Here is a 229,696-nt window from a genome sequence, read left to right on the forward strand (position 1 = left end):
CCGATGAAATCCTGATGGACATCCGCTACCTGCGCAGGCTCTGGGACCAGATCAACGACCAGATAAAAACCATCAGCGCACCCAGTGTGATCTACGAAGACCTCGGTCTGGCATTACGCACCTTGCGCGACCTGGTCAGCCCGAAGATCGAGAAGATCCGTATCGATTCCCGAGAAACCTTCCAGAAAACCACACAGTTCGTCGCCGAACTGATGCCGGAAATCGCCGATCGTCTGGAACACTACCCTGGCGAACGACCCATTTTTGATCTGTACGGCGTTGAAGACGAAATCCAGAAAGCCCTCGAGCGTAAAGTTCCGCTCAAATCCGGGGGCTACCTGGTGGTGGATCCGGCGGAAGCCATGAGCACCATCGACGTCAATACCGGGGCATTCGTCGGTCATCGCAATCTCGAAGAAACCATCTTCAAGACCAATCTCGAAGCGGCAACCGCCATTGCTCGGCAACTGCGCCTGCGCAACCTTGGCGGGATCATCATCATCGATTTCATCGACATGGAAGATGAAGAGCACCAGCGTCAGGTGCTGCGCACGCTCGAGAAGCAGCTGGAACGCGATCACGCCAAGACCAACATTATCGGCATCACCGAGTTGGGCCTGGTGCAGATGACCCGCAAGCGCACCCGCGAAAGCCTCGAGCAAGTGCTGTGCGAGCCCTGCAGCAGTTGCCAGGGTCGCGGCAAGCTCAAGACGCCGGAAACCGTCTGCTACGAAATCTTCCGCGAAATCCTCCGTGAGGCTCGCGCCTATCAGGCGGAAGGCTATCGTGTATTAGCGAACCAGAAAGTAGTCGATCGTCTGCTCGATGAGGAGTCGGGCAATGTCGCGGAGCTGGAAGGATTTATCGGTCGCACCATTCGATTCCAGGTGGAAACCATGTATTCCCAGGAACAATACGACGTGGTGCTGCTCTGAAACGTTATGTTGCACACCGACTAGAACAGCTGGCCTCAGCTTTTTGCAGTTTTAACGCCACGGGAGCCAACTGACATGGACCGTCTGACACGCATATTGGCCGCACTGACCCGCTGGGGTCTGGGCCTGTGCGCGTTGATTCTGGTGCTGATGGCGCTTTACGTCAGCCTCGGCCGGGAGCTGACCCCGCTGGTTGCCGAATACCGGGCCGAGGTCGAGGACAAGGCTGGTATTGCCTTGGGTATGCCGCTGCACATCGGTGAACTGGAAGGAAACTGGAGCGGCTTTGCGCCCATCCTTCTTGCTCACGATGTAATGGTAGGTGAAGGCGCGAATTCGCTGCGTCTGGATCAGGTGCGCGCCGTGCCTGACCTGTGGGCCAGTTTGCTGGCTCGTGAAGTGCGCATCGCTCATCTCGAACTCAACGGCCTGAAGATCAGCCTCAAGGAAGGCGAGGACGGTCATTGGGCGCTGGAAGGTTTGCCGGTCCAGCAGGATCAACCGCTGGATCCGGAGCAGTTGCTCAATCGCATGCAGATGGTTCAGCAGCTGTCGATTCTCGACAGCCAGGTGACCTTGCAGCCACTGGATCATCCTCCGCTGACCCTGACGTACGTCGGCGTAAATCTGAAAACCGGCGCTTCACGCCAACGAATCGATGCCCGACTGACCCTGCCCGATGGTCAGCCAGTGGCCTTGAGCTTGCGCACTCGCATCCGGGCCAGCGATTGGCAGAATGGCGAGGCCGATGCCTACCTCAGTCTGCCGCAAAGTGATTGGTCGAAGTGGCTGCCAGAGCGTCTCACCCGGCAATGGAATTTTTCCGAGATCAAGGCCGGGGGAGAACTCTGGTTCAATTGGAACAAGGGCGCTCTGCAAAGTGGTGCCGTTCGGTTGAATGCACCGCAACTCAAGGGTGCCTACGCCGAGCGCAAACCGGTCCAGATCAACAATCTGGCGCTCAACGGCTATTTTCAACGCAGTTCCGAAGGCGTCCTGGTGACGCTGGATTCTTTGTCGATGAACCTCGGCGAAACCCGTTGGGAGACCCGCCTGCAGCTCAAGCAGACTTCAGCCACTGACAAGTCCGATGAACTGTGGCACCTGCAAGCCGATCGTCTGGACCTGACTCCGCTGACCCCGCTACTGAACGCGCTGGGACCACTGCCCGAAGGCGTGGCGACGGCGGTCGAGCGTCTCAAGGTTACGGGTGGCCTGCGTAACGTGCTGATCGATTTCCGGCCCAACGCGACGGACAACAGCAAGTTCAGCTTCGCCGCCAACCTCGACCGCGTAGGCTTCGATGCGTACCACGGCGCTCCTGCGGCGCGTAATGTGAGTGGCAGTATCAGCGGCGACCTGGGTCAGGGCGAGCTGCGCATGGACAGCAAGGATTTTTCCCTGCACCTCGATCCGATTTTCGCCAAGCCGTGGCAATACATTCAGGCCAACGCCCGATTGACCTGGAAGCTCGATAAAGAAGGTTTCACCCTGATCGCGCCCTACCTGAAGGTCCTGGGTGAAGAGGGCAAGATTGCCGGCGATTTCCTGATCCGCCTGCATTTCGACCATACCCAGGAAGACTACATGGACCTGCGGGTCGGCCTGGTGGATGGTGATGGCAAATACACAGCGAAATACTTGCCTGAGGTACTGAGCCCGGCCCTGGACGAATGGCTGCTCACTGCCATTCTCAAAGGGGCCGTGGACGAAGGGTTCTTCCAGTATCAGGGCTCGCTGAACCATGGCGCCGCTGACACTGCGCGCAGCATCAGCCTGTTCTTCAAGGTTCACGACGCCGAACTGGCCTTTCAGCCGGGATGGCCACATGTGAGCAAGGTCAGCGGCGACGTTTTCATCGAAGACAGCGGCGTGCGGATTCTCGCCAGCCAGGGGCAATTGCTCGACACCCAGGTTCGCGATATTTACGTCAACATTCCCCACGTTCCTGCCGGCAAGAACAGTCATCTGTTCCTCGATGGCGCATTCTCTGGCGTGCTGGGCGATGGTCTGAAGATCCTCCAGACAGCACCGATAGGCACTGCGGAAACCTTTGCCGGTTGGGAAGGCGAGGGCGAGCTGCAAGGTAAATTGAAACTGGATATTCCACTGGCCAAAGGCGAGCAGCCGCAGATTCTTGTCGACTTCAAGACCGCCAAGGCACGACTGAAATTGCGCGACCCCGCCTTGGAGCTGACGCAGCTCAAGGGAGATTTCCGTTTCGACAGCGCCAAGGGGCTGAGCGGGCAAAACATTTCGGCGCGCGCTTTCGATAAACCGGTGAGTGCACAGATTTTTGCGGACGGCAGCGCGGGTAATCTCAAGACCCGTGTGACGGCATCGGGTCAGGTGGAGGTCAAGAAACTCACGGAGTGGCTGAGCGTCACCCAGCCATTGCCGGTGTCCGGCCTGATTCCTTATCAACTGCAACTGAACATCGGCGGCCCTGACAGCCAGTTACTGGTCAGCTCCAATCTCAAAGGCGTCGCCGTTGATTTGCCGGCTCCCTTCGGCATGACGGCTGACACCGGTCGCGACACGACATTCCGCATGACCCTGCAAGGTACGGATCGGCGCTACTGGGTCAATTACGGCGAGTTGGCGAACTTTACCTATGAAGCACCGGCCGGAAACTTCGCCGACGGTCGCGGTGAATTGCTGCTTGGTGGCGGACAAGCTGTTGTGCCGGGCGCCAAAGGCCTTCGAGTACGGGGCACATTGTCGGAGCTGGATGTGGGCCCCTGGAAAGACCTGGCGGACAAGTACGCCGGCCAGGATCCGGGAGGAAGTGCCAAGCAGTTGCTCAGCAGCGCAGACTTGAAAATCGGCAAGCTCAGCGCTTTCGGCACGACGCTTGATCAGGCGTCTGTGCAGGTCAATCGCAGACCGGCCGCGTGGGCGTTGCAGCTCGACAGTCAGCAGGTAAAGGGTTCGGTCGGTCTTCCCGATGCGAAATCCGCACCGATTGCGATCAATCTGCAAACCGTACGTTTGCCCGCACCGGATCCGACGGTCCTCGCCGACGAAAATTCGCCAGACCCGCTGGCCTCGGTGGCCCCGACGAAAATCCCGGCACTGGATATCACCATTAATCAGTTGTACCAGGGAAAGGATCTGGTGGGCGCCTGGTCACTGAAGGTCCGTCCGACTTCCAAGGGCATTGCGCTGAATACGCTGGATCTTGGGCTCAAGGGGATCTTGTTGCAGGGTAGCGGCGGCTGGGAGGGCACGCCCGGTGCTTCGAACAGTTGGTACAAAGGCCGGATCAGTGGCAAGAACCTCGCTGATGTGTTGAAAGGCTGGGGGTTTGCACCGAGTGTCACCAGTGAAGATTTCCATATGGATGTCGACGGTCGCTGGCCGGGCTCACCTGCCTGGCTGGCCACCAAGCGCTTCTCCGGCACCCTCGATGCGTCGTTGAATAAAGGCCAGTTTGTCGAAATTGAAGGTGGTGCCCAGGCCTTGCGAGTGTTTGGCCTGCTTAATTTCAATTCTATCGGTCGACGCCTGCGCCTGGATTTCTCCGACCTGTTTGGCAAAGGCTTGAGTTACGACCGGGTCAAAGGCCTGTTGGTGGCGACAAACGGTGTGTACGTCACCCGTGAGCCGATCCGGATGACGGGGCCGTCCAGCAACATCGAACTCAATGGGACGCTGGACCTGGTGGGCGACAAGGTCGACGCCAAGCTGATGGTCACCTTGCCGGTTACCAACAACCTGCCGATCGCGGCGCTGATCGTCGGCGCACCGGCTATCGGCGGTGCTTTGTTCCTGATCGACAAACTGATTGGTGACAGTGTGTCGCGGTTCGCCAGCGTCAAGTACACCGTCAAAGGCCCGTGGAAAGAGCCGAAAATCACCTTCGACAAGCCTTTTTGAAATCATGTCTTTGGTCCGATGGAGTAGCATGGCGGTAGCTGTTAATGCGCCAACGCCAAACCCTGTAGGAGCTGTCGAGTGGAACGAGGCTGCGATCTTTTGACTTTAAAGATCAAAATCAAAAGATCGCAGCCTCGTTTCACTCGACAGCTCCTACGACGCCGAGCTCCTGTATTGATTTCAAGTAAGGAAAAGGCCATGTCCATAGCGGTGATTCAAATGGTCAGCCAGAGCGATGTACTGGCCAATCTGGCCCAGGCTCGACGTCTGCTTGAACAGGCGGCTGAAAGTGGCGCGCGCCTTGCGGTGCTACCGGAAAACTTCGCCGCCATGGGCCGTCGAGACATCGCTGACATCGGTCGCGCCGAAGCATTGGGCGACGGACCGATCCTTCCCTGGTTGAAACAGGCCTCCCGCGACCTCAACTTGTGGATAGTGGCCGGCACTTTGCCGTTGCCGCCGGTTGATCAACCGACGGCAAAAGCCAATGCCTGCTCGTTGCTGGTGGACGATCAGGGCGAAACAGTGGCGCGCTACGACAAGCTCCACCTGTTCGATGTGGATGTGGCAGACACTCGCGGGCGTTATCGCGAATCCGATGACTATGCTTATGGCAGTGGCGTCGTGGTGGCGGATACACCTGTCGGCCGAGTTGGCCTGACGGTGTGTTACGACTTGCGCTTCCCGGAGCTGTACAGCGAATTACGTGCTGCCGGTGCGGAGTTGATCACCGCGCCGTCAGCCTTTACCGCCGTGACCGGGGAAGCTCATTGGGACGTGTTGATCCGGGCCCGGGCCATCGAGACACAATGCTACGTGCTCGCGGCGGCCCAGGGTGGAAAGCATCCCGGCCCCCGAGAAACCTGGGGCCATGCCGCAATCATCGACCCTTGGGGCCGGGTGTTGGCGCAGCAGGATAAAGGCGAGGCCGTGCTGCTGGCCGAACGCGATAGCAGCGAACAGGCGTCCATAAGGGCGCGGATGCCGGTGTCCAGTCACCGGCGCTTTTTCTCGCAGGGCGCACAGCGACCTGCCTCAGAACGACGAATTTAAGGCGTAAAGCATATGAGCGAGTTGTTGTCCTCAGTCAGTGAACACCTCCTGGCGCCCGGCGGCGTAACCATCGAGAGCCTGCAAGGTGTGCTCGGCGATCTGGCCGGCCCGGGCATCGATGCCGCGGACCTGTATTTCCAGGGCCAGATCTCCGAGTCCTGGGCGCTGGAAGACGGCATCGTCAAGGAAGGCAGCTTCAACCTCGATCAAGGCGTCGGCGTGCGTGCGCAATCGGGGGAGAAAACCGGTTTCGCCTACAGCAACGCCATCACCCTCGAAGCCCTCGGCGCAGCGGCTCGCGCGGCGCGTTCGATTTCCCGCGCCGGGCAGAACGGCACCGTGCAAGCGTTCACCACGCAAGATGTCGCGCAGCTGTACGGTCCCGACAACCCGTTGGAAGTGATGAGCCGTGCGGAAAAAGTCGAATTGCTCAAGCGTATCGACGTCGCGACCCGGGCCCTTGATCCGCGTATCCAACAGGTTACGGTGAGCATGGCCGGTGTCTGGGAACGCATCCTCGTAGCCTCTACGGATGGCAGCCTGGCCGCTGATGTGCGGCCGTTGGTGCGCTTCAATGTCAGTGTGATTGTCGAGCAGAACGGGCGTCGCGAGCGCGGCGGTCATGGCGGCGGTGGTCGTACCGATTACCGTTATTTCCTTAGCGATGACCGCGCCATGGGGTACGCCCGTGAAGCGCTGCGCCAGGCGTTGGTCAATCTCGAAGCTATTCCTGCGCCTGCGGGTACGTTGCCAGTGGTATTGGGTTCTGGCTGGTCCGGCGTGCTGCTGCACGAAGCTGTCGGTCACGGTCTGGAAGGCGATTTCAACCGCAAGGGCAGTTCGGCGTACAGCGGGCGGATGGGCGAGATGGTTGCGTCCAAGCTCTGCACGATCGTGGATGACGGTACGCTGGCCGGCCGTCGCGGGTCGCTGAGTGTCGACGACGAAGGCACACCGACCGAATGCACCACGTTGATCGAAAACGGCGTACTCAAAGGCTACATGCAGGACAAGCTCAACGCGCGACTGATGGGCGTGGCCCGCACCGGTAACGGTCGTCGCGAATCCTACGCACACTTGCCAATGCCACGCATGACCAACACCTACATGCTGGCAGGCGAAAGCGATCCGGAGGAGATCATTGCTTCGGTAAAACGCGGCATCTACTGCGCCAACCTGGGCGGTGGTCAGGTCGACATCACCAGCGGCAAGTTCGTGTTCTCCACCAGCGAAGCGTATCTGATCGAAGACGGCAAGATCACGGCCCCGGTCAAAGGCGCAACGTTGATCGGCAACGGACCTGAAGCCATGAGCAAGGTGTCGATGGTCGGTAACGACCTGTCGCTGGACAGCGGCGTGGGGACGTGTGGCAAGGATGGGCAGTCGGTGCCGGTGGGTGTCGGCCAGCCAACGTTGAAGATCGATGCGATCACCGTGGGTGGCACTGGGTCGTAAGAAACACGTAGGAGCTGCCGCAGGCTGCGATCTTTTGTTTTTTAAGATCAAAAGATCGCAGCCTTCGGCAGCTCCTACAGGAACTGCGATGACTTAACGCAGACCGCGTTGAGTCTCGTCCAGCTCACGGATGTACTTGAAGATTTTACGGCTCGAAGCCGGTGGCTTGTTGGTCGCCAATTCGTGCTGGGCCTGACGGATCAGGGAGCGCAGTTGTTGGCGATCAGCCTCCGGGTAGTCGACCACGAACTTCTCCAGGACCGCATCGTCGCCCGCGATCAAGCGATCGCGCCAGCGTTCCAGGCCATGGAAACGTTCGTTGTACTGCCGGGTGGAGGCATCGAGTTGATCGAGCAAAGTCAGAATGGCGTCAGTGTCCTGGTCGCGCATCAGTTTGCCGATGAACATAAGGTGCCGTTTACGCGCGATATTCGCGGTGTGCTTGGGCGCATCGGCCAGTGCCCGGCGCATGGCGTCGGTCAACGGCAGTTTTGCCAGCAAGTCAGGCTTGAGTGTTGTAAGGCGCTCGCCAAGATCAACCAGAGCATGCAGCTCGCGTTTGACCTGGGATTTGCTTTTTTCTCCCGTATCGAGGGAGTCGTCGTAAGAATCAACCATGGTGGCCGTCCGCAAAGAAACGCCGCCATGATAACCAGTCGGGGGCCGCTTGTCCGGCCCGGTCGATCGAAGACCCTCGCCGAAAGCAGAATTTGAGTGGAGAACAGCATGAGTGCAGTTGAAAGCGTCGGCCCACAAGCGTTGCCGGCACTGCAGGAACAAGTCGAGCAGATCATCGCTGAAGCCAAACGCCAAGGCGCTAGTGCCTGCGAAGTGGCCGTTTCCCTGGAACAGGGCCTGTCGACTTCGGTTCGCCAGCGTGAAGTCGAAACCGTCGAATTCAACCGCGACCAAGGCTTCGGCATCACCTTGTACGTGGGTCAGCGCAAAGGCTCGGCCAGCACCTCCGCCAGTGGGCCGGAAGCCATTCGCGAAACCGTCGCTGCTGCGCTGGCGATCGCCAGGCACACCTCCGAAGACGAGGCCTCGGGCCTGGCCGATGCTGCGCTGATGGCCAAGGATCTGAAGGACTTCGACCTGTTCCACGAATGGGACATCACCCCTGAACAAGCCATCGAGATGGCGCTGACCTGTGAAGCCGCGGCGTTTGCGGCGGACAGCCGGATCAAGAATGCTGACGGCACGACCCTGAGTACTCACCAGGGCTGCCGCGTCTATGGCAACAGCCACGGGTTCATTGGCGGTTATGCATCAACTCGGCACAGTCTGAGCTGCGTGATGATCGCCGAAGCCGACGGCCAGATGCAGCGCGATTACTGGTACGACGTGAGCCGTCAGGGCACTTTGCTCGCCGCCCCTGTGAGTATCGGCCAGCGTGCTGCTCAGCGTGCTGCGAGCCGGTTGGGTGCGCGCCCGGTGCCGACGTGCGAAGTGCCCGTGCTGTTTTCCGCGGAATTGGCCGGTGGTCTGTTTGGCAGTTTCCTCTCGGCGATTTCCGGCGGCAGTCTGTATCGCAAGTCGTCATTCCTTGAAGGCACTTTGGGGCAGAAGCTGTTTCCGGAGTGGCTGACTATCGATGAGCGTCCGCACTTGATGCGCGCCATGGGCAGCTCGGCGTTTGACGGTGATGGTCTTGCCACCTACGCCAAACCGTTCGTCGAAAATGGCGAGTTGGTGTCGTACATCCTGGGCACTTATTCCGGTCGCAAGCTCGGTATGCCGAGCACCGCCAACGCCGGAGGGGTGCACAACCTGTTCGTCACCCATGGCGACGAAGATCAGGCTGCCTTGTTGCGCCGCATGGGCCGAGGCCTGTTGGTGACCGAATTGATGGGCCAGGGTTTGAACATGGTCACCGGCGACTACTCCCGTGGCGCAGCGGGTTACTGGGTCGAAAACGGCGAGATTCAGTTTGCGGTCCAGGAGGTCACCATTGCCGGCAACATGCGCGACATGTTCAAGCAGATCGTTGCCGTGGGTAACGACCTGGAACTGCGTAGCAACATTCGCACGGGTTCGGTGTTGATCGAGCGGATGACGGTGGCGGGTAGCTAACCCTCACCGCGATGCAAAAAAGGCGCGCCACCCCACCGGGTGGCGCGCCTTTTTTATTGGGCTCACGTAAAACCCTGTGGGAGTGGGCTTGCCCGCGATGGCGATGTGTCAGGCGACTTGTATGTGGGTATACCGGCCTCATCGCGGGCAAGCCCGCTCCCACAATGTACTCGCTACACCGTCGGGGTTGTGTTGGTTCTCATTATCATCTAATAATAAATCTCATTACCGAATGAGCCCCGGATCATGAGTTCTGCCTTGCACGAGCAGCCCTATCAACAAAGCTGGCGCTGGATGAGTCGCCAGATCCGTTGCGCAATGGACCCCGACGAGCCGCGCCTGATCGAGCATTACCTGGCTGAAGGCCGGTATTTGGCGTGTTGCACGGCGACTTCTCCCTGGACCATCGCCGAAACTTCCTTTCGTCTCCTGCTCGATACCGCGGCCGATGTCGCGCTGCCGTGGCACTGGCGAAGCCTGTGTCTGGATCAAGCCTGGCGTCCATTGCGAGATCTGGAGCGCCTGTCTTTGTGCAAATGCCGACTCAAACGCTGGCAAAGCTACACCTGGCAACTGGCGACCTGCGAGTTGCAACCCTCGATTTCCCTCATAGAACTGGTGCAAGGATTTTCCGATGACCAAGACACGTATTGAGCGCGACAGCATGGGCGAGCTGCATGTCCCGGTAGATGCGCTCTACGGAGCACAGACCCAACGTGCAGTGGACAACTTCCCGATCAGTGGCAAGCCGATGCCCGTTCAGTTCATTCGGGCGCTGATCCTGGCCAAAGCGGCAGCTGCCCGTGCCAACGTTGAGCTCAAGCAAATCAGCGAATCCCAGGGCAAGGCGATTGTCGATGCCGCGCAAGGCCTGCTTGAAGGCGACTTCATGCAGCACTTTCCGGTGGACATCTTCCAGACCGGTTCTGGCACCAGTTCCAATATGAACGCCAACGAAGTGATCGCCACCCTGGCCAGCCGTTTGCTGGGCGAGCCGGTCAATCCCAACGATCACGTCAACTGCGGCCAGAGCAGCAACGACATCATCCCGACCACCATTCACGTGAGCGCCGCGCTGGCGTTGCACGAGCAACTGCTTCCAGCGCTGTTGCGGCTTGTAGAGGTCATCGAGCGCAAGGCTGAGGAGGTCCATCACCACGTCAAGACCGGTCGCACGCACCTTATGGATGCGATGCCGGTACGCATGAGCCAGGTCCTCAACGGTTGGGCGCAACAGCTCAAGGCCAACATCGGCCACTTGCAGGACTTGCTGCCAAGCCTTCAATCCCTGGCTCAGGGCGGAACGGCAGTCGGTACCGGCATCAACGCCCATCCCGAGTTTGCAGCGCGGTTCAGCGAGCAGCTGAGCAAACTGACTCTCGTGCCATTCACGCCGGGCAAGGATCTGTTTGCGCTCATTGGCTCGCAGGACACTGCCGTCAGCGTCTCCGGCCAGTTAAAAGCCACGGCGGTGTCGCTGATGAAAATCGCCAACGATCTGCGCTGGATGAATTCCGGTCCGCTAGCCGGTCTCGGCGAAATCGAACTTGAAGCGTTGCAGCCTGGCTCTTCAATCATGCCGGGCAAGGTCAATCCGGTGATTCCGGAAGCCACTGCCATGGTCGCGGCCCAGGTGATCGGCAACGACACGGTGATCACCATCGCCGGTCAGTCGGGCAATTTCGAACTCAACGTGATGCTGCCAATCATCGCTCAGAACCTGCTCAGCAGCATCGAGCTGTTGGCCAATTCCAGCCATCTGCTGGGCGAGAAGGCCATTTCCAGCTTCAAGGTCAACGAAACCAGGCTCAAGGAAGCACTGTCACGCAACCCGATCCTGGTGACAGCACTGAACCCGATCATTGGTTACCAAAAAGCCGCCGAGATTGCCAAGAAGGCCTATCAGCAGGGCCGCCCGGTAATCGATGTCGCTTTGGAACATACCGACCTGACACGCAGCCAACTGGAAGAGCTACTCAATCCAGAGAAGCTCACCGCAGGCGGCGTGTAATCACCGCAACCGCTTTGGAGGCTCACCATGGAGCATTGGAAACGCACGATCGAAAGGGCAAACCGTTGTTTCATGCTGGGCGAACTGGTCGATGCCCGAGAGGCCTACCTGCAGGCCTTGGCGCTGGCCCAAGTGTTGTTCGAACGCTGGCGGGACGCCGATGAGGCGGTGGCGGCCTGCGTGATCTCCCATCACAACCTGGCGGACCTGCATTTGCGTCTGAATCAGCCGGAGGAGAGCGCCGAATACTTGTGCGCAATCCACCAGCGGCTGCTGCAGACCATGCAGGACGCGCGATTGGCACCGGCGCTGCGTGAGGCCGCGTTGCGTCAAAGCAGTAAAACCTATGTCGAGTTGCTGAACTTCATCAGTGAGCACGGTGAATACCCTCGTACTCATCGCCTGCTGCATATCGATGCCGCTTCAGCTGCCAACCCACCTGCGCCTCTTCATCATGGAGTTCATTGAAAATGGCTTTTACCCTGCCTGCATTGCCTTACGCCTACGATGCACTGGAACCGCATATTGATGCCAAGACCATGGAGATTCATTACACCAAGCACCACCAGACTTACATCAACAACCTAAACGCCGCCGTCGAAGGCACCGAATTCGCCGAGTGGCCAGTGGAGAAACTGGTGGCCGCCGTTCAGCAACTCCCTGAAAAACTTCGAGCAGCGGTCATCAACCAGGGTGGCGGACACGCCAATCATTCGCTGTTCTGGGAAGTGATGGCACCACAGGGTGGCGGTACACCTGAAGGCGCGCTGGCCAAGGCGATTGAAGAGCAACTGGGTGGTCTGGACAGCTTCAAGGACGCGTTCACCAAAGCCGCACTGACCCGATTCGGCAGTGGCTGGGCCTGGTTGAGTGTCACCCCGCAGAAGACCCTGATCGTTGAAAGCAGCGGTAACCAGGACAGCCCATTGATGAATGGCAACACGCCCATCCTCGGCCTGGACGTCTGGGAACACGCGTATTACCTGCAGTATCAAAACCGTCGTCCGGAATACATCAATGCGTTTTACAACGTGATCAATTGGCCGGAAGTCGCAGCGCGCTATCAGGCTGCGCTGAGCTGAGTCTTCTATAAAAACCAACCAAGGCTGATTATGGGCACTGAAACACTGGCGACCGGAAGTGGGCGAATGTTTCGTTACGCGTTGGGATCGCTGTTACTGCTGGCAGGCATGTCGTTGTTGTTTGTCCAGGGGCTGGCATGGCTGGATCTTGAGCCGAAACTGATGCGCGCGTTACAAGGCGGGGCTATCTGCGCCTTGGGTACGGCCTTGGGCGCGGTACCGGTTCTGGTCATTCGGCGGATGCCTCAGACCGTGAGCGATACGTTGCTGGGTTTCGGCGCCGGGGTGATGCTGGCGGCGACGGCGTTCTCGCTTATTGTGCCAGGCATCTCTGCCGCTGAAGGCCTGGGTCTTTCGCCTTGGGCGGCCAGTGGCTTGATCAGTTTTGGCATCATGCTCGGCGCGTTCGGTTTGTATCTGGTCGACCTGAAAGTCTCTGGGGCCAGTCCGGAAATGTTGGTCGGCACGCTGGAGCGACCGGTGATTCCGCCGCGGATCTGGTTGTTCGTGTTTGCCATCATCGCCCACAACATTCCCGAAGGCATGGCCGTCGGTGTTTCGGCAGGTGGTGGAATGCCTGATGCCGACAGCCTGGCAATGGGAATCGCCTTACAAGACGTGCCGGAAGGGTTGGTGATCGCGCTGGTGTTGGCAGGGGCCGGGATGTCCAGGGTGAGGGCATTTCTGATCGGTGCAGCGTCAGGTTTGGTTGAGCCGGTCTTCGCGCTGCTGTGCGCCTGGCTGGTCAGCCTTGCTGAGCTGCTACTACCGCTAGGACTGGCGCTGGCTGCCGGGGCGATGCTGTTGGTGGTCACGCACGAAGTCATCCCCGAGTCGCGCCGTAACGGTCACGACAAACTGGCCAGCCTTGGTTTGCTGATCGGGTTTTGTCTGATGATGGTGATGGATACGGCGCTGGCCTGAGGTTAACGATCAAAAGATCGCAGCCTCGTTTCACTCGGCAGCTCCTACAAGGATTTATGCAGCCTGTAGGAGCTGTCGAGTGAAACGAGGCTGCGATCTTTTGGCTGCTTTACTCGCCTTCGTCAAAATACCTGTTGATCAAATCCACCAGCGCATCCAGCGCTTCCTGTTCCTGCTCGCCTTCCGTGCTCAAATGGATTTTGGTCCCCTTGCCAGCCGCCAGCATCATCATTGCCATGATGCTTTTGCCGTCGACCGTTGATTCCGGGGTGCGTCCTACTCTGATCGTGCAATCCTTGAACTGCCCGGCGACTCCAACAAATTTTGCAGAAGCGCGAGCGTGCAGGCCCAGCTTGTTGATGATTTCGATTTCCAGAGCAGGCATCGCGATGTGAATCCTTTAGCTGAGGTCGCGGTGGCGGACCTGGACGTTCTTCAGGGATTGTTGCAGGGTCTGACCCAGGCGTTCGGTCAGGTAGACGGAGCGGTGATGCCCGCCGGTACAGCCAATAGCGATGGTGACATACGCGCGGTTGCTCGCGGCAAATCTTGGTAGCCATTTGAGCAGGTAGGTAGAAATGTCCTGGAACATCTCTTCCACGTCCGGTTGCGCTGCCAGGTAGTCGGCAACCGGTTTGTCCAACCCGGACTGCTCGCGCAACTCGGGCTTCCAGTACGGATTCGGCAGGCAGCGCACATCGAACACCAGGTCGGCGTCCACTGGCATGCCACGCTTGAACCCGAAAGACTCCACCAGGAACGCGGTGCCCGGCTCAGGCTGATTGAGCAGCCGCAGCTTGATGGTATCGCGCAGCTGATACAGGTTCAGGTTAGTGGTATTGACCTTAAGGTCAGCCAGGTCGGCGATAGGGCCCAGTAAATTGGTTTCGTCGGAGATCGCCTCGGCCAGCGAGCGATTGGCGTTGCTCAGCGGGTGCCGGCGACGGGTTTCCGAGAAACGCTTGAGCAGTGTTTCCTCGTCGGCGTCCAGGTACAACACATCGCACTTGATGTGTCGGCTGCGGACTTCTTCCAGCAACTCCGGAAACCGCGACAAGTGGCTCGGCAGGTTGCGCGCGTCGATGGACACGGCCACCAGCGGTTGCGCCAGTTCCGTGTGAATCAGTGCGCGCTCGGCCAGTTCAGGCAGAAGCCCTGCCGGCAAGTTGTCGATGCAGTAGTAACCGTTGTCTTCAAGGACATCGAGCGCGGTACTTTTACCTGAGCCGGAACGGCCACTGACAATGATCAAGCGCATGATTACTGACCGTTCTGCTCGTCCAGGACTACCTGATACAAGGCTTCATTGCTCGGGGCGCTACGCAGTTTTTCGCGCACTTCCTTGCGATCGAGCATGCTGGCGATCTGACGAAGTAGCTCCAGGTGCGCATCGGTGGCGGCTTGCGGGACCAGCAGAACAAACAGCAGGTCAACCGGAGCGCCGTCGATGGCGTCGAAATCGATGGGGGCGTCCAGGTGCATCAATGCACTGATTGGACTTTCGCAGCCTTTGAGGCGGCAGTGGGGAATCGCGATGCCGTTGCCAAAACCGGTAGAACCAAGTTTTTCACGGGCGACCAGGCTCTCGAAGACATCCTGCATGGCCAGATCCGGCACTTCGCGGTGGATTAGGTTGGCAATTTGCTCGAGGGCTTTCTTTTTGCTGCCGCCCGGCACGTTCACGAGGGAACGGCCGGGGGTCAGAATGTTTTCAAGTCGGATCATGGGTTGGGAGTGTTAACGACCGGTTGCGCCCTGGAGGAGGCTCTGGGTCTTTTCCTTATGCTTTTTGAGTTGGCGATCCAGCTTGTCGGTCAGCAGGTCGATGGCGGCATACATGTCCGTATGCTCAGCGTTGGCGACCACTTCTCCGCCGGGGATATGCAGCGTGGCTTCGATTTTCTGCTGCAGCTTTTCGACGTTCATCGTGACTTGCACGTTGGTAATCTTGTCGAAATGCCTCTCTAACCGGTCGAGTTTTTCGCCGATATAGGTGCGCAGGGGTTCGGTCACTTCCAGTTGGTGTCCACTGATGTTGACTTGCATACAGCTTCTCCTTCGTTGCCAGTGCATAAAGCGGTAGATCAGATGATCTACCACTGGAACGCTGTGGCGTGGCTTACATCAACCGCTTACGTTCGCTCGAAGGCGCGATCCCGAGGGATTCGCGGTACTTGGCGACGGTGCGGCGAGCCACCTGAATGCCTTGTGCCTCCAGTAAACCAGCGATCTTGCTGTCACTCAACGGCTTTTTCTGGTTTTCCGCAGCAACCAGTTTTTTGATGATCGCGCGGATCGCCGTGGAAGAGCATTCGCCGCCTTCGGAAGTGCTGACGTGGCTGGAGAAAAAATATTTCAGTTCATAAATGCCCCGGGGGGTATGCATGAATTTTTGCGTGGTTACCCGTGAAATCGTCGACTCATGCATGCCCACCGCCTCAGCGATGTCATGCAGCACCAGCGGTTTCATGGCTTCGTCGCCATACTCCAGAAAACCGCGCTGATGCTCGACGATCTGGGTGGCTACTTTCATCAGCGTTTCATTGCGGCTTTGCAGGCTCTTGATGAACCAGCGAGCCTCCTGCAACTGATTGCGCATGAAGGTGTTGTCTGCGCTGGTATCGGCGCGGCGAACAAAACCGGCGTATTGGGCGTTCACCCGCAGTCGAGGCACCGATTCCTGATTAAGCTCGACCAGCCAGCGTTCGTTGTCCTTGCGCACGATTACATCAGGAACGACGTATTCGGCTTCACTGGATTCGATTTGCGAGCCCGGGCGTGGGTTAAGGCTCTGAACCAGTTCGATCACCTGGCGCAGTTCGTCTTCCTTGAGCTTCATACGGCGCATCAGCTGGCTGTAATCACGGCTGCCCAGCAGGTCGATGTAATCGGTGACCAGACGCTTGGCTTCGGCGAGCCAAGGGGTTTTGGCGGGCAACTGGCGCAGTTGCAACAGCAGGCATTCACCCAGGTTACGGGCGGCGATGCCGGCGGGTTCGAATTGCTGGATGCGGTGCAGGACGGCTTCGATTTCATCGAGCTCGATGTCCAGTTCCGGGTCGAAGGCTTCGAGAATTTCCTCGAGGGTTTCGTCGAGATAGCCCTGATTATTGATGCAATCGATCAGGGTCACGGCGATCAGGCGATCGGTGTCGGACATCGGTGCCAGGTTCAGCTGCCACAACAGGTGGCTTTGCAGGCTTTCGCCGGCGGATGTACGGGTGGTGAAGTCCCACTCGTCGTCATCGTTGCTCGGCAAGCTGCTGGCGCTGGTCTGGTAGACGTCTTCCCACGCGGTATCAACAGGCAACTCGTTGGGAATACGCTCGTTCCAGTCTCCTTCCTCGAGGTTATCCACCGTAGGGGCGGTTTCCTGGTAGGAGGGTTCCGAAACATCGGCGTTAGGTTGCTGTTCGGCTTTGTCGGCCAAAGGATCGGCGTTGTCGAAGTCGTCGCCTTCTTCCTGGCGTTCGAGCATCGGATTGGACTCCAGAGCCTCCTGGATTTCCTGTTGCAGGTCCAGGGTCGACAATTGGAGAAGGCGGATGGCCTGTTGCAGCTGAGGTGTCATCGTCAGCTGCTGGCCCATTCTCAAGACTAGCGATGGTTTCATGGCAGGGGCTTAAACCTTATTCGCCGGCGCGCTTGCGCCATCCACTACAGGGCGCCGAGGCGCCAAACATAAGCAAATTATATGCCCGAAACCGCAGCGTTTGCCTAGAGCGCAGTAACAATAAAAAACGTTGATTTTTTATCGGTACGAGCGCTCGGACGAATGACCAGGCACTTGCGCGCTTACAGGCGAAACTCGTGGCCCAGGTACACTTCCTTGACCAGGTCGTTGGCCAGGATCGTGGCAGAGTCGCCTTCGGCGATCAGTTGACCATCGTTGACGATGTACGCCGTCTCGCAAATATCCAGGGTTTCACGGACGTTGTGGTCAGTGATCAGGACGCCGATGCCCTTGGCCTTGAGGTGATAAATGATTTGCTTGATGTCGCCCACCGAAATCGGGTCCACGCCGGCGAACGGTTCGTCGAGGAGGATGAATTTCGGATTGGTAGCCAGCGCGCGTGCAATCTCCACGCGGCGACGTTCACCACCGGACAGGCTCATGCCGAGGTTGTCGCGGATGTGGCTGATGTGGAATTCCTGAAGCAGGCTTTCTAGCTCCTTCCGGCGGCCCGCCTTGTCGAGTTCCTTGCGGGTCTCGAGGATCGCCATGATGTTATCGGCCACCGACAGTTTGCGGAAGATCGACGCCTCTTGCGGAAGATAGCCGATACCGGCCTTGGCTCGGCCGTGCATTGGCTGATGGCTGACGTCGAGGTCATCGATCAGTACACGGCCCTGATCGGCCTGCACGAGGCCGACAATCATATAAAAACAGGTGGTCTTGCCGGCGCCGTTGGGCCCGAGCAAACCGACGATCTGACCGCTGTCGATGGACAGGCTGACATCACGCACAACCTGGCGGCTCTTGTAGGCTTTGGCCAGATGCTGAGCTTTCAGAGTTGCCATTACTGGGCCTTCTGCTCGTCGGTTTTCTTTTTAGGTTGAATCACCATATCAATGCGTGGACGCGACTCGGTCACCTTGCTACCTGTAGCGCGACCAGCGCTCGCCAGCTTCTTCTCGGTGTCATAGACGATTTTCTCGCCTTGAGTGACGTTGTTGTCCTTGTCGATGACCTTGGCCTTGTCGATCAGTACAACGCGGTTTTGCGTGGCGTGGTACTGGATGGTCACACCCCAGCCCTGGACGGGCTTGGCGTCGCCGGCGGTTTGCAGTTGCTCGAAGTAAGCCAGGTTGCCGACCGAGGTCACCACGTCGATGTCGCCATTCGGCGCGCGGGTCATGGTTACCTTATTACCGGTAACCTTCATCGACCCTTGGGTGATGATCACGTCGCCGGTGTAAGTGGCAACACCGTTCTTGTCGTCCAGTTGGGCATCGTCGGCCTGAATGCGGATTGGCTGTTGTTGATCGTTCGGCAGAGCCCAGGCGCTCACGCTTCCCAGTGCTGCGCCCAGACTGAGCAAAATAGGGAGGGTTTTAACGAGCCTCATACTGTCCTCTTACGTTCGATAGCAGGTGTATCCTGCTTTCTTTCAAATACGCTTTCATTCCCGTGCCAGTCGAGACGCCACCGGCGCCGTCGATTCTAACGGGTTGCTCGGTCTGCGCATATTGCTCCTGCGGGAACACCGTCATGCGAGTACTGGTGATCAAGGTGTCGCGATTCTTCTCGTCGGTGCGTTTGACGCGAACGTTGTCAATCAGTTCGACTTCGGTGCCGCCTGAATTCACTTCACCGCGTTCGCTGGTGACGTGCCACGGAAAATCGGTACCGCGGTACATGTTCAGGTCGGGTTTGGTAACCAGAGTGATGTCCGTGGCTTTCACGTGCTCGGCTTTCTCCGACGTCATTTCATACTGCACTTTGCCGTCTTCGAGGTATTGCAGCGTGTGAGTGTTGGTCGCATACCAATCGATAGGGCTTTCTTCTGTATTGGTCGGAGGCTTGTCGAGGAAGCGTTCCGGGCTGATGTTCCAGTAGCCGACCGCGGCAAATATCGCCGCGATGCAACCGAACACCAATATGTTGCGAAACTTTTTGCTCAGCATAATGGGCTCACAGGTATGCAGCGTTCGCCGCATCGAGGCGGCCTTGGGCACGCAGGATCAATTCGCAGAATTCGCGAGCGGCACCTTCACCACCACGGGCATGAGTGACGCCATCAGCATGTTCGCGCACGAAACTGGCGGCATTGGCCACTGCCATGCCCAGGCCTACGCGGCGTATCACCGGCAGGTCCGGCAGATCGTCGCCGAGGTAGGCGACCTGTTCATAGCTTAGGCCGAGTTGGGCAAGAAGCTCGTCGAGCACCACCAGTTTGTCTTCGCGACCCTGGTAGAGGTGGGGAATGCCGAGATTTTTTGCCCGGCGCTCAACCACTGGAGTCTTGCGACCGCTGATGATAGCGGTCTGAACGCCGGCTGCCATCAACATCTTGATGCCCTGGCCGTCGAGAGTGCTGAAGGTTTTGAATTCGCTGCCATCTTCAAGGAAGTAAAGGCGTCCGTCAGTCAGGACACCGTCGACGTCGAAGATCGCCAGTTTGATGTTCTTGCCGCGTTGCAGCAGATCGGTACTCATTACATGACTCCCGCGCGGAGCAGGTCGGAGAGGTTGAAGGCGCCGATCGGACGGTCCTCCTTGTCCACGACCACCAGGGCGTTGATTCGATGGTCTTCCATGATTTTCAGGGCTTCCGCGGCCAGCATGTCGGCGCGTGCGGTTTTGCCGTGAACCGTCATGACCTGGTCGATGGTTGCATTATGGATGTCGATGGCGCGGTCGAGGGTGCGGCGCAAATCACCGTCGGTAAAGATCCCGGCGAGTGTGCCGTCGGTTTCCAGGATCGCGGTCATTCCCAGGCCCTTGCGGGTCATTTCCATCAAGGCGTCCTTCAGCAGGGTGCCGCGCGGAACCTGCGGCAGCGCTTCACCCGCGTGCATGACGTTTTCCACTTTGAGTAGAAGACGACGGCCAAGGGCGCCGCCTGGATGGGAAAAGGCGAAGTCTTCAGCGGTGAAGCCGCGTGCTTCCAGCAATGCGACGGCCAGCGCGTCACCCATGACCAGGGCGGCAGTGGTCGACGACGTGGGCGCCAGGTTCAGCGGGCACGCTTCATGCTCGACGTGGACGTTGAGGTTGACCTCGGCCGCCTTGGCCAGCGTCGAGTCAGGATTGCCGGTCATGCTGATCAGCTGGATGCCCAGGCGCTTGATCAGGGGCAGCAGGGTAACGATCTCGGAGGTCGAGCCGGAGTTGGACAGGGCAAGGATGACGTCATCACGGGTAATCATGCCCATGTCGCCGTGACTGGCTTCGGCCGGGTGCACGAAAAAGGCCGTGGTGCCAGTACTGGCGAGCGTGGCAGCGATCTTGGTGCCGATGTGCCCGGATTTCCCCATGCCGACTACGACTACGCGGCCTTTGCTGGCCAGAATCATCTCGCACGCGCGTACGAAATCTGCATCGATACGTGGAAGCAAGCCTTGTACGGCTTCCAGTTCGAGGCGGATGGTGCGTTGTGCTGATTGAACAAGCTCGCTGGATTGGCTCATGTCGGGAATCGGATAGCCTGATGAAAAGGCGGCGATTATAGCGGTTATGATCGAAACCCTCACGTAAGTTCGTCGCGCTTTGTCACTCCCTGTTACTAATCCGCTCTGAATGAGGCTTTTGACCCGTCATGTCGCTGAATATCAGCCGGCTTTAGCCTTGGGCGGCGAGCCTTTGCAGTGATATAGTTCGCCGCCAGTTCGGCCTGTCCGGGAGGTATGTGCTTTCGCCAGAAAGTCAGGCGTCCGAGTGTGAGGCTGCATCGCAAGGAGTTTAGATGAGTGCCGATAACGCCTACGCGGTCGAGCTGAAGGGACTGACCTTCAAGCGCGGTGCGCGCAGCATTTTCAATAACGTCGATATCCGTATCCCGCGCGGCAAGGTCACCGGCATCATGGGGCCCTCCGGGTGTGGCAAGACCACGCTTTTGCGGTTGATGGGCGCCCAGTTGCGTCCCACCGCCGGCGAAGTCTGGGTCAACGGCCAGAATCTGCCGAAATTGTCTCGCAGTGATTTGTTCGATGCGCGCAAGCATATGGGTGTGCTGTTCCAGAGCGGCGCGCTGTTTACCGATCTCGATGTATTCGAGAACGTCGCCTTTCCGCTACGTGTTCACACCGAGCTTCCTGAAGAAATGATCCGGGACATCGTCCTGCTCAAATTGCAGGCGGTGGGTTTGCGTGGTGCCATCGACCTTATGCCTGACGAATTGTCCGGTGGCATGAAGCGTCGAGTCGCACTGGCCCGGGCGATTGCGCTGGATCCGCAGATTCTCATGTATGACGAGCCCTTTGTGGGGCAGGACCCGATCGCCATGGGCGTATTGGTGCGCCTGATCCGCTTGCTCAACGATGCATTGGGCATTACCAGTATCGTGGTGTCCCATGACCTGGCGGAGACCGCCAGCATCGCCGATTACATTTATGTAGTCGGTGACGGACAGGTATTGGGGCAGGGCACCCCGGACGAACTGATGAATTCGGATGATCCGCGTATCCGTCAGTTCATGACAGGCGAACCCGATGGTCCGGTCGCGTACCACTTTCCAGCGACGGATTACCGCGCAGATCTTCTGGGGAAGCGTTGATGCGCAAGATTTCACTAATAGAACGAGTGCGCCGGTTCGGCCACGCGGCAATCGATGCCGTCGCGGTGTTCGGGCGTGCGACGCTGTTCCTGTTTCATGCCTTGCTCGGCCGTGGCGGCATTGGCGGCGGTTTCGGCCTGCTGATCAAGCAACTGCACTCGGTGGGCGTGATGTCCCTGGTGATCATAGTGGTCTCCGGGGTGTTCATCGGCATGGTGCTGGCGCTGCAAGGTTTCAACATTCTGTCCAGCTACGGTTCAGAACAGGCGGTCGGACAGATGGTTGCCCTGACGCTGTTGCGTGAATTGGGCCCGGTGGTCACTGCCTTGCTGTTCGCAGGACGCGCAGGTTCTGCGCTGACGGCCGAAATCGGCAACATGAAGTCCACCGAACAGCTGTCCAGTCTGGAAATGATTGGCGTCGACCCGCTCAAGTACATCATTGCCCCGCGCCTGTGGGCCGGCTTCATTTCCCTGCCGGTGCTGGCGATGATTTTCAGCGTGGTGGGTATCTGGGGTGGTTCGTGGGTGGCCGTCGACTGGCTGGGTGTTTACGAAGGCTCCTACTGGTCGAACATGCAAAACAGCGTGACGTTCACCGAAGATGTGCTCAACGGCATCATTAAAAGTATCGTCTTCGCCTTTGTTGTTACCTGGATTGCCGTATTCCAAGGTTATGACTGCGAGCCCACTTCCGAGGGGATCAGTCGTGCCACTACCAAGACCGTTGTGTACGCCTCGTTGGCTGTACTCGGCCTGGACTTTATTCTGACCGCCTTGATGTTTGGAGATTTCTGATGCAAAACCGCACCCTGGAAATCGGTGTCGGCCTTTTCTTGCTGGCTGGCATCCTGGCTTTGCTGTTGCTTGCGTTGCGGGTCAGTGGCCTGTCCCCGAGCGCAACGACCGATTCTTATAAACTTTACGCTTATTTCGACAATATCGCCGGTTTGACGGTCAGAGCTAAAGTGACCATGGCCGGTGTGACGATCGGCAAGGTGACAGCGATCGATCTGGACCGCGACAGTTACACCGGTCGAGTGACGATGCAGCTGGAAAAGCGCGTAGATAATCTGCCGACTGACTCCACCGCATCTATCCTGACTGCTGGCCTGTTGGGCGAGAAATACATCGGTATCAGCGTGGGCGGGGAAGAAGCCCTGCTCAAGGATGGCGGAACCATCCACGACACGCAGTCGTCGCTGGTGCTCGAGGACCTGATCGGTAAATTCCTGCTCAACACCGTTAGCAAAGAAGCCAAATGAGGAGCTTTTGAATGATCTCTATCTTGCGACGTGGCCTGTTGGTATTACTCGCGGCCTTGCCGTTGATGGCTAACGCCGTGGCGGCGCAGTCGGCGCACGATCTGGTGCAGGACACGACTACCCGGTTGCTGGCCGATCTGGCTGCCAACAAAGAAAAGTACAAGCAGAGCCCGAACGAGTTCTACAACGCCCTCAACGGGATTGTAGGTCCGGTGGTCGATGCTGACGGCATTTCGCGCAGCATCATGACCGTCAAGTACTCCCGTAAAGCCACGCCAGAGCAGATGCAGCGCTTCCAGGAAAACTTCAAGCGCAGCCTGATGCAGTTCTACGGCAACGCGCTGCTTGAGTACAACAACCAGGGCATCACCGTTTCGCCAGCCAAAGACGAAAGCGGCACCCGTACCAGCGTTGACATGCAGGTCAAAGGCAGCAGCGGTTCGATCTACCCAGTGTCCTACACGCTCGAGAAAATCAACGGCGAGTGGAAAGTACGCAACGTGATCATCAACGGCATCAACATCGGCAAGCTGTTCCGCGATCAGTTCCAGGATTCGATGCAGCGTAATGGCAATGACCTGGACAAGGTCATTAACAACTGGGCCGGCGAAGTTGCCAAGGCCAAGGAAACCACCGAGCAAGCGGCCGAGAAGCAAGCCCAATGAGTGAGTCGGCGGTTCAGATGAGCGAGGCCGGCGAACTGCTGCTCAGCGGCACTCTGGATTACCGCAGCGGTCCTGTCTTGCGTAAGCAGGGTCAGGCGCTGATCAAGGCCAGCAAGGCTGCGGCATTGGTCGTGGATTGCTCGCAGGTGGTGAAGTCCAGCAGCGTCGGCTTGTCGTTGTTGTTGTGCTTCATGCGAGATGCCCAGGCGGCCGGCAAGGCCCTGAGCATCCGCGCGATGCCCGAAGATATGCGCGAAATCGCTCAGGTCAGCGAGCTGACCGAGCTGTTGGCGCATCCCTAACCCGCATCTATAAAGAAGCCCCCCGTCAGAGTCCTGCTTAGCGGGGTTCGCAGGCGCGGGGCTTTTTTGTATGATGTCCGACCCGCGCGCACTAGGCGCCGATTGAGGTTGAGCATGCAGGCCGTAGAAGTGAAGAGCTTCCTTGAAGGAAAGCTGCCTAATACAAAGGTGGAAGTTGAGGGCGAAGGCTGCAACTTCCAGCTGAACGTGATTAGCGATGAACTGGCGGCGTTGAGCCCGGTGAAGCGTCAGCAGCAGGTCTATGCCCATTTGAACCCATGGATCACCGATGGCAGCATCCATGCGGTCACTATGAAATTTTTCAGCAGCGCGGCCTGGGCCGAGCGCACCTGAGCCCACGGGCGTCGAGATTCTTATGGATAAATTGATTATTACCGGTGGCGTTCGTCTTGATGGCGAAATCCGCATCTCCGGGGCAAAGAACTCTGCCCTGCCGATCCTGGCTGCAACCCTGCTGTGCGATGGTCCGGTGACTGTTGCCAACCTGCCGCACCTGCACGACATCACCACCATGATCGAGCTGTTCGGCCGCATGGGCATCGAGCCGGTGATCGACGAGAAGCTCAGCGTCGAAATCGACCCGCGCACCATCAAGACCCTGATCGCTCCGTACGAACTGGTTAAGACCATGCGTGCATCGATCCTGGTACTGGGTCCGATGGTTGCCCGTTTCGGTGAAGCCGAAGTCGCACTGCCTGGCGGTTGCGCCATCGGCTCGCGTCCGGTTGACCTGCACATCCGTGGCCTCGAAGCCATGGGCGCAGTGATCGACGTGGAAGGCGGCTACATCAAGGCCAAGGCGCCTGAAGGTGGCCTGCGCGGCGCGCACTTCTTCTTCGATACCGTCAGCGTAACCGGCACCGAAAACATCATGATGGCGGCCGCTCTGGCCAAGGGTCGCAGCGTTCTGCAAAACGCCGCTCGCGAGCCTGAAGTCATCGACCTGGCGAACTTCCTGATCGCCATGGGCGCCAAGATTTCCGGCGCAGGTACTGACACCATCACCATCGATGGCGTCGATCGTCTGCACCCGGCCACTTACAAAGTGATGCCTGACCGTATCGAAACCGGTACCTACCTGGTTGCCGCTGCCGTAACTGGCGGTCGCGTGAAGGTCAAGGACACGGATCCGACCATCCTCGAAGCCGTTCTTGAGAAACTCAAGGAAGCGGGTGCTGAAATCACCTGTGGCGAAGACTGGATCGAGCTGAACATGCACGGCAAGCGGCCGAAAGCCGTCAACGTGCGGACCGCTCCATACCCGGCGTTCCCGACTGACATGCAAGCACAGTTCATCTCCCTCAACGCCATTGCCGAAGGCACCGGTGCCGTGATCGAGACGATCTTCGAAAATCGCTTCATGCACGTTTACGAACTGCACCGCATGGGCGCCAAGATCCAGGTCGAAGGCAACACGGCCATCGTGACCGGCACCGAGAAGCTCAAAGGCGCGCCAGTCATGGCCACCGACCTGCGTGCATCGGCCAGCCTGGTCATCTCGGCATTGATCGCTGAAGGCGACACCCTGATCGACCGCATCTACCACATCGATCGTGGTTACGAGTGCATCGAAGAGAAACTGCAGATGCTCGGCGCCAAGATCCGCCGCGTACCGGGCTAGTTTCTGCTGTATGGGCGCAGGGACGCGCCCGATGAATTGTTCAGAGTCGAGCCGGTTTCCGGCTCGATGTGTGTCCGGCGCCGATTGCGACCGGGCATGAGTACCTTGATAAGGACTGACGTTTCCCATGTTGACCATCGCACTGTCCAAGGGCCGCATCCTTGACGACACCCTGCCGCTTCTGGCTGAAGCGGGCATCGTGCCGACCGAGAATCCGGACAAAAGCCGCAAGCTGATCATCCCCACGACCCAGCCTGATGTACGTCTGCTGATCGTTCGCGCCACCGATGTGCCGACCTACGTCGAGCATGGTGCGGCGGATCTGGGCGTCGCCGGTAAAGATGTGTTGATGGAATACGGTGGCCAGGGCCTGTACGAGCCACTGGACCTGCAAATTGCCCAATGCAAACTGATGACAGCAGGCAAGGTCGGGGCGATCGAGCCCAAGGGCCGCCTGCGCATCGCTACCAAGTTCGTCAACGTTGCCAAGCGTTACTATGCCGAGCAAGGTCGTCAGGTCGACATCATCAAGCTGTACGGCTCGATGGAGCTGGCACCGCTGATCGGTCTGGCCGACAAGATCATCGACGTGGTCGACACCGGTAACACGCTGCGGGCTAACGGCCTTGAGCCACAGGATTTCATTGCGGCCATCAGCTCCCGTCTGATCGTCAACAAAGCCTCGATGAAGATGCAGCACGCCCGCATCCAGGCGTTGATCGACACCCTGCGCAAGGCAGTGGAGTCTCGACACCGCGGCTGATTCACCTGCGCGACGTTAAGTCGCGCCCGTCTATCCGCCTCATAGCCAGAATTCTCAGGTGCCCAAGCGGATCGAACGATAGCATTGGGCGCCTGAGTTTTTGCCATTCCTATGAGGCTCTCGCTATGACCGCACCGACTGCAATTCGCCGACTCAACGCTGCCGATCCTGATTTCGCACATCATCTGGATCATCTGCTGAGCTGGGAAAGTGTGTCTGACGACTCGGTCAATCAGCGGGTGCTGGACATCATCAAAGCCGTGCGCGAGCGTGGCGATGCGGCGCTGGTGGAATTCACCCAGAAGTTCGACGGCCTGGAAGTTGCGTCCATGGCGGACCTGATCCTGCCGCGCGAACGCCTGGAACTGGCTCTGACCCGAATCACCATTCCTCAACGCGAGGCGCTGGAAAAAGCCGCCTCCCGCGTGCGCAGCTACCACGAAAAACAGAAGCAGGACTCCTGGAGCTACACCGAAGCCGACGGCACGGTGCTGGGCCAGAAAGTCACGCCGCTGGATCGCGCCGGTCTGTACGTTCCGGGCGGCAAAGCGTCGTACCCGTCGTCGGTGCTGATGAACGCGATTCCGGCCAAAGTTGCCGGCGTGACCGAAGTGGTCATGGTCGTGCCAACCCCGCGCGGTGAAATCAACGAGCTGGTGCTGGCGGCTGCCTGCATCGCCGGCGTCGACCGGGTGTTTACCATCGGCGGTGCCCAGGCCGTTGCCGCACTGGCTTATGGCACCGAAAGCGTGCCGAAAGTCGACAAGGTGGTGGGCCCTGGCAACATCTATGTCGCCACCGCCAAGCGCCACGTGTTCGGCCAGGTCGGTATCGACATGATCGCCGGCCCGTCGGAGATTCTTGTGGTGTGCGACGGTCAGACCGATCCTGACTGGATCGCCATGGACCTGTTTTCCCAGGCCGAGCACGACGAAGATGCTCAGGCGATTCTGGTCAGCCCGGACGCCGAGTTCCTCGACAAGGTTGCTGCGAGCATCAACAAACTGATGCCGACCATGGAGCGCGCCGAGATTATCGAAACTTCGATCAATGGCCGTGGGGCCTTGATCCTCGTTCGAGACATGGAACAGGCCATCGAAGTGGCCAACCGCATCGCGCCGGAACACCTGGAGTTGTCGGTGGCTGATCCACAAGCCTGGCTGCCGCAGATCCGTCACGCCGGTGCGATTTTCATGGGCCGTCACACCTCTGAAGCCTTGGGCGACTACTGCGCAGGCCCGAACCACGTGCTGCCAACATCTGGCACCGCGCGGTTCTCGTCGCCGCTGGGTGTGTACGATTTCCAGAAACGTTCGTCGATCATTTTCTGCTCCGAGCAGGGTGCGTCCGAACTGGGCAAGACCGCTTCCGTGCTGGCCCGTGGCGAGTCGCTGACCGCCCACGCACGCAGCGCCGAATACCGCATCGTCGACGACAAGCAGGGGAACTGAAATGAGTAAATTCTGGAGCCCTTTCGTCAAGGATCTGGTGCCTTACGTGCCGGGCGAGCAGCCGAAGCTGACGAAGCTGGTGAAGCTCAATACCAACGAAAACCCGTACGGTCCGTCGCCAAAAGCCTTGGCGGCCATGCAGACCGAACTGAATGACAACCTGCGTCTGTACCCGGACCCGAACAGCGATCTGCTCAAGCAAGCCGTTGCCAAATACTACGGCGTGCAAGGCAATCAGGTGTTCCTCGGCAACGGTTCCGATGAAGTCCTGGCGCACATCTTCCACGGTTTGTTGCAGCACGATAAGCCTCTGCTGTTCCCGGACATCAGCTACAGCTTCTATCCGGTTTACTGCGGTTTGTATGGCATCACGTTCGACGCGGTGCCGCTGGACGAACAGTTCCGGATCAACCCGGCGGACTACGCCAAACCCAACGGCGGGATCATTTTCCCGAACCCGAACGCGCCGACCGGTTGCTTGCTGGCGCTGGACGCCGTCGAGCAAATCCTCAAGGCAAGCCCGGATTCAGTGGTCGTGGTGGACGAGGCCTACATCGACTTTGGCGGCGAAACCGCTATCGGCCTGGTGGACCGTTATCCGAACTTGCTGGTGACCCAGACGCTGTCCAAGTCGCGTTCGCTGGCGGGGCTGCGGGTGGGGCTGGCGGTAGGGCATCCGGACCTGATCGAGGCGCTGGAGCGGATCAAGAACAGCTTTAATTCCTATCCAATCGATCGTCTGGCGAATGTCGGTGCCGCTGCAGCGTTCGAAGATCGCGAATACTTCGAGAAGACTTGCGGGTGGGTGATCGAGAGTCGCGAGAAGGTGGTCGGTCAGTTGGAAGCGAAGGGCTTTGAAGTGTTGCCGTCGGCGGCGAACTTCATTTTTGCACGTCACCCGCAACACGATGCGGCGGGACTGGCAGCAAAGTTACGCGAACAGGGGGTTATCGTTCGTCATTTCAAGCAGGAGCGCATCGCGCAATTCCTGCGAATTTCGATTGGCACGCCTGAGCAGAATCAAGCACTGATCGATGGCCTCGGTGACCTGTAAATCAATTTGCAACGCTGTGTAAGTGAGCCTGCTCGCGATAGCGGTCTAACAGTCAACATCATCGTGGACTGTTAGACCGCGCTCGCGAGCAGGCCCAATCCCACCCTGTTTTGCTCTACTCGTGATGCGCCTCACCAAGGAACGTCAGCGAGCTGAACACCCCTCGCATCGCCACATCCGGATTACCTTTCACAGGCACTTCCATCTGTGCCGCAATCACATTCAACCCTTCATTTCTCACCAGCACCTGCGCCCGGCCATCGGCATCGGTCTCGGTACTCAACGTGTTCGGCGCACTGCGGTAATCACCCATCAACTTCACTCCCGCAGCCGGTTTGCCATCCAGTAGCACGCGCACGGGCAACGAGTTTCCTGGCCCGACGGTCAACGGATCGACCTCCGGCAAAATCAGCAATTTCATCTGATCGAGCGCCGGTAACTTCGCACCCGGCTGATAAATTGCCAGGCTGTACTTGAAGGTCTGGATCGACTCTATTGCCGCCGGCACTTTGCTGCGTCCTTCGTTTACCCACTTTTTATCGGCGGTCTGCGACCACATCCCGTTATTCAATGCCACCGCGATGACGGCCGGCGGTTTCAACGGTTGCAAGCGAGCGTGATCCGGCAGACGTTGTACCGTTACCGGGATCATTTTGCCGCTGACGTCATACGCCCAGGCACCACTGATCTTCTGTGGTTTGAACGGGTTGTCTTCGGCGCCATGGCCGTAAATCACTTCGATATTGCCGCGACGTTGTTCGGTCCAGAGGCCATGGGCCGAGACTTCGGCGGCACAGAGCAAGCCGAGTAGCGCCAGGTGTTTGAGGTATCGCATGGTGACGTCCTTTTACAGGTTGAGTGTCAGGCTGACGGTGAAATTGCGCGGCTCGCCGGGATTCACCCAGTAGTTGCTGTACGAGCGCTCGAAGTATTTCTCATCGAAAAGGTTGTTCAGGTTCAGGCCAACGGTGACGGTATCGCTGGCTTTGTAGTGGGCCAGCAGGTCGACGGTGTGGTAAGCCGGCAATTCGAAATCGCTGCCGGATTCGCCCGAGCGATCGCCGACATAGGTCAGCGCCGCGCCCACATCCGAGCCACGCAAATGACCCTCCTGAAACTCATAAACCCCCAGCAGACTGCCGCTGCGTTTGGCGACGCCGAGAATGCGGCTGCCGGTGGGAATGACGTTGTCGCCCTCGGTGACTTCAGCGTCGATGTAGGCAAATGCGCCGATCACACGAACGGCGTCGGTCACTTGCCCGGTGACTTGCAGGTCGAATCCCTGACTGCGCGCCTTGCCCATCGCACGGCTGGTATCCGTGCCCGGGTCGAGTGCGAGGACGTTTTCCTTTTCGATATGGAAGAGGGCAAAGGTGCTGCTCAAGCGATCGTCAAACAGCTCGCTTTTGATCCCGATTTCATAACCCGTCCCTTCTTCCGGGTCGAAGGATTTGCCGCCCGCGTCGAGGCCGTTGTTCGGTTTGAATGAGGTAGAGACGTTGGCAAACACGCCGACTGATGGCGTCAGTTGGTAGAGCAGGCCGGCCCGTTGCGTAAGCGCGTCATGGCGCTGACGACTGTTGGCGCCTCGAGTGTGATCGTCGATGCGTTGCTCGAAATGCTCGAAGCGTACGCCGAGCATGCCGCGCAGTTTCTCGGTGAAGATAATCTGGTCCTGCAGATTCAGCGCGTGGCTTTCGACATGTTCGAAGACGTCCGTGCCGGAGCGTGCGCCGTCAGGTTTCGGCTGCCCATAGACCGGATGATAGATGTCAATGTCGTACGGGCCACCGGCAATAGTGGCCACGCGTTCGTTCTTGCGGTAGTTCTCGTACTCAGTGCCGATCAGCAGTTCGTGCTGCCAGCTGCCGAGGTCGAACAGGCCGCGCAGTTCGAGTTGCGTGATGCTGTCGTGCCAATCATTGTCACGCTCGCGGTAGCGGCGATTAACCGTGTGCCCGTCGGCATTCAACGGTCGAGCCTCCGAGGCGAAGCCCCAGAGTTTGCCTTCCTTGTAGTGACTGGCGAGGCGCAGCTTCCAGCGGTCGTCGAGCTGATGTTCGAGCGCGGCTTGCAGCCTGTTGTTGTGGTTATCGATGTCGCCGTCGTTCGGTTCGCCGAGAAAAGTCGAGCGCGAGACGCCGCTCCATTTATTGTCGGGCGCGACGATGCCGCGGTCGAACGTCGAGCTGTGGCGGACGAATTCGCTTTCTACCAGCAGGTGGGTGTCAGGGTTCAATTGCCAGCTGAAAGAGGGCGCGACGAACACGCGCTGGCTGTCGACGTGATCGCGAAAGCTGTGGTTGTCCTCGAAGGCCACATTCACTCGGGATAACACATTGCCCGCATCATCCAGTGGCGTATTGACGTCCAGAGTGGTGCGATAGCGATCCCGGCTGCCGGCACTGGTTTGCAGCGTGGTGAAGGCTTCGGGCTGTGGTTTCTTGGTGACGATGTTCACCGTGCCGCCAGGATCACCACGGCCATAGAGGCTGGCGGCGGGGCCTTTGAGCACTTCGATACGCTCGATATTGGCCACGTCCGGTGTGCTCGGATAGCCACGGTTGGCGCTGAATCCGTCTTTGTAGAACTCGGACGTGGTGAAGCCGCGCACGCTGTATTCATACAGCGTCAGGCCACCGAAGTTGTTCTGTTTTGACACACCGCCGGCAAAATCCAGTGCGCGCTCGACGCTGGTGCTGCCCAGATCCTTGAGCACGCTGGCGGGAATCACACTGATGGATTGCGGGATATCACGGATCGCCGTGTCGGTTTTGGTCGCACTGGAGGAGCGCGTGGCGCGGTAGCCCTTGACCGGGCCGGTGGGGGATTCGTACTCGGAGGTGACGCTGATGGCGTCCAGTTCGAGGGGGCCGGACTCTTCGGCGAAGACCGGATCACCCAGCAGGCTGAGGGTCAACCCTGCTACGGAGGCCATTGTTCGAGACGACATGTTATGTTGTTCCAATAGTGATATTGAAACAATATAACATGTCTAATGAGAATGTCTGCCGTTAACCCGAGGGTCTCTGGTTAGCGCTTACTCTTCCTCTTTCTCTTTGACCGGCGCCGGTGGTGGGCGCAGGCCGATCTCGGCAGTGAGCTTCAACTCCTTGCCGTTACGCATCACCTGAATCGACACCTTGTCCGTTGGTTTGATCCGCGCAACCTGGTTCATCGAACGACGGCCATCTCCGGCCGGTTCGCCATCGATGGCGAGGATCACATCCCCCAATTGCAAGCCGGCCTTCTGCGCCGGGCCGTCACGGAAGATCCCCGCGACCACGATACCCGGACGCCCCGACAGACCAAACGACTCCGCCAGTTCCTGAGTCAATGGCTGCACTTCAATCCCGAGCCAGCCACGAATCACCTGGCCGTGCTCGATGATCGACTTCATCACCTCCATGGCCAGCTTGACCGGAATCGCGAAGCCGATGCCCTGGGAGCCGCCGGACTTGGAGAAGATCGCCGTGTTGATGCCCGTCAGGTTGCCGTTGGCATCCACCAGCGCACCGCCGGAGTTACCCGGGTTGATCGCGGCGTCGGTCTGGATGAAGTCTTCGTAGTTGTTCAGGCCCAGCTGATTACGTCCAGTGGCACTGATGATGCCCATGGTCACGGTCTGGCCGACGCCGAACGGGTTGCCGATGGCCAGTGCCACGTCGCCGATGCGGATATTGTCGGAGCGGCCGATGGTGATCGACGGCAGGTTTTTCAGATCGATTTTCAACACCGCAAGGTCGGTTTCCGGATCGCTGCCGATGACGCGTGCGAGGGTTTCACGGCCGTCCTTGAGCGCGACCACAATCTGATCGGCGCCACTGGTTACGTGGTTGTTGGTCAGAATGTAGCCTTCCGGGCTCATCATTACGCCAGAGCCGAGGCTCGACTCCATGCGCTTCTGCTTGGGCGAGTTGTCGCCGAAAAAGCGGCGGAACTGCGGGTCCTCAAACAGCGGATGGTTCGGCTTGTTGATGACTTTGGTGGTGTACAGGTTGACTACAGCCGGCGCGGCGGTAGTTACGGCGTCTGCGTACGACACCGGACCTTGTTGCACGCTGGTGGTCTGTGGCGCTTGCTGCAGGTTGACGTCGAGGCTTGGAAGCCCGACCCATTGCGGGTAACGCTGGATTATCAACAGAGCGATAAGCACGCCGGCCAACAGCGGCCAGCCGGAAAAACGCAGCGCCTTGAGCATTAAGCACGTCCTGAAAGGTTGCAGGCGGTATGAGACCGCCCATAATGTCGCGCATTATACGAGGCCGAGCGCGCCTCTGAACGGGATATTTAGGAGTCTTTTATGGCCGTCGCCTTGAGCACCCTGGTTGAAGAAGCCGACCGCTACCTCGCCAGTGCAAAGATTGCCGATTACTGCCCTAACGGATTGCAGGTCGAAGGCCGGCCGCAAGTGATGCGCATTGTCAGTGGCGTCACGGCCAGCCAGGCTTTACTGGATGCCGCTGTCGAAGCACAGGCCGACCTGGTGCTGGTGCATCACGGCTATTTCTGGAAGGGCGAGAACCCGTGCATCACCGGCATGAAGCAGCGTCGTTTGAAGACTTTGCTCAAGCACGACATCAGCCTGCTGTCTTATCACTTGCCGCTGGACCTGCATCCGGATGTCGGCAATAACGTGCAGCTTGCTCATCAGCTGGACATCACGGTCGAAGGCCCGCTCGATCCGGGCAACCTCAAAATCGTCGGCCTGGTGGGCTCGCTGAATGAGCCGATGACACCACGTGATTTCGCTCGTCGAGTTCAGGACGTCATGGGCCGCGAGCCGTTACTGATCGAAGGCAGCGCGATGATTCGCCGTGTGGGCTGGTGCACCGGTGGTGGGCAGGGCTACATCGATCAGGCCGTCCTGGCGGGTGTCGACCTTTACCTCAGTGGTGAAGCGTCCGAGCAAACCTTCCACAGTGCCCGTGAAAACGACATCAGTTTCATCGCCGCCGGTCACCACGCCACTGAGCGTTACGGCGTGCAAGCGCTGGGCGATTACCTGGCACGCCGCTTTGCCCTCGAACACATCTTTATCGATTGCCCGAATCCGATCTGATTTGCGTAGCCCCCTGTAGGAGCTGCCGCAGGCTGCGATCTTTTGATCCTAAAATCAACGTCAAAAGATCGCAGCCTGCGGCAGCTCCTACAGGGGCAGTTCCAACCCGTCAGGGTAATCCATACCCAAACGAGGGGGTATATTCATATACCCTTTCGATCTAGCTGGCGCCCTGATTAGAAGGAGTCGCTGTGCTAGCATTCCCCGCTCGAACACGGCCCGCTGGCCGTCCATAAGATCGTTTTCGTGAGTAGCCATGGTCGACAAACTGACGCATCTGAAACAGCTGGAGGCCGAAAGCATCCACATCATCCGCGAGGTCGCCGCCGAGTTCGATAACCCGGTGATGCTGTACTCCGTCGGTAAAGATTCCGCCGTGATGCTGCACCTTGCGCGCAAGGCATTCTTCCCGGGCAAGCTGCCGTTCCCGGTGATGCACGTCGACACCCGGTGGAAGTTCAAGGAGATGTACGCGTTCCGCGATCGCATGGTCGAAGAGCTCGGCCTGGACCTGCTGGTCCACGTCAACCCCGATGGCGTCGCACAGGGCATCAACCCGCTGACCCACGGTAGCGCAAAGCACACCGACATCATGAAAACCGAAGGCCTGAAGCAGGCTCTCGACAAGTACGGTTTCGACGCTGCTTTCGGTGGTGCCCGTCGCGACGAAGAAAAGTCCCGCGCCAAAGAGCGCGTGTATTCCTTCCGCGATACCAAACACCGCTGGGACCCGAAGAACCAGCGTCCAGAACTGTGGAACGTCTACAACGGCAACGTCAACAAGGGTGAATCCATCCGTGTGTTCCCGTTGTCGAACTGGACCGAGCTGGACATCTGGCAGTACATCTACCTCGAAGGCATCCCTATCGTGCCTCTGTATTTCGCCGCCGAGCGCGACGTCATCGAGATGAATGGCACCTGGATCATGATCGACGACGAACGCCTGCTCAATCACCTGAGCGACGAAGACAAGAAGCGTATCGTCAAGAAGAAAGTCCGGTTCCGTACACTGGGTGACTACCCGTTGACCGGTGCGGTCGAGTCCGAGGCCACCAGCCTGACCGACATCATTCAGGAAATGCTCCTGACGCGAACTTCCGAACGCCAGGGCCGGGTCATCGACCACGATGGCGCAGGCTCGATGGAAGAAAAGAAACGTCAGGGTTATTTCTAAGGGGTTGTCATGTCGCACGTATCTGATTTGATCAGCGAGGACATCCTCGCCTACTTGGGCCAGCACGAACGCAAGGAAATGCTGCGCTTTCTGACCTGTGGCAACGTCGACGACGGCAAGAGCACCCTGATCGGGCGCCTGCTGCACGACTCCAAGATGATCTACGAAGATCACCTGGAAGCCATCACCCGCGACTCGAAAAAAGTCGGCACCACCGGTGATGACATCGACCTGGCATTGCTGGTCGACGGCCTGCAGGCCGAGCGGGAGCAGGGCATCACCATCGATGTCGCCTACCGCTACTTCTCCACCGCCAAGCGCAAGTTCATCATCGCCGACACCCCGGGCCATGAGCAGTACACTCGCAACATGGCCACCGGTGCGTCCACCTGTGACCTGGCGATCATCCTGATCGACGCCCGCTACGGCGTGCAGACCCAAACCCGTCGCCACAGCTTTATCGCCTCGTTGCTGGGGATCAAACACATTGTGGTGGCCGTCAACAAGATGGACATCAATGGTTTTGACCAAAGCGTATTCGAGTCGATCAAGGCCGATTACCTGAAGTTCGCCGAAGGCATCGCGTTCAAGCCGACCACCATGGCGTTCGTGCCGATGTCGGCGCTCAAGGGCGACAACGTGGTGAACAAGTCCGAGCGTTCGCCGTGGTACACCGGCCAGTCGCTGATGGAAATTCTCGAGACCGTCGAAATCGCCAACGACCGCAACTACACCGACCTGCGTTTCCCGGTGCAGTACGTCAACCGTCCGAACCTGAACTTCCGGGGTTTCGCCGGCACCCTCGCCAGCGGCGTCGTGCACAAGGGCGACGAAGTCGTTGTGCTGCCGTCGGGCAAGAGCAGCCGCGTGAAATCCATCGTCACCTTCGAGGGTGAACTGGAACACGCAGGTCCTGGTCAGGCGGTGACGCTGACCATGGAAGACGAGATCGATATCTCCCGCGGCGATTTGCTGGTGCACGCCGATAACTTGCCGCAAGTGACCGACGCCTTCGACGCCATGCTGGTGTGGATGGCCGAAGAACCGATGCTGCCGGGCAAGAAATACGACATCAAACGCGCCACGACGTACGTGCCGGGTTCGATCACCAGCATCGTCAACCGCGTTGATGTGAACACTCTTGAAGAAGGCCCGGCCAGCTCGTTGCAGCTGAACGAGATCGGTCGCGTCAAGATCAGCCTCGACGCCGCTATCGCGCTGGACGGTTACGCAAGCAACCGCACCACCGGTTCGTTCATCGTCATCGATCGCTTGACCAACGGTACTGTCGCCGCCGGCATGATCATCGCTCAGCCGTTGGCACATGGCAGTAGCACGCATCACGGCAAGCTGGCTCACGTTGCCACCGAAGAGCGTGCCCAGCGCTTCGGCCAGCAGCCGGCCACCGTACTGTTCAGCGGCTTGTCGGGCGCGGGCAAAAGCACCTTGGCTTATGCGGTTGAACGCAAGCTGTTCGACATGGGGCGTGCGGTGTTTGTGTTGGATGGCCAGAACCTGCGTCACGACCTGAATAAAGGTCTGCCACAGGATCGCGCCGGTCGTACCGAAAACTGGCGTCGTGCGGCGCACGTTGCGCGTCAGTTCAATGAAGCCGGCTTGCTGACTCTTGCGGCCTTTGTGGCACCGAGTGCAGAAGGTCGTGAGCAAGCCAAGGACTTGATCGGCAAGGAACGTCTGCTGACGGTCTACGTCCAGGCTTCGCCGGCGGTCTGTGCCGAGCGTGACCCACAAGGTCTGTACGCGGCGGCCGGGGATAACATCCCGGGCGAATCCTTCCCGTTCGACGTGCCGCTCGATGCCGACCTCGTGGTCGATACCCAAGCGCTGTCGCTGGAAGAAAGCGTCAAGCAAGTGCTGGATCTGCTACGCCAGCGCGGCGCGATCTAAGCCTTAGCTGCCCATGAAAAACCCGCCGATGAGTGATCATCCGGCGGGTTTTTTTGTTTCGGATCAACTCGATCAACTGTGGGAGCCAGCCTGCTGGCGATTGCGGTGATTCAGTCGACAAATCTGCCGAATGTGAATCCGCTATCGCCAGCAGGCTGGCTCCCACAGGAGATCAGGGTTTGCCTGGATATTCGCGATGCATCTGCTCCAGCAACGCATCCTTGTCTTCCCACAGCTGATTGATCCAGCCCTGGAACTGCAATCGGTACTCTCCATCCTGGTCGTAATTCTTGCCAATGAACTGCGGCGGAATTTTCAGCTCCTGAAAATGCACCACCACGTCCTTGACGTTCCCGCACAACAAATCCCAATACCCCGGACGACCGCCCGGATAGTGAATAGTCACATTGACGATGGACTCCAGCTGCTCACCCATCGCATCCAGCACGAACGCAATACCACCCGCCTTGGGCTTGAGCAGGTACTTGAACGGTGACTTCTGCTGCGCGTGCTTGCCCCCGGTGAAACGCGTGCCTTCGACAAAGTTGAAAATACCCACCGGGTTATTACGAAACTTGTCGCAGGTCTTGCGGGTGGTTGCCAGGTCTTTGCCTTTCTTCTCCGGGTGCTTTTCCAGGTAGGCCTTGGAGTAGCGCTTCATGAACGGAAAGCCCAGGGTCCACCACGCCAGACCAATCACCGGCACCCAAATCAGCTCTTGCTTGAGAAAGAACTTCAGCGGCTGGATGCGACGGTTGAGCACGTATTGCAGCACCATGATGTCGACCCAGCTCTGGTGGTTGCTGGTGATCAGATACGAATGCTGATAATCCAGCCCCTCGAGGCCGCTCAGGTGCCAGCGAGTGCGGCAGACGAGGTCCATCCAGGCCTTGTTGTTGCTGATCCAGGCTTCGTGCGTATGACTCATCAGCCAGCGCGTGAATCGCTGGGTCAAGGCGAAAGGCAATACCTTGAAGATCGCCACGCAGAACAGGAACGAGCAGAGCAGAATGGTGTTTAGTGCCAACAGCAACGAAGCAATCACGCCACGAACAGGTGCAGGTAGAAAATCCAGCATTTAAAGATCCATAGGTCGGTTGGCAGCTTGGATCGCGGTCAACGCGATGGTGTACACGATGTCATCGACTTGCGCGCCGCGTGGCAGGTCGTTTACCGGTTTGCGCAGGCCCTGCAGCATCGGGCCGAGGCTGACGCAATCGGCACTGCGCTGCACGGCTTTGTGCGTGGTGTTGCCGGTGTTCAGGTCGGGGAACACGAACACCGTGGCTCGACCGGCCACCTGGCTGTTCGGCGCCAGCTGCCGGGCCACGGTTTCGTTGGCGGCAGCGTCGTACTGCAACGGGCCGTCGATCAGCAGAGAATGCTGCTGCTCGTGGGCAAGCAACGTCGCTTCGCGCACCTTCTCGACTTCTTCACCGCTGGCTGATTCGCCACTGGAGTAGCTGATCATTGCTACCCGTGGAGTGATGCCGAACGCGGCCGCCGAGTCAGCGCTTTGCAGCGCGATTTCGGCCAGTTCGCTGGCGCTCGGATGCGGGTTCATCACGCAATCGCCGTACACCAGTACTTCTTCCGGAAACAGCATGAAGAACACCGACGACACCAGCGTGCAGCCTGGTGCAGTCTTGATCAACTGCAAGGCCGGACGGATGGTGTTGGCGGTGGAGTGAATGACGCCAGAGACGAGGCCATCGACTTCATCCAGCGCGAGCATCATGGTGCCGATAACCACGGTGTCTTCAAGCTGCTGCTCGGCCATCGGTGCATTGAGGCTTTTGCTTTTGCGCAGTGCGACCATCGGTTCGACGTAGCGCTCGCGGATCAGGTCCGGGTCGAGAATTTCCAGTCCCGGCGGCAGCTCGATGCCTTGCGCGCGAGCCACCGCTTCGACGTCCTCGGGTTTGGCCAGCAGCACGCAACGGGCAATTCCGCGTGCCTGACAAATCGCCGCCGCCTGGACGGTCAACGGCTCGCTGCCTTCGGGCAGCACGATGCGTTTGTTGGCCGCCTGGGCCCGCTGAATCAATTGATAACGGAATACGGCAGGCGACAGGCGCATTTCCCGTGGCGTGCCGCAGCGCTGGTGCAGCCAGTTGGCGTCGAGGTGGCTGGCGACGAAATCGGTGATGATCTCCGCGCGCTCACGGTCGTCAATCGGGATTTCCTTATTCAATCCGTTCAGCTGGTTGGCGGTGTCGTAGGAACCGGTGCTCACCGACAGCACTGGCAAACCAGCCTGCAGCGCGCCCCGACACAAATCCATGATGCGCGGATCGGGCAGGGTATCGCTCGTCAGCAGCAGACCGGCCAATGGCACGCCGTTCATGGCAGCGAGGCTGACAGCGAGAATGATGTCGTCGCGATCCCCGGGGGTCACCACCAGTACGCCGGGCTTGAGCAGCTCCACGGTGTTGCGCATGGTGCGGGCGCAGATAATGATTTTGGTCATGCGCCGGGTTTCGTAATCGCCGGCATTGAGAATCTGTGCGCCCATCAAATCGGCGACGTCGCGAGTTCGGGGGGCATTCAGTTCCGGCTGGAAGGGGATGCAGCCCAGCAGACGGAAATCACCACTGCGCAGCAACGGCGAGTGTTCTTTCAGGCGCGAGGCGAAGACATCCATGCTTTCGTCGGTCTTGACCTTGTTGAGGATCACGCCGAGGACTTTCGGGTCCTTCGGACCGCCGAACAATTGCGCCTGCAATTCCACGCGACCGGACAATTCGGTCAGCACTTCGTTTTCCGGCGCTGATACCAGGATCACATCCGCGTCCAGGCTCTTGGCCAAGTGCAGATTCACCCGCGCGGCATAGCTGGCGCTGCGGGTCGGCACCATGCCTTCAACGATCAGCACGTCCTTGCCGATAGCGGCCTGCTGGTAGAGCGTGATGATTTCTTCGAGCAATTCGTCGAGCTGACCATCGCCCAGCATTCGCTCGACATGCGCCAGGCCCAACGGTTGAGGCGGTTTCAGGCCGTGGGTCCGTGCCACCAGTTCGGTGGAGCGTTCCGGTCCTGTATCACCAGGGTGTGGCTGGGCAATCGGTTTGAAAAAACCGACCTTGAGACCGGCTCGCTCGAGCGTACGCACCAGCCCGAGGCTGATGGAGGTCAGACCCACGCCAAAATCGGTGGGTGCGATAAAAAAAGTTTGCATGCGGATTCTCTAAGGGAGCGCAGGGGTGACCCTCTATATCTGAAGGCCTACCGAAATTCAGTCGCCAAGGTTATCGCTAACCGAGCCTTGTGCGCACCAACCACAATCAAAGGGTTGGCCTATTTTTTCATTGCGCAGCGATGGGTCCATGACCCAGGCCCGGGATTGCCACGGCGGCTGGTGACGCAGGTGTTGGGTATGACCGCAGGAAAGCTCGGCCACCCAGTGGCCGTCCTCGTCCTGATGGAAACCTGTGACCGTGGAGTTCTGTGCTGCCATCCGTCTGTCCGGGTTGTGTTCGCTTTCGGGCGATTGCTTCGCTAAACTTGGTCTTTCTATATTCTTATGCAAAAGGTCTCGCCCCATGCTGATCGCCGCCAATAAGGCTGTCTCCATCGACTATACCCTGACCAACGACGCTGGTGAGGTCATCGACAGCTCCGCCGGCGGCGCGCCGCTGGTTTACCTGCAAGGCGCAGGTAACATCATCCCGGGCCTGGAAAAGGCACTGGAAGGTAAAGCCGTTGGTGATGAACTGACTGTTGCCGTAGAACCGGAAGATGCCTACGGCGAATACGCTGCCGAACTGGTCAGCACCCTGAGCCGCAGCATGTTCGAAGGCGTTGATGAACTGGAAGTGGGCATGCAGTTCCACGCTTCCGCTCCGGACGGCCAGATGCAGATCGTGACCATCCGCGACCTGGACGGCGACGACGTCACTGTCGACGGCAACCACCCGTTGGCCGGTCAGCGCCTGAATTTCCAGGTCAAGATCATCGACATCCGTGATGCTAGCCAGGAAGAAGTCGCTCATGGTCACGTCCATGGCGAAGGTGGCCATCACCACTGATTTTCTGCGCTAAGCTCAGAGAACTGGAGAGGCGCCCGAGGGCGCCTTTTTTAGTCCGCGGTTGTCCATGGCAGCGCCGCCAGGTGGCTGTTTCGAGCAGAACACGGGAATTTGGAGTTCGTCATGAGTGCTTTTCACGACCTTAAATTGACAGCCCTGGATGGTCAGGAGCTACCTCTGGCGCCCTTCAAAGGGCGCGTCGTGCTGGTGGTCAATGTTGCCTCCAAATGTGGCCTGACCCCGCAATACGCGGCGCTGGAAAACCTTTACCAGCAATTCAAGGACAAAGGCTTCAGCGTACTGGGCCTGCCGTGCAATCAGTTTGCCGGACAGGAGCCGGGTACCGAGCAAGAGATCCAGGATTTCTGCAGCCTGAACTATGGCGTGACCTTTCCGTTGTCCAGCAAGCTGGAAGTCAACGGGCATGATCGTCATCAGTTGTATCGTCTGCTGGCAGGCGAAGGTGCCGAATTCCCAGGCGACATCACCTGGAATTTCGAGAAATTCCTGTTGGGCAAGGATGGCCGTGTCCTGGCTCGGTTCTCGCCGCGCACGGCGCCGGACGATCCGACGATCGTTCACGCGATTGAAAAAGCGCTGAGCTAGAAAAGAAAGATCAAAAGATCGCAGCCTTCGGCAGCTCCTACAGGGTGTACATCTAACTCGTGTAGGAGCTGCCGCAGGCTGCGATCTTTTGATTCTGCCTTTTGACTCTAAATCACCAAAATCAATAATACTTCCCATCCCATTGCGCCCTCCATATTATAGCCGTCATAAAGTCTATCCCGTGGAGCGTTCCCATGCCCGTAAAAGCCCTGTTCAAACCGTTCCACCTCGGCACCCTCGAGCTGCCGACCCGTGTCGTGATGGCCCCCATGACTCGCTCATTTTCGCCGGGCGGCGTGCCTAACTCCAAAGTCATCGAGTACTACCGTCGTCGCGCGGCTGCGGGCGTGGGCCTGATCATCACCGAAGGCACCACCGTTGGTCACAAGGCTTCCAACGGCTACCCGAACGTGCCGCATTTCTACGGCGAGGCGGCGTTGGCCGGCTGGAAGAAAGTGGTCGATGCGGTACATGCCGAAGGCGGCAAGATCGTTCCGCAACTGTGGCACGTCGGCAGCGTTCGTCGTATCGGCACCGAGCCGGACGCCAGCGTGCCGGGTTATGGCCCGTCCGAAAAATTGAAAGACGGCCAGGTCGTGGTCCACGGCATGACCAGGCAGGATATCCAGGACGTCATCGCCGCTTTCGCCCAGGCCGCGAAAGACGCGCAGAGCATCGGTATGGACGGCGTGGAAATTCACGGTGCCCATGGCTACCTGGTGGACCAGTTCTTCTGGGAAGGCAGCAACCAGCGCACCGATGAATACGGCGGCAGCCTGGCCAACCGTTCGCGTTTCGCCATCGAATTGATCCAGGCCGTGCGCGCCGCAGTGGGTGAAGGTTTCCCGATCATCTTCCGTTTCTCGCAATGGAAGCAGCAGGATTACACCGCACGTCTGGTGCAAACCCCGGAAGCGCTGGGCGAGTTCCTCAAGCCGTTATCTGACGCGGGTGTGGATATTTTCCACTGCTCGACACGTCGATTCTGGGAGCCGGAGTTCGACGGTTCGGAACTGAACCTGGCGGGCTGGACACGCAAGCTCACCGGCAAACCGACCATCACCGTGGGTAGCGTCGGCCTGGACGGCGAGTTCCTGCAGTTCATGGTCAACACCGACAAGATCGCGCAGCCGGCCAGCCTGGAAAAACTGCTGGAGCGTTTGAACAACGATGAATTCGATCTGGTAGCGGTGGGGCGTGCGCTGCTGGTCGATCCGGACTGGGCGCAAAAAGTGCGCGACGGTCGTGAGGAAGACATCCTGCCGTTCAGCCGTGAGGCGTTGATGACGCTGGTTTAAGCGGTAACTCGCAAGGCGCCATCGCCAGCAGGCTGGCTCCCACAGGTTCTGTGTACACCGCAAAAACCCTGTGAGCCAGCAGGCTGGCTCTCACCGGATCTGTATACACCGCAGACCCTCTGTGGGAGCCAGCCTGCTGGCGATGACTGACTCAATGTCATCCTGGATTCAGGGCAAGGTCGGTGCATTCGGCACCACCAATTCCCCCACGCAGGCCCCCCGCAACTGCCCTTCGAACTGTTCGATAATCGCCGGCCAACCCTGCCGACTGGCATGCTGTCGCGCATTCAATCGAACGCAGCGCAAGGTTTCGCGCTCCTCCAGCAACCACGCCGCTGCATCGCAGAATGCATCCTCATCCCCCGGCATCGCCAGCACACCGTTGTAGCCATGACGAATATGTTGCGCCGCTGCGGCCTGATCGTAAGCCACCACACCCAGTCCCGAAGCCAGAGCCTCAAGCACCACGTTGCCAAACGTCTCGGTCAGGCTGGGGAACAGAAACACATCCCCCGACGCATAGTGACTGGCCAAGGCTTCACCGCGTTGCGCGCCGCAGAAGATTGCTTCGGGTAATTCCTTTTCCAGGGCTACACACTGGGGCCCGTCACCAATCACAATCAGTTTGAGATTCCTCTGTGGATAACTTGCCTTCAGCGTGTCGAAACAGCGCTTGAGCAGACCCAGATTCTTCTCGGGCGCCAGACGACCCACATGGATCACCGCGATGTCGCGCTCGGCCAATCCCCATTGTTCGCGTAACGCCGTCAGCCGTTTGGTGGGATGGAACAGTTGGCTGTCGACTCCACGGGACAGTAGCGCCAGGCGTTCGAAATGCCGTCGCTCCAGTTCCAGCCGCTGGCTCACGCTGGGCACCAGGGTCAGGTTCGAGCGGTTATGAAACCAGCGCAGGTAATGAGTCAGCAACCGCGTCAACAGTCCAAATCCATACTGGCTGGAATACTGCTGAAAGTTGGTGTGAAAACCACTCACCACCGAAATGCCCAAGCGCCGCGCGGCGCGCAATGCAGAGAGTCCGAGCGGTCCTTCGGTAGCGATGTAGAGCACGTCCGGCCGATGTCGTTTCCAGCGGCGCAGCAGCTTGTGCATCGACGACTGTCCCCACTGCAAACCCGGATAACCCGGCAAAGGCCAGCCCCGGCACAACAGAAGATCATCGTTGCTGCCGGTTTGCCGGTCACAACCCTGCCGGGGCCTCACCAGCTCCACTTGATGCCCGCGCGCGCGCAAACCGTCGCACAGACGGCCAAGGGTATTGGCCACGCCGTTTATTTCCGGAGGGAATGTTTCGGTGATCAGGGTGATATGCAGAGCTGTCGTCATGACCTCAGTGTCGGCTGAGGCCATGTCGTCGTCATGACGGTGTGATGATGGATTTGTGACGGGATCAGCGCTGGGTCACCAGGTTTTCCGCGCCGCGTTCACGCACCCAGAACAGGGTCGCCCCGGCCACGGCGGCCGGCATCATCAGAATGTTGACCACCGGAATCAGCAATACCAGATAAACACTGCCGCCGAAGCTCATGCTCTGCCAGCGTTTCTGGCGCAGCCAGGCGAGCATCTCGTTCCAGCCGAGTTTGTGGTTGTCCGCCGGGTAGTCGATGTACTGGATCGCCATCATCCACACCCCAAACAACAGCCACAATGGCGCGGCAATAATGTTCACCACCGGGATAAACGACAGGATGAACAGCCCGATTGCCCGCGGAAGAAAGTAACCGAGCTTGCGCATTTCCCGAGCCAGGGTGCGCGGAATCATGGCAATCAGTTCGCCCCAGCTGAACGCCGGGAAGTCATCGGTGCCGCGCACCACCACTTCAACCTTCTCCGCGAGAAAGCCGTTGAAGGGGGCGGCAATGATGTTAGCCAGCATGGTGAAGGTGAAAAACACCATCAGCACCACCAGCACGACAAAGAGCGGCCACAGGACATAGCTGAGAAAACTCAGCCACTCGGGCAGAGACGGCATCAGCGTATCGACCCACAGGCTGAATTGATGGCTGGCCAGATAGATCAATCCGACGAACAGCACCAGGTTGATCACCAGGGGTAGCAACACAAACAAACGCAGACTCGGGCTCAGGACCAGCTTGAGGCCTTCGCGCAGGTATTGCGGGCCGGACAGAACGGGGGCGGGCATATCGTGCTCCGAGCAAAGGGAAAACGCGCCGACCTTACCGGCTTTGCCCAAGGGGCGAAAGCGCGGCAGCGACATCGACATCAACTGTAACAAAGGCGCCTGAATATGCGCGGCAATGGCATAGAGACCACCTATGAGCTGGATTGTTAATCCGTATTTCCTTAATCTTCGCCCCCTCGATACGCTGCACCCATTATTTTTACAGGACTGTCGAGTTCAAGCCTTCCCCAAGTGCTTTCAACGGTCCTTTTTTATTCCCGCCGGCAACCCGGCGTTCCGCGCCAGATGTTTCGGCCCGGTCAACAGGAGCAGGTCATGTCTGAAGTCCGTCATTCGCGAGTGATTATTCTCGGTTCCGGCCCTGCCGGTTACAGCGCTGCGGTCTATGCCGCCCGTGCCAATCTCAAGCCACTGCTGATCACCGGCATGCAGGCCGGCGGTCAACTGACCACCACCACCGAAGTCGACAACTGGCCGGGCGACGTCCACGGCCTGACCGGCCCGGCGCTGATGGAACGCATGAAAGAGCACGCCGAGCGCTTTGAAACCGAGATCGTTTTCGATCACATCAATGCCGTCGACTTCGCTTCCAAGCCTTACAGCCTGACTGGCGACAGCGCCACCTACACCTGCGACGCGCTGATCATCGCGACCGGCGCCAGCGCTCGTTACCTGGGCCTGCCGTCGGAAGAAGCGTTCATGGGCAAAGGCGTTTCGGCCTGCGCGACCTGCGACGGTTTCTTCTATCGCAACAAGCCAGTGGCTGTGGTCGGCGGCGGCAACACCGCTGTTGAAGAAGCCCTGTACCTGGCCAACATCGCCAGCACCGTGACCCTGATCCACCGTCGCGAAACCTTCCGCGCCGAGAAGATCCTGATCGACAAGCTGAATGCACGCGTGGCTGAAGGCAAGATCATCCTGAAGCTGAACTCGAACCTGGACGAAGTCCTGGGCGACAACATGGGCGTGACCGGTGCTCGCCTGAAGAACAACGACGGTAGCTTCGACGAGCTGAAAGTCGACGGCGTGTTCATCGCCATCGGCCACACTCCAAACACGTCGTTGTTCGAAGGTCAGCTGACGTTGAAAGACGGCTACCTGGTCGTACACGGCGGCCGTGAAGGCAACGCGACGGCCACCAACCTCGAAGGTATCTTCGCGGCCGGTGACGTGGCTGACCACGTTTACCGCCAGGCCATCACCTCCGCCGGTGCCGGCTGCATGGCGGCACTGGATGCCGAGCGTTATCTCGACGACCTGCAGAACGCCAAGTTCTGAAATCGTTGAAATGAAAAAACCGGCCTCGGCCGGTTTTTTTCTATCCACAAAATATGCGGCCAACACCAACCTTTGTGGGAGCTAGCCTGCTAGCGATGGCATGTCAGTCACATCAATGTCACTGACACACCATCGCTAGCAGGCTAGCTCCCACAAGGGGTATGCGGCGGCCTCAACCCTTGAAGCGTTCCTGCACAAAATCCATCACCTTCAACGATTGATAGATCGCATTCGCCGCCACCCGACCAAACGGACCGCCATTCCAGTCCAGCAGGTACGGTTTGAACAGTTCATATCGCGAACTCTCCCCGCACACCGCCTCGGCGATCACCCGGCCGCCGATCGAGCCGGTGTTCAAACCATGACCGCCAAACGAAGTGCACGCCCAGACGCCCGGTTCCAGCAAGCCCAGGTTAGGCATTTTGTTGGTGGAGTAACCCATCAGGCCGGACCACGCGAGATCGATTTTCACCGCAGCGAGTTGCGGGTACACCGAAACCATGTCCGCCTTGAGCATGGCCGCCAGGGCTTTCTCGTTCTGTTCGTTGCGCGTGGTGATGCGGCCACCCCACAGCAAGCGGTCACCTTCAACGACGCGGTAGTAGTCCGACGCACGGCGGTCATCGGAGAACGCGGCGCCGGAGTCCAGTACCGTCTTGATCGAGTCACCCAGGTGTTCGGTCAGCACCACGTAGGTGGCGATGGGCAGGTAGGCGCGACTGAGTTTCTGCAGCTCCGGTCCCCCGTAGCCGCCGGCGCAGAACACCAGATCCTTGCAGTGCACACTGCCGCGCGCGGACTTGACGATTTTGTCTGCACCTTCGCGCTGCCAGGAGAGCATCTTTGATTGTTCAAAAATCCTGCCGCCAGCCGCTTCAATGGCGAGGGCCAGGCCCAAACAATAATTCAGCGGGTGGAAATGCAGGGCGTTCGGATCTTCGACACCCTGGAAGTAGCGCAGCGTGTGAGCCCGCTCGCGGACCTGGGCGGTGTCGAGGAAGTTGAGTTCATAACCGAAGTCACGGCGCATGGTGTCGATGTGGTTTTTTATGCTGGCGCCATCATCGTAGCGCTTGACCCGAATCGTACCGGCGGACGGCGCGCAGCCAGTCAGGGCCAGTTCCGTGATGTTGTGGCGGACAATCTCCACGCCTTCAACAGACATCTGGAACAGCGAGCGCGCGTGTTCCAGCCCGAGTTTTTTACGGATCGCGCCAGACCCTTCCGCCCAGCCCGGCGACACCACGCCGCCATTGCGACCGGATGCACCCCAGGCCACCTGATGGGCTTCGAGGATGATCACGCGTTTGCCACGCCGGGTGAGTTCCAGTGCGGCGGTGAGGCCGGCGATACCCGCGCCGATGATGCACACGTCGCAGGTTTCATCGGTGTTCAATTCGGACCTGGCCGCGCGGGGCAGCGAGGTTTGGGAATACCAGGTGTTGGGAAAGGCCATGGTCAATCCTTGAGAAAATTAGCCGCCGTACATCAACACTGTAGGAGCGATCCTTGTGGCGAGGGGATTTATCCCCGTTCGGCTGCGAAGCAGTCGTAAATACGCTTTAACGCTGGAAATGCCGGGGCCGCTCCGCAGCCCAACGGGGCGGTGCGACGTTTCGCTAAATCCCCTCGCCACAAGGCTCGCTCCTACAGGGGCAGAGTGATTACTTAACAGTCGAGTAATCCACGCCATACCACTTGTTCGACAGCTTGGTCAGCGTGCCGTCCTTGTGCATTTCGCCGATGATTTCACCGAGCTTGGCCTTCAACTCCGGGTCACCCTTGTCAGTGGCAACGGCCAGCGGCTCGTAGAAGGCTACAACGTTGTCGACGGCGCGCAGCGGGTAACCCTTCTTGACGGCGGCGTCCAGCGTGCTGCGTTGCGTGAGGATGCCGTCCAGCCGGGCACCGTCGCCCAGGCGCAGATCGTCCAGCGGTCCGACGGAACCGGCGTAGGTCTTCATTTTTTCCGTTTTCACGTCGTAGACAACAGGTGGCACATCCGTGGTTTCAATCGCCAGCGCCTGGCTGAAATAGTCCTCGGACGTGGTGCCACCTTCGACGCCGATGGTTTTGCCATTGAGCGCTTTGTGGTCAGTGACCTTGGATTTGTCATGCACCGCAAAGACGTAAGGCACGTAGTAATAGGTGCCCGGGAAATCAAGAATACGCGCGCGACTTTTGGTTGCGGTCATCGAACCCACGGACATGTCCCAGCGACCGTTCCACTTGCCGGCGGTGATCACGTCCCAGTCGGGTGTGATGAACTTGACCTCAACCCCGAGACGTTTGGCGATCTCCTTGGAAACGTCGATGTCAAAACCGTCGATTTCATTTTTGTCGTTGATGAAGCCCTGAGGAGGCCAGGTCGCCGACGTGGCGACGGTCATGGTTTTGCTGCTCTGAATCTTGTCCAGCACTGCGCCAGCGTTAGCGGCACCAACGAACAACAGCGACAGTGCGGCAGTGAGGGTGATTACGCGTTTACTTCTGACCATGTCCATCTCCATGTCTCGTTATTGTTATGAGGGCAAAGCGGTCTTCAGTGGCCGATAATTTGCGACAGGAATTTCTGCGCGCGTTCGGTCTGTGGGTTATTGAAAAATTCGGCGGGGGTCGCTTGTTCGATGACCTGGCCCTGGTCCATGAACAGCACGCGATCGGCGACCTTGCTGGCGAAACCCATTTCGTGAGTCACGCAAATCATGGTCATGCCATCGGTAGCCAGTTCGCCCATCACGTCCAGCACTTCGTGGACCATTTCCGGGTCGAGGGCAGAGGTCGGCTCATCAAACAGCATCACTTTGGGATTCATGCACAGCGCGCGGGCAATCGCCACGCGCTGTTGCTGGCCGCCGGACAACTGCGACGGGTATTTGTCGGCGTGTTCGGCGATCCGTACGCGCTCCAGGTAGACCTGAGCGCGTTTTTTCGCATCCGCGCTCGATACGCCTTGCACCAATTGTGGCGCCAGGGTCAGGTTGTCCATCACGCTCAAATGCGGGAACAGGTTGAAGCTCTGGAACACCATCCCGATCTCACTGCGCACGGCGCTGACGCTTTCTGCCTCGCTGGTGAGGGTGATGCCGTTAACCTGAATGTGGCCTTTCTGGAAACTCTCCAGATGGTTGATGCAGCGGATCATCGTCGACTTGCCCGAGCCCGACGGCCCGCACACCACCAGGATTTCGCCGGTGGCCACGGTCAGGTCGACATCGCGCAACGCGTGGAAATTGCCGTACCACTTGTTCAGGCCTGAGATGGAAATCATCGCTGGGGTGGCTAACGCAGGGGACGCCAGGTCGAGTCGCTCAGCGGTATTGGTTCGAGTCATCACGCATCAACCCCTTGCCGTGGATCGATTGACCCGTTTTTCGATTCGCGCCTGCACCCGTTCGAGGATGAACGACAGCGCCCAGTAAATCATCGCGGCAGTGATCAACATCTCCAGGTGACGGAAGTCTGCACGGCCCTGGGTTTTGGCCAGGTACATCAATTCCCAGACGCCGATTACCGACACCAGGGAACTGTCCTTGAGCATGGCGATGAACTGGTTGCCGGTGGGCGGGATGATCACGCGCAAGGCCTGGGGCATGATCACCCGGCTCAACGTTTTGAACGGGCTGATGTTCAGGGCCCGGGACGCTTCCCACTGGCCGACCGGAATGCTCTGGATGCCCGCACGGAAAATCTCCGTCATGTAGGCGCCGTAGCACAGCGACAGGGCGAGGATGCCGGCGGGCACCGCGTCGACGACATAGCCCAGTTGCGGCAGCCCGAGGTAAATCAGGTAGATCTGGATCAGCAGCGGCACACCGCGAAAAAACGAGGTGTAGAACGAGGCGAGGGCATTGGCCAGGCCGTTGCTCGACAGCTTGGCGACCGCGCCGATCAGCGCCAGGACGAAAGCAATCACGATCGCGACCGCTGAGATGTACAGCGTGGTGGCGGCACCCTGGATGATCAGGAAACCGATCTTGTCGAGAATGAAGCTGTAGGAGAGGTCGAAGGTATCGAAGAACGCCAGGAACAGGATCAGCAGTTCGATCCAGACGACGGTGGTCTGGACCTTGAACTTCAAGCGTCCGAGGACATGGAAGTTCAGCGTGCCCAGTACGGCAATGGCCAGGCCGATGGCGATGTTGCGAGCGGTCAGGCTGTCCGGGGTATCGCCCAACAGGGGCTGGAGAAAGTGGCTGAGGGCGCTGTTACCGAGGTTCATCAGGTAGGCGCCCAGGAAAAGCACTACGGCTACGCCGAGCAGGAACTGTGGATCATTGGACTTTTTCTTATAAATTATATTGTCGTGATACATGACTGCCTCAGCTGATAGGTGGTGATGATCTCGCTTGATAGATAGGGGCGTTGGCTGATCCGATTGGTCGGGCGCCTCCGAGTATTGCGATGCATTTTCAGGGACTGCAAGCGAACATAATTCGCTACGTCAGTCCCTGAGCTCATTTTGCTATCAGCGCAGTTTCGCCAGGCACCGCTCGAGGATGTCCAGGCCTTCCTCCAGCACGGCGGCTTCTGTGGTCAGCGGCGCCAGCAGCCGAATGATGTGGCGTGACTTGCCGCTCGGCATCAGCAGCAGCCCGGCGTCCCGGGCCAGAACCAGTAGCTGAGTCAACTGGGCCGATGCCGGTGAACCATCGGCATTGATCAGTTCGATTCCCCGCATCGCACCGACCCCGGTCAAGCGGCCCAGGAAGGGGGAAAGTGTGTTGGCGCGCCAGGATTCGTAGCGGCTGACGATGGCTTCTTCCTGTTGCGAGCCCCAGGCCTGCAGGTTCGCATCGGTCATCTCGTCCAGGGTCGCCAAGGCAGCGGCGCAGGCGATCGGATTACCGGAATAGGTCCCGCCCAGTCCGCCCTTGGGCAACGTGTCGAGCAACGTTTTGCGCCCGACCACCGCACCCAGTGGCAGGCCGCCGGCGATACTTTTGGCGAGCAGGATCAGGTCCGGCTCGATACCCAGGCGCGAAAACGCGAAGCGCTGTCCGGTACGACCAAACCCGGACTGGATTTCATCGGCGATCAACACAATGCCTTTCTCATCACAGAAACGTCTCAGCGCCTGGGCAAACTCCACGTCCATCGCCAAAAAGCCTGCTTCACCCTGCACCGGCTCGACGATAAAACACGCCACATCCTCCACATCGATTTCGACGCTGAACAGACGGTCCATGGCTTTCAGGGCCTCGGCGCAGGTCACGCCGTTGTCCTTGCTCGGGAAGGGCAGGTGATACACCGGGCCTGGCAGCACGCCGACTTTCTGTTTGTAGGGCGCAACTTTGCCGTTTAGGTTGAGGGTGGCCAGGGTGCGGCCGTGGAAGGCGCCGTCGAAGGCGATCACTGCGGTACGACCGGTGGCGCCGCGGACGATCTTGAGGGCGTTTTCCGCGGCTTCCGCGCCGCTGTTGGTCAGCATGCCGCTGACCGGATAGCCCACGGGAATAAACGCCGTCAGACGCTCCATCAATTCAATGTACGGCGAATGAGGGGCGGCGTTGAACGCATAGTGAGTCAGCCGGGTGGCCTGTTCGCGAATGGCGTCAACGATGCGCGGGTGGCAATGGCCGAGGTTAAGCACGCCAATGCCGCCGACAAAGTCGATGTAACGCTTACCCTCGGTATCCCAGACCTCGGCATTTTTGCCGTGGCTGAGGGTGACGGGATGAACGATGTTGATCGACTGGCTGATGGATTCGCTGCTCATGGATGACCGACTCTTAAGAAGGGATGCTTCTTTTTATCTAAGCCGTGAGCAGCGGTACCCGGCAAACGAAATAAAGTTGCCGGGTCAATCTTAAAAGTCGGGAAGTGTGTCGAGAGACGAATCACAAAAGATCAAAAGATCAAAAGATCGCAGCCTCGTTTCACTCGACAGCTCCTACATTGGAATGCAATTGGAATGCATACCACCCTGTAGGAGCTGTCGAGTGAAACGAGGCTGCGATCTTTTGATGTTGATCCTGAATCAGCGACGGGTCAGTGGCTGCGCGGTGAACGTCACACCGGCCAATCCATGCGCCATCAACGCACGAATATTCCCGTGATCGCTGCCTGCAGGCGTCGCAACCACCGAGCGGTAATGCTCTCCAAACGCCAACAGCGCTTCTTCGTCACTCAAGCCTTCCAGCAGTGCCAGGCCCAGGGTCTTGCACGATCCTTCGTTCTGCCCGGCAGCGTTCTCCACGCCACCGTTGTTGAACGCCTGGGGCTGATAGTCGTAACCGGCGGCGATGAAGGACAGCGTGTCGGCAAAAACATGTTCGCCGCTGTTGAGGCTGGCGCGCAGGGTGTTCAGATCACTCATGGGGTTTTCCTTTGGCAAACGCCGCTTGTTGTTCGGCGCTGGCTTCTTGCTGGTATTGGGCTTTCCACTCGGCGTACGGCATGCCGTAGACGACTTCGCGGGCGTCGTCGAGACTGACGTCGATCTGGCGCTCGTCTGCCGCAGCCTTGTACCACTTGGACAGGCAATTACGGCAGAAACCGGAAAGGTTCATCAGGTCGATGTTCTGCACATCCTTGCGGCTATCAAGGTGGGCGACCAGCCGGCGGAAGGCGGCGGCTTCAAGTTCGAGGCGTTGTTGCTCGGTCATGGGAGTCTCTGCGAGACAGCTTCAAGCGGCAAGCTTCAAGCTGCAGGATTGGTTTGCGGTGGCTGGAAGTTTACAGCTTGCCGCTTGAAGCTTGTAGCTAGCGGCTCGCTGCAAGCGTAATCGACACTGACTCGGCGAAACGCAGGGCGTGGGGCTTGTCGACTTCGACTTCGGCGTACAGCACCGACTCGTTGACCATGACCAGATCAAGAATTTCCTGGGTCAGGCGTTCGAGCAGGGCAAACCGGTTGCCCTCCACGTGCGCGATGATCGCCTTGGTGATGGTGCGGTAGTTCAGCGCGTGATCGATATCGTTGTCACGCACCGCTTCCTGGGCCGCGTACAGGATGGTCAGATTGATCAGTACGTCTTGCTTGTTGAGGATTTCGTCCTCGTTGATTCCGATGAAGGTGCGCAGACACAGGTCCTTGACCCGGATGCGTGCCATTCCTGGCTGAAGTTGTGGCATTGCTACTTGCTCCGTCCAATCAATTGCAGGAATTCCTGGCGGGTATTGCTTGAATCGCGGAAGGCGCCAAGCATCACCGAGGTGTTCATGGTTGAATTCTGTTTCTCGACGCCGCGCATCATCATGCACATGTGCTTCGCTTCGATGACCACTGCAACGCCGGCGGCGTTGGTCACCTGTTGCATTGCGTCGGCGATTTGCCGGGTCAGGTTTTCCTGGATCTGCAAGCGACGGGCGAACATGTCCACCAGCCGCGCGATTTTCGACAGGCCCAGCACCTTGCCTGTAGGAATATAAGCCACATGGGCCTTGCCGATGAAGGGCAACAGGTGATGCTCGCACAATGAATACAGCTCGATATCGGCAACGATGATCATCTCATCGGTGTCCGAAGCGAACAGCGCGCCGTTGACGATCTCTTCGACACTTTGCTCGTAACCATGACAGAGGTACTGCATGGCCTTGGCGGCGCGCAGGGGTGTATCGCGCAGGCCTTCGCGTTCCGGGTTTTCACCGAGACCGATGAGGATCTCGCGATAGTTCTGAGGCAGGGATAGCGTCATGGAACATCCTCGCGGGGCGCTTACTTGAGGTGCCTTCCGCCATTGACGGTCAGGGTCGTGCCGGTGACATAAGGGTTGTCGAGCAGATAGCGCAGGCTTTGGTAGATCACGTCGCTGCCGGGTTCGATGCCCAGCGCGGACTTTGCCAGCGCCTTGGCGCGGTACGCCGCGTCGTCGTCAGGGTTGAACAGTAGCAGGGCCGGCGCGATGCCGTTGACCTTGATTGCCGGTGCGTACTTTGCGGCGAAGGACAAGGTCAGGCTGTCGAGCCCGGCTTTGCTGGCGCAGTAGCCAATGTGCTTGCTGCTGCCCTTGCGGGTCACGTCATCGCTGATGTGCACGATGTCGGCGGGACTCGAACGCTGGAGCAAGTCGACACAATGCAAGTTGATCAGGTACGGCGCCAGCATGTGAACGTTGAACATCCGGGTGAATGCCACAGCGTCGGTGTCCGGGGTTTCGGCGAGCCATTCGGAGGCGTTGTGGATAATCGCCCGCAGGCTGTCGGTATGGGTTTTCAGTTCGGCGATGAACGCGATGATGCCGGCTTCGCTGGAGAAATCCGCAAACACGGCCGTTGCGCCCAGGTCCCGCAAGGCCTGTACGCCTGGGCGTTCACTGCGGAAAGTGAAGATTACCGCGTGGCCGTCTTCGAGTAAGCGCCGGGCACAGTGCAGGCCAACACGCTGACCTGCGCCGGTAATGAGAATGGGGGCTTCGGAAGAGGTCATGAACGGCTCGCATCGCGGTGAGAGCAAAACTATACCAGCGACAAGGCAAGTCCACCCCCCTATCCCATAAGAGCAACGCTTGCTCGCGATGGCCGTCCTGCTCGGACCGCCGAACGGCTCAATGATTCTGCGTAGAAGCCTTCACCGGCAGCGGTCGCGTCGGCGCGTTGTTCAGCCAACTGGCGAGCAGGCGGGTCGATAACGGAATAAAAAAATAAACCATCAAGGGCGTCAGGCACAGCGTGCTGATGAACACTCGCGGCAACAGGCTCATCTCGCCGAGCAACGGTCCTACTGCAAAGTTGAACAGCAATGAAACCGGGAAGAACGCCAGCCAGATCGCCACCGCCTGTTTCCAGCGAGGCGGACGGGCACCGACGGCACCAAACCAGCCTTCGATACCACTGACTCGATGCTCCGTAGGATGGGCGAACAGGTCGCTGCCGCGCTCAAGCCAGGCGGTGCGCGAGGCGGAGTGCTCCCATGCGTGCATGGTCTGCTCGTTTTCGAAGCGGAAGATGATCTGGAATTCGTTATCGCCGGGCGGCGGAGCAAGCACGCCTGAACCCAGATAACCCTGGAAGTCGGTGGCCAGCTGTTCGCCTTCGCGTAGCCAGGCCATCAGATCCTGATAGCGGCCATCGGCGACACGACGTGCAACCATCAGCGTGACGGGTGAGGTAGACATTCTGTATCTCCGTAAGACAAGTGCGTCACTCCGGGTAGGAGATTAGCCAGACGCAGCGCCGGGGTGGTGGGCTGCGCTTTGAACCAAGCAAGGATTATTCCTGATTCTGAATATTTCGCCAGTGTCTTTAATTAAACATCATTGGCTTGAATAGTCAGGGGAAAGGGGGAGTAAACTGTTCGAATTCGAACATGGAAGTGAAACGCGAAAATGCCTGCATTGACTGACTATGCCCCGGATGAGCTTTACGCTGACTCATTGAAAAAGGAAGATTTATTCCCCATTCGCGAGGTCGCGCGCCTCACCGGCATCAATCCGGTGACCCTTCGCGCCTGGGAGCGCCGTTATGGCCTGATTCAGCCCACGCGCACCGAAAGCGGGCATCGGCTGTACTCGATGTCCGATATCGAAAAAGTTCGCAGCATCCTCGGCTGGATCGAACGCGGCGTTGCGGTCAGCAAGGTCGGCAAGATCCTGGCCAGGACCGAACCGCTTCAAGTGCTCGCGAAAATCATTCCGGATGAACTGGTACAGGCCGATTACATTCAGTGGCAACAGCAAGTCCAGGTCGCGGTGAGTGCGTTTGACGAGGTGACGCTCGAGCAGGTCTATGGGCAGATCTTCTCCAGTTACCCGCTTACGGTGGTCTTCCAGGACATCCTGATCCCGCTCTGGAAGCAACTGTTAAGGCGCCATGAGGCATTCGGTCAGACCAGCGAGTGGCTTTTTCTGGATGGTTTTCTTCGTTCCCGGGTGTTGCAAAGGTTGCTGCTGGTGCGTGTGCTGCAACCGCGTCGGGTCATTGTCTGTGCCTTGGATGAGCAGGTCCGCGAACTCGAAGTGCTGATCACGGCGCTGTATCTCAGCCATGTCGACTCCGCGATGCAGTTGCTGTCGATTGGTCAACCTTTCGATGAGCTGACGCTTGTCTGCGAAAGGGTAAAACCCCAAGCGCTGGTCCTGGTGTCCAATCACGCTCCCACTGCTGATTTGCCTCGGCGTCTGAACCGTCTGGTCCTGAGCCTGGATTGTCAGTTACTGCTGGCCGGTGATGCATCGGACCTGGCGCAGGAAAGCCTGGCCGGGTCGTCGGTCGGGTGTCTTGGTAATGAGGGGGGCGTGATGCGCCAGCGCTTGAAGCAGTTTCTGGCGGGTAATCTGGATACCTGATCGAACGATGCAGGGTCAGAGATGCAGGGCGGGGTGAGTCAGTCGATGCTGTTGAAGGATGAACTGGCGCAGGCGCTCGGTTTCGTCCTTGTCGCTCTGGCTCAACTGATAAGCGAAGAAGCCATTCTCTGTTTCTCGCTCGAACGTGCCGCGCAACGCGATTCGTTCATAGCCTGAGGGGCTGAACCACAGCGCAAAATGTTTTGGCGGTTTGGTCTTGTTGCGCACTTCCAGCAAAATTCCTTTGAACGACACCTCATGCACCCACATTGTGCCGGGCTGGCCGTTGGCATTTTCCAAGGCTACCGGCTCCTCCAGGGCCAGGCGCCATGGCCGGACCATGGGGCCGTCTTCATAGATGCTGGGAACACCCAGGCGCAAATGCAGCGCGTGAAATTCGTCTTCCACCAGGTGCAGAGGAAAGGTCATTTGCTGATTTTCGAAGTTGGCCTGGATGGTGACCTGCTCATTCGCGGCCAGGCGTGTGAGCAAATCACGGATTTGCGAACCACCGTTAACGAGCAGGCTCGACGTCGCATCCCGCATATTGAGCTGCGGGTTATGTTGCATGGTCTGGATGAAATCCAGCTCATCCTGGGTCAGGAGCGCGTCGCGGTGCATGATCCACTCGAACGATATAGTTACAAAGTCACTGGTGATTGTAGTTAATGACAATTATTTCGCGATTTTGTTTTGTCCATTCGTCGCATTTATTGCGGCCAGCTGCGCCTGGACCTCGGAGAGCTGCGCTTCCAGCTGCGCTACACGCTGCTGCGCCTTGACCTGGACGCTCACATCTTTCTGCACACCCACAAAATAGGTCATCCCGTCGCTTGGATTTTTCACTGTAGAAAGCGACAGTTCATTCCAGAACGGTGTGCCGTCCTTGCGATAGTTGCGCAGGATTTCCCGGCAAGAGCCGCCGCTTTTCAATGTCTGGCGAATGATTTCAATTGCCTGCTGATCACGGTCTCCAGACTGCAGAAAGCGGCAATCCTGATAAAGGATTTCTTCGCTGGTGTATCCGGTCAGCCGTTCGAAGGCCGGGTTTACGTAGATCAGGATGTTGTCCTGCTCACCTTCCTTCTCGGCGATGACGATACCGTCGTTGGAGGCGTTGATGACCAGTTGAAGCAGTTGGGCATTGATCATTGAAGAATCCCTTCCTTTTTGAATGACTCGCAGCATTCTAAAAGAACATTGCCAAGGCTGCTGTTAACATCCCGTTTTTTATTCAGTTCAGGATCAGATTGATGAAAGTCGCCATCCTTTCCGGCTCGGTGTACGGCACCGCTGAAGAAGTCGCCCGCCACGCTGCGGGTATTTTGAAAGCCGCGGGCCATGACGCCTGGCACAACCCTCGCGCCAGCCTGGCCGATGTCCAGGCCTTTGGCCCCGACGCTTTCCTGGCTGTGACGTCGACCACCGGCATGGGCGAGCTGCCCGATAATCTTCACCCCTTGTACTTCGCCATTCGCGACCAGTTGCCAGCCGCCTGGCGTGGTTTGCCGGGGGCGGTGATCGGCCTGGGTGACGCGAGTTACGGCGATACGTTCTGCGGTGGTGGCGAGATGATGCGCGAACTGTTCGGCGAATTGGGCATTCGCGAAGTGCTGCCGATGCTGCGTCTGGATGCCAGCGAAAGTGTGACCCCCGAAGCCGACGCCGAGCCTTGGCTGGGGAAACTGGTCGACGCTTTGCGTAACTGACTCGTACGGCCATCAAGCTGGCTGCCAATGCAACTACGCGAACCTCAGGGGCTGACTAGACTGCTGACACGTGCAAAACAATAAGAACAGGAGTTCCTTGTCGTGAGCGTAGCCCCCGTCCAGTCCCCCCCTAACGTCAAAGACCAGGTCAGCGCTGCCGAGTGGCAGACTCGCGTCGATCTGGCCGCTTGCTACCGGTTGGTCGCCCAGCATGGCTGGGATGATCTGATCTTCACGCACATTTCGGCCAAGGTGCCCGGCACTGAAGACTTCCTGATCAACCCTTACGGGCTGATGTTTCACGAGATCACTGCCTCGAGTCTGGTCAAGGTCGATCAGGCCGGGAACAAGCTGATGGACAGCCCTTACGAGATAAATCCGGCGGGGTACACCATCCACAGCGCCGTGCATGAAGTGCGTCACGATGTTGTCTGCGTATTGCACACCCATACGGCGGCTGGCGTTGCCGTGTCGGCGCAAAAGCAAGGCATTTTGCCGATCAGCCAACAGTCGTTGTTCGTCCTGTCCAGCCTGGCTTATCACGCCTACGAAGGTGTTGCGCTCAACCATGAGGAGAAAGCGCGGCTGCAGGCCGACCTGGGTGAAAACAACTTCATGATGCTGCACAACCACGGGCTGATGACCTGCGGCAGCAGTATCGCGGACACCTTCCTGATGATGTTCATCTTTCAGCGCGCCTGCGACATCCAGGTGCTGGCGCAAAATGGTGGTGCCGAACTGATCGCCATCCAGCCGCAGATTCTGGCGGGGGCCAAGGCAATGATTGCGGGCGTCACCAAAAGTGCTCAAGGGATGGGCGGCGCACTGGCCTGGCCAGCGTTGCTGCGCAAACTCGATCAACAAGACCCGGGTTATAAACTCTAATGCCACTCGCCGAGATTCCCCTGTGTGTCTGGCGCAAACGCGGCCAGACGTTTGTTTTCCGTGGCCAATCCATCCGTTACTGGACGGCGGGGCAGGGTGAGCCGTTGTTGCTCATCCATGGCTTTCCGACTGCCAGCTGGGATTGGCATTTCCTTTGGCAGCCGTTGGCGCAGCGTTATCGGGTGATTGCGTGCGACATGCTCGGTTTCGGCGATTCGGCAAAGCCGGCGAACCACGAATACAGCCTGTTGGAGCAGGCCGATTTGCAGCAGGCACTGCTGGCGCACTTGAGCGTAGAGCAACCGGTGCACGTGCTGGCTCACGATTATGGCGACAGCGTTGCTCAGGAACTGTTGGCACGGCACCACGAAACGGGCATTGACCTGGCCAGCTGCGTGTTCCTCAACGGCGGTCTGTTTCCCGAAACCCATCGGCCGATACTCATGCAAAAACTATTGCTCAGTCCTTTGGGCTGGATGATCGGTCGTGCCTTTTCACGCGACGCCCTGGTGAAGAGTTTTCGGCAGGTTTTCGGTCCACAGAGTCGACCCAGCGAAAGTGAGATGGATGATTTCTGGAGCCTGATCGACACGAATCGCGGGCCCCGGATCATGCACAAATTGATCAGCTACATTCCTGAGCGACGTGCGCAGCGAGATCGCTGGGTCGCCGCGATGCAGCGCAATGAGGTGCCGGTGCGGGTCATCGACGGTGAAGCCGACCCGATTTCCGGCGGGCACATGGTCGAGCGCTATCGAGAACTCATTCCAGACCCCGATACGGTGCTGTTGCCCGGTATCGGCCATTACCCGCAAATCGAGGCGCCCGCACAGGTACTCAAGCATTACCTGGAATTTCGCGACAACCTGGTTTCACCGACGCGCAAAGTGGCGTGCTCCTGAAAAGATTGCAGCCTCGATTCACTCTGTAGTTTTCCTGATGGGCCCGGATCAAACTGTAGGAGCGAGCCTGCTCGCGATGGCGGCCTGATCGGCGGTGAGATTCTTGCTGGGGTACATATCCATTCCTGCGGTCACGGCGGCTATTGGTTTCGCCCTTACGGCGAGTCACTTGGAAAAACGGAACGCCGCCCGGCCCCAAGTAACCAAGGGCTCTTGCCCCTTTCGTCCGGTGCCTCGCTCCGGTCCTGCTCCGTGGGCCCGCCGCGATCGGCCATCCATGGCCGTGCGCGGCTAACCCGGCATCCATGCCGGGTTGCCCACTGCGCAGAACCTGCGCTCGGCCTTCCCATGGGGTAAGAAGATCAAGAGCAGATCAAAAGCCAAAGCGAGGCGGCCCGACAGCCGACCTGACTTTGCGGGCGTGCCCCGCTCAACGTTATCCCTGCATGAGGGGCGCCACGTCTTCGACGCCACGCTGTCGCGCAAGAAACTGGGTGCTCGCCGCATTGGATGTCTAAAGATGAGTAAAAAGCTCATTTTTAAAATCAATGGTTTAACGTTTGTTCTATAAGAGCTGTCGAGTGAAACGGGGCTGCGATTCTTTCAAATCCCCCCGATCCCATTTCCAATCCACAATCCCAACCGCATCATCCCCCTGCCTTATCGCGCACCATTCAGCCCCACCCGTGTTCATTGTGACCAGCAACGCCGTGCCTGACACTCGGACTCATCGTCCTTAGGCCTGCTGGAGTTAAACCCCATGAGTGAATCTGTTCGCTTCGAAGATAAAGTCGTGATCATCACGGGTGCCGGCGGCGGCCTCGGTCGAGCTCATGCGCTGCTGTTTGCCAAACAGGGCGCCAGGGTGCTGGTCAACGATCTCGGTGGCTCGGCTCAAGGCGAAGGCGCCAACGCTTCAGCGGCAGACCGGGTAGTTGCGGAGATTCGCGAGGCGGGCGGCACTGCCGATGCCAACCACGACTCAGTGACCGATGGCGACAAAATCGTGCAACACGCTTTGGATGCCTTCGGCCGTGTCGACGTCGTGGTCAACAACGCCGGGATTCTGCGAGACAAGACCTTCCATAAAATGGAAGACGCCGATTGGGACCTGGTCTACCGCGTCCACGTCGAAGGCGCCTACAAAGTTACTCGCGCCGCCTGGCCGCATATGCGCGAGCAGAACTATGGCCGGGTAATCTTCACAGCGTCGACCTCAGGCATCTACGGCAACTTCGGCCAGTCCAACTACGGCATGGCCAAGCTTGGCCTCTATGGACTGACCCGCACACTCGCCATCGAAGGCCGCAAGAACAACATCCTGGTCAACGCCATCGCCCCGACTGGCGGCACACGTATGACCGAAGGCCTCATCCCGCCTCAAGTGTTCGAACAACTCAAACCGGAACTGGTCAGCCCGCTGGTAGTGTACCTCGCGAGCGAAAACTGCCAGGAAACCTCCGGGCTGTTCGAGGTCGGTGGCGGCTGGATGGGCAAAGTGCGCTGGGAACGCAGCCTGGGCGCGGGGTTTGATCCGCGGATTGGGTTCTCGCCCGAGGATGTGGCGGCGCATTGGCAGCAGATTTGCGATTTCGAGGGGGCGGCGCATCCGAAGGACAATATTGAAGCGCTGAAAGAGATGATGGGGAATTTGCAGAAGTATTCGATGTGATGAGAGCGGCAGGGGCAGAATTAAAGTTCTGTCCCTGCCGATATTGGTTATTCGGTTTCAGCATCAGATACTTCATCGGCGATTTGTTGGCGAAGTAATTCAGCTTTTGCATCTAAGTATGCTCTTTCTGTGGCGACCTGCTGCGTGGCGACGTTCGCCGCTTTTTTTGCCTGCTCTTCAGCTATTTCCAGTTGCTCATCTAAGGCTGCAAACCTCGCTAAAAGACGATTGTGGATTTCGCATTCCTCGTCTTTAGGCCTCGTCTCGGCGAGCGCATAGGCATAAAAAAAAGCGGATTCTGATTGCTCTGATGGATTTCGCATTTTTGTACCCGTCAATGCGCACTTGGTGGATGGATGACTCCAGGTCAATGCAAGCGTTGGTTTGCGCCTGACAAGGGTAATGCGTCAGCGAAAAGGTTGGGTCTGAGAAGGGTGTAGGTTTTTACTTGAAGATTTGACAGCGCTTTCCATTAATGTGGATTTGTATCGAGTTGTCTGCAACTCAGATAGATAAATCCTACGTTGTTGAAGAATATGGATGTAGGACGGCACTTCTCTCCAGAGAGTCATTTGATACTGCGCTACAAAACCAGCGCCCATAAAAAAGGCCGCTGCAAACGCAGCGGCCAAAGTAAGACGTTGGATCAAGGAGCTACAAATCAACGTCTGTGTACACGGGGCGATGAACCGGAAAACCCGATTCATCTGAAATCGGTTAGATAACGATGTGGACTGAACACGCATCGTTGCTGGCGTCCAGGCTGTTTCCCTGAGAGCCCGGCAATAATAAAGCCTTGTCTGCAAAGGAAAAATAGCGAATCCGGACATGCAGTGTTGCAGCCTGAGCAACAGTCCCCGGTCACCCACTATCCTGTAGCCGCTGCGAAGACTGCGTTCGGCCACCTGTAGGAGCTGTCGAGTGAAACGAGGCTGCGATCTTTTGATCTTGCTTTCAAAGGCCAAGTTCAAAAGATCGCAGCCTCGTTTCACTCGACAGCTCCTACAGGTTGGCCCGGTACCCTGGTGCCGCTCTCTCAACGCGGCAAATACGAGCCGAAATCAGGCCCATCGCAGCTACCGAAGGCTGCTACGGGGAGCGTTTATTTACTCCATGCGGTTTGCTGATAACGCACAATCCAGCCCATTCATACCCCGCGCAAAACCTGATACCACAACGCCATTCATCCTTTAGAGCTACACCGCGAATACCTCCTTCGTGCGCTTATCGCTCCCGGTCTGCGGCAGTAGGGTGTGGCCTTCTGTCACTCACCGGGGAAGACGCATGACAAAAACAACAATGCGCGCCATCTTCACGCCGCAGGCGCTGGCCGCTGCGGTGGCCATGGGCTGCTGTGCCCAGGCGCAGGCTGTTTCGTTCAACATCGGGGAAATCGAAGGGACGTTCGATTCTTCGCTGTCGGTGGGCGCGAGCTGGGGCATGCGTGATGCCGACAAGTCGCTGGTGGGCACTGTGAACGGCGGGACGGGCCAGGCTTCGACCGGGGATGACGGGCGGTTGAACTTCAAGAAAGGCGAAACCTTCTCGAAGATCTTCAAAGGTCTACACGACCTCGAACTCAAGTATGGCGACACCGGCATGTTCGTTCGAGGCAAATACTGGTACGACTTCGAGCTGAAGGACGAGGACCGTCCCTTCAAGCCGATCAGCGATCACAATCGCAAAGAGGGCTCCAAGTCTTCGGGCGCTCAGATTCTAGATGCCTTCGTCTATCACAACTACTCGCTTGCCGATCTGCCGGGCACGGTACGGGCCGGTAAGCAGGTGGTGAGTTGGGGCGAAAGCACCTTCATCGGCAACTCGATCAACAGCATCAACCCGGTCGACGTCTCCGCGTTCCGGCGGCCAGGCGCCGAGATCAAGGAAGGCCTGATTCCGGTCAACATGCTGTTCGCCTCCCAAGGGCTGACGGACAAGTTGACCGTAGAAGGGTTCTATCAGCTGGAGTGGGATCAGACCGTTCTCGACAACTGCGGCACCTTCTTCGGCGGTGACGTGGCCGCGGACGGCTGTACAAAGGGCTATACGGTCGCGAGCCCGGCCATCGCGCCTCTGCAGCCGATCGCCGCAGCCTTTGGCCAGGGCTTCGAAGTCACCAGGGAAGGCGTGGTGGTGCCCCGTGGCGGTGATCGCGATGCCCGCGATTCCGGGCAGTGGGGTACGGCGCTGCGCTGGCTGGGCGATGACACCGAGTACGGCCTGTACTTCATGAATTACCACAGTCGCTCCCCGAACGTGGGTACCACGACCGCTGGCTTGGGCACGCTCGCCAGCCTTCCGGGGATCGTCGCCACCGCTAACCGTCTGGCGCCCGGCACCGGCGCGGCCCTGGCCCAGAGCGTGATGCTCGGTCGCGGCCAGTATTACCTCGAATACCCCGAGGACATCCGTTTGTACGGCGCGAGTTTCTCCACCACCTTGCCGACCGGTACGGCGTGGACCGGCGAAATCAGCTATCGCCCCAATGCGCCAGTGCAAATCAACAGCACCGACCTGACCCTGGCCATGCTCAACCCGATTGCGGGTGGCGCGGCTTCACCGATTGCATCCGCACCAGGAGCCGACAACAAGGGCTACCGCCGCAAGGAAGTGACGCAGATCCAGAGCACCCTGACGCACTTCATCGATCAGGTGGCGGGTGCAGACCGTCTGACCCTGGTGGGTGAGGCGGCCGTTGTTCGGGTCGGTGGACTGGAGTCACGCACGCAGCTGCGTTATGGCCGCGATTCGGTGTATGGCCAGTATGGTTTCGGCGGGGACACCGATGGTTTCGTGACCTCGACATCCTGGGGTTATCGCGCTCGCGCCATCCTCGATTACAACAACGTCATCGCCGGCATCAACTTCAAACCCAATCTGTCGTGGTCCCACGACGTCTCCGGTTATGGCCCCAACGGGCTGTTCAACGAAGGCGCGAAGGCCGTCAGCGTCGGCGTCGATGCGGACTACCGCAACACCTATACCGCGAGCCTCAGTTACACCGATTTCTTCGGTGGTGACTACAACACCCTGGAAGACCGCGACTTCCTGGCGTTGAGCTTTGGCGTGAACTTCTGATCTGGCTGACAAGGATAATTTTATGCGCACGATGATTCTGCAATGCGGCGTCCTGGCCCTGAGCCTGCTGGCTGCCAACGTAATGGCTGCGGTGTCGCCGGAAGAAGCGAACAAACTCGGCACCAGCCTGACACCACTGGGAGGCGAAAAAGCCGGGAATGCTGACGGCTCCATCCCTGCGTGGACGGGAGGCCTGCCAAAAAATGCCGGTGCTGTGGACAGCAAAGGTTTCCTGGCTGACCCTTTCGCCAACGAAAAGCCGCTGTTCACAATTACTGCGGCGACGGTCGACAAGTACAAGGACAAGCTGTCCGACGGCCAGATCGCGATGTTCAAGCGTTATCCCGAGACCTACAAAATCCCGGTCTACCCAACCCACCGCACCGTTGCGGTGCCAGCGGAAATCAACGCGTCGGCCAAACGCAGCGCCCTCAACGTGACGCCGATCAACGACGGTAACGGACTGGCCAACTTCACCGGCAACCGCTACTACGCTTTTCCGATACCCAAGAACGGCGTCGAGGTCATCTGGAACCACGTCACCCGTTACCACGGCGGTAACCTGCGTCGTACCATCACCCAGGCAACGCCGCAGTCCAATGGTGACTTCACGGTTATCCGATTCAAGGACGAGGTTGCCGTGCCTTCGTTGCTGGGGGACCTGAAGCCGGGCAGCGATGAAAACGTGCTCAGCTATTTCAAACAGGAAGTCACCGCGCCCGCGCGACTGGCGGGCAACGTGTTGCTGGTTCACGAAACCCTCGATCAGGTGAAGGAACCGCGCAAGGCCTGGATTTACAACGCCGGACAGCGGCGCGTGCGACGAGCGCCGCAAGTGGCCTACGACGGTGTGGGCACGTCGTCCGACGGTCTGCGGACCACCGATAACTTCGACATGTTTTCCGGTGCCCCGGATCGTTATGACTGGAAGCTGATCGGCAAGAAAGAAATGTACATCCCGTACAACAGCTACAAACTCGATTCGCCTGACCTCAAGTACACCGATGTGATCAAGGCCGGCCATATCAATCAGGACCTGACCCGCTACGAATTGCACCGGGTCTGGGAAGTCGTCGCCACGGTCAAGCCCAACGAGCGGCATGTGTACGCCAAACGGCACATGTACATCGATGAGGACAGCTGGCAAGTGGCGCTGGCCGACCATTACGACGGACGTGGCCAGCTGTGGCGGGTCGCGGAAGGTCATGCGCAGTTCTACTACGATCACCAGGTTCCGGCGTACACGGTCGAGGCTTTGTATGACCTGATCGCCGGTCGCTACATCGCACTGGGAATGAAGAACGAAGAGAAGCGCAGCTTTGAATTCAACATCGATGCAAAAGCAGGGGACTACACACCGGCGGCCCTGCGGAGTACAGGTGTAAGGTAAAAGTCCTACAGGCTCTTACACAAAAAGGTGACCTCGCGGTCACCTTTTTTATGGCGGTTGATCAGTGCGCTGAATACTTCTTCAACAAGGCCTCGTGAGAAGACTAGGGTGGCGCCACAACGATAAAAAAGGCGCACCACAATGACAGCCATGACGCCATGTCTGGACCGTCCTGGACACTTGCCCCAATTAGCATCCCATCACCTGTCTCGCACGCGGTTGATCGAGCCTTTGCTGGCGTCGACGGCCCGGGTGAAATTGTGCTGTGCGCCGGCCGGTAGCGGCAAGAGTGCCTTGTTGGTCGAGTGCCTCTTAAGGGCGCCCGAAGGAACTCAAGTCTGTTGGCTGGCGTTGGCGGGAGAGGCGTTGAGTGCAGCCGATTTTCGCCAGCGGCTGGCAGAAGTACTGGGGCTTGCCTCGTCGGATAAATCAGGTTTTCTATCGTCCCTGACTCGGTTGCAGACGCCCGTCTGGGTGTTTCTTGATGACTATTGCCGCACTCGCTGTGCGGAACTTGACGAGTGTCTCGATCAAATACTGGCCATCAGCAGCCCTAGGGTCACCTGGTGGATCAGTGGTCGTCGCCGTCCGCAAATCAACTGGCCCCGGTTGTTGCTCAATGATGAACTGTACGATTGCGAGCCCGCCACGCTCGCATTCAGTCAGTCTGAAATCGAACTTTTGCTGCATTCCCTGGAGCCGGAGAAAGCCGTAAAAGCCGCCAGCAGGGTCTTTCAGCTGAGCGGTGGTTGGTGTGCCGGTGTCAGGATTGCCCTACTGCAAAAATGCGATTGGACTCGCAATGTCGCGCTGGGACGAGCGGACACGCTGCATGATTACCTGGAGCACGAACTGTTCGGCGGTCTGGCACCCGAACTGAAGGAAACCTGGACGGTGCTGGCGCACCTGCCGCGATTCAACAGCCGATTGTGCGAGCATCTGTTTGGCGCGGGCGAAGGTATTCAGCTTTTACAGACCCTGCAGGAGTTGGGTTGTTTTATCGAGCCCTGGCAAGACTCGACAGATTGGCTGCAGATATTCGCCCCCATGACGCGATTGATGCGCGAAGAGCCATGGCCCGAAGGGCGTTCCTGGCATCGACGCGCCTGTCAGTGGTTCGCCGGCGAACTTGATTGGAAAGCCGCGTTTGAGCAGGCATTGCTGGCTGAAGAATTCGAGGTCGCGGTCAGCCTGCTGCAGCATTTCAATTTCGCGCATGTGTTCGAGGCTCAGACGGTGACGCTTCTGTTGCAACTCCACGAGCAACAGGGCGAGACATTAATGTTCGGCTCGCCTCAACTCATCGGTTTGATCACCGCTGCCCTGTTGTTTGCCGGACGATTCGAACAGGCAGGTGAATGCATCACGCAGTTGTCGCGTTTCACGCCTCAGCCATCGGAGTTTCTGCAACGGCAACTGATTGCGCGCTGGCAGGCACAGCAAGGTTGGTTACTGCATTTACAGGGACGCATGGATGCTTCCCGGACGCACTTTCTGGAGGCGCTGGAGGAGTTGGATCCCGCGCTCTGGGCCGCCCGGCTCATGTGCTTGTCCGGGTTAACCCAACAGGCCCTGCTGAGGGGTGAACTCGATGTTGCGCAGGCGCTTAACCGAGAGGCGTTGTGCCTCGCTCGAGCGCAAGGTTCATTGGTGTATGAGGCGTTGCTGGAGCTTGATCACGCACAGTTGCTTGAGCAGCGGGGCGCGTTGGGCAGGGCTGAACACCTGCTCGCCAATGTGCACGATCTGCTCGCCGCACAAAAACCGCTTGCCGAGCCCTTGCTGGGACGAATTGCCCTGCATCGAGGGCGATTGAGCCTGTGTCAGGGCCAGGAAATACACGCTGCCATGTATTTCGAGGCGGGCCTGCAGATTTGCCTGCGAAGTCAGGACAAGCGAGCGTTGTATGGCTTTCTCGGTCTGGCGAAACTGGCGGCCAATCGACAGGATTACGCCCAGGCATTTGTCCATTTGCGCGACGCCGAACGCCTGATGCAACAACGGAGGATTCCAGACACGGTCTACCGCGGGGTCCTGCTGCAGCTGAGTTGCCATTTCTGGCTGCAGCAAGGACGGGCGGAGTTGGCTCACGAAGCATTGACCCGAGTACTGCGCCATTATCACGGACCCCATGCACGCCAGGCCCCGCCGGCGACGCTGGAATTGATTCCGGGTCTTGAGTATCTGCTGGTACTGGCTGAGGTCTATCTGGGCGTGGCGCAATCACCGCTGGCGCGGCTTGAGACGTTGTCGCAGTGGGCTGGACAACGGGGGATGATCGGGCTGCAAGCGCAACTGCTCCTGGCACTGGCTGAGGTCGCATGGCTGACGGGTAACGCGCAAGTCGCCCGGCAATCGATGCAGGACGGATTAGCGATCGTCGAGCGTTGTAACCTTCAACAAGCTTTGCGCGATTTGAAACTGCGCCAGCCACGGCTGCCTGAGGCCATCGGGATTCCCGAGTCGGGCAACGTTCACAATGCGATAGTCTCGCCCCAGAACTGCCTGAGTCATCGTGAAATAGAGGTGCTCACCTTAGTCGCTCAAGGCAACTCAAACCAACAAATTGCCGACTTGCTTTTCATTTCACTTCACACGGTGAAAACCCATGCTCGACGAATCAATGGGAAGTTAGGCGTTGAGCGTAGAACCCAAGCGGTGGCCAGAGCGAAAGTTTTAGGAATTGTTATTTGAAGTTTAAGCAGGCACTTTGCTTGCTCGCGAACGCATACATGTTTTGAGTTGAGCTTTGCACGATCTTCCGTTTATAAGTCATGCGCCGTTAAGTTAACCGTCGGTCCATTCCAAGTATCGGATCACTGTTTGCAGCGGCATTAACTTTTAACTGGAGTAACGGTTTTCGTTGCGACGTATGCAAAAGGAAAATGCATGGACATTAATGGATTAAAAAAGACCCGCGGCGAAGAGCAGGAAGCGATTGTCAACCTGTCGAGGCCAACCCTCACCACCCGGTTTCATGAGCTGCCGAATTGGCTACAGCGTGCCGGGGAAGATGATCGCCAGTATTACTTTGAAGCTGAACAGACGCTGGCGGCAGGGGAGGAAGCGCTGGATCAACTGCTTGGGGAAACCAAATCCCTTAAGGCGTTCTCACGGTTCTATGCGCAAGAGGTCGTCAGGCTCACGACCGGTGAAGTCGTCGACCCGGATGAAATCTTCGTCAAGGTCGCCCATACCTTCTTCGTTGGGCAGCAGAAGGTCGTGCAGTCCAATCGACTGACGCTCCCCGAATTCATGCTCAACGATGTGAATGACGCCCCCAGCGTTCCGCTGGAAATCAGTCTGGAGGGGGAAATGCTTCCGTCCAGCATGAGCGTCGACGATGTTCTCGACGCGATGGGCGATGCAAGCATGCGCGCGCTGTACGCTGAAAAGTTCGAGAAAAAATACACCGACGAGGCGGTACTTCAGGCCTGGCAGCACATGCTGGAAAGCCGCATTCACTTGAGTGTCTTCAGTGCGAAATTACAGGGGCATATCAGTGATGAGGGTCTGAGGACTGTGACAAATGCCGGGCAGGTTGGCAGCGAATATCTCTTGGGAGACCTGACGCTTGGACCTCTGGAAACCGCGGTCCGGGGCATGATTGTCTATTGCGGCCCCAAAGGTGAAGAAGGCTATTGCGCTCTTTACGCGCCAGAAGCGCCGGGTGGCAGGGTCTGGTTTGAGTTTGCGAGTTTCAGGCAGCTGAACGCCCATCTGTTTAGCTGGATGACCCAACCCGAAGGGCGCCGCTACCTGAGTGGACAGTCTCAAGCCACTGAGCGTGACAGCACAGACGCCTATATGAGACGTGTACTGGAGCTGCCAAGTCGTTGGCTGGGCATCAAGCACAACACCTGGTCGAACAGCGGAAAAGGTGTATTGCGCGAGGCCGTTATGTTGAGTGTCGGTTGGCTTCGAGGAGAGCTGAACGCTGTTGTCCCTGCAGGATATCGTTCGGCAACCGTCGGCCAGCGGCGATACTTCACCCGGCTGAATACCGAACTGAAAGGTTTGACCCACCTTGCCAGCGACGCTGCAGCGCTGATCAGTTACGAGCAATTTGCCTATGATCTGATCAAAAAACGCGCTGAAGAGGTGCTGACACAAAATGGTGAGGCGGTAACGGTGGACCCTGACCTGATCATGGTAGCGCTGGCGCCTTCGCAAGAGATGACCTTGTCTCAGCTCATTATCACTGAACATCACATCACCGAAGAAAATGGTCCCCACCATAACCCAGGCAACTTCCCGGCTATCCGGTTGTTGGACGGACATCCGCCTGTTTCCGGGTTGCTGCTTAAATACCTGCCGGGTTGGTCGAGGACATTGCGACCGGGTGAGCAGTACATTGCAATGTTACGGTCCAGCTACCTGGACAAAGATGCCCCAGGTTATACATTGAAACGCGATGTGCACGTGAATGTGCAATTGCATGAAATGCATCGTGCGGCGTTGGAGGAACTGTTCAGTGGTGCTCTTGATCGCAGTCAATACAAGCAGATTGAGTTGCTCATTAATCAATTACGCGAACCGGAGCCTGCCGTAACCCATGAAGACCCCGAGGTTACCTGGCGCCAAAGTGTTTATAACTTTCATTTGAAAGGTTGCCGGATCGAAGGTGTTTATGTGTTTCGCTTCATGGGGACTGAAACCCGGCAGGACTTCCTCTACACCCCTTCATCGCCCGATGGTAGATCGTTCAGGCCAATAGACGAGTTTTGCGATTCGGTGAAGATCGGCGGCCTCGGCCGTTATTACAGTGACCGGGCCAAATACACCCGTCAGAAAGTCGTCAATGAGTACGTCGATAAAATTCAGCGGGGGAGCACATTAGTTATACCGTCGTTGCAAATCGATAGTCGAGTCAGCGATTTCTCTCGTTGTTACGCGGATAAAATCAATCAGATCATCGACGGCGTTGACGCAAAAACCACCAGCCTTATGGAGATTGTCGGAAAAATCGTATACGACACGGCCGTGGCGGCCGTCGCCATCGTCAGCATTCCTTTCGCGCCTATCGGTCTTGGACTGAGCGCCGTAGTGATGACAAAAGCGGTCATCGACGGGGTAGAGGCTTATCAGGAAAGCAATTATGAACAGTTGTTTTCAAACTACCTTGATTGCATGTTGGAACTGACCACCATGCGTATCGGCCACTTGGGCTTCTCCCTGTTGCAGAAGGCGATTGCCAGACAGCTGGGGAATGTTAATACCTGCATGGGTGCCATTTCGGCCTGCACCGGAAAAACGGTGGATCTTGCCGTCGCCACTGAACTGATGAAGCAGGCGCTCGCCGAGCCCGATTCAAATGACAAGACCCTTCTGGCGTGACTCTACAATGATTTAACCACCGCTGGCGGGTGGCTCATAACCCATCCGCCAGCTCACGGCCTGTGTTGCCTTCAATAGGCGCTGTGCGGCGGGACCGTTTTCATCGGCATGAAACAACGATGCCGGGCCGACGATGGTCAACACAGCCACCACCTGCCCAACCGCATTAAGTACCGGTGCCGACAAGGCGTCGACACCCGGCATCAGCAAGCCATGTACATGATGCAGACCACGCTCGCGGATCTGTTCGCACAACGTCGCGTAAACCTGATCGTCTGCCAGCGCATGGGCATTTGTGTTCTTCAGTTCCTGTTCACGCAAATCCAGGGTTTCGCGTTTGGGCAGGTATGCGCCAAACACCAGCCCTGTGGAGGAGCTGAGCAGCGGTAACACCGAACCCAGTTGTGTAACCACTGTCACGGCGCGTACCGCCGGTTCGATATGCACCACCGTTGCGCCCTGATTGCCCCACACCGCCAGAAAACAGGTTTCGTTCAGCTCGTCGCGCAATTCGGCCAGGGGCAGGGCGGCGACTTTCAGCACGTCCATACTGTTGAGTGCCGCCAAGCCCACCCGCAAGGCTTCGCGGCCCAGACCGTAATGATTGGTGGCGTTGTTCTGCTCGGCAAACCCGCTGGCGATCAGTGCCTGCAAATAGCGGTGAACCTTGCTCGCCGGCATCTGCACATGTTCGGCCAGGCGCGACAATGACGTCGAGGGTGACAACTCGGCCAGCGCTTTGAGGATGTCGGTTCCGACCTCTGCCGAGCGGACTTTCTGTTTGCCGTTGCTTTCGCTAGTCATGGGGAGACGGTGTGATCCAGGGACGAATGGGCGTCTTTATAGCTTGACGGTCAATACCAATCAAATTACGTTATGCGTAATCGAATTACGATAAAAATAACCCGGACGTGCCGATACCTCTTCGATAGAGCGACAGGCCACGGCCTACTCCCTGTTCAGGAGGCTCCATGAACCTCGATTCAACGGCGCCCGCGCTGGCTTATCAGTCCGGCTTCGGCAATGAGTTCAGCAGCGAGGCATTGCCAGGCGCGTTGCCCGTCGGGCAGAACTCCCCGCAAAAAGCCCCCTACGGTCTCTATACCGAATTATTCTCCGGCACGGCATTCACCATGGCCCGCGCCGAAGCGCGCCGGACCTGGATGTACCGCATTCAGCCGTCGGCGAACCATCCGGCGTTCGTCAAGCTGGAGCGGCAACTGGCAGGTGGCCCATTGGGTGAAGTGACCCCTAACCGTCTGCGTTGGAACCCGCTGGACATCCCGGCTGAGCCGACTGATTTCATCGACGGCCTGGTAAGCATGGCCGCCAATTCGAGCGCGGAAAAACCGTCCGGCATCAGCATTTACAGTTATCGGGCCAACCGCTCCATGGAACGGGTGTTTTTCAATGCCGACGGCGAGATGCTGCTGGTACCGGAACAGGGGCGACTGCGCATTGCTACTGAACTTGGCGTGCTGGAGCTCGAGCCGCTGGAAATTGCCGTGTTGCCCCGTGGCCTGAAATTCCGTGTCGAACTGCTCGACCCGCAAGCTCGTGGCTACCTCGCCGAGAACCATGGCGCGCCGCTGCGTCTGCCGGACCTCGGCCCGATCGGCAGCAACGGCCTGGCCAACGCACGGGATTTCCTGACCCCGGTCGCGCATTACGAAAATATCAAGCAACCGACCACGCTGGTGCAGAAATTCCTCGGTGAGTTGTGGGGCTGTGAGCTCGATCATTCGCCGCTGAACGTGGTGGCCTGGCATGGCAACAATGTCCCGTACAAATATGACCTGCGCCGTTTCAACACCATCGGCACTGTCAGCTTCGATCATCCGGACCCATCGATTTTCACCGTCCTGACCTCGCCCACCAGTGTCCACGGTCTGGCCAATCTCGACTTCGTGATTTTCCCGCCGCGCTGGATGGTGGCCGAGAAGACGTTCCGTCCACCTTGGTTCCACCGCAATCTGATGAATGAATTCATGGGCCTGATCAAAGGCGAATACGACGCCAAGGCGGAAGGTTTCGTCCCCGGCGGTGCGTCCCTGCACAGCTGCATGAGTGCCCATGGGCCCGATGGCGAAACCTGCACCAAGGCGATCAACGCTGAGTTGGCCCCGGCGAAAATCGACAACACCATGGCCTTCATGTTCGAAACCAGCCAGGTGCTGCGCCCGAGCCGTTTCGCGCTGGACTGCCCGCAACTGCAACCCCATTACGACGCTTGCTGGGCCTCGCTGCCCGCCACTTTCGACCCGACCCGGAGATAACCCATGACTCAGACTTCCATCACTCGTAGCTGGGTTGCCTCCGCCAACGGTCATGTCGATTTCCCGCTGCAAAACCTGCCATTGGGCGTCTTCAGCGTGAACGGCGGCGCACCTCGCAGTGGTGTCGCCATCGGCGACCATATCTTCGACCTGGAAGCGGCGCTCGATGCCGGGCTGTTTGAAGGCACCGCGAAAGCGGCGGTTGAAGCCACCCGTGGCGGTCAACTGAATGCATTTTTCGAGCTGGGCCGCGAAGCACGCGTTGCCTTGCGTGAACGTCTGCTGGAGCTGCTGAAAGAGGGCAGCACCCTGCATGGCAAGATCGAAGCTCAAGGCGCAAAGCTGCTGCCAGCGGCGGCGAACTGCACGATGCATTTGCCGGCGAAAATCAACGATTACACCGACTTCTATGTCGGTATCGAGCACGCCCAAAACGTCGGTAAATTATTCCGCCCGGACAACCCGTTGCTGCCGAATTACAAGTACGTGCCGATCGGTTACCACGGCCGTGCTTCGACCATTCGCCCGTCAGGCACCGATGTCCGTCGCCCGAAAGGCCAGACGCTGCCGGCCGGTCAGACCGAGCCGACATTCGGCCCGTGCGCACGCCTGGATTACGAATTGGAACTGGGTATCTGGATCGGCCAGGGCAATGAGATGGGCGACTCGATCGCCATCGGTGACGCCGCCGATCACATTGCCGGTTTCTGTCTGCTCAACGACTGGTCCGCGCGGGATATCCAGGCCTGGGAGTACCAGCCGCTGGGCCCGTTCCTGTCGAAGAGTTTCATCACCAGCATCTCGCCTTGGGTAGTGACGGCCGAAGCACTCGAACCGTTCCGTCGTGCGCAACCTGCGCGTCCTGAAGGCGACCCACAGCCACTGCCGTATCTGTCAGACGCGCGCGATCAAGCGGCTGGCGGCTTCGACATCGAACTGGAAGTACTGCTGCTCACCGAAACGATGCACGAGCAGAACCTGCCCGCCCACCGTCTGACCCTGAGCAACACTCAACACATGTACTGGACCGTGGCGCAGATGGTCGCGCACCACAGCGTCAACGGCTGCCAGTTGCAGGCGGGTGATCTGTTCGGTTCGGGCACCCTGTCCGGCCCGGAGAACGGTCAGTTCGGCAGCCTGTTGGAAATCACCGAAGGCGGCAAAAAACCAATCGAACTGGCTTCAGGCGAGGTGCGTAAATTCCTCGAAGACGGTGACGAAATCATCTTGCGCGCGCGTTGCCGCCGTGACGGTTTCGCTTCCATCGGTTTCGGCGAGTGCCGCGGCAAAGTGCTGCCGGCGCGCTAAGAGGGGCGGGTCATGGAACTCTATACCTACTACCGTTCAACGTCGTCTTACCGCGTACGGATCGCGCTGGCCCTCAAGGGCCTGGACTTTCAGGCGCTGCCGATCAACCTGATCGCACCGCAAGGAGGCGAGCATCGCCAGCCGCCGTACCTGGGCATCAATCCCCAGGGCCGGGTGCCGGCCTTGCGCACGGACGAAGGTGAGTTGCTGATCCAGTCTCCCGCCATCATCGAGTACCTGGAGGAGCGTTATCCCCAGGTGCCGTTGCTGTCCAGGGATCTCGTCGCTCGTGCCCGTGAGCGCGGCGTCGCGGCAGTGATCGGCTGCGATGTGCATCCACTGCACAACGTCAGCGTGCTCAACAAGCTTCGGCAGTCGGGCCACAACGAACCGCAGGTGGTTGAGTGGATCGGACACTGGATCAGCCAGGGCCTGTCGACGGTGGAGCAGTTGATCGGCCTGGAAGGTTACTGCTTCAACGCCGAGCCGGGGCTGGCGGACTGTTATCTGATTCCTCAGCTGTATGCGGCCGAGCGGTTCAACATTTCACTTGAAGCGTATCCACGCATTCGCCGGGTGGCGGCACTGGCGGCGACTCACCCTGCTTTCATCAAGGCCCATCCCGCGAATCAGCCGGATACGCCATAAATGGAGATCCAAGGATTGATAAATCAGTGGACGATGGAATTCGGAGGCAGATGTCCGAGCCTCTCAGTCAGGCGAATCCGTTGAATCGGATCGTCGCTGAGCATCAGTGCGTGCTCCAGATCGAAGCGCTCGGCGTTGGGGCAGTCCAGGCGTTGATAGAGACTGGCCCTGGCCAGGTAATCGGCGGCGCTGGCATTTCCCAGTTCCAGCACTCGTTCGGCATCGATCAGGGCACCAATGTAGTCATCGTGGGACAGGTGCAGCTGACGCAGGTTGCGTGACAGGCGTTGCAGCATCTGGACGGGCGCGGCGGTGACGAGGTGGTCGGCGCTGAGTTTCATGTTCGGACCGTACTGGCGCTGCAAAAGCTCGCGGCAATCGTTGGGGTACAGACGGCGACCGCCGCAGGGGTCGAGGAGATGATCGGCGCCCGGTACGCGCAGCAGGAAATGCCCCGGGAAATTCACCCCGACCATGGGGATCTCCAGGCATCTGGCCAGCTCCAGTGCAATCAAACCAAGGGCCAGCGGTTGCCCGCGCCGGCGTTCCAGCACTTTGTCGACCAATGCTGCTTGCGGGCGCAGGGGCGAGAAATCGTCTTGTGCAAATCCCAGGTCATTCATACGGCGCAACAACGGCTGGGCCAACTCGCTCACCGGTAACATCGGCAGGCCATAACTGATCCGCTGTTGCAGGTCTTTGAAGTCTTCCAGCACCAAGCCGGGGTTTACTGCTTTGTCATGCTCAGCGGCCATCCACAGCGCCGCTTCGAACAGCGCGGGCGGTGATCGTTGCAGGCATTCGAAAAAGCGTTGGCGAGGCGTCATCAAAATCTCCGGGGGAATGCCTCGTTTTAGCCCCGTCTCCTTCATTCGTCCAGTACCTCGCCAGGTTATGTCCGAAAGCCTGAATGGCGGCGCCGCTTATTCCGGCGCGCTCCAGCAAATTTCGGGCGCGAGCCTATACTGGCGACTACAAGTCGTGATTCGGGAGCCCCTACGATGTTCGCTCTCATGCAAAGCAATCGCCTTGAATCGCTGCATCTGAGCGTTGACCCGATGACCGGGTTGAAGGCGGTAATTGCTATTCATAACAGTCGCCTCGGGCCAGCGTTGGGCGGCTGTCGTTACCTCACCTATCCTGACGACGAATCCGCTGTCGAGGATGCGGTGCGCCTCGCCCAGGGTATGAGCTACAAAGCCGCGCTGGCGGGGCTTGCTCAGGGTGGTGGTGTCGCGGTCATTGTCCGCCCCGTGCACGTGGAAAGTCGCGCGGCGCTGTTTGAAGCATTCGGCCGCTGCATCAACCAGCTCGACGGCCGATACATCACGGCCATCGACAGCGGCACCTCGGTCGCGGACATGGACTGCATCGCTCAACAAACCCAGCACGTCACCAGCACCACCTCGGCAGGCGACCCGGCGCCGCACGCCGCCATGGGCGTGTTCACCGGTATTCGCAGCACCGCGATGGCCCGGCTGGGCAGCGACAATCTTGAGGGCCTGCGAGTGGCGATCCAGGGCCTGGGCAACGTTGGCTATGCCCTGGCAGAACAACTGCATGCCGCTGGCGCCGAGTTGCTGGTCAGCGACATCGACCACGGCAAAGTGCAATTGGCGATGGAGCAACTCGGTGCTCATCCGATTGCGAACGATGCGTTGCTCAGCACACCTTGCGACATCCTCGCGCCGTGTGGTCTGGGTGGCGTCCTCAATAGCCACAGCGTTGCGCAATTGCGTTGCTCGGCGGTGGCAGGTTCGGCGAACAATCAGCTGACGCATCTGGACGTGGCGGATCAACTGGAGCGGCGCGGCATTTTGTATGCGCCGGATTATGTGATCAATGCCGGTGGGCTTATCTATGTGTCACTCAAACATCGTGGCGAAGAGCTGACCACCATCACGGCGCACTTGTCGAAAATCAGTTCACGACTGACCGAGGTATTCGCTCACGCCCAGGCGGAAAAAAGGTCGCCGGCGCGGGTGGCGAACGAGTTGGCGGAGAGGGTGTTGTATCGATAGAAAGATCAAAATGAAAAAGGCCCTGAGTCATCTCTGACTCAGGGCCTATTCAATTCTGGCGCTGCTTACTTCGGCGTCTTGGCCGCTTTGGCAGGCTTGGTCGGCGTAACGGCTTCAGCCGATTCGGCGACTTCGGCAATTTCAACCGGTGCAACGACTTCAACAGGCGCGCTCAACAGCTCGGAAAGAGCATCCGGCTGGCTCTTGAACGCTTTGGCGAACACATCGCGATTCTTCGCCATGTAGATCCCGGCTTCTTCCACTTGCTGTTCGGTCAGGGACGGAACAGCTTTTTGCAACACTTCGGCCAGCAACTCGGCCAGTTCGAGCATTTTGTCATGACGGTCAGCTTCGGCTTTATCCATGAACAAGCGCTCCAGATCTCGGCTGCTGCGGTATACCACTTCGACGGCCATTCACCACCTCACATGCCTTCACATTAAGTTGTCTTATTCGACCACTGTATTTATATACAGCGAAAAGGATAAGCGAATCCCTGCGCTTTGGGTAGTGGCTTTTCAATGTAGACCGAATTCAGGTGACCTGCGCAAAACCTGTGGGAGCCGAGCTTGCTCGCGATGAGGCCCTCGAATCCACCCAAAAAGTGTCCAATAGCAGCCCATCGCCATCTCACCCAACAGCCTCTGGCCTTTTTTCTGCATGCAGAACAACCGTCACGTCCAACCCGCATCATCCGGTCGAACCGACCTAAGGAAGAAACATCGTGAAAATCAATTGGGCCGAGAAGCTGCGGCAGAACGTGCATCAACTGGCCGAATCCCTTGGCAATCTCTTCGTTGAGACGTTCCACTACCTGGCGTTGTTCGCCATCGGTGCAGTGACCGCGTATGCCGCGGTGATGGAATTTCTGGGAATGATCGAAGAAGGGCACATCAAGATAGATGACATTTTGCTGCTGTTCATCTACCTGGAACTGGGGGCGATGGTCGGGATTTATTTCAAGACCAACCACATGCCCGTGCGCTTCCTGATCTACGTGGCGATCACGGCGCTGACGCGGTTGCTGATCTCAAACGTCTCGCACCACAACCCGCCGGACGTCGGAATCATCTACCTGTGCGGCGGCATTCTGCTGTTGGCCTTCGCCATCCTGGTGGTGCGTTACGCCTCGTCGCAGTTTCCTTCGGTGAAGATCGAGCACCCGCAACGCAAGGTGGGAGCGGGTTCCAGCGAGCATCCTGAAGTGGAGAAGGGCGAGCTTTAAATCCCCATGGCGGGGCGGGGCTGACCTTTGATCAGGGGCGGCGGCAGGTTGTGATTGTCGCCGTCTGTCATCGCTTCAAGAATCGCCATTGCACTGTGGCCTTGCTCGATGGCGATGCCAAACTGGATGCTCTGCACCAGACGCTTCAGGCGTTTGGGATCGTTACGCTGCTCGGCGCTGATCATCCGTTTGGCCACCACACGACCACTGTTGGACAAGGTCAGCATGATGCTGCCGTCCAGACCCTGAATGCTCAGGTTGATCTGATAATCCGGTGCAAAGGCATCGGTAATGAGCTGAAAAGGGTTGTCCATGATGCGTCACCGCCTGATTGAACGTGCAGTTGTTGACCGGCCATGATCATGTTGGTTCGCAATACCGGACCATTGGCATTCCCTGTTCCTGTAGGAGCTGTCGAGTGAAACGAGGCTGCGATCTTTTGATCTTATTACTTCAAAGCAAGATCAAAAGATCGCAGCCTCGTTTCACTCGACAGCTCCTACAGGGTTGTAGCAAGCGGCATGCCGGAAAGATTGTCGAACAATGGACACGGTACAAAAGCGGCGGACACGAGCGTCCGCCAGCGATTTATCTGCCCGATTCAGGGCAGGAACGAGTAAATGATCGCTGACAGTGCAATCAGGCCGATCAACACCACAAACACGTTCGAGGCCTGACCCGAGTACTGGCGCAAGGCCGGCACGCGGCGGATGGCGTACATCGGCATCAGGAACAACAGGCACGCAATGATCGGTCCGCCGAGGGTTTCGATCATGCCGAGGATGCTCGGATTGAAGGTCGCCACGGCCCAGCAGCTGAGGATCATGAACAGTGCGGTCGCACGATTCAGCCAGCTCGCCGACATCACTCGCCCACGACCCCGCAGGCTTTTCACGATCAGGCCCTGGAAGCCTTCGCTGGCACCGATGTAGTGACCGAGGAAGGATTTGGTGATCGCTACCAGCGCAATCAGTGGCGCCGCATACGCGATGACCGGCGTCTGGAAGTGGTTGGCGAGGTACGACAGGATCGAGATGTTCTGCGCCTTCGCAGCGGCCAGGTCAGCCGGGGAAAGGGCCAGCACGCAGCTGAAGCAGAAGAACATCACCGTCACGACCATCATGGCGTGGGCGATGGCCAGGATGCCGCTGCTCTTGGCTTCGGCTTGCTCGCCGTAACGCTGCTTCTGATCAACCGCAAACGCCGAAATGATCGGCGAATGGTTGAACGAGAACACCATCACCGGAATGGCCAGCCACAAGGTCTTGAAGAACAACGGCATCGGCATGCCTTCACTGGCGGTGGCGAAGAACGCGCCATTCCAGTTCGGGATCAGGCTGATTCCCAGCAACAGCAACGCCGCCACAAACGGGTAAACCAGTACGCTCATGCACTTGACGATGACGCCCTGGCCGCAACGAACGATGGCCATCAGACCGAGGATCAACACCAGCGACAGAATCGCCCGGGGCGGTGGGGCGATGTGCAGCTGGTGTTCCATGAAACTGCTCAGGGTGTTGGTCAGCGCCACGCTGTACACCAGCAGAATCGGGAAGATTGCGAAGAAGTACAGCAGGGTGATCAGCTTGCCGGCACCGACGCCGAAGTGTTCTTCAACCACTTCAGTGATGTCTCCCGAGCGGCCGGACAACACGAAACGGGTCAGCCCGCGATGGGCGAAAAAGGTCATCGGGAAAGCCAGCACCGCCAGAATCAAAAGCGGCCAGAAGCCACCCACACCGGCGTTGATCGGCAGGAACAACGTGCCGGCGCCAATGGCCGTACCGTAGAGGCCCAGCATCCAGGTGGTATCGTGTTTGCTCCAGCCTTTGCTGACTGTCGCGGTCTTATGGTTTATGTCTACAGCGGGATTTTCGGCAGCAGGTGTACGCACATCGGTCATCGTTTTGGCCTCGTTATTGTTCTTGCTCGGGCTCACGTGGTGCAGGCGGTCAGGGAATGCTCCTCAGCACTCCACCCAGCTAACAGCCAGGCCGCCCCGTGAAGTCTCTTTGTATTTGTCATGCATGTCGGCGCCGGTATCGCGCATCGTGCGGATCACCCGGTCGAGGGAAATGAAGTGTTTGCCGTCGCCACGCAGGGCCATTTGCGTGGCATTGATCGCCTTCACGGCGGCAATCGCGTTGCGCTCGATGCACGGCACCTGAACGAGCCCGCCGACCGGGTCACAGGTCAGGCCGAGGTTATGTTCCAGGCCGATTTCTGCGGCGTTTTCCAGTTGTTCCGGCGTCGCGCCCAGCACGTCAGCCAGCCCGGCAGCCGCCATGGCGCAGGCGGAACCCACTTCGCCCTGACAGCCGACTTCGGCGCCTGAAATCGAAGCGTTTTTCTTGCAGAGAATGCCTACCGCCGCAGCCCCCAGAAAGAACGCAACCACGTCATCGTCGGACGCGTCGGGATTGAATTTCATGTAGTAGTGCAGCACCGCCGGAATGATCCCCGCCGCCCCATTGGTGGGCGCTGTCACCATTCGACCACCGGCCGCGTTCTCTTCGTTGACGGCGAGGGCGAACAGGTTGACCCACTCCATGGCCGACAGGGTGGAGGTGATGACATTCGGCTTGCCGATTTCCAGCAGGCTGCGGTGCAGTTTCGCTGCCCGACGCGGAACATTCAGACCGCCCGGCAGGATGCCCTCGTGACGCATGCCTTGCTCGACGCATTCACGCATCACCGACCAGATGTGCAGCAGGCCCTGACGGATTTCGGCCTCGCTGCGCCAGGCCAGTTCGTTCGCCATCATCAGCTCGGAAACACGCAGGCCGTGCTGGTTGCACAGCTTGAGCAGCTCGGCAGCGCTGGAGAAATCGTAGGGCAGCACCACGTCGCTGGAGGGCGCGATACCTGACTCGGCTTCAGCCGCTTCAATGATGAAACCGCCGCCAATCGAGTAGTACGTCTGCTCGGACAATTCGCCGGTTTCGCCAAAGGCTGTCAGGGACATGGCGTTGGGGTGGTAGGGCAGGCTCTCTTCGAGCAGCAGGAGATCGGTCTGCCAGTTGAAGGCAATGGTCGCCTGGCCTGCCAGATTCAGCTCGCCGGTCTGACGCAGCGTGTTGATTCGGTCTTCGATGGAAGTCGGATCAATGCTGTCCGGCCATTCACCCATCAGCCCCATGACGCAGGCGCGGTCAGTGGCATGGCCAACGCCGGTGGCTGACAGAGAACCGTAGAGGCGAATCTCTACCCGACGGACGGCTGCCAGTATTCCTTGATCGAGCAGTGCTTGAGCGAAGGTGGCGGCAGCGCGCATGGGGCCGACGGTGTGGGAGCTGGACGGACCGATGCCGACTTTGAAAAGATCGAAAACACTGATAGCCATGCTAAAGCCTATACAAGCAATGGAAGAGGAATCGCTGCCATTTTTGTAGGACAAGCGCAATGTCGGCGATACTGCCCACCTCGGTCCTACGTGACCAACGAAATTTCCTACTCGAGCCTTTAGCAGGACTAAACAATGAGTCGTCAATTGCATGCCCAGACCTATGTCTGGCTGCACGTGTTTTCCTGTGCCGCCCGGCACCTTTCGTTCACCCGCTGCGCCGAAGAGCTGCACATCACGCCGGGTGCAGTCAGTCAGCAGATTCGGCAGCTGGAAGAGCGTCTGGGTTTTCGCCTGTTTCATCGGCGTGCCCGTGGCGTGGAATTGAGCGCGCAAGGCCAGCGATTGGCCATTACCGTCAATGAGGCGTACGGCAGTATTGATGCGGAATTGCGACGACTGGACGCCGGCATGATCAGCGGAATTTTGCGCGTGCGTTCTATTCCGTCTTTTTTGAGCAAATGGCTGACACCGCGTTTGCCGCGACTGCAGCAGCGCTTTCCGGACATTCAGCTGCGGCTGGTAGCAGAAGACAGCAGCGTGCCGCTGCACGAGGGCGACTTTGATCTGGCCATCGACCTGAATGACGGGAGTTATCCCGGACTGTTATCCACCACCTTGCTGGACGAGCAGATCTTTCCGGTCTGCTCTCCAGGCCTGCTGCGGGGTCGCCCGCCGCTGCATGGGCCTGCAGACTTGCTGCACTTTCCGCTGTTGCACGACATCACCGCCTGGCGCGGCAGTTATGAATATGCGGAATGGGAGTTCTATCTCAACGCCATCGGTTTCGAGGGCGCGGATGTGCGGCGCGGGCACACGTTCAATCGCAATCACCTGACGATCGAAGCCGCCATTGCGGGCATGGGCGTGGCGATTGCGCGTCGGACACTGCTCAATGATGAACTGGAGCGGGGCACGTTGATCGTGCCGTTTGGCTTGGCGGTGCCCAATCATAAGCGCTATGTGCTGCTCTATGCGCCGGGAGCGCTGAGCCATCCGGGCGTGCGTGCGGTACATGACTGGCTGGTGGAAGAGGCGGGGATTTTTCGTAGCCTGCACCCGCTGGGTGAGCGGCAGATGTGACCAATTATGACTAAAGAGAGGGGCGACCCAACTCCCGACCTTAACAGCGCTTTTGCTCCCTGTCCGGCTTTTTTTGCGAATGAAAAATTATCTTTTTTTAGGGGTTGAAATGTTCTGCGTGCAGACCGATTGTGTAAGTAAGAGGTCACGGTGATGACGCCAAAGGGCTAGCCGAACGGCCTCTCGCGAGCTAGCTGAAATAAGGGATGAACTATGCAAATCCAAGTCAACAGTGATAACCATATTCAAAGCAGCATCCGACTGGAGGAGTGGGTACGTACTACCATTGAGAGCACGCTCGAACGTTATGAAGAGGACCTGACCCGGGTCGAGGTTCACCTGCGGGACGAGAACGGCGACAAGCCCGGTCCCCACGATATGCGCTGCCAGCTGGAGGCGCGGCCAAAAGGCCATCAACCGATTTCCGTAACCCACAAAGCCGACACCCTGGAGCAAGCGATCGATGGTGCGGCCGAAAAACTCGAACATGCGCTGGAGCATTTGTTCGGCAAACTGCGGGGCAAACCACGTGCCGCTATCGTGCCGTTCGAAAGGGTTGCTGCAGACGCATTGCTGGAAGACGAGTTTCTCGAGAACGAACAGGCTGCGCAAAACGGCTGAAGCCTGATTTAATTTTTATTTTTCCAATGACAACGGGCCTGCTTATGCAGGCCCGTTTTTGTTGTGCAATCCACGATCTATGCCCAAGACCCTTCATGTAGCAGCTGGCGAAGCCTGCGTCCGGCTGCGCAGCAGTCGTAAAGTTCTTCCTGAATAACCGCGCTGTCTGTTCTTGCGACTGCTGCGCAGCCGGACGCAGGCTTCGCCAGCTGCTACAAAAGTGCGTTACGCGGCCCTCGGCAGTCAGTTCTCGCCCGACTCTTTTGCGTATGAGAATATTTATCATTATTATTGCGGCCTGTTTAGCTGCGTGACATTCACGCAACTCCACCTGTTTCAAGGCCGAAACATGAAAGTCAAAACCCGCTCGCTCCCCGTTTCCTACCGACTTGCCGTTACTTCGCGGGTGCTTGCCGCCGTGGTGGGTGGGTATGTCGTCGCGGCGTTGGCCAGTGTCAGCCTGACAATGTGGCTGCCCATGCCCCGCGCCGAAGCGGTAGTGACCGGCATGATGACTTCGTTTCTGGTGTACCTGTGCGCCGTGCTGTGGTGCTTCGCCTGTCGCAGTGCGTGGCAGGCGTGGTTGGGGGTAATCGTACCGAGTGGGGTGCTGGCGGCGATATCTGGCGTGGCGTACTGGTTGGGGCAATCATGAAAGAGGGATTTCGCCAGGCCATGGCCTGGCTCCATACGTGGACGGGTTTGATCTTTGGCTGGTTGCTGTTCGCGATTTTCCTGACCGGCACCCTCGCGTATTTCAAGGATGAGATTAGTCACTGGATGCAACCGGAGATACCCGCACGATCAGTCTCCTCCGAGGTCAGTCTGGCCCTGGCGCAGGACTACCTGCAGCAGTACGCCCCGGGTGCCTCGCGCTGGCTGATCGATTTGCCGAGTGCCCGGGAGCCGGGTCTGTCGGTGCGCTGGCAACAGTCGCCAGCCAAGCGAGGCGAGCGCGGTCAATTCACCGAAAAACGCCTAGACCCGCAAACCGGCACCGAAGTGCAGGGCCGGGAAACCAGGGGAGGCGAGTTCTTTTATCGCTTTCATTTCCAGCTGCAAATGCCCTACCCCTGGGGCCGCTGGTTATCCACGATTGCGGCCATGGTGATGTTCGTCGGCCTGATCACCGGGATCATCACGCACAAGAAAATCTTCAAGGACTTCTTTACCTTCCGCCCGCGCAAGGGCCAGCGTTCGTGGCTGGACGGGCACAACGCGGTGGGTGTTCTGGTGTTGCCGTTCCACTTGATGATCACCTACAGCAGCCTGGTGATTTTCATGTCGATGGTCATGCCAGCGAGCATTCTTGCGTCATACAAGGGCGATGTCCGGGCATTTTTCGATGACGTCTTCCCGGCTTCCAGCGTGCCTGAGCTCGCCGGGAAACCGGGTCAGCTGGCACCGATGGCACCGCTACTGGAGCGGGCTCGGGAGCAGTGGTCGGGCGGTCGCGTGCAGCGGTTGACGGTGAACAATCCGGGAGACGCAAATGCCTCGGTGGTGCTGGTGCGTGACGGTGCGGACCGGGTGGTCCATGACGTGAGCAGTGCCGTGACGTTCAACGGCGTTACCGGGCAACTGCTCGGTTCCACCCCGCAGCAGCCGGTCGCGATGGCCATCGCCGGCAGTTTCTATGGCTTGCACATGGGACGTTTTGCCAGCCCAGTGGTGCGCTGGTTGTACTTCATTTTTGGTCTGGCGAGCACGGCCCTGATCGGCACCGGGCTGGTGATCTGGCTCGGCAAACGACAGCTCAAACATGCAAAAAGCGCCGTGATGCCGTTTGAGCTGCGATTGGTTGAAGTGCTGAACATCGCCAGCATGTCAGGCTTGACGGTCGCCGTGGCGGCGTTCTTTTGGGCCAACCGCTTGCTACCGGTCGAGATGACGAACCGGGCGGACTGGGAAGTGAACAGCTTCTTTATCGTCTGGGGCCTGAGCGTGATTCATGCGATGGTCCGCCGGGGGCGCTGTGCCTGGGTCGAACAGTTGGCACTGGCAGCGTTGCTGTTCTGCGCCGTGCCGCTGCTCAACGCATTGACCACGCCGTACCACTTGGGTGCGACGCTGGCGCAAGGTGACTGGATGATGGCCGGGTTCGATCTCGTGTGTCTGATCAGTGGCCTGTTTCTGGCGTGGGCTGCATGGAAAATGCAGCGCTCGGGACAGGTGCCAGTCGCGACCCGGCAGCGGGCTAAACCGATCACCCTTGAGCGCGAGGCGAACTGAATGCTGCTGGCCCTGATGCTCTGTTACGGCGGTTTTACTGCGCTGTGTTTATCCATGGATCGGCATCACACCGAACTGCTCGGTCATAAGCCGTCGGCCCGTCGTCGGCACGGCATGAAGATCGCCGGCTGGATATTGCTGGCCCTGTCATTATGGGCCGCAGTCTCGAAGACGGGTTGGTCGCTCGGACTGGTCGAGTGGTCTGCGGTGTTGATGCTCAGCGCCTTGGTGCTGGTGCTGTTGCTGCCTTATCGCCCGCGTCTGGCGTTGTCGCTGGCCGGGCTGAGCCTGCTTGCCAGCCCCGTCGCAGCCCTCGCGCAGCAATGATTTGATGATCAGTACCCCGCCCGAATCCAGTGAAGACGACGCCCGTGGGGGACGTGCGCATTTCCTGCAGGTGTTCCTTTCCCAGCGATCGCAGATGGAAGCGTTGGTGAGTCGTCGTGTGGGTTGTCGGGCAACCGCAGCGGACCTGGTGCAGGATCTGTTCTTGCGCTTCTGGCGCCGACCGCTGGTGCAGGTCGAAGAGCTCAGCACCTATCTGCTGCGGTGCGCTGGCAACATTGCCATCGATCATTTGCGCAGTGAAGGCGCGCGAGTGCGGGTAAACGAAGGATGGCTGCCGGAGCAACCGGAAAGTCGCGGCAGTGAACCGCAAGCGGCGCTTGAGGCCGGCAACGATCTGCGTCATGTCGAGGCCGCGTTGCGAGCGTTGCCTGAGCGTACACGGCAGATCTTTTTGCTCAACCGTATCCACGGCCGCAAATACGCCGAGATCGCCAAGGCGATGGGGTTGTCCCAAAGCGCCGTTGAAAAACATATGATGCGCGCCCTCGAAGCCTGCAAGGCCAGCCTGCGGGAACCCGAACCGCGCACGCCAGGGAAAGCACCGTGAACCGTAAAGAACGCGTCACCCCGACGCCCGCTCAGGAGCAGGAAGCATTCGCCTGGCTGAGCCTGTTGCATGACCAACCCAGCAGCGGTGATCAAGTTACCTTCAGTCATTGGCTGCAAGCCGACCCGGCCCACGCCGAGGCATACGCCCAAGCGCAAGTGGTCTGGGAATTGAGCGAAGCGCCTGCGCGCACCCTGGCCAATGAGGACGCGTTGGCCCTGCAGGGTTACCTGAATGCCATGAACCGTTCACGCCAGACCCGCGTTCGGCGTTGGTCCGGGGCGTTGGCGATGGCGGCGTGCCTGATGCTGATGATCGGCATCGGCGCGGGATGGCAGCCATCGCACTGGCTGGATGATCTGGGGGCGGACTATGTCTCGGCACCGGGGGAAATTCGCACCGTGACCCTGGCCGATCAATCGCAGGTGACCCTGGACGCCGACAGCGCCATTTCGGTGGATTTCAGTCATGGCGAACGGCATGTCCAGCTGCGTCGTGGCGCCGGATTTTTCAGCGTGACGCACACCGGTGAGCCGTTTGTGGTCGACGCCGAAAAGGGCGAGGTGCGCGTATTGGGCACGCAGTTTGAAGTGCGCCTGCAACCTCGCGGCGCCCAGGTGACGGTGTTGTCTGGACGGGTGGCTGTGACGGCTCAGAAGAACGCCGAACAACAGATCCTTACTGCTGGCCAGCAGGTGGCGTATGGCGAAGGTGCTGCGGAAAAACTCCATGCGGTCGACAGCGACGCGCAACTGGCCTGGCGTCAGGGCTGGCTCAATTACTACAAGGCGTCGCTGGCCGACGTGGTGCAGGACCTGGGGCGTTACTACCCCGGCCGGATCGTGCTGCTCAATGATCAACTCGCGGCGCGCCGGATCAGCGGCAGTTTCCCCAGCAAAGACCCGCTGGCCGTGCTGAGTTCATTGCAGGGGGTGATGGGGTTTGAGCAGCATGCGGTTTTGGGGCGATTGATTATTTTGCGGTGAAAAAAGTCAAAAGATCGCAGCCTGCGGCATCTCCTACAGGGATCGCGTTTTCAAACTGTAGGAGCTGCCGCAGGCTGCGATCTTTTGATCTTTCAAAAATATTTTCAAAATTCTGATGAGGTAAACCCGATCGCCATCCGTGTAGTGACTGAAACTGCGAGTCATTCGCATCCGAACGTTCTACACAGGTCATGAGCAATGAAGTCCAGGGCAAAATCGGTGTCGGTCAAACAATGGTTGAGTGCTTGTGCACTGAGTTTTACGGCACTGGCGCTCTTGCCATTGAGCATTGCAATGGCCGCCGATACCGGGACGGCGCAACAGCGAACCCAGTTCAACTTCGCGATGACCGCCAAACCGCTGCCTCAGGCCCTGAGCGACTTCAGCAAGTTCACTGGCATCAGCGTGGTCTACACCGATGAAGCGCCGTACGGCATCACCGCACCCGCCGTGAACGGGCAGATGAGCGCCGAACAGGCGATGCAGCGTTTGCTCAGCCAATCGGGTTTCACCTTCCGTCGAACCGACGCTCACACCCTGGCCCTCGAACCCCTGCCCACCGATGGCGCGTTGAACCTGGGAGCGACCACCATCACCTCAGTGATGGATCAATCCCAGAGCTATCAGCCCCCGCCGACCAGTTCGGTCATGCGGTCCTCCGCCTTGCTCCAGGAAATCCCCCAGACCGTCAACGTGATCCCGGCCCAGGTCATTCGCGATCAGGCGCCGCGTAATCTGGATGACGCACTGGCCAACGTCAGCGGCATCACGCAGGGCAACACCCTGGGCAGCACCCAGGACTCGGTGATGACCCGGGGCTTTGGTGACAATCGCAATGGCTCGATCATGCGCGATGGCATGCCGGTGGTGCAGGGAAGGGGTCTCAATGCCACGGTGGATCGGGTTGAAGTGCTGAAGGGGCCGGCGTCGTTGCTCTATGGCATTCAGGACCCGGGCGGGGTGGTCAACATGGTCAGCAAGAAGCCCGAGCTTGAGCAGTACAACGCGCTGGCCCTGCGCGGTTCGACCTATGGCGATGGCAAGAACGGCAGCGGTGGCAGCTTCGACAGCACGGGCGCATTGGGAGATTCCGGGCTGGCGTATCGCATGGTGCTGGACCACGAGGACGAAGATTACTGGCGCAACTACGGTGTTCATCGCGAGACGCTGGTCGCGCCATCGTTGGCCTGGTTCGGTGAAAGCACCACCCTGTTGTTCGCTTATGAGCACCGCGAATTTCTCACCCCGTTCGACCGTGGCACGGTCATCGATCCACGGGACAATCATCCGCTGGACATCTCCCGCGACCGACGCCTTGATGAACCGTTCAACAACATGGAAGGTCGCTCGGACCTCTATCACTTCGAGGCCGACCACGAACTCAACGATAACTGGAAGGCCCATTTCGGCTACAGCTGGAACCGTGAAACCTACGACGCCAGCCAGGTGCGTGTCACCGCTATCGACACCACCAAAGGAACGCTGACCCGCAGCATGGACGGCACGCAGAACGCGATCAGTACCGACCGCTTCACCACGGCCAGTCTCGAAGGCAATGTCAACGTGGCCGGCATGCAGCATGACCTGGTGTTCGGTATCGATGATGAGTACCGCAAGATCTATCGCGCCGACCTGATCCGCCAGAAAAGCCTGAGCAACTTCAGCTACACCAATCCGGTCTATGGCCGCGAAGTCGAAGGCACCACCGTCAGCCCCGCGGACAGTGCGCAGACCGATCTGCTGCGCAGCGATTCGGTGTTCCTGCAGGACTCGATTCACCTCACCGATCAGTGGATTCTGGTCGGCGGCGCGCGCTTTCAGGAATACGACCAGTACGCTGGCAAAGGCGTGCCGTTCCAGGCCAATACCGACAGCAACGGTCAGAAATGGGTGCCGCGCGCCGGCCTGGTGTACCGCTACACCGACGCGTTGTCGTTTTATGGCAGCTACACCGAATCCTTCAAACCCAACTCGACCATCGCCCCCCTGAGTGGCAGCAGTACCGTACTCGACGGCAGCATCGCGCCGGAAGAGGCCAAGTCGTGGGAAGTGGGCGCCAAGCTGGATATGCCAGGGCGTGTCACCGGCAACATCGCATTGTTCGACATCAAGAAGCGCAACGTGCTGGTGGCCAATTCCGAAGGCCCCGTGACGATTTACAGCGCCGCCGGCGAAGTGCGCTCCCGTGGTCTGGAACTGGACCTGAGCGGTCAGCTCAGCGACCGCTGGAGCATGATCGGCAGTTATGCGTACACCGATGCTGAAGTGACCGAAGACCCGACCTACAAAGGTAAAAAACTGCAAAACGTGGCGAAAAACAGCGGCTCGCTGTCGGCCGTGTATGACTTCGGCACGATTGTCGGTGGCGATCAGTTGAGGGTGGGGGCGGGCGCGCGGTACGTCGGGGAGCGAGCAGGTAACGCGGTGAATGATTTCGACTTGCCGAGCTACACCGTGGCCGATGTCTTCGCCACCTACGACACCCGGGTCGAAGGGCAGAAGGTCAAGTTTCAGCTCAACGTGAAGAACCTGTTTGATCGCACCTACTACACCTCAGCGGCGAGCCGGTTCTTCGTGTCGATGGGGGATTCGCGGCAGGTGACGTTGTCGAGCACGCTGGAGTTCTAACATCCATTGTGGGGGCAGCCTGCTCGCGATGGCGGCGGTACATCCAGCATTGATATCGCCTGACAGGGCCTCATCGCGAGCAGGCTCACTCCCACATTTGATTGGCGGTGAACACCAGATCCGCGTCCCACACACAGACCCTGTGGGAGCGAGCCTGCTCGCGATGGCGGTGGTACAACCAGCATTGATGTTGCCTGGCAGGGCCTCATCGCGAGCAAGCTCGGCTCCCACAGGTTATGGGTCAGGCATATGGATTTGTGGCAGACAAATATCCCCTGTGGGAGCGAGCCTGCTCGCGATGACGGCCGCGCAAACACCAAGAATCTCAGGATTACCGCAAAAACGCCTGCCGATATTCCCCAGGCGTTCCACCCAGGGTCTGACGGAATCGATTGGTGAAATGACTGGCACTGGAGAACCCGCACGCCAACGCAATCTCCCCCAACGGCTGTGACGTCGTGCGCAACAGTTCTTGCGCCCGGCTCAATCGTCTCGCCAGCACATACTGATGCGGTGGCAAGCCAAAGCTCTCGCGAAACATCCGCGCAAAGTGATATTCCGACAACGCGCACAACCCCGCCAATTGCCCAAGGCTGATGGCCTCGGCCAACTGGCTGTCGATGAACTCGACCAGCTGTCGACGCTGATGCGCCGCAAGCCCGCCCTTGAGCCGCAATCCTTCGCGCTTGCCGACCTGGCTTAGCAGCACATGGCTGAGCATTTCGTGCGCCAGGCTGCTGGTGAGCAGACGTTCGCCGGGTTCGTTCCAATTGAGCGAGATCAGCTGCCGAAAGCGCCGGGCCTGAATGGGATCATCAAGAAAGGTGTGCTCGCGCAGCAGCAGTTCTCGAGGCTCGCGGTCCAGCAACGTGACGCAACCCAGCGCGAATTGTTCGGGACTGAAATACACATGAGCGAGGCGAATGTCGCCGTTGATCACCCAGGCGGAAGGGTGATCCGCTGGCAAGATACATAGCTTGTCCGGAGCGCCCATGACACCGGGCCTATCTCGGCGAAATGTGCCGGTGCCGCCAGCGATGTAGCAGGACAGGGTGTGATGGCTGGGCGCCTCGTAATCCTGCGCATCGTGATGATTGCTCCACAAAGCTGCAGCCATGCCGTCACCGAGCTCGGCGCTGTGCTCGAGGCGAGCATGGCGCGAGCGGTTGAGGGCTTGAAAAACTTGCAACGATTCCAGTGCGGGCATGATCACTTCTCTCTAACGCCTTGCATCCTACTCCGTAGCGAGTGCCCCGCCAGCCGGTTGCCCGACAAATGCGCAAGTTTTTGCAAGTGCGACCAGCGCCGACGCAGGACACTGACGCTCTATCGAGGAGCTTGCGCCATGAACCTTTCGTTGTATCTGCTGACCGTGCTGATCTGGGGCACCACCTGGATTGCCCTCAAATGGCAACTGGGCGTGGTCGCGATCCCGGTGTCGATCGTCTACCGCTTCGGCCTGGCCGCGTTGGTGTTGTTCGTGATTCTGCTGCTCAGCCGTCGCCTGCAAGTGATGAATCGTCGCGGACATCTGATTTGTGTGGCGCAAGGGCTGTGCCTGTTCTGCGTCAACTTCCTGTGTTTCCTCACCGCAAGCCAATGGATTCCCAGTGGTTTGGTCGCTGTGGTCTTCTCTACTGCCACCTTGTGGAATGCCCTGAATGCGCGGGTATTCTTCGGTCAGAAAATCGCCCGCAATGTGCTGATGGGCGGTGCGTTGGGTCTATTGGGGTTAGGCCTGTTGTTCTGGCCTGAACTCGCCGGTCATACCGCCAGCCCCGAAACCTTGCTGGGCCTGGGGTTGGCGTTGATCGGCACGCTGTGTTTTTCAGCGGGCAACATGCTGTCGAGCCTGCAACAGAGAGCGGGCCTCAAACCCCTGACCACCAACGCCTGGGGCATGGCCTACGGCGCGGCGATGCTGTCGGTCTGGTGCCTGGCCAATGACATTGCGTTCGACATGGAGTGGAGCACGCGTTACATCGGCTCGTTGTTGTACCTGGTTATCCCCGGCTCGGTGATTGGCTTTACGGCCTACCTGACACTGGTTGGGCGGATGGGGCCTGAGCGCGCGGCTTATTGCACGGTGCTGTTCCCGGTCGTGGCGCTGAATGTCTCGGCATTTGCCGAAGGCTATCAGTGGACCGCTCCAGCGTTGGCGGGATTGGTGATGGTCATGCTGGGCAACGTCCTGGTGTTTCGCAAACCTGGCGTTAGCGTAAAACCGGTGGAGGGGAAGTTGGCATGAGCGCACGTTGTTTAATTATCTTTCGCCAGCGTGAGATAGATAAGGCCGAGAAACATGAACTCAATGTTGTTTTGCGCCCAGTCAAAAGCGTTGCCTTGAATCGAACTGTCCATGTCGAACCATTCGTTAAGGACGATAACGTAAAACGTGTAGTAGACAAAAAGAGCGGTGGTAAAACCGATGATGGCAAACTTCTTCGCGTCATGAAACTCATGACGCGGGGCACTGATTTTTCGGTAAAGCTGATAAGTGCCCACCAGGAAGCTGAGCGTGAACATAATCTCGAGCGTAATGATCGCCCAGTAAAACCGGTGATGGAACAATGCCGAAGTGACCGCGCGATAGCGGCGTGAGTCGTTGCCTACAGTGTCACTCATGCTGATGATGCGCCCGATGTATTCGGAGTAGGCCGTGTAGTCGGTAAAGTTGTTAGCCAAGGTGACTAATCCAAAGAGTGCAGCCAATAAAACGATCAGTACTTTGCTCCGCCTGATCGTGCAGAGGGTGGTGAAGTGGCTCATGCAGGTGATCTCCGAATGTACGTATTGTGCGTTTTGCGTTGTCGGAGTTTATAGCGATTGGTGTGTAAGTTGCCGGGGACTGAGTTGCAGGTTATGTCGCTTGTGGTGCATTAGATTAACAATCAAGAAGCGTTCAGTTGAGCGTTACATGAACAGTTGTTGTTCGGATAGTTGTTAAAGTCGGCACGCGCATGAGCACGTGCCGTCGCCTGAATCAGCCTTTCCAGACCTGCGGATTGACCAGGTCCTGTGGCCGCTCACCCAGCAAAGCGCTGCGTAGATTGGTAATGGCACGGTTGGCCATCGCTTCACGGGTTTCGTGGGTGGCCGAACCGATGTGCGGCAGCGTGACAGCATTTTTCAGCTGGAAAAGCTGTGATTCCGCGAGGGGCTCTTTCTCGTAGACATCCAGCCCTGCGCCGCGAATGCGGTTGTTTTGCAGTGCTTCAATGAGTGCCGGTTCGTCCACTACGGGGCCGCGGGCAATGTTCACCAGAATCGCGCTCGACTTCATCAATGCCAGCTCGCGATGGCTGATCAGGTGCTTGGTCTTTTCGCTGAGCGGCACCACCAGGCACACAAAATCGGCTTCAGCCAGCAACTGGTCGAGGCTGCAAAACCGAGCCCCGAGCTCCTGCTCCAGTGCGGTCTTGCGACTGTTGCCGCTGTAAATGATCGGCATGTTGAAACCCAGCCGGCCACGACGGGCAATGGCCGCACCGATGTTGCCCATGCCGACGATGCCCAGGGTCTTGCCGTGTACATCGCTGCCAAACAGCGGAGCACCGACGCTGGCTTGCCATTGACCGGCCTTGGTCCAGGCATCCAGCTCGGCCACCCGCCGTGCGCTGCTCATGATCAAGGCAAACGCCAGGTCTGCGGTGCTTTCAGTCAGGACATCCGGGGTGTTGGTGAGCATGATGCCGCGCTCATTGAAGTAGCTAACGTCGTAGTTGTCGTAACCCACCGAGACACTGGAGACCACTTCCAGCTTCGCCGCATTTTCCAGCTGAACACGCCCCAGTTTGCGACCGACGCCAATCAGGCCGTGGGCGTGAGGGAGTGCTTCGTTGAACTGGGCATTGATGTCGCCGTTTTTCGGATTCGGCACGATCACCTCGAAATCCTGTTTCAGGCTTTCGATCATGTCGGGCGTGATGCGGCTGAAGGCGAGTACGGTCTTTTTCATGAGAGGAGGGCTCGTCGTGCTTGGAGAATGCCAAGCACGCTAACATTCTTCCCGGGTTTTGTGCGAGGCAGGATTGAACAGATAACCCTGTAGGAGCTGCCGAAGGCTCGGGCCGCGTTCGGCAGCTCCTACAGTAACCCGGTGGCAGCAGGGTTCAATTCGCCAGTCGAGCCCCCGCCAGGCTCCCGCTCAATTCATACGCCGTCAGTTCCGCCTGATGCGCTGCCAATATTTCCGGCAACGAGCCCCGCAGGTACTCGACCCATGTCTTGATCTTCGCGTCCAGGTATTGCCGCGAAGGATAAATCGCGTACAGGTTCAATTCCTGCGAGCGGTAGTTCGGCATCACCCGCACCAGCGTGCCATTGCGCAAACCTTCAATGGCCGCATACACCGGCAACACGCCAACGCCCATGCCGCTGGTGATCGCGGTTTTCATGGCGTCCGCCGAGTTCACCAGAAACGGAGAGCTATTGATGGTGACCATTTCCTGCCCTTCAGGGCCGTCGAAGGTCCATTTCTCCAACGGGATGACCGGGCTGACCAGGCGCAGGCAGGCGTGGTTCAGCAGATCGCTGGGTTTGTGCGCGCAGCCGTTGGCTTTTACGTAGGCCGGCGACGCGCAGACGATGCTGTAGGTAATGCCCAGGCGTTGCGAGACGAAACCCGAGTCCGGCAGCTCGCTGGCGAGCACGATGGACACGTCATACCCTTCGTCGAGCAAGTCCGGCACGCGGTTGGCCATGGTCAGGTCGAACGTCACGTCGGGGTGGGTCTTGCGGTAGCGGGCGATCGCGTCGATCACAAAGTGCTGACCGATGCCGGTCATGGTGTGCACCTTGAGCTGCCCGGCGGGGCGTGCGTGGGCATCGCTGGCCTCCGCTTCCGCCTCTTCGACGTAGGCCAGGATCTGTTCGCAACGCAACAGATAGCGCTTGCCGGCTTCGGTCAAGGCGATGCGCCGCGTGGTTCGGTTGAGCAGTCGGGTTTGCAGGTGGGCTTCCAGATTGGAGACCGCGCGCGAGACGTTGGCTGTCGTGGTATCGAGCTGCACGGCGGCGGCGGTGAAGCTGCCAGCCTCGGCCACGTAGCTGAAGGCGCGCATGTTTTGCAAAGTGTCCATGGGGTGCTCTCGGGTTCGATGGCAAATTGTGACACGAAGTTTCAGGGTCTGAGACCCCCGACGAAGGGATTATCGCGTTAACGGTAACAAAGATTCACAAGAATCCCAGCTTATCGCGATCAAACCCCACCTCTAGAATTGCGCTCACCTCTGTAGGAGCTGTCGAGTGAAACGAGGCTGCGATCTTTTGATGTTGGTTTCAAAAGCGAAGATCTAAAGATCGCAGCCTCGTTTCACTCGACAGCTCCTACAGGGGGTCTCCCCCTATCTCAGGAATTTGCAGCAGTGCCGCGTCGCATCAGCAGAGCGCTTCAGACGCTCAGTGTTTTGGCTCTATCCCTGACAATCAGCGGCTGCATCGGAACCGGCGGAATTGCCCCTCAGGGCAAGGCACTGGAGGCCAACTCACTGGCCACCGACGAAGCCATCCAAAGCGCCGCACAGGACGCTCACTGGCCCGCCACGCAATGGTGGCAGGCTTACGGCGACCCGCAGCTGAACCGCTGGATCGACCTCGCCCTGCAAGGCAGCCCCACCATGGCCATCGCCGCCGCCCGTGTCCGTCAGGCGAAGTCCATGGCCGGCATCGCCGAGTCCGCCGAGTCCTTGCACATCAACGCAGACTCCACCCTCAAACGTCACAATTGGCCCACCGATCAGTTCTACGGGCCGGGCGAGCTGGCGGACACCACGACCTGGGACAACAATGTCTCGCTGGGCTTCAGCTATGCACTTGACCTTTGGGGCCGTGAAAGCAATGCCACCGAACGCGCCGTCGACATGGCGCACATGAGCGCCGCCGAAGCGCGCCTTGCCCAGCTGGAACTGCAGAACAACATCGTGCGCGCCTACATCGAACTCTCGTTGCATTACGCACAACGGGACATCGTCGCCGCGACGCTGACGCAGCAACAACAGATTCTCGACCTCGCGCAAAGACGCCTGGCGGGTGGCATCGGGACGCATTTCGAAGTCAGCCAGGCCGAAACACCGCTGCCCGAAACCCATCGCCAGATCGATGCGCTGGACGAAGAAATCGCCCTCAGCCGCAATCAGCTCTGCGCACTGGCGGGCTTCGGGCCGGGTCAGGGTGCGCAATTGCAGCGACCCACGATGTCGCTCGCAGCGGCACTGAAACTACCGTCGTCGTTACCGGCGCAGTTGCTGGGTCAACGCCCGGACGTGGTCGCCAGTCGCTGGCAGGTCGCGGCGCAGGCGCGGGGAATCGACGTCGCTCACGCCGGTTTTTATCCCAACGTCGATCTCGTCGGCAGCCTCGGCTACATGGCGACCGGCGGCGGGGCGCTGGAGTTTTTGACCGGCAAGAAACTCAACTACAGCGTCGGTCCGGCGATCTCGCTGCCGATTTTCGATGGCGGGCGTTTGCGCGCCGAACTGGGTGAAGCGTCGGCCGGTTATGACATTGCGGTTGCGCACTACAACCAGACCCTGATCAACGCGCTGAAAAATATCTCCGACCAGTTGATCCGTCGCGAGTCCATGGAAAAGCAGCAAACCTTCGCCGCCGAATCGGTGGCGACCGCGCAAAAGACCTACGACATCGCAATGATCGCCTATCAGCGTGGGCTCACGGATTACCTCAACGTGCTCAATGCCCAGACGCTGCTGTTCAAGCAGCAGCAAGTCCAGCAGCAGGTTCAGGCCGCGCGCCTCGGCGCTCATGCCGAGCTGGTGACGGCGCTCGGCGGCGGACTGGGGGCGGGTAACGATGTGCCGAAAGACAGCCAGACCCAGGCACCGAAAACCCCGGCCTTGCTGCAGAGCCTCTCGAATTGAACAGGATGTCTCAGGCTCACCCATCTTTGTGGCGAGCGAGCTTGCTCGCGCTTGAGTGCGCAGCACTCACCAAAATTTCAGGGCCGCTACGCAGCCCGGCGCGAGCAAGCTCGCTCGCCACATGTCTGCTCTCGCCTCATTTTTCTCCGGAATGCCAATGACCCCTATGCCCGCACCGCTGCGCTGGCTGTATTCCCTTGAATGGCGCCGGGGTTTCTTTGACTGGGCACGCAGCGACGGCGTGACCTGGGTGTACATATTCAAGGTGCTGTTCGCCGCTTTCCTGACCTTGTGGCTGGCCATGCGCCTGGAACTGCCGCAGCCGCGCACGGCAATGATCACCGTGTTCATCGTCATGCAGCCGCAAAGCGGACAGGTGTTCGCCAAGAGCTTCTATCGTTTCCTAGGCACACTCACCGGCTCGGCGGTCATGGTCGCGCTCATTGCCCTGTTTGCGCAGAACACTGAACTGTTCCTCGGCTCGCTGGCGATATGGGTAGGCATCTGTTCGGCAGGTGCGGCGCGTTACCGCAACTTCCGCGCCTATGGTTTTGTGTTGGCCGGCTACACCGCGGCGATGGTTGGTTTGCCTGCACTGGCTCATCCCGACGGCGCGTTCATGGCGGCGGTCTGGCGGGTGCTGGAAATCTCGTTGGGGATTCTCTGCGCCACGGTGGTCAGTGCCGCGATCCTGCCGCAAACCGCCAGCGCCGCGATGCGCAACGCGTTGTACCAGCGCTTTGGCGTGTTCGCCTTGTTCGTCACCGACGGCTTGCGCGGTCGCAGCCAACGGGACGCCTTTGAAGCCAGCAACGTGCGGTTCATTGCCGAGGCGGTGGGGCTGGAAGGGCTGCGCAGCGTCACCGTGTTCGAAGACCCGCACATGCGGCGGCGCAACGGTCGCCTGAGTCGTTTGAACAGCGAGTTCATGGGCATCACCACGCGCTTCAACGCCTTGCACCAGTTACTTGAACGCTTGCGCAACAGTGAGGCGGATCATGTGGTGGCCGCCATCAAACCGGGCTTGCAAGACCTCGCCGAAGTGCTCGATGGTTTCAGCGGTCGCGCGTTGACCAGCCCTGACGCTGTCCGTCTGGTCGCGGCACTGAGCACCTACAAAGAAGCGCTGCCTGCGCGAGTTCGCAGCCTGCGGGCAACGTTTCAGGAGAGCGATCCGAGCGACGCCGAGCAACTGGATTTCCACACGGCCTACGAACTGCTCTACCGCTTTGTCGACGACCTGCACGGTTATGCGCAGACTCACGCCTCCCTGGCTGATCACAGTCATGCTCGAGAGCAGTGGGATGAACCGTTTACCCCGCAAACCAACTGGATGGCGTCGGCCGCCTCGGGGATTCGAGCGGCGTTCATTCTTGTGGTGCTCGGCAGTTATTGGGTAGCGACGGCGTGGCCGAGCGGCGCCACCATGACCCTGATTGCTGCGGCAACCGTCGGGCTTTCAGCCGCGACACCCAATCCGAAACGCATGGCCTTTCAGATGGCCTGCGGGACTTTTCTCGGGGCGTTGATCGGCTTCGTCGAGATGTTTTTCATCTTCCCGTGGATCGATGGTTTTCCATTGCTGTGCGTGATGCTGGCGCCGGTGATCGTGCTCGGCTCGTTCCTGACGTCACGGCCCCAGTACGCCGGTGTTGGCCTTGGCTTGCTGATCTTTTTCAGTACCGGATCAGTGCCGGACAACCTCACGGTCTACAACCCTTACGCGTTCATCAACGACTACATCGCCATGGTGCTGGGCATGCTGGTGTGCGCCGCCGCCGGGGCGATCATTTTGCCGCCTAACAGTCGTTGGCTATGGCGTCGGCTGGAGCAGGATTTGCGCGGGCAAGTGGTGTACGCCATCAGCGGCAAGCTCAAGGGCCTGGCCTCCGGTTTCGAAAGCAGTACCCGCGATCTGCTGCACCAGGCCTATGGCCTCGCAGCAGGCCAGCCACAGGTGCAGCGTGATTTGCTGCGCTGGATGTTCGTGGTGCTCGAAGTCGGTCACGCGATCATCGAGCTGCGCAAGGAACAGGCGATTTTGCCGGTGCATCCGGCCTACGCCGAAGCCCAGCCGTGGCGTCAGGCGATCCGCGTCATGGGGCGTTCGTTGATGCGTCTGTTCCTGCAACCCAGCGCCAGTAATCTGGAGCGCGGGCTGATCGCCGTCGATCATGCGATCAGCCGTGTGCAGGCCACCGACGAACCCTTCGCCCCGCACTTCGACACCTCCGCGCTACGCCGGGTGAAGAGCTACCTGCACTTCATCCGCACGTCGCTGCTCGACCCGCAATCGCCACTCGCCACCTACGCGAAAAGTACCCCTCAAGGACTTGAACATGCCTCGTGAAATCGCCTTCCACGGCGTGTACATGCCGACCATGACGCTGATGTTTTTCATCGCAGCGGCACTGGCCTGGGCGCTGGACAGGTTCCTGTCCGGGTTCGACCTGTACCGTTTTTTCTGGCACCCGGCGCTGCTGCGCCTGAGCCTGTTTACCTGTCTGTTCGGCGCTTTGTCGCTGACCGTTTACCACTGACTCTTACACTGAAGAAGGCCCTGATGAAAAAGCTTTTCAGCCTGCTCGCCACCTTGTTGGTACTGGCGCTGGCGATATGGATCGGCCGGACCCTTTGGGTGCATTACATGGACACGCCGTGGACCCGTGATGGCCGGGTGCGCGCCGACATCATCAACGTCGCGGCCGACGTCACCGGGGAAGTGGTAAACGTGCCGGTGCGCGACAACCAGTTGGTGAAGAAGGGCGATTTGCTCATGCAGATCGACCCTGAGCACTACCGCATTGCGGTCAAACAGGCACAGGCACTGGTGGCGTCACGCAAGTCGACCTGGGAGATGCGCAAGGTCAACGCCCACCGCCGCGCCGACATGGACAACCTGGTGATCTCCCGGGAAAACCGTGACGACGCCAGCAACATCGCCGACTCGGCCCTGGCTGATTATCAACACGCCCAGGCACAACTCGAAGCCGCCCAGCTGAACCTCAAACGCACCGAAGTACGCGCAGCGGTGGACGGTTACGTGACCAACCTCAACGTGCATCGCGGTGATTACGCGCGCATCGGCGAGGCAAAAATGGCCGTGGTGGATATGAACTCGTTCTGGGTCTACGGCTTCTTCGAAGAAACCAAACTGCCCCATGTACGGGTAGGCGACAAGGCCGACATGCAACTGATGAGCGGCGAAGTCATGAAGGGCCATGTGGAGAGTATTTCTCGCGGCATCTACGACCGCGACAACCCGGAAAGTCGTGAACTGATCGCCGACGTCAACCCGACGTTCAACTGGGTGCGCCTGGCCCAGCGAGTGCCGGTGCGGATTCACATCGATGAAGTGCCGGACGGGGTGCTGCTGGCGGCGGGGATTACTTGTACGGTGGTGGTCAATCCCGCGGCTGGCGAATAGTCCGAGGCAAAGATAAACCTGTGGCGAGGGAGCTTGCTCCCGCTCGGCTGCGCAGCAGTCGTAAAACCTGTGTCCGCCAGGGGGGCCGCTTCGCAGCCCAGCGGGAGCAAGCTCCCTCGCCACGGGAGAGCGGGTGCTTCAGCGTGGGCAAAAAGTCTCATGCAGGTGGCGCCATAGCAGTACACCGCTGATCTGTTTCTCAAGCACCACCGTCGACCAACGATCCGTCTCCAGCCCCGTCGCATCCACCTGCCTTTCCCGATAACTCACCGTCGCGCCGCGCTCATGCTGATCAATCCCGCGCAACTCGCTGAGCTCGATCCTGAACCCGGTCTTCATCCCTCCAGCGGTCCGGAACAATCCGGTCAGGGTGTCTAAGTCCAATACCCGGCCCAACGGCGTGATCATCGAAAACCGGGGTGAAAAGCGGGTCAGCAAGTTATCCAGGGCGTCGTTGCCCTGAGGAAGGGCGAACCATTGTTCGATCAGTCGGTGGGCTTCAATCACTTCATCAAAGTAGTCTTGGTAATCATTCATGTGCTTTTTTCCTGTAGGGAAGCGGGACGGACAAGGGCCTTCACGTGCGTCGCATCGAAACGCAGGACGGCAAAGATTGGCAGTAACGTCAGGACTGCAGCGACCAGAAAGCAGTGTCTGAAAGCACCAGGTATTTGAGGATCGAGGGCACCCAGTAACGAACTCAATACCGCTGCGCCAAGACAAAAACTCAGCTGACGATTGATGTTCCACAACGCGCTGGCGTGGTTCATGCGATCCGCACGGATGTCGATAAATGCGAGGGTTTGCGCGCTGCTGCTGCACAAACTGCCACCCAGTCCCATCAAGGCATACGCGGTGACCGGTAACCATCCGTGAGGTTGTTCGATCAGCATCAACAAACCCATGCCCGCGCTCTGCAGCAGCATGCCGGACACCAGCAAGGGCTTGGGGCCCCAGCGATTAAAGCCCTGTTTGCCGACGACAATCGCAACAGCCGAACCCAGTGCCCATGGCAACATCAATCCACCGATTTGCGCAGTACCGAACCCCAGCAGATGCAGGTACAGCACGGCGATCAGGCTGGTGCCGATGAACACGCCAGGGACCAACAGGTACACGCACATCGCCAGCCGCAACGAAGGGCTGTGCAGCAATTGCAGATCGAGCAGCGCACCGGGCTTGCGCCAACCATCGCGCAGGTACAGGCCGAATGTGACGGCGCTCAACAGCAGGCCGATCAAACCGAATTGACGTGTGCCAGCTTCACTCAACAGGCTCAAGGCAATCAGCAGCAAACTGAGACCGAACGCGGCGAGTAGCAGGCCCGGATGTCCAGCGTCGGGCGATCGCTCGCGGGGGCGTCGACCTTCAACCACAGCGCCGCCAGCGCCAACGCCAGCAACGTCAAAGGCAGGTTCAGGTAAAACACCCAGCGCCAGGACAGGGCCTGGACAATCCATCCGCCGAGCGCAGGCGACAGCGCGGGCACCATCAGCGCGACGGACAGCACCCACAGGGTCAAACGGCTGCGCAGGTGCGCTGGACAGTGACGAAACGCCAACGCCTGACCGACAGGTATCAACAACCCGCCGCCGAGTCCTTGCACCAGTCGCCAACCGATCAGCGCTTCAATCGAATCGGCCCCTGCAACCAGCAGCGAAGCAAGACCGAACAGCAGCAGTGATGCGAGTATCAAGCGCCGCTCGCCAATCCTTGCAGCCAGCCACACGCTCATCGGGATGATCAGCGTCAGACCCAGCATGTAGGCATTGCTGATCCATGCCAGCTCGGTAACCGAGGCGTGCAAGTGTTGTGCGATGTCGGGGTAGGCGATGCTGGCGACAAACATGTTCAGCAGATCGAGGGCAAATCCCAGCAGATACACCAGCGCGACTTTCGAGCGATAGGACATGACGACTTCCCTGTGTTGATGCGTGCAGGGTAGGGCGCACGAAGCACTATGGAAACGCTGGTTTGGCTGCTAGTTTGTCAAAATTGTTTTGACAGTGAGGACTCTCTGACATGGTCAGCCTGGACCGTTTTGACACCTTCAAGGCCGTAGTAGAGGCGGGGTCGCTGACGGCGGCGGCTGATTTGTTAGGGCAGACGCGCGCGGTGGTGAGCTTCAATCTCAAACGCCTGGAAGCCGAACTCGGTGTCACGTTGCTGACCCGCAGCACACGGAAACTGGCGCTGACCGATGCCGGCGAACGTTTTTACCAGCGCTGTGTGCGAACCCTGGACGAAGCCAGAATGGCCGTGGAGGAAGCCCGCAGCGAGCACCTGCAGCTGCGGGGTACGTTGCGCATCACCACCACCGTGGAGTTTGCGCTGGCGCAAGTAGTGCCGGCGTTGACGGTCTTTCGTGAGCAACATCCACAGCTGCAGGTTCACCTGTCGACGTCCTCGACCCATGCCGATCTGATCTCCGAACGCTTTGATCTGGCGATCAGGTTGGGCCGCATGCTGGACTCCAACCTGCGCGCGGTGCAGTTATCGACCTTCGATATTTTCGCGGTGGCGGCGCCTGCCCTGATCGAGCGTTTTGCCCCGGCATCCACCTTGGCGGCACTGGAGCAGTGGCCAACGCTGGGGCATGGGCGAGTGCCGGAATTGACGGTGACAGACCCCGACGGTGTGGAGCATCTGTACCCTCCGGGGCCGTGGACAACGGCGATCGTCGCGGACAACTCGGTCACATTGCGGGCGTTTGCCTTGGCCGGGCAAGGCGTGGCAGTGCTGCCTGACTGGCTGGTCCAGGAGGATCTTCTGGCGGGGCGGTTGGTGCGCTTGCTGGCGGATCATTCGTTCGCCCGGCAAGGGGTGTATGCGCTGTACCCGGACACCCGGCACTTGCCGCTGAAGGTGCGGGCGTTTATTGATTTCATGAAGATCTGGGGCTGATATTTGCGGTGAATGTACTGGCCCAATCGTCGGAACGCCGCCCGGAGCCGGCTCGCTCCCACAGGGGATATGCGTCGTACACATATGATGTGTTCACCCTCGTACCTGTGGGAGCTAGCCCGCTAGCGATGGCGTCAACTCGGTCTCAAAGCTGCCCCTTCAACCCGAACCGCTTCATCAACCCAGCTTCCAGCAATCCTTTAGGCAACAACCCCGCCAATAACGGCAAAGCCCGACTGCCATTGCCCAGACGAATCAACCGTGGCGGCTTGCTTTGCTGCACGGCTTTCAACACACCAACGGCAAACTCACCGGCCGGTGTCGGCTTGTCCTGAGAGGCTTTCGCCCGCGCCCGAATGCCTTCACGCAACGGCCACCAGGGCGACTGTTCGGTGATCAACTGTTCGGCTTCGTGACCGGCATTTTTGGCGAAGCTGGATTCGATGGCCCCCGGCTGGACCTCCATCACGCGAATACCGAATGGTGCCAGCTCCATGCGCAAGGCATCGCTCAGTGCATGCACAGCGGCCTTGGACGCACAGTAAGCACCGGCAAATGGCGTGACCAGCACCCCGGACACGCTGCCAATGTTCACCACTAATCCTTTGGCGCGACGCAGCACCGGAAACAGCGCCCGGGTGACGCCGACGATGGCAAACACATTGGTTTCGAACTGACGCTGCATCGCCGCAACACCGCCATCGAGCAGCGGCCCCATGGCGCCATAACCGGCGTTGTTGATCAGCACGTCGAGCCCGCCACGCTCCTGATTGATCCGTGTGCTCAGCAATTCAAGCGCCGCGCCGTCATTGACATCCAATTGCACAGCGCTGAACCCGGCGGCGGCCAGAAGCGCCACATCTTCAGACTTGCGGGCGCTGGCCCAAACTTCGTAACCGGCCGCTTTAAACGTATCGGCGAGGGCGCGGCCTATGCCGCTGGAACATCCGGTAATCAACGCAACGGGCATGGCGCGGTCCTTGTGCAGCGGGAGGAATGAGACGATCAGTCGGAGAAAGTACCTTGCAATCGCTCGGCGCGAAACTCGAGTGTTTGCGGGCGATAACCGGGGCGCAGTGGCGGCATGGGTAAACAGTCCTCCCAGCTCGCGCCAGCCTGCAGCTCGCCGGGGCCTCGGTAGCGTGGCGCGCTGTATTGGTTGTCTGCCAGATTGACCGTATCCCCAGGCGCGTAAGCGGCGACTTTCCAGCGCAATTCCGTCAACGGTACATCGTTGCCGTTGTTCATTTTCAGCTGCAACGGACGATCCGCCGGGCACTGTTCGGGCGCATAGGCAATGCGCAACTCAAGCCGCGCCAACTGCTTGACCTCGCGGTTGTCCAGCCAGATCACCCACGCTGCTACCAACCCCAATCCGATGGCGGCGGCCACAGAGACAGGCAAGGCTTTGGCGGGGTAGCGCAACAACAGGATCAACCAGGTAATGACCAGCAGGACGCCGATGAACATCACGCAAACCTCGGGGGAAGAGAGGGTCATCCTACCTAAGGGCAGGTGAGGTTGGCGATGGAAAAGCAAGGTCAAAAGATCGCAGCGTGCCGCAGCTCCTACATGGGAATGCATAAACCCTGCAGGAGCTGCCGAAGGCTGCGATCTTTTGATCTTGATTAACAGACAAAAAAGCCCCCGCCCAACCCGCTGCGGATAGGGAACGCAGTGGGCTGGACGGGGGCTTCTTGTTTTGACGATCAGTTACTGCGCGATGGTTTTCACCGACACGCCGCGCTCGATCGGGTTGGAACGACCGTAGATATCTTCAAACCGCTCGATATCGTCTTCGCCCAGGTAGCTGCCCGATTGCACTTCGATGATTTCCAGCGAGATCTTGCCCGGGTTGCGCAAGCGGTGGACCGAGGCGATCGGGATGTAGGTCGACTGGTTTTCAGTGAGCAGAAACACGTTCTCATCGCAGGTCACTTCAGCGGTGCCGCTGACCACGATCCAGTGTTCGGCGCGGTGATGATGCATCTGCAACGACAGGCACGCGCCCGGCTTGACCGAAATGCGCTTGACCTGGAAGCGGCCGCCCATGTCTACCGAGTCGTAGGAGCCCCACGGACGATAGACTTCGCAGTGAGTCTGGGTCTCGCTGCGGCCCTGTTCGTTGAGGGTATTGACCATCTGTTTCACGCCTTGGACTTTGTCCTTGTGCGCGATCATCATGGCGTCCTTGGTTTCGACCACCACGATGTTTTCCAGGCCGATCACCGACACCAGTTTGCCGTTGCCGTGGATCATGCAGTTCTTGCTGTCCTGGATGACCACGTCGCCTTTGGTGACGTTGCCGTTGGCGTCTTTTTCATTCACTTCCCACAGCGACGACCAGCAGCCGACATCGCTCCAGCCAGCCGTCAGCGGCACGACGCAGGCGCGCTGGGTTTTTTCCATCACCGAGTAGTCGATGGAGTTGTCCGGGCAGCAGGCGAAGGTCGCGGAATCGATGTCGACGGTGTCGGCATCGTGCTCGCTGCGTTCCAGGGTCAGTACGCAGGTGTCGTAGATGTCCGGATCGTGTTTTTTCAATTCTTCGAGAAAGCGGCTGGCGCGGAACAGGAACATGCCGCTGTTCCAGAAGTAACCGCCGGACTGGACGAACTCGGTGGCGCGTTTCACGTCCGGTTTTTCGACGAAGTGCGAGACGCGGCTGATGCCTTCCGGCAGCAGCGAATCATTGGTCGACTTGATGTAGCCGTAACCGGTTTCCGGTTTGGTGGCGGGGACGCCGAACAGCACCATTTCGCCGTTTTCAGCCGCCACGGTGGCCAGGGCCAACGCGCGTTGCAGGGCTTTCTGGTCTTCAAGCACATGATCCGCCGGCAGCACCAGCATCAACTCATCGCGACCTTCATTGACCAGCATCATCGCCGTCAGGGCAACCGCTGGCGCTGTGTTGCGGCCGAACGGTTCCATCAGGATGCGTTGGGTGTCGAGGTTACGCGCGCTCAACTGCTCGTTGACGATGAAGCGGTGTTCCTTGTTGCAGACCACGATCGGAGTGTCCATGCCTTCGAACACCAGACGCTCCAGGGTTTGCTGGAACAGTGTGTGTTCGCCGGTCAGGGCGAGAAACTGTTTAGGGAATTGCTTACGCGAAAGCGGCCAAAGACGTGAGCCGCTACCACCTGACAAGATCACCGGAATCATGTTGTTACTCCTTGAAAATCGTTTGGTTAGAGCTACGAACGCTGTGTCGTTTCACTCTTGTTTTTGTCTCGTGTCCCAACTGACACCTCAGTCCCGGTGGGAGCTAGCCTGCTAGCGATGGCATCAACCCGGTACATCGGTAAATCCGGGTTGCCTGTATCGCCGGCAGGCCGGCTCCCACAGAGAGCCGGGTCAATTCAGAGAATTAATTAGCGCGTCGACACCGGGCGTTTTACCCAGACTGGCGACAGGCTGGTGCCGCTGCCGGTGACGTACAGCACCGCGGCTTCACCGCGTTCCAGGGCAACCGGCTTCACGTCGCCGACTTTGGTGGCGCCGTCGTACAGGGCCAGGCTGACTTTCACCGGGTTGATTTCACGTTCGCCACGACCTTTGGCAGCCACGGACGGGACCACTTCAGTCTTGCCATCGGCAGTCTTCAGGGTCAGGGCCTTGTCGCTCAGGTTCTGCACGCGAACCAGGGATTTCTGCTTGTTCTTGAACGGCGGCTCTTCGATCAATTGCGGTGCGCCGCTGGCGTTGTTGACCAGGGTGTAATAGTGATCACCGGCCAGTTTCACCGGCAGGGACTGGCTGCCGACCTTGGCGCTGTAGTCACCGCCCGGCATGAAGCTGAAGTCACTGCTGGACAGCGGCGCGACATCGCTCAGGTTGGTGGTGCCGACGGTGGCGCTGACTTCAGCGTTACCGGCGTTGTAGATACGTACAAAGCTCGATCCTTTCGGTGCGGTCGGGCCGTAGAGCGCCGAGTCACCGCCAGCGAAGGCGTTCATGGACAGGACGCTGAAGGTGGCTGCCAGAGCAAAGGTCTTAGCGAGACGGCGAGGAGTAGTAGTGAAAGTCATGGTGTACCTCTCTTTCAGTTTTGCGCCCGGTCGGGCGTCTCGGATTTAGTGTTTGCGGCTACGTTTTGTTGGCGGGCGCCAGCTTGTTTAAGCTCTGCGACCCACTGCGGGTCGGCGTCACCGATTTCGTTGTTCACAGGCAGATAACGTTCAGGAAACTCCCAGATCAGCACCTGTGGCGGGCTGTTCTTGAAAGCGTCGCTTTTGAGGTAGCTGAGCATCGGCAGAATCGGGCCGTGGCCGTCTTCGGCGTAATTGACCACGTCGCTGTTCAGCGCTTGTTTGAGCGCACCCACAAAATTCCAGTTGGGGTTGGCGCTGTAGCTGGTGCCGATCAAGGCCACCGGCACTTCGGTGTTGGCGAACAGGGCGTCATCACCGGCAGGCTGATCAGAGACGGCCACGGTGTTGCGCTTCTGCAGCGGCTCTTGCGCCGGCATCAGGTTTTCGAACAGCGGGTCCAGCGGCAGGAACAGACGAAGGTCGCCCTTGTGGGTAACTTTCTCCGCAGGCTTGGTGACGAACTGCTGCGGCTCGCTGCTGAGCGGGAACTTGGCCTGAATGGTTTTCGCCAGGGTTTCGGCAGCGACCTGCGCGCCTTCAGGGGTCCAGTGGGTGTCGGTGCGCAGGAACACTTGCTCGCCGTTCAGCTTGGCCTTGTTGAACGGGCCCAGCAGGTCAGGGGCGAGGATCTTGTCGGCCGCCACACGAGCGTGAAAGTCCTGGTACAGATTGCCGTGGATGCTCGAAGGTTTTACTTCACCCAAGTGCTCGGGGTACAAGCGTGCCTTGGCCGGCACGATCGCCATCACCAGTTTCACGCCTTTCTCTTTCAGGGTCTGGCGTACGCCTTCAACCAGCGCGTAGTTGCCTTGCAGGTTCAGCTCTTCGTTGACGATCGGGTTGAACTCTTCATCGCTGTAGAGCCACTGATCGCGACCGAGCACGACGCCCGGACGACCTTCGTTGAACAGTTTGAAATCCAGTGCAGCCCACAGGTTTGTACCCAGGCGCTTGATCGGGAATTCGTCGTCGTAGTGCGTCTCGACGGCCTTGGTCCAGCGACCGTTGAGAACCGTGGTTTCGGCATTGGTGCTGAAGCCCATGAAGCTGCGCGTGGACCACAGGCCCAGGACAACCAGCGTCACCATGAACAGGGCGATGTAGAAGATGCGTAATGAGCGGGTCATGGTCAGATCCCTCAGAACTGGAAGTAAAGGAACGGCGAGAAGCTTTGCGCCGAAAGTTTGAAAATCGAGGCGATGAACAGCAGCAGTACCAGCGTTCGCATCACGTAGCGCGACCAGTCAGCGGTCCAGTAAGCCGGTTGCACGGTGGCTTCAACGCCAACGGTGTAGCCCGGTTCGTGGATGCTGGCCGGGTTATCGCCCGGTACGGCTTTGATCATTCCCGGTGTTGCCGTGGCAGGGCCGTCGGCTTCGACGTTCACCACCGGCTTAGTCTTCTCAGGCGGCAGGTTGCTGTAGAAATCGCGGATGCCGAAGAACGCCAGGGTTGCGTACGCCACAATCAGCGTCGCCACTTGCAGGCCGGTGAGGCTGGCCTGGTTGAGTTCCGACAGCGACCATTCGCCGAAGCTGAACATCGCGCCATACATGCGACCGGCGACGTGCAGGTTTTCCGAACGGAAGATCACCCAGCCCATGACCACCAGCAGGAACGTCAGCGCCCAACGGATCGGATTGATGCTGCGCGGCGAAGTGTTCAGGCCGAGCGCTTTTTCGATCGCCAGCCACATACCGTGCCATGCACCCCACACGATGTAAGTGATGTTCGCGCCGTGCCACAGACCACCGAGCAGCATGGTCAGGAACAGGTTGCGATAGGTCATCAACGTGCCTTTGCGGTTACCGCCCAGGGTGATGTACAGGTAGTCGCGCAGCCAGGTGGACAGGCTGATGTGCCAGCGACGCCAGAACTCGGTAATCGACTGGCTGATGTACGGCTGCTTGAAGTTTTCCATGAAGCGGAAACCCATCATCAAGCCCAGGCCGATGGCCATGTCGCTGTAGCCGGAGAAGTCGAAATACAGTTGCGCGGTGTAGGCGAGGGCGCCGAGCCAGGCATCACCCGTGGTCGGGTTCTGCAAGGCGAAGCAGTGATCGGCGACGACGGCGAGGGTGTCGGCGATGAAGACCTTCTTGATGAAACCCTGCATGAACCGCGTGCAGCCCTCGGAGAATTTGTCGAGGGTATGAGTACGGTTATTGAACTGATCGGCCAGGTCGCGAAAGCGCAATACCGGGCCGGCGATCAGGTGCGGGAAAATCGCCACGAACGCCGCGAAGTCGATCAGGTTGCGGGTCGCCGGGGTATCACCACGGTAGACGTCGATGATGTAGCTGATGGACTCGAAAATGTAGAACGAGATACCGATCGGCAACAGCACGTGGGTCAGGATGAACGGCGACAGGCCGACCGACGTCATCATTGCATTGATGCTGTCGACGCCGAAGTTGGCGTACTTGAAGTAGCCGAGAATGCACAGGTCGACAGCCACGCCGAGCAGCAGCCAGCGCTGGGCCGGTTTGGTCCGCACGCCGGCGGCGCCGACTTTGAGGCCGATCCAGTAATTCCACAGCGTAACCGCCGCGAACAGAGCCAGAAAGTCCACGCGCCACCAGGCATAGAACACATAACTGGCGATCAGAAGCAGCAGGTTGCGATAGCGTATTCCGCTCAGGTAGTACATGCCGAGAAAGATCGGCAAGAACAGAAACAGGAACACGTTGGATGAAAATACCATCCCGATCTCTCCATGTTTAACCAACAGTCAAGGGCCAACGGCCCCCCCAAACCCCCCACAGAAATCTGGAGGATGTATTGCATGCTGCGTACTTACCTGTGGCGAGGGAGCTTGCTCCCGCTGGGGTGCGAAGCAACCCTCAAACCAGATGACGCGGTGTCTCATTCAATCCGCGTTCACCGGGTTACGACTGCTTCGCAGCCGAGCGGGAGCAAGCTCCCTCGCCACAGGGGAATACAGTCAGCCTTAAGAACCCTTGCCTTTTTCATTGGCCGGGTCGTAGACCTTGGTCAGGTCACCCCCGAGGCGGAAGGTCTTGAACGGCTGCATCTCGTGCTTTTTCTCAAGCACATCCGGCGAGCAGGTGTAGAGCGTGCAGAACGGTTCCAGCCAGGCAAATTTCGAGTCGACCTTGAGGTCGGTCATGTCCTGTTCCTTGCCGTTCTTCTCTTCGAATTCGTCCGGGTCTTTAACCCCGGCGAGCACTCGATCACCCAGACGTTTCAACGCGCCGTTGTTTTCCTGACGCAGATCCACACCGTTGACCTGGGCAAAGCTGGCGATCATTGCCAGCGGTGGCAGGGCGTAGTTGTGGTAGGCGAGGGCGCGTTGCTGGCGCTTGAGTTCGTTGGGCAGGTAGCCGTCGGGGTCGACCTGATTGACGCCGACCTTGTATTCCTTGACGGCCCAGTCGAACAGGTCACGGCGGTTGGTGGCGACGGACGTTGCCATCACCGACCAGGCGGCCCAGTACGAGTGGTTGTTGGTTTTTTCCAGCGGCAGGTTGTCCCAATCGCTGACCACCTGATCCGCCATCTTGCTGAACCAGGCTTCGATCAACTGCGACTCTTGCTGATGGTTCGCCAACGGGTGCGAGTCGGAGAACTTCAGGCGGATGTACGAAGACGCCATGCTGCCCAGCGCCCATTTGCGCATGGACTTGCCAGTGTGGTTGAAGTCCTTGGACATCAACGCATCGGACTTGGCCCAGGCCGTCAGCCAGTTGAGCGTGCATTCCAGCTGTTCCGGGCGACCGTCACGCATGAACTGCATGACACGCTTGCTGGTGCCGCGCTCCATCTTGGTGATGTCGGCGGTGGTGTCGCGAAAGGCTTTTTCCGACTGCTCGTTCAGGGTCGAACGGGCCTTGTCGGAACCTTCGTACTTGCTGCGAAATTGCAGCGAACCGGTGTACGGCGTCGGCATCGCATCACAGCCTTTGCTGCTGTCGCCGGTTTTGACTTTTTCAATCGGCGCGAAGTAACCCTGTGGCGGGCGCAACGGCGCGGCAGCCTGGGTGGCGCCGGCGAACATCGCCAGTGTCAGCAGCGATGGCGCGAGTAAATTTTTCAACGTTCGGTTTCGCATGGCAGACCTCATTGCCCGACCTGAGCGGTACGTTGCTCAGCACTCGGGAATACGTTGCGTTTGCAGATTTTCGCTTCGACCTTCTGTGGCGCGGCACCTGCTTCAGGGCCCTGGACTTCGACGGCCAGCAGATTCTGCGAGGCCCAGTCTTCGTCCGTGCGCAACTCGAAGGCAAAACGCCCGTCGGTGTCGGAAGTTTCCGGTTTGTCGATTTTGATGTCCTCGTGGCGACCGTTCATGTACCAGAGGGTGGCTTGCAGGGTTTTCACCGAGGGATCGGCGAAGCGGATGTCTACCTGGTGACTGCTGTTTTGCAGGTTCAGGTTCTTGCTGTTGACCATCAATTCGTTCTTGCCCGGTTTCAACGTGGTACTGCCGGTCATCTGTGCATCCTTACCTTCGCAACCGTTGTCCAGCAGCGCCATCATCTGGCGGTAGATGGTTTCCTGGTCGAGGCGATAGAGCGGCGAGAATTCCCAGATCAGAATCTTCGGTGGCTTGGTCTGGAACTCTTCGCTGCCCAGGTACTGCAGCATCGAACCTTCCAGGCCACCGCCGGGGAACGCCACGTTGAGGATGTCGGCGCCGATGGCCTCTTCGAGGAAACCGGCGAAGTTGTAGTTCTTGCCACTGTGACTGGTACCGACCAGGGTGATCTCCGGATTGCCGGAGTCACTGAACAGATCGCCATCGGCGGCTTCGCCTTTGGGTTCTGTGGTGAATTGATCCATGTACTGGATTGCGTAACTGGTGCCGCAGAGTTGACCGGCCATATTGTGTAATGTTCCGGTCTTGCCCATGCGACCCGACCTGTGGGTCTCGAATTCGCGTTTCGGAATGTCGGCGTAGGCCGGAATCTGCTTGACCTTTTCAGCCACGATTTTCGCCGTGCGCTGGGCGCCATACGGTGTCCAGTGCTGGTCGCCGCGGAAGTAGAAATCGTGGGCGGGCAGGGTGTCCGGCAGCGATTCGTTGGTCAGCGGCGACAGGTCCGGCACCACGTAACCCATCTGCGCGAAACGCCCGAGCATGGTCTTGTAGTTCTTCAGCGCCTTGTCGAAATCGAACTTGGCTTTTTCTTCCGGATTGAGCTTGTTGCGGTTCACCAGACCACGGGTCGGCTGGTAAACCACCACCAGTTCCACGCCTTTGCTCTTGAACGCATCGTGCAGTTCTTTCATGCGTTTGTAGCCGGCCGGCGTGGTGTCGAATTCGGTGCGCAAGTCTTCCTGCGTACGGAACAGCCAGTCGCCCTGAGCCTGCACCAGTGTGGTGAAGTTCTGCTGATAGCGCGTGGTGTAGTTCTTCGCGTCGTGCGCTTCCGGGCACAGGTTGCAGCACGGATCAGCGGTGAATGCCGGCGCTTTGACCTCATCGGCACGGACGCCATTGCTGGCCGCGAGAATCCCGAGAGTCAGGCCTGACAGGCTGAGTAATTTGATCAAGTGTGGGTGCATAAAATTATCCTCAGTCCTGCATTTCGGTCTGGCGTTCGACAGGGTCGATCAGCACGGCTTTCTGCTGGCGCACCAGCAGGTCGAGAATTTCATTCTGGCGCTCACCGAGAATGCCGTTGAAGCTGATGCCGCTGGATTTGGTCGGGGCGAGCATGGACACGCGATACAACTCGACGCTCAGCGGCGAGTCGATGGACAGCGGTCCGCTGCCGTTACCGGCCAGTTCACCGCCGACGATAATCAGCGACACCTGGGCGTCGAACGGGTCGAGCTTGATGTCCCGGTCGGTGTCGGTCAGGTCCTTGATGTGGCCGTAGACGCCGGTCAGGCCGTTGGCCAGTGACAGGTTTTCGTAAAGGCGAATGTTCACGCTGTTACGAATACGGATGCCGTGACGACGGTTGCTGATGACCTTGTTGCCATAGATCAGGTTGTCGGCACTCTCGTAGAGAGTGATGCCGTCGGTGTGGTTCTTGTAGATCTCGTTGTAGGCCACCAGGTTGTTGACGCTGTTACGGTCGATCACCAGGCCCGACAATTTGTTGTCGAAGCTGCGGTTATTGAAGATGAAGCTGTCGTTGACCTCACGGGAAATAATGATCCCGTGCTTCTTCTTCGTGCCGTACACCGTGTTGTCCGCAATGATCAGACCGTGTGAACGGTCGTGCGGGTCGATGCCGTAGACGATGTTGTCTTTGTAGGTGTTGCCCTTGACCACGAAGCCGGTGGTTTCGTAGCAGTAGAAGCCGTACCACATGTCCGAGAACTCGGAGCCGACGATCCAGCCGGTCGGCTCGGGACGCTTGAGCACCTTGGCCATGTTCGGCGTGTATTGGGAAATACTCACGCCGTAGGACTTACTGTTGGCGTAGCCGAAACTGGCGATCTTGCTGTTGGCGATGTAGGTCTCGGTGCCGCCCCAGGACAGCAGGAACGGACGGAATTCCTTCGGTGACTTGAACGTCGACGGACCGTTGTCCTTCTCGCGCCAGCCGGTGATTTTGGTATCGCGCACAAACAACTGGCCGTCGTTGACCAGGAACGAGCCGGCCTCTTGGGACAGGCGCAATTCCTGGGTCTGTTTGTCGATTTCCAGGATGCCCTTGTTCCCGACCACGATCGGCAACTTCGCCAGGTAAACCCCCGGCGAGGTTTCGCTGAAGTACTGCTTGGGTACTTTCTTCGCCAGGTCCTTGAGGTTCATGTAGCCGTCGTCGATAAAGATCGCCTGCGGGATACCGTGCTGACGCACCACCCACTCGGCCATCTTGTTGTCGCCGCCAATGAAGTCTTTCAGGGCGTCTTCCTGCATCATCCGGCGCACACTGATTTTGCCGGCTTTGGTGCGCACGATTTTTGCGGCGATGGCTTCGGCGGTGTAGCCGGAGGTGTCAGGCAGTGTTGGCTTTGCAAGCTCCAGCGGCGCGGTCGGCGCGCTGGTGACCGTGTAGGTCTTGGCCTGTTGCAGCTCTTTGCCGATGGTCACAGGCTTGGTCGCCGGTTCCACGTTGGCGAAGGCAGCCGAGCTTGCCAGCAGCATCGCGCCGGCCAGCAAGGTGATCGAACCTCGCTTCGGATTATTCATGTCGGGCACTCCCTTCGCGGTTCGCATCAGAAGCGCCAGATCACGTCGATGAATGCGCGGTGCATGTACGAGTCAACGCCTTTGCCGTAGGCATCGCCTGGCTTGAAGACACCGCCACGCAAACGCACCAGAGCGGAAGGCTCATCGATCGACTGGCTCAGCGAAGCAGGCAGCAAGCCTTGCTTGAAGTACTTGGTGACCACCACGTCCATTTCCTGGCCGAGGTCCTTGCTGCCGTCTTCCAGCGGCAGGGACGTGCTGGAGAGGATGGCCCCGGTCACGTCGTCGGTGTTGTTCTGCACGGCGTTGATGCCGTTGCTGCCGACGGGCTTGTTGCCGTCGACGCGCCAGAATTTGTGGTAGATCACGCTGGCGTCGTATTCGTCGTTGAGCATCCACGAACCAAACAGGGAAGCGCTCTGCATGTTGTTCATTTCGCCACGGAAAGCCTCGCCGAAACGGTGCACACGCGAGCGGGTACCGGTGTAGTTCGAACGGTTGCTTTCCAGGCCGTTCTGTTCGTAATCGGCGCTGGCGCGGGCATAGGCTGCGCCGACTTGCCATTGCGGATCGAGGCGCAGACGCACGCCCAGGTCGGTGGCCCAGCCATCCACGTTGCCACTGGTCTTGGCTTGCGCAGGCGCGGTGCCGTCGGCGTTCAGCGGGTTGACCTTGTTGCGGTCGCCGCTCATGCCGGTGACGCTGCCCCAGTAGTTGACGGTGTTGGTGTTGCGCCAGTTATAGGCATCGCTGTCGGCGGTGAGGCCGATCCAGCTGAGGTCGCCGTTCTGTTGCTTGTCCAGGGAATCGGGCGCTACGCCGGGTTCCGCGTAGTCGAGCTTGCCGTCATCGTGGGTGTGATGACCGCGAATGCCGACCCAGTTTCCCGGAGTCCACTGGTACGCCGCATCGGCGTAGGCATGCAGGCGATCCTTGTCTTTTGGCGCCAGCTCCTTGAGGTCGGTGCGGTATTCGCTGAAGCGTTCGGCGACACCGGCGTTGGCGCGCAGCAGGGTGGTGTCGAACGTCCAGTTCAAGGCTTCGATGTTGGTGTCGCGCCATTGGCCGTCGTCGTTGCGCAGGCGCTGGCGGCCGAGCTTCAGCATCTCGCCAGGGTAAGGCGTGAGGCCGCTGTAGCCGACCCAGAATTCACGCATCGCCAGGTAGTTTTTCTTGGTCTTGCGATCACCGTTGTCGGTGGTCTGGGTGCCGTCGCTGTCGGACTGCTGCAGCGTGTCGGTCTCGATGATGTCGGTGGAAGTCACCGCCTGACCCATCGCATAAGCACTCCACGCGCCGCTTTCGCCATACACCCAAGGGCGCAGGTCGAGGCCGACGCCATTGACGTCGCCGCCTTTTTGCGTACCCAGGTCGGTATCGTCTTCGGATTGGGCGGTGACCTTCACATCAAGGCCGTAGTTCTGGCTTTCAGTCAGGGCCGCGAGGGTCGGGCACGACCAGACCAGCGCGAAACTCAAGCCCATCCCCAACTTCGAAAGCGAGAACATTTTTGTAGCAGCTGGCGAAGCCTGCGTCCGGCTGCGCAGCAGTCGTAAAATCAGGGTCAGCGTTCTTTCGGAAAGATTCGGGACGACCATAGGGCGACCGCTGCGCGATCGAACGCAGCCTTCGGCAGCTGCTACAGGGTGCGCGGCGATCTCTGGTTTGAACATGGGATTCAACTTCATAGGGATTCCTCGCCGTCTTCTTCTTGCAGGGCATGCAGATCCAGCGTGTTCTGGCTCAAGGCACCACGAACGGCCTGTTCTTGTTTCAACAGGCGTTGGGCCTCGGCGAGCTGGGCAGGCGGCAGTTGGGCTTCGAGTGTTTGCGCAAGCTCGGTGGCTTGCGGGGTGTCTTGAGCCTTGGCGAGCTGGCTGAAGACATACGCGTTGAGCGGGTTGGGCTTGGTGCCTTTACCTTGGGAAAACAGCTGGGCAATGGCGAAGTCGGCGCTGTTCTGGCCGTTGCGCGCAGCGGTCAGCAAGTGGTCCAGCGCTTTTTGCGAATAGACCTTGCCCAGGTAGCCACGGCGATAGATCTGGCCGAGGTAGTAATCGGCGGCGACTTCGCGGCCAACGGCTTTCTGGAAGTGTTCTTCAGCAGCCTTGGCGTCCGCCGGGACCATTTTGCCTTCGTAGTAGAGCTTGCCCAGCAACAACTCGGCGCGCGGCTGATCGGCGGCGCGGCCGTTGTCCAGGTACTTCATCATCGTGTCGACATCACCGAGTTCGGGAAAGTCGTAGAGCAGTTGTGCAAGGCTGACCCACGACGCAGGGTAGCCAGGGGCGATGCCTTCGAGCAGCGACTGCGCGGTTTTCTCGTCGGTGGTGCCCAGGGTCGGATCGCCGAGTACGCGAGCGACGCTGTCCACGCGCTGAGCGGAAACGGTGCCGCGCGCGTGGGCCGCTTGCATCTGCTTGATCAGCTCGGCTTGCAGCTCGGGCTTGGCTTGTTTCTGATAAACCGTGGCCAGCTCGACGTAGCAGATGTCGGTGGTGTTCAACGCGGCTTTGCAGATGGTTGCGACTTCGTCCAGGTGCTGGTCGTAAGTGCCTTGGGTGCGATACAGCAGCACTTGGGCGAGACCCGCTTCAGGCTTGCCTTCGGCGCGCCATTGGCTGATTTGCTGCTGGGCGTTGATGTTCGGGAAACTGTGAGGGTATTGCAGGTACAGCATGGCCAGAGGGATCAGCGTATTGCCTTCGCCATTGGCCGAGGCCTTTTTCAACAGGCCTTCTGCTTCGTGCTGTTCGGCTTCGGTCGAACCCGGTTTGGCGACCAGCAAGCGACCCAGGCGAGCTTGGGCTCGCGGCGAGACATCGGCGGCGGCGCGGTAAGTCGCCTCGGCCTGCCGGATCTGCGCCGGGTCACGGCTGTCGACCTGGATATCGGCGAGACCCACCTGGGCTTCGCTGTAGCCGAGGTCGGCCAGTTGCTTATAGTTCTGCTGAGCCAGCGCGGTGTCGCCGCGCTTGAGAGCTTCATTGGCCAGGCGCTGGTCGGGCAGGCCGGCGCAACCGGCGAGACTCACCGCCAATGCCAAGGCACACATTGCACTCCTGTGGGAGCCAGCCTGCTGGCGATTCCCGCAACTCGGTACATCAGACAAACCGCGCAGATCCCATCGCGAGCAGGCTCGCTCCCACAGGGATTGCGGTGTTTTGAGGAAAAGGGTCACAGGCATGTCCTCCGGTTACAGACCAGCAGCCATGGCTTTGTCGATCAGCCAGTTCAGGTTCGGGCCGCGGTCGCTGTTCACTTCAACCGGGCGACCGGCGAACTTGCTGTCCAGAGGTTCGTCAGGCTGGATCAGCACGCGGATGTCGGAAGACAGATCAGCGCTTTTCAGGCTGGTGCTGCTGACGATCTTGCCGGTGCGGGTCTTGTCCTCGCCGGCAATCTGGAAGCTGACGTTGGTGCCTGGACGAACGTCGCCGAACTGGCGATAGGAGAAGCGAGCTTCGACGTTGGCTTCGCTGTTACGCGGCACCAGATTGAAAATCACATCGCCCTTGCTGGCGTACTGACCGTCTGCAACCAGTTGCTGCGCCACGGTGCAATCGCACGGCGAGGTCAGGGTGCCGGTCATTTGCTTGCCGAACAGCTCTTCAACCTTGGCCGGTTGCAGCTGGTCTTCGTCCAGATGACCTTTGAGCACGTCGAGCATGCTGGTGCTGAACGTCGCCAGCGGTGCGCCTTTGGCAGCAACGCCGTCAGCCTTGATCAGGCTTTGCACGGTGCCGTCACGCGGCATGGTGATGTTCATGCCCGGCACGCTGACCAGACCGGCCTGGGCGTGGCTGACGAAGTACATGCCGTACACCGACTTGAAGATGAAACCGAACGCCGCCAGGCCGACGAGGAAAATCGCCAGGCTGAAGGTCACTGCACGCAGACGACCGAACGGGGTCATGCCGTGGCCGCCGTCCTTGACCTTGCGCGCCTTGGTGAAGTTGTCGCGCTGCAGGGTCGCCAGCACTTCACCCATGCTGACGATGTCGCCGGCCAGGTGCGAGGTGATCAGGTGACGCAAGGTCGAGATGTCCTGCTGTTCCAGGTTCTGGAACTGGCAACCGGCGCGACCGGTCTGGCGGTCATAGGAGCGAACCTGCAACTCCACGTCCATGGCCAGGCCGAGGTTATCGATGACGAACTGCAGGCGAGCCTTGTGCACATCGCCGATTTTCAGCGGCAGCTGACCGGCGTTGAAGGCCAGGCCGCCAGCGGAAAGGTCGATCACTCGAGCTTCAACCGGGGTCCGGTCAGGACCGAAGAAGCGCAGCTTGGCCGGGATTTTCACTCGGGCGTGTTGGCGCTGGGCTTCAGATTCGTGCACTACGTTGGCGTTGACGGCGGTATTCATAAGGGGCGATTTCCTGGTTAATTCAATAAGGGGGCGGTCAGACCATCATCAGCAGCACGGCGACAAAAATGCTGCCGGCGGAGAAGGTCATGGTCCGAGACGACCAGGTGTTGAACCAACGTTGAAAGCTGGCGAGATCACGGGTCAGAGAAGTGGGTTGGCGAGTCCAGGACTGTTGATCGAGGCGGAAGAACACGTAGATCTTCACCAGCGCGCCGACGATCTGGTTGTAATAGAGAATCGCCGGGTAAGCCGGGCCGATCTTGTGACCGGAGCAGGACAGCAGCAGGGTCAGAATCAGGCGGGTAATGCCGATCCACAGCAGGTAAGCGAGGATGAACGCGGTGCCGTATTTGAAGCTGGCGATGATCGCGACGGTCAGGCCGAGCAGCGAAGTCCACATCGACACGCGCTGGTCGAACAGCACCACCGAGGTGAACAGACCGAGGCGTTTCATCCCCAGGCCCAGGGCGCGGGAGTTCTGGCGCAGGTTGTTGCCGTACCAGCGGAACATCAGTTTGCGGCTGGCCTTGATGAAGCTTTTTTCCGGCGGGTGTTCCACGGTGTTGATCGCGGCGTCGGGCACGTAGAAGGTGTCGTAGCCCAGGCGCATCAGGCTGAACCAGCTCGACTTGTCGTCACCGGTGAGGAACTTGAAGCGGCCCAGGCGCCAGTGCTGCAGCGAGTCGCTTTCCACGTCGGCAATGAATTCCGGGTTGGTCACCACGGTGGCACGGAACACCGACATCCGGCCGGTCATGGTCAGCACGCGTTTGGACAAGGCCATCGAGCACATGTTGATGTGGCGCTGGGCGAAACGCAGTTTGTGCCATTCGCTCATGATGTAGCCGCCGCGCACTTCGCAGAACTCGTTGGTGGTCAGGCCGCCGACGTTGCCGAACAGCTGGAACCACGGCACGGTCTTGCGCACGGTGCCTTCGCCGAGCACGGTGTCGCCATCGATCACTGCAACCACGGCGCGGTCGTCCGGCAGGTGGCGGGAGATGGCGCGGAAACCGTAGGCCAGGCCGTCGCGTTTACCGGTGCCGGGAATGCGCACGAAGTCGAGCTTGACCCGGTCCGGCGGATTCATCCGCGTCCAGAGGCTCTTCACCAGCTTCTCATCGGACATTTCCACGATGGAGCAGACCATCGTGGTCGGCAGACCGCAGTCGATCGCTTCGCGGATCACCGAGGCGTAGACCTGCGCGGTGGTCAGCGCGTCGATACGGAAACTGGTGACCATCAGGAACACGTGGGACGGGTCTGCCGCTTTGCCCAGCTTGCGTACTTTGCGTCGCAGGTGCGGGTAGACCACGTACAAGAACAGCATGCCGCGCAGGAAGTGCGTGGCACCCATCGAGTAACGCCAGATACCGACGATGCCGATCAGAAAGATGAAGTCTTTCGATTCGGAGTCGAAGGTGGACACAGGCAACGCCATGGCGATGCCCATCAAAATACTGAGGTAAAACAGCCAACCGGCGGCCTGAAGTAGGCCGTGCTTTAGCCTGTGCATAATCGGAATCCTAAAGTCAGTTGCAAGCTCCTTGCCCGTGTAGGAGCACAGCTTGCTGGCGATGGCGATTTCAAAACCGTCATCGCCGGCAAGCCGTGCTCCCACAGGTTTTAACGGAGGCGGGATTCCGTGTTACCAGCAGATGCCTTCGGTGCGACCGGCGACGCTGGTGGCTTGGGACATGAAGCCGACCAGGTCGATCACTTGCTTGCCGTGCGGGGCGTTCTGCGCCAGGGCGCGGAATTTCTCGTCACGGTTGCCGAGGATGATCACGTCGGAGTTGTTGATCACGTCGTCGAAGTCCGAGTTGAGCAAGGACGAGACGTGGGGGATTTTCGACTCGATGTAATCCTTGTTCGCACCGTGAACACGGGCGTACTCGACGTTGCTGTCGTAGATGCTCAGGTCGTAGCCTTTGCCGATCAGCATTTCGGCCAGGTCCACCAGCGGGCTTTCGCGCAGGTCATCGGTACCGGCCTTGAAGCTCAGGCCCAGCAGGGCGACTTTGCGTTTGTCGTGGCTGGAAACGATGTCGAATGCGTTCTGCACTTGCGACACGTTGCTGCGCATCAGCGAGTTCAGCAGCGGCGCATCGACGTCCAGGGAACCGGCACGGAAGGTCAGGGCGCGAACGTCCTTTGGCAGGCACGAACCGCCGAAGGCGAAACCTGGACGCATGTAGTACTGGGACAGGTTCAGTGTCTTGTCCTGGCAGACCACTTCCATCACTTCACGACCATCGACGCCGACAGCCTTGGCGATGTTGCCGATCTCGTTGGCGAAGGTCACTTTGGTGGCGTGCCACACGTTGCAGGTGTACTTGATCATCTCGGCAACGGCGATGTCCTTGCGGATGATCGGTGCGTCGAGTTCTTCGTACAGCGATTGCAGAACGTCACCCGAAGCTTTGTCGAACTCGCCGATGACGGTCATTGGCGGTTGGTCGTAGTCGGCGATCGCAGTGCTTTCACGCAGGAACTCAGGGTTCACTGCAACGCCGAAGTCGACGCCTGCTTTCTTGCCGGAGCAGTCTTCGAGGATCGGGATGACAACGTTTGCGACAGTGCCCGGCAGAACGGTGCTGCGAACCACGATGGTGTGGCGGGTGGTCTTGTCACGCAGGACAAAACCGATCTCGCGGCACACGGCTTCGATGTAGTTCAGTTCCAGGTCGCCGTTTTTCTTGCTCGGCGTACCGACGCAGATCATCGACAGGTCAGTGTCGCGGATGGCTTCTGCGAAGTTGGTCGTGCCGCGCAGTTTGCCGGTCTCGATACCCTTCTGCAGAAGTTCGCCCAGACCCGGTTCAACGATCGGCGATTTACCGGCGTTGATCATATCGATCTTGTCTTTGGCTACATCGACGCCAACGACGTCATGGCCCCGAGCAGACAGGCAACCGGCACAGACTGCGCCAACGTAACCCAAACCAAATATGCTGATGCGCATCGCAATTACCTCTTCTATTTTCAAGCCGGTATTAACCAGGCCATTAGATGGCCGGTATTAATGGTGTTCAGCGTTAGTGCACTCGGAAGTGCAGCGAATTAGCGCCGCAGTGCCGCGTGCAGGCATATAAGTTCCGAGTGACTAAATAAGTGCACTCAAGATGTGCGCAACCAGGCTTTATTATTATGAAGTGCCCTGTTATGCAGCTGATCCTCGAATCGGAGGACCGCTTGTGCAAAGGTCGTGCGCGCTCAATGGCGGGCGATAAGCCCGTAGATCAAGCGGTTGGGTGCTCTGGCGAGCACGTTTATAAGGGCGCAGCCTTGGCCTTTTAGGGGATATGAGTGCTGCGTATCTCCTTTCCTTCAGATGTTGTCCAAATGAGGGATTAATCAGCGCTAGTTAATGTGACAACTTCGCTATCTGAATCTCTTATCTGCGTAAGTTATCTCGTACAACCTCACGGATAATCGTTACCGGTGGTATGAGCGACGCATTTGGACATAGTTCCGGTCCGCCCATCGTGAAATCTGAAATTTCTTGAAATATTGAGAAAGATGGCACTGCTCTCATATTGATAGCACGTGCGGTTTCGCCCTTTATATATAGGCGAATACTAGGCGGGGATAGTTTTGTGCCACTACTGATAAAAATTTTCAGTGCCACTACTGAAAAAAATCACCGAAGTCGAGTGAAACAAAAGTTAGAAGATTGCGCGCTGGATTTATGGCGCCAATAAGTCGGCGAATTTGACGGGGAATTGTCAGACGATCAATCGATGGCGCACGAAGCTCGTGCGCCAATCGGGGGCGTCACTCGGGAGCGTGATCGCGGAGAAATACCAGGTGGTCCGGTTTCGACTGTTCGGCGCTGTAGCGATAACCTTGAACGTCGAATTGCTTGAGGGCTGCCGGGTCGTTGATGCGTTCTTCAATGACGAAACGGCTCATCATTCCGCGGGCTTTTTTCGCGTAGAAACTGATGATCTTGTACTGCCCGTTTTTCAGGTCCTTGAAGTCGGTATTAATGATGCGAGCGTTCAGGGCGCTGCGTTTGACGGCCGAGAAGTATTCGTTGGACGCCAGGTTCAGCAGCACGTCATCCCCCTGATCTGCCAGGGCTTCGTTCAGCCATTCGCTGATTCGCGTGCCCCAGAAGGCATACAGATCCTTGCCGCGAGCGTTCGCCAGTTTGGTGCCCATTTCCAGGCGATACGGCTGCATCAGGTCCAGCGGGCGCAGCAGGCCATAGAGCCCGGAGAGCATGCGCAGGTGTTGCTGGGCGTAATCGAAATCGGCTTCGCTGAAGGTTTGCGCGTTCAACCCGGTGTACACATCTCCCTTGAAGGCCAGCAATGCCTGCTTGGCGTTTTCCGGTGTGAACGCGGGCGTCCAGCTGCCGAAGCGCGCGGCGTTGAGCCCGCCGATCTTGTCGGAGACGTGCATCAACTCGCTGATCTGCGCGGGTGTAAGGTCGCGCAATTGCTGGATCAGCTCCTGGGAATGGTCAAGGTATTGCGGTTGGGTAAAGCGCTGGGTCGCCGGCGGTGTTTCGTAATCGAGGGTCTTGGCGGGGGAAATCACCATCAGCATGAAGTCGTCTCCTTTAATCGTGGGGGCGATTCTAGGGGGTTGTCTCTGTTGACTCCAGCTATGAGGGTGATAGCTGATCGGTGGTGACATGGAAAAGATCGCGGCCTTCGCTTCGCTTGACGGCTCCTACGAGGAATTGGGGTGTATCTGTAGGAGCTGTCGAGCGCAGCGAGGCTGCGATCTTTTGATCTTCCCGATATATAGTGCCGCGCGGGTTTTGTTATGGAGACATCCCATTGCGTATCGTTTTTTTCTGCTTCACCTGGCTTCTGAGTTTCGGTGCCCTGGCGGCGCCCGGCGACGTGGCGACGCTGGATCGCAGCACCTGGCCCGAACAGCTCGGCAACCCGACCCTGTTCGATGTCGCGTCGCGTGCCGAGATCCTCATGTTCGCACGCGTCTTGCTGGCCAGTGAGTCAATGGATGAGGCGGGCCTGGCACAGCGGCTGGGGCTGCGCACCGTTAATGTGGATTCCATCAACAACCTGCGCCAGCGACTGTGGCAGCGTTTGCTGACCAACTACAACTTCGCCCAGCAGAGCTGCGACCAGGATGCGTCCTTCTGCTTCCTCGTCGAAGACATGGCGACGCTGCGTGAGCAAGCTGCCAAGTTCCAGGTCAGCGACGACAGCTATTACATCAAGTGGGCCGAGCCGAGCCGCTTGTTCCATGCGCAGTATCTGGACGAGCAACTGCGCAAGGCTGCGCTGTTTCCCCAGACCAGCAGCGAAGTCGATCGTTTTGGCGACTACGAGCGCAACGGGGACGCCATGCATGACCGACTGTTTCTGCTGACTTTCGACAGCGCTGCCAACGCCGCGCCGGACAACACGGACTGGGTCGCGGACTACCTTCGCAAGTCGAACATGAACGGCACGTTCTTCGTCCTCGGCAAGGATGTCCAGGCGCGCCTCGCCGGCCGCCCGGTGGCCAGCTTGCAGGCGACCTATTCACAGCAGTGCATCGGCGTTCAGGGCTGGGAGTTTCGCTCCCACAGCCACTGGCAGGACTGGCAGGACTCGGTGCGACGCAGCGCCGATCTTGTCAAAAGCAAATTGCCGGAGAATTACGTGCCGCTGTTTCGCCCACCCGATGGTCAGCGACGTTCGGACGCGGCAGGCTTCTTCGAGGCCCAGGGCTTGCGGGTCGCACTCTGGGACATCGATGCCCAGGACGGAGCGGGCAAGCTGAAGGCCAGTCAAAGCGCTCAGCGGGTGCTGACCTTGATGCTGCTGTGGCGGCACGGGGTGATTAATTTCAATGTGAAGCAGGACGGAGTGAAAACGGCGCTGCCCTGGCTGATCACGCAAACGGCGCCCAGCGGGATCGGTTGGGAAGACTGTCAGGATGGTTTTCGTTAAACAGGACAAAAGCCCGTAAACATTGGGCGAGGGGTGAATTTCTGGTGAAATTCGATGCAGGCGGACTTCCGACTTTAACGGCACATTGCCTGCACGCCAAGGGCTATTCGTCACTCTGAAAAATAAACTTCAAAAAAGCGTCAAAGTGCTTTTTTCTGTCATGGGTTTTGGAGTATTACGAAGACAGACCGCCGAAACCTGCAACACAGGTGGCGTCTTCCAAGACCCAGTTTGTGTGCGCAGTTCACTTGATCCCTCGCAGGTGAATTCGGTAGTCACTTCGAGGCGCAGCACCGCCGAGGTATTGCGTCGAATGGCTCCCACAAAGGTGACCGAGTATGGATGATCACGGACGTAGTTCTTCCTCCAACCAGCCAATCCTTTATGTACTCGATACCAACGTATTGATTCACGATCCAAACGCCCTGCTTAACTTCGAAGAACACCACGTCGCCATCCCGATGACCGTGCTTGAGGAGCTGGACAAGCTCAAGAGCGGGCATCACAGCGTGGCTGCAGAATGCCGTCAGGCCATCCGCCTGATCGACAAGACGCTGGGCGATGCCAGTCCTGAAGACGTCGAGCTAGGCGTACCGATCCAGCGCGGTAAAAGTGGGCCCAAGGGTTTGCTGTCAATTCTGATGAGCAAGCGTGCTGAGCCGAACATCATTCTTCCCGAACACCTGAACGACAACATCATCATCAACCAGTTGATCGACTTGCACGCGCGCGAGCCAAAACTGCCCGTGGTGCTGGTGACCAAAGACATCAACATGCGCCTCAAGGCCCGTGCCTGCGGGATCGCATCCGAGGACTACAGCACCGACCAGTTGGTCGACGACGTGTCGTTGCTGCCCAATGGCTATCACAACATGGACGGCTCCTTCTGGGACCGTGTGAGAAATGTCGATACCCGTCAGGATCATGGCCGCACCTGGCACCAGGTGCAGTTGATCGACAACCTGCCGGCGGTGCACATCAATGAATTCATCATCGACGAGCAGGGCTTCGTCGGCTGGATCAAAGAGATCCAGGAAGACAAGCTGCTGATTCTCGACTTGCATCAGGAACCCCTGTTGCACCAGGAAGCCTGGGGCCTGAAACCGCGAGACATCTATCAAAGCCTGGCGCTGTATGCCTTGCTCGATCCGGATATCCACCTGGTCAACCTCTCTGGCGCGGCCGGTTCCGGTAAAACCATTCTGGCGCTGGCGGCTGCGATCGAGCAGACCATGGTCAGCAAGCGCTATCGCCGCATCATCGCGACTCGCAGCGTGCAGGGCCTGGACCAGGAGATCGGTTTCCTGCCCGGCACCGAAGCGGAAAAAATGGAGCCATGGCTGGGCGCCATCACCGACAACCTTGAAGCCCTGCACATGGATGACGAAAACACCCATGGCAGCGTCGACTACATCCTCAGCAAAGTGCCGTTGCAGTTCAAATCCCTCAACTACATCCGGGGCCGCAGCTTCCAGCAGAGCCTGATTTTGATCGATGAATGCCAGAACCTGACCCCGCACCAGATGAAAACCATCATCACCCGTGCCGGCGCCGGTTCCAAAGTGGTGTGCCTGGGCAACCTGGCGCAGATCGACACCCCTTACCTGTCCGCGACCAGCTCCGGGCTGACGTACCTGACTGAACGCTTCAAGGATTTCCCGAACGGGGTGCACATCACCTTGCAAGGGGTCCCACGCTCGATTCTGGCTGAATACGCCGAATCGCATTTGTAACCGCGTCACCAGAACCGGGCGGCCTCAAAGCCGCCCGGTTTTTTGTGCCCAATACAAATCCCCTTCGGCAGCTCCTACAGGGGGATGTGACGACACGATAATCAAACGTGCGAAAAATTGACCCGCAGGTTTACAATCGGAACTCCTGATCAGGAGTAACCCTGTGCTGACTCATCTCGATTCCCAAGGTCGCGCCAACATGGTCGACGTCACCGAAAAAGCCGTGACTTTCCGTGAAGCGACGGCCCAAGCGCTGGTGCGCATGCTGCCCGACACCCTGCAGATGATCGTCAGCGGCGGTCACCCCAAAGGTGATGTGTTCGCGGTGGCGCGTATTGCGGGTATCCAGGCCGCGAAGAAAACCAGCGATCTGATCCCTTTGTGCCATCCGCTGATGCTCACGGGCGTGAAAGTCGAACTCAGCGCCGAGGGCGACGACACCGTGCGCATCGTGGCGCGTTGCAAGCTTTCCGGGCAGACCGGTGTCGAGATGGAAGCGCTGACAGCAGCCAGCGTCGCGGCGCTGACGATCTATGACATGTGCAAGGCCGTTGACCGTGGCATGACCATTGAAAGCGTGCGGCTGCTGGAAAAGGTCGGCGGCAAGAGCGGGCATTTCCAGGCGGATCAGCCATGAACGTCACTGTGAAGTTTTTCGCTCGTTATAGAGAAGCACTGGGCGTCGACGCGGTGAACGTGGAAGGCGACTTCGCTACCGTCGACGACGTGCGTGCGCTGCTGGCTAAAAGAGACGGCGCTGAGGTGTTGAGCGAGCAGAATCTGATGTGCGCCCGTAACGAAGACCTTTGCCAACTCGACGAACCCGTCAGCGATGGCGATGAAGTGGCGTTTTTCCCGACTGTGACCGGAGGCTGAGCATGGCGATTCGCGTGCAGTCCACCGCGTTCGATCCGGGCGCTGAAGTCAATGCCATGCACGCCGCCAATGTGGGTGTAGGCGCAGTGGTGAGTTTTGTCGGCTACGTTCGCGACTTCAATGACGGGCTGGATGTGGCCGGGATGTTTCTCGAGCACTACCCGGGCATGACCGAAAAAGCCCTGGGCAAGATTGCCCTGGAAGCCGAGCAGCGCTGGCCACTGCTCAAGCTTGAAGTGTTGCACCGCATCGGCGCGCTCGAGCCGGGCGAACCGATTGTTTTTGTGGGCGCTGCGAGTGCCCATCGCCAGGCGGCGTTCGACGCCTGCGCATTTGTCATGGACTACCTGAAAACCCGCGCACCGTTCTGGAAGAAAGAAAACACCAGTGACGGGCCGCGATGGGTGGAAGGGCGGGACAGTGATCATGCGGCGGCGGGGCGCTGGAAACAGTGATTCCCGCAGCGCATTCAAGTAAGTCATCGCGAGCAGGCTCACTCCTACAGTTGATCTTCGTCGTACGCAAAATTTGTGTTCATGAAGTTCAACTGTAGGAGTGAGCCTGCTCGCGATAACACCATCTGCAACACCAAAAATCTCCCTGACTCACCTCCCGACCATCGGCCGGTACTTCCTCATGCGCCCCGATTGACGATCAGTACACAAAAGTCCAGTATGGAATTCCAAGTACAAAAAAGACTTTTCCTGCGCGTTTGATTTTTCATTCTGTCTTGCCAAACCAACAACAACTTTGCGAGAGAACGAATATGAAGAAATTCCCCCTCATCACCGGTCTGGCCCTGAGTCTGTTGGCGTGCAGCGCTGTGTTCGCCGCCGAGAAAACCTTGCGCATCGGTATCGAGGCTGCCTATCCGCCGTTCGCCTCCAAAACCGACAAAGGTGAGATCGTCGGCTTCGACTACGACATCGGCAATGCCCTGTGTGCGCAGATGAAGGTCAAGTGTGTGTGGGTCGAAGGCGAGTTCGACGGGCTGATTCCTTCTCTTAAAGTGAAGAAAATCGACATGGCGCTGTCGTCCATGACGATCAACGAAGACCGCAAGAAGTCCGTGGACTTCACCCACAAGTACTATTTCACCTCATCGCGCCTGGTCATGAAGGACGGTGCGGTGGTGGACGACCAGTACGCCAGCCTCAAGGGCAAGAACGTCGGCGTGCAACGGGCGACCACTACGGATCGTTTCGCCACCGAGGTGTTCGAGCCCAAGGGCGTTAACGTCAAGCGCTACAGCAACAACGAAGAGATCTACATGGACCTGGCGGCCGGCCGCCTCGACGCCATCTTCGCCGACACCATCCCGCTGAACGACTTCCTCTCGATGCCCCGCGGCAAGGGTTACGCCTTCGTCGGTCCGGAACTCAAGGACCCGAAATACGTGGGCGAGGGTGCCGGTATTGCGGTGCGCAAGGGCAACACCGAGCTGGTCAGCGAGTTGAACACCGCCATCGACGGCATTCGCGTCAACGGCGAATACCTGAAGATTTCCGAGAAGTACTTCAAGTCGGATATCTACGGCGACTGATCAAAAAGCATCGCCAGCAGGCTGGCTCCCACAATTGGCCTCATTCCAAGGTGGGAGGCAGCTCAGGCGGAGCCAGCTCCAGGCGGTGGTCTTACTTCACAGGTGCACGCATTCCAAGGTGGGAGCCGGCTCCAGTCAGTTGCCCGATGCTTCATAGACGACGCATTTTCAATGTGGGAGCCAGCCTGCTGGCGATGAGGCCCTTGGATCATCCAAATCCCTGGAAGTAGCCCGACGTTAATCCCTTCTTAACCGCCCTATCGTTTATTCCCCGAATCTATCCACGCACCCCGGGCTCTCAAGCTCGGGGCCAGCGTGTAGACTTCCGGTCAATCGATATTCAGAAGGGAAACGCAATGAGCGAGGAAACGATGCGGTTGGGCCGTGAGCGACGCTACCTGGTGTTGCTGGGCATCATCTGCCTGGGGCTTATCGGCGGCGCGCTGTACATGCAAATTGTCTTGGGCGAGGCGCCATGTCCGCTGTGCATCCTGCAGCGTTATGCGTTGTTGCTGATCGCGATCTTCGCCTTCATCGGTGCGGCGATGAGCACCCGCCGCAGCATCACGATCCTTGAAACCCTCGTGGTGATCTGTGCGTTGGCCGGTGTGGGTGTGGCCGGCCATCACGTCTACACGCAGTTTTACCCGACGGTCAGCTGCGGCATCGACGTCCTGCAGCCGATTGTCGATGGTTTGCCACTGGCGAAAATCTTCCCGCTGGGCTTCCAGGTCGATGGCTTCTGCTCCACGCCGTATCCGCCGATCCTCGGTCTGTCGCTCGCGCAATGGGCGCTGGTCGCCTTCGTGCTGATCGTCATCCTGGTGCCGGTGCTGACGATGCGTAATCGCAAAGCGCTGCGCTGAGTTCTTCAGAGAGCTCAAAGTGTCCTGCAAAAATGCCCCGGTCCTCGTTGAGAGGCCGGGGCATTTTTTGTGAGCCAAAGCCCGTTTCAGGGCTCAGGTAAAAAGAGCGTGATGTGCGACAGCGAACGGTGCGACAGGTGTGCGACATGTTGTCACAGAGCGAGTGTCGCAAGGCATTTCAAAAGGGCAGATTGGTGCACATCCATGGCAGTGAATTGGCCTGGTTTCAAGCAGAGCTCCAATAGCCCATAAAACCCGCAGCAGGCAGTTTTAACAGGTCCTGGCGAATTGCCAGAGCCCTTGTCATATGGGGGCTACGCCAGGGTGTCGGGTAGGTGCAATGCCTCCGATGCTGTCTGAACTGAGCAAGGAACACCTACTATTTTTGGTGTTTTTGTTGAGAATCAATTTCGATACCATGGCGCACTTTTGCACAAACCGTTAATGATTGTTGCTGGAATGGATAAAAATTATTTCGGGATGAGACATGGTTTATAAAACGTTACATATCTACAATCGCCCGCACTGAATTCCCGGCACTGCTCATCCCTGAGCAGAAAGAGGGTGTCGAGAGGCCGGTTGGCTTTGTACGACGCCCAGGTGTCGGTGCCTTCCAATTATCCGCACCAAATGGAATTGGTCTGTAACAAGGCCTTTGACCACGAATTCGAATAAGAACTCACCGCTGGCCCAGGATTTGTCGAACAGCGTCTGACGCGCGACGGGCAGCCCTTATTCAATCCAAGAAAAATGCCAACCCTTGGCAGGGTGAAGTGTTGGCGATCAAAACCCAACTGCATTGCGCAAGCTGCTTTAGAGGTCGTGAGATGAGTAAAAACAGGTACCCCAGACTACTAGGCTTATTGCCGCTGATCGGCGCGTTGCTGCTGTCAGGCTGCAACATGACCTTGCTCAATCCAACAGGCCAGGTTGGCCTGGAGCAGCGAAACCTGATCATCACCGCAACGTTGCTGATGCTGTTGGTCGTGGTTCCGGTCATCGTCATGACCTTCCTGTTCGCCTGGAAATACCGCGCGACCAACACTGACGCCGTGTACACGCCGAAGTGGTCGCACTCCACCAAGATCGAAATCGCGGTGTGGGCTGTTCCAGTGCTGATCATCATTGCTCTGGGTTACGTCACCTACGTGTCGACCCACGCTCTGGACCCTTACAAGCCGCTGGAATCCGACGTCAAGCCGATCACCATTGAAGTGGTCGCGCTGGACTGGAAGTGGGTGTTCATCTATCCGGAACAGGGCATCGCCACGGTCAACAAGATCGTGTTCCCGACGAATACCCCGGTCAATTTCAAGGTGACGTCGGACTCGGTGATGAACTCGTTCTTCATTCCGGGCCTGGGCGGCCAGATCTACGCGATGGCCGGCATGCAGACCAAGTTGCACCTGATTGCCAACCGTGACGCTGAAATGGAAGGCATCTCTGCCAACTACAGCGGCGCAGGTTTCACCGGCATGAAATTCAAAGCGATCTCGACTTCCCAGGAAAATTTCGACGCCTGGGTAAGTGAAGTCAAAAAGGCACCTAAACAGCTGGAAAAAGCTGAATACGAAGCCCTTACCAAACCAAGCCAGAACAACCCAGTCGAGCTCTACTCCTCGGTTACGCCGAACCTGTTCCAGTTCATCGTCGACAAGTACGAAGGCATGAAACCGGGCAAGCCGATGCACCACGAGAAGAAAGAGAAAGAAGTGGCCCATATGGAAGGGATGGACATGAGTTCGCATTCAGCTGCCGGGGCAGAGGAGTAAACGATGTTTGGTAAATTAAGTTGGGAAGCGGTCCCGTTCCACGAACCGATCGTGATGATTACCATCGCCATGATCGCGCTCGGTGGTCTGGCGCTGTTCGCTGCAATCACCTACTTCAAGAAGTGGACCTATTTGTGGACCGAGTGGTTGACCTCGGTCGACCACAAGAAAATCGGCGTGATGTACATCATCGTCGCCATGGTCATGCTGCTGCGTGGTTTTGCCGACGCCATCATGATGCGTACCCAGCTGGCCATGGCCACCGAGGGTTCGCCTGGCTACCTGCCGCCTGAACACTATGACCAGATCTTCACCGCTCACGGTGTGATCATGATCATCTTCATGGCGATGCCATTCTTCACCGGCCTGATGAACCTTGCAGTGCCGCTGCAGATCGGTGCCCGTGACGTTGCCTACCCGTTCCTGAACTCCCTGAGCTTCTGGCTGCTGGTGTCGGGCGTTGTGCTGATCAACCTGTCTCTGGGCGTCGGCGAATTCGCCAAGACCGGTTGGGTTGCCTATCCGCCGCTGTCGGGCCTGCAATACAGTCCTGGCGTAGGGATGGATTACTACATCTGGGCGCTACAGCTATCCGGGTTAGGTACGACGCTAACGGGGGTCAACTTCCTGGCCACCGTGCTGAAAATGCGTACCCCTGGCATGAAGCTGATGGACATGCCGATCTTCACCTGGACCTGCACCTGGGCTAACGTCCTGATCGTGGCTTCGTTCCCGATCCTGACCGCTACCCTGGCACTGCTGACGCTTGACCGTTACATGGATTTCCACATTTTCACCAATGAACTTGGTGGCAATCCAATGATGTACGTCAACCTGTTCTGGGCCTGGGGTCACCCCGAGGTTTACATTCTGATTCTGCCGGCGTTCGGGATCTTCTCCGAAGTCATCTCCACCTTCACCGGCAAGCGTCTGTTCGGCCACCACTCGATGATCTACGCTTCCGGCGCGATCTCGATCCTGGGCTTCATGGTCTGGCTGCACCACTTCTTCACCATGGGTTCGGGTGCCAGCGTCAACGCCTTCTTCGGCCTGGCGACGATGCTGATTTCGATCCCGACGGGGGTGAAGCTATTCAACTGGCTGTTCACCATCTATCAGGGCCGTCTGCGTTTCACCAGCCAGGTTCTGTGGACCCTGGGCTTCATGGTGACCTTCGCCATCGGCGGCATGACCGGTGTACTGCTGGCCATTCCGGGTGCTGACTTCGTACTGCACAACAGCCTGTTCGTGATCGCTCACTTCCACAACGTGATCATCGGCGGCGCGGTATTCGGTTACATCGCAGGCTTCGCGTTCTACTTCCCTAAAGCGTTCGGCTTCAAGCTGCACGAAGGTTGGGGCAAGGCAGCATTCTGGTTCTGGATCACCGGCTTCTTCGTCGCGTTCATGCCGCTCTATGTACTGGGCTTCATGGGCATGACCCGTCGTCTGAACGCCACCACCAACCCTGAGTGGGTGCCGTACCTGTACGTCGCCATGTTCGGTGCGGTGATGATCGCTGTGGGCATCGCCTGCCAGCTGATCCAGCTGTACGTCAGCGTGCGTGACCGCAACAAGCCAGAAAACATGTGCGATCACGGTGACCCGTGGAATGCCCATACCCTGGAATGGTCGACCTCGTCGCCACCACCGTTCTACAACTTCGCTGTGCTGCCAAAAGCAGAAAGCATCGACCCGTTCACCGAGGCCAAGGAAAACGGTACCGCGTACCAGGCTCCGGCCAAGTACGAGCCGATCCACATGCCAAACAACACCGCTACCGGTGTGGTCATGGGTGCTCTGCTGACCGTGTTCGGTTTCGCGATGATCTGGCACATCTGGTGGCTGGCAATCGTTGGTCTGGTTGGCACCGTGGTGTATTTCACTATCCATGCCGCCCGTGACGATCAGGGCTACATGGTGCCGGTGGATGTCATCGAGCGCATCGAAGCCGAGCAGCACAAACGTCTGGTAGCGGCCGGGAAAGTCCCAGCCAACGCCACCCGTGTTGAAACCTCGTTGGAACAGGCTTAAACCATGTCGAACTTAGTGACCAATGCTGGACACACCCATGTCGATGAACATGGGCACGATGACCATCACCACGACTCGGGCGAGATGACCGTATTCGGTTTCTGGCTCTACCTGATGACCGACTGCATTTTGTTTGCGTCGATCTTCGCGGTGTACGCGGTACTGGTTAACAACGTAGCGGGCGGCCCGTCGGGCGCCGACATTTTCGAGCTGCCGTACGTACTGGGCGAAACCGCTCTGCTGCTGTTCAGTTCGATCACCTACGGCTTCGCCATGCTGGCGTTGTTCAAAGGCAAGAAGACACAGGTCCTGGGCTGGCTGGCCATGACCTTCCTGCTGGGCGCCGGCTTTATCGCCATGGAGATCAACGAGTTCCACCTGCTGATCTCCGAAGGCTACGGCCCTAGCCGCAGCGGCTTCCTGTCCGGGTTCTTCACCCTGGTCGGCACCCACGGTCTGCACGTGACCAGCGGTCTGATCTGGATGGCGATCATGATGTACCAGGTCCAGAAAAACGGCCTGACGGCGACCAACAAGACCCGTCTGAGCTGCCTGAGCCTGTTCTGGCACTTCCTGGACGTTGTGTGGATCTGCGTATTCACCGTTGTTTATCTGATGGGGACTATGTAAATGGCTAACGCTCATTCCCACGATAGCCACGACGCCAGCCACGGCAGCGTCAAGTCTTACGCTATCGGTTTCATCCTGTCGGTGATCCTGACCGTCATTCCTTTCGGCCTGGTGATGTACCCGTCGCTGCCGAAAGCCATGACCCTGTGGATCGTACTGATCTTCGCAGTCGTCCAGGTGCTGGTGCACCTGGTGTACTTCCTCCACCTGGACCGCTCTGCCGCCCAGCGTAACAACGTGATCGCGTTTGTCTTCGCTGCGCTGGTCATTGTCCTGCTGGTCGGCCTGTCGCTGTGGATCATGTTCAGCATCCACACCAACATGATGGCGCACTGAGGTAAATCCGGATGTCCTTGAAGCACTTTATCCAAATCACCAAACCGGGGATCATTTTCGGTAACGTGCTTTCAGTGGCAGGCGGATTTTTCCTGGCCTCCAAAGGGCATGTCGATCTGGCCATCTTCCTGGCCGCCATGATCGGCACGTCCCTGGTCGTCGCTTCCGGTTGCGTGTTCAACAACTGCATCGACCGCGATATCGACCTGAAGATGGAACGCACCAAGAACCGGGCGCTGGTGCAGGGCTTGATCTCCCTGAAACTGGCCCTGATCTATGCGACCGTCCTGGGTGTCGCCGGCGTTGCCCTGTTGTACACAGTGGCCAACCCGCTAGCCGCGTTGTTTGCGGTGATCGGGTTTGTCATCTACGTCGGCTTCTACAGCCTGTACCTCAAGCGCAAGTCGGTTCACGGCACGCTGGTGGGCAGTCTGTCGGGCGCGATGCCACCGGTGATCGGTTACGTCGCCGTCAGCAACAGTTTCGACATGGCTGCACTGACGCTGCTGGTGATGTTCAGCCTGTGGCAGATGCCGCATTCCTACGCCATCGCGATCTTCCGCTTCAATGATTACCTGGCCGCATCGATTCCGGTGCTGCCAGTGAAGCGCGGGATTCAAGTGGCGAAGAAGCACATCCTGCTCTACATCCTGGCCTTCCTCGTGGCGACCTTGATGCTGACCTTCAGCGGCTATGCCGGCATGAGCTACCTCGCCGTCGCCGCGGCCATGGGCATGTACTGGTTGTACATGGCTTGGACCGGCTACAAGGCGGTGGACGACACGGTCTGGGCACGCAAGCTGTTCGTGTTCTCGATCTTCACCATCACCGCGTTGAGCGTCATGATGTCCCTGGACTTCAAAGTGCCCGCCGAGCTGTTGCTGACGTACGCGCCTTAAGCGTCGGATGCCGAAAAGAAAAACCCCGCCCTTTGAGAGAAGTGCGGGGTTTTTTGTTGGGACCGCTTCTCGCGGGAGCATTGGTGATCAGCCTTTCCGTGCCAGGTGAAGACTCATTGTAGGAGCAAAGCTTGTTCGCGATGACGGCGCCTCGATCTGTCAGCTCACCCGTAGCAATTCGTCCGTTGCTCCAGCTTTCTGCTTGCTGACTATAAGCAACTTGCCTATAGTTTTGCGATGCGCACTGTATTCTTCGAAACCACGTCCTTCACTGCCTCCGTCGGCAATTATCTGACGGACGATGAGTATCGTACGCTGCAGACCCACATGCAGCTGAATCCGGAGGCGGGCGATGTTATGCCTCGATCAGGTGGCTTCAGAAAATTACGTTGGGCAGATGGACGCAGAGGCAAAGGCAAGCGAGGTGGCTTGCGGGTTATCTATTATTGGCTTATGAATGATGGTCAGTTTTGGATGTTTGCAATTTATGACAAAGATGAGCTTGAGAACTTGACCGCCGAGCAAGAGAAGGCGCTCAAGAAAGCCATAGAGACAGAGTTAAAAAGTAGAGGTACCCCATGAAAAAGCGCGACCTGTTTGCAGAGTTGATGCAGGGCGTTGACGAGATGGCGGCTCAACGCGAAGGCAAGATTACCCTGCGCAACACGACGGTTGAGGAAATGCCAGCGCCTGAAATTGACGCGCAGGAAATTGTTGCACTGCGAGAAAAGTTACATATGTCTCAAGCTGTTTTCGCCAAGCGAATCAGGACCAGTCCCAGCACGCTGAGAAATTGGGAGCAGGAAAAATCCAGGCCCAACGCGCAGGCTGCATTGTTGATCAGACTGGTGGAGAAATTCCCCGATATGGTGGAGCGGCTGGCAACCGTTTAACCAGATCGCCAAATATTTGAAACCCCGCCTTCGAGAGAAGCGCGGGGTTTTTTGTTGGGTGGTCGGACTCATCGAGCCGGGTCTTTATGGGGCGGCGGACATGGTGAGGCGGCGGATGCGCGGTGAGATTGTGGGAAGACTCTGAAGGCGTGTTCTGAAAATTTAAAATGCTGTGTTTGGATCGTTGTGAGTGATCAGCTTCTGGCGTTAGATTGATTTGTCGGGTGGTTTTCAAGAGCCCTCAAGTCAACTGGCGTTAGAGGGCTGTTGCGTGAATGCATCAAAAAAATACCTGACCGATGCGGCTGTCCAGCAGGCTCTGTTACTGGTTGATCTCACCGAAAAAAGCACACCCGAGCATGCTGTCCGGTTATTGCTGAATGAAATCCTTCAGCGTCTTGCTGACAAAGGCTGGCCCGAAACTCAACTACAGACAGGCCCGCGCGTTGTGTCTGCCGAGGAAAATTACGGGCTGCTTGGTTACGATCCCACAGAAATCACACTGGGCAGTGAGCACACCCGTTGGGTCGATGAGCACTCATTGTTGCGCACGCAAACCACCAGTCAGATTCCATCGGCGTTGCAGCGTGCGGCGCTTGGTCGGCAACCGGGGGAGACGATTTTACTGGCCGCGCCCGGTATCACTTTTCGCCGAGACAGTCGTGACCGCTGGCATTGCGCGGAACCTCATCAGATGGACATCTGGGTACTCGGTGATCCGCAGCTGTCGACCCACGAACATTTGCTGCGCCTGGTCGGCGATATTCTTAAAACGGCCGTGCCCGACAAGCCGTGGGTCTACAGCGATAGCCCGCATCACTACACCGAGGGCGGGATCGAAGTGAATGTGTTGAATGACGGCGCTCCGGTCGAGGTCCTGGAGTGCGGTCGTATTGCGCAATCGTTGTTGGAACGTTTGCAGATCGATCCATTGCGCCATGGCGGGTTGGCGCTCGGGATGGGGCTGGATCGCCTGACGATGCTGCGCAAAGGCATTCCGGATATTCGCTTGCTGCGGGATCAGAATGTAAGGGTGCAGGCGCAGATGCATGATCTGAATCCATGGCGTGCGGTGTCGCGTTTGCCGTCGATTGCGCGTGATATTTCGCTGGCGGTGACCCCGGGTTTAAGCGAGGAGGTGTTGACCGAGAAAATGTTGTTGGCGGCCGGTGACTGCGCTGAGTGGATTGAGGAGATACAGGTCAAAGGCCGTTGGGGATTTGCTGATTTGCCGGTGCAGGCTATCGAACGCCTCGGGCTGTTGCCGGGTCAGGAGAATGTGTTGCTTCGGGTGGTGCTGCGAGATTGTTCGCGATCGATCACGACGGCTGAGGCGAATGCCTTGTATGCGGATATTCAATCCGCGTTGCATGAGGGGGCACCCGGGGCGGGGTATAGGATGGATGTTTCGAGGGGCTGATACCGCGCATTGCCTGATTTCTAAGTGCGACACAGTTCCTACAGGGATGGCGGTCAGCTATTTCTGCGGTGTATCCAGCAACCGAAAAAACCGCTCCCGCACCTGCGTGTGATCGCTGTGGGCCACGTTGAAGCGCAGGTAGTGGCTGGCATCCGTGCCTTTGCTGAGCAGGGTGCCGGGGGCGAGGACCAGGTTGTTTTCCAGGCCTTTGCGGGCGAGGGTTTCGGCGTGCAGGCCGTCCGGCAAGCGCGTCCAGATGAACAATCCTTCTCCCGGCAACGACGACAGCGAGCACCCGGCTTCGGCCAGCCAGCTCGTCACCCGGCTGTTGGATTCATACAGCCGATCCACCGTGCGGCGCGTGTGTTTGGTGTAGCTGCCGTCACTGAGCAGGGTGCAGGTGATGTGTTCCGCCAGCTCCGACGTTACTCCGCCGCAGGCCATTTTCAGGGCGACCAGGCGTGCCGCCAGTTGCGGTGACAGCACCGCGTAGCTGACGCGGCTGTTGGCCGTCAGGGTCTTGGAGAAACCGGAAATGTACGTGACGTTGTCCAGCCCGCTGGCGGCCAGTCGCGGTGTGCGGCGCTGTTGAATGTCGCAGTACAGGTCGTCTTCGAGAATATGGAAACCGTACCGGTGGCTCAGCTCCAGCAACCGATACACCTGAGCCGGGGAAAAGGAATGCCCGGTCGGGTTATGCAGGGTGCTGTTGGTCATGTAGAGCACGGGCTTGTGGGTGATCAGCAGTTGCTCGAAGGCCTCCAGGTCCATGCCATCGCAGTCGCGAGCGATGGTGATGACCTTCGCGCCGTGCAGTGCCAGGTTGGCGTGCATGTTGAAGTAGCACGGATCATCCAGCAGCACCGTGTCGCCCGGTTTGATCAGCAGGCGCATAAGCAGATCGATGGCCTGCATGGTATTGGCGGTGGTGATGATCTGGTCCACCGGCACGTCGATGCCGAAGGTCGACAGCTTGACCCGCAAGGCCTGGCGCAGCGGCAAATACCCCCCGGCCACACCGTACTCGCCCATGCGCAGACTCGTCGCACGCAAGGTGCCGCGCACCGCTTTGAGCAGTTCATCGGCTGGCAGCCAGGAGGTCGGCAGGAAACCGCAGCCGGGGCGCAGGGCGCCGTTGTCCAGCAGCAGCGCGCGGCGGACCACGCTGAGGGTATCTTGAGGTTGCAGATCGGGGCCGGTGTCGGTGTTCAACGTGGTGCTGGTGCGGTGAACGTAGTGCCCGGAACCCTGGCGTGACACCACCAGACCCTTGGCCCGCAAGCGATCCAGGGCATCGACCACCGTGGACTTGCCCACGTTCATCAAGTCGGAGAGTTCGCGAATCGGTGGCAATTTTGCCCCGTGAGGCAAGCCGCCCTGGCTGATCGCTACCGACAACTGATCGACGATCTGCTGAACCAGCGGTACTCCGGGCTGGAACACGACGGCGGCGATCACTGCTCGCTGAACCTGCATTTTACTGGTCTCTCCAGCAGTAAAGTTCGTTCGATTCTATACGAACTTGCTCTGCTGCAAACAATCCTCTCTCCCTACTATCGCTTTAGTGACTTTCTTGATTGTGGGCGCCTTATGGCCCCGCAATTGCTTGGTATCAGAGGTGCTGCATGAGTGTTCAAACAACGGCCGCCGTGGCCAAACCGGTGATTAACATTCGCCTGTTCACGATACGCATCATCACGGCAGTGTCGCTGTTTGCGGTGTTGGGCAAGGCGAACGTCTGGCTCGACACAGCCACCAACAGCATTCTCGCCCTCGGCTATCGAGCCTTGTTGCTTCTTCTGCCCCTGACTTTGCTGGTGCTGGGACGTCGCTCCCTGAGTGTCACGCTGCTGTGCGCCGGCCTCGGACTGGTGTTGCTGGCTATCACCAGTAATCAAGGCATGGTGATGTTTGCGGCGGCATTGTTCGCCTACGGCATCGCGATTGTCGGTTACCTGATCAAGAGCGAAGCGGCGCAAACCAGGGAGGGGGCGGCCTACAACCGGGTCGCCATGAACATGGGCAGCCTGGTCGCCGGCCTGATCCTGTTGTCACCGCTATTGACCCCGACGATGTTTTTCCTCGGCGCCGCCGCTTTCGTGCTGCTGTGCCTGCCCATCGCCATGGGCGCGACGTTCACCACGCAACCCGCAGCTGCCCGTCCGGCCAGCCAGGCGGGCAGTGGCTGGCGCAACAAACTGCCGTGGGTCATCGCCGGCCTGATCATGGGGATCAAGCTGTTCGGCGTGTTCTCGATCCTGCCCCAGGCCATCCTGCTGAAGACCGGTGAGCTGCCGGCCTGGTACGGCCTGATGCTGATCCTCAACAGCGCCGTGGTGGTGTTCGCACAAATGCCGGTAATGAAACTCATCGAACGCACCGGGCGTTTCAAAGTGGTCGCGGTGATCGGGATCATCATTGGCGGTTTTGCCGTGCTCTCGTCTCCGGGTGCTTTCCATGTCGAGACGCTGGTCGGTGCACTGATCTGGGTGGCGCTGCTATCGGTCGCCGAGTGCGCGTTCAGCTACCTCGATTACTTCTCGGTCAAGCAGAACAACATGTTCGTCAAGGAAGTGTCCCTGGGCGTCGGCGCGGGGCTGACGGTGCTGATTATGCGTGTCGTGCCAGCCCCCTATAACGCCCTGGTGCTGGCTGCCATTGGCGCCGGCGGGATTCTCGCCTGGTACTGGCTCAACCGTAAATCCAGCGCATCACTGCACGACTGAGTCATCGCGTTAGCTTTTTTTGCATCACCGGTCGGAGGTTTCATGAAGACGACGTCATGCGTAGTAGTGGTCGGGTACAACGGCAATCGGGTACACGATATCCAGAAGTTGCGCGACCTCTGCAAGACGCTCTACAACGCCCGGCTCATCCTGGTGGTTGAGCGGATCTCACCTGAGGATGATCAGGTGGCGGATCACGTCTGCAGCGCTTCGCTGGCGCCGCAGGACGTTGCCGAATCACTGGAACTGGTGGCCGGGTGCCTGGATGTCGACCGCTGGAAGTTGATTGGTGTGTTGCCGTTTTCCGATCGAGGCGTGTTGCTCGGTGCGGCGCTGGCCACCCATTACGGCCTGCCCGGCATCACGCCGGGCGAGGCCCGGGCCGGGCTGGATAAACAGTTCTTCCGCAAGCTTGAAGCTGCTTGCGATACGGCGCCCGACGACTACCGTCCGGTGTTCTCCACGCGGGTCGAAAGCCTTGCCGAACTGCGTCAACGGGTCGTTGAACTGGGGGGCAAAGCCTTCATCAAACCGGCCTGTGAAGGCGCGAGCCGGGGTTGCCGGGTCATTCATCATCCGTCCGAATGCGACGAGGCATGGCAGGCGCTCAAGCCATACCGTGAGGGTGGCATCGTCCTGGAAGAGCTGGTCCGCGCCGCTCGCGAATACAGCTGGGATTACGTCGCCGGCAGCACCTGGGTCACGGAAAAAACCACCACAGAAGGCGCCTTTCGCGCAGAAATCCAACAGGTAGTGCCCGCGCCGTTGACGCAGGGTGTACAGGCGCGCCTGGCCGCTGCCGGTCGGCACATGTCCGGGTTGGTTTCGCTGGATAACGGCGCTTATCACAACGAGATTTTCCTGCGCCGCGACGGGCTGACTTCGGCGGTGGAAACCAACATGCGGCCCGGCGGCATGCACATCTGGGACCTGGCACGTCTGGCCTTTGTCGACTTCAACCCATGGGAACACTGGGTCAGGTGGGCGGTGGAGGGCAAGACCGCTCAGCAGGACCCGGTTGCACGCGGCTATTGCGGCATTCGCCTCCTCAGAGCGCCGGCCGGTGGTCTTTTGCGAGACCTGCCGGACATCGAATCCCTGGCCCGGGAACTGAACATCGAGTTGGTCGAGGCCGCTTACGAAAAGCGTGTCGGCGACTCGGTCATGGCACTGGTGAAGGACAACACGTCGTTCATCGGCCACATCGTTTTGTTCCGCGAGCACTACGACCAACTCAGCAATGATTTGCTGCGCCTGGCCGAAGCCATCGAGTCCCGTGTCGGCGTCAACTGCCTGGCGTCGCCAGTCAGAGCTGTCGGCTGATTCACGTTGTTGTCTTATTGATTTAGAGGGTTTGGTAATGATTGAGCACAAGACCTGTGATGAACGCTTCATCGACCTGGCCAAGGAGCTTGGCTATGACATCTATGGTGAAAACACCGCCGGCGGCCATTACGCCCCGCTGATTCGCCATCACGACGAGCTGTACATCAGCGGTCTGGTGCCACGCATGAACGGCGCAATCCAGTACCCCGGTCGTGTCGGGCTGGAACTCAGCCTCAGTGATGCCCAGGCCGCTGCCAGCATCAGCGCCATGCGCGCGCTGGCATTGATCGTGGACACCATCGGGTCGCTGGACAAGATCAAGTCGCTGGTTCGCGTCACCGTTTATGTGAAGTCCACAGCAGATTTTGTCGACCTCAGTGAAGTTGCAAACGGTGCGTCGGATGTCTTCAGTCACGTATTGGGGGATGCGGGCAAACATACCCGGACAACCGTCGGCGTCTATCAATTACCGAAAAATGCGGCAGTGGAAGTTGATGTGATCGCCGCGCTGAGACCAGCGCCTTTATAAGTGTTAGTTGATCGGCTTTACAGGGTGGAATGAGTAACCTAAGGTGCTGTTATTCAGTGGGCAGCCTAAGTTGGAATGTGGTGATGAATAACGTTAAAGGCGCGTTTTTTTCATATAAGGACTTTCGTGAAAGTTTGCACCATCAATCGGTCAGCCCGCGGGTATGGAAAGAGGCCGAGCTGACAGACATGCGTCAGACCCTGGAGGTCAGCGAGGTCGACATCGTGGCGCTGGCCCACGGCAACAGCCTCAACGGATGCGAGGTGATGCCCGGTGTGGCGATGGCCATGCAATGGCTGAAACCCGGCGCCGTGCTTAACGGTCACGCGCATTCCTGGTGGCACCTGTTTATCATTCAAGCGGGCCGCGGCGCGCTGACGCTGGGCGATGCCGACGAAGTGGACGTCAGCGCGGGTGATGTGTTGCTGGTGCCGGCCTGGACCCGGCACGGCTTCATCAACACGAGGACCGATGAAGCGTTGGCGATGCTGAACCTGAGCAACATGCCGCAGATGGCGCTGCTGTCGAATTTTGCGGACAGCCACGGGCTGATCACCAGCCGAGCCTGAAGCACCGTTTCACTGAAGGGAGTCAGCATTTGCCGAACTCCCTTTTTTTGCGTCTGCGAATTTTCTGTATCGATATAATCAGATAATTTCTGTATCTGTTCAGCAGCAAATCAACTAACTACGATCACTTCCATGGCAACGAATTAATATCGTTATGCAGGGGGAAGTGCTCTATGGAAAGTGCAAAAATAAAGTTGTATGTTGGTGCGGATTTTGTCAGCGCTTTTGCGATGTCAGTGTTTGTTGCCTTGAAAGAAAAGCAACTTTCATTTGAACTCGTGACGCTCGATCTTAAAGCCCGGGAGAACTATCAGCCGGGTTATCGTGATCTGTCGTTAACCTGCAAGATCCCCACGCTGGTTCACGAAGGTTTCGCCCTGTCGGAGTCTTCAGCCATCGCTGAGTACCTCGACGAAATTGCCCCACAACAGCAAAACCTGTTTCCCCTGGACACCCGGCAACGCGCACGGGCCCGCCAGCTTCAAGCATGGCTGCGCAGCGATCTGTTGATCATTCGCAAAGAGCGTCCGGCCGATCTCATCTACTTCGGCAAAAAAGACACGCCCCTGAGCGACGACGCGTTGGCGGCTGTCGACCGGCTGTTCTTTGTGGCTGACCGGTTGCTCAAGGGCGGCGCCGATCATCTGTTTGGTGACTGGAGCATCGCCGATACCGACCTGGCAATCATGCTCAACCGTCTGCTCGCCAATGGCGATCACGTTCCCGCGCGACTCGCCGCCTATGTCCGGCGCCAGTGGGACCGCGACAGCGTCCGTGCATGGATGGACATTGAGCGCACGGCGCCCGCTGTCCACTAACACCGCCAGGAAGACATCGGGAGCGCTGCCATGCAGGGAATGTCGGAATCGCCAAGATACAAACCCTATAACTCACGCACCATTCGCGACACGGCGTACTGGCACAGGCTCACGCCAGCGCTGCAGGAGGCCATGAACGTAGTGGCGCGGGTCATGCCGTTTCGCACCAACGAATACGTACTGGGGACGCTGATCGATTGGGACAACATCCCGGATGATCCTATTTTCCGCATGACCTTTCCCCACAAGGACATGTTGCTGCCGGACGAGTACGCCTTGCTCAAGCACCTCATCGAGCTGGATGACACCGCTGCCATCAAGCGTCGGATCGAAGCGATCTGGTTGCGCATGAACCCGCACCCGGCCGGGCAGTTGACGCACAACGGCGTGACCCTGGACGGAAAAGTCCTACCGGGTATTCAGCACAAGTACCGCGAGACCGTACTGTTTTTCCCCGGTGCCGGTCAGACGTGTCACGCCTATTGCACCTTCTGTTTCCGCTGGGCGCAGTTCATTGGCGAAGAAGAGCTGAAGTTCAACGCCCGTGAATCCCAGGAACTGGTGAGTTATTTGCGGGTGCACACCGAGGTCACCGATGTGCTGATAACCGGGGGTGATCCGATGATCATGAATACCCGTTCGCTGGCGGGTTACATCGAGCCGCTGCTGCATCTGCCGCACCTGAAGAGCATTCGCATCGGCACCAAGTCGGTAGCGTACTGGCCGCAGCGCTTTGTCAGCGACAAGGACGCACCGGAGCTCCTGGAACTGTTCAGACGCATTGTCGCTGCGGGGAAAAACCTGTCGGTGATGGGGCATTACAACCACCCGGTCGAGATCCGCCAGGACATCGCCCGCCAGGCCATCGAGCGTATTCGCTCCACCGGCGCAACCTTGCGCATACAGGCACCGGTGATTCGCCACATCAATGAGAACCCCGCCGATTGGGCCGAGCTCTGGACTGAAGGTGTGCGGCTGGGGGCGGTGCCTTATTACCTGTTCGTCGAGCGTGATACCGGCCCCAGTCATTACTTCGCCATGCCATTGGCTCGGGCGTTCGAGATTTTTCAAGCGGCGTATCGCACGGTCTCCGGGCTGGCGCGCACGGTCCGCGGGCCGTCCATGAGCACCTTCTACGGCAAGGTGCTGATCAACGGCATCGAAACCGTCGCCGGGGAAAAAGTCTTCGTCCTGCAGTTTCTGCAGGCCCGCGATCCGCAATGGGTATTGCGCGTCTTTTATGCGCGGTTCGATCCCCATGTGACCTGGTTCGATGACTTGCGCCCCGCGTTTGGCGAGCGCTTGTTTTTCTTTCAGACCGAGCCCGTGGCAGCGCCGGAGTTGATACCGGTCCTGCTGGAAACGGCGTAGGGCAATTCTCAAGGAGACAGGGATATGAGCAGTGCTGGGTTTGATCAGCGAGAAGGATTTATCTGGCTCGACGGCGAGTTTGTCGAATGGTCCCAGGCGCGTCTGCATGTGCTCTCCCACGGTCTGCATTATGCGAGCACCGTGTACGAGGGCGAGCGTGTCTACAACGGCAGGATTTTCAAACTGCGCGAACACAGCGAACGGTTGTACCGCTCGGCGGCGCTGATGGATTTTGTGATTCCGTATGAGCTTGCAGCGCTGGAAGCGGCCAGTCATGAATTGCTGCGTCGCAACGGGATCGTCGACGGATATGTGCGGCCCGTGGCCTGGCGCGGCAGCGAAATGATTTCCACCTCGGCGCGCTTCAACAGCGTTCATGTGGCGATCGCCTGTTGGCAGTGGCCGAGCTATTTCGACCCGGCGGCGCGCATGGCGGGTATTCGCTTGAAGACCGCCGAGTGGCGCCGGCCGCCACCTGACTGTAGTCCTTTTGAGGCCAAGGCGTCGGGGCATTACCAGATCGCCACGCTGAGCAAGCACGACGCGGAAAACAGCGGCTACCACGACGCGCTGATGCTCGACTGGCGTGGTCAAGTCGCCGAAGCCACCAGCGCCAATGTGTTCTTCGTCAAAGACCGGACGCTGCACACGCCGTTGGCGGATTGCTTCCTCAATGGCATCACTCGCCAGACCGTGATCGAACTGGCCAGGGCGCTGGATTACCAGGTGCTCGAGCGGGTCATTCCTCCTACGGAGCTTGGCGACTTTGATGAGTGTTTTCTCACGGGTACTGCGGCCGAAATCACACCGGTACAAAGCATCGATGAGCATCGGTACCGACCGGGCCGCGCGTGCAGCGAATTGATTGCCGCTTACACCTCAACCGTCAACGCCTGATAAACAGCCAGGAATTTCACCATGTCAGATCAAGGGATTGTTGCGTCTAAACCTTACGTTTCACTGGGGCACCGCCACGAGGAATTGTCAGCCCGCGGCTGGACCGTGCTGACCGCAGACGAGTTCGCCGATGATGTTGTCGGGACCCTGCAGGCATTCGGTCCGATCATTCCGCAATTCAACGGGCAGATGGCTTTCGCGATCACCCGCAAACCCGGTTACGAAGACCTGCCGTATTCCCAGAGCATGAACGGCATTGGTCCGCACACCGAAGCGCCAGTGTACGGACCGCCGCCGCGTTACCTGGCGTTGCATTGTCATCAACAGGCAACGTGTGGCGGTGGGCATACCGGTCTGGTAGACGGCATCAAGTTTCTGGCATTTCTCGAACACGCGGACCCCGAGCTGCGTGAATGGATCGATGACACGCCGGTGGAGTTCGTCGCCACCGCCAAACCCGGCGAACCGGCACAACGCCGAGTCAAGGAATACATCCTGACGCCGACAGAAGAAGGGGACATTTTCCGCTTCAGTTACAACCAGTTTCACTACGGCGATGTAAACCCCTCCAAGGAGCATCTACAGCAATCACTGGTCACAAACAGCACGACGCCATTGGCCAGGTTTGCCGTACTGGGTGAAGCCTATTTCGTGGAGCACAACACGCCGGTGTTGATTCCCGACGGCTGCCTGCTGATTTGGGACAACTGGCGAATGATCCACGCCCGCAGTCGTTACACTGACCCGGCGCGCAACCTGACCCGCTATTGGCTGGCCTGATTTTTCCGTCGCCCATCATTCCATCGGCGTACCCCCAACAGGGTGCGCGTCCTACAGGTATCGCGTTATGCAAACAGCCATCGAGATCGCCAAGGTCGATCATCAATTGATCGTGCGGCTCAATCAGGCGTGGACCAAACGGGCCACTGTGTGTGCGCCGGACAAGGCGCTGGTCAGCGAGCCGTTCGATCCGGCGCGTCCGGATTATCCGGAGTCCATGGTGCCGTTTTTCCATCACCCGGCATTCCAGGTTCTGAGCGAGGAGCTCAAGAGCAGCGTCGTGACCTGGGGCTGGATCGGCTACAACCTGCGCACGGTCACCGCCGAAGAGCACGTGGTGAACCCGGCGCTTAGCGTCATCGCCAATCAGTACCTGGGCAAGGACGACTGGCATTTTCGCGAGGCGATGCAGCAGACGTTGATCGACGAGCACTACCACACGCTGATGCACCTGCGTGCCATCGAGCGCACCCGGCTGGACCGGGCGCTGGACCAGGACCTGGACTTGCCGCCGTCAGTGACCTACCTGCGCCTTGTCGCATTGCGTGAAGAATTGCCCGAGCAGTGGCAACGGGATCTGGCGGCCATCACCTTTGCGGTAGTGGCCGAAATCAGCGTCAACGCCTACCTGGACCTGCTGGCGGACGATCACAGTATCCAGCCGCAAAACCGTCGCGTGGCCGAACTGCATAACCGCGACGAATATGCTCACAGCAAGGTGCTCGCCGAAGTGGCGAAGGTGATGTACGCGAACATGCAGCCACCGCAGCGTTTGTTTTTCGCCCGTACGTTGTCGGTAGCGCTCAGTGCATTCGTCGCCCAGGACTACTCGATGTGGGAGGCGATTCTGACGCAGCTCGGGGTCGAGGCGGCGAGTCAGATCATCGCCGACACTCGCGAGAGCAACAAGAACGCCACGATCATGCGTGACTACAGCGGTCTGCTGCGTCTTGCACAGGACCTGGGCATCACCGACGAGATCGATTTCGACTTCCGTCCGACCCTCAACGCGGCCGCTGTGGCCTGAATCGGGAGGTGTGCATGTCCGTTCCTGAGTACGAAGTGTTCGCCATTCGTGTGGGCGCCAATGCCCAGCGCACCGCTCGAGAAAATTTTCTGTACGACGCCTGCTGTGGTGACCCGAATGCGTCCATGCCCCTGGACTATTACTTCTGGGTTATCCGCAATGAGCAACAGGTCATCGTGGTCGACACCTGTTTTCAACCGGCCACGGCGGATCGGCGCAACCGGCAGATGTACCGTTTGCCTGAAGATACGCTGCGACAACTGGACATCGATCCGGCCCAGGTCGACACCTTGATCCTGACGCATCTGCACTGGGATCACGCCGGCAATATCGGGTTGTTCCCCAAGGCCACGGTGCACCTGCAGGAAGCGGAATTGCGCTTCTGCACCGGACCGAAAATGACCCATCGCACGGTGAACAAAACCTACGAGGTGGGCGACGTGATGTCGGCCCTGCCGCCGTTATTCGAAGGGCGGATGCGCTTGCACTCGGGCAGTGTCGAGGTGGTTGCGGGCGTGACCCTGCACCCGGTCGGCGGGCATACGCCGGGCAGCCAGGTGGTGCGGGTGAACACCGCGCGCGGGTGGATCGTGCTGGCCTCGGACGCTGCGCATCTGTGGGCGAACATTCGCCAGCGCAGTCCGTTTCCGATCCTCGATGACCTGGCCCAGACCCTGGAAGCCTTCAACCTGATCGACAGCCTGGCGGACAGCGAAGACCACGTCATTCCCGGCCACGACCCGCTGATCGCCGAGCGCTTTCCCCATTGGAACGATGATCCGCACATCATCTGCCTGCACAACCCACCGATATGAATTGATTTCCCTTTAGGAGCTGCCGAACCTGCCCTTGTGGTGAGGGGATTCATCCCCGTTGGGTTGCGAAGCGACCCCAAATCAGACCACCTGGATGAATCAGACATACCGAGTGCGCAGGTTTTGCGACGACTGCGTCGACGAACGGGGATAAATCCCCTCGCCACAAGGGCGGGCTCGGCAGCTGCTACAGAGATACTTGCAGGCTGCTACAGGGTTAGTGTTGGTGTTTAAGGATCTGGCCGAGGGTCGCCAGTGCTTCGTCTATTTTCGGCGAGTACGGCGCGCCGCAACCGATGCGAACGAAATGATCGAAACGCTTGGCGTTGGAAAAGATATCCCCAGGTGAAATCTGGATGCCGGCGTTCAAAGCCTCCTGGAAAAGCACCATCGATGAGTACCGGTGCGGCAGCTCCACCCATAACAAGGTGCCGCCTCGCGGGTTGCTCACGCAGGTACCCGAGGGGAAATAGTGCAGGATTGCCGCACTCATCTGCTGGCGTTGCTGCGTCAGGGTTTTCCTCAGCCGGCGCAGGTAACGTTCATAGGACGGCGTTTTCATGAACGCACTGACCGCCAGTTGCGACAACGCTTCGCAGCCCCTGGACTGGGTGTGCTTGAGCATTTCCACGCGCTCGTGCCATTGGCCCGCGCTGATCCAGCCCAGTCGCATGCCCGGAGCGAGGGTTTTGTTCAGCGATGCGCAATAGATCAGGTTGTCGGTGCGGTCCCAGTGCTTGAGCGTGGACAGGGGCTGATCGGTGTCCACCAGGTCGCCATAGGTGTCGTCTTCGATCAGCACCGTGCGGTACTCGGCGCACAGTTGCACCAGCCGTGCCTTGTTGGCGTCGGGCATGATGCTGCCCAACGGATTTTGCAGATTGGGAATGACGATCAGCGCACGAATCCTTTCGGGACCGAGCAGCAGTTTTTCCAGCGCAAACAGGTTGATCCCCGAGTGCGCGGTCGCCGGAACTTCCAGCACGCGAAGGTTCAGGCTTTCGAGAATCTGCAGCAAGCCGTAAAAGGTCGGCGATTCAACGGCCACGGTGTCGCCGGGTTGGGTGACGGCGCGCAAGGCGAGGTTGATCGCCTCGGTCGCACCGTGGGTGATCACGATCTTCTCGGCGCTCACGTTGGTCTTCGCGGTGAGTGCGCGCCGGGCCAGGGTATTGCGCAGCGCAAGGTTGCCGCAGGTCGAACCGGGTTTTCCGAGCAATTGCTGATTTTGGCGCAGCGCCTTGATCATGTGGTCCTGCAAAACCTTCAGGGGATAGAGTTCCGGTGCGCAGTAGGCGCTGGCAAAGTTGACCTTGATGTTCGCCCGCTGGCCAGCCTTGAGCACCGACGACACCTGCTCGTGAATGCCTACGTACACCCCGGTGTCCAGCGGTGCAGGAGGCACGGGCTTGGGCACGTTCTCCGGTTGACGGATGTAGTTGCCGGAGCGCGGACGCGCTTCAAGTACCCCGTAGTCCTCAAGCTCACGGCACACCTGCACGGCGGTCGACAGGCTGACGGCGTGTTTTTCCATCATCAGTCGAATGGAGGGAAAGCGCTCTCCGGTTTTCAGGGTGCCGCTGCGGATCGCGTCGAGGTAGTGGTGGGCTAACTGACGGTAAAGGGGCGTTGTGTTCATGACGACCTCAGCAATCGCACCACTGAGGTCTTGGGCTGGAAAGTGAGATGACGCTCCCCGCAGGCGGACCCGTGGCGCTCAAGGGTTAAGGGAAGTGTTGGTCCTGCTGTCGATACTGGAACAGGAATCGCGGTCCTGCCGGATTCGCAGGCAATAAAAAGCCCCGCACGAGGGCGGGGCTGAAGGGGTACTGAAGTTAACGAAAAATCTGTGGCTTGCCAGAAATCTGCAGATATCGCGATATCGGCGTTGCCCCCCTGGGGTCGCTTCGCAACCCAACGCAGGCTTCGCCAGCTGCTACATGAAGCGTTGTGCCGGTTATACGATCCCTGTAGCAGCTGCCGAAGGCTGCGTTCGGCTGCGCAGCAGTCGCCCTGCTAGTCAGGAACCTGTGGCTAACCAGACATCTGTGGCTAATCAGACACCTGTGGCGAGCGAGCTTGCTCGCGCTTGAGTGCGTAGCACTCACAAATATGTGGAGCTCTCAACTGGGGGCCGCTTCGCAGCCCAGCGGGACGGTGCGGCGGTCCGACAAGCTCCCTCGCCACAAATACTAAGTGTCCGGGTTACTGCGCAGCGATAGTGTAGCCATCGAACGCTGTCTGTTGCTGCAGCGCGGTGATGATGTTCTTGCGGTTACTGGCTTGCTCATTCCCGGCATTGTCCAGGAAAGTCTCGCTTTCCAGCTCCGCTTCTTCACCTTCACCGACGAAAGTCAGTCCCAGGAATTCCAGGGCTTCGCGATCAACGTTCATTCGCGAACGCGGTGTACGCATCGGCAGGGTGACGCTTACGCCGTCCTTGCTGATGGTAAAGATTTCGACGTCTTTCTTTGCCCGCGCTGTCTTGCTCTTGCCGCTGCTCGGGTTGCTGATGGCCTGATGGGTCTGGTTCAGCACTTTCAGCGCCAGGCCGTAGACGATTTCCTGGAACGCCGGGTCGTCCTTGAAGCTGGACAGGATGCGGCTGATCGGGAACTTGCCGCTCAGGTCTTCGAGGGCCGCGATGTCGGCCGCTTCGGCGTCCTTGAGTTGCTTGAGTTCGCCCATCAATTCGTAGGCCTTGTCGTCGTCGAAGCTGTCGTGAGCCTGACGAATCGCGGTGCGCAGCTCGCGGATCTGGTCGCTTTCACGGGTGGACTGGAACGAATCCAGGACCATCTCGGCGATGGTCTTGGCCTGGGGTACGTGCTGTGAAAGATTGATGGAGTTTTCGTATTCCGCTTTGGACGACAAGGTGACTACGGATTCAGCGGTGTTGGAATCGGACATTGAAATTTCACTACTTCTTTTAACTTGGGATGAGGCGAGAAAGCACAGGGCCTTTTCAGGCCGCCTAATCTATTGGACAGCGACGCAGTTGTCACGGTTGAACAGGCGGGCGGACAAAAGATTGCCGCGTTTCACTGTAGGAGCTGCCGCAGGCTGCGATCTTTTGATCCTGTTTTTTAAGATCAAAAGATCGCAGCCTGCGGCAGCTCCTACAGGGGGGCGGTTTTGAGGGCGCGGAACACCTGATAGAACCTGATCGACCGCCCGCAGAACAAACCGCTGGCCACGCCTGATGCACAAGCCTTGAGCAACACGATGGGGAGTGTCGCCGAGTACGCCGGGTGAACCTCGGCCTCGTAGCCAAAATAGTAGTTAACCGCAAAGAACAGCAGGTAGAGCACCAGCGTCTTCATCGTGCCTGGCAGGATCAATCCGGTTCCCGTGTCATCCAGCGCGACGTTCTTGCTGGAAAAAATCAGCAGGGCGGCAGCGCTGCCTACCAGCACGGCGATCAGCCAGAAACCTGTCGCTAATGCGGGATGCAGCGAAAGATTCAGCGAATAAAAGGACCAGCCGAGCAAAATCGGTGGGGTGATCAACAAGGAGGTTTTGCTTTCGCGAGTCGGGGAGAGGGCCTTGATGCCGAAGAAGCACAGCAGGGCAAAGATCGCATAAACCCACAGCGGGGTGTGTTGCAGGGCGTTGAACATCGTGACGCGTCCATGTCGAAAAATGTGCGGGGATAATAGTCGTGCTGCGACGAAACAGCCGACTATTTCCCCGACACCTTCACGGATGCAGCAACTTCTGCGCGCGTTTGTCGGCCAGATGCTGCAGCACCAGCCGCCCGATGAGCACCAGCAAGGTCAGCGAGATCAGCAGCACGGAGATGGCGGCCACGCTTGGATCGACGTTATCGCGCAGACCGCTCCAGATCCGTTTCGGCAGCGTGTCCACGTTGACGCTGGTGATGAACAGCGTCACCGCGACTTCTTCCCACGACAGGGCAAACGCCAGCAGCGCGGTGGAAGCGATGCCCAGTTTCAGGTTCGGCAGGATCACCATGAACGTGGTTTGCATCAGGCTGGCGCCGAGGTTGCGCGAGGCAAGTTCGATACGCCGGTCAATCTGGCTCAGCGCCACCATCATGGTGACGACGCCGTAAGGCACCACCATGATCACGTGGGCGATCACCACGCCTGTCAGGGTGTCGTAGCCCATTCCCGGGGCGAAGCGCCCGAGCTTGGTTTCCATGAAGTACAGCACCAGTGCCGAAATCACCGGCGGAATAGCCATGGGCAACAGCACCAGGCCGATCAGCGCCGTGGCCCATTTTGAGCGCAGGTACCAGATGCCGAGGCTGAAACTCGCCGCCAGCAATGTGGCGATCACACTGGTGGCGAAGGCGATGGTCAGGCTCTGGCTGATGGCATGGAACCAGTCGGGGTTGCTGACCAGCGCCTCGTAATGGCGCAGCGACCAGTTGCCTTCCGGCATCGACAGGAAGCGTTTGCTGGTAAAAGACACCGGGATGACCGTCAGCAACGGGAACAGCATGAAGGCCATGGCGATCACGGCCAGCAGCCGCGTACTCAGGCTTGTGCGATGGGTATTCATAATGACCTCAGCCGACCAGTCGATTCACGCGGGTGATTTTCAGCAGCACCCAGATCAGTGCACTGACCAGCGCCAGCAACACCACGCTAAGTGCAGCCCCCAGGCCCCAGTTGCTGGTCTGGAACATTTGCAGGAACACGTATTCGGCGATCATCACCGTTTGCCCGCCGCCCAACAGCACCGGCGTGATGAAGAAGCCCAGGCAGAACACAAAGACCATGATGAAGGCGCCCAGCATGCCCGGCAGCGTCTGTGGCAACAGCACTTGCCAGAAGGTGCGCAGCGGGCCGGCACCCAGGCCGCGGGAAGCCATGAGGATGCGTTGATCCAGCTGGCGCATGCTCGACAGCAGGGGGAACACCGCATACGGGATCATCACGTGGAGCATGCCGATGACCACACCGATTTCATTGCGACTCAGCTGCAACGGTTGGTCGATCAGCCCCATGCCCATCAGGCCATTGTTGAGCACACCGTTGCTGCGCAGGGCGATCAGCCAGCCGAAGGCGCGAACCAGCACGGAAATCCAGAACGGAATGAAGATGCAGATCTCCACCACGCGCTGCCAGAACGGTGGGCTGAACACCCAGCAGTAGGCCAGCAGATAGCCGATCAGCAACGCCAGGCAACTCACCGTCATGCACAGGCGCAGGGTGCGCCACAGCATGTCGTGGATCGCCGGGTCCGTGGCGATGCGCTCGTATTGCTCGATGCCCGGTGTCGGCAAGGAGAAGCTCCAGCCCACCACACCCAGAAACGGCAGCACGTAGAACACCAGCAGCAACACTGGCAGCGGAAACAGGAGCAAACCGCGTTCCACGCCCGGAGAACTGAATCGGGGCTTGGGGGCAGTCAAGGTTGAGGTCAGGGTTGTCGTCATGGTCGATGGCTCACTTGGACAGCCGTGTCAGGTACGTTTCCAAGGTTTTCGAGTAGTTGTCGGCGTACCACTGGGCGTTCAGGGCGATCTGCTTTTTCAGGTTCTCGGCCGACGCGCAGTTGGCTTCCAGTTGCTCAGCCGACATCAATTTCTCGGTGGCGCTGTTCGACGGACCGTTGCCCAGCAATTCGAACAACTTGAGCTGACCTTCCGGTTGCAGCGCCTGCTGGATGAATTGCATGGCCGGTTGCGTACCCGCCGGGTTGCCCTGCAACACCGCCCAGCTGCTGGAGTTGATGAAGCCGTTGTCAAAGCTCCAGCGCACGCGGTTGTCGGTGTCTTCGGCGAGCAGCTTGGCGCGGGTATGCCAGATCGCACCCATCGACACTTCGCCATCCACCATCAGTTGCTGGCTTTCGGCACCCGAACTCCAGAAGGACAGCACATGGGGCTTGATCTCATCGATCTTGGCCATCGCCCGGGCGACGTCCAGTGGGTACAGCTGATCAGCCGGCACACCGTCGGCCAGCAACGCTGCCTCCAGCATCCCGTTCATCCATTTGTACAAGGTGCGTTTGCCGGGGAATTTCTTCACGTCCCAGAAATCGGCCCAGGTCTTGGGACCATTATCGCCGAATTTTTCACTGTCCCAGGCCATCACGTAGCTGAACTGGTAGCTGGCGATACCGTGATCGGAGGAGAGCGCCGGGGCCACCAGGTCGCGCTTGATCACGTTGTAGTCCAGCGGTTGCAGGATCTTTTCCTTGCCCAGGACGATGGCACTGTAACTTTCGACGTCGACCACGTCCCAGCTCGGCTGACCGCTGGCCAACTGCGAACGGATAGCCCCTTCGGTCGGCCCGGCGCCGTCGATGCGCACCTGGATGCCAGTGTTTTTGGTGAAGGTTTCGGTCCATGCCGAACGGAAGGCGTTCAGTGCGTCACCGCCCCAGTTAACCACCACCAACGGCTTGTCGGCCGACCAGCTGATGCCACTGCGCAGCGCCAGCGGCACGGCGGCGAGCAACCCCATGGCCTGCATGAAGGTACGACGGTTGATCTGCCCGCCACGGGCCTTTTCGATAAGCACTTCAATACAGTCGCGTTGATGATCCTGGCTCATTGCAAGTCCTCAGTCGGCGGGTGTCCTTCGGACAGTGGCCTTTTTGTTGTCGTTAGGAGAGAGAGCTTTTTGACGCATGGTGTTACCGGCTTCAGGCCTGTAGCAGGAAGCTTTGCTGCACCGGCCAACTCAGCCACACCGGCGCACCACTGGGCATCAGCGCGCCCGGATGATTGCCAGGGACGGACAGGTTGACGGGCAAGGCATCGTTGCCGACCTTGAGGGCCAGGTGGGTGCTGGAGCCTTGGTAAACCTTGTCGGTGAGTTGCGCGGGCATGACGTTGTAACCGTCACGGGTCGGGCAGTCGCTGTGCAATTCCATGTGTTCGGGGCGCACCGCCAACACGGTCGGCTGAGCGCTCAACGGGTTGGGGGCGAGGGCGTGCAATACGCTGTTGCCGCAGCGACCGGTGGCGGTCGGGCCATTGCGGGTCAAGTCCGCCAGGGGAAAAAGATTCATCTTGCCGAGGAATTCGGCGACGAACCGGCTCTCGGGGCGGTTGTAGATATTTTCCGGCGTGTCGACCTGGGTCAATTTGCCGTGGTTGAAAATCGCGATGCGCGACGAGAGCGCCAGGGCCTCGCCCTGGTCATGGGTCACGAACACGAAGCTGGTGCCAACCTGGCGGTGGATGCGCTGCAGCTCGGTCTGCAGTTGTTCGCGCAGGTTTTTGTCGAGGGCCGACAGCGGCTCATCGAGCAACAACAGTTCCGGCTCGAACACCAGCGCCCGGGCAATCGCCACGCGCTGTTGCTGACCGCCCGACAGTTCGGACGGTTTCTTGTGCATGTGCGCACCCAGGCCGACCACTTCAAGAATGTGCTTGACCCGACGCTGGCGTTCCTCGGCGGCGACTTTGCGGATACGCAGCGGGTAGGCCACGTTATCGGCGACGCTCATGTGCGGGAACAGCGCGTAGCCCTGGAACACCATGCCGTAGTTTCGCTTCTCGGCAGGGCGCTTGATGATGTCCACGCCTTGCTCCATCAGCTTGCCCGACGTCGGGCTGAGAAAGCCGGCCAGGATCATCAGCAACGTGGTCTTGCCCGAACCGGACGGGCCCAACAGGGTCAGGAATTCGCCTTGGCGAACGTCCAGATCGACGTTATCCAGCGCCGCAAAACGACCGTAATACTGGCTGATGCCTTGTGCACTGAGCTGAACCGCTGAACGGCTGGACACGATGAGAGTTCCTCTTTTTTATTTGCCCCAGGGCGTGCGAGGACGGATGTCAATCCGACAGGGGCTTTGGGCTCATTATTGTTAAAAATATCGCTACATCAATGGAATTATTTTGCAGGTATTGGTTAGTTTTATTACTCATTTCCTTAGGGCTGCTCACGATTACCTGTAGCAGCTGGCGAAGCCTGCGTTCGGCTGCGAAGCAGTCGTGAAATCAGGCGATGCACTCTTTCTGAAACACCGCATGCTTAGAATTCACGACTGCTGCGCAGCCGAACGCAGGCTTCGCCAGCTGCTACAGGGATCTGCGTTACAAAGTGTCCTGCCAGGTCTGATGGGACGACTGCAACTGCGTCTTGACCCAATTGCTGAACGCCTGGACCACCGCGCGCTCGGCTTTTTGCGGGTCGGCGGCGAGGTAATAGCCACGGTGCAGGTCGATGGTGATGTCGAAAGGGCGCACCAACAGGCCTTTGGACAGGGCATCGCCACTGATCAGGTTGTCGCCGATAGCGATGCCCTGTCCTGCGATGCAGGCCGACTGCGCGCAATGCGCATCGGAGAACAGGATCCCGCTGACCGCGTTCACCCCGGAAGCACCAGCGGCGGTCAGCCAGACGCGCCAGTCCGAATAGTCCGTCATGTGCAGCAGTGGGTAGCCGCTGAGTTCCTGCGGGTTTTTCAGGCCGCTCAAGGCATTGATCAATCGCGGGCTGCACACGGGGAAGAAGCGCAGGGCGACGATTTCTTCCACGACCATTTCCGGCCAGTCACCGATGCCATAGGCGATGAACAGGTCGGCACTCGGGTTATTGATGTCGTCGGGAGTCCTGGGAGAGATCAGCTGCAATTGCACTTGCGGGTATTGCCGCAGGAACGCGCCGATGTGGTGACACAGCCAATAAGTGGCGAAACCCGGTGCGCAACTGACGCACAACCGCCCGGAAATCTCCTGGTCGTCGACCAGCTGGCCAGCGTCCAGCAGGTTCAACAAAATCCCGTGCACCTCACGCGCATAGCGTTCGCCCTGATAGGTGAGGCCAATCCCCCGGCCAATTCGCTCGGTCAGGGCGAAGCCGACACATTCCTCAAGCTTGCTGATCTGGTGACTGATGGCGCTGCGCGTCAGGTTCAGTTCACGGGCGGCGACCGACACGCTGCCGAGACGGGCGACCGCGTCCAGGGCGCGAAGGGCTGTCATCGATGGAAAACGCATAAATCATCCCGTTGAAAAGTGGAAGAAACAGGTCTGCATTCATAAGTGCAAGCGTGATCCCCTGTGGCGAGGGAGTTCACTCCCGCTCGACTGCGAAGCAGTCGCAAAACCGGTATCACCGGTATATCTGACGCGATGGAGTCATCAGGGTTTGGGGCTGCTGCGCAACCCAGCGGGAGCAAGCTCCCTCGCCACAGGGGTTGTGTTTGCCTAAGGTCGCATTCCGCCAGTGACTGTACTTATGGTGACGGAAATTGAACAGTCAGGCCAAAAAAAATCGATTGTTGTATCGGTTGGTTCAACAATACTAGCCCCATTCGTCATCGGGCCGTGCTGGCCCTTCATCAAAGAGGTGCTGCATGACCCGTTGTGCCGAGGCGCTCGTTCAGTTGCTGGAAGGCTATGGCGTTGACACTGTCTTCGGCATCCCCGGCGTGCACACCGTCGAGCTTTATCGTGGCCTGGACGGCAGTGGCGTAAAGCACGTCAGCCCGCGTCACGAGCAAGGGGCCGGGTTCATGGCGGACGGTTATGCCCGTGCCAGTGGCAAACCCGGTGTGTGCTTCATCATTACCGGCCCGGGCATGACCAATATCCTGACCGCCATGGGGCAGGCCTATGCGGACTCGGTGCCGATGCTGGTGATCTCCACCTGCAATCGCCGCGAACATTTGCGCCTGGGTCACGGGCATCTGCATGAATTGCCCGATCAGCGCGCCATGGTCGCCGGGGTGTGTGCGTTCAGTCATACCGTCCAGCATCCGGATCAACTGCCGGAAGTCCTTGCCCGTGCCTTTGCGCTGTTTGGCTGTACGCGGCCACGTCCTGTGCACATCGAGATACCGCTGGATGTACTGGAGATGTCGGCCGATGGCCTGGACCTGCGGCCTCGTGCCTTGCCCCCGGCTCCTGCGCCAGCCACTTCGGCTATTGACGCCGCGATCGAACTGATCAACCAGGCCCGCAGGCCATTGATTCTGGCCGGTGGCGGCGCCCGTCGAGCAGGTGCCGCCCTGACTTCGCTGGCTGAACGGTTGCAGGCGCCGGTCGCGCTGACCACCAATGCCCGTGGCTTGCTGGCGCCCGAGCACCCCCTGCTGCTCGACGGTGTGCAGTCCTCCGCACACGGTCGTGAGCTGTTTGCCGAGGCGGATGTGGTGCTGGCGATCGGCACCGAACTGGGGGAAACCGACTACGACTTTTTCGGCCTTGGACCCTTGGCGTTCAAGGCGCCGCTGATTCGTCTGGACATCGATCCGATGCAGGTCCTCGGCGCGCAACCGGCCCAGGTCGGCCTGTTGGGCGATGCCGGGGAAGGGGTGCGTGCACTGTTGGCGAGACTGCAAAGCAGGCCCATCTTTGGGGCCGCTTCGCAGCCCAGCGGGACGGTGCGACGATTCGATGAACTCCCTCGCCACAGGCCTGATCAGGCGTGGGCGAGTCAACGGGTTGCCCAGGTCAATGCGCTGGAACACGCTGGCTGGAGTCTGAAACAACGTTGTCTGCAGACGGTGCTGGACACGGTGCGTGATCACCTGCCGCAGCCGCTGATCGTCGGCGATTCGACTCAGCCGGTGTATCAGGGCGCGCTGGGTTATCGAGCCCCGACACCCAACAGTTGGTTCAACGCCGGCACCGGTTACGGAACCCTGGGTTACGCGTTGCCGGCCGCCATTGGCGCGAAGCTGGCGCAACCCTCGCGCCCGGTCGTGGCGTTGGTGGGTGACGGTGGACTGCAGTTTTCCAGCGCCGAACTGATCGCTGCAAAAGAGGCGGGCGCCGGCGTGATCCTGTTGCTCTGGAACAATGCCAGCTACGCCGAAATCCGCGACTACATGAACGCCAAAGACGTGCCGCTGGTGGGCGTGGACATTCTCACGCCGGACTTCCAGGCCCTGGCGCGCAGCTGCCATGTGGCCCATCACCGGGTGACCAGTCTGCACGGCCTGCGCGAGTTGCTGGGCCAGTTCGGTCATTGCGACGAACCGGTGATGGTCGAGCTGGACGCTGCGGCGTTTCTGGCGGAGTAGGCCGCGCGTTACGGGCTACAAAAACAAGAATTTCCAGGTCCTCGAAGCGCCGAACGCGCGGGACCTTTCTATCGCACTGAACTGAAAAGGTGGCTTACGTGGCTGAGTCCGACAACTTTACCTCGACCCATTCCGCACAAGGGACATACGCCGATCTGATCCTCGGTAACGGTCGCATCTATACCCAAGATCCGGCGAACCCGTGGGCCGAGGCCGTGGCCATTCGCGACGGCAAGTTGATCGGCGTCGCAAGCCTTGGCGAACTTGAGACGTTCAAAGGCCCCAACACCGTTGTGCATGACCTGCAAGGCGCTTTCTGCATGCCGGGCCTGCACGACATGCACACGCACCCGGACCTGGCATTGGCACCGCGCTACAGCGACGACCTGGACGTGGGCATCGAAGACCCGACGCCCGAACAGCTGCGCGAAAGCATCCTGGCCTATGCCGACAGCCATCCGGGCGATGGCTGGATCTACGGGCAGTACTGGGTGCGCTACACCTTCCGTGAAGCCGGGTTGACTCCGGGCCGGGCGTGGCTCGACAGCGTCATGCCGGACCGCCCGGTCGCGCTGCTCGACCGGATGTGGGGCACCATGATGGTGAACTCCAAGGCCCTGGAACTGGCCGGCATCGATCGCCATACCGCCGACCCGCGCAACGGCTATCTGGAGCGTGACGAACTGAGCGGCGAACCCACCGGCCTGATGATTGACGGTGCTTACGCGATGATCCACGCCGCCATGCCGCCTACGCCGGTCAGCGTGCTGCGTCGCGCCTACCGCGACGGCGTGCATTTCCAGAGTTCGCGCGGGGTGACGGCGAGCAAGTACGTGCACGTTTGCGAGCAACGTTTGCAAGCGCTGAAAGAGCTCGACGACAGCGGTGAACTGACGGTCCGCATCGAAGCGGCGATCAGTTGGCAGGACGATATTTTTCCGGTGCGTCGCCGCTGGGAATTGCTCAGTGGTGAACGTCACTACTACCGCAGCGCGCGCCTGAGTGCGAACGCGGTGAAGTTCCATTTCGATGGCACGGTGGAGCCGAAGTCGTCCTACCTGCTGACACCCTGGCCACAAGAGAAGAGCTGGCGCGGCAAGCTCAACCTGACCCCTGAGCACATCACCGACATGGTGGTGGACATGGACAGCAAGGGCATCCGGGTGATTGCCCACTGCACCGGCGATGGCGCGTCCGACGTGTTCCTCGATGCAGTCGCCGAGGCCCGCCGTCGCAATGGTTTCAGCGGCGTGCGTCATCAATGCGCACACAGCACGTTGCTGCATCCGGGGAACCTGCCGCGCTTCAAGGAACTGAACGTCATTGCCGAGTTTTCGCCGGCCGCCTGGTACCCGACGCCGTTCGCCAGCGGTGCACGTTCGGGCTACGGTCAGGAGCGGCTCAAACGCATCTACGATTTCAAAGGCGTCCTCGAAGCGGGCGGCACCGCAGTCATGGGCACCGACTGGCCGGTGGCGTCCATCGACCCATGGCTGGCGCTGGAAACCATGGTCACTCGCCAGAACCCATGGAACGATGATCCCGCGTGCTTCGGCGAGCCCATCAGTCTCGAACAGGCCTTGAACGTGATTACCTCCAACGGCGCCGTGGCCATGGGTCTGGAACACATGACGGGCAGTCTGCAAGTCGGCAAGTCCGCAGACCTGATCGTGATCGACCGCGATCTCTTCGCCGAACCTGCGCGCAATTACATCCACCGCACCAACGTGCTGCTGACCTTTGTGGAAGGGCAGTTGGTCTACGACCGTCATTCGACGCTGGCACCGGCTGGATTGAAAGCGGTCTGGCAGGGTGAACCGCCCGTGCTGGAGGGTAAGGCGTGATGGACGTTCCACGCATTGCAGTCACGGTGGTCTCGGGGTTCCTCGGCGCGGGTAAAACCACCTTGCTCAACCGCATGGTGCGCCGTGCGGAGGGCAGTCGGCTGGCCGTTATCGTCAACGATTTCGGCGAGCTGAACATCGATGCGGCCATTGTTTCCGAAGTCACCGACGCGGTGTACAGCCTGCAAAACGGCTGCATTTGCTGCACGGTTCAGGAAGATCTTCTGGCGCAACTGGCGAGCCTGGCGCAACTGCAGCCTCGGCTTGAGCGCATTGTCATCGAGTGCAGTGGCGTGTCCGATCCGCAGCGCATCGTGCAAACCCTGGCGTACCCGCAACTGCGCAGCCAGATGCAGCTGGACATGGTGATCACCGTCGTTGACTCGACCCGTCACCTGCAACTTGAAGGCGAGTACGCACGACTGGCCAGGGCACAAGTGGCTGCCGCCGACCTGCTGCTGTTGAACAAGACCGACCTGGTGGACGACACGCAGTTGCAGGCACTGCGCGATGCGCTCGGTGCGCGGACACGGGTACACGAAAGTGTTCAGGCCGAGCTGCCGGATGCGCTGTGGCTGGACACCGACCTGGATCTTGAACCCCGTGCGCAAAAACCGATGACACGGGTGTCGGCGGACGATCACGGCGAAATGTTCAGCAGCTGGCTGTGGCAGGATTCCACCGGGCTTGATGTCGAACGTTTACGCGGTTGGCTGCACGCCTTGCCGGGCGATGTCTTCCGGGTGAAGGGGCTGGTGTTGCTGGCGCAGGGCGGCAAGGCGCACTGGCTGCAGCACGTCGGCACCCGCAGTCAGTTCTTGCCGGCTACCGACGAGGCACTGGCCAGCGGTTCCCGATTGGTGTTTATTGCTCGTCGTGGCTTTGACGGCTGGGAAGCGTTGGGGCAAGGACTGGAGGCGTGCAAGGTGACGGAGGAAGCGCGAACATGAACCCGATGGAACAACGTTTACGTGAAGAGTTGGCAGCCTGTTATCGATTGATCGCGCATTTTCGCATGAGCGATCTGATCTTCACGCACATTTCGGTGCGCCTGCCGGGGCCTGAGCATCATTTCCTGATTAACCCTTATGGCTTGATGTTCGATGAGATTACCGCGTCGAACCTGGTCAAGATCGACCTTGAAGGTCGGGCGGTCGAGGCCAGTCCTTTTCCGGTCAACCCGGCAGGCTTTGTCATTCACAGCGCCATTCACGGTGCCCGTGAAGACGCCCAGTGCGTGTTGCATACCCATACCAAGGCGGGGTGCGCGGTCGCGGCGTTGAAGTGCGGGCTGCTGCCGGTGAACCAGATCTCCATGGAGTTTTATGGTCGGGTGGCTTACCACGACTATGAAGGCGTGGCGCTGGACATGAGTGAGCAACAGCGCCTGGTGCAGGACCTGGGTGACAAGACGGTGCTGATGTTGCGCAACCATGGTTTGCTGACGGTGGGCGAAACCGTGAGCCAGGCGTTCTTGCGCATGTATTACCTGGAAAAAGCCTGTGAAATCCAGTTGGCGGCCAAGGCTGCCGGCGAGGTGATTTTGCCGCCGCCAGAGGTGTGCGCGCATACCGAGCGTCAGTTCAATGATCCAGGGCGGCCGCTGGAGGAGGGTCAGTTGAACGACCCGGATGCAATGCAGTTGGCGTGGGCAGCGTTGATCCGGCTGCTGGATCGCGTGGCTCCGGGGTATCGGGACTGACCCGGATTTTTCTGTGGTCGAACTGGCGCCATCGCTAGCAGGCTAGCTCCCACAATTTATCCGGGCCATCTTCAAATGCTGCATTCACTGAAGACCCCTGTGGGAGCTAGCCTGCTGGCGGTGGTCTCCCAGCCAAAATAATCTATCTGACCCACCGCCATCTCTAGCAATCCAGCTCCCACAATTCATCCGGATCGCCTTCAAATGTTGCGTTCACTGAAGACCCCCTGTGGGAGCTAGCCTGCTGGCGATGGTCTCCCAGCCAAAACAATCCACCTGACCCACCGCCACCGCCATCGCCGGCAAGCCGGCTCCCACAATTTATCCTGGCCATCTTCAAATACTGAGTGCACTGAAAATCCCTGTGGGAGCGTGGCTTGCCCGCGATGCAGGCGCCACGGTCTCTCAGGCCTGCCCCGGGGTATTCAGGTTCATCGACCGCACCGCCAGCGCCGTCGCGGTCTCTTCATCGATCGGCAGTGAAAAGACGAACGTAGCGCCTTGCCCCGCGACATCCACCAAACGAACTTCCCGGCCATGCAACTGCAGGATCCGCTGCACGATGCGCAACCCCAATCCCCCGTCACGTCGTGCACCACCAATATTGAACGGCCGCAGGAACAAGCCTTCGCGCAGTTCCGCAGCGATGCCCGGCCCGCTGTCGCTGATGGTGATTTCAACGAACCGGCCTTGAGGAACCAGGCTGATGCCGATGGTTCCGCCGAGGGGGGTGTGACGCAAGGCGTTGTCGAACAGGTTGGTGAGCACGCGCTCGATCAGCCCGAGGTCGGCGAACACGCCAGACACAGTGGGTGCAAAGCTCGCCTTGAGTTGCACTTGCCGGGCTTCGGCCGTCAGTTCGAATTTCTGAAAGATGTCCTGCACCAGATCGGTCAGTGAAAAGCGCTCCAGCACCGGCTGCACAAAACCATGTTCGAGCCGCACCAGTTCCAGCAGTGATTGCGCCAAACCGCCGACCTTGCGGCTTTGATCCAGCGCGATGCCCAGGTAACGGCGGCGATCGGCGGCGGACAAGGTGGCGTCCTTGAGGGAAAGGGTTTCCAGGTAACCGTGCAGCGAGGCCAGAGGCGTGCGCAGATCGTGGGAAATGTTCGCCACCAGCTCCCGACGTTCCTGATCCTGACGGGTCAGCGAGCGCCATTGTTCGCTGAGACGTGCCTGCATCTGGCGGAAGGCTGCGTCGAGTACGGCAATTTCATCGTGGCTCGCCGCTTTCTCCACAGGGACGGCTTCAGCGGGTGTGACCGGGACGCCGTCGATGTCGAACTGGCTGACGGTTTCGGTCAGGCGACGCAAAGGCCGGGTGATCAGGGCAAACGCCGTAAGGCCGGCAATCAGGCACAGCATCGCGACCAATCCGATGGATAACAGTGCGGTATTGAGCGCAGCGCTGGTGGCGCCCCGTTCGGCGAAGCGGTCATGCTCCTCACCGAGCAAGACTACGTAGAGATAACCCGCCGGTTTGCCGTTGACCTTCAACGGGGCGGCGCTGAACACTTTGCGTGCTTCGGTACTGCGTGGGTCGTCGCCGAGAATGGGCAGCGCATCCCCTTTGAGCAGGCGTTGAATTGGCGCCAGATCCACCTGCTCGCGGCGAATCCGTCCCTCGGGCGCAGCACTTCCGACAATCCGGCCCTGGGTATCCAGCAAGTACACCTCGACGCTCGGGTTGACCAGCATCAACTGGCTGAAGAGGCTGTGAACGGCGTCGGGCATCAGGCCCTGGGTGTCCATCAGTACCGTGTCGTTGGCGATGTGTTGTGCCAGATCCCGGGAAAGCCCTTGCACCACTTCCTGTTCATGCATCTGGTTGGAGCGCACCTGCATCCACGCCGACGTACCACAGCACACCAGCAACAGCACCGCGAACACCAGTGACAACCGTTGTGTCAGGGTCAGCCTCACGAGTGTTCCTCCCTGGCCGCGAATTTATAGCCGCGGCCCCACACCGTGAGAATGCGCGCCGGTTGCGCCGGATCGGCTTCGATCTTCGCCCGCAGCCGGTTGATGTGCGTGTTGACGGTGTGCTCGTAACCTTCGTGGCTGTAGCCCCAGACGGCGTTGAGCAAGTCCATGCGCGAGAACACCTTGCCCGGCTGGCGGGCGAAGAAGTACAGCAAGTCGAACTCCCTTGGCGTGAGGTCGAGGCGGCGACCGTCGAGGGACACGTCGCGAGTGATCGGATCAACGGTGAGGCCGTCGAGGATCAGGCTGCCGGCATCCATTTTCAGGTTGCGGGCCATGGCATCGACACGCCGCAACAGGGCTTTGACCCGTGCCACCAGTTCGAGCATGGAAAACGGCTTGGCCAGGTAATCGTCGGCGCCCAGTTCGAGCCCCAGGATCCGGTGCATTTCGCTCGAGCGCGCGCTGGTAATGATGATCGGCGTGTAGCGGGCCATGGCCCGGGCGCGGCGGCAGATTTCCAGACCGTCGACCCCCGGCAACATCAGGTCCAGGACCAGTGCGTCCCAGTTGCCTTGCTGCAACAGGCGCATGCCTTCGTCGCCGTCGGCGCAGTGCACCACCTCGAACTGCTCGTCGCGAAGATGCAGGCAGATCAGGTCGGCGATATGCAGGTCGTCCTCGACCACGAGGACGCGTTTGGTCTGTTCCATCAAGCTCAATCCTTCAGCGCAATGCACACAGTGTGCGGGTTTTTCCATGGCCGAGTTATCACGAATTGTTTAACTCCGCGTGAGGATTTGGCGATCAACCCAAGCCTAGGCTGTGTTCCATGAAAAGCGCGTTTGATTTCGACAGGCAGGATTTTTGGAGACGACCATGTTTTCACGGCGGCAGTTTCTTGTGGCTAGCGGCGGGCTGGGGATTGCCGCCCTGGCCCTCGGCGTAGTGCCGAAATTTACCGCAGGTTCCGCGCTGGTCAGCGATGCCAGCGCCGCAGAGGCCTTCGAGGTGACCCACAGCGACAGCGAATGGCGCGCCCTGCTCAGCGATGAGCAGTACGACATCCTCCGCGAGGAAGGTACTGAGCGGGCCTACAGCAGCGCACTGAACAACGAACATCGCGACGGTACGTTCAGCTGTGCCGGTTGTGATCTGGCGCTGTTTTCTTCCGCGACCAAGTTCGACAGCCGTACCGGTTGGCCAAGCTTCTGGGCACCGCTGGACAAGGCCGTGGCCACTCGTCAGGACCGCTCTTTCGGGGTGCTGCGCGAGGAAGTGCACTGCAGACGGTGTGGCGGGCATCTGGGCCATGTCTTCGACGATGGGCCAAAACCGACCGGGTTGCGCTACTGCATGAACGGTCTGGCGATGAAATTCGAGCCCACGGCTGCCTGATTTCCTTTAACCATTTGATGAAGGTTCCCTCATGAAAGGTTTAATCTCCTGGCGTCGCACACTGCTCGGCCTGGCGGCTGCCAGTGTCATCGGCCAATGCTCGGCATTCTCTTTCGGGGCCGAAGACGCGGTGATCATCCCCCCACCCGCGCTCGACGAAACCACCCAGGCTCACAGCGAAACCGCGGTATTCGCCGGTGGCTGTTTCTGGGGTGTTCAAGGCGTGTTCCAACATGTCAAAGGTGTGAAAAAAGCGGTCTCCGGATACGCAGGCGGCGCCGCCAATACCGCGCAATATGAGCGTGTCAGCGAAGGCGATACCGGTCATGCGGAATCGGTCGAGGTCACCTTCGATCCGTCACAGGTCAGCTACGGCACCTTGTTGCAGATCTACTTCTCGGTGGCCCATAACCCCACCGAACTCAATCGTCAGGGACCGGACAGCGGTACTCAATATCGGTCGGCGCTCTTCACCCGCAGCGGTGAGCAACAACGCGTGGCTCAGGCTTACATCGCCCAACTTGATGCTGCGCATTCGTTCAGCAAACCCATCGTGACCAAGCTGGAAAGCTACAACGGGTTTTACCCGGCGGAGGAGGAGCATCAGGATTTTCTGACCGAGCACCCCACTTATCCCTACATCGTGATCAACGATTTGCCGAAAGTGGCACAGCTCAAACAGCTGTACCCGGATCGGTATCAGGACACACCGGTGTTGGTAAAGGGCGGGTCGTAAACCTCCTGATCATCCGTCACTAAGGCGTTTGCCCATCTCGAAGGCGCGCATTTCATAGCCCAGCTCTTCATACAGGCGCCGGGCGGGGTCGTTGAACCCCCAGACGGTCAAACGCAGGTCCGCCGCGCCTTGTTCGAGTGCCCAGGCTTGAGCGTGCTGCATCAGTGCTCGACCAACCCCTTGGCCCCTGCCGAGGTGGTCAACGCAGACTGATCCGATCCTGCCGACCCGCTGAGGTTGCATCAGCGGGCCCTTGGATTCGGTGACTTGTACGGTGATGAAACCGATGGCAACGCCTGCCAGTTCTGCGAGGAAGGCGGCATGATGTTCACCCTCGATACTCGGTCGCCAAAAGTCGCCGTCACGGGCGAAATCTTCCGTCGGTGGCGCGTAAATATCCGGCCGGTGCTGATGGTGAAGGCTGTTGAGTTGTTGTCCCAGTTCACAGATGGCGAGCAGATCTTGTGAGGTCGCTCGACGATAGACGGTGGGTGAAGTCATTGGCTGTCCTTGGCGTTTTTATTCCCCGCAGACTAGTTCATGCCAGATTCACCTGACTAGTGCTTGCCCCACAACTGCATGGCAAATTCAACGAAGTGGCGCAGTTTGGGAAGACGGTAGCGATCCTGAACATAGATCAGGCTCATTGGGCGGCTCGGCAGTTGGTAGTCGGGCATCAGGGCGACAAGTTTCCCACTCAGCAGGTCTTGCTCCACCAGCGCATCCGGCAGCATCACGATACCCATGCCGGTGCGGGCCGCCTGGTGTAAACCTGCCGAACTGTTGATCAGCATCGTGCCGCTGACGGCGACCAGGACTTCGCCTTCAGGCCCGCTCAGGCGCCAGTTTTTAGACACGGAATGCCAGTCATCCCCGGCCGGATAGGCGAAGGACAGGCAGTCATGGTGCTGGAGGTCTTCAGGGTTTTCCGGGATGCCCCGGCGTGCCAGGTACTCGGGGGAGGCGCACATCGTCAGGGTGTAGTCGATCAGCGGGCGAGCGATGACGTTTGACGACTCGATGGCACCCAGGCGAAACGCCACGTCGAGGTTATTTTCGAGCAGCTCGGGTCGCCCATTGGAGAGCATCACGTCGAGTTTGACTTGTGGGTAACGCAGGGCAAATTCGCTCAGCGCCGGTGCGAGCTTTTCAGTGCCGAAGGTCAGCGGAGCCGTGATGCGCAACGTGCCAACGGGCGTGTCCTGGCTCTGTTCGGCCAGACGCTCGGAATCGGCCACCAGGCCCAGTACTTCGAGGCAACGCTGATAGTAGGCCGTGCCGAACTCGGTCAGTCGCTGGCGTCGGGTCGTGCGATTGAGCAGGCGCACTCCCAGTCGTTTCTCAAGGGCCCGCAAGTGATTGCCCACCATGGTGGTGGACATTTCGCACTGGAATGCGGCGGCGGTCATGCTGCCGGATTCCACTACGCGCACGTAAACGGTCATTGCCTGGAACAGATCCATTATCAAGCCCAGCTTTAAAATGATTGAAGTATTGCAGCGTTTATCCAATTCAGGTGGCTAACGATACTGCAAACACACCGACCATTGATGGAGCTTGATGTCATGACCGCCGCCTGCCTGATGACCACTTACCAACCACTGGCCTTGAGCTTCTGCAAAGGCCTGGGCACACGCCTGTGGGATCAGGCGGGTCGCGAGTACCTCGATGCGGTGGCGGGCGTGGCGGTGACCAACGTCGGCCACTCTCATCCGAAAATTGTCTCGGCGATCAGCGAGCAGGCAGGCCTGCTGTTGCACACCTCCAATCTTTACAGCATCGACTGGCAGCAGCGGCTGGCGCAAAAACTGACCCGGTTGGCGGGCATGGAGCGGGCGTTCTTCAACAACTCCGGCGCCGAAGCCAACGAAACCGCATTGAAGCTGGCGCGGTTGCACGGCTGGCGCAAAGGTATCGAACAACCGATGGTGGTGGTCATGGAAAACGCGTTCCACGGTCGAACCCTCGGGACCTTATCCGCCAGCGATGGCCCGGCCGTGCGTCTTGGATTCAACGAGCTGCCGGGTGATTTCGTCAAAGTGCCGTTCGGTGACCTCAAGGAGCTGGAAATAGCGCAGCAACGGTACGGTTCGCGCATCGTGGCGGTTCTGATGGAACCGATCCAGGGCGAAAGCGGCGTGCAGCTGGCCCCCCCTGGCTATCTGAAAGCCGTGCGTGAACTCTGCGACCGGCGCGCGTGGCTGTTGATGCTCGACGAGATTCAGACCGGGATCGGCCGTACCGGGCAGTGGTTTGCGTTCCAGCATGAAGGCATCGTGCCGGACGTGATGACCCTGGCCAAGGGGCTTGGTAACGGCATCCCCATTGGTGCCTGCCTGGCACGGGGTAAAGCCGCCGACCTGTTCACGCCGGGCAGTCACGGCAGCACCTTCGGTGGCAATCCATTGGCCTGCCGTGTCGGGTGCACGGTGCTGGAAATCATCGAAGAACAAGGGCTGCTGGAAAACGCCGCAGTGCAGGGCGAACGGTTGCTCGCCAGATTGTGCGCCGAACTGGCGGACAACCCGAATGTGCTGGCCATCCGTGGACAAGGCTTGATGATCGGTATCGAACTCAAGCAGCCGATCCGCGACCTGACCCTGATCGCCGCGCGGGATCACGGCTTGCTGATCAACGTGACACGGGGCAAGACCATACGCCTGCTGCCGCCGCTGACGATTGATGAGCGGGAGGTGGAGATGATTGTCAGAGGGGTGTGTCGGGCGATCAGGGCAGCCTGAACACGCCACACAACCCCTGTAGAAGCTGCCGCAGGCTGCGATCTTTTGATCTTGAATTTCGACGGCGCTAAAGATCAAAAGATCGCAGCCTGCGGCAGCTCCTACAGGGTCGATGAGCGTGCTTTCGCTCGCCAATGCCGAATCAGCGCAATGGCTACCCCCAACACCAAAACTCCCAACGCAATCGGCAGCCGGTACGGTTTCAAATCGCCCAACAACCCTTCAAGCGCCTCGCCAGCCCAGTAGCCGGCGCTGGCAAACAGCGTCGCCCAAACCACTGCACCCAGCGCATTCAACACCGTGAACCGGATCGGCGACAGACCGCTGGCCCCGATCACCACCGGGCCCACCAGGCGCATGCCATACAGAAACCGCACCGCGAAAACCGAGGTCGAGGGGTAGCGCGAGATCATCCCGGTCACCCGCTCGATGGCCGCTTTCTGTCGCTGCAAACGCGGCAACAACCGGCCGCCGAAATAGCGCCCGCTCCAGAACAGCAATTGATCGCCCAGCATCCCGCCCAGACTGGCCCACGCGATCACGGGCCACAGGTGCAGCAAGTGTTGATGAGCCGCCATCCCGCCCAGAATCAGAATGGTTTCGCCTTCCACCAGGCAGCCAAGGAACACCGCCCAGTAACCATAGGTGGCCAGTAGATAGTTGAAGTCCAGGTGTTCTAACAAGGGCGCTCCCCAAGGCTTTCCACTAACCGCACCAGATAGCCATCATTCAGGCACCAACTTGCTCCGTGCGAACATACCTATCCTTGTTTAAAACTAAAGAGTCTACTCGGCCTGTTCGTCCACCGGCGCAACCATCCGGGTCTTCGGTAACCCGTTTGAGTTGTGCTGATAGATGCCCTGCGGCTGGCCCTTTTCATTAAAGAACACCTGGCCGATCCCCGCCGAGTTCCACAACCGCTCACCCGCTTCGGCGTGCTCCGGAACATGCGGCACAATGCGCATGCGCCGGCGCTTGGTCAGCCAGTTCAGCGGCGAGCGCGGGGAATAGAGCCAGCGGTTGAGACGGTCGAACCACTCCAGCAGCGTCGGCGGAAATTCATTCTTGATGCCACTGCTGGTGATCTGCCAGATACGCGGGCCGGCCTTGCGGTGGCGGATGAAGACTTCGTAGACGAAGGAATAGTGCACATCCCCCGACAGCACCACGTAGTTACCCGGCGTGCGCGAGTGGCGGAAAATGTTCAGGATCACCTGGGCGGCGCCGCGATGGGCCATCCAGTTTTCCGCATCCACCAACAGCGGATATCCGCACCAGCTGAAGACTTTCTGCACGGTTTCGATCAGCTTGACGCCGAAGATGGGCGCGGGCGAAACGATGATCGCCGAGGGATGGTCCAGCAGTTCCTGCTGCAATTCGCTGAGGGCTTCCCAGTCCAGCAGGCCCGAGGGTTGCTTGAGGTTCATCTCGCTGCGCCAGCGTCGGGTGCGGGTGTCGATGACCACCAGCGCAGGACTCGTCGGCAGTACGTAGTGCCAGTGCTGAAACTTCAGCAACTCATCGATCAAAGCATCCTGCACGGGGCTATCGAGATAGCCGTCATGCCCGGTCGCGATCAATCCTTCAGCGTTTTCCAGCAACGTGCGGAAGGCATCCGGATTGTTGCCCCAGCCCTGGCACAGCATGTAGGCGATCAGCGCGTTGCCGATGATCCGCTTGGAGAACGGATGGCCATAGGCTGTTTCCTCCCATTGCGCGGAGAGGTTCCAGTCGTCGGTAATATCGTGATCATCGAAAATCATCAGCGTCGGCAAATGCGTCAGCGCCCGGGCGACGTTGCCCAGCCCGGCCTTGAAGCCATCGATGCGCGTCTGTTCCAGTGCATAGCGCTCACGTCTTTGCGGCGTCAGTGTCGGCGGTTGTGGCGCAATCAACGTCCACGGCGTTGGCGACCAGACCAGCAGGTACATGGCCATGACTTCGGCGAACGTCACCAAATGGTTGTCCGCGCTGCTGCTGGTGAAAATCGGCTTACGCGCCCCACCAAAAAATCGCTCGCGCAGGGTCTCGTTGCTCTCAAGCGCCGGTAACAAATCCGCACGGTGGTAGTAACTGGCAGGGTGCTCGTAGAGCTTGGCGCTGTCGCTGACCACCGCGCCTTCGAGGTGTTCTTCGAACAGGCCCAGTCGCTCGATCAAGGCGTGAATTGCCCGCAGCATCGGGCCGGCGACATCGTCGGCGTAGACCTGATCGCCAGTCATCATCAGCAGCGCCGGACGCTCACGGGCGTCGTGTTCTTGCGCCAACAGGGCGTCGACGCAGAGCAAGCCATCGGTCGCCGGGTGATGAGGTTTACGGCAGGAGCCGTGGAGCAGTTGATCAACGGTGGAGCGCAGGACAAAGTTGGGACGGCGCGCTTCGCTATACAACAGGTGCGGCGCCCAATCGGCAATGCCTGCCCCGTCAGTCAACAGGTCATATTCAATCAGCGTGTCGCAGGGCAGCGGCGTGTCCAGTTTCACATCGATCAAATGCACGAAGGCGTGGGCGCCGATCGGGATGACCGTGCAGTGACCGCCATCCAGAGGGATGTCGTCGACACCTTGCAGGCTCAACGTCAGTGAAAGCGCCCGGGAACCCACCAGCCACAGCACCAGGCGCTTGGGCTCCAGACGCCGCAACAGCGGGCCGACAAGGACGGGGGGAAGCGGCTGGAGCGCGACAGGCGAGGGCGAAGGCATGGACATCCGGGGCAAGATTTTGGGTGCGCAAAAGCGCGATGATAGCGCAGCTGGTGTGAATGAATCGTTAGTGCGTCTTCGGTCGCAATTACTTACCTAATCCACTGTAGGAGCTGTCGAGTGACACGAGGCAGCTCCTACAGTGGGGTTGGGCGGCATTTGAGCGCTAGGCCTCCCAGCCTGCGCCACTGACGGCGGCCTGCACCAGCGGGTGCAAATCCGCCCGGTGGTGTGTCGTCCGGTTCGTTGGCGAAGTACTGGGCGATCTGGTTGGCCATCTTGATCAGGTTGTCCGTGCTCATCGGCGCACCTGCGCTTTAGCACCACGGGCCTGACGGCGGTCTTTAAGCAGACGGTCCTGTTCGTCGCCTCAAGAATGAAGACTATTGGACCGACAGCGATGCCGGGACCAAAGGGTCGATTCAGGTTGAGTAGTTGCTGGCCGGCAGAGCGGGGCTGTCATCAAGTGAAAAGCCAGGCCGTGATGTCGGTCGCGGTGTTGGGCAGCGCCGATGAACAATGGGGCGAGCGGCCATCAACTTTCCAAACGTGTGCCAAGCTGATGGAGTACTGAAAACCCAGGACGACCCACCAATGAACTTCACCCAAGCATCGCACCTTCGTCGAGCGTTCTTTAAAGCCGTCTGGAACTACTTCCATGTGGTCTGGCCGATTTTTTCCATCCTTCTTTTGATGATGGTGCTGTTTGGCTTGATCATCGGCTACTTCGAGGGGTGGAGCCCTTTTGATGGGATCTACTTCGCCTTCGTGACGGGCTTGACCATCGGGTATGGAGAGTTTGTGCCGAAGCTGGCCATTTCGCGGGTGCTGGCAATTTTGCTGGGGTTTAACGGCATCCTGATGACGGCGATATTTGCGGCGGTGTGCATTCGGGGGATTGAAATTGCGGTGCGCGTGACGGGGGCGGATCGACAGGATGAGCCGAAAGGCTAGGCGGCATGGTTAGATACCTGTTTTGAACAACAGGGAATGAGCCATGATCGACTTCAACAACAAGGGTTTCTTCAAGCTCAAGCAGAACGACGAATACGCCGAACGCGTCACGGCCTTGCTGCTGGACGGGGAGACGGTTATCGACTCCTACAAATCCATGCGCGATGGCGTGGTGTTTACCAACAAACGGATCATCGCGGTCAACGTCCAGGGTCTGACCGGCAGCAAAAAAGACTTCACCTCGTTGCCGTACAAAAACATCGTGGCGTATTCGGTGGAAACCTCAGGCACCTTCGACCTGGACTCCGAGCTGGAAATCTATTTCTCGTCGTTGGGCAAAGTGAAGTTTGAGTTCACCGGCAGGACGTCGATGGTTGAAGTGTCGAAACTGATTTCCCAGCATTTGTTGTGAGTTGATTGCCTTTGTGAACGCCACGGACCCCTGTAGGAGTGAGCCTGCTCGCGATGGCGGTGGGTCAGGTGATGATGATGTTGACTGAACGGACGCCATCGCTAGCAGGCTAGCTCCTACAGTTGATTTGTGTTGGCTGTGATAGTTGGGAGCGCCACAAACCGTGTGGGAGTGAGCCTGCTCGCGATGGCGGTGGGTCAGGCGATGATGATGTTGACTGAACGGACGCCATCGCTAGCAGGCTAGCTCCCACAGTTGTTTTGGGTTGATGGCAAATTTTGAGTACACCATGGACCCTGTAGGAGTGAGCCTGCCCGCGATGGCGGTGGGTCAGGCGATGATGATGTTGGCTGACCGGACGCCATCGCTAGCAGGCTAGCTCCCACAGTTGTTTTGGGTTGATGGCAAATTTTGAGTACGCCATGGACCCTGTAGGAGCGAGCCTGCTCGCGATGGCGGTATGTCAGGTCATGATGATATTGGCTGAATGAATGCCATCGCCGGCAAGCCAGCTCCCACAGGGTTTCACTGTTTTTTGGACGGTGTTTATGGCCCCCAACCCGCGCCACTGACGGCTTCTTGTGCCAGCGGGTGCAAATCCGCCCCGTGGTGCGTCGTCTGCCAGGCCAGCAGTTCCTTGCGCATGCTCGGCGCCCAGAACATCTGCAGATGATTGCGCACACCGAGCACGGCGGCGTGCTGGTCCGGTTCGCTGGCGAAGTACTGGGCGATCTGGTTGACCATCTTGATCAGGTTCTCCGTGCTCATCGGCGTACCTCCGCTTTTGCACCGCGGGCCTGACGGCGATCCTTGAGCAGGCGGGCCTGTTCATCGCTGAAGGCCTGGAAGCGTTTTTGCCATTCCGAAGGGTGGTACACGCGGCTGACTTCCACGGCGGTGACCTTGTATTCCGGGCAGTTGGTCGCCCAGTCAGAGTTGTCGGTGGTGATGACGTTGGCTCCCGATTCCGGGAAGTGGAAGGTGGTGTACACCACCCCCGGCGCAACACGTTCGGTAACCCGCGCCCGCAACACGGTCTGCCCGGCGCGACTGCCGATGCCGACCCAGTCACCTTCATTGATGCCACGGCTCTCGGCGTCGGTCGGGTGGATTTCCAGGCGATCTTCGTCGTGCCAGGCGACGTTGTCGGTGCGCCGGGTCTGGGCGCCGACGTTGTACTGGCTGAGGATGCGCCCGGTGGTCAGCAGCAACGGATAACGGCCGTTGACCTTCTCCTCGGTGGGCACATACCCGGTGAGCATGAAGCGCCCCTTGCCGCGCACGAATTGCTCGATGTGCATGGTCGGCGTGCCGTCCGGTGCCGCGGCGTTGCACGGCCATTGCAAGCTGCCGTGGCGATCCAGTTCGGCGTAGCTGACGTTGGTGAAGGTCGGTGTCAGGCTGGCGATTTCATCCATGATGTCCGACGGATGCTGGTAGTTCATCGGATAGCCCAAGGCGTTGGCCAACGCCACGGTGCCTTCCCAATCGGCCTTGCCGCCCAGCGGTTCCATGACCTTGCGCACTCGTGAGATGCGTCGCTCGGCGTTGGTGAAGGTGCCGTCCTTTTCCAGGAACGAACAGCCCGGCAGGAACACGTGGGCGAACTTGGCGGTTTCGTTGAGGAAGATGTCCTGCACCACGATGCATTCCATCGCCGACAGCGCTGCCGTCACGTGCTGTGTATTCGGATCACTCTGGGCGATGTCTTCACCCTGGCAATACAAGCCTTTGAACGTGCCGCCCAGCGCTGCCTCGAACATGTTGGGAATACGCAGGCCCGGGTCAGGTTGCAGGGTGACGTTCCACGCCTGTTCAAACTCCGCCCGTACCACCTCGTTGGAGATGTGCCGGTAACCGGGCAACTCGTGGGGGAACGAGCCCATGTCGCAGGAGCCCTGAACGTTGTTCTGCCCCCGCAGCGGGTTCACGCCCACGCCTTCACGACCGATGTTGCCGGTGGCCATCGCCAGGTTGGCAATGCCCATGACCGCAGTGCTGCCCTGGCTGTGTTCGGTAACGCCAAGGCCGTAGTAAATCGCCGCGTTGCCGGCGCTGGCAAACAGGCGGGCGGCGGCGCGGATGTCGGCAGGTTCGACGCCGCAGACGGCGCCCAAGACTTCCGGCGCGTTCTCGGCACGACTGACGAACTCGCTCCAGCGAGCAAAATCGCTGCCCTCGCAACGGGCGTCAATGAAGGCCTGATCGAGCAAGCCTTCGGTAACGATCACATGGGCGAGCGCGTTGAGCATGGCCACGTTAGTGCCCGGACGCAGGGCCAGGTGCAGTTCGGCACGGGCATGCACCGAGTCCACCAGATCAATGCGACGCGGGTCGATCACGATCAGCCGCGCGCCTTCACGCAGGCGGCGTTTGAGTTGCGAAGCGAACACCGGGTGGGCGTCGCTGGGGTTGGCGCCCATCACCAGGATCACGTCGGCCTTCATCACCGAGTCGAAACTCTGAGTGCCGGCGGACTCGCCCAAGGTTTGTTTCAGGCCATAGCCGGTTGGCGAGTGGCAGACCCGCGCACAGGTGTCGACGTTGTTGTTGCCGAACGCCGCGCGTACCAGTTTTTGTACGAGGTAGGTTTCTTCGTTGGTGCAGCGACTGGAGGTGATGCCACCAATGGAATCGCGGCCGTATTTCTGCTGCAACCGTCGGAATTCGCTGGCGGCATAGGTCACCGCTTCATCCCAGCTGACTTCCTGCCACGGGTCGTTGATGTGCCGGCGGATCATCGGTTTGGTGATGCGATCCGGGTGGGTGGCATAACCCCAGGCGAAGCGTCCTTTGACACAAGAGTGGCCGTGGTTGGCCTGGCCGTTTTTATCCGGAACCATGCGTACCAGCTTGTCGCCTTTCATCTCGGCGCGGAACGAGCAGCCCACGCCGCAATAGGCACAGGTGGTGATCACGCTGCGTTCGGGTTGACCCAGTTCAACCACGCTTTTTTCGATCAGGGTCGCGGTGGGGCAGGCCTGCACACAGGCGCCGCAGGACACGCATTCCGAATCGAGGAAATTGTCGCCACCCGCGGCCGAAACGCGTGACTCGAAGCCGCGCCCGGTAATGGTCAGCGCAAAGGTGCCCTGGGTTTCTTCGCAGGCGCGCACGCAACGGTTGCAGACGATGCACTTGCTCGGGTCGTAATCGAAATAGGGGTTGGAGGTGTCCTTCACGTCGTCCAGATGGTTGTCGCCTTCATAGCCGTAACGCACTTCCCTCAGACCGACCTGGCCGGCTACGGTTTGCAATTCGCAGTTGCCGTTGGCCGAGCAGGTCAGACAGTCCAGCGGGTGATCGGAGATGTACAACTCCATGACGTTGCGCCGCAGGGTCGCGAGCTTCGTCGTCTGGGTGTGCACGCTCATGCCTTCGCTGACCGGTGTTGTGCACGACGCCGGATAACCGCGCATCCCGTCGATTTCCACCAGGCACATGCGGCAGGAACCGAAGGCTTCCAGGCTGTCAGTGGCACAGAGTTTCGGAATGGTGGTGCCCAGCAGTGCAGCGGCGCGCATCACCGAGGTGCCTTCAGGCACGCTGATGCTGCGACCGTCGATGTTCAGGGTGATTTGAACCTGGCTGTCGCGGGCAGGCGTGCCCAGATCGATATCGGTTTTCGGGTCGAAGAGAGTGATCATTGCTCGGCCTCCGAAGGCTGCAGACCGAAGTCGGCGGGGAAGTACTTGAGGGCGCTGGCCACCGGAAACGGGGCCATGCCGCCCAAAGCACAGAGCGAACCGTATTGCATCGTGTCGCACAGGTCCTTGAGGATGATGGCCTGCGCATCGCGACCGTTCTGGTCCGGCGCGGCCAGCAGGCGGTCGATCACTTCCACGCCCCGGGTCGAACCGATGCGGCACGGCGTGCATTTGCCGCAGGATTCCTCGGCGCAGAACTGCATCGCAAAACGCGCCATTTGGGACATGTCCAGCGTGTCATCCGCCACCACCACACCACCGTGCCCGAGCATCGCGCCCATGGCGGCAAAGGCTTCGTAATCCAGCGGCGTATCGAATTGCGACGGCGGCACCCACGTGCCAAGCGGGCCGCCCACTTGCACAGCCTTCAATGGCCGGCCACTGGCGGTACCACCGCCATAGCCTTCCACCAGTTCGCGCAGGGTCAGGCCAAACGCCCGTTCCACCAGACCGCCGTGACGAACATTGCCCGCCAATTGGAAGGGCATGGTGCCCAGGGAACGGCCCATGCCGTAATCACGATAGAACTGCGCGCCCTTGGCCAGAATCAGCGGGACCGAGGCCAGGGTCAGCACGTTGTGCACCAGGGTCGGCAGGCCGAACAAACCTTTCAACGCGGGGATTGGCGGCTTGGCGCGAACGATCCCGCGCTTGCCTTCGAGGGAGTCCAGCAGCGCGGTTTCCTCACCGCAGATGTAGGCACCGGCACCGACGCGAACTTCCATATCGAAGGCCTGGCCGCTGCCGCCGACATTGGCGCCGAGGTAACCGTTCGAACGGGCAATTTGCAGCGCGTTGCGCAGGATGATCACCGCATCTGGATATTCCGAGCGCACATAGATGTAGCCGTAGGTGGCGCCGACGCACAGACCAGCGATGGTCATGCCTTCGATCAGCAGGAAGGGATCGCCTTCCATCAACATGCGGTCGGCAAAGGTGCCGGAGTCGCCTTCGTCGGCGTTGCACACGATGTACTTCTGCGCAGCTTCGGTCGCGCGCACCGTGCGCCATTTGATCCCGGCGGGGAAGGCCGCGCCGCCACGGCCACGCAGGCCGGAATCGAATACTTCAGTTGCAGTCTGCTCGCCTCCGATGGCGATGGCTCTTTTCAAACCCTCGAAACCGCCATGATCCTGGTAATCGTCGATGTGCAGCGGCTGGGTGATGCCAGCGCGGGCGAACAACAGGCGCTGCTGAGTTTTCAGATAGGGCAACTCTTCCACCAGGCCCAAGGCCAGTGGATGAGAAGACGGGTCGCCTTTGAGCGCTTCGAGCACAGACGGCACGTCAGCATCTGTTAGCGGACCGAAGCCGAAACGGCCTTGCGGCGTGTCCACTTCCAACAGTGGCTCCAGCCAGTAAAGGCCCCGCGAGCTGGTGCGTTTTATCTCCAGCGGCACAACGCGTCCCCGGGCGTGGGTGATAAGGGCTACCACAACATCTTCTGCACCCACGGCACGGGCCACCGAATCACCAGATACATAGAAAGCTGGCATCACGCGTCCTCCCGGCAAGCGTCGAGCAACGCGTCCAGACGCCCGGCACTGAGCCGCGCATGCACCCGACCATCCAGCTCCAGAGCCGGCGAACAAGCGCAGGCGCCGAGGCAATACACCGGACGCAAACTGATGCTGCCGTCAGCGCTGCTGCCGTGGTCATCCAGTTGCAAACGATCGCGTAACTGCGCCGCCAACTGCTCGGCGCCGCGACTCTTGCAGGACTCGGCCCGGCACAGGCGCAGGATATGCCGCGCTGGAGGCGCAGTACGGAAATCATGGTAGAAGCTGATAACGCCACGAATCTCGGCCTGACTCTGGTTCAGGGCGTGGGCAATCTCGGGGACTGCGGCGTCGGGGATGTAGCCGATGCGTTCCTGAATATCATGAAGAATGGGCAACAGCGCACCCGGGGAGCCCTTATGGCGCTCCAGCAGACTGTTGACCACTGGCAGGTGCAGCATCTCATCAGGCATTCAGCAATCCTCACGGTCACGGACGAACCAGAAGGTCGTCGGTCGTCCGAAAGTGTCGGCTGCGGCATTCACACCACGTCACGGTATCGTGGATTTTCAGGCCGTTGGCCAGGGCACCCTGAGCGGGCATCTTGTTGTGCCCGGTGCGGTCTTTGCCGCACCTCTATAAGGGCATAAAAGGCAGCTTGCCACGGCGCTTTTGAATCCTCTGCACAAAAGCGACGTGTTCGGTTCTTTCCACGACCTTGTATTGAGTCTAGATGAGTGCGGTAGGAAGCGCCCTGCCTGCCTGTTTCAAACGTCCAGCACCAGCCGTTGGCCACGACAGCCGGACACGCAGGGCGCGATCCAGTCACCGCTTTGGCGCTGGGCGTCGCTGAGGCACTCGTCGCGGTGCTCCGGTTCGCCTGCAAGGACTCGGCAGACGCAAGCGCCGCACATGCCCATGCCGCAGGAGAATTCCAGACTGACCCCGGCCCGAGCAGCCGCCTGGATCAGGCTTTCCCCTGATTGCACCTGAACCTCACAACCACTGCGTCGCAGCGCCAGTGAAAAGCTCTGTGCCTCAAGGTTTGCGGGCTGCATGGCCTGGAAGTGCTCGCGATACAACGCGGTCGCCGGCCAGTTCGCCTTGAGCGCCGCCTGTTCGACGCTGTCCATGAAACCTGTCGGGCCGCAGCAGTACAAACCGGCAGCGGTTTGCCACGCGGGAAATTGCCCGGCCAGCAGCTCGGCGATCTGCCCGGCGCGCAACCCGCCGTACCACTGGACGTCGGCGCCCAGGCGCTGGATGAAAGGCGCGTGTCGTGCATCCCGGGTGAAGTAGAGCAAGCGCACGGGTCGTCCTTCGGCCAGGCATTGGCGATACATCGGCAACAATGGAGTTATACCGATTCCTGCCGCCACTAACGTCACCGGCCCGTCGCCCGGCTGCAGGGCAAACAGATTGCGTGGCGCACCGACGTCGATCTGCGCACCCAGGCGCAGTTGCTCGTGCAGCCAGCGCGAGCCACCCCGAGAGTCCGGCTCGCGCTTGATTCCCAAGTACAGGTGGCCATCTTCCGGCAGGCTCAGCACCGAGTATTGGCGCACTGCGCCGTTGCCCAGGCGCAGGTCGACATGGGCGCCGGCGACCCAGGAAAAGGGCAGGGGCGCAGCGTCGACCGGGGCCAGCTCAATGCCCAGCACATCCTCGGCTTCCAGGCGCAGGCTACGCACCTGCAACGCGGACCAGCTCATGCGCGTACTCCTGCGGCCTGTTGCAAGCGACGCACCGCGTCCCGGGCCTGGGCGCCGAGTTCGGCCAGGTCGAGGTCGGGCAATTGGTCATTGTTCACGGTCAACCGCCCGCCCACCAGCAAGGCGCGCAAGGTCGGGCGCCCACCACCCACCACCGGGCCGATCGCCGAGTCGTGGAGGCCGAAGTAGCGCGGCTGATCCAGGCGGTAGATCGCCAGGTCGGCCGTCATGCCAACCTGCAGGCTGCCCACGGCATCCAGGCCAAGTACCTTGGCGCCGCCGGCGGTCCCCCAACGCACCACATCTTCCACCGTGGCCACGTGGGCACCGCCTTCCTCGTCACCGCCGGCATAGCGCGGGCGGGTCCGTTCGCCGGCCTTGGCCCGCTGCATCAGCCAGGCGGCGTGGGTTTCGCTGATCATGTCGCAGGCCTCGTTGGAGGCGGCGCCATCCACGCCGATCGACACCTGCATCCCGGCGGCCTCCATGGCCACCACATCGGCGATGCCGCTGCCCAGGCGGCCATTGCTTTGCGGGCAGTGGGCGATGCCCGTGCCGCTGGCTCCCAGCATCTGCATTTCTTCGGCGTCGAGTTTCACCAGATGGGCAAACCACACGTCCGGCCCGAGCCACTCCTGCTCGGCACAGAACGCCACGGGTGACATGCCGTGGCGCTGCTGCACCTCGTTCTGATATTCGACGGTTTCGCTCAGATGGCTGTGCAGGCGAATGCCCAACCGCCGGGCGACCCGGGCGGTTTCCCGCAGGTGCTCCGCCGGCATGGAATAGGGCGGGCTGGTGGGCGCCATCACCACCCGGCGCCAGGCATCGGCGGCCGGGTCGTGGTAACGCCGCACCAAGCGTTCAACGTCGTCCAGGTACTGTTCGAGGGTCTCCGGGCCAGCCGTCATCTTGCCTTCGGCTTGCCGCGCTTGTGTGGCGCCGCCACGGCACAGAACAAAACGCAGCCCCAGGCGTTCGGCTTCCTCGAACAGCACCTCGGCACTGTCAAAGGCCATGCCCGGCAAGTACAGGTAATGGTGGTCGGCAACGGTGGCGCAGCCGGATCGCGCCAACTCCACCAGACCAATGCGCGCGGCCAGGCGAAAGCTCTGCTCGTCAAATGCGCCGCGATAGCGATAGGGCACGGCTCCCAGCCACGCCCCCAGGCTCTGGTCGATACCCGCGGGAATACCCTTGAGCAACGACTGGAACAGGTGATGGTGTGTATTGACCCACGCCGGGTATACCACGCAATCGGTGGCATCCAGCACACGCTCCCCGGGCAGGGCTTTCAGTGCTCCGATGGCGGCGATGCGGCCGTCGATGATGCGAATATCGGGCCCGGCATGGCGCGCCGCCGCGCCGGATAACCCGGTGAGAATGGCGCTGGCGTTACGCACCAGCCAGCTGTCTTCAAACTTCATGTGAGGCTCCATACGCCGCGCCTGCGCGGACTCAAAGGGTTAGCCAAGTTCGCTTTCGTGCCAGCTGCGCAGGCTCAACCGGGCCAGCAAAGCCATCAGGCTGAACAGCGCGACGCCGGTCAGGGCGATCAGCAGCAAAGCGGCGAAAAGCCGTGGAATATTCAGTTGAAAGCCAGCCTGGAGAATCTGGTACGCCAGCCCTGCGCCGGTGCCTCCGGTGCCGGCAACGAACTCCGCCACTACCGCGCCGATCAACGCCAGCCCACTGGCAATGCGCAACCCGGCGAAAAAGCACGGCAAGGCGCTGGGGATGCGCAGGCGCAGCAAAATCTGCCAGCGGCTGGCGCGGTTCAGGCGAAACAGGTTGAGCAGGCCGGGGTTGACGCTGCGCAGGCCGAGGACGGTGTTGGCGATGATCGGGAAAATCGCTACCAGGGTCGCGCAAATCACCAACGCCACCGTGGTGTTGCTGCACCAGATGATGATCAGCGGCGCCACCGCCACCACCGGCGTGACTTGCAACAGGATGGCGTAAGGAAACAGGCTGGCTTCCAGCACTCGGCTCTGCACGAAGACAAAGGCCGCCAGGGTGCCGATTAGTACCGCGAGGGCGAACGAGAAGAAGGTGATCTTCAAGGTCATCCACAACGCTGCGAACAGCATCGGGCCATCGCTGATCAGGGTGCGGCCGATGTCGGCCGGGGAGGGCACCAGGTACACCGGCACCTGCCAGGCCACGCAGGCCAGCTGCCACAGGCCCAGCAACACGGCGCCGAGGAGCAGCGGCGAGACAATGCGCAACACCGTGGGGTGACGCAACCAGGGAGTAAAGGATGGGCTCATGATCGGGCTCTCAAAATGAAATTCTCAAAGTGAAATCAAAGGTCGCCATTGGCCTGTGCCAGTAGCCGCGACAGGCGTGCGCACTGCTCGATAAAGGCCGGGGAGGTGCGGTAGGCCTCGTCTCGCTCCAGGGGGCCATCGATCTCGATATCGGCGATCACCCGGCCGGGGCGAGCCCCCATCACCACCACCCGCGACGACAGGTACACCGCCTCGAAAATGCTGTGGGTGACGAACACCACGGTCAGGTCGCGGCTGGCCCACAACTGGCGCAGATCGCTGTCGAGCTTGTTGCGGGTGAATTCGTCCAGAGCGCCGAAGGGTTCATCCATCAACAGCAGATTGGGCTCGGTGGCCAGGGCTCGCGCGATGGACGCACGCATTTGCATGCCGCCGGACAGCTCCCGCGGGTACACCTGACTGAAACCGTCCAGGCCGACAAGCGCGAGGGCGGCGTCTACCTTGGGCTGGCTCTGTGCCTTGGGAATACCCGCCAGGTCGAGGGGCAGGCGCACGTTGTCGCTGACCCTGGCCCATGGCATCAGGGTTGCATCCTGAAACACCATGGCCAGGCTTTGCCCTTGCGTCGGGCTGGCCGGGCTCTCCTTGCCCCACCAGCGCACATGGCCGGCGGAGGGTTGTTCGAGGCCGGCGAACATCTTCAGCAAGGTGCTTTTGCCGCAGCCCGAAGGACCGAGCAATGACACGAACTCCCCGCGTTGAATCGCCAGCTTCACTCGGCTCAAGGCCTGGGTGCCATTGCTGTAGGTTTTTTCCAGCTGGTTGGCGAACAGCGGTGTTTGTACACCGACGCTGTCGGTGTCGGGCAACGCGTGTGGCCGCGCGCTGGCCGGACGAATGGTTTGCATCAACATAGCGCTCTCCCCTGGGGTCATGAGCGACCGGAAAAGCCCCGGCGCACCGGGGCGCTGGAATCAGTGGCTGAGAAACACTTCGCTTTCGCCATGGGCTTCAAGCAGGCCCAGCAGTTGCCGGCGAATCACCAGTCCAGGCTTGTCCGACGGCATGTGCAGTTCCACGCGCCGGCGAGTATCGACACAGGCGTCGTAATCGGTGGCTTCAAGGATGTCGCGGTCTTCGGCGGTGATCGCCGCGTCCCAATCGATCAGTTCCCGGGTCGAGCATTGCTCCTCGCTGTCGTTGCGGTACAGCCACTGCACCAGCATCAGGCGCCCGTCTTCCATGGGCGTCGCGCAGTTGTAGATGATGTGGTGGATGCCGCTGTCCGGGTACATGCAGCCAAATCGACGGGAGAAGGGCAGGTAGTAGCGGTTGATCAGATGGCGCTGAGTGATCGGTTCGCGCGTGCCGGTGATGCGAAAGCTTTCCTCGGGGTTGCGGATCGGCACCCGGGTCTCCGCCTCGAAGCCATAGTCGGTTTCGCGAAACTCGTAGCCTGCTGGTGCCGGCTGATCGAACAGACCGAAGTTGGCTTTGTGGACGAAGGAAAAGTGTGAGTTATCGAAGGAGTTTTCCATGACCCGCAGCGGACTGGTCTTCCACTCTTCATAAAACTGGAAGATGCGTCGGTAGCCTGGGGCGCCGTCTTCGGGAAACTCGGGAATCGGTTGCAGCGGATCGTCGAGGGCGACCCAGGCATAACCGTATTTTTCCTGGCAGTGAAAGGCCTGGACGGAGGCGCCCGGAGGGATCATGCCCGCGGGGTTTTGCGGGATCTTTACGCAGGTGCCGGTGCAGTCGTATTCCCAGCCGTGATAGCCGCAGGCAATGTTGCCATCCTCGCTGACAAAACCCTTGGAAAGCCTGGCGGTGCGGTGGCAGCAACGGTCGCGCATGGCCACCGGGGTACCGTCGGGGCGCTTCCACAGCACCAGGGCCTCACCCAATAAAGTGAAAGGCTGCGGGCCGGCATCCAGCGCGGTCATCGGCAGCAGGGCGTACCAGAAGCGACGCAATACAGGTTGTTTGGTGACCAACATAACAAGTGTCCTCACGGTATTCATTCAGCCGGCTCTTGGGCTCGGGCTATGGGTTCAGCAGTCGTGCAATCGGGCTTAGCGGCTGGCGGACTGTTCGGCGGCAGGCAGCACCTTCAAGTCCTGCACGAAGCGCGTGGTGTAGGCCTTCTGCCAAGGCGCATCGGCACCGAGCAGGCCGGCCTCGACCATGAAATTGCGGGTGGCCTGCCAGCGCGCATCGCTCATTACGCCGATGCCTTGGGTGGCGGCATCACCGCCGGTGACCAGGCGGTATTGCTTGAGGGTCGACACGCCCCAGGCGAGCAGTTCATCGCTCATGTTCGGGTTGTCGGCCTTGATCAGGTTGTTGGCGCTCGGGTTGTCCAGGTAGCGCTTCCAGCCCTCCATCGAGGCGCGAACAAAGCGCTGGACCCGGTCAGGATGCTGATCGATCACGTCCTGGCGAGTGACCAGGGTTGAGCCGTAGGGCGGGTAACCGGCGTCGGCAAACAGGAAGAAGTTGGCTTTCTCCCCGGTCTTTAAGGCCTGAAACAACTCGGAGCTGGCGTAGGCCTGCTGCGTGGTGTTGGCGTCCGCGAGGAAGGGTTGGAGGTTGAAGGTGTAGGGACGGGCCTGGCTGTCCTTGAGCTGATATTTGCCCTTGAGCCAAGGCCACCAGGTTTGCTGGCCGGAGGTGGACACGAGCACCTGCTTGTTCTGCAAGGCGTCCAGCCCGCTGACATCGGCATGGGTCAACAGACCCTGAGGGTCACCTTGAAAAGGCGCGGCCACGGCCACCACCGGCAGGCCTTGCTCCACGCTCTTGAGGATCTGAAGGTCGTAGTTGACGATAAAGTCGGCCTGCTTGTTCACCAGCAGCTGCATCCCATTGACCTGCGGCCCACCCATGCGAATGGTCACGTCCAGGCCTTCTTTCTCGTACAAGCCATCAGCCAGGGCCTGATAAAAACCACCCTGTTCGGCCTGGGCATACCACGAAGTAAGTAGCACCACCTTGTCATTGGCCATGGCCAATGGAGAGGCGATCAGGGCAGCGGGCACCAGGGCCATGGCCAGTAGCGAGCGAAGCGGTTGACCCAAGGCAAAGCGAATTTTCATGATGTGTTCTCCACAACGATTCGAAAACCGCCGCGCACCCATCGGCACGCCAGCGAGGGACCGATCGGAAAGAACGTGGGAAGAAAGAGGGCGCCAAGGCGTAGATACACGGCTGACACTTCTCTCTTGCCCGGGGCGCTGGCGCCGCGTTCAAGCATCCAATCGGACGTACGCCCACAGGGAAGGGCGCAAGAGCAATGCCCGGTGCCATTGCTGGCACTGACCGCTTCTACTCGAGAGGAGTCATAGCCAGAAGTGTGCCAAGTCGTTGCAGGGCCGCCGGCAGGGGATTCGGCGTGTCAGGCGCTCGGCGAGCCATGGGAAGACGTATCGAGACGGTGCGAACTCCAGGGGCTGAGCCTCGAGTTGGTGCGCAACCCATGGGTGCTCGCGTGTTCATTTTGAGAGGAGGATTGTGCTGGAGAAGGGCTGCAGATTGTATTCAACAGTTGGCACAACCCATGCTAAGTTCCGAATCGAGTAGAAGCGGTCAGCACTGAGCGGCTCCGATCAGGACCCAGGGTGCAGGGCATTGCTCTGGCGGCATTACGCCGCGTACCCGGCAAGGGTCGCACCTCAACGAAAGTCGAGGGCCAGAACAGTGCTGACCTGCAGCTCGGGCAGCCCTTGCCGGTGATATCCGCCAATCACCTGACAAGGGCATTCCATGACCGCATTTCGTATTCCGTCCATAGCACCTTCCCTGTTGCGTCGCAGCCTGCTGCCGCTGTGCGCCCTGGCCAGCGCCAGCGTCGAAGCCGGCCCGTTGTTGTGGAACGACAACAGCTTGAGCTACCTCTACGGCCAGCACTTCAAAGTCGACGGTACGGGCGATGACACCCAGCAAACCGTGACCTTCGAACACGCCAGCGGATGGACCTGGGGCGACATCTTCATGTTCGTCGACAACAAATGGTCCAACGGCCTCTCGGGCAATGACGGCCATACTTACTACGGCGAATTCTCCCCGCGGCTGTCCCTGGGAAAAATCAGCAACCGGTCGTTGAGCTATGGCATTGTCAAGGACGTGCTGATCGCCGCCACCTACGAACGCGGCGAAAATCGCAACCGCAAATACCTGCTTGGCCCGGCTCTCGACCTCGCCCTGCCTGGCTTCGATCGCTTCTCCCTGAACACCTACTACCGCAAACCCGACGGCATCACCGGCAAGGCCTCCGGCCAATGGCAGATCAACCCCACCTGGTCGATGACGCTCCCCGTGGGACGCTCAGACATCCTCTTCGATGGCTACCTGGAGTGGTACGTCAACGACGTCGGCAACAAAGGCACCTCCAACTACGTCGCCAAGAGCTTTCACTTCAATCCACAGGTCAAATACGACGTGGGCAAAGCGCTGGGGCAACAGCAGAAGCGTTTTTATGCGGGGCTTGAGTGGGATTACTGGTCTAACAAATACGGAATTGAAGACAACTCGGGATTCCCTACGGATCAGAACGCCGTGAGTCTCTTGCTGAAAGTGCATTTTTGACAGGCGCGCGTGACGGGTAGTGCGTTTGGCCGGGGCGTGTAGTGCCCCGGTTTCCTCCTGCCTGAATTTCGTCGCCGTTTTCTGCATGGCGTGTGGGGAACTGCGTTTTTGGCGGAAGGGGCCAGGCCAGCCACCAAAAAAAAGCACCGACTCTTGCCTGCAGGAAATGGAGCCCGTGGCGGCTTCAAACGGTTTTCGGAAAATACCGACTGGGCGCCTCACCCAGCACGCGACGAAAAACACTGGTGAACGCACTCGGGCTGCTATAGCCCAGATCCGTCGCTACCCGCGTAATTGACTCCCCATTACCCAAACGCACCACGGCCATCAGCAAGCACGCCTGCTGGCGCCATTCGACGAAGCTGATACCGGTTTGTTGACGAAACAGCCGGGTGAAGGTGCGGCGGCTCATGCCGACCTGCCGGGTCATCTCGTCAATCCCGACTTCCAGCGACGGATGCTCGAGCAACTGACGGCAGGCCTGTACCAGCCTTGGCTCACTTGGCAGCGGTGCATTGAGCGAAAGGGGTGCCATGTCGGCTATTTCATGGAGCAGCAAGGCCATCAAGTGACCTTCCCGATTGTCCTCGGCATAGAGCGCCGGAACGTCCATGGCCCGGATCAGCAGATGCCGAAGCAGCGTCGAGACGCCGACTACCTGGCAGTGCGCAGGCAGGCTCAGCCGGGCGGCGGCGGGATCACGAATGTAGGTGTTCAACATGGTCACCGGCCCGTTCATGCTCATCTCGTGTGGCACACCCGCCGGTACCCAGATAGCCCTTTGCGGGGGCACGACCCAGTTGCCCTGATCGGTGAACACCGTGATAACACCGCAGGCGGCGTAGGCAAATTGTCCACGGCGATGGGTATGCAGCGCAAAGTGCTGCCCATCGCGGTAGTCATTCGCCGTGACCACGGCGTCGCGGGGGGTATTTTCGTAGGAATCGATATCAGTTTCGCGCATGGCCCGAATTTAATGATTTATGACCTGAGAGTGCAAGCGAGCCACCCGCTCCATTGCTCATAGTGGCGCCCTGGTTGGCACCTACCGCCGCCGACCCCGCTGCTGGAGCTGGAACGCAATGCAAAAGAAACACCTGGCCCTGGCCCTGCTGGTCACGGTCCTCTGGGGCCTGAATTTCCCCATTACCAAACTGGGACTGGCCGCTGTGGATCCCCTGTTGCTGACGGCGCTTCGATTTACCCTGGCGGCGTTGCCGTGGGTGTTTTTCGTCAAGCGGCCATCGATCGCCATGGGTTGGCTGGCGGCCTATGGAATGATATTCGGGGTCGCGATGTGGGCGCTGATCAACCTGGGCATCGAGCTGGGCGTGCCGCCGGGAAGCGCTGCCCTACTGATCCAGTTCAGTGCTTTTTTCACGATGGGCTGGGGCGTGCTGCTGTTTCGCGAGCAGTTGAGCCTGGGGCAGGCGCTGGGTGCAGGGCTCGCCGTATTGGGCTTGATCAACCTGATCTTCAGCAGCCCCGGCGAAGGCACGACACTCGGTTATGGATTGTTGCTGGTGAGTGCATTCAGCTGGAGCGTCGGCAACGTCATCATCAAACAGTCGAAGGTCCGGGAAATGTTTGCCTTCGTGGTGTGGGCCAGCCTGTTCCCGCCGATTCCCTTGCTGGCGCTTACCTGGCTGGCCCATGGCTCGGCGCCGTTCAGCGCGCTGGTCACGCACTTTGAGTGGATGGCCGTGTTCTCCCTGTTGTTCCAGGTCTACGCGGCGACGCACTTTTGTTATTGGGGCTGGAACCTGTTGCTGCGCGAGTATCCCGTGTCCAAGGTCGCGCCGCTGTCGTTGTTGATTCCGGTATTCGGCATCGCAGGGTCGATGCTGATGCTTGGGCATCAAGTGGGTTTCAATGAAGGGCTTTCGATTGTGTTGATACTGTCGTCGCTGGTCGTGGGGACACTGAAAGGGCGCGGGATTTTGCGCGTGTCGCTGTCTAGGTGGACCTGAAACTGCGGGGGGGAGTGCTAAAAGCCCGGCGAACCGGGCTTTCTCGAACCGAGCGCTGCTTAGTTAGCAGTTTTCAGCTTGATCACATCGCCGGAGACGGTGGTGGTGTAGCCGTTCAGGACCCAGGCCCAGAACCACTTTTCCTGCACTTGAGTATTGATCAGTGCATCGCCACCTTTGGCCTGGATTGCAGCATCCTGTGCGCGAACAAAACGGCTGTTCTGACGAATCGGGATCAGACCGAACAGCATCAGGCCTGTAGCGCTAGCCTCACTGTGGCCAACGACGGTGTACTGATTGCTATCGTAGTGCGGGGACTTCATAGCGGTGCCGGTGCAGCCCGCAAGAACCAAACCACATACTGCAGAAGCGATGATTTTACCGAAGGACTTCAAGGTGTTACTCCATGGAAAAGCGCCCGGATCCAATTACCGGGGAGCGGCACTTTACCGGAAGGGTTCGCGCTTTTGGCATTTTTGACACCTATGCCCCCTCTTGTTAGCGCTGACGTCTATTGATCGTGATGACCCAAGGCGAAACATCAGGGGTTTGTTTTCAAAGCGTCGGCGTGCGCCAGTAACCAGTGCTGGAAACTGCGAACGGCAGGCAGCGGGTTGCGGTGGTGCGGTTGCATCAGGTACAGGCGGCCGCGGCTGCGCATGCTGTGGGGTAATGCCATCTGCAGGCGGCCCGACGCCAGTTCGCCTTCAAGCAGGCTTTTCCAGCCCAGGGATACCCCTTGGCCCATGACCGCCGACTGCATCAGCAATTGGTAGCTGTTGGTGCGCAAGGCGTGCCTCGGGCTGTGGTAGCTGGCGCCGGCATCGGAGAACCAGTCGGCCCAGGTCAGCCAGTCGTGGTAATGGTCTTCCACGATCAGCAGGGTGTGGGCTTCAAGCAGATGTTGCGCGTCCCGAATCTCGCCTCGGCGCTGCAGATAACCGGGGCTGCAGACGGCGATCACTTCCTCGGTTTCAAACACCGGTGACAGCTCCAGACCATGGGGCGCGGGCAATTCGTCAAGGTGATAGAACAAGCCCAGGTCGTATTCGCTGACGTCCAGGTGGCTCGGGCTTTCGCTGCACAGAATGCGGATGTCCAGGTCCGGGTGCTGGCTCTGGAAGTGTGGCAACAGCGCTGCCAGCCAGATCGAACTGATGGTCGGCGTGCTGGCCAGGGTGAGTTGCCGATCCGCCCCACGGCGGCGCAGTTCGGCGGATTCGCGATCCAGCTCGCGCAACAGTCGCTGGATGGTGCGGAAGTAACGCTCGCCGGCCGGCGTCAGGCTGATGCCCAGCGCCAGACGGTGGAACAGCGGGCGCGCAAGGTCTTCTTCCAGACGTTTTATCTGTCGGCTGACCGCGCTTTGGGTCAGGTTCAGCTCGTGGGCGGCCTGGGTAAAACTCAAATGACGGGCGGCGGCCTCAAAAGTCTGCAGACAGTTGAGCGGTGGGAGATCGACGTTTCGGCGCGACATGAGGTATCCAATGGCAAGAGGTAACCCCAGCGAACTGGGGTCGACCGGTAATCAGATTCCGGAGCATCCTGCCATTCCCGGCCTCACAGTGCGACCCGGGCGACGCGTTTGCTCCATTGGCGATGATGTACCTGCTCGCCGTTCTCCCGCGCCACCTGCTCGGCCTCCACGTAGAACCATTGATCATCCGCGCGCAGGTGCAGGCTGCTGTCGACCTCGACTGACCATTGCTCGCGCCCGACGCGGTATTGCCACTGAATATCGGCACGGGTCGACAACGGGTCCCACGGCAAGGTGCGGTATTCCTCGGTGCAACGCTGATCGACCCACAAGCCATGGTCGAGGAAGCGCACCGCACCCAGATCGTCTTCGATGCGCACGCACATTTCGCCGCTGCTGACATCTTCGATCAAGGTGCGCTTGGGCGCGGCTGCTCGCAGCACTTCCAACGCTGCCGGTGGCGCACTTTGCGGCGCTTCGAACGGGCATTCCACCGCCTCACCGGTGAACACCGGCAGCTGCACGCTTTGCAGCCCGGGCAACAAGGTCAGGGTGGTCAGTTCGCGGCTCGGCCACAGCAGCGGGAAACTGGCGGTACTGAGCGCCAGGCGCAATCGGTAACCGGTCGGCAGTCGGACACCCACCTGATCCAGGCTCAACATTACGTCCATTGGCTCGCCCGGCACAGGCGGCGTCAGCTGGGCGAAGTCGTCGTGCAGGTTGAGGTTCAGCACGCCATAGGTGATCTGGCTGACCTGACCGTCCGGCGCTACGGCGTTGAGTCGGGCGACCAGTTGGCCACAGGCGGTGTCGCTGCTCAGGCGCAACTTCAGGCGTACATCGCCCAGCAACGCCAGCGGCTCAGTCAGCGGTTGCGAGTCGAAGCACAGGGACTGGGCATCGTCGCGGCGCTGATCGGTCGGACCATCGGGGCCAAACCAGATCGCGCAGTATTCGCCCTGATGCAGCCCGGTGGTCAGCGGCGAGCAGACGCTGCGTGAAGCGCTCAACGACTGTTGGCCCAGGCTCAAACCTTGATCCTCGAGGCTGAAGTCCGTCCATTGAATCTGCGGATCAGGCCAGCCGGTGGTCTGGACCCATATGCCCGGACGCTCGGCGTAGCTGCCCTTGGGAGGCAGTACATCTTGCAGATAGAACGTGCATGCGGCGTCGTCCATCACGCCATTGTCGATACCCTTGAGCCAGTGATCCCACCAGCGCTTGGCTTCCTGCAGGAAACCGATGGCCGGGTTGGGCACCGCAAAGTGCGGGTACTTGTGAATCCACGGCCCGATCATGGCTTTTTTCGGGCACTGCAGATTTTCCATCAGGCGCGGGACGGCATTCTTGTACGCATCGCCCCAACCGCCCACGGCGTAGACCGCCGCCTTGATCGCCGAGTAATCCTCACACACCGAACCATGGCGCCAGTAGTCGTCGCGCGTCTGGTGTTGCAGCCAGGTCTCGGCCAGCAACGGCATGGCGTCCAGACGCTCCTGCCACAGGGCTTTCCAGCTTTCGCCGACCAGCAATGGATCGGGCACCGCTGCGCTGAAGTTGAGCATGGTCGCCGCCCAGCCGAAGTTCTCCATCAGCAGGTTGCCGCCCTTGTAATGGATGTCATCGGCATAACGGTCATCGGTGGAGCACAACGTTATGATCGCCTTCAGGGCTTCAGGTTGACGCGCCGCCACCTGCAAACCGTTGAAGCCGCCCCACGAGATGCCCATCATGCCGACGTTGCCGTCGCACCAGGATTGCTGGCACAGCCACTCGATCACTTCCAGCGCGTCATTCTGTTCCTGGAGCAAGTACTCGTCGGCCATCAAACCTTGGGACTCGCCGTTGCCGCGCATGTCCACACGAATGCACACGTAACCCTGGCCGGCCATCCACGGGTGGGTCAGCGCATCGCGCACGGCAGTGCCGTCACGCTTGCGATAAGGCAGGTACTCGAGGATCGCCGGGAACGCCTGCTCACCCGCCGTTTCGGGCAGCCAGATACGCGCAGCCAATTGAGTGCCATCGCGCAACGGGATCAGGCAATGCTCGATTTCACGAACCGTGTGGGCAAACTCGGTGATGATTTCCATCGGAGACTCCAAAGCAATATTCAAGATTTGATCGCGAGCCAATGCCTCCCCCAAACATCGGGGAGGCAGGCGCTTGCTGAAACGTGAAGGGGTCAGGCCAGAGGCGGTTTTATCGCGAGAGCTCCGGCGTTGGGGTGGCACCGACGGGCATCTCCCGGGCTCGGGTGGCCTGGCTGACAGGGACGGTTTTCACGTCCAGCAGCGCCGGATTCCTCAGCCAGTAAATCAGCGAGGTACTCGCCAGCAGCACCAGAATCATCCCCGGCAGCCCACCCAGGTTGGAAAGCATCTTCACCCCGTCGATGCCGACGAAGGCCACCATCACCCACGACACCGTCCCGATGATCACGCCCCACACCACTTTGAGCATCGGGTTACCGTCCAGATCCGAATCCGCGGTGACGCCCTTGCTGCACAGGTTGGAGATCACGTCGGTGCTGGAGTCCGCTGCCGTGACAAAAGAAATGAACGCGATGAACAACAGGAAAGCGACCATCAGGCCACTGGCCGGCAACTGCTGGAACATCTGGTACAGCACGTGCTCGACGCCTTGCTCGTTGAGCACACGGTTCAAGCTGCCATCGCCCAGCGCGTCGAAGTACAGGCTGCAACCGGAGAAAATGCAGATCCACAGCGCGGTGAACAGGGCCGGGTAGAGCATGTTGATATGGATGAACTCGCGGACGGTGTAGCCACGACCGATCTTGCCGAGAAACAAGGCACTGACCGGGGCCCAGGCGAACCAGACCGACCAGTAGAAAACCGTCCAGCTTTGCGGCCAGCTGTCACCACTCGCGGCGCCGGTGAAGAGGCTGCGGCTGAAGAAAGTGTCCAGGTAAACGCCCAGGGACTCGACGCCCAGGCTGATCATGAACAGCGTCGGACCGCAGAGCAGCACGAACAACCCCAGCGCCAGCATGATCCAGGTATTGAATGACGACAGCATCACGATGCCGCGCTGCAAACCACTGGCGGCCGAGGCGACGAAGGTGATGACGATCACGCCAATGATGATCGCCAGACGCAGCGGCGTGGTGTCACCGCCGATGTACTGGCTCAGGCCACCGGCCAGGGTCAACGCGCCGGTCCCCAGAGAGGACGCCATACCCGCGACCAGCGCAAACATGGCCAGGGTGTCGATCAGCCCCGCATAGCGTTTGACCCGTGCGGCACCCAGCAACGGTTGCAGCATGGAGCCAATAGAGAAGTTGGCGCGCAGGTTGTAGAACACCAGCGCGAACACCAGCGAAGGCACCAGATAAATCGCGTAAGGGGTGATGGTCCAGTGCAGGAACATCGTCGACATCGCGAAAGTCTTCGCCGCCGCCGAACCCGCCTCGATCGCCATGCTGCTGGGTGGGGAATACAGGTGATAAAGCGGCTCGGCCGTGGTCCAGAACAGCACACCCACCGCCAGCGTGGTGCACAACGCGACCATGAACCAGCGCCACTTGCTCAACAACGGCTGGGCCTGCTCGCCGCCGATGCGCACCTTGCCCAAAGGCGAGAAGTACACAATCGCAGTCAGGACCACCATTGCGAAAGAGCCCGCGCTGAACAGCCAGGAGAAATTCTTGAGGATCATCGTATTGAGCTGTTTGCTCACCGCGAGGAACGCATTCAGGTCGACGTAACTGGCAATCACCGCTGCCAGCAAAATCAGAAACGTTGGCCAAAAAACCAACGGCCGCAATGGATACTTCATATCGTGCGATTCCCCAGACTGATTATTCTTATCGCCTTAAAAGGCATTTTTTAGGTGCGAACCGGGCAGGGTGTTGCTGCGGGCGGTTCGCTTTGCGTCTTCGCTGGGGCTTAGATAACCGTTTATTCGATACAGGGTGCAATCGATGAATGGGTATGGGGGTATTCCCGGAAGTCATGGGGTGTTGGGGTTAGGTCATGGGGGATGACGTGCGGTTGGAATGTCGTACAGCTCGGACATGGAGATCAAGAGAAGTGAGTTTTGGATGCTGCTACATCCATGTTATCCACAGGCGAAAAAAAGGCCCTGCAATGCAAGGCCTCTAAATTTTGGCGGGCAACTTGCACCCCCACTTCTTGAGGAAAACGGGATCAAGGTAAAGGGGCCGAGTAGCTATCAGCTTCAAACCAAAAGCCAAATCACCCAAAGCCGAACAGTAAAAAAGCCCCGAAAAATCTCAAGTCCGACCCCAGATGCCAGCCCCACACACACAACCCCTGTAGGAGCCAGCCTGCTGGCGATAGCGCCAACCCAAACACAAAAATCCCAAAGCTGCACCTAAAACCCACTCACACCAAACAGCCCAACAATGCCCGCCAGCGCACCAAAAACCCTGTGGGAGCCGGACTTGCCCGCGATAGCGCCAGCCCAGCCCAGCCAGCATAAATGCTGAATCAACTACCACCATCCCAGGCACCCCACACCACACAGGCCTCAGCGCGACTAAATATCAGGCGTCACCCTCGCTCGGCTTAGAGGTCGGCCCGCAAGCCTGATCCCGCTCCAGTACCTTCCGCACATCATCAACCACCGCCATACCCATCGCCGTCAGGTAATGCGCAGCACAGGCGTGGTAGTTCGTGTCGGTTGGGTAAGCCGCATCCTTGGTGAGTGCTTTCGCGAGTAAGAGGAAGTCGGACGCCATGATTAATGCATCGCCAAGGGGGACGTTGCAGGTGACGTGGAAGAGGGCTTGATCGCCGCAGTAGATGGCGGGGGTGAGGCCGATGGTTGTTAGCTTTGGTTGGTCGGTCATTGGGCATCTCCGGGGATGGAGAGGCAATGGGGGAGGGCGTTACGCGGTTGGGAATTGCGTAAAGGGGGAAGCCAAACTTCGTATGGTTTGATGCTGCGCATTATCCAACTCCTTGATATGGGAGCTGTCACGTTCGTTTCCACACGAATGGGTGACAGCTGTGCGCAGGGTGGAAAACCGGTAATCAAGGAAACCGGCACGCCCGAAGACGTCCCACGCACAGCCGCCATAACTCACGCTGCTGGCATAAAAATAGCGCCGGCAAACGTGATTGGGGCGCTGTTGCGCCTTGATTTACGCGGGTTTCCACACCCGGTCGCTGAATTTGCAGCGACTGTGGGAGGGTATCGTCCTGATTCATTACATGCAACCTTCGAAGGCATCGATCCCAAGCCGCCCAAGCTTAGAGACGAATAGATGTGCTGCACCCTTTTTTGGCATTGGAAGCCGCTACGTTCAAAGGCCGTTATCGGCCATGAGCGGCCATTCGCCCACAACCGTCTTCTGTCCGGTCAGCGCCTGCCTCGCTCAGATCGGCGGCTACGCATCATCTCCCTTACCGAAATCTGTGAATGCCTCTACAAGTGTCGCTAGGGTGACATCGTGACGAATTTCCTCAATGCTAGATTGCGGGCCCGCAGAGAAATTAGAGCGCAATTGTTCGCAGCGCTTATAAGTTTTGACGCGGGAGGATACAGCCTGTAACTGGCGCAGAATTGCATGATGCCGGGTATGGTCCCCAGCCCTGATCATCTGTGGGAGCATTTCAATAACTGGCCGTTTTGGAGCATCTGCTTCCTCCGACAGATGATTCGTAACTTGCCCGAGTATTCCACACAAGAACCCAAGATCAGGGGTGATACGTATTGCAAATCGACGGGCGCGCTGGGCTGTTGTTGAGCGACTCGCTTTCCGGCTGACCTGCCCCTCGTGTTTTTGGACAAAGACCAGCAACCACTCCTCGATCTCTACGAGTGATTGGCCGCCGCACCACATTGATACCAGTGTCTTAAGGGTTTTTAGGATTAGGCGAGCGGTCTCTTTTGGTTTGCTAGTGTTCGAATAGGCACGACCAAAAACTGACTCTAGGGCCGCGCCTCTAACAAAAATGGTCAGGTCTAATGGGTGCTCGGCGATGATATCGAGAAGCCAGCTCATCCAATCGGCAGTGGAGTCCGTTTCCATTGAGGTTTCTTGTAATGCATCGGCCAGTCGCTCGATCAGCCTAGGAGGAATCCCGTTGCGCACAGCGATCTCTCGCTGCCAGTCGAGAACGGGAGGATCGCCAAGTGCCTCCTCGGCTTTCTCCAGCGCTGTACGGCGTCTCTCCAGCCACTTGTCTGCATCAGCTGCACTGGCTGCTTTTTTCCGGAAATACCCCAAGGACCTTCGCACGATATCGTCAAAGCCACTTGCTCCGTCCTCTGTCACGGAAGAAAGACGCCGGATCATTGCTTGCATCTTGGCGTCCAAATTAACGGAGGCTTCAACTTGATCCAAAAGCAGTTCAATTGGATCAAATATTTCCTCACACGCGTCCTGATCGGAGAAAACGGTATTCAGCACAGACTGTGGAGCGAAGGCGAGCTCGTCTGGATCGACCCGGATTGGTTGTGCCGGTACAACGATGGAGAGTCCAGTAGCCGAATAGGCCGCACGACCCGCGCGGCCTAGAGCATTCAATATTTCATGGGGCCGTAGATCGGTTCGGGGGTTGCCGTTCGGGTCATCGACAGCACTGCGGTCGGTGCCAGCAAGGACCACTACATCGCAGGGAAGGTTGAGTCCTTGCGCAATTGTCGAAGTCGCCGCAATCACATCAAGCCCCAGGGCCGCGCTTTCCCCATCCCGGCGCGCACGGAAAACGCTCTCAGTGAGCCTTCTTTCCAGTGGAAGAAGATCCCCATGATGCACAGCTGCGCGCCGGAGGGTCGGATCGAAGGCTGCATGTTCCGATCCTACATCCTCTAGGATGGCGCTACGAATCTCCTCCTGCGTTTCGTCCAGCGGCACGGTCGCGGGCGTGAGGATGCTGTTGACTTCATCAGCGACGCTTCCACACGCTTTGATGTCATTGCAAAACACGATGACACGCTTCCCGAGCGCAGCATAGTCAGCCGCGATCTGTGCTGCGACTTGGTTGCGGTTTGAGGTCAAGTAACCATTGTCATTTAAGAGGAGCGCCGGCGTACGCTTTGTCAGAGCTCGCACAACAAGCTTCTCTGGTCGCTTCGGATGCCAGCCCGAAATCAGGGAAAACAACCCCAATGGCTGAACCAAAACTCTTTTGCGCGCGGATTTCGTTGGCAGCTTGGAGGCACGATGAACCGCTTCCTTCACATTTGAATTGTCATAGATGACGCAAGAACGGAGCTGGCGTGTCGGCTTCCAAGGATCATCGAATGCATTGACTTCGCGTCCGGTGACATCTTTAAGCCAGCGCGCTATCTCTTCTCCGTTTGCCACCATTGCCGAAAGTAGCAGCAGATCCGCATTCGCTCGGAGTTTGAGGAAGGTGAGTAACGCCAACATTGCGTCAATCGCCCTCGCATTTATTTTGTGAGTTCTAGACGGATCATCCGCACCGATGAGATGGAATTCGTCGAACACCATAAGACCGACTTTTGCAAAGAGATCCGGCGAGAAGCCTAGAAGGGCCAAGCACCTTTCAGGCGTCATGACGGAGAAGGGCGGTAGCTTTTCCCCCAGCTCCTCCAGAGCAGTGTCTTCCACGCTGACCGGTTCTATATCACCGATATGACCCGATAGATCCGCCTCAACTTGATCCACAAGCGCATGAGTTGGTGCCAGATAGACGACGCTTTCGCCAGCGCAGAGAGTGGCTGCAATCTTCAAAATTGAAAGCGTAGTCTTGCCTGATCCGGTCGGTGACGTCATCACCATCGATTGGCCGCGATCTAGATACCCCGTGCTGATCGCCTTGAGATGATTGACCCACAAGAACGGTCTTGAACGTGCCTGAGTTTTAGTCCATTCGTTCCACGCATTGTTGTTGGCACCTAAAGGTGCTGGAAGGCGCACGAGCATCGATGCCTGGACGCCTTCGACAAGATGACTTAACAAGGTAGCGAGGTGGTGAGGACCTGCAAATTGATGGTACACCGATCCCTCAAGTTCAGAACCGAGTTCAGTTGACGAGGCTTGGGATAACTTGACGACGCGGGCAAGGCGCTTATGGATATCTTTGTTGAGAGAGCGGCCACTTACGGCTTCGTTTGCTAGATCCTGAATAGCGTGCGCGCATTCTCTCAGGAGAAGGTCGGTTGCGTATTCGCGGCTATTGCTTCGCCGAATTAGATCTTGCTCAAGATCACGGTCAATCACTGCAGTTAAGTTGCCAGTGGCGAATTCACGGAGGCTAAGGATCAGCGAACGCCTGACCGCTCTAAGCTCACCTTTAGCCCTAAGCTGCGCAGCGATTTCAGCTGCATCCGCTGCCCGATCTGCGATGAGAAACAGAAGCGTCGCTGAGATCGCCGAACCAATGGCATCGCTCGACAACAACGTGGGCTCCGATCGTGTTTCACGCGAGCGGGACAGGATCTGATGAGCGGTACCCGATACAAAAGCTGCGGCGCTTGACTGTTCCGGTCGAATATTAAGCGCAACATATGCCTCGAAGGTAGAGGCGAGCCGACGCACGCGATCAAACACGTCCGTATTTGATCCTTCTTCAACATTCGCCGACATGAGACGTGCCGTCGCCAGTTCGATGTGGGCTTCTGTCAAAAGCTCATCAAGCGTATCAGGGTCTAGATCAGGAAGGTCAGGAGCACCTCGAAGCAGCATGCGAGAGCTTGAGTCAAACACCGGATATATCCTCCACCCTGGCGATCACTTCCTGAGCGAGGAGATCAAGACCGATACGAACATCATCAAATGGCAGAACACCTGCAACTCGCTTTTCAATTGTCCCTGTCACTACGTCGTCAAATCCTTTTACTATGTGTACGAAGCTTTTTGACTTGCGCTTGTCCTCACCGGTAGCTACAGAAACTCTGAAGTGACGAGTACCTTCCCAAAAAATCTCGTCAACTGCACTTTCAGCATCGATTGCCGGAATGCCTTTCAGCAATGTTGTTAGATCAGCCAGGATCTCGTCGTCACGGTCGCCGCTTATAATCGACTTAATTTCCGGCCAGACATTTTTTCTGATTAGAGGTCGCGGGTCTTCGGAAGCCTTGTCCTCACAAAGGACTATCCGTTCAATTCGCTCTTGGCTCTTGTCTAACTCGATGATGAATCCGTCAAATCCCTTGTCGGCTTGCCGCACATGCGGTGAGGTCATGTAGCCATCGGGGATCGCCTGCCTGGCAACAATCCAGGAAATGTGCTGAAAGAGAAGCCCATCACGATGCCAGATTGATGTATCGATTCGCTTCTGTGCTGCTTCCTTTTCTTTTTCAGTTCCCGACTTAGCAGCTTCAACGTCTGCTTGTTTTGGTGCCGTCAGCTTCCTGATGACATTCTCAGCAACCCTTCCCTTGAGTGAGCGGGGCCTTGGCTCCAAAGCACGGATTATGCGTTGGGCGTTTTCTTCCTGCTGCAGATACAGATAGGCCAAGATCTCGACCAGCCTTCCACGGTCGCCTTTGCCGATAGACCATTCTGAAAAATTACATGCTTTTGTTTTGTCCGACGTGAGGCTGATAGGCATAGCAGGTGAGACCCCAAGAAAAATCCTATTTCAGGAGAGCGTCAATACGAAGCGGGAGATTCCAGCCTATTAATTGGCAGCCGATCATAGTCCAATAGAGCGCTTGTGGAGAGGGTTACGATTTTCGCACCGAGCTATTCTGAAAATTCCGCTACCTCAGCATGTAGGTGGTCGACAATGTGGCCAGTACCGGCCGGCTCCAATCCGCAACAAGCAGCTATTGTTAAGCGGCGGTTAAAGACTGAGAGCGAACCAAATCATAGGGCGTCGCGCATACGAGTGTAGGTACCTAAGGGCTTCATGCACAGCAGGCAATCGAACGATATCCTAGCCGCCTACAGATTCTCTCAGGGATCATGCTAGTTCCCACCAGGAACTTTGTAGTTCCCGCGGGGCATTTAATGAGATATAGTTTTGGGCATTGAGAAGCCGCCTGGAGTCGAGCCTGTGACAGCCGAAATTGAAAAAGTAACCACCATCACCAGTATCTGCACGATCCTCCTTCGGGAGCTTCGCACCGAGAGAGGCATACATCAGGCGCAGGTAGCTGACTGGATTGGGAAAACACCAAGTGCCTGGACAAAAGTTGAATCAGGCAAAAGCCCGCTGCCGTTCGACACGTTCGTCAGGGTTTGCAAAAGCTTCCAAGTCTGGCCTTCTGCAGTCCTCGCCACTGTAGAGCGATACGAGGCTTTGCTTGTGCAATACGGCTGGGCCGTTTTGGCGTCTGAGCTTGATAGCAACGAGGATGACCTTCTCCGTCTTGCCCAGGAATACTGGGCGTCGCCAGGATGCCGTCGTGCAATAGCGAATCGGTTGCCTACATCGTTAATACCGGTGCTGAATGGTCCACAGACGGGTTTCGATGGCAAGATTATGATCGCTGCGGCCTTCCGATTCGCGCTGGATCAAGAGTTCCAAAGCACGCAATTGACCCAGCTGCCTGGAATCGGGTCGGCTTCTCTGCTTTGATGGCGCCGGAAGGCTTCTACACGTCAGAAGTCCGTTCGCCAAATGCACACTGCCGGCATGGTCTGCTTCTGGCCGATTTCTGCCTATCACAAAGCGCTGCAAACAGCCCAAAGCCGTCGATCAGCCTTGTGTTCAAACGATCATTATTTTTTGTGCAACATCATGCCAGCTTGGACAGGCGTGGCGACCAAATTAGTTCAGCTTCGTGGGCATCCACTTGTTAGGTCGGCCGCTTCCATTCATTGAATGTCTTTCAGATAGCCGTTGAGCGCCATAAGCGGCGCATCAAGCTGCTCCATCGTCCTCGCTGCACTGAAATCCCCCGCCAACCTATGCAGCTCGCGCCCCAAGACCGAATCAATACCACCGAGCGCACCCAGCGCTAGCGTCAGGCACTCATCCACTTTCGTCTGGATCGTCCCAATATCCTCCCTGCGGACCAACAACCCAAAAACCTCCCGCTCATAATCGCTCATCAGCAAATCATCCCGCAGAATCGGACTCGAATCTTCCGTCTCATACGCGAGCTTCAGACAGAACAAAGCAACAGTTTCCAGCAGCAATTCCATGGGGGAATCCTTGTGAATGAGTCCATCACGGCGGGCGGCGGGGAAGAGAAGCAAGATCAAAAGATCGCAGCCTTCGGCAGCTCCTACACGGACGGCGGGGTGTCAGCCACTTTATCGCAGGCGAAAAAAAAGGCCTTGCAAAGCAAGACCTTTCTTAATTTTGGTGCCCGAGGGAGACTGTCGGGTTCCATATATCATGTGGCTTGCAGCTCGATTATACAGTCAGGGATACACGCTGGGATACACGGTGCCCGCTGCTGGGCTCTTTTAATGAAGTAGCGGCCGTACGGTGATTATGTTCTATCCGGCCGTGGTGCGGGTAGCGTGCCGTCCGACGAACGGTCGGTTTGTTCGCAGGCACTAATTCACGTGAGCAAAAATCCGCTTCGCAACATAGCATAAGCTTCGATCCTGCTGCTTCTGTACCGCCTGACTTGTAATCAGTAGGTCCCGGGTTCGACTCCTGGTGCCGGCACCATATAGATCAACAACTTAGGCTCACCGTAAGGTGGGCCTTTTTTGTTTCTGGAGTTTGATACCCAATTTGGTCACAGCTTTGGTCACAGCTTCTCTGTTTATTGGAGCTGGCGGCATATACTTTTTGACCGGCACCTCGCTTCACTGCTGGTTTGGCTCCCGCGCTTTTTTATGCCAAAAGGACTCCTCAAGCTCGGCAGAGTGTCGCCAACAATGCGCGGAGCCCTGGAAGCTATCGACAAGAATGAGGGATTCATCAGGATGACGCTCGCGGTGATGATGGCGCCGGATTGAATGCAATCGACCATTTGCATTTGACTTGACCAGCGCTCTTCATGGTACTGACCGGCAAAGAACGACCCATAGCTGCCCTTCGCGGAGGGCAGCTAACGACCCGTTGCGGTCACTGGGGAGAGATGCAACGAGATATGACTTCAGCCTCCCATACCGAGGATCAGCAGCTAATATTAATGAGCTAGATTCCATTCATCCGACCCAAGGGACGCGAGTCATGATCTCGACACTAGAGCTTCGCCACATTATTGAATGTGGATTCCAGCCTCTCTCCTGCACATGCTCAGCCAATCCGGACGGATCTTTGATGATCAAGGTATTCGATTCGACCTCTGGGCGGGTTGATCTCCTGGTCACTGCGGTTACGACCAGCGAACTGACGTCCAGCCGGGCAATTGCAAATTTGATTGGTGAGCTTCGTTCTGAAATGGCAGCGCACCAAGCGACGGGCACGGTGGTATTAGCCAAATAGTGATCCGGGTTATAAAAATGGCGCTGCCGAGGAGATCGATAATGGCAGAATCGCTGGCAACTGAGATGGCCACGATCAACTCAAAGGTGTCGTTTGTGTCTCTCAATTATGAGACGTTTGTTCGCGGCCTTCTGATCGTTAGTTTTTGAAAAATGCCTACGCTGGAAGTGTCAAAACCGCATGTGGCGACATTCGAACAAGGAACCATTGCGTGAACATAGAATGGGAAAAACTCTCACCCGTATCTGGACGGGGGATCGTTGTTGAGGATGACCCAATACTTCGCATGTTGATGGTCGAAATTTTGGTCGAGATTGGTCTCCACTCCTTGGCATTTGAAACCGCCGATGACGCGTTGATTTACTTGCTAAGCAGGCCGAATGATTGTCCGCTCGTGATCGCGGATCATGGTTTGCCAGGTCAACTGCAAGGCGCCGAATTTGTCGCGTTGGTGAAGACGAAATGGCCGTCCATCGCTACGATCCTCACTTCCGGCTACGCGCTGGATGCCTCAACTGTTCCCACCTCAACGGCGTACCTGCACAAGCCTTGGTCTATGGAAGATCTGGTGATGGCTGTAGCAAACCAACTTCAACCTGGTCGTCCGCTCCAAAAAACTTCGTAACGACGGTGGAAGTATCTACCAACAGCAGACAGTCACGACTGACCGCTTATGGCCCAGAGTGTGTAAAAACGCTTCGTCAAAATTGAAGTGCGCGCGTCTACGTTAAATCTGAAATTTATCGGCACGTCAGCAGATGTGGATTTCGCTGAGACGCGCGATTTTTAGTTTGGTTTTGAGTGCCTGTCGCGTTCGAAAATGTTTTTACACAGCCTCGGCCGATTGCTGCCCGTCGTGAAAGGCCACGTCCAGCCCAGAACCGACTCTGTGCAGTCAGTCCGATATGGCGGGGGAAGTCTTGGCTCGAACCTTACTGTCGAGCGACGCCCCCCTCGAGTGGGTTAGGAACCAAACAACCCGAAGAAAATGCGAGTGGCTTTTTGGTCAACAGCCTGTGACATACGGCCCCGGTTTTCGCTTAGCTCGAAATTCAATTCAGACCTTCGCCTCGGTGACCGTCTCCAGACTCGCCATAGAGGTGGGATAGACTTGCCTCAAGCTCGCTCTCCCGGAACGGCTTGTTAAGGCGCCGGAGATCCGGATCAAGCCCTTCACGGTCAGCGTAGCCAGAAACGAGGAGGATTGCAGTCTCCGGCCGGGCGGCGCGGACCATCCTGGCCAAATCGGTCCCACTGATTCCGGGCATGAGGTGGTCCGTGACGAGCAGGTCAAATTGCTGCCCGGCGTCCAGCAGCTGCAGAGCCTCCTCCCCTGAGGCGGCCTCGATCACTTGGTAGCCTAGGTCAGCCAGCATGTACGACGTACTTGCGCGTACATGCTCCTCATCGTCGACCAGCAGCACGATCCCGCGCGTCGATCGTAGCTCTGGAGCCTCGACACCTGTCAAAGCCGCTGCCGGAGCTGCCGGAGCTGCCATGCTGCGCGGAAGCCAAAGCTCAACGTTCGTCCCCAGTCCCGGTGTGCTCTGAATCATTAGAGCGCCGTTCAACTGGGATGCCAGTCCATGTGCCATTGAGAGGCCCAGACCGGTCCCTTTGCCGATGCCCTTGGTCGAAAAGAACGGTTCAACCGCCCGAGCGAGCGTGGCCGCGTCCATACCAGCGCCGGTGTCCGCGACAGACACGCATAAATAATTGCCTGCTGGAAGCTTCGAACGGTGATCTTTGTGGACCACCTCCGTGCTCGCAGAGATTCGGATCGTACCCCCCTCAAGCATTGCGTCGCGCGCATTCACGGAGAGATTAAGAAGTGCCATCTCGAGTTGGTTCGGGTCCGCGATTGCCGCAGGCAGATCCTCCGGGGCATCGACGACCACCTTGATTTGCGGGCCGGTAGTGCTGGCCACGAGATCGCCCATACCGCTTACCAGCTTCGCCACGTCGACCGGAACCACCTGCAGGGGTTGGCGGCGCGCGAAGGCAAGCAACCTCTGCACGAGGGTCTTCGCGCGATCAGCCGACTGCATGGCCCCGGAGATCAGACGCTGTTCTCGTTCGCCGCCCAAGCCTCTTCGTTGAAGCAAGTCGAGCGTGCCGACGATCGGGGTGAGAAGGTTGTTGAAGTCGTGAGCCACGCCACCGGTAAGCTGGCCCATCGCGTCCATCTTCTGACTCTGGCGCAGCGCCGCTTGGACTTCTTCCCGTTCAGCAACGGCCTGGACAATCCTGCCTTCGAGAGTGGCATTGAGCTTTCGCAGTTCTTCCTCGGCGATCTTTCGGGTGGTCACCTCGACCACAGTACCCGTCACGCGCAGGCAGCGGCCGGTCGTATCGAATACCCCTCGACCCTTCGCTGCCAGCCAACGAACAATGCCATCCTCCCTGCCAATCGTACGATACTCGACCTCGTAAAGCGCGCGGCGTTCAGGGTCGCTGGCAGCCGCGAAGGCATCGATCGTCGCTTCTCGCTCTTCGGGATGCAAACCGTCATAGAAGTCACGCATCGTGACCGGCACGTCGGCCGAGATGCCGAACATCGTCTTGGTGCGTGGCGGCCAGATCAACGTGTCCTGAACGATATCCACGTCCCAGAAGCCAATATCGGCGTGGTCGACGGCAAGGCGCAGTCGCTCTTCGCTCTCGCGCAGACGCATCTCGGCCCCCACCCGTTCGACATGCGCCCAGCAGCGCTCCACGACTTCCCTGACCAGGGAGATTTCGAACTGTAACCAGTCCCGAGGCTGATTTTGATGAACCGCCATCATTGCCGTCAGACGGCCATCCTTTACAAGCGGGCAGCAGATGATCGCGTCCACACCGATGGCTTCAAAAGTCTCACGACCCTCGCCGCGGCTAAGCTCCGAGATGACGTCGCGAACGATTAGTGGGCGGCCGGCGCGCATGTCAGCGGCAGCCCTTGGGCCAAAAAGGTCGAGGCAATACGTTCCAACCGAGCTCCGGATGCCGGGCGCATTATAGTCACTGCGAATCCAGAATCGGTCATGATCAATGTCGACATCCGCATAGGCGCAGCGCGAAGCGTTTAGCTGTCGTCCAAGCAATTCGGTGGCTGCCTGCATCGCGTCTTCGGCACGGCGGATGTTAAACAGTCGGTTGTCGAGCTCGTCAAAAAAGCGCAGTCGCTCCGCGCGCTCTTGCAGCGCCGCTTCCGCCTGGTGTTCGGCCGTACGGTCACGGAAGATCTTCACGAAACCGCCATGATCCATGGCGAGCGGCATCATCAGTCCTGAACCCCAGAAGCGCGTACCGTTCTTGCGAACGTGCCAGCGTTCGTTGACTACCCGACCCTGATTCTGGGCGAGTTCAAGCTCGCCGTAGAACACACGCTCGGCCTGGTCCATGTCTGTGTAGAAGAGGTCGCCGTCGCGGCCCACTACTTCCTCGGCACGGTAGCCGACGACGCGCTGAGCACCCGTGTTCCAACTCGTTACCGCTCCTTGCGCATCGAAGGTGATAATCGCGAAGTCCTCGGCGCCCTCCACGATCTGGCGGTAGCGAGCCTCGCTGGTTCGGATCACAGCCTCCGCTCGAGCGCGTTGCGTGATGAGACCTACCGTATGAACAACGAAGTCGACGATCTCGGTATCCGCCGACAGCGGTACGCGCGACTCATGGTGGTACAGAACGAAAGTGCCAAGCACCGTCCCCTGCGCCGAACGAATGGGGATTGACCAGCAGGCATGCAGACCATGACCGATGGCCAGCTCCCGCAGCTCGTTCCAGAGCGGGTCGTTCGGGATGACAGACGCAAGCACTGGCTCATTTTGGAACAGCTTGGCGCTGCGTGAGCCTCCACTTGGGCCGATAGGGATACCTTCGACGGCGCAGTTAAATGGGGAGGGGAGGCTCGGTCCTGCGCAGTACTGGAAATGCTGGCGGTCTTCACTCAGCAGCAGGATGCTGCCAAGGAAACGCGACGTGGACAACGCTTCCACCTCGCGGACGATTGTATCCAGCGCGACCTTGAGGGGAGTCCCGTCAACGGCCAGTTCCAGGATGCGGGTCTGCGCCGCTCCCAGTCCTGCCGCGCGATTGCGTGCTTGGGTAAGGCGTGCATTCTCAATGGCAATCGTCGCCAGACGCGCCAGGCTCTCCAGCCGTTTGATCGTATCTTGGCCATGAGTACGAACCTCCGACCAGTAGGCTCCGAGCGCGGCGACCGAATCAGGTCTACCTATGGGCACCATGACGAGGCTACGGACGAAAGTCGGCGCATAGGCGTTTTGCGGGATGCGCGGATCGAGCCGAATGTCACGAATCGCGACCGTCTCCCCACGACGCATCACCCACCCCGAAATGCAGTGTTCGGCCGGGTAAGTCTGGCCTTGCCAAAGCGGCGAAACACTATCTTCTGCTACATAAGAGCAGCAATCGTCATTTTTGATAACGATCGCGATGCCCTCCGCTCCGACAGTGGCCCGTGCCGTGTCGCGGAGTATGGCGACGACCTCGTCCACCGAACCGGCCCTGACTAGCCGCTCGCTGGCATTCAGCACATGAGACAAGCGCTCATCAATTAGATCTACCGGAACAGTAAGCAAACCGATCTCCCAACGAAGGCCACAGCATATCTTTACGCAGGCTGGCTCAGGATAGATGTAGCCAAGGAGGAATTGTATAGGGCGTCCCCTCGCTCGGGATGGTCCAGTTTGAGATTCTCACAAAATGAGACCACTGAGCATCACACCCGGCCCTTTGACGTCGATCTATCAACCTGAACCAGCCCCTCACAGTACCACGGGAGCACTCACCGTCGGGACTACTTGGAACGCCGCTAATATGCAGGGATGGTGGTACCGCACATCAGCTGGGACAGCGGCCAAAAGCGTCAACCCACTTGTATAGGTCTTCGTATTTGAGAGTCTGCTTTTGGCCGGTTTCTGCCCCTCGCGACAGGCAGAAAACGGCCAATAGCGGTCAGTAGAGACTTTATCTTTGCTGCGCTGCTCAAGCGCAGCATTGCCGCTGGCGAGATTGCGTAAACCAGCGGCAATCCAAACGACTCCTGATCTCTCTACGGAAGCACTCGCTGCTTCTTGAGGCTATCCAGCGCATCGAACAGCGAGGCTTTCGAGTCGACCCTTTCAGTAAATCCGTACCGGTAGATTTTGTTCGTATCCGAGATGATGTCCGTCTCGGTGTGAAAGATGAAATCTCCGAATCCCCAGCCGACCAACTTGCCCAGATCAGGCTGGATCAAATTGTGGCGATCGGCGATTTCCCGCCACAGCGCGGCCTTGTCGGGCATGTGGCGTGCAAGCGTCAACGGAACCGGAGACGCCGTTTCCATCCCGAAATGTTTGGCCGTGTCTTGCCACATACGCTCCCAGCGGAAAATGTCGCCGTTGGCGACGTTGAAAGCCTCTCCACCAGCAGAGTCGCTGAGTGCAGCCCAGACACTGGCCCGTGCCAGTAACCCAGCATCGGTGAATTGCAGCAGCTGACCGTAGGCTTTATCGGTGCCGGGAAATCGCAACGGGATATCCAGCGCACGGGACAGCTCGGTGAAAACGCCGATGACCAGCGCGATATTCATCGTGTTGCCGTAGATATCCCCGACCACCAGATCGGGACGCAGGGCCACGTAATCCCAGCGGCTGTGTTCGGCACGCTTTCTAAGCTGGGCTTCCTGTGCAAGGTACAGGTTCGGTGGCATATGCCCCGCATCGCTTTCCAGTGCGGGCGTGCGAACCTTCGCGCCGAGGTGAGAGCCGTAAATTTTGAAGCCCTGATAGATGACCACGCGCTGAAGAGCGGAATTCGCCTGCTCAAGTCCATCCAGCACATTGGCCAGCATGTTGGCATTGCGACTTGCTTCCACCGCCAGATCCGGATCAGGACTGAAGGCCGCGTAAAAAACATGAGTCGTGTCTCGGACAGCGTTCACCGCGATGGCCACGGCATCGGCATCCGTGAGATCCGCCAGTATTGTCTCGGTACCCACGACGGCTCGGCGATCCAGCGCCCTGACCCGCCAACCTTCGCGCTTGAGTTCCTCTGCCACGGCATGGCCGATGATGCCGTTCGCGCCGACGACGAGCGCGACCTTGGGGTTTGCCATAGTCGGGTTCATGCTGCCTCACCATTTCGAATTCTGATCATTTATTTCTCCTTCCGTCCTTGTACACGGGGTTGAGAGAGATGATGCCCACGGGATGATCTGTGATATAGACTGCTATCACGAATGGCTTATATGACATAAATTCACAATGGCACGTTGGGATATCAACCGTCTGGCAGAGATGGAAGTGTTCGTCCGGGTTATAGAACTCGGCAATTTTTCGTTGGCGGCGCGGGACTTCCGCATGACACCCTCGGCGGTCAGCAAGTTGCTATCCCGCCTGGAGACTCGCCTTCAGGCACGCTTGCTGAACCGAACGACTCGGCGACTGACGCCCACGCCGGAAGGCCATTCGTTCTATGAACAGTGCGTCAGAATTCTTGCGGATGTGGAGGATGCTGAACGCAGCACCTCCGGACAGGGCGATCCACGGGGGCTTCTCAGGGTCAGTGCCAGTGTGCCTTTTGCCCGAGGAGTTTTATTACCCCTCATCCCCGAATTCCTCTCGCGCTACACAGGTATAGAGCTGGATATCGTACTCACGGATCAAGTGGTGAATCTGATTGAGGAGCGCACCGACGTTGCGATACGTCACGGCCCGCTGGAAAGTTCGCGCCTGGTGGCGAGAAAGCTCGGCGAAACACGGATGGTCGTCGTCGCAGCTCCCCAGTATCTGGAGCGCCATGGCCTGCCGACCGTGCCAGAAGACCTGACCCGCCATAACCGCTTGGACTTCGGTTACACACGCACACTGAAAGGCTGGCCTTTCATCGTGAATGGCTCGCAATGGATTGTCTCGCCAGCGGGTAATGTGACGGCGAGCGACGGTGAGGCTCTTCGCCAGCTAGCACTGGCAGGAGTAGGCTTGGCTCGTCTCGATGAATTCCAAGTGGTTGACGACATTGAATCAGGAAAACTTTTGCCGATACTGCAAGCCTTCAACCCTGGAGACATTGATCCCGTCCATGCGGTATTTCTCGGCCAAGGCACGCAGATGCCGTTACGGGTTCGTGTTTTTCTCGATTATCTGGTCGCGAACGTACAACTCAAAAGGCTGGAACATGGTCAGGGGCCTGATGAAAAGCGGATGGGCGATGCTTGGTAAAACATGTGCTTCGTAAATGCCCACCTGGCCACATATGCTTACTGGAGCGCCACTTAGTCCGCAATGGGTCGGTTAGCGACCTCCACTCATTGTGATTGATCCACCCTTGTCCTCCCTCAACGTGGAGGACGAGCCATGAACATTATTGCTAAAAACAGACATCAGCCTTGGAACAAGGGAAAGCTCGTCGGGCAGAAAGCCCCGCTTCGAGTCAGAGATATCTGGGCCATTCGGGTCAGACTCCAGCTCGCGGAGAAGACACGGGATCTGGCGCTCTTCAACTTGGCTATTGACAGCAAACTGCGTGCCTGTGATCTAACCAAGCTGCGAGTAAGGGATATAGCCCATGGAGAACATGTGTCGTCACGGGCCATCGTGATGCAGCAGAAAACCGAGCACCCAGTGCAATTTGAAATCACTGAGCAAACCCGAACGGTTCTGGAAGCTTGGATGCGACAGGCCTACCTCCGCAGCGAGGATTTTTTGTTTCCGACCCGGCTGCACAGCTCAGATCATCTCTCCACCAGGCAATATGCTCGAATAGTAAAAGCATGGGTGACCGCCATTGGCCTTGATCCAAGCATGTACGGCACTCACACGCTAAGGCGAACCAAGGCATCGCTGATCTATCGCAGGACGAAGAACCTAAGAGCTGTCCAACTCCTGCTAGGTCATACGCAGCTGGAAAGCACCGTCAGATACCTGGGAATCGAGGTCGATGATGCCCTGGAAATGGCTGAGCAGACAGAGGTCTAACCCCCCCCTAGTGACGGTCGATACTAGACCGTCGCTATTCGACCCTAAGCTGCCGGTGGGAGAGGCGGAATACTGCGGCACAGGGACTACCTGTCACGAAAAAAGCCGGCAATTTTTGTAGGTTTTGGATCGTGAGTTAAAGCCTGACAGGCGAGCGCAACACAGGAGTGTTTTTAACAATTACTTCAGTGTGATCGCCCACGTAATAAAGCCTGCAATGCCCGTCGTGCAGGTCAGGGCAGTCAGAAAAAGACCGTCGATTAACTTTTCCAACAAGTGATTTCGGTTCAACTGTCTGGTACGCAGCGCCCAGTACGATAGAAGTGTTGTGACCAAGTACAAAATGGCATTGATCGCAAGAAAGTCATCCCCCAGCGAATCCTCACTTCTCAACGTGGTCACCACTTGAAAAATCCCGATCACCGTAATGCATACGCCGACCATGGCGGCAGAAGCGGTAAAGATATGAACACAAACGTCTTCGTTCAAGCTGACAGGAGACTTTGTTTCGTTCATGGCATTTTTCCGCGCATGGGTTAACAACCTGATAACAGAAACGCCGCCCCCATCCGTCTGACCGATACAGGCACGTCAGGCCGAGGCATCAGTCAGTGCAGCGACTATCTGTTTCTCGATTTCCTTTTCATCCAGCCCACGCCCGAAATGCTTGAGGTAGCGGCCTTGGGCATCGAGTAAAAACAGGAGGGTGGAATGATCCATCATGTATTGCCCCGGTTGATCGCCGGTCGGCACTTTTTTGTAATACACGTGATAGGCGTCGGTGATGCGGGTGATCTCTTGCGCCGAGCCGGTTAAACCTACGAAGTTGTCGGAGAAGTACTTCACGTACTCCTTGAGCTTTTTTGGTGTGTCCCGTTCCGGGTCGATGGTGACGAATACCGGTCGTACCGAAATACCCTGCTGTTGTTGTAATTGCCGACTGATGCGGGCCATTTTCGCAAGGTCAGTGGGGCAAATGGCCGGGCAGGTCATGAAGCCGAAATACAGCAGCGTGGGCTCGCCAAAACTGCGCTCCGTGACGCGCTGGCCATTCTGATTGGTCAGCTGGAATGGCCCGCCGATATCGGTGCGGGGCGCCGCTGTCGTGCAGGCTGCCAACCCGATCAAAAACAGCGTCGTTAGCCACTTCATTGCTCAGTACCCTCCCGAATAGGTCAGCGCCAAGCCCACCAGTTCGGACATCTGGCCGTCCTCTTTCTGGGTGCCGGCGGACAAGCCAAGTTTGATCTGACCAGTGATGTTGTAGGTCAGGCTCAACTCGTTGAGGTAGTCCTGCCGATCCGCGCCCCCGGTCGATTCGCGATGCTTGTCGGTGCGCGTCACGCCCAGCGCCCAGTCGCCGAAATCGAAGGTCAGGGAAGTAGTCAGGTAGCGGGTGTCATTGCCCTTGATGCCATCTTCGCTGTCGACATCGGCGAATTCGATGAAGGGCACGATATCGAAGTAACGCCCGTCCAGTGTAGGCTCAAGATCGGTACTCGGCGCATAGGCCCAGATATAGCGGGCCGAGGCGATCTTGATGGTTTCATCGTCTTCGCCAGGTGGATCGGGCTGCGTCGTATCCTCGGCCTGTTTGTTGAACATATAGCCAGCCTGCATTTCCAGATAAGGCACCGCCGGAATCGCTATCCAGTTCACCGTCATCGCATAGGAGTCGAGCTTGCCGGTATTCGATGGCCCGCCATCGCTGCGCTGCAACTTCTCGCCATGGCGCAGGTAGGGCCGGCCGAGAAACGAATTGTCCGCGGTATACACGCTGAGGTTGGGTTCAATCATCCCCAGTTTCTGGTCGAAAAAGCGGTACGCCACTGTGCCGCCGAGCATGCCGTCGAGGTCGTAGGTGGCGACGTAATCATTGGTGTAGAGGCCGGGCGCCTGGTCCTGCGCCCGACCGAACGGCACATGGTATTTGCCGACCGAAAAGGCCGAGTTGGCGTTGTTCTGGTAGTAGTTCAAGTCATTGATCACCAGCCCCACGTCTTCGAAGAAACGCTTTTGCCCAGGTTCAGGCCCGGCTACGGGATTGATCTCGGTGGACAGCTGTATCTGCTGATCATGGGTTAAGCGAAAGTAGAACGTGGTGTTGATGTCCGGGTACGCGTCCCCGGTGTTGCGGTTGCCGCCCTGGGGCGAATCGCCATGAACGTGGTCATATTGAAACGTCGCGTCGTAATCCATGCCGACATTGGGGTACTGCCCGTCATCGGCCAGCGTCGACTCAACGGCCCACACCGATCCCATCAACAACACAGCCAAGCGATAGTTGTACATGGCGTACCCCTTTTACTTGATCAGCGGGCTGGACGCTTTCGGGTCCTGTCCGGTGTTGCGCAGGTAGGAGCACAACTGGTTGTTTTCACCGTACAGCCCGCCGAGGGGTTCAAGCTTGACTGCCTGTTCGTAGTCCTCGGGCTTGACCACCTGGATCGCCTGCATCATGCCGCCGTCCTCATGTTCGAGGATGTGACAGTGGTAGACGAACTTGCCGAGAATTACCGGATCGCGAAAGGGGATTCGCACGGTGATCGAGCCTGTGGCGGGTATGAACACGTTGTCCCGATAGCCGCTGAACTGCACCGGTTTATCGTTGATTTGGGTAACCTGGAAGTCCACTTGGTGAATATGAAACTGGTGCAATTCCTGGGACGGATTGAACAGGCGCCACTCTTCGACGTCACCAAGTTTGACCGTGGTGTTGACCCGGTCCAGCTCGAAACGTGTGCCGTTGATCAGGAACGCATTGGGGTCGGTGTCAGAATCCTGGAAGGCGAACTGGCGCGTCTTGTTCATTGCGATCTTGCTGAAGTCCTCGGCCGTTGGGTAGGCGCTGGTGATCTGCCGCGTCGCGACCCGCTCACCGCTGGAGCGCAGCACGGCAAGTTTGGCTTCGGGATAGTCATCGCCCGCCGGGCCAGTGTTGCCGGAGCCGGTTTCGATTTCATAGGATCCCGCCGGTGGCCCAACAACCAACACACTGAAACGCGCCGACGGCCCGATCAGCACTTGGTCAGTGTCGACCCTGCGCGTAACGGTGTTGCCGTCGCGCGACAGCACCTGCACCGACTGGCCGTTGATGCGAATTCGGAAGTACTGGTTGGCGGCAATATTGATGAAGTGCCAGAGTTGGGTTTCCCCCGGCTTTATGTCGATGATCGGCACTTCCTGGCCATTGATCGTGCGAATCGACGGCGCGCTGGTGATGATCTCGCTGGCGACTTTGCCGGTCAGTGTTTTTTGAAAGTTACGCAGGACCAGGAGTTGTTCCTTGATGCCCTTGAGTTCGGGGAACGGGTCAAGCATGCCATCGACCAGGATAGGTCCGGCGATCCCTGCCGACACCTGGCGCTGGGATCCGCCATGGAAATGGCTGTGATACCAGTAGGCACCCGGGCTGTGAGCCAGCGGTAGTTTGACGTTGTATATGCCAATCTGATGGGGCTGGGTCACGCGAAAAATATTATCGCCTTCGTCCAGGGGCGACACCTGCATGCCGTGAAAATGCAGGTTGGTGATTTCGTCCATACGATTATCCAGACGGATCGCCATGGTTCCGCCCGGTCGCGTGCGAATCAGCGGCGAATCGTAATCGCCGTTGAATACCAACGAAACATATCGCTCATTGCCCACATTGACCTGTTGCTCGGCCGCCGTCAGCGTGGCATGAGTCACACCATTGCCATCGTATGAAAACTCGGGGTTTTGCCGCAGAGGCAGGGACGCAGGCTCGGTGGAGCTTTGGGTCGAGCATGCGCTGAGCGCAAGAGCGACCACGCTCGCGCAGAGTGCAAAGGCACGGACGCCGAAAGCGCTTGGCATGTTTGCGACCTCCAGTAGCATGGCAGGGAATGACAGTTGTGATTCAATCCGCCCGCATGTTGCCGAAGGTGAGCAGCCCACCGCGCAATGTGAAAAACCAAGTCCTGCGTGGCCTTGAGTAGATTTGCGCGCAACGTTTTGCAGTGTAGAACAGACACGAGCAGGCGCAAGGGCCTGGATCCATGCCTACACTGATATCCCGTACTCAGTGAGAAAACGGGACTGAATCAAGATTTCTCCTGCTGGCAGGAAAAAAATCGGTCGCTTACCTTGGGCTCATCGTCAATCCCTCAAAGGTGTTTTTTCTCTTCCTTGTCTAGATGACGATCTCCTTTATGCTGTTCTTTTTCCAGTTTTTTTGCTTCTTCATCGACGTCTTTTGCATCGCGATCAACATCTTTGTCGACGTCTCTAACACCATCCCTGACATCATTGGCAACATCCCCTTCGGCAACGACGATGGCCGAATGAGAAATCAGACCTGTGATCAAAAGAAACGCTACAAGAATCAATCTGTTGGCTCGCATTGGAAAACTCCCGTTGTCGTTAACACTCTCGGCGGTGATCCGGCAAAACCATTACTCATTTTATTTCGGTACCAGGCACGAAAAGTTTGGACCGCGACGAGCGTTGCATATCGTTTCACTGGCACCCCTCCGAGACGGTTACGAAGGGCTGACTAAGCGAAAGGCCGGCATTAGAGGAAAGCTTAGCTGCCATTTTCCATCACTCCATCCGATGGCTGCTTATGGCCCGATTGCTGCCTGTTGCGAGGGGCCGCTATTGGCCGATTTCTGCCTGTTACGAGGGGCGAGAGAACGACCCATAGCTGACAGCGGCGACGGGCGGAAATCGACAGTGGATTCGCATCAGGCGCTGGCCAAGTCCCTGATCCTGAGGACTGTGGTGGTTGAGCAGTTGGCGTGCTTGGCTGTTGCGCGGATGCCAAGGCCTGCACCGAGCAGTTCCGTAACGCGCTTGTGCAGATCTTCATCAATCGGCCGGCCCTGATACTTACCGGCAGCTTTGGCCTTCTCTATACCTTGGGCCTGACGCTCGCGGCGTTGCTCGTAATCCTTGCGCGCAATGGCTGCCATCATTTCCACCAGCATCGAGTTGATAGCGCCAAGCATCCGACCGGTGAACTCGTCGCCCTTCGTGTCCTGCATTCCCTGGTGACTGGTCGGGAGATCGAGCGCGACGATGCGCAGTCCCTTGGAATCAATCGTGGCCTTGAGCTTCTGCCAGTCCTCCACAGGCAAGCGGGAAAGCCGGTCTATTGACTCCACCAGCAGCACGTCACCCTTGCGCGCATCTTTAAGCAGACGCAGCAACTCGGGCCGATCTGCGGAGGCGCCGCTGGCATTCTCCAGATACACGCTCGCAATGTCCTTGTTATGGTCGCTGGCGAACTGTTCAAGCGAGGCCTGGGCGCGGCTGGCGTCTTGCTCTTCGGTTGATGCTCGGAGATATGCGCGGATGAACATGATGTGCCTCACGTATCAGTTAGGGTGTTCTACTAATACTGTTGCACTATGGGTGTCACTTATCAAGCGGAAAGGGCAAATAAATTTCAATATGCCCATATCAGCTAAGGCATACCTATAACTGCCGTAACCGCATGATGGCGCCGGTAATGTCTTGAGCATTCCGGTCCAAGGTTTCCATGGCCGCAATTGCGTTAGCGGCAACGCTTTCCACTCCATTCTCAGAAAGCCACTTGGTCACCTCCTCAATGGCCGCACATATGGCGTGCTGGTTGTGCAGAAGCAGAGTGAGTGCGTCTGCCGTGGCAATGCGGGCCTCAGAGTTATCTGACATGGGTATCGTCCTTGAATGAGTGGTGCGGAAAGAGAAAGTAAATCCGCCCCCTTTATCCTAGGCTCTTACGCAAGATTCACAGAAGTCCTAGATACTTGCGCATCTTTTGACCGAAGTATCCCTCGGAGTAATGCCGCATGCCGACGCCAATAAGTCGATCCGAAACTGAGGTTCTTGCTGATCTTGTTGAGCTGACAGCCTCACCCGGCTATGTCCATGCGATTGCTTTCATATGTCATAGGGACAACCTAGTCGTGTACAAAGACGAGTTGAATCCGGATGACATGGCTCCGCTTTTTAGCAATGACCGCTTATTAAGGACTGAAATCACAACTCTGCTCGGGTTGATGGTTCGTCAGGCTCTGGACATGAGCGTGCCCACTGTAGAGGTCTTGGGCGAATTGGTAGCCCGCACCGATACACTCATGTTGGAGCTACACCACGCTCTTTCCCGACCGATGATGTCAGCCCTGAAAGATCAGGCCATGAGCGAGAGCAACACGGGAGCAGCCTGGGACGGCATGTCCATGCGAGAGCCGATTTTTTATGGGGCCGAGTCCGCCTACAGTTTCCAGTACCGTGATTTTCTTCCCGCAAAGTACGGTGCAGATGACCACTGGCTCGTTGAAAAAATGGGCTTTTCCATCGGCCAGTCACAGGTCGTTGCACACACCATGTGCGCCCTTATGGACGAGAGGTCATGCGCCGCCTTCACCGGCTCCAATACACCAGAGGTTGAGCCTCACATGTTGCTCGCAGCATTTGAGTATTCGGCGAAGCTTGTCTCGGATTTAAGCGGACTGGATGTAGCCATTGTCGAGGCCGTATTCCGCGCTTTGACGCTGACTGGTGACAATCTGCAATTTCACACCATTGGCGATTTCAATGCCGTCGCGGCCACGCCGCTACTGCTGACCGGTCGCGGTACGGTGTTGCTCTTCCAGCATTACGCCATCTACGAGGCTCTCTACGAATCGCCATTTTTCTGGATGTGGGCCGACAAGCCGTACCGATCGAAAGCCATGGCAAATCGCGGCGCATTTGCGGAGCAGTTCGCAGCCAGGAGGCTTGCCGCAGTCTTTGGTGAGGGCAATGTCCATACCAACGTAAATTTGTTTAAAGGCAAGGACATTGCTGGTGAGGCCGACGTGCTGGTCGTTTTCGGCGATCGGTTGATCATTGTTCAGGCGAAGTCGAAAAAACTGACCCTTGAGGCCCGGAAAGGCAACGATGGTCAACTCAAGTCAGACTTCGCAGCGGCGATTCAGCAGTCGTACGAGCAAGGATGGGAGTGTGCGAGCATTATTGTTGAGGGTGGGTATCGGCTGGAGGACGACCAAGGCAGGGAAGTAAAGCTACCTCATCCCGCGAAAGAAATTTACCTCTTCAACATCGTTTCCGAGCACTACCCGGCATTGGCATTCCAATCCAGCCAATACCTGTCGTATCAGACGACCGAGGTTGTTAAAGCGCCCTTCGTGATGGATGTCTTCCTCTTGGACGCCCTCGCGGAGATGCTCACGTCACCTCTTAGGTTCCTTAGCTACATCCGCCTTCGAATTGCCGCGGTGGGTAAGCTGAATCTCAGTCACGAGCTGACGGCTTTGGGGTTTCACTTGAAACGAAATATGTGGCTCGATGACGAAATCAATCACGTGATGATTGATGACTCATATTCGATCGACCTCGACACCGCCATGACTGTCCGGCGGGAGGGGCATCCGGGCCAGCGCACTCCCGAAGGCATACTGACCAGATTAGCTGGTACGCGGTATGAGCAGGTGATTTCCCAGATTGAAGCTGAGGCCAATCCAGCAACGCTCGAACTCGGATTTCAGCTTTTGGCCATGAATGAGGACGCCGCTTTTAATATCCATCGAGGGCTTGAGGCCATAACTCGCATGACGCGAAAGGATGGGCAGGGCCACGATTTTACAATCGGTGCCGAGCAAGGAAGGGCCGGTATTTGTTTCCACTCTAATGCAATGCCCTCGGCGGCAGCCATGCGCCGGCTGCAGTTCCATTGCCACAAGCGTAAGTACATCCTGCAATCAGATACGTGGTTCGGCTTGGCCGTCGGTGGAGATTGCGACATTCAGTTCGGCGTGAGTCTTAATTCCCCATGGACCGAATCTGAGCAGATGAACGAGCTGACTAGGGATGCCCAGGCCCCAGCACCAATATCATCGTTGTCGTCCCTCATTCGCCAAACCCATGGCCAGAAAGTGGGACGCAACGACACTTGCCCCTGCAGAAGCGGCAAAAAATACAAAAAGTGTTGCATGCCGTAACGCTATTTGATGTCGCTTAAACCTAGACGAGCCGAGAAACCTCATCCTCGCTCCTCGACGGCCTATTGTTCAATGGGCCTCGACACCGTGCGGATTGAAGTGTCGGCTATCGACCCATAGCAGTCATTCGCGATTGGCGCTCCAAAGGTAGGGAGGTACATATATTCCTGCGGAGTGATGTCCAGATTAATGGCGGGCATCGGGCATGTGGAACGAGACAAGTTGTTCGATTGAGCTAATGTCTAGTTGTTCGCCTTGCCAGTCACAGCCTAATCAGCTCGTCCCTGTAGTGGCTGGTGAGGCGAACTCTTTCTAAATCCCTATCGCAATTCGATACAGCGTGGCGAGGATGACCGCATGCAAAGCACTGGAGAGCAAAAGCGAGCCCGTGTGCTTGAACCGGTCGAGCGTGTCACGGAGGTCATCTTTGGCCTGCTCATGGCGATGACTTTCACTGGAACGATCAGCGTGGCGACGGCTGGCCAGGAGGCGGAGCGTACGATGATGGTCGCCGCGCTGGGTTGCAACCTCGCGTGGGGCCTCGCGGATGCGCTAATGTATCTACTGCGAACCCTGATCGAGCGCACACGCAACCGCACGCTACACACAAGTCTATGCGGCGCGACTGATGCAGCCACCGGGCAAGCGCTCATCGCTGAGGCATTACCCCCTCGTATCGCGGCAGTGGTCGGCACGGATGATCTGGAATCGCTGCGTCGCCGTGTGCTCGAGTTTTCATCTATGCCCTTACCGCCGCGCCTCGGCTGGGATGATTTCAAGGGGGCGGTGGGTGTTTTCCTACTGGTGGTGCTCTCGACATTTCCGCTTGTGGTGCCGTTTCTGGTGCTGGATCAGACGGCGCTTGCCGTACGCGTTTCTAACCTGGTCGGACTCGGAGTGCTGTTCATCGCCGGTTGGGTACTCGCGAAATACGCTGGCGCAAAACCGTGGCAAGGCGCAATTGCGTTGGCAGTCACCGGCGCTGGTCTGATCACCGCGATCATCGCGCTCGGTGGATGAACAGATTGCAACCCTACGCTGTTTATTGGTGAGGTCTCGATCATGGCAAAAGACAAGAAAAAGGTCCCCAAGAGTCACTCTGTTGAAAGCCTGAAACTGAAGAGCAAGGATTATCTTGAGCAACTGCGCAGCCTGCACGTCGAACTGGTCAAATTGCAGGAGTGGGTAAAAGCCAAGGGCATCAAGATCTGTATCGTCTTCGAAGGGCGCGATGGCGCCGGCAAGGGCGGGACGATAAAAGCGCTCACCGAACGCGTGAGCCCCCGTGTCTTTCGAGTGGTGGCGCTAACGGCGCCGAGTGAACGAGAGAAAAGCCAGATGTATGTCCAACGCTACCTGCCGTACCTTCCCGCGGCTGGCGAAGTGGTGGTCTTCGATCGCAGTTGGTACAACCGTGCGGGTGTTGAGCGGGTGATGGGATTCTGCACCAAAGAGCAGGTTGCAAGTTTCATGAAGACAACGCCGCTGGTGGAGCGTGCAATCGTCGACTCTGGCGTGATCCTGCTCAAGTACTGGCTAGAAGTCAGCGAAGACGAACAGACCCGCCGGCTCCAGGCACGCATCAAGGACGGACGCAAAATATGGAAACTGACCCCGATGGATCTCAAGTCATACAGCCGCTGGTATGACTATTCACGCGCGCGTGATGACATGTTCAAGGCGACCGACACCGAACATGCCCCATGGCTGGTGGCCAACTCGAACGACAAGCGCCGGGCGCGCCTTAACATCATTACCGATTTGCTCAGCCGTATCCCATACGAAGATGTTGCGCGCGAGGAGGTAATATTGCCCAAGCGGCAGAAGCCAGGTGGCTATCGCGACCCGGATTATCCGCACCGGCGAGTTCCCGAAAAATTCTGACGGACACGTTTAAGCGAATCTGCGCTGTACACCAAAGGGCCACAGTTCCATGAGCCATTCGGATTCTTCGCCTCCCGCCCCGGAACCGGGCCGAATTGTACGTCGCGATGCCAGCGGTGAGACCGGCTGGGGACGTTGGTTTCCTGGACTCCAAACGTTGCGCGTTTACCAGGTCGCCTGGTTGCGTCACGACATCATCGCCGGCCTAGTGCTCACCACGATGTTGGTGCCCGTGGGCATCGCCTACGCCGTGGCATCGGGCGTACCCGGCATCTATGGCCTCTACGCGACCATCGTTCCGCTACTCGCCTACGCATTGTTCGGGCCTAGCCGGATTCTGGTGCTGGGCCCGGATTCGTCATTGGCCGCCGTTATCCTGGCTGTCATCCTCCCCCTGTCGGGTGGCGACCCTCATCGCGCCGTTGCCCTTGCAGGCATGATGGCTATCGTGTCGGGAGCCGTGTGCATCCTGGCAGGCATCATGCGGCTGGGCTTCATTACGGAGTTGCTGTCTAAACCCATCCGTTACGGGTACATGAACGGCATCGCGTTGACCGTATTGATCAGCCAATTACCCAAAATATTCGGTTTTTCGATTGAGTCCGATGGCCCGGGGAGAAACCTGTGGGCCATCGCCACCGCGGTAATGGAAGGAAAGACCAACTGGACCGCGTTCATGATCGGCGCAGCCACCCTGATCGTGATCCTTCTGCTCAAACCCTACAAACGGGTGCCAGGCATCTTGATCGCAGTGGTCGGTGCGACTATTGCCGTCGGTGTGCTGGATCTTGGCGCGCGTGCCGGGGTGTCGGTGCTCGGTGCTCTTCCTCAAGGTTTGCCTGCGTTTGCCATTCCTTGGATCACCCGCGCCGATATTGTCCCCGTGCTCATTGGCGGTTGCGCCGTCGCCCTGGTGTCGTTCGCCGACACCAGCGTGCTTTCTCGTGTCTATGCAGCGCGGACCCGTACCTACGTGGACCCGAACCAGGAGATGGCGGGGCTCGGTTTTGCCAATCTCGCGGCTGGATTTTTCCAGGGCTTTCCAATCAGTAGTAGTTCTTCACGTACCCCCGTGGCTGAAGCCGCAGGCGCGAAAAGCCAGTTGACCGGCGTTGTCGGCGCGGTGACTGTTGCCCTGCTGCTGGTGGTGGCGCCGAACCTGTTGCAGAGCTTGCCCAGCAGCGCACTGGCAGCGGTCGTCATCGCCTCAGCCATCGGTCTGATTGAAGTCGCCGACCTGCGGCGAATCTATCGCATCCAGCGCTGGGAGTTCTGGCTGTCGCTCGTCTGCACCGTCGGCGTGGCTGTGTTTGGCGCGATTGAGGGCATCGGCCTGGCCATCTTGATCGCCGTCATCGAATTTCTGTGGGATGGCTGGCGGCCGTATTCCGCAGTGCTGGGGCAAGCCGAGGGCGTCAAGGGCTACCACGACATCCAGCGTTATCCCGACGCGAGCCTTATACCTGGCCTGGTCCTGTTTCGCTGGGATGCACCGTTGTTTTTTGCTAACGCCGAACTGTTCAATGAGCGAGTGCTTGACGCAGTGGCTGCATCGCCTACGCCCGTACGCTGGTTAGTAGTTACTGCAGAACCCGTCACCAGTGTGGACGTGACCTCGGCAGACATGCTGGGTGAACTGGACGAAACCTTGCACGCGGCGGGCATCAAGTTGTGCGTGGCCGAGATGAAGGACCCGGTCAAGGACAAGCTGAAGCGATTCGGGCTTTTCGCAAGGCTTGGCGAAACGGCGTTCTTTCCAACCATAGATGATGCAGTCAGCAGCTATCTCGTGATTCATCCCGTGGATTACCGGGTCGGCAGGACGAGGCTCGCTGAGTAGTACTGGAGTCACTCAACGACGGTCGTTCTCAGCGTTATCCAGATTGACCGACTCGCCCGGTTGGACGCCGAGTTTGTCGCGAATATCCTCGAACATTGCGTCGTATTCTTTGTGCCCGCGCATGATGAGACTGGCATTGGCGGGTACTCCATGCTTGACCGCAGCCTTGGCCACTCGGCTGGCAAAGTTGAAGGCAGTGTCGCGGTGCATATCGAATTCTTCAGTAAAGGTGCGATCTGATACCTCTCCAACCATCTTGAAGTGCATCAGCATGCCTTCCTTGGGGTCGTGACGAACTTCATAGAAGACATCAATGCTGTATTGCGGTACTCCCGGGTTGCCAGGAGTGTTGGAACGATGAAGACGCCCTGGTGTAAACATGGGATGCTCCTTTGGGGGGTAGCCCTGTAAAAATTAGTTTTGGACATCTCATCAGCGAGCTTCCCTCGAGGCGTTCGCAGCGCTCAAATCTTGCATCTGAGATGATTACATTCTATTCATTCGGGGTTGAATTTGTTGTCGGGGGATAATTCCCATTCCCGTGCGAGCTGGGCTGCCATCCATCGTTTGCTTGTATTGCAAATTATCCTCTTCTTTTTGGTCGTGACAGGACGCACCACCGAGACAGATGGTAGCGGCAATTAAAAAAATAGGACTCAAATGCTTGATCATCGGAATCTCCACGCTTTGAAAGATCAAGTGGCTTCGATTCTCTCCATGTAATCGCATTAGGTAAGAGCTTAGGCGAAAGCTAGGGGTTACCTACTGCTGCCCGATAGTCGGACCAAGCTGATTGTGTCTAAAAAGCCTTAATGAATGGGTGATTGCTTTTGGCCAGTAAACGCCGGACACCTACGTCCGCTATTAGCCGATTGCTGTCTGTCGCCAAGGGCAGCAAACGACCCAATATAGACGGTCGCGTAGGACTACTTTCGGCTAAGAGACTTGCCCGAAACTTCAGTATGGCGGGCAATTAGGGGATGGGCGAAGTAATCGACAGGTTAGGAAACAAACTGCTCTGGAGCTGTGATAAACACGCCCCAGCGCAGCAGTATTTCAAGCCGGGGATGGCGCAGTCAGCAAATACTCGTCCAACTCTTCGATCACGCACATCGACAGCGTCATCTGCGTATCAATACGCGTATCCAGCGCCCCGATCATCTGCTTGTCCCGCTCAGCACGCACCACACCAAACAGATCGATTTTGTCGAGAAGGTAGCAGACAAAAGTCATGCTCAGCGCGGTCGCCGCCCCCACTAGCACGGCTGTCAGCACACCAGCAAACGGTGCAAACAGGGGGACCCCGAGAATAAGCTTCTCGGCAGCCTCTTCCAGGGCCACGCCACCCACCACGACGCCGCCTGCAGCAAGCAACTTCAAGGCTTCATGTGCCGCCTGGGCGAAGGTCATGTCCTCGGGCGGGAACAAGAAGGTCTTCAGTGCTTTGAGTAGCGAGAAGATCCCTTCGCGGATCATCCGTACGGCACGTTTGCCGGTGGTGACGAACAGGTTGATCATCACGGTCACGGAGTTGGACACGAAGCCCGAAATGAAGCCGCCGCTGAAACTGTGGAGCATTTGTTCCCACCTGGCTGCTACCTTGATGCCCACGCGCTTCAGGCGCTCGCGCAGTTCGGCAAGGATGGTGTCGCTCTGGCAGCCGTTGCGGTACAGGTCCTTGATCTCGTCCAATGCGCTGCTGAACAGTTCGACCATCAGCATGCCGAAGGCTTGCTGGGTGCCCATCTTCAAGCCTTCGGTCATACCGGTCTGGGCGGCGTGGGCGGTGTAGTAGGCGGCTTTTTCCGAGGTGCTCGGGCCGTGGCGTTCGGCAGTCGCATGGCCTCGTTCCAGTGCTGCCTCTACGCGCTTGCGATCAACACCGTAATATTCTTCGTTAGTAACATTGCGACCGTTCGAGTTCTTTTCCAGCCACACCAGCTTTTCATCATCGCTCATTGAGATATTGATGTTGCGCTGGGTGGAGATGAGATTCTCGGCGTCGGTCGCGAAGTCGGCGCGCTGGGTCTTTGACTGCATGAACCCACCGTTTTGGTGGTAAGTCTTCAGCGGCACGATGTGGTCGGGGCTGGTGTATTTGCCCATCACCGTTTCGCCCGTGTAGCCGTCGGTGAGTTGCTCCTTGTTGTCCAGTTGACCTTTGGTGAAGCTGGCGCCTACCGAAGAATTGCTGTCTCCGGAGAACTTTTTGCCGTCGCTGTTCCTGCCTTTGTCGTAATGATCACGGTTGTATTTTTCTTCGTCAGGATTGGCATAGATGTCCTGCTGGGCATTGTGAACGGTCGTCACATTACCCCCTTGCTTGTCGTACACCGCAAGGAATTTACCCAATCCCAGTGGACCGGCAATGGAGCCAATAATGTCGCGCTGTGCCTTGGACAGCAGCTCGTTCACCCGAGCCTGGTCGAATTCCTGTTCGAGCTCTCTCAGTAGCTCGCGAGCATCCTGTGGGGCGGCCTGCAGCGTGAGGCTCAACGAGGCGTGGTAGTCCAGGCTGGCGAGACGTGCGCTGTCGGCCTGCTTGGCCAGCAGCGCTGCTACATCTTCAGGAGCGGCAGCGGCGTGAAGCAGCGGGCGCTTGGCCAGTTGCTCGCGCAAGGCCTGCTGTTTTCTGAACTGTTCGAGCTTGCTCATCGGGCGCTTTCCTTACGCGGTTTTTTGGCTGTTCCAGGCTTGAATAAAGGCCGCTTCCTGCGGGTGTACGATATCGTCCGAGAGCACTACCAGGTGGATGATTTCGTCGAAGATGGACAGGCTCATGCCCGATTGTTTCGCCAGCTCGAAGACTTCCTTCACCGTTGGCGGTTGCTGGTAGAGCGACTCGATTTTGGCTTTGACCGCCTCTGGGATGGCGTCGGCGGCTAGGCCATTGATGAAAAGCTCAATGTTTGCCCGTTCCGATGGTGTGATATCGCCGTCGCATTGCGCGGTGGCGATTGCCACGGCGTTCAGGGCGATGATTGCATTGAAGTGATTGCCGGCTGCCTTGAGGCTTTCCATGGCTTTTTCGAGGTGGTCTCTCAGCACCGAGATCTCAGCCAGTTGCTCGGCTTTGGCTTGCTTGACGCCCGCATCGAACCCGGCCTTGCGTGCTTGCTCGTCTCCGTCCAGGTTCGCTGCCACCACGGCACCGGCAACGCCAGCGCCCACGGCAGCGGCGATGGTGCCGGCCCCGGCCAGTGACCCCAGCAGGGTAGCGCCACCGACCAGCGATCCGCCGCCGGTAAAGGGGGCTGCCGCGATGGCCCCCACGCCGATCGCGGCACCGCCGAGTACTTTCAGGTAGTCTATTTCCTTATCACCGGAGACCACGTCGCCCACATAATCGCAAGTGGCGTCGTAGCCATTGGACACGGCGTCACCCACTGTTTCTGCCGCGTCGGACAGTGTTTCGACAGTGGAGCTATAGACATTGGAGGCGGTGTCGGACACAGCATCGGCCACATTGCCAACGGTTTCTCGGGTGGCGTCATACGCATCGGAGACGGTATCAGCCACTTTGTCAGCCACGTCGCTGACGGTTTCCTTGGCCGAGTCGTAAGCTCGGGATAGGGCGTCGCCGATGGACGAGAAAATAAAGGTGCAGCCCAATGTGTTGCGGACCATCGGTTCGCTCTCGTGGCTAACCAGGTTGGCACCGAAGCCTTGAGCCGATTGCAGGAAGATACGTCGATACATGAGCAGGCCATCCATGGTGGACAAAAGTGCCTGTGATTCTCCATAGGGTGTGCATGGTGTCAATATGCCTGCAGTGACATTTTCGAATGGCCTCTGTTCTTGCGATACGAAGGCTACCCGTCATTTGCATGGTATCTACTCATAAAGCCAAGGCTTCAACGCCTCCAGGTTCTTCACCACAATCTGCTGTGCCGACGCCTTGGGCTCAAGCTTCTTTGGATCGATCTGGTACCGCTGCAACACGTAACCCACCAGCGCACACCGCGTCGGTATCACCAGCTCACCGTGCTCCATCCCAAAGTCGACCTCAATGATTGCCTTTTGCTCGAGCTTCAAACGCGAGTCCGGCTCGATGACCACATCAACACGGGTGTTCCATTCCTCATCCTCGCCGATCAGCTTCTCGCTCATCCGCTCGAATTCAGGCTCCCCCCGGAACCTGCTCAAAACAAAATCCCGATACTTGCGATTCTTCTCGCAATAAGCCCGCACATGCCAGCGCATGCCCGTGTAGACCAGGGTATGCGGTGATATTAGCCGGGTCTCCGGCACGGGGTTGGACAGCGACACATACTCGATAGCGATCACCTCGCCATTGCGGCACGCCTTGAGCAGTGGCCGCAGTACTTGCGGACGAATCGTGCGGTCCGGTACCTCCAGTACCTTGGTATGCGCATAAGCCAGTGCCAATCCCTCCACATGCGGCGCTCGGGAGTGGGTCTGGTTCAGCAGCTGCAGATAGGCATTGGCACTGTCCTCAATGAACAGCGGCTTGAAGTGCTTGCTCGGTACATACCCCTTCATCTGCTTGTCATATGTAAGGTTTTTAGGCGCATGTTCGGTGATGTAGGTGTTGATGTCCTTGGACGCCTGCTGGCGGCTGATGCCGAAGCTCTGCATCAGGTGGCCCGTGGTAAGGCGGCCCTCCCACCAGGCCACGGTTTCGATCAAACGATAGCGAAGTGCCAGGTCCCAGCGGACCTGGTTGATCTCTTGTGTACGTTTCATGGCCCGTCCATGTGCGTGGTTTGTTTACCTGTACAAGTCTACAATCTATACGTGTAATAAAACACTACATATTCTTTGGCTGTCTTCGGAACAAATGACTTAGCGAAAGGATTGAACATGACTACGACGGATGTGATTTCGACAGCGGCCCTGGTGATGATGGTGGTGATTGCTTTGTTGCTGCTGGCCCATTATCTGAAGTTGCAAAAGGTGTGGGGCACAATTGTCAACTGCCGTACGACTTTGCGCTGGGCGCGCATTCATGAGTCGGAGAACAAGGAGCTTCGTTCGGCACTACGTGCTGAGAGGGCGCATGTGGATCAGTTGCAGAGGAAGGTAACGTTGCTGGAGGAGTTGTTGCCCGAAGCCAAATGAGTACTGTCCGTAGGCTATCGCATGGTCGAGATAGTTGGAGCATGTTGTGATGCCCTGGGACTGATGCGGAGCCTACATGGAGGGAATACTTTTTCTTTTTTAAGCGACTGCTGATCCACTTCATTGGTTCTGAAATCGAACCACTTTCACCGTGATGGAAGTAAGAGGCCCTAGAAGATGCTCAAGGGGAGCGGGGTTGTAGGTTTCGCACAAACTGCCCCGTACCGGTCAAGCTAAATAGGGATTTACTCAGTGGGGCGGCTTGCAAAGGGCGTTGTCAATTCCATCGCAGTGTTATTTTTATGTGCACCTCAGGTGCAACACACAACTGGACAAAACGGAACGGACGAGTCTTGATTTCAAGGCTTAGGAAAGGTATTTTTCGTTGCACTTTGTCGGGACAACTCAAAGTGATACGCGTTAGCAAATTCAGGGCGGGTAAGCACTTGGTAATCGCCATCCGTGGCGTTTCGCTCAGTCTAGGATCTCGCGACGAATCTTGTCCTGCTCTCGCAGCTCTTCGGCCAGCTCTCGCAGCAACGGCCTCATTCCACCTGTCCAGGCATTGCGCGCCGCGGCGGCCTTACCCTCGGTGCTTCGTGGCCCGGTGCTTTGTTCCCAAGGTCGCCATTGCCGGATCAGCTCCGCCTGCCGCGCCCGTCGCTCGGGCGTCCAACCGTTCGCCATGCTCAACCTCCAATAGTTCGTTCTGCGCTTTTTTGGTTTTCCGCGTGCGCGCGGGCTTCTCTTGAATACCGTTATTGACCTGGACCTGATTGCCGATGTTCGCCTGCTTCACGAAAGC

210 protein-coding genes and 3 pseudogenes (2 of these 213 only partly in view) are annotated in these 229,696 nt (G+C 58.8%); 103 read left to right on the plus strand and 110 right to left on the minus strand.

Annotated features, from left to right (window positions below):
• The 4 genes from rng to tldD all read left to right on the plus strand — a co-directional run.
• Positions 1-935: the 3' portion of a ribonuclease G gene (rng, locus tag ACA063_RS03975; protein ID WP_162439239.1), read on the plus strand. The gene continues 523 nt to the left of window position 1, outside the view; 935 of the gene's 1,458 nt are visible here — the last part of the coding sequence; its start codon lies beyond the left edge, outside the window; it ends in the stop codon at positions 933-935.
• A gap of 75 nt (positions 936-1,010) precedes the next feature.
• On the plus strand, positions 1,011-4,814 hold the full coding sequence (locus ACA063_RS03980; protein WP_497664856.1) for a YhdP family protein: 3,804 nt from the start codon (positions 1,011-1,013) through the stop codon (positions 4,812-4,814).
• A 198-nt stretch (positions 4,815-5,012) separates the two neighbouring features.
• On the plus strand, positions 5,013-5,867 hold the full coding sequence (locus tag ACA063_RS03985; RefSeq protein ID WP_497664857.1) for a carbon-nitrogen hydrolase family protein: 855 nt from the start codon (positions 5,013-5,015) through the stop codon (positions 5,865-5,867).
• Positions 5,868-5,879: 12 nt separating this feature from the next.
• Positions 5,880-7,322, plus strand: a complete 1,443-nt coding sequence (gene tldD, locus ACA063_RS03990; RefSeq protein WP_194691406.1) for a metalloprotease TldD — start codon at positions 5,880-5,882, stop codon at positions 7,320-7,322.
• A 93-nt stretch (positions 7,323-7,415) separates the two neighbouring features.
• Here tldD and yjgA read toward each other — a convergent pair whose 3' ends face one another.
• Positions 7,416-7,940, minus strand: coding sequence for a ribosome biogenesis factor YjgA (gene yjgA, locus ACA063_RS03995; protein WP_033058015.1), 525 nt, complete (start codon positions 7,938-7,940; stop codon positions 7,416-7,418).
• A gap of 108 nt (positions 7,941-8,048) precedes the next feature.
• Between yjgA and pmbA the strand changes: the two genes are divergently transcribed.
• The 6 genes from pmbA to ACA063_RS04025 all read left to right on the plus strand — a co-directional run bounded on the left by pmbA (position 8,049) and on the right by ACA063_RS04025 (position 13,412).
• Complete coding sequence (gene pmbA / locus ACA063_RS04000; protein WP_497664858.1) at positions 8,049-9,395, plus strand: metalloprotease PmbA; 1,347 nt, start codon at positions 8,049-8,051, stop codon at positions 9,393-9,395.
• A 246-nt stretch (positions 9,396-9,641) separates the two neighbouring features.
• Positions 9,642-10,049, plus strand: a complete 408-nt coding sequence (locus ACA063_RS04005; protein WP_497664859.1) for a FagA protein — start codon at positions 9,642-9,644, stop codon at positions 10,047-10,049.
• Positions 10,030-11,406 carry a class II fumarate hydratase gene (locus tag ACA063_RS04010; protein WP_497664860.1) on the plus strand — a complete coding sequence of 459 codons (1,377 nt, stop codon included), beginning with the start codon at positions 10,030-10,032 and terminating at the stop codon, positions 11,404-11,406. Before ACA063_RS04005 ends, ACA063_RS04010 begins: the two co-directional genes overlap by 20 nt.
• A gap of 27 nt (positions 11,407-11,433) precedes the next feature.
• Positions 11,434-11,874 (plus strand): DUF2753 family protein, encoded by a 441-nt coding sequence (locus tag ACA063_RS04015; protein ID WP_497664861.1) that lies wholly within the window; start codon positions 11,434-11,436, stop codon positions 11,872-11,874.
• Positions 11,875-11,876: 2 nt separating this feature from the next.
• Entirely contained in the window at positions 11,877-12,488 is a 612-nt protein-coding gene (locus tag ACA063_RS04020; RefSeq protein ID WP_497664862.1) for a superoxide dismutase, read from the plus strand.
• Between the two features lie 30 nt (positions 12,489-12,518).
• Positions 12,519-13,412, plus strand: coding sequence for a ZIP family metal transporter (locus tag ACA063_RS04025; protein ID WP_162439248.1), 894 nt, complete (start codon positions 12,519-12,521; stop codon positions 13,410-13,412).
• A 109-nt stretch (positions 13,413-13,521) separates the two neighbouring features.
• On the opposite strand, the gene ACA063_RS04030 is transcribed toward ACA063_RS04025, so the two are convergent.
• The 10 genes from ACA063_RS04030 to ACA063_RS04075 all read right to left on the minus strand — a co-directional run bounded on the left by ACA063_RS04030 (position 13,522) and on the right by ACA063_RS04075 (position 20,546).
• Positions 13,522-13,797 carry an HPr family phosphocarrier protein gene (locus tag ACA063_RS04030; RefSeq protein ID WP_497664863.1) on the minus strand — a complete coding sequence of 92 codons (276 nt, stop codon included), beginning with the start codon at positions 13,795-13,797 and terminating at the stop codon, positions 13,522-13,524.
• A gap of 15 nt (positions 13,798-13,812) precedes the next feature.
• Positions 13,813-14,670, minus strand: coding sequence for an RNase adapter RapZ (gene rapZ, locus ACA063_RS04035; protein ID WP_497664864.1), 858 nt, complete (start codon positions 14,668-14,670; stop codon positions 13,813-13,815).
• 2 nt (positions 14,671-14,672) lie between these two features.
• Positions 14,673-15,137 (minus strand): PTS IIA-like nitrogen regulatory protein PtsN, encoded by a 465-nt coding sequence (ptsN, locus tag ACA063_RS04040; RefSeq protein ID WP_497664865.1) that lies wholly within the window; start codon positions 15,135-15,137, stop codon positions 14,673-14,675.
• Between the two features lie 12 nt (positions 15,138-15,149).
• Entirely contained in the window at positions 15,150-15,458 is a 309-nt protein-coding gene (hpf, locus tag ACA063_RS04045) for a ribosome hibernation-promoting factor, HPF/YfiA family (protein ID WP_497664866.1), read from the minus strand.
• 73 nt (positions 15,459-15,531) lie between these two features.
• Positions 15,532-17,025 carry an RNA polymerase factor sigma-54 gene (locus tag ACA063_RS04050; RefSeq protein WP_162439252.1) on the minus strand — a complete coding sequence of 498 codons (1,494 nt, stop codon included), beginning with the start codon at positions 17,023-17,025 and terminating at the stop codon, positions 15,532-15,534.
• A 182-nt stretch (positions 17,026-17,207) separates the two neighbouring features.
• Positions 17,208-17,933 (minus strand): LPS export ABC transporter ATP-binding protein, encoded by a 726-nt coding sequence (lptB, locus tag ACA063_RS04055; RefSeq protein WP_162439253.1) that lies wholly within the window; start codon positions 17,931-17,933, stop codon positions 17,208-17,210.
• The gene (lptA, locus tag ACA063_RS04060; protein ID WP_162439254.1) at positions 17,933-18,481 is read right to left on the minus strand and encodes a lipopolysaccharide transport periplasmic protein LptA; all 549 of its coding nucleotides are present in this window, start codon (positions 18,479-18,481) and stop codon (positions 17,933-17,935) included. The genes lptB and lptA overlap by 1 nt, the downstream gene beginning before the upstream one ends.
• Complete coding sequence (gene lptC, locus ACA063_RS04065; RefSeq protein ID WP_162439255.1) at positions 18,468-19,040, minus strand: LPS export ABC transporter periplasmic protein LptC; 573 nt, start codon at positions 19,038-19,040, stop codon at positions 18,468-18,470. Before lptC ends, lptA begins: the two co-directional genes overlap by 14 nt.
• Positions 19,041-19,047: 7 nt before the next feature.
• Positions 19,048-19,572 carry a KdsC family phosphatase gene (locus tag ACA063_RS04070; protein ID WP_162439256.1) on the minus strand — a complete coding sequence of 175 codons (525 nt, stop codon included), beginning with the start codon at positions 19,570-19,572 and terminating at the stop codon, positions 19,048-19,050.
• Positions 19,572-20,546, minus strand: coding sequence for a KpsF/GutQ family sugar-phosphate isomerase (locus ACA063_RS04075; protein WP_162439257.1), 975 nt, complete (start codon positions 20,544-20,546; stop codon positions 19,572-19,574). The genes ACA063_RS04070 and ACA063_RS04075 overlap by 1 nt, the downstream gene beginning before the upstream one ends.
• A gap of 275 nt (positions 20,547-20,821) precedes the next feature.
• Here ACA063_RS04075 and ACA063_RS04080 point away from each other — a divergent pair, with 275 nt between their 5' ends.
• The 10 genes from ACA063_RS04080 to hisC all read left to right on the plus strand — a co-directional run bounded on the left by ACA063_RS04080 (position 20,822) and on the right by hisC (position 28,772).
• Entirely contained in the window at positions 20,822-21,631 is an 810-nt protein-coding gene (locus ACA063_RS04080) for an ATP-binding cassette domain-containing protein (RefSeq protein WP_162439258.1), read from the plus strand.
• Entirely contained in the window at positions 21,631-22,428 is a 798-nt protein-coding gene (mlaE, locus tag ACA063_RS04085; protein WP_162439259.1) for a lipid asymmetry maintenance ABC transporter permease subunit MlaE, read from the plus strand. The genes ACA063_RS04080 and mlaE overlap by 1 nt, the downstream gene beginning before the upstream one ends.
• Positions 22,428-22,895 carry an outer membrane lipid asymmetry maintenance protein MlaD gene (gene mlaD / locus ACA063_RS04090; RefSeq protein WP_497664867.1) on the plus strand — a complete coding sequence of 156 codons (468 nt, stop codon included), beginning with the start codon at positions 22,428-22,430 and terminating at the stop codon, positions 22,893-22,895. Before mlaE ends, mlaD begins: the two co-directional genes overlap by 1 nt.
• A gap of 11 nt (positions 22,896-22,906) precedes the next feature.
• Positions 22,907-23,560 carry an MlaC/ttg2D family ABC transporter substrate-binding protein gene (locus ACA063_RS04095; RefSeq protein WP_162439261.1) on the plus strand — a complete coding sequence of 218 codons (654 nt, stop codon included), beginning with the start codon at positions 22,907-22,909 and terminating at the stop codon, positions 23,558-23,560.
• Positions 23,557-23,862, plus strand: coding sequence for an STAS domain-containing protein (locus ACA063_RS04100; protein ID WP_162439262.1), 306 nt, complete (start codon positions 23,557-23,559; stop codon positions 23,860-23,862). Before ACA063_RS04095 ends, ACA063_RS04100 begins: the two co-directional genes overlap by 4 nt.
• Before the next feature lie 114 nt (positions 23,863-23,976).
• Positions 23,977-24,216, plus strand: coding sequence for a BolA family protein (locus tag ACA063_RS04105; protein ID WP_007901566.1), 240 nt, complete (start codon positions 23,977-23,979; stop codon positions 24,214-24,216).
• Between the two features lie 22 nt (positions 24,217-24,238).
• Positions 24,239-25,504: a UDP-N-acetylglucosamine 1-carboxyvinyltransferase gene (murA, locus tag ACA063_RS04110; RefSeq protein WP_122837518.1), complete on the plus strand. Its 1,266-nt coding sequence runs from the start codon at positions 24,239-24,241 to the stop codon at positions 25,502-25,504.
• A 127-nt stretch (positions 25,505-25,631) separates the two neighbouring features.
• The gene (hisG, locus tag ACA063_RS04115) at positions 25,632-26,267 is read left to right on the plus strand and encodes an ATP phosphoribosyltransferase (protein ID WP_497664868.1); all 636 of its coding nucleotides are present in this window, start codon (positions 25,632-25,634) and stop codon (positions 26,265-26,267) included.
• Between the two features lie 125 nt (positions 26,268-26,392).
• The gene (gene hisD, locus ACA063_RS04120; protein WP_497664869.1) at positions 26,393-27,718 is read left to right on the plus strand and encodes a histidinol dehydrogenase; all 1,326 of its coding nucleotides are present in this window, start codon (positions 26,393-26,395) and stop codon (positions 27,716-27,718) included.
• Between the two features lies 1 nt (position 27,719).
• Positions 27,720-28,772, plus strand: a complete 1,053-nt coding sequence (hisC, locus tag ACA063_RS04125; protein ID WP_497664870.1) for a histidinol-phosphate transaminase — start codon at positions 27,720-27,722, stop codon at positions 28,770-28,772.
• 115 nt (positions 28,773-28,887) lie between these two features.
• Here hisC and ACA063_RS04130 read toward each other — a convergent pair whose 3' ends face one another.
• The 3 genes from ACA063_RS04130 to algW form a co-directional block, all read right to left on the minus strand.
• Positions 28,888-29,607, minus strand: a complete 720-nt coding sequence (locus tag ACA063_RS04130) for a DUF4198 domain-containing protein (protein ID WP_497664871.1) — start codon at positions 29,605-29,607, stop codon at positions 28,888-28,890.
• Between the two features lie 12 nt (positions 29,608-29,619).
• Positions 29,620-31,725: a TonB-dependent siderophore receptor gene (locus ACA063_RS04135; protein ID WP_497664872.1), complete on the minus strand. Its 2,106-nt coding sequence runs from the start codon at positions 31,723-31,725 to the stop codon at positions 29,620-29,622.
• A gap of 87 nt (positions 31,726-31,812) precedes the next feature.
• Positions 31,813-32,973, minus strand: a complete 1,161-nt coding sequence (algW, locus tag ACA063_RS04140; RefSeq protein ID WP_162439266.1) for a Do family serine endopeptidase AlgW — start codon at positions 32,971-32,973, stop codon at positions 31,813-31,815.
• 102 nt (positions 32,974-33,075) lie between these two features.
• On the opposite strand from algW, the gene ACA063_RS04145 reads away from it, so the two are divergent.
• The 3 genes from ACA063_RS04145 (at position 33,076) to cysN (ending at position 36,916) form a co-directional block, all read left to right on the plus strand.
• Positions 33,076-33,834 (plus strand): Nif3-like dinuclear metal center hexameric protein, encoded by a 759-nt coding sequence (locus ACA063_RS04145; RefSeq protein WP_194691397.1) that lies wholly within the window; start codon positions 33,076-33,078, stop codon positions 33,832-33,834.
• Between the two features lie 256 nt (positions 33,835-34,090).
• On the plus strand, positions 34,091-35,008 hold the full coding sequence (gene cysD / locus ACA063_RS04150; RefSeq protein ID WP_162439268.1) for a sulfate adenylyltransferase subunit CysD: 918 nt from the start codon (positions 34,091-34,093) through the stop codon (positions 35,006-35,008).
• Between the two features lie 9 nt (positions 35,009-35,017).
• Entirely contained in the window at positions 35,018-36,916 is a 1,899-nt protein-coding gene (gene cysN, locus ACA063_RS04155; protein WP_497664873.1) for a sulfate adenylyltransferase subunit CysN, read from the plus strand.
• Between the two features lie 172 nt (positions 36,917-37,088).
• On the opposite strand, the gene yihG is transcribed toward cysN, so the two are convergent.
• From yihG to ACA063_RS04170, 3 genes are read right to left on the minus strand one after another with little or no spacing between them, the layout of a single operon-like run.
• Positions 37,089-37,994, minus strand: a complete 906-nt coding sequence (gene yihG, locus ACA063_RS04160; RefSeq protein WP_497664874.1) for a 1-acylglycerol-3-phosphate O-acyltransferase, YihG family — start codon at positions 37,992-37,994, stop codon at positions 37,089-37,091.
• Entirely contained in the window at positions 37,995-40,094 is a 2,100-nt protein-coding gene (gene pta, locus ACA063_RS04165) for a phosphate acetyltransferase (RefSeq protein ID WP_162439273.1), read from the minus strand.
• A 57-nt stretch (positions 40,095-40,151) separates the two neighbouring features.
• Positions 40,152-40,490, minus strand: a complete 339-nt coding sequence (locus ACA063_RS04170; protein ID WP_162439274.1) for a DUF3565 domain-containing protein — start codon at positions 40,488-40,490, stop codon at positions 40,152-40,154.
• Here ACA063_RS04170 and ACA063_RS04175 point away from each other — a divergent pair.
• From ACA063_RS04175 to ACA063_RS04185, 3 genes are all read left to right on the plus strand, one after another.
• The gene (locus ACA063_RS04175; protein WP_045061434.1) at positions 40,459-40,944 is read left to right on the plus strand and encodes an FKBP-type peptidyl-prolyl cis-trans isomerase; all 486 of its coding nucleotides are present in this window, start codon (positions 40,459-40,461) and stop codon (positions 40,942-40,944) included. The two genes, ACA063_RS04170 and ACA063_RS04175, sit on opposite strands and share 32 nt — an antisense overlap.
• A gap of 123 nt (positions 40,945-41,067) precedes the next feature.
• Positions 41,068-41,550, plus strand: coding sequence for a glutathione peroxidase (locus ACA063_RS04180; RefSeq protein ID WP_162439275.1), 483 nt, complete (start codon positions 41,068-41,070; stop codon positions 41,548-41,550).
• 194 nt (positions 41,551-41,744) lie between these two features.
• Positions 41,745-42,848: an NADH:flavin oxidoreductase gene (locus ACA063_RS04185; protein WP_017336563.1), complete on the plus strand. Its 1,104-nt coding sequence runs from the start codon at positions 41,745-41,747 to the stop codon at positions 42,846-42,848.
• 168 nt (positions 42,849-43,016) lie between these two features.
• Here ACA063_RS04185 and ACA063_RS04190 read toward each other — a convergent pair whose 3' ends face one another.
• Both ACA063_RS04190 and cysZ read right to left on the minus strand, forming a co-directional pair.
• Positions 43,017-44,216, minus strand: coding sequence for a glycosyltransferase family 4 protein (locus ACA063_RS04190; RefSeq protein WP_497664875.1), 1,200 nt, complete (start codon positions 44,214-44,216; stop codon positions 43,017-43,019).
• A gap of 40 nt (positions 44,217-44,256) precedes the next feature.
• Positions 44,257-45,009 carry a sulfate transporter CysZ gene (cysZ, locus tag ACA063_RS04195; protein WP_162439278.1) on the minus strand — a complete coding sequence of 251 codons (753 nt, stop codon included), beginning with the start codon at positions 45,007-45,009 and terminating at the stop codon, positions 44,257-44,259.
• A gap of 315 nt (positions 45,010-45,324) precedes the next feature.
• Here cysZ and trxB point away from each other — a divergent pair, with 315 nt between their 5' ends.
• A complete protein-coding gene (trxB, locus tag ACA063_RS04200; protein ID WP_162439279.1) occupies positions 45,325-46,287 on the plus strand; it encodes a thioredoxin-disulfide reductase in 963 nt (320 codons plus the stop codon).
• A gap of 172 nt (positions 46,288-46,459) precedes the next feature.
• Here the strand turns inward: trxB and ACA063_RS04205 are convergent, their stop codons facing one another.
• The 11 genes from ACA063_RS04205 to ACA063_RS04255 all read right to left on the minus strand — a co-directional run bounded on the left by ACA063_RS04205 (position 46,460) and on the right by ACA063_RS04255 (position 55,346).
• Positions 46,460-47,743, minus strand: a complete 1,284-nt coding sequence (locus ACA063_RS04205) for an NAD(P)/FAD-dependent oxidoreductase (RefSeq protein ID WP_497664876.1) — start codon at positions 47,741-47,743, stop codon at positions 46,460-46,462.
• Positions 47,744-47,951: 208 nt separating this feature from the next.
• A complete protein-coding gene (locus ACA063_RS04210) occupies positions 47,952-48,785 on the minus strand; it encodes a transporter substrate-binding domain-containing protein (RefSeq protein WP_497664877.1) in 834 nt (277 codons plus the stop codon).
• Between the two features lie 44 nt (positions 48,786-48,829).
• Positions 48,830-49,558 carry an amino acid ABC transporter ATP-binding protein gene (locus ACA063_RS04215; protein ID WP_497666475.1) on the minus strand — a complete coding sequence of 243 codons (729 nt, stop codon included), beginning with the start codon at positions 49,556-49,558 and terminating at the stop codon, positions 48,830-48,832.
• A gap of 69 nt (positions 49,559-49,627) precedes the next feature.
• Positions 49,628-50,602 (minus strand): amino acid ABC transporter permease, encoded by a 975-nt coding sequence (locus tag ACA063_RS04220; RefSeq protein WP_194691388.1) that lies wholly within the window; start codon positions 50,600-50,602, stop codon positions 49,628-49,630.
• A 153-nt stretch (positions 50,603-50,755) separates the two neighbouring features.
• A complete protein-coding gene (locus tag ACA063_RS04225; protein ID WP_497664878.1) occupies positions 50,756-52,006 on the minus strand; it encodes a 2-aminoadipate transaminase in 1,251 nt (416 codons plus the stop codon).
• A 261-nt stretch (positions 52,007-52,267) separates the two neighbouring features.
• Complete coding sequence (locus ACA063_RS04230) at positions 52,268-52,606, minus strand: HopJ type III effector protein (RefSeq protein WP_497664879.1); 339 nt, start codon at positions 52,604-52,606, stop codon at positions 52,268-52,270.
• Positions 52,599-52,895: a DUF1244 domain-containing protein gene (locus ACA063_RS04235; protein ID WP_194691385.1), complete on the minus strand. Its 297-nt coding sequence runs from the start codon at positions 52,893-52,895 to the stop codon at positions 52,599-52,601. Before ACA063_RS04235 ends, ACA063_RS04230 begins: the two co-directional genes overlap by 8 nt.
• Before the next feature lie 97 nt (positions 52,896-52,992).
• Positions 52,993-53,364, minus strand: coding sequence for a dihydroneopterin triphosphate 2'-epimerase (gene folX / locus ACA063_RS04240; protein ID WP_054049847.1), 372 nt, complete (start codon positions 53,362-53,364; stop codon positions 52,993-52,995).
• Between the two features lie 2 nt (positions 53,365-53,366).
• The gene (folE, locus tag ACA063_RS04245; protein ID WP_497664880.1) at positions 53,367-53,927 is read right to left on the minus strand and encodes a GTP cyclohydrolase I FolE; all 561 of its coding nucleotides are present in this window, start codon (positions 53,925-53,927) and stop codon (positions 53,367-53,369) included.
• A gap of 20 nt (positions 53,928-53,947) precedes the next feature.
• The gene (gene folM, locus ACA063_RS04250) at positions 53,948-54,658 is read right to left on the minus strand and encodes a dihydromonapterin reductase (protein ID WP_497664881.1); all 711 of its coding nucleotides are present in this window, start codon (positions 54,656-54,658) and stop codon (positions 53,948-53,950) included.
• A gap of 118 nt (positions 54,659-54,776) precedes the next feature.
• On the minus strand, positions 54,777-55,346 hold the full coding sequence (locus ACA063_RS04255; RefSeq protein ID WP_497664882.1) for an antibiotic biosynthesis monooxygenase: 570 nt from the start codon (positions 55,344-55,346) through the stop codon (positions 54,777-54,779).
• Positions 55,347-55,556: 210 nt separating this feature from the next.
• Here ACA063_RS04255 and ACA063_RS04260 point away from each other — a divergent pair, with 210 nt between their 5' ends.
• Positions 55,557-56,516, plus strand: coding sequence for a MerR family transcriptional regulator (locus ACA063_RS04260; protein WP_497664883.1), 960 nt, complete (start codon positions 55,557-55,559; stop codon positions 56,514-56,516).
• 15 nt (positions 56,517-56,531) lie between these two features.
• On the opposite strand, the gene ACA063_RS04265 is transcribed toward ACA063_RS04260, so the two are convergent.
• Together ACA063_RS04265 and ACA063_RS04270 are read right to left on the minus strand one after the other, a co-directional pair.
• Complete coding sequence (locus ACA063_RS04265; protein WP_194691381.1) at positions 56,532-57,137, minus strand: hypothetical protein; 606 nt, start codon at positions 57,135-57,137, stop codon at positions 56,532-56,534.
• A 54-nt stretch (positions 57,138-57,191) separates the two neighbouring features.
• The gene (locus ACA063_RS04270) at positions 57,192-57,668 is read right to left on the minus strand and encodes a PAS domain-containing protein (protein WP_497664884.1); all 477 of its coding nucleotides are present in this window, start codon (positions 57,666-57,668) and stop codon (positions 57,192-57,194) included.
• Between the two features lie 101 nt (positions 57,669-57,769).
• Between ACA063_RS04270 and ACA063_RS04275 the strand changes: the two genes are divergently transcribed.
• The 4 genes from ACA063_RS04275 to ACA063_RS04290 all read left to right on the plus strand — a co-directional run bounded on the left by ACA063_RS04275 (position 57,770) and on the right by ACA063_RS04290 (position 61,684).
• Positions 57,770-58,225 (plus strand): flavodoxin, encoded by a 456-nt coding sequence (locus ACA063_RS04275; RefSeq protein ID WP_497664885.1) that lies wholly within the window; start codon positions 57,770-57,772, stop codon positions 58,223-58,225.
• A 102-nt stretch (positions 58,226-58,327) separates the two neighbouring features.
• Entirely contained in the window at positions 58,328-59,110 is a 783-nt protein-coding gene (locus ACA063_RS04280) for a class II aldolase/adducin family protein (protein ID WP_497664886.1), read from the plus strand.
• Positions 59,110-60,012: an alpha/beta fold hydrolase gene (locus ACA063_RS04285; RefSeq protein ID WP_497664887.1), complete on the plus strand. Its 903-nt coding sequence runs from the start codon at positions 59,110-59,112 to the stop codon at positions 60,010-60,012. The genes ACA063_RS04280 and ACA063_RS04285 overlap by 1 nt, the downstream gene beginning before the upstream one ends.
• A gap of 760 nt (positions 60,013-60,772) precedes the next feature.
• Positions 60,773-61,684 carry an SDR family oxidoreductase gene (locus ACA063_RS04290; protein ID WP_497664888.1) on the plus strand — a complete coding sequence of 304 codons (912 nt, stop codon included), beginning with the start codon at positions 60,773-60,775 and terminating at the stop codon, positions 61,682-61,684.
• Positions 61,685-61,731: 47 nt separating this feature from the next.
• Here ACA063_RS04290 and ACA063_RS04295 read toward each other — a convergent pair whose 3' ends face one another.
• On the minus strand, positions 61,732-62,007 hold the full coding sequence (locus ACA063_RS04295; protein ID WP_497664889.1) for a hypothetical protein: 276 nt from the start codon (positions 62,005-62,007) through the stop codon (positions 61,732-61,734).
• A gap of 961 nt (positions 62,008-62,968) precedes the next feature.
• On the opposite strand from ACA063_RS04295, the gene ACA063_RS04300 reads away from it, so the two are divergent.
• From ACA063_RS04300 to ACA063_RS04315, 4 genes are all read left to right on the plus strand, one after another.
• Positions 62,969-64,762, plus strand: coding sequence for a DUF1302 domain-containing protein (locus tag ACA063_RS04300; RefSeq protein WP_497664890.1), 1,794 nt, complete (start codon positions 62,969-62,971; stop codon positions 64,760-64,762).
• Between the two features lie 22 nt (positions 64,763-64,784).
• Positions 64,785-66,152 (plus strand): DUF1329 domain-containing protein, encoded by a 1,368-nt coding sequence (locus tag ACA063_RS04305; RefSeq protein ID WP_497664891.1) that lies wholly within the window; start codon positions 64,785-64,787, stop codon positions 66,150-66,152.
• A gap of 141 nt (positions 66,153-66,293) precedes the next feature.
• Positions 66,294-68,846, plus strand: coding sequence for a LuxR C-terminal-related transcriptional regulator (locus ACA063_RS04310; RefSeq protein ID WP_497664892.1), 2,553 nt, complete (start codon positions 66,294-66,296; stop codon positions 68,844-68,846).
• Positions 68,847-69,041: 195 nt separating this feature from the next.
• The gene (locus ACA063_RS04315; protein WP_497664893.1) at positions 69,042-71,489 is read left to right on the plus strand and encodes a dermonecrotic toxin domain-containing protein; all 2,448 of its coding nucleotides are present in this window, start codon (positions 69,042-69,044) and stop codon (positions 71,487-71,489) included.
• Positions 71,490-71,501: 12 nt separating this feature from the next.
• Here ACA063_RS04315 and ACA063_RS04320 read toward each other — a convergent pair whose 3' ends face one another.
• Positions 71,502-72,293 (minus strand): IclR family transcriptional regulator, encoded by a 792-nt coding sequence (locus ACA063_RS04320; protein ID WP_497664894.1) that lies wholly within the window; start codon positions 72,291-72,293, stop codon positions 71,502-71,504.
• 167 nt (positions 72,294-72,460) lie between these two features.
• On the opposite strand from ACA063_RS04320, the gene hmgA reads away from it, so the two are divergent.
• Genes hmgA through maiA form a run of 3 tightly spaced genes read left to right on the plus strand, consistent with a single transcriptional unit; the run spans position 72,461 to position 75,721 of the window.
• Complete coding sequence (gene hmgA / locus ACA063_RS04325; protein WP_497664895.1) at positions 72,461-73,765, plus strand: homogentisate 1,2-dioxygenase; 1,305 nt, start codon at positions 72,461-72,463, stop codon at positions 73,763-73,765.
• A gap of 3 nt (positions 73,766-73,768) precedes the next feature.
• Positions 73,769-75,073: a fumarylacetoacetase gene (fahA, locus tag ACA063_RS04330; protein ID WP_497664896.1), complete on the plus strand. Its 1,305-nt coding sequence runs from the start codon at positions 73,769-73,771 to the stop codon at positions 75,071-75,073.
• A gap of 12 nt (positions 75,074-75,085) precedes the next feature.
• Positions 75,086-75,721, plus strand: coding sequence for a maleylacetoacetate isomerase (gene maiA, locus ACA063_RS04335; RefSeq protein ID WP_497664897.1), 636 nt, complete (start codon positions 75,086-75,088; stop codon positions 75,719-75,721).
• Positions 75,722-75,744: 23 nt separating this feature from the next.
• Here maiA and ACA063_RS04340 read toward each other — a convergent pair whose 3' ends face one another.
• The gene (locus ACA063_RS04340; RefSeq protein ID WP_497664898.1) at positions 75,745-76,548 is read right to left on the minus strand and encodes a SirB1 family protein; all 804 of its coding nucleotides are present in this window, start codon (positions 76,546-76,548) and stop codon (positions 75,745-75,747) included.
• A gap of 174 nt (positions 76,549-76,722) precedes the next feature.
• On the opposite strand from ACA063_RS04340, the gene ACA063_RS04345 reads away from it, so the two are divergent.
• Positions 76,723-77,742 (plus strand): Glu/Leu/Phe/Val dehydrogenase family protein, encoded by a 1,020-nt coding sequence (locus ACA063_RS04345; RefSeq protein ID WP_497664899.1) that lies wholly within the window; start codon positions 76,723-76,725, stop codon positions 77,740-77,742.
• A 176-nt stretch (positions 77,743-77,918) separates the two neighbouring features.
• On the opposite strand, the pseudogene ACA063_RS04350 reads toward ACA063_RS04345, so the two are convergent.
• Positions 77,919-78,158 (minus strand): annotated as a pseudogene (locus ACA063_RS04350) (YebG family protein); the annotation flags it as partial.
• A gap of 308 nt (positions 78,159-78,466) precedes the next feature.
• Between ACA063_RS04350 and ACA063_RS04355 the strand changes: the two are divergent.
• The gene (locus ACA063_RS04355; RefSeq protein ID WP_497664900.1) at positions 78,467-78,967 is read left to right on the plus strand and encodes a phosphate-starvation-inducible protein PsiE; all 501 of its coding nucleotides are present in this window, start codon (positions 78,467-78,469) and stop codon (positions 78,965-78,967) included.
• On the opposite strand, the gene ACA063_RS04360 is transcribed toward ACA063_RS04355, so the two are convergent.
• The 3 genes from ACA063_RS04360 to ACA063_RS04370 form a co-directional block, all read right to left on the minus strand.
• Entirely contained in the window at positions 78,964-79,281 is a 318-nt protein-coding gene (locus tag ACA063_RS04360) for a DUF3509 domain-containing protein (protein ID WP_497664901.1), read from the minus strand. The genes ACA063_RS04355 and ACA063_RS04360 overlap by 4 nt on opposite strands.
• Positions 79,282-79,568: 287 nt before the next feature.
• Positions 79,569-80,870, minus strand: coding sequence for an HAAAP family serine/threonine permease (locus ACA063_RS04365; protein ID WP_497664902.1), 1,302 nt, complete (start codon positions 80,868-80,870; stop codon positions 79,569-79,571).
• A gap of 63 nt (positions 80,871-80,933) precedes the next feature.
• Positions 80,934-82,310, minus strand: coding sequence for an L-serine ammonia-lyase (locus ACA063_RS04370; protein WP_194691364.1), 1,377 nt, complete (start codon positions 82,308-82,310; stop codon positions 80,934-80,936).
• Between the two features lie 135 nt (positions 82,311-82,445).
• Here ACA063_RS04370 and ACA063_RS04375 point away from each other — a divergent pair, with 135 nt between their 5' ends.
• From ACA063_RS04375 to ACA063_RS04410, 8 genes are all read left to right on the plus strand, one after another.
• Positions 82,446-83,393, plus strand: a complete 948-nt coding sequence (locus ACA063_RS04375) for a LysR substrate-binding domain-containing protein (protein ID WP_162437292.1) — start codon at positions 82,446-82,448, stop codon at positions 83,391-83,393.
• A gap of 213 nt (positions 83,394-83,606) precedes the next feature.
• Complete coding sequence (locus ACA063_RS04380) at positions 83,607-84,014, plus strand: HPF/RaiA family ribosome-associated protein (RefSeq protein WP_149657528.1); 408 nt, start codon at positions 83,607-83,609, stop codon at positions 84,012-84,014.
• A gap of 349 nt (positions 84,015-84,363) precedes the next feature.
• Positions 84,364-84,669, plus strand: coding sequence for a DUF3649 domain-containing protein (locus tag ACA063_RS04385; protein WP_497664903.1), 306 nt, complete (start codon positions 84,364-84,366; stop codon positions 84,667-84,669).
• Entirely contained in the window at positions 84,666-86,246 is a 1,581-nt protein-coding gene (locus ACA063_RS04390) for a PepSY-associated TM helix domain-containing protein (RefSeq protein WP_497664904.1), read from the plus strand. Before ACA063_RS04385 ends, ACA063_RS04390 begins: the two co-directional genes overlap by 4 nt.
• Positions 86,247-86,573: a DUF3325 domain-containing protein gene (locus tag ACA063_RS04395; RefSeq protein ID WP_162437295.1), complete on the plus strand. Its 327-nt coding sequence runs from the start codon at positions 86,247-86,249 to the stop codon at positions 86,571-86,573.
• Between the two features lie 4 nt (positions 86,574-86,577).
• Positions 86,578-87,141, plus strand: a complete 564-nt coding sequence (locus tag ACA063_RS04400; RefSeq protein ID WP_497664905.1) for an RNA polymerase sigma factor — start codon at positions 86,578-86,580, stop codon at positions 87,139-87,141.
• The gene (locus ACA063_RS04405; RefSeq protein WP_497664906.1) at positions 87,138-88,127 is read left to right on the plus strand and encodes a FecR family protein; all 990 of its coding nucleotides are present in this window, start codon (positions 87,138-87,140) and stop codon (positions 88,125-88,127) included. Before ACA063_RS04400 ends, ACA063_RS04405 begins: the two co-directional genes overlap by 4 nt.
• Before the next feature lie 198 nt (positions 88,128-88,325).
• Positions 88,326-90,755 carry a TonB-dependent siderophore receptor gene (locus ACA063_RS04410; protein ID WP_497664907.1) on the plus strand — a complete coding sequence of 810 codons (2,430 nt, stop codon included), beginning with the start codon at positions 88,326-88,328 and terminating at the stop codon, positions 90,753-90,755.
• A 331-nt stretch (positions 90,756-91,086) separates the two neighbouring features.
• Here ACA063_RS04410 and ACA063_RS04415 read toward each other — a convergent pair whose 3' ends face one another.
• A complete protein-coding gene (locus tag ACA063_RS04415) occupies positions 91,087-91,962 on the minus strand; it encodes a helix-turn-helix domain-containing protein (protein WP_497664908.1) in 876 nt (291 codons plus the stop codon).
• A 138-nt stretch (positions 91,963-92,100) separates the two neighbouring features.
• Between ACA063_RS04415 and ACA063_RS04420 the strand changes: the two genes are divergently transcribed.
• Positions 92,101-93,003 (plus strand): DMT family transporter, encoded by a 903-nt coding sequence (locus ACA063_RS04420; RefSeq protein ID WP_497664909.1) that lies wholly within the window; start codon positions 92,101-92,103, stop codon positions 93,001-93,003.
• An 11-nt stretch (positions 93,004-93,014) separates the two neighbouring features.
• On the opposite strand, the gene ACA063_RS04425 is transcribed toward ACA063_RS04420, so the two are convergent.
• From ACA063_RS04425 to ACA063_RS04435, 3 genes are all read right to left on the minus strand, one after another.
• Positions 93,015-93,524: a DUF2165 family protein gene (locus ACA063_RS04425; RefSeq protein ID WP_497664910.1), complete on the minus strand. Its 510-nt coding sequence runs from the start codon at positions 93,522-93,524 to the stop codon at positions 93,015-93,017.
• Between the two features lie 214 nt (positions 93,525-93,738).
• Positions 93,739-94,713: a 2-hydroxyacid dehydrogenase gene (locus ACA063_RS04430; RefSeq protein ID WP_497664911.1), complete on the minus strand. Its 975-nt coding sequence runs from the start codon at positions 94,711-94,713 to the stop codon at positions 93,739-93,741.
• Positions 94,714-94,867: 154 nt separating this feature from the next.
• Positions 94,868-95,836 (minus strand): LysR family transcriptional regulator, encoded by a 969-nt coding sequence (locus tag ACA063_RS04435; protein WP_162437303.1) that lies wholly within the window; start codon positions 95,834-95,836, stop codon positions 94,868-94,870.
• 285 nt (positions 95,837-96,121) lie between these two features.
• Between ACA063_RS04435 and ACA063_RS04440 the strand changes: the two genes are divergently transcribed.
• The 4 genes from ACA063_RS04440 to ACA063_RS04455 all read left to right on the plus strand — a co-directional run bounded on the left by ACA063_RS04440 (position 96,122) and on the right by ACA063_RS04455 (position 101,060).
• Positions 96,122-97,633 carry an efflux transporter outer membrane subunit gene (locus ACA063_RS04440; protein WP_497664912.1) on the plus strand — a complete coding sequence of 504 codons (1,512 nt, stop codon included), beginning with the start codon at positions 96,122-96,124 and terminating at the stop codon, positions 97,631-97,633.
• A 157-nt stretch (positions 97,634-97,790) separates the two neighbouring features.
• Positions 97,791-99,983 carry an FUSC family protein gene (locus ACA063_RS04445; RefSeq protein ID WP_497664913.1) on the plus strand — a complete coding sequence of 731 codons (2,193 nt, stop codon included), beginning with the start codon at positions 97,791-97,793 and terminating at the stop codon, positions 99,981-99,983.
• Positions 99,973-100,173, plus strand: a complete 201-nt coding sequence (locus ACA063_RS04450; RefSeq protein WP_497664914.1) for a DUF1656 domain-containing protein — start codon at positions 99,973-99,975, stop codon at positions 100,171-100,173. Before ACA063_RS04445 ends, ACA063_RS04450 begins: the two co-directional genes overlap by 11 nt.
• A 23-nt stretch (positions 100,174-100,196) precedes the next feature.
• Entirely contained in the window at positions 100,197-101,060 is an 864-nt protein-coding gene (locus ACA063_RS04455) for an efflux RND transporter periplasmic adaptor subunit (protein ID WP_497664915.1), read from the plus strand.
• A 138-nt stretch (positions 101,061-101,198) separates the two neighbouring features.
• Here ACA063_RS04455 and ACA063_RS04460 read toward each other — a convergent pair whose 3' ends face one another.
• Positions 101,199-101,597 carry a DUF4440 domain-containing protein gene (locus ACA063_RS04460; protein WP_497664916.1) on the minus strand — a complete coding sequence of 133 codons (399 nt, stop codon included), beginning with the start codon at positions 101,595-101,597 and terminating at the stop codon, positions 101,199-101,201.
• Positions 101,594-102,972, minus strand: a pseudogene (locus ACA063_RS04465) (MFS transporter). The gene ACA063_RS04460 and the pseudogene ACA063_RS04465 overlap by 4 nt, the downstream one beginning before the upstream one ends.
• A 110-nt stretch (positions 102,973-103,082) precedes the next feature.
• Between ACA063_RS04465 and ACA063_RS04470 the strand changes: the two are divergent.
• Positions 103,083-103,964 (plus strand): LysR family transcriptional regulator, encoded by an 882-nt coding sequence (locus tag ACA063_RS04470; RefSeq protein WP_497664917.1) that lies wholly within the window; start codon positions 103,083-103,085, stop codon positions 103,962-103,964.
• A gap of 145 nt (positions 103,965-104,109) precedes the next feature.
• On the opposite strand, the gene ACA063_RS04475 is transcribed toward ACA063_RS04470, so the two are convergent.
• From ACA063_RS04475 to yaaA, 15 genes are all read right to left on the minus strand, one after another.
• Positions 104,110-104,934 carry an SDR family oxidoreductase gene (locus ACA063_RS04475; protein ID WP_497664918.1) on the minus strand — a complete coding sequence of 275 codons (825 nt, stop codon included), beginning with the start codon at positions 104,932-104,934 and terminating at the stop codon, positions 104,110-104,112.
• Positions 104,935-104,969: 35 nt separating this feature from the next.
• Positions 104,970-105,434 carry a multidrug transporter gene (locus ACA063_RS04480; protein ID WP_497664919.1) on the minus strand — a complete coding sequence of 155 codons (465 nt, stop codon included), beginning with the start codon at positions 105,432-105,434 and terminating at the stop codon, positions 104,970-104,972.
• Between the two features lie 243 nt (positions 105,435-105,677).
• On the minus strand, positions 105,678-107,129 hold the full coding sequence (locus tag ACA063_RS04485) for a mannose-1-phosphate guanylyltransferase/mannose-6-phosphate isomerase (RefSeq protein WP_497664920.1): 1,452 nt from the start codon (positions 107,127-107,129) through the stop codon (positions 105,678-105,680).
• A gap of 209 nt (positions 107,130-107,338) precedes the next feature.
• Positions 107,339-107,995, minus strand: a complete 657-nt coding sequence (locus ACA063_RS04490; RefSeq protein ID WP_497664921.1) for an alginate O-acetyltransferase AlgF — start codon at positions 107,993-107,995, stop codon at positions 107,339-107,341.
• A 14-nt stretch (positions 107,996-108,009) separates the two neighbouring features.
• Positions 108,010-109,185 (minus strand): alginate O-acetyltransferase, encoded by a 1,176-nt coding sequence (locus ACA063_RS04495; RefSeq protein WP_497664922.1) that lies wholly within the window; start codon positions 109,183-109,185, stop codon positions 108,010-108,012.
• 11 nt (positions 109,186-109,196) lie between these two features.
• Complete coding sequence (locus ACA063_RS04500) at positions 109,197-110,762, minus strand: MBOAT family O-acyltransferase (protein WP_497664923.1); 1,566 nt, start codon at positions 110,760-110,762, stop codon at positions 109,197-109,199.
• 246 nt (positions 110,763-111,008) lie between these two features.
• Positions 111,009-112,130, minus strand: coding sequence for a mannuronate-specific alginate lyase (locus ACA063_RS04505; RefSeq protein WP_497664924.1), 1,122 nt, complete (start codon positions 112,128-112,130; stop codon positions 111,009-111,011).
• Between the two features lie 8 nt (positions 112,131-112,138).
• Positions 112,139-113,587, minus strand: coding sequence for an alginate O-acetyltransferase (locus tag ACA063_RS04510; protein ID WP_497664925.1), 1,449 nt, complete (start codon positions 113,585-113,587; stop codon positions 112,139-112,141).
• Between the two features lie 10 nt (positions 113,588-113,597).
• On the minus strand, positions 113,598-115,172 hold the full coding sequence (algG, locus tag ACA063_RS04515; protein WP_497664926.1) for a mannuronan 5-epimerase AlgG: 1,575 nt from the start codon (positions 115,170-115,172) through the stop codon (positions 113,598-113,600).
• A gap of 26 nt (positions 115,173-115,198) precedes the next feature.
• A complete protein-coding gene (locus ACA063_RS04520) occupies positions 115,199-116,680 on the minus strand; it encodes an alginate export family protein (protein WP_497664927.1) in 1,482 nt (493 codons plus the stop codon).
• A gap of 176 nt (positions 116,681-116,856) precedes the next feature.
• Positions 116,857-118,359, minus strand: coding sequence for an alginate biosynthesis TPR repeat lipoprotein AlgK (algK, locus tag ACA063_RS04525; protein WP_497664928.1), 1,503 nt, complete (start codon positions 118,357-118,359; stop codon positions 116,857-116,859).
• 9 nt (positions 118,360-118,368) lie between these two features.
• Entirely contained in the window at positions 118,369-119,538 is a 1,170-nt protein-coding gene (locus ACA063_RS04530; RefSeq protein ID WP_497664929.1) for a PilZ domain-containing protein, read from the minus strand.
• A gap of 37 nt (positions 119,539-119,575) precedes the next feature.
• The gene (gene alg8, locus ACA063_RS04535; RefSeq protein WP_497664930.1) at positions 119,576-121,057 is read right to left on the minus strand and encodes a mannuronan synthase; all 1,482 of its coding nucleotides are present in this window, start codon (positions 121,055-121,057) and stop codon (positions 119,576-119,578) included.
• A 132-nt stretch (positions 121,058-121,189) separates the two neighbouring features.
• On the minus strand, positions 121,190-122,506 hold the full coding sequence (locus tag ACA063_RS04540) for a nucleotide sugar dehydrogenase (protein ID WP_162437324.1): 1,317 nt from the start codon (positions 122,504-122,506) through the stop codon (positions 121,190-121,192).
• 812 nt (positions 122,507-123,318) lie between these two features.
• The gene (gene yaaA, locus ACA063_RS04545) at positions 123,319-124,098 is read right to left on the minus strand and encodes a peroxide stress protein YaaA (protein WP_497664931.1); all 780 of its coding nucleotides are present in this window, start codon (positions 124,096-124,098) and stop codon (positions 123,319-123,321) included.
• 236 nt (positions 124,099-124,334) lie between these two features.
• Here yaaA and ACA063_RS04550 point away from each other — a divergent pair, with 236 nt between their 5' ends.
• The 15 genes from ACA063_RS04550 to srmL all read left to right on the plus strand — a co-directional run bounded on the left by ACA063_RS04550 (position 124,335) and on the right by srmL (position 138,461).
• Positions 124,335-125,459: a polysaccharide deacetylase family protein gene (locus tag ACA063_RS04550; RefSeq protein WP_497664932.1), complete on the plus strand. Its 1,125-nt coding sequence runs from the start codon at positions 124,335-124,337 to the stop codon at positions 125,457-125,459.
• Between the two features lie 338 nt (positions 125,460-125,797).
• Entirely contained in the window at positions 125,798-127,192 is a 1,395-nt protein-coding gene (locus ACA063_RS04555) for a PhoH family protein (RefSeq protein ID WP_497664933.1), read from the plus strand.
• A gap of 163 nt (positions 127,193-127,355) precedes the next feature.
• Entirely contained in the window at positions 127,356-127,829 is a 474-nt protein-coding gene (moaC, locus tag ACA063_RS04560) for a cyclic pyranopterin monophosphate synthase MoaC (RefSeq protein WP_162437327.1), read from the plus strand.
• Entirely contained in the window at positions 127,826-128,068 is a 243-nt protein-coding gene (gene moaD, locus ACA063_RS04565) for a molybdopterin converting factor subunit 1 (RefSeq protein WP_497664934.1), read from the plus strand. The genes moaC and moaD overlap by 4 nt, the downstream gene beginning before the upstream one ends.
• 2 nt (positions 128,069-128,070) lie before the next feature.
• Complete coding sequence (gene moaE / locus ACA063_RS04570; RefSeq protein WP_194691341.1) at positions 128,071-128,523, plus strand: molybdopterin synthase catalytic subunit MoaE; 453 nt, start codon at positions 128,071-128,073, stop codon at positions 128,521-128,523.
• A 311-nt stretch (positions 128,524-128,834) separates the two neighbouring features.
• Positions 128,835-129,611, plus strand: coding sequence for an ABC transporter substrate-binding protein (locus ACA063_RS04575; protein WP_497664935.1), 777 nt, complete (start codon positions 128,835-128,837; stop codon positions 129,609-129,611).
• Between the two features lie 356 nt (positions 129,612-129,967).
• On the plus strand, positions 129,968-130,477 hold the full coding sequence (locus ACA063_RS04580) for a disulfide bond formation protein B (protein WP_497664936.1): 510 nt from the start codon (positions 129,968-129,970) through the stop codon (positions 130,475-130,477).
• A gap of 827 nt (positions 130,478-131,304) precedes the next feature.
• Positions 131,305-132,249, plus strand: coding sequence for a ubiquinol oxidase subunit II (cyoA, locus tag ACA063_RS04585; RefSeq protein WP_162437332.1), 945 nt, complete (start codon positions 131,305-131,307; stop codon positions 132,247-132,249).
• A 3-nt stretch (positions 132,250-132,252) separates the two neighbouring features.
• Entirely contained in the window at positions 132,253-134,283 is a 2,031-nt protein-coding gene (gene cyoB, locus ACA063_RS04590; protein WP_497664937.1) for a cytochrome o ubiquinol oxidase subunit I, read from the plus strand.
• 3 nt (positions 134,284-134,286) lie between these two features.
• On the plus strand, positions 134,287-134,913 hold the full coding sequence (locus ACA063_RS04595; protein WP_497664938.1) for a cytochrome o ubiquinol oxidase subunit III: 627 nt from the start codon (positions 134,287-134,289) through the stop codon (positions 134,911-134,913).
• Positions 134,914-135,249 carry a cytochrome o ubiquinol oxidase subunit IV gene (gene cyoD, locus ACA063_RS04600; protein ID WP_497664939.1) on the plus strand — a complete coding sequence of 112 codons (336 nt, stop codon included), beginning with the start codon at positions 134,914-134,916 and terminating at the stop codon, positions 135,247-135,249.
• Between the two features lie 11 nt (positions 135,250-135,260).
• Positions 135,261-136,148 (plus strand): heme o synthase, encoded by an 888-nt coding sequence (gene cyoE, locus ACA063_RS04605; protein ID WP_497664940.1) that lies wholly within the window; start codon positions 135,261-135,263, stop codon positions 136,146-136,148.
• Between the two features lie 237 nt (positions 136,149-136,385).
• Positions 136,386-136,730: a toxin gene (locus ACA063_RS04610; RefSeq protein ID WP_497664941.1), complete on the plus strand. Its 345-nt coding sequence runs from the start codon at positions 136,386-136,388 to the stop codon at positions 136,728-136,730.
• Complete coding sequence (locus tag ACA063_RS04615) at positions 136,727-137,041, plus strand: helix-turn-helix domain-containing protein (protein ID WP_497664942.1); 315 nt, start codon at positions 136,727-136,729, stop codon at positions 137,039-137,041. The genes ACA063_RS04610 and ACA063_RS04615 overlap by 4 nt, the downstream gene beginning before the upstream one ends.
• Positions 137,042-137,312: 271 nt before the next feature.
• Positions 137,313-138,461 (plus strand): PheS-related mystery ligase SrmL, encoded by a 1,149-nt coding sequence (gene srmL / locus ACA063_RS04620; RefSeq protein WP_497664943.1) that lies wholly within the window; start codon positions 137,313-137,315, stop codon positions 138,459-138,461.
• Positions 138,462-138,518: 57 nt separating this feature from the next.
• On the opposite strand, the gene ACA063_RS04625 is transcribed toward srmL, so the two are convergent.
• Entirely contained in the window at positions 138,519-139,937 is a 1,419-nt protein-coding gene (locus ACA063_RS04625; RefSeq protein ID WP_497664944.1) for an aminotransferase-like domain-containing protein, read from the minus strand.
• Positions 139,938-140,086: 149 nt separating this feature from the next.
• Between ACA063_RS04625 and ACA063_RS04630 the strand changes: the two genes are divergently transcribed.
• The 10 genes from ACA063_RS04630 (at position 140,087) to ACA063_RS04675 (ending at position 149,319) form a co-directional block, all read left to right on the plus strand.
• On the plus strand, positions 140,087-141,187 hold the full coding sequence (locus ACA063_RS04630; RefSeq protein ID WP_497664945.1) for an MFS transporter: 1,101 nt from the start codon (positions 140,087-140,089) through the stop codon (positions 141,185-141,187).
• Positions 141,188-141,229: 42 nt separating this feature from the next.
• Positions 141,230-142,510, plus strand: a complete 1,281-nt coding sequence (locus ACA063_RS04635) for an ATP-grasp domain-containing protein (protein ID WP_497664946.1) — start codon at positions 141,230-141,232, stop codon at positions 142,508-142,510.
• A 37-nt stretch (positions 142,511-142,547) separates the two neighbouring features.
• Complete coding sequence (locus ACA063_RS04640) at positions 142,548-143,042, plus strand: RidA family protein (RefSeq protein WP_497664947.1); 495 nt, start codon at positions 142,548-142,550, stop codon at positions 143,040-143,042.
• 83 nt (positions 143,043-143,125) lie between these two features.
• Positions 143,126-143,611, plus strand: a complete 486-nt coding sequence (locus tag ACA063_RS04645) for a cupin domain-containing protein (RefSeq protein WP_497664948.1) — start codon at positions 143,126-143,128, stop codon at positions 143,609-143,611.
• Positions 143,612-143,784: 173 nt separating this feature from the next.
• On the plus strand, positions 143,785-144,429 hold the full coding sequence (yfcF, locus tag ACA063_RS04650) for a glutathione transferase (RefSeq protein WP_497664949.1): 645 nt from the start codon (positions 143,785-143,787) through the stop codon (positions 144,427-144,429).
• Between the two features lie 30 nt (positions 144,430-144,459).
• Entirely contained in the window at positions 144,460-145,800 is a 1,341-nt protein-coding gene (locus ACA063_RS04655) for a KamA family radical SAM protein (RefSeq protein ID WP_497664950.1), read from the plus strand.
• A 24-nt stretch (positions 145,801-145,824) separates the two neighbouring features.
• Positions 145,825-146,697, plus strand: a complete 873-nt coding sequence (locus ACA063_RS04660; RefSeq protein WP_497664951.1) for a branched-chain amino acid aminotransferase — start codon at positions 145,825-145,827, stop codon at positions 146,695-146,697.
• A gap of 21 nt (positions 146,698-146,718) precedes the next feature.
• On the plus strand, positions 146,719-147,477 hold the full coding sequence (locus ACA063_RS04665) for a TauD/TfdA family dioxygenase (protein WP_497664952.1): 759 nt from the start codon (positions 146,719-146,721) through the stop codon (positions 147,475-147,477).
• Between the two features lie 67 nt (positions 147,478-147,544).
• Positions 147,545-148,504, plus strand: coding sequence for a diiron oxygenase (locus ACA063_RS04670; protein WP_497664953.1), 960 nt, complete (start codon positions 147,545-147,547; stop codon positions 148,502-148,504).
• 14 nt (positions 148,505-148,518) lie between these two features.
• Complete coding sequence (locus ACA063_RS04675) at positions 148,519-149,319, plus strand: N-acyl homoserine lactonase family protein (RefSeq protein ID WP_497664954.1); 801 nt, start codon at positions 148,519-148,521, stop codon at positions 149,317-149,319.
• A gap of 217 nt (positions 149,320-149,536) precedes the next feature.
• Here the strand turns inward: ACA063_RS04675 and ACA063_RS04680 are convergent, their stop codons facing one another.
• The 8 genes from ACA063_RS04680 to ACA063_RS04715 form a co-directional block, all read right to left on the minus strand.
• A complete protein-coding gene (locus ACA063_RS04680) occupies positions 149,537-150,958 on the minus strand; it encodes an aminotransferase-like domain-containing protein (RefSeq protein ID WP_497664955.1) in 1,422 nt (473 codons plus the stop codon).
• Positions 150,959-151,524: 566 nt separating this feature from the next.
• Positions 151,525-152,229 carry a hypothetical protein gene (locus tag ACA063_RS04685; protein ID WP_497664956.1) on the minus strand — a complete coding sequence of 235 codons (705 nt, stop codon included), beginning with the start codon at positions 152,227-152,229 and terminating at the stop codon, positions 151,525-151,527.
• 209 nt (positions 152,230-152,438) lie between these two features.
• The gene (locus ACA063_RS04690) at positions 152,439-152,939 is read right to left on the minus strand and encodes a hypothetical protein (RefSeq protein WP_497664957.1); all 501 of its coding nucleotides are present in this window, start codon (positions 152,937-152,939) and stop codon (positions 152,439-152,441) included.
• 79 nt (positions 152,940-153,018) lie between these two features.
• The gene (locus ACA063_RS04695) at positions 153,019-153,846 is read right to left on the minus strand and encodes an ABC transporter permease (RefSeq protein WP_162437351.1); all 828 of its coding nucleotides are present in this window, start codon (positions 153,844-153,846) and stop codon (positions 153,019-153,021) included.
• 7 nt (positions 153,847-153,853) lie between these two features.
• Positions 153,854-154,726 (minus strand): ABC transporter permease, encoded by an 873-nt coding sequence (locus ACA063_RS04700; protein ID WP_497664958.1) that lies wholly within the window; start codon positions 154,724-154,726, stop codon positions 153,854-153,856.
• Positions 154,727-154,736: 10 nt separating this feature from the next.
• On the minus strand, positions 154,737-155,849 hold the full coding sequence (locus ACA063_RS04705; protein WP_497664959.1) for an ABC transporter substrate-binding protein: 1,113 nt from the start codon (positions 155,847-155,849) through the stop codon (positions 154,737-154,739).
• Positions 155,850-155,940: 91 nt separating this feature from the next.
• A complete protein-coding gene (locus ACA063_RS04710) occupies positions 155,941-157,032 on the minus strand; it encodes an ABC transporter ATP-binding protein (RefSeq protein WP_497664960.1) in 1,092 nt (363 codons plus the stop codon).
• A 310-nt stretch (positions 157,033-157,342) separates the two neighbouring features.
• A complete protein-coding gene (locus ACA063_RS04715; protein ID WP_497664961.1) occupies positions 157,343-158,248 on the minus strand; it encodes a LysR substrate-binding domain-containing protein in 906 nt (301 codons plus the stop codon).
• Between the two features lie 359 nt (positions 158,249-158,607).
• On the opposite strand from ACA063_RS04715, the gene ACA063_RS04720 reads away from it, so the two are divergent.
• The 4 genes from ACA063_RS04720 (at position 158,608) to ACA063_RS04735 (ending at position 163,824) form a co-directional block, all read left to right on the plus strand.
• Positions 158,608-160,278, plus strand: coding sequence for a 5-guanidino-2-oxopentanoate decarboxylase (locus tag ACA063_RS04720; RefSeq protein ID WP_497664962.1), 1,671 nt, complete (start codon positions 158,608-158,610; stop codon positions 160,276-160,278).
• Positions 160,279-160,376: 98 nt separating this feature from the next.
• Entirely contained in the window at positions 160,377-162,122 is a 1,746-nt protein-coding gene (locus ACA063_RS04725) for an amidohydrolase (RefSeq protein ID WP_497664963.1), read from the plus strand.
• Complete coding sequence (locus ACA063_RS04730; protein ID WP_497664964.1) at positions 162,122-163,072, plus strand: CobW family GTP-binding protein; 951 nt, start codon at positions 162,122-162,124, stop codon at positions 163,070-163,072. Before ACA063_RS04725 ends, ACA063_RS04730 begins: the two co-directional genes overlap by 1 nt.
• Entirely contained in the window at positions 163,069-163,824 is a 756-nt protein-coding gene (locus ACA063_RS04735) for a class II aldolase/adducin family protein (protein WP_497664965.1), read from the plus strand. The genes ACA063_RS04730 and ACA063_RS04735 overlap by 4 nt, the downstream gene beginning before the upstream one ends.
• A gap of 405 nt (positions 163,825-164,229) precedes the next feature.
• Here ACA063_RS04735 and ACA063_RS04740 read toward each other — a convergent pair whose 3' ends face one another.
• Together ACA063_RS04740 and ACA063_RS04745 are read right to left on the minus strand one after the other, a co-directional pair.
• The gene (locus ACA063_RS04740) at positions 164,230-165,750 is read right to left on the minus strand and encodes a sensor histidine kinase (RefSeq protein ID WP_497664966.1); all 1,521 of its coding nucleotides are present in this window, start codon (positions 165,748-165,750) and stop codon (positions 164,230-164,232) included.
• A complete protein-coding gene (locus ACA063_RS04745; RefSeq protein WP_497664967.1) occupies positions 165,747-166,463 on the minus strand; it encodes a response regulator transcription factor in 717 nt (238 codons plus the stop codon). Before ACA063_RS04745 ends, ACA063_RS04740 begins: the two co-directional genes overlap by 4 nt.
• A gap of 166 nt (positions 166,464-166,629) precedes the next feature.
• On the opposite strand from ACA063_RS04745, the gene msrB reads away from it, so the two are divergent.
• Together msrB and msrA are read left to right on the plus strand one after the other, a co-directional pair.
• Positions 166,630-167,148 carry a peptide-methionine (R)-S-oxide reductase MsrB gene (gene msrB, locus ACA063_RS04750; RefSeq protein WP_497664968.1) on the plus strand — a complete coding sequence of 173 codons (519 nt, stop codon included), beginning with the start codon at positions 166,630-166,632 and terminating at the stop codon, positions 167,146-167,148.
• 31 nt (positions 167,149-167,179) lie between these two features.
• Positions 167,180-167,884, plus strand: a complete 705-nt coding sequence (gene msrA / locus ACA063_RS04755) for a peptide-methionine (S)-S-oxide reductase MsrA (protein ID WP_497664969.1) — start codon at positions 167,180-167,182, stop codon at positions 167,882-167,884.
• Between the two features lie 9 nt (positions 167,885-167,893).
• Here msrA and ACA063_RS04760 read toward each other — a convergent pair whose 3' ends face one another.
• Together ACA063_RS04760 and ACA063_RS04765 are read right to left on the minus strand one after the other, a co-directional pair.
• Positions 167,894-168,385, minus strand: a complete 492-nt coding sequence (locus tag ACA063_RS04760; protein WP_497664970.1) for a GNAT family N-acetyltransferase — start codon at positions 168,383-168,385, stop codon at positions 167,894-167,896.
• 56 nt (positions 168,386-168,441) lie between these two features.
• Positions 168,442-169,347 carry a LysR family transcriptional regulator gene (locus ACA063_RS04765; protein ID WP_497664971.1) on the minus strand — a complete coding sequence of 302 codons (906 nt, stop codon included), beginning with the start codon at positions 169,345-169,347 and terminating at the stop codon, positions 168,442-168,444.
• 102 nt (positions 169,348-169,449) lie between these two features.
• Here ACA063_RS04765 and ACA063_RS04770 point away from each other — a divergent pair, with 102 nt between their 5' ends.
• Entirely contained in the window at positions 169,450-170,625 is a 1,176-nt protein-coding gene (locus tag ACA063_RS04770; RefSeq protein ID WP_497664972.1) for an aspartate aminotransferase family protein, read from the plus strand.
• 101 nt (positions 170,626-170,726) lie between these two features.
• Here the strand turns inward: ACA063_RS04770 and ACA063_RS04775 are convergent, their stop codons facing one another.
• The 3 genes and pseudogenes from ACA063_RS04775 to ACA063_RS04785 form a co-directional block, all read right to left on the minus strand.
• Positions 170,727-171,308 carry a DedA family protein gene (locus ACA063_RS04775; RefSeq protein ID WP_497664973.1) on the minus strand — a complete coding sequence of 194 codons (582 nt, stop codon included), beginning with the start codon at positions 171,306-171,308 and terminating at the stop codon, positions 170,727-170,729.
• Positions 171,309-171,410: 102 nt separating this feature from the next.
• Positions 171,411-173,333 (minus strand): alkaline phosphatase D family protein, encoded by a 1,923-nt coding sequence (locus ACA063_RS04780; RefSeq protein ID WP_497664974.1) that lies wholly within the window; start codon positions 173,331-173,333, stop codon positions 171,411-171,413.
• Positions 173,334-173,493: 160 nt separating this feature from the next.
• Positions 173,494-173,629: pseudogene (locus ACA063_RS04785) on the minus strand (formate dehydrogenase subunit delta).
• 292 nt (positions 173,630-173,921) lie between these two features.
• Between ACA063_RS04785 and ACA063_RS04790 the strand changes: the two are divergent.
• A complete protein-coding gene (locus tag ACA063_RS04790) occupies positions 173,922-174,281 on the plus strand; it encodes a potassium channel family protein (protein WP_497664975.1) in 360 nt (119 codons plus the stop codon).
• Positions 174,282-174,324: 43 nt separating this feature from the next.
• A complete protein-coding gene (locus tag ACA063_RS04795) occupies positions 174,325-174,693 on the plus strand; it encodes a PH domain-containing protein (protein ID WP_162438225.1) in 369 nt (122 codons plus the stop codon).
• Positions 174,694-175,239: 546 nt separating this feature from the next.
• Here ACA063_RS04795 and ACA063_RS04800 read toward each other — a convergent pair.
• From ACA063_RS04800 to ACA063_RS04845, 10 genes are all read right to left on the minus strand, one after another.
• Positions 175,240-175,461 (minus strand): formate dehydrogenase subunit delta, encoded by a 222-nt coding sequence (locus tag ACA063_RS04800; RefSeq protein ID WP_497664976.1) that lies wholly within the window; start codon positions 175,459-175,461, stop codon positions 175,240-175,242.
• Positions 175,458-178,340 (minus strand): formate dehydrogenase subunit alpha, encoded by a 2,883-nt coding sequence (gene fdhF, locus ACA063_RS04805; RefSeq protein WP_497664977.1) that lies wholly within the window; start codon positions 178,338-178,340, stop codon positions 175,458-175,460. The genes ACA063_RS04800 and fdhF overlap by 4 nt, the downstream gene beginning before the upstream one ends.
• Positions 178,337-179,896 (minus strand): formate dehydrogenase beta subunit, encoded by a 1,560-nt coding sequence (locus ACA063_RS04810; RefSeq protein WP_497664978.1) that lies wholly within the window; start codon positions 179,894-179,896, stop codon positions 178,337-178,339. Before ACA063_RS04810 ends, fdhF begins: the two co-directional genes overlap by 4 nt.
• Positions 179,896-180,372, minus strand: a complete 477-nt coding sequence (locus ACA063_RS04815; RefSeq protein WP_497664979.1) for a formate dehydrogenase subunit gamma — start codon at positions 180,370-180,372, stop codon at positions 179,896-179,898. The genes ACA063_RS04810 and ACA063_RS04815 overlap by 1 nt, the downstream gene beginning before the upstream one ends.
• 294 nt (positions 180,373-180,666) lie before the next feature.
• Positions 180,667-181,611, minus strand: coding sequence for a PDR/VanB family oxidoreductase (locus tag ACA063_RS04820; protein ID WP_497664980.1), 945 nt, complete (start codon positions 181,609-181,611; stop codon positions 180,667-180,669).
• Positions 181,608-183,038 carry an amidohydrolase family protein gene (locus ACA063_RS04825; RefSeq protein ID WP_497664981.1) on the minus strand — a complete coding sequence of 477 codons (1,431 nt, stop codon included), beginning with the start codon at positions 183,036-183,038 and terminating at the stop codon, positions 181,608-181,610. The genes ACA063_RS04820 and ACA063_RS04825 overlap by 4 nt, the downstream gene beginning before the upstream one ends.
• 39 nt (positions 183,039-183,077) lie before the next feature.
• Complete coding sequence (locus ACA063_RS04830; protein ID WP_497666476.1) at positions 183,078-183,806, minus strand: ABC transporter permease; 729 nt, start codon at positions 183,804-183,806, stop codon at positions 183,078-183,080.
• A gap of 110 nt (positions 183,807-183,916) precedes the next feature.
• Positions 183,917-184,756, minus strand: a complete 840-nt coding sequence (locus ACA063_RS04835) for an ABC transporter ATP-binding protein (protein ID WP_497664982.1) — start codon at positions 184,754-184,756, stop codon at positions 183,917-183,919.
• Positions 184,757-184,816: 60 nt separating this feature from the next.
• Positions 184,817-185,842, minus strand: coding sequence for an aromatic ring-hydroxylating dioxygenase subunit alpha (locus tag ACA063_RS04840; RefSeq protein WP_497664983.1), 1,026 nt, complete (start codon positions 185,840-185,842; stop codon positions 184,817-184,819).
• A 75-nt stretch (positions 185,843-185,917) separates the two neighbouring features.
• Positions 185,918-186,940 carry an ABC transporter substrate-binding protein gene (locus tag ACA063_RS04845; protein WP_497664984.1) on the minus strand — a complete coding sequence of 341 codons (1,023 nt, stop codon included), beginning with the start codon at positions 186,938-186,940 and terminating at the stop codon, positions 185,918-185,920.
• 667 nt (positions 186,941-187,607) lie between these two features.
• On the opposite strand from ACA063_RS04845, the gene ACA063_RS04850 reads away from it, so the two are divergent.
• Positions 187,608-188,429 carry an outer membrane protein OmpK gene (locus tag ACA063_RS04850; protein ID WP_497664985.1) on the plus strand — a complete coding sequence of 274 codons (822 nt, stop codon included), beginning with the start codon at positions 187,608-187,610 and terminating at the stop codon, positions 188,427-188,429.
• Between the two features lie 184 nt (positions 188,430-188,613).
• On the opposite strand, the gene ACA063_RS04855 is transcribed toward ACA063_RS04850, so the two are convergent.
• Positions 188,614-189,393, minus strand: coding sequence for an AraC family transcriptional regulator (locus tag ACA063_RS04855; protein ID WP_497664986.1), 780 nt, complete (start codon positions 189,391-189,393; stop codon positions 188,614-188,616).
• 118 nt (positions 189,394-189,511) lie between these two features.
• On the opposite strand from ACA063_RS04855, the gene ACA063_RS04860 reads away from it, so the two are divergent.
• Positions 189,512-190,399, plus strand: coding sequence for an EamA family transporter (locus tag ACA063_RS04860; RefSeq protein ID WP_497664987.1), 888 nt, complete (start codon positions 189,512-189,514; stop codon positions 190,397-190,399).
• A 59-nt stretch (positions 190,400-190,458) separates the two neighbouring features.
• Here ACA063_RS04860 and ACA063_RS04865 read toward each other — a convergent pair whose 3' ends face one another.
• The 5 genes from ACA063_RS04865 to ACA063_RS04885 all read right to left on the minus strand — a co-directional run bounded on the left by ACA063_RS04865 (position 190,459) and on the right by ACA063_RS04885 (position 196,710).
• Positions 190,459-190,794 carry a hypothetical protein gene (locus ACA063_RS04865; protein WP_497664988.1) on the minus strand — a complete coding sequence of 112 codons (336 nt, stop codon included), beginning with the start codon at positions 190,792-190,794 and terminating at the stop codon, positions 190,459-190,461.
• A 146-nt stretch (positions 190,795-190,940) separates the two neighbouring features.
• Complete coding sequence (locus ACA063_RS04870; protein ID WP_497664989.1) at positions 190,941-191,876, minus strand: LysR substrate-binding domain-containing protein; 936 nt, start codon at positions 191,874-191,876, stop codon at positions 190,941-190,943.
• Positions 191,877-191,959: 83 nt separating this feature from the next.
• Positions 191,960-193,969 carry a CocE/NonD family hydrolase gene (locus ACA063_RS04875; RefSeq protein ID WP_497664990.1) on the minus strand — a complete coding sequence of 670 codons (2,010 nt, stop codon included), beginning with the start codon at positions 193,967-193,969 and terminating at the stop codon, positions 191,960-191,962.
• Positions 193,970-194,078: 109 nt separating this feature from the next.
• Positions 194,079-195,674 (minus strand): BCCT family transporter, encoded by a 1,596-nt coding sequence (locus tag ACA063_RS04880; protein WP_497664991.1) that lies wholly within the window; start codon positions 195,672-195,674, stop codon positions 194,079-194,081.
• A 730-nt stretch (positions 195,675-196,404) separates the two neighbouring features.
• Positions 196,405-196,710 (minus strand): DUF3077 domain-containing protein, encoded by a 306-nt coding sequence (locus ACA063_RS04885; protein WP_497664992.1) that lies wholly within the window; start codon positions 196,708-196,710, stop codon positions 196,405-196,407.
• A gap of 90 nt (positions 196,711-196,800) precedes the next feature.
• Here ACA063_RS04885 and ACA063_RS04890 point away from each other — a divergent pair, with 90 nt between their 5' ends.
• Positions 196,801-197,127, plus strand: a complete 327-nt coding sequence (locus ACA063_RS04890; RefSeq protein WP_497664993.1) for a hypothetical protein — start codon at positions 196,801-196,803, stop codon at positions 197,125-197,127.
• A gap of 123 nt (positions 197,128-197,250) precedes the next feature.
• On the opposite strand, the gene ACA063_RS04895 is transcribed toward ACA063_RS04890, so the two are convergent.
• A complete protein-coding gene (locus tag ACA063_RS04895) occupies positions 197,251-200,541 on the minus strand; it encodes a DEAD/DEAH box helicase (RefSeq protein ID WP_497664994.1) in 3,291 nt (1,096 codons plus the stop codon).
• Entirely contained in the window at positions 200,534-201,388 is an 855-nt protein-coding gene (locus ACA063_RS04900) for a hypothetical protein (RefSeq protein ID WP_497664995.1), read from the minus strand. The genes ACA063_RS04895 and ACA063_RS04900 overlap by 8 nt, the downstream gene beginning before the upstream one ends.
• 447 nt (positions 201,389-201,835) lie before the next feature.
• Here ACA063_RS04900 and ACA063_RS04905 point away from each other — a divergent pair, with 447 nt between their 5' ends.
• The gene (locus tag ACA063_RS04905) at positions 201,836-202,360 is read left to right on the plus strand and encodes a helix-turn-helix domain-containing protein (protein ID WP_497664996.1); all 525 of its coding nucleotides are present in this window, start codon (positions 201,836-201,838) and stop codon (positions 202,358-202,360) included.
• 239 nt (positions 202,361-202,599) lie between these two features.
• Here the strand turns inward: ACA063_RS04905 and ACA063_RS04910 are convergent, their stop codons facing one another.
• Positions 202,600-202,929 carry a hypothetical protein gene (locus tag ACA063_RS04910; protein ID WP_497664997.1) on the minus strand — a complete coding sequence of 110 codons (330 nt, stop codon included), beginning with the start codon at positions 202,927-202,929 and terminating at the stop codon, positions 202,600-202,602.
• Positions 202,930-203,448: 519 nt separating this feature from the next.
• Between ACA063_RS04910 and ACA063_RS04915 the strand changes: the two genes are divergently transcribed.
• The 3 genes from ACA063_RS04915 (at position 203,449) to ACA063_RS04925 (ending at position 204,797) form a co-directional block, all read left to right on the plus strand.
• On the plus strand, positions 203,449-203,700 hold the full coding sequence (locus ACA063_RS04915; RefSeq protein WP_497664998.1) for a hypothetical protein: 252 nt from the start codon (positions 203,449-203,451) through the stop codon (positions 203,698-203,700).
• 217 nt (positions 203,701-203,917) lie between these two features.
• The gene (locus ACA063_RS04920; protein ID WP_323628657.1) at positions 203,918-204,172 is read left to right on the plus strand and encodes a DUF1652 domain-containing protein; all 255 of its coding nucleotides are present in this window, start codon (positions 203,918-203,920) and stop codon (positions 204,170-204,172) included.
• A 211-nt stretch (positions 204,173-204,383) separates the two neighbouring features.
• Positions 204,384-204,797: a response regulator gene (locus ACA063_RS04925; protein ID WP_497664999.1), complete on the plus strand. Its 414-nt coding sequence runs from the start codon at positions 204,384-204,386 to the stop codon at positions 204,795-204,797.
• 427 nt (positions 204,798-205,224) lie between these two features.
• Here the strand turns inward: ACA063_RS04925 and ACA063_RS04930 are convergent, their stop codons facing one another.
• Entirely contained in the window at positions 205,225-208,755 is a 3,531-nt protein-coding gene (locus ACA063_RS04930; protein WP_497665000.1) for a GAF domain-containing protein, read from the minus strand.
• A gap of 473 nt (positions 208,756-209,228) precedes the next feature.
• Positions 209,229-210,287 carry an SDR family oxidoreductase gene (locus tag ACA063_RS04935; protein ID WP_497665001.1) on the minus strand — a complete coding sequence of 353 codons (1,059 nt, stop codon included), beginning with the start codon at positions 210,285-210,287 and terminating at the stop codon, positions 209,229-209,231.
• A gap of 136 nt (positions 210,288-210,423) precedes the next feature.
• On the opposite strand from ACA063_RS04935, the gene ACA063_RS04940 reads away from it, so the two are divergent.
• Positions 210,424-211,380 carry a LysR family transcriptional regulator gene (locus ACA063_RS04940; protein WP_497665002.1) on the plus strand — a complete coding sequence of 319 codons (957 nt, stop codon included), beginning with the start codon at positions 210,424-210,426 and terminating at the stop codon, positions 211,378-211,380.
• Between the two features lie 135 nt (positions 211,381-211,515).
• Entirely contained in the window at positions 211,516-212,136 is a 621-nt protein-coding gene (locus tag ACA063_RS04945) for a tyrosine-type recombinase/integrase (protein WP_497665003.1), read from the plus strand.
• Between the two features lie 180 nt (positions 212,137-212,316).
• On the opposite strand, the gene ACA063_RS04950 is transcribed toward ACA063_RS04945, so the two are convergent.
• The 7 genes from ACA063_RS04950 to ACA063_RS04980 form a co-directional block, all read right to left on the minus strand.
• Complete coding sequence (locus tag ACA063_RS04950) at positions 212,317-212,652, minus strand: hypothetical protein (protein WP_497334141.1); 336 nt, start codon at positions 212,650-212,652, stop codon at positions 212,317-212,319.
• Between the two features lie 75 nt (positions 212,653-212,727).
• A complete protein-coding gene (locus ACA063_RS04955) occupies positions 212,728-213,288 on the minus strand; it encodes an SCO family protein (RefSeq protein WP_497334139.1) in 561 nt (186 codons plus the stop codon).
• 3 nt (positions 213,289-213,291) lie between these two features.
• Positions 213,292-214,428, minus strand: a complete 1,137-nt coding sequence (locus tag ACA063_RS04960) for a hypothetical protein (protein WP_497665004.1) — start codon at positions 214,426-214,428, stop codon at positions 213,292-213,294.
• A 12-nt stretch (positions 214,429-214,440) separates the two neighbouring features.
• Positions 214,441-215,973 (minus strand): multicopper oxidase family protein, encoded by a 1,533-nt coding sequence (locus tag ACA063_RS04965; protein ID WP_497665005.1) that lies wholly within the window; start codon positions 215,971-215,973, stop codon positions 214,441-214,443.
• Between the two features lie 290 nt (positions 215,974-216,263).
• Positions 216,264-216,500: a hypothetical protein gene (locus ACA063_RS04970; RefSeq protein WP_497665006.1), complete on the minus strand. Its 237-nt coding sequence runs from the start codon at positions 216,498-216,500 to the stop codon at positions 216,264-216,266.
• 342 nt (positions 216,501-216,842) lie between these two features.
• Entirely contained in the window at positions 216,843-217,460 is a 618-nt protein-coding gene (locus ACA063_RS04975; protein WP_497665007.1) for a recombinase family protein, read from the minus strand.
• 115 nt (positions 217,461-217,575) lie between these two features.
• On the minus strand, positions 217,576-217,794 hold the full coding sequence (locus tag ACA063_RS04980) for a hypothetical protein (protein WP_497665008.1): 219 nt from the start codon (positions 217,792-217,794) through the stop codon (positions 217,576-217,578).
• A 254-nt stretch (positions 217,795-218,048) separates the two neighbouring features.
• On the opposite strand from ACA063_RS04980, the gene ACA063_RS04985 reads away from it, so the two are divergent.
• The 4 genes from ACA063_RS04985 to ACA063_RS05000 all read left to right on the plus strand — a co-directional run bounded on the left by ACA063_RS04985 (position 218,049) and on the right by ACA063_RS05000 (position 223,809).
• Positions 218,049-220,085, plus strand: coding sequence for an SEC-C metal-binding domain-containing protein (locus ACA063_RS04985; protein ID WP_497665009.1), 2,037 nt, complete (start codon positions 218,049-218,051; stop codon positions 220,083-220,085).
• A gap of 357 nt (positions 220,086-220,442) precedes the next feature.
• The gene (locus tag ACA063_RS04990) at positions 220,443-221,105 is read left to right on the plus strand and encodes a hypothetical protein (RefSeq protein ID WP_497456217.1); all 663 of its coding nucleotides are present in this window, start codon (positions 220,443-220,445) and stop codon (positions 221,103-221,105) included.
• 42 nt (positions 221,106-221,147) lie between these two features.
• Positions 221,148-221,969 carry a polyphosphate kinase 2 gene (gene ppk2 / locus ACA063_RS04995; RefSeq protein WP_497665010.1) on the plus strand — a complete coding sequence of 274 codons (822 nt, stop codon included), beginning with the start codon at positions 221,148-221,150 and terminating at the stop codon, positions 221,967-221,969.
• Positions 221,970-222,018: 49 nt separating this feature from the next.
• Positions 222,019-223,809, plus strand: coding sequence for a SulP family inorganic anion transporter (locus ACA063_RS05000; protein WP_497665011.1), 1,791 nt, complete (start codon positions 222,019-222,021; stop codon positions 223,807-223,809).
• A gap of 12 nt (positions 223,810-223,821) precedes the next feature.
• Here ACA063_RS05000 and ACA063_RS05005 read toward each other — a convergent pair whose 3' ends face one another.
• From ACA063_RS05005 to ACA063_RS05025, 5 genes are all read right to left on the minus strand, one after another.
• Complete coding sequence (locus tag ACA063_RS05005; RefSeq protein ID WP_497456214.1) at positions 223,822-224,190, minus strand: DUF5064 family protein; 369 nt, start codon at positions 224,188-224,190, stop codon at positions 223,822-223,824.
• A 105-nt stretch (positions 224,191-224,295) separates the two neighbouring features.
• Positions 224,296-224,481, minus strand: a complete 186-nt coding sequence (locus ACA063_RS05010; protein WP_497456213.1) for a hypothetical protein — start codon at positions 224,479-224,481, stop codon at positions 224,296-224,298.
• 384 nt (positions 224,482-224,865) lie between these two features.
• Positions 224,866-226,464: a hypothetical protein gene (locus ACA063_RS05015; RefSeq protein ID WP_497665012.1), complete on the minus strand. Its 1,599-nt coding sequence runs from the start codon at positions 226,462-226,464 to the stop codon at positions 224,866-224,868.
• Between the two features lie 12 nt (positions 226,465-226,476).
• Entirely contained in the window at positions 226,477-227,508 is a 1,032-nt protein-coding gene (locus ACA063_RS05020; RefSeq protein ID WP_497665013.1) for a tellurite resistance TerB family protein, read from the minus strand.
• Between the two features lie 135 nt (positions 227,509-227,643).
• Positions 227,644-228,516, minus strand: coding sequence for a helix-turn-helix transcriptional regulator (locus ACA063_RS05025; protein ID WP_497665014.1), 873 nt, complete (start codon positions 228,514-228,516; stop codon positions 227,644-227,646).
• A gap of 117 nt (positions 228,517-228,633) precedes the next feature.
• Between ACA063_RS05025 and ACA063_RS05030 the strand changes: the two genes are divergently transcribed.
• Entirely contained in the window at positions 228,634-228,891 is a 258-nt protein-coding gene (locus tag ACA063_RS05030) for a hypothetical protein (protein WP_497665015.1), read from the plus strand.
• Between the two features lie 583 nt (positions 228,892-229,474).
• On the opposite strand, the gene ACA063_RS05035 is transcribed toward ACA063_RS05030, so the two are convergent.
• Positions 229,475-229,696, minus strand: partial view of a hypothetical protein gene (locus tag ACA063_RS05035; RefSeq protein WP_224787685.1) — the final stretch only. It continues 384 nt past the right edge of the window; only the last 222 of its 606 coding nucleotides appear in the window; its start codon lies beyond the right edge, outside the window; the stop codon is at positions 229,475-229,477.

It is taken from the genome of Pseudomonas sp. LBUM1643 (assembly GCF_059716215.1).

What these genes read in the sequence shown, in the direction of transcription:
- ACA063_RS04180 (WP_162439275.1), top strand. Translation starts at nt 41,068, where the DNA reads ATGAGTGCTTTTCACGACCTTAAATTGACAGCCCTGGATGGTCAGGAG.
- ACA063_RS04975 (WP_497665007.1), bottom strand. Translation starts at nt 217,460, where the DNA reads ATGTTCATCCGCGCATATCTCCGAGCATCAACCGAAGAGCAAGACGCC.
- ACA063_RS04015 (WP_497664861.1), top strand. Translation starts at nt 11,434, where the DNA reads ATGGAGCATTGGAAACGCACGATCGAAAGGGCAAACCGTTGTTTCATG.
- folM (WP_497664881.1), bottom strand. Translation starts at nt 54,658, where the DNA reads ATGACCTCTTCCGAAGCCCCCATTCTCATTACCGGCGCAGGTCAGCGT.
- ACA063_RS04050 (WP_162439252.1), bottom strand. Translation starts at nt 17,025, where the DNA reads ATGAAACCATCGCTAGTCTTGAGAATGGGCCAGCAGCTGACGATGACA.
- ACA063_RS04950 (WP_497334141.1), bottom strand. Translation starts at nt 212,652, where the DNA reads ATGAACGAAACAAAGTCTCCTGTCAGCTTGAACGAAGACGTTTGTGTT.
- ACA063_RS04690 (WP_497664957.1), bottom strand. Translation starts at nt 152,939, where the DNA reads ATGTTCAACGCCCTGCAACACACCCCGCTGTGGGTTTATGCGATCTTT.
- msrA (WP_497664969.1), top strand. Translation starts at nt 167,180, where the DNA reads ATGAAAGGTTTAATCTCCTGGCGTCGCACACTGCTCGGCCTGGCGGCT.
- ACA063_RS04770 (WP_497664972.1), top strand. Translation starts at nt 169,450, where the DNA reads ATGACCGCCGCCTGCCTGATGACCACTTACCAACCACTGGCCTTGAGC.
- ACA063_RS04840 (WP_497664983.1), bottom strand. Translation starts at nt 185,842, where the DNA reads ATGTTGGTCACCAAACAACCTGTATTGCGTCGCTTCTGGTACGCCCTG.
- ACA063_RS04360 (WP_497664901.1), bottom strand. Translation starts at nt 79,281, where the DNA reads ATGGACAACCCTTTTCAGCTCATTACCGATGCCTTTGCACCGGATTAT.
- ACA063_RS04700 (WP_497664958.1), bottom strand. Translation starts at nt 154,726, where the DNA reads ATGACGACAACCCTGACCTCAACCTTGACTGCCCCCAAGCCCCGATTC.
- ACA063_RS04290 (WP_497664888.1), top strand. Translation starts at nt 60,773, where the DNA reads ATGAGTGAATCTGTTCGCTTCGAAGATAAAGTCGTGATCATCACGGGT.
- ACA063_RS04345 (WP_497664899.1), top strand. Translation starts at nt 76,723, where the DNA reads ATGTTCGCTCTCATGCAAAGCAATCGCCTTGAATCGCTGCATCTGAGC.
- ACA063_RS04225 (WP_497664878.1), bottom strand. Translation starts at nt 52,006, where the DNA reads ATGAGCAGCGAATCCATCAGCCAGTCGATCAACATCGTTCATCCCGTC.
- lptB (WP_162439253.1), bottom strand. Translation starts at nt 17,933, where the DNA reads ATGGCAACTCTGAAAGCTCAGCATCTGGCCAAAGCCTACAAGAGCCGC.
- ptsN (WP_497664865.1), bottom strand. Translation starts at nt 15,137, where the DNA reads ATGATCCGACTTGAAAACATTCTGACCCCCGGCCGTTCCCTCGTGAAC.
- ACA063_RS04400 (WP_497664905.1), top strand. Translation starts at nt 86,578, where the DNA reads ATGATCAGTACCCCGCCCGAATCCAGTGAAGACGACGCCCGTGGGGGA.
- ACA063_RS04675 (WP_497664954.1), top strand. Translation starts at nt 148,519, where the DNA reads ATGTCCGTTCCTGAGTACGAAGTGTTCGCCATTCGTGTGGGCGCCAAT.
- ACA063_RS04235 (WP_194691385.1), bottom strand. Translation starts at nt 52,895, where the DNA reads ATGACCGAGCAACAACGCCTCGAACTTGAAGCCGCCGCCTTCCGCCGG.
- yjgA (WP_033058015.1), bottom strand. Translation starts at nt 7,940, where the DNA reads ATGGTTGATTCTTACGACGACTCCCTCGATACGGGAGAAAAAAGCAAA.
- ACA063_RS04390 (WP_497664904.1), top strand. Translation starts at nt 84,666, where the DNA reads ATGAAAGAGGGATTTCGCCAGGCCATGGCCTGGCTCCATACGTGGACG.
- rapZ (WP_497664864.1), bottom strand. Translation starts at nt 14,670, where the DNA reads ATGCGCTTGATCATTGTCAGTGGCCGTTCCGGCTCAGGTAAAAGTACC.
- ACA063_RS04870 (WP_497664989.1), bottom strand. Translation starts at nt 191,876, where the DNA reads ATGTCGCGCCGAAACGTCGATCTCCCACCGCTCAACTGTCTGCAGACT.
- ACA063_RS04415 (WP_497664908.1), bottom strand. Translation starts at nt 91,962, where the DNA reads ATGCCCGCACTGGAATCGTTGCAAGTTTTTCAAGCCCTCAACCGCTCG.
- ACA063_RS04640 (WP_497664947.1), top strand. Translation starts at nt 142,548, where the DNA reads ATGATTGAGCACAAGACCTGTGATGAACGCTTCATCGACCTGGCCAAG.
- pta (WP_162439273.1), bottom strand. Translation starts at nt 40,094, where the DNA reads ATGCAAACTTTTTTTATCGCACCCACCGATTTTGGCGTGGGTCTGACC.
- cysZ (WP_162439278.1), bottom strand. Translation starts at nt 45,009, where the DNA reads ATGCCCGCCCCCGTTCTGTCCGGCCCGCAATACCTGCGCGAAGGCCTC.
- ACA063_RS04385 (WP_497664903.1), top strand. Translation starts at nt 84,364, where the DNA reads ATGAAAGTCAAAACCCGCTCGCTCCCCGTTTCCTACCGACTTGCCGTT.
- algG (WP_497664926.1), bottom strand. Translation starts at nt 115,172, where the DNA reads ATGAATAATCCGAAGCGAGGTTCGATCACCTTGCTGGCCGGCGCGATG.
- ACA063_RS03985 (WP_497664857.1), top strand. Translation starts at nt 5,013, where the DNA reads ATGTCCATAGCGGTGATTCAAATGGTCAGCCAGAGCGATGTACTGGCC.
- ACA063_RS04260 (WP_497664883.1), top strand. Translation starts at nt 55,557, where the DNA reads ATGCCTGCATTGACTGACTATGCCCCGGATGAGCTTTACGCTGACTCA.
- cyoD (WP_497664939.1), top strand. Translation starts at nt 134,914, where the DNA reads ATGGCTAACGCTCATTCCCACGATAGCCACGACGCCAGCCACGGCAGC.
- cyoB (WP_497664937.1), top strand. Translation starts at nt 132,253, where the DNA reads ATGTTTGGTAAATTAAGTTGGGAAGCGGTCCCGTTCCACGAACCGATC.
- ACA063_RS04095 (WP_162439261.1), top strand. Translation starts at nt 22,907, where the DNA reads ATGATCTCTATCTTGCGACGTGGCCTGTTGGTATTACTCGCGGCCTTG.
- ACA063_RS04835 (WP_497664982.1), bottom strand. Translation starts at nt 184,756, where the DNA reads ATGTTGATGCAAACCATTCGTCCGGCCAGCGCGCGGCCACACGCGTTG.
- ACA063_RS04540 (WP_162437324.1), bottom strand. Translation starts at nt 122,506, where the DNA reads ATGCGCATCAGCATATTTGGTTTGGGTTACGTTGGCGCAGTCTGTGCC.
- ACA063_RS04990 (WP_497456217.1), top strand. Translation starts at nt 220,443, where the DNA reads ATGCAAAGCACTGGAGAGCAAAAGCGAGCCCGTGTGCTTGAACCGGTC.
- ACA063_RS04965 (WP_497665005.1), bottom strand. Translation starts at nt 215,973, where the DNA reads ATGCCAAGCGCTTTCGGCGTCCGTGCCTTTGCACTCTGCGCGAGCGTG.
- ACA063_RS04885 (WP_497664992.1), bottom strand. Translation starts at nt 196,710, where the DNA reads ATGACCGACCAACCAAAGCTAACAACCATCGGCCTCACCCCCGCCATC.
- ACA063_RS04980 (WP_497665008.1), bottom strand. Translation starts at nt 217,794, where the DNA reads ATGTCAGATAACTCTGAGGCCCGCATTGCCACGGCAGACGCACTCACT.
- algK (WP_497664928.1), bottom strand. Translation starts at nt 118,359, where the DNA reads ATGCCTGTGACCCTTTTCCTCAAAACACCGCAATCCCTGTGGGAGCGA.
- ACA063_RS04820 (WP_497664980.1), bottom strand. Translation starts at nt 181,611, where the DNA reads ATGAGCTGGTCCGCGTTGCAGGTGCGTAGCCTGCGCCTGGAAGCCGAG.
- ACA063_RS04020 (WP_497664862.1), top strand. Translation starts at nt 11,877, where the DNA reads ATGGCTTTTACCCTGCCTGCATTGCCTTACGCCTACGATGCACTGGAA.
- ACA063_RS04655 (WP_497664950.1), top strand. Translation starts at nt 144,460, where the DNA reads ATGCAGGGAATGTCGGAATCGCCAAGATACAAACCCTATAACTCACGC.
- ACA063_RS04450 (WP_497664914.1), top strand. Translation starts at nt 99,973, where the DNA reads ATGCCTCGTGAAATCGCCTTCCACGGCGTGTACATGCCGACCATGACG.
- folX (WP_054049847.1), bottom strand. Translation starts at nt 53,364, where the DNA reads ATGCCACAACTTCAGCCAGGAATGGCACGCATCCGGGTCAAGGACCTG.
- ACA063_RS04505 (WP_497664924.1), bottom strand. Translation starts at nt 112,130, where the DNA reads ATGCGAAACCGAACGTTGAAAAATTTACTCGCGCCATCGCTGCTGACA.
- ACA063_RS04275 (WP_497664885.1), top strand. Translation starts at nt 57,770, where the DNA reads ATGAAAGTCGCCATCCTTTCCGGCTCGGTGTACGGCACCGCTGAAGAA.
- ACA063_RS04875 (WP_497664990.1), bottom strand. Translation starts at nt 193,969, where the DNA reads ATGGAAATCATCACCGAGTTTGCCCACACGGTTCGTGAAATCGAGCAT.
- ACA063_RS04190 (WP_497664875.1), bottom strand. Translation starts at nt 44,216, where the DNA reads ATGGCCTCAGCCGACACTGAGGTCATGACGACAGCTCTGCATATCACC.
- lptC (WP_162439255.1), bottom strand. Translation starts at nt 19,040, where the DNA reads ATGCTGAGCAAAAAGTTTCGCAACATATTGGTGTTCGGTTGCATCGCG.
- ACA063_RS04135 (WP_497664872.1), bottom strand. Translation starts at nt 31,725, where the DNA reads ATGTCGTCTCGAACAATGGCCTCCGTAGCAGGGTTGACCCTCAGCCTG.
- ACA063_RS05010 (WP_497456213.1), bottom strand. Translation starts at nt 224,481, where the DNA reads ATGATCAAGCATTTGAGTCCTATTTTTTTAATTGCCGCTACCATCTGT.
- mlaD (WP_497664867.1), top strand. Translation starts at nt 22,428, where the DNA reads ATGCAAAACCGCACCCTGGAAATCGGTGTCGGCCTTTTCTTGCTGGCT.
- cyoE (WP_497664940.1), top strand. Translation starts at nt 135,261, where the DNA reads ATGTCCTTGAAGCACTTTATCCAAATCACCAAACCGGGGATCATTTTC.
- ACA063_RS04760 (WP_497664970.1), bottom strand. Translation starts at nt 168,385, where the DNA reads ATGACTTCACCCACCGTCTATCGTCGAGCGACCTCACAAGATCTGCTC.
- fdhF (WP_497664977.1), bottom strand. Translation starts at nt 178,340, where the DNA reads ATGATCACTCTCTTCGACCCGAAAACCGATATCGATCTGGGCACGCCT.
- ACA063_RS04555 (WP_497664933.1), top strand. Translation starts at nt 125,798, where the DNA reads ATGGATGATCACGGACGTAGTTCTTCCTCCAACCAGCCAATCCTTTAT.
- ACA063_RS05000 (WP_497665011.1), top strand. Translation starts at nt 222,019, where the DNA reads ATGAGCCATTCGGATTCTTCGCCTCCCGCCCCGGAACCGGGCCGAATT.
- ACA063_RS04855 (WP_497664986.1), bottom strand. Translation starts at nt 189,393, where the DNA reads ATGCGCGAAACTGATATCGATTCCTACGAAAATACCCCCCGCGACGCC.
- ACA063_RS04610 (WP_497664941.1), top strand. Translation starts at nt 136,386, where the DNA reads ATGCGCACTGTATTCTTCGAAACCACGTCCTTCACTGCCTCCGTCGGC.
- ACA063_RS05005 (WP_497456214.1), bottom strand. Translation starts at nt 224,190, where the DNA reads ATGTTTACACCAGGGCGTCTTCATCGTTCCAACACTCCTGGCAACCCG.
- ACA063_RS04495 (WP_497664922.1), bottom strand. Translation starts at nt 109,185, where the DNA reads ATGACCCGCTCATTACGCATCTTCTACATCGCCCTGTTCATGGTGACG.
- ACA063_RS04220 (WP_194691388.1), bottom strand. Translation starts at nt 50,602, where the DNA reads ATGTATCACGACAATATAATTTATAAGAAAAAGTCCAATGATCCACAG.
- ACA063_RS04005 (WP_497664859.1), top strand. Translation starts at nt 9,642, where the DNA reads ATGAGTTCTGCCTTGCACGAGCAGCCCTATCAACAAAGCTGGCGCTGG.
- ACA063_RS04485 (WP_497664920.1), bottom strand. Translation starts at nt 107,129, where the DNA reads ATGATTCCGGTGATCTTGTCAGGTGGTAGCGGCTCACGTCTTTGGCCG.
- ACA063_RS04680 (WP_497664955.1), bottom strand. Translation starts at nt 150,958, where the DNA reads ATGAACACAACGCCCCTTTACCGTCAGTTAGCCCACCACTACCTCGAC.
- ACA063_RS04530 (WP_497664929.1), bottom strand. Translation starts at nt 119,538, where the DNA reads ATGAATACCGCCGTCAACGCCAACGTAGTGCACGAATCTGAAGCCCAG.
- ACA063_RS04025 (WP_162439248.1), top strand. Translation starts at nt 12,519, where the DNA reads ATGGGCACTGAAACACTGGCGACCGGAAGTGGGCGAATGTTTCGTTAC.
- ACA063_RS04660 (WP_497664951.1), top strand. Translation starts at nt 145,825, where the DNA reads ATGAGCAGTGCTGGGTTTGATCAGCGAGAAGGATTTATCTGGCTCGAC.
- ACA063_RS04920 (WP_323628657.1), top strand. Translation starts at nt 203,918, where the DNA reads ATGATCTCGACACTAGAGCTTCGCCACATTATTGAATGTGGATTCCAG.
- ACA063_RS04075 (WP_162439257.1), bottom strand. Translation starts at nt 20,546, where the DNA reads ATGAGCCAATCCAGCGAGCTTGTTCAATCAGCACAACGCACCATCCGC.
- ACA063_RS04845 (WP_497664984.1), bottom strand. Translation starts at nt 186,940, where the DNA reads ATGAAAATTCGCTTTGCCTTGGGTCAACCGCTTCGCTCGCTACTGGCC.
- ACA063_RS04310 (WP_497664892.1), top strand. Translation starts at nt 66,294, where the DNA reads ATGACAGCCATGACGCCATGTCTGGACCGTCCTGGACACTTGCCCCAA.
- ACA063_RS04595 (WP_497664938.1), top strand. Translation starts at nt 134,287, where the DNA reads ATGTCGAACTTAGTGACCAATGCTGGACACACCCATGTCGATGAACAT.
- ACA063_RS04285 (WP_497664887.1), top strand. Translation starts at nt 59,110, where the DNA reads ATGCCACTCGCCGAGATTCCCCTGTGTGTCTGGCGCAAACGCGGCCAG.
- ACA063_RS05020 (WP_497665013.1), bottom strand. Translation starts at nt 227,508, where the DNA reads ATGTATCGACGTATCTTCCTGCAATCGGCTCAAGGCTTCGGTGCCAAC.
- ACA063_RS04765 (WP_497664971.1), bottom strand. Translation starts at nt 169,347, where the DNA reads ATGGATCTGTTCCAGGCAATGACCGTTTACGTGCGCGTAGTGGAATCC.
- ACA063_RS04580 (WP_497664936.1), top strand. Translation starts at nt 129,968, where the DNA reads ATGAGCGAGGAAACGATGCGGTTGGGCCGTGAGCGACGCTACCTGGTG.
- ACA063_RS04730 (WP_497664964.1), top strand. Translation starts at nt 162,122, where the DNA reads ATGGACGTTCCACGCATTGCAGTCACGGTGGTCTCGGGGTTCCTCGGC.
- ACA063_RS04825 (WP_497664981.1), bottom strand. Translation starts at nt 183,038, where the DNA reads ATGAAGTTTGAAGACAGCTGGCTGGTGCGTAACGCCAGCGCCATTCTC.
- mlaE (WP_162439259.1), top strand. Translation starts at nt 21,631, where the DNA reads ATGCGCAAGATTTCACTAATAGAACGAGTGCGCCGGTTCGGCCACGCG.
- ACA063_RS04305 (WP_497664891.1), top strand. Translation starts at nt 64,785, where the DNA reads ATGCGCACGATGATTCTGCAATGCGGCGTCCTGGCCCTGAGCCTGCTG.
- msrB (WP_497664968.1), top strand. Translation starts at nt 166,630, where the DNA reads ATGTTTTCACGGCGGCAGTTTCTTGTGGCTAGCGGCGGGCTGGGGATT.
- ACA063_RS04910 (WP_497664997.1), bottom strand. Translation starts at nt 202,929, where the DNA reads ATGGAATTGCTGCTGGAAACTGTTGCTTTGTTCTGTCTGAAGCTCGCG.
- ACA063_RS04300 (WP_497664890.1), top strand. Translation starts at nt 62,969, where the DNA reads ATGACAAAAACAACAATGCGCGCCATCTTCACGCCGCAGGCGCTGGCC.
- cyoA (WP_162437332.1), top strand. Translation starts at nt 131,305, where the DNA reads ATGAGTAAAAACAGGTACCCCAGACTACTAGGCTTATTGCCGCTGATC.
- ACA063_RS04435 (WP_162437303.1), bottom strand. Translation starts at nt 95,836, where the DNA reads ATGGACACTTTGCAAAACATGCGCGCCTTCAGCTACGTGGCCGAGGCT.
- ppk2 (WP_497665010.1), top strand. Translation starts at nt 221,148, where the DNA reads ATGGCAAAAGACAAGAAAAAGGTCCCCAAGAGTCACTCTGTTGAAAGC.
- ACA063_RS04270 (WP_497664884.1), bottom strand. Translation starts at nt 57,668, where the DNA reads ATGATCAATGCCCAACTGCTTCAACTGGTCATCAACGCCTCCAACGAC.
- ACA063_RS04880 (WP_497664991.1), bottom strand. Translation starts at nt 195,674, where the DNA reads ATGAAGTATCCATTGCGGCCGTTGGTTTTTTGGCCAACGTTTCTGATT.
- ACA063_RS04145 (WP_194691397.1), top strand. Translation starts at nt 33,076, where the DNA reads ATGGCCGTCGCCTTGAGCACCCTGGTTGAAGAAGCCGACCGCTACCTC.
- ACA063_RS04490 (WP_497664921.1), bottom strand. Translation starts at nt 107,995, where the DNA reads ATGACTTTCACTACTACTCCTCGCCGTCTCGCTAAGACCTTTGCTCTG.
- ACA063_RS04315 (WP_497664893.1), top strand. Translation starts at nt 69,042, where the DNA reads ATGGACATTAATGGATTAAAAAAGACCCGCGGCGAAGAGCAGGAAGCG.
- ACA063_RS04500 (WP_497664923.1), bottom strand. Translation starts at nt 110,762, where the DNA reads ATGGTATTTTCATCCAACGTGTTCCTGTTTCTGTTCTTGCCGATCTTT.
- ACA063_RS04410 (WP_497664907.1), top strand. Translation starts at nt 88,326, where the DNA reads ATGAAGTCCAGGGCAAAATCGGTGTCGGTCAAACAATGGTTGAGTGCT.
- folE (WP_497664880.1), bottom strand. Translation starts at nt 53,927, where the DNA reads ATGACGCTATCCCTGCCTCAGAACTATCGCGAGATCCTCATCGGTCTC.
- ACA063_RS04800 (WP_497664976.1), bottom strand. Translation starts at nt 175,461, where the DNA reads ATGAGCACGGAGAACCTGATCAAGATGGTCAACCAGATCGCCCAGTAC.
- ACA063_RS04520 (WP_497664927.1), bottom strand. Translation starts at nt 116,680, where the DNA reads ATGTTCTCGCTTTCGAAGTTGGGGATGGGCTTGAGTTTCGCGCTGGTC.
- ACA063_RS04100 (WP_162439262.1), top strand. Translation starts at nt 23,557, where the DNA reads ATGAGTGAGTCGGCGGTTCAGATGAGCGAGGCCGGCGAACTGCTGCTC.
- ACA063_RS04205 (WP_497664876.1), bottom strand. Translation starts at nt 47,743, where the DNA reads ATGGCCTTTCCCAACACCTGGTATTCCCAAACCTCGCTGCCCCGCGCG.
- cysD (WP_162439268.1), top strand. Translation starts at nt 34,091, where the DNA reads ATGGTCGACAAACTGACGCATCTGAAACAGCTGGAGGCCGAAAGCATC.
- maiA (WP_497664897.1), top strand. Translation starts at nt 75,086, where the DNA reads ATGGAACTCTATACCTACTACCGTTCAACGTCGTCTTACCGCGTACGG.
- hisC (WP_497664870.1), top strand. Translation starts at nt 27,720, where the DNA reads ATGAGTAAATTCTGGAGCCCTTTCGTCAAGGATCTGGTGCCTTACGTG.
- ACA063_RS04705 (WP_497664959.1), bottom strand. Translation starts at nt 155,849, where the DNA reads ATGAGCCAGGATCATCAACGCGACTGTATTGAAGTGCTTATCGAAAAG.
- ACA063_RS04210 (WP_497664877.1), bottom strand. Translation starts at nt 48,785, where the DNA reads ATGGTCAGAAGTAAACGCGTAATCACCCTCACTGCCGCACTGTCGCTG.
- ACA063_RS04320 (WP_497664894.1), bottom strand. Translation starts at nt 72,293, where the DNA reads ATGACTAGCGAAAGCAACGGCAAACAGAAAGTCCGCTCGGCAGAGGTC.
- ACA063_RS05015 (WP_497665012.1), bottom strand. Translation starts at nt 226,464, where the DNA reads ATGAGCAAGCTCGAACAGTTCAGAAAACAGCAGGCCTTGCGCGAGCAA.
- ACA063_RS04460 (WP_497664916.1), bottom strand. Translation starts at nt 101,597, where the DNA reads ATGAATGATTACCAAGACTACTTTGATGAAGTGATTGAAGCCCACCGA.
- ACA063_RS04695 (WP_162437351.1), bottom strand. Translation starts at nt 153,846, where the DNA reads ATGAATACCCATCGCACAAGCCTGAGTACGCGGCTGCTGGCCGTGATC.
- ACA063_RS04720 (WP_497664962.1), top strand. Translation starts at nt 158,608, where the DNA reads ATGACCCGTTGTGCCGAGGCGCTCGTTCAGTTGCTGGAAGGCTATGGC.
- yfcF (WP_497664949.1), top strand. Translation starts at nt 143,785, where the DNA reads ATGGAAAGTGCAAAAATAAAGTTGTATGTTGGTGCGGATTTTGTCAGC.
- ACA063_RS04575 (WP_497664935.1), top strand. Translation starts at nt 128,835, where the DNA reads ATGAAGAAATTCCCCCTCATCACCGGTCTGGCCCTGAGTCTGTTGGCG.
- ACA063_RS04850 (WP_497664985.1), top strand. Translation starts at nt 187,608, where the DNA reads ATGACCGCATTTCGTATTCCGTCCATAGCACCTTCCCTGTTGCGTCGC.
- ACA063_RS04940 (WP_497665002.1), top strand. Translation starts at nt 210,424, where the DNA reads ATGGCACGTTGGGATATCAACCGTCTGGCAGAGATGGAAGTGTTCGTC.
- ACA063_RS04635 (WP_497664946.1), top strand. Translation starts at nt 141,230, where the DNA reads ATGAAGACGACGTCATGCGTAGTAGTGGTCGGGTACAACGGCAATCGG.
- ACA063_RS04935 (WP_497665001.1), bottom strand. Translation starts at nt 210,287, where the DNA reads ATGAACCCGACTATGGCAAACCCCAAGGTCGCGCTCGTCGTCGGCGCG.
- ACA063_RS04030 (WP_497664863.1), bottom strand. Translation starts at nt 13,797, where the DNA reads ATGCCTGCTCTGGAAATCGAAATCATCAACAAGCTGGGCCTGCACGCT.
- ACA063_RS04445 (WP_497664913.1), top strand. Translation starts at nt 97,791, where the DNA reads ATGACCCCTATGCCCGCACCGCTGCGCTGGCTGTATTCCCTTGAATGG.
- ACA063_RS04265 (WP_194691381.1), bottom strand. Translation starts at nt 57,137, where the DNA reads ATGCACCGCGACGCGCTCCTGACCCAGGATGAGCTGGATTTCATCCAG.
- ACA063_RS04070 (WP_162439256.1), bottom strand. Translation starts at nt 19,572, where the DNA reads ATGAGTACCGATCTGCTGCAACGCGGCAAGAACATCAAACTGGCGATC.
- ACA063_RS04780 (WP_497664974.1), bottom strand. Translation starts at nt 173,333, where the DNA reads ATGTCCATGCCTTCGCCCTCGCCTGTCGCGCTCCAGCCGCTTCCCCCC.
- ACA063_RS04375 (WP_162437292.1), top strand. Translation starts at nt 82,446, where the DNA reads ATGAGTCGTCAATTGCATGCCCAGACCTATGTCTGGCTGCACGTGTTT.
- ACA063_RS04425 (WP_497664910.1), bottom strand. Translation starts at nt 93,524, where the DNA reads ATGAGCCACTTCACCACCCTCTGCACGATCAGGCGGAGCAAAGTACTG.
- ACA063_RS04970 (WP_497665006.1), bottom strand. Translation starts at nt 216,500, where the DNA reads ATGCGAGCCAACAGATTGATTCTTGTAGCGTTTCTTTTGATCACAGGT.
- ACA063_RS04685 (WP_497664956.1), bottom strand. Translation starts at nt 152,229, where the DNA reads ATGTCCGATTCCAACACCGCTGAATCCGTAGTCACCTTGTCGTCCAAA.
- ACA063_RS04735 (WP_497664965.1), top strand. Translation starts at nt 163,069, where the DNA reads ATGAACCCGATGGAACAACGTTTACGTGAAGAGTTGGCAGCCTGTTAT.
- trxB (WP_162439279.1), top strand. Translation starts at nt 45,325, where the DNA reads ATGTCTGAAGTCCGTCATTCGCGAGTGATTATTCTCGGTTCCGGCCCT.
- ACA063_RS04510 (WP_497664925.1), bottom strand. Translation starts at nt 113,587, where the DNA reads ATGCACCCACACTTGATCAAATTACTCAGCCTGTCAGGCCTGACTCTC.
- hisG (WP_497664868.1), top strand. Translation starts at nt 25,632, where the DNA reads ATGTTGACCATCGCACTGTCCAAGGGCCGCATCCTTGACGACACCCTG.
- cysN (WP_497664873.1), top strand. Translation starts at nt 35,018, where the DNA reads ATGTCGCACGTATCTGATTTGATCAGCGAGGACATCCTCGCCTACTTG.
- ACA063_RS04790 (WP_497664975.1), top strand. Translation starts at nt 173,922, where the DNA reads ATGAACTTCACCCAAGCATCGCACCTTCGTCGAGCGTTCTTTAAAGCC.
- ACA063_RS04420 (WP_497664909.1), top strand. Translation starts at nt 92,101, where the DNA reads ATGAACCTTTCGTTGTATCTGCTGACCGTGCTGATCTGGGGCACCACC.
- ACA063_RS04185 (WP_017336563.1), top strand. Translation starts at nt 41,745, where the DNA reads ATGCCCGTAAAAGCCCTGTTCAAACCGTTCCACCTCGGCACCCTCGAG.
- ACA063_RS04470 (WP_497664917.1), top strand. Translation starts at nt 103,083, where the DNA reads ATGGTCAGCCTGGACCGTTTTGACACCTTCAAGGCCGTAGTAGAGGCG.
- ACA063_RS04630 (WP_497664945.1), top strand. Translation starts at nt 140,087, where the DNA reads ATGAGTGTTCAAACAACGGCCGCCGTGGCCAAACCGGTGATTAACATT.
- ACA063_RS04105 (WP_007901566.1), top strand. Translation starts at nt 23,977, where the DNA reads ATGCAGGCCGTAGAAGTGAAGAGCTTCCTTGAAGGAAAGCTGCCTAAT.
- ACA063_RS04170 (WP_162439274.1), bottom strand. Translation starts at nt 40,490, where the DNA reads ATGGAGACAGCCTTATTGGCGGCGATCAGCATGGGGCGAGACCTTTTG.
- ACA063_RS04890 (WP_497664993.1), top strand. Translation starts at nt 196,801, where the DNA reads ATGCTGCGCATTATCCAACTCCTTGATATGGGAGCTGTCACGTTCGTT.
- ACA063_RS04380 (WP_149657528.1), top strand. Translation starts at nt 83,607, where the DNA reads ATGCAAATCCAAGTCAACAGTGATAACCATATTCAAAGCAGCATCCGA.
- algW (WP_162439266.1), bottom strand. Translation starts at nt 32,973, where the DNA reads ATGCTCAAGGCGCTGCGTTTTTCCGGCTGGCCGCTGTTGGCCGGCGTG.
- ACA063_RS04430 (WP_497664911.1), bottom strand. Translation starts at nt 94,713, where the DNA reads ATGAAAAAGACCGTACTCGCCTTCAGCCGCATCACGCCCGACATGATC.
- ACA063_RS04010 (WP_497664860.1), top strand. Translation starts at nt 10,030, where the DNA reads ATGACCAAGACACGTATTGAGCGCGACAGCATGGGCGAGCTGCATGTC.
- ACA063_RS04900 (WP_497664995.1), bottom strand. Translation starts at nt 201,388, where the DNA reads ATGCCTATCAGCCTCACGTCGGACAAAACAAAAGCATGTAATTTTTCA.
- ACA063_RS04255 (WP_497664882.1), bottom strand. Translation starts at nt 55,346, where the DNA reads ATGTCTACCTCACCCGTCACGCTGATGGTTGCACGTCGTGTCGCCGAT.
- ACA063_RS04230 (WP_497664879.1), bottom strand. Translation starts at nt 52,606, where the DNA reads ATGAGTGATCTGAACACCCTGCGCGCCAGCCTCAACAGCGGCGAACAT.
- ACA063_RS04715 (WP_497664961.1), bottom strand. Translation starts at nt 158,248, where the DNA reads ATGCGTTTTCCATCGATGACAGCCCTTCGCGCCCTGGACGCGGTCGCC.
- ACA063_RS04795 (WP_162438225.1), top strand. Translation starts at nt 174,325, where the DNA reads ATGATCGACTTCAACAACAAGGGTTTCTTCAAGCTCAAGCAGAACGAC.
- ACA063_RS04365 (WP_497664902.1), bottom strand. Translation starts at nt 80,870, where the DNA reads ATGACCGATGTGCGTACACCTGCTGCCGAAAATCCCGCTGTAGACATA.
- alg8 (WP_497664930.1), bottom strand. Translation starts at nt 121,057, where the DNA reads ATGCACAGGCTAAAGCACGGCCTACTTCAGGCCGCCGGTTGGCTGTTT.
- moaD (WP_497664934.1), top strand. Translation starts at nt 127,826, where the DNA reads ATGAACGTCACTGTGAAGTTTTTCGCTCGTTATAGAGAAGCACTGGGC.
- ACA063_RS04395 (WP_162437295.1), top strand. Translation starts at nt 86,247, where the DNA reads ATGCTGCTGGCCCTGATGCTCTGTTACGGCGGTTTTACTGCGCTGTGT.
- fahA (WP_497664896.1), top strand. Translation starts at nt 73,769, where the DNA reads ATGACTCAGACTTCCATCACTCGTAGCTGGGTTGCCTCCGCCAACGGT.
- ACA063_RS04745 (WP_497664967.1), bottom strand. Translation starts at nt 166,463, where the DNA reads ATGGAACAGACCAAACGCGTCCTCGTGGTCGAGGACGACCTGCATATC.
- yaaA (WP_497664931.1), bottom strand. Translation starts at nt 124,098, where the DNA reads ATGCTGATGGTGATTTCCCCCGCCAAGACCCTCGATTACGAAACACCG.
- ACA063_RS04625 (WP_497664944.1), bottom strand. Translation starts at nt 139,937, where the DNA reads ATGCAGGTTCAGCGAGCAGTGATCGCCGCCGTCGTGTTCCAGCCCGGA.
- ACA063_RS04615 (WP_497664942.1), top strand. Translation starts at nt 136,727, where the DNA reads ATGAAAAAGCGCGACCTGTTTGCAGAGTTGATGCAGGGCGTTGACGAG.
- tldD (WP_194691406.1), top strand. Translation starts at nt 5,880, where the DNA reads ATGAGCGAGTTGTTGTCCTCAGTCAGTGAACACCTCCTGGCGCCCGGC.
- ACA063_RS04670 (WP_497664953.1), top strand. Translation starts at nt 147,545, where the DNA reads ATGCAAACAGCCATCGAGATCGCCAAGGTCGATCATCAATTGATCGTG.
- hisD (WP_497664869.1), top strand. Translation starts at nt 26,393, where the DNA reads ATGACCGCACCGACTGCAATTCGCCGACTCAACGCTGCCGATCCTGAT.
- ACA063_RS04130 (WP_497664871.1), bottom strand. Translation starts at nt 29,607, where the DNA reads ATGCGATACCTCAAACACCTGGCGCTACTCGGCTTGCTCTGTGCCGCC.
- ACA063_RS04295 (WP_497664889.1), bottom strand. Translation starts at nt 62,007, where the DNA reads ATGCGAAATCCATCAGAGCAATCAGAATCCGCTTTTTTTTATGCCTAT.
- ACA063_RS04340 (WP_497664898.1), bottom strand. Translation starts at nt 76,548, where the DNA reads ATGACGCCTCGCCAACGCTTTTTCGAATGCCTGCAACGATCACCGCCC.
- ACA063_RS04810 (WP_497664978.1), bottom strand. Translation starts at nt 179,896, where the DNA reads ATGCCAGCTTTCTATGTATCTGGTGATTCGGTGGCCCGTGCCGTGGGT.
- ACA063_RS04480 (WP_497664919.1), bottom strand. Translation starts at nt 105,434, where the DNA reads ATGTTCATCGGCGTCCTGCTGGTCATTACCTGGTTGATCCTGTTGTTG.
- moaE (WP_194691341.1), top strand. Translation starts at nt 128,071, where the DNA reads ATGGCGATTCGCGTGCAGTCCACCGCGTTCGATCCGGGCGCTGAAGTC.
- pmbA (WP_497664858.1), top strand. Translation starts at nt 8,049, where the DNA reads ATGAGTGCAGTTGAAAGCGTCGGCCCACAAGCGTTGCCGGCACTGCAG.
- ACA063_RS05025 (WP_497665014.1), bottom strand. Translation starts at nt 228,516, where the DNA reads ATGAAACGTACACAAGAGATCAACCAGGTCCGCTGGGACCTGGCACTT.
- ACA063_RS04815 (WP_497664979.1), bottom strand. Translation starts at nt 180,372, where the DNA reads ATGCCTGATGAGATGCTGCACCTGCCAGTGGTCAACAGTCTGCTGGAG.
- ACA063_RS05030 (WP_497665015.1), top strand. Translation starts at nt 228,634, where the DNA reads ATGACTACGACGGATGTGATTTCGACAGCGGCCCTGGTGATGATGGTG.
- lptA (WP_162439254.1), bottom strand. Translation starts at nt 18,481, where the DNA reads ATGAGGCTCGTTAAAACCCTCCCTATTTTGCTCAGTCTGGGCGCAGCA.
- murA (WP_122837518.1), top strand. Translation starts at nt 24,239, where the DNA reads ATGGATAAATTGATTATTACCGGTGGCGTTCGTCTTGATGGCGAAATC.
- ACA063_RS04080 (WP_162439258.1), top strand. Translation starts at nt 20,822, where the DNA reads ATGAGTGCCGATAACGCCTACGCGGTCGAGCTGAAGGGACTGACCTTC.
- hmgA (WP_497664895.1), top strand. Translation starts at nt 72,461, where the DNA reads ATGAACCTCGATTCAACGGCGCCCGCGCTGGCTTATCAGTCCGGCTTC.
- ACA063_RS04665 (WP_497664952.1), top strand. Translation starts at nt 146,719, where the DNA reads ATGTCAGATCAAGGGATTGTTGCGTCTAAACCTTACGTTTCACTGGGG.
- ACA063_RS04455 (WP_497664915.1), top strand. Translation starts at nt 100,197, where the DNA reads ATGAAAAAGCTTTTCAGCCTGCTCGCCACCTTGTTGGTACTGGCGCTG.
- ACA063_RS04175 (WP_045061434.1), top strand. Translation starts at nt 40,459, where the DNA reads ATGCTGATCGCCGCCAATAAGGCTGTCTCCATCGACTATACCCTGACC.
- hpf (WP_497664866.1), bottom strand. Translation starts at nt 15,458, where the DNA reads ATGCAAGTCAACATCAGTGGACACCAACTGGAAGTGACCGAACCCCTG.
- ACA063_RS04960 (WP_497665004.1), bottom strand. Translation starts at nt 214,428, where the DNA reads ATGTACAACTATCGCTTGGCTGTGTTGTTGATGGGATCGGTGTGGGCC.
- ACA063_RS04215 (WP_497666475.1), bottom strand. Translation starts at nt 49,558, where the DNA reads ATGATTTCCATCTCAGGCCTGAACAAGTGGTACGGCAATTTCCACGCG.
- yihG (WP_497664874.1), bottom strand. Translation starts at nt 37,994, where the DNA reads ATGCTGGATTTTCTACCTGCACCTGTTCGTGGCGTGATTGCTTCGTTG.
- ACA063_RS04475 (WP_497664918.1), bottom strand. Translation starts at nt 104,934, where the DNA reads ATGCCCGTTGCGTTGATTACCGGATGTTCCAGCGGCATAGGCCGCGCC.
- ACA063_RS04860 (WP_497664987.1), top strand. Translation starts at nt 189,512, where the DNA reads ATGCAAAAGAAACACCTGGCCCTGGCCCTGCTGGTCACGGTCCTCTGG.
- ACA063_RS04645 (WP_497664948.1), top strand. Translation starts at nt 143,126, where the DNA reads ATGAATAACGTTAAAGGCGCGTTTTTTTCATATAAGGACTTTCGTGAA.
- ACA063_RS03980 (WP_497664856.1), top strand. Translation starts at nt 1,011, where the DNA reads ATGGACCGTCTGACACGCATATTGGCCGCACTGACCCGCTGGGGTCTG.
- ACA063_RS04955 (WP_497334139.1), bottom strand. Translation starts at nt 213,288, where the DNA reads ATGAAGTGGCTAACGACGCTGTTTTTGATCGGGTTGGCAGCCTGCACG.
- ACA063_RS04370 (WP_194691364.1), bottom strand. Translation starts at nt 82,310, where the DNA reads ATGGCTATCAGTGTTTTCGATCTTTTCAAAGTCGGCATCGGTCCGTCC.
- ACA063_RS04945 (WP_497665003.1), top strand. Translation starts at nt 211,516, where the DNA reads ATGAACATTATTGCTAAAAACAGACATCAGCCTTGGAACAAGGGAAAG.